Genomic DNA, 226,146 nt, shown 5'->3' on the forward strand with positions numbered 1-226,146 from the left:
CGCGAGGGGTGAAGCGAGGCGGCAGGTTGCAGAAGGCCGCCGCGCGATAGGCTATGCTCGCGCCTCCCCCAGCAAGCGGAGAGCGCTCATGGCCTCGGTACCCACGCCCGATCCCGAAATCGTCGAACCCCCGGCCGAACCGGTCGAACCGACGCCCGCCCCGCCCGAGACCGAGCCGACCCCGCCCGATATCGACGAGCCCGGCCGCGGGCCCGACGAGCTGCCGCCGGAGCAATAGGCTAGATCAGTAATTCCGCGTCAGTAGTTCCATTGGGCCTGGATGCGCAGAATCTGCCCCTCGGCCTGCCCGAAGCGGCGCTCGTCGGCCTCCTTGCGCTTGGCAAAGCCGTAGGTGGTGGTGATCTCCAGCGCGGAATCGAGCTGGAATTCGAAGCCCAGCTCCAGCTCCTCGGTCTCCAGCCGCGGCGCATTGATCGCCGCCTTGAAGCCGCCGCGGTAATACTGCCAGCGCGCGAAGGGATAGAACGGGCCGATCGGCGACTTGTCGATCTTGCCCATCAGCTGGACATAGCCCCCATCGAGCGGGCGTTCCTCGATCCGGCCGCTCGCGGGGACGAATTCGGGACCCTTGCCCCAGTTCCATTCGGCCTGCACCCCGATCGGCTGCGGGTAGAGGATCGCGTGGAGATTGACGCGGTCGTCCTTGAAGCTCGCCGCGCTGAGGCCCCCGGTGCGCACTTCGGGGCGGATGCGGTTGTGCATCACCGAACCGCCGATCTCGAACACCTGCCCGTCGAGCCCGAGACCGTCGAGTTCGAACGGCCAGGTCGCAAGGCCGACCAGCATCACGCCGTCATTGCCCTCGGTGCGGTTGAGGCCCTGCCCGTTGAACGCGCCGAAGCCGAAGGCGCCGTAATTGCCGAAAAGCTTCTGCCCGTCGGCCGCGAGGCGGTCCCAGATCTTCTGCACGTGGTGCGGGGTGTAATAGGCGACGATCCCGAGATCGCGCTCACCCGATGCGGCGGTGTTGATCGCGTCGGTACGGTCGAGCGCGAGACGCTGCGAGGAGGACTGCATGTTCTCCCAGCCATAGGGCACCTTCGACTGGCCGAGGCGGATGCGGAAGGCCTTGTCGCCGGTGGGGAAGACATCGGCATACATGTCGCGCAGGCTGACGCTGCCCTCGCGCCGTTCGCCCGCCGACTGGTTCGAGACCGCGGCGGCGAAATCGGGCTGGAAATAGAGCGAGAGGTGGTCGTTCACGTCGCCCTGGATGATCATGCGGATCCGGCGGAAGCTGAAATTGTTGTCGGGCCGCACTTCGCTGTCGCCGATGGTGCGCAGGCGCGAGACGCCCGCGGGCGCATTGGCATCGCCCGAGACGATCTGGTTGAAGCGCATCTGGGTGTAGCCGCGCAGGCGCAGCTTTTCGTACCATGCCTTGGGCTTGGGCTTGGCGGGAGCAGGCGCGGCGGCGAGCTCGGCCGCGGTGATCGGCGCGCCCGCGACGGGCTTGCCCGGGGCGGACGTCACGGCGACGGCGGGCGCACCCGGAGCGGGCGCGGGCGCCGCGACGGTCACGGGGGCAGGCGCGGGCGCTGCGGCCTGCTGCGCCTGAAGCGCGGTCACCATCGCCTTCAGCTCGTCGATCTGGCGCTGGAGATCGGCGATCGTCTGGGCCGAATCGGGCTGCGCGCCGCCGGTGGCAGGCGCAGCCTGCTGGGCGGCGGCGGGGAAGCTGGTTCCTGCCATCAGCGCGGCAAGGACAAGAGCAAGGGACAAACCGGCAGACGTGCGGCGCATGGACGGGTTTACTCGCGTTGTGCCCATTCACGATGAACCGGCTGCCGCGCCGATATGGCAGTTACGTTTCACTCCTGTGACAATTGCGACCGCAATTTGATGTCAATGTGACAAGCGCAGCCTGCGCCGCGCGCGCCCGGCCCCTACCAGGCGATGGTGATCCCGCTGCCTGCCTTCACCCGGCCCGACATGTCGTCGATGATCTGCTTGGCCGAAAGCACGCGGTATTCCATCCCCGTCAGCTCGGGCGGCAGGCTCGCCGAATTGACCAGCCGCACCCGGAGCTGCGCCTCGTAGCCCGAGGCGAAGGACGAGCTGGTGCCGCCATACATGCCCACGATATTGGTGGTGAGCTCGGCCGAGCGGCGCGAGAGGATGACGATGCTGTCCTTGCCCTCGCGCTGCGCAGTCATCGCCGCGCCATAGACCGCCAGCTCCTCGACCACGTGGATCGGCGCGGTCTTGTGGACGAAGCGGACCGTCCAGATGTCGCTCTTGTCCTCCTGCGCACGCGACAGGCCGGTGTCGCTGAGGAAATAGCCGTCGCCTGCCGGCTTCATCACCGGCATCATCTTGGCGGTGAGGCGCCGCGGCAGCAATTGCGCCAGCTGGCGGTTGCTGATCCGGAGCGCCTCGCGCTTTTCCGCGGCAAGCTTGTTGAGGAACTGGGTCACCGCCGCATCGCGTTCGGCGGCCTGCTGGGGCTGAGGGAGGTTGAGGCCCTTGAGCACCGAAACGAAGATCGGCAGCTCGGAAATCGGGCTCTTGGTGAAGGCATCGAAGGCGAGTTCGGGCGGGCGGCTCGGCAGGCCCTGTACGAAGGTCGCGGCCTGCTGCCACAGCTCCAGCTTCAGCTTGCCAGCCTCGGCATAGGGCTGGCGCGTTTCCCAGTCCTGCAGGTCGCGCTTCTTGGGCGGCTTGCCGCCCGGGCGTTGCGGCGGGAGCGCCATCGCCTCGGCCAGATCGTCATTGGCTTCCTGCACCACCAGCGCGGCTTCCTGCGTGCGGCCCTCCAGCGTCAGCGCGAAGGCGAGCGCGCCGGTCACCTCTGCGCGTTCCTTGATGCTTTCGAGCCGCTGGCGGACCTCGTTGTCCATCACCCAGCCGCCGCGCTTCTTGGGCAGATCCCAGGTGATCGCCGGGGCATAGCCGATCGCCGCGGCATAATCGGCCCGCATGATCGCGTCCCAGTAAAGGAGGTTCGCGTTCTCGGGGGAGAGGACGATGTTCCTGACGAAGGAGTCTTGCGCGGCGTCCTCGTCGATGCGGAACTGGATCAGGGTGGTGAGCCGCTGGATGCTGGCCGACCACGGCCGCGCGGCGCTGACCTTGCCGAGCGCGGCCATTGCCTCGTCCTTGCGGCCGAGCTGGCCGAGCGCGAGCGCACGGATCGCCTGGTTGCCGAGGCCGAGGCTGACGGCGAAGAAGGGATCGGCCTTGCCGGTCTCGTCGCTCTGCGCGGTGGCCTCGAGCGCGACTTCGGGCTTGCCCGACTGGATCGCGTGGAGCGCCTTGGCCTGTTGCAGGTTGGCGCGGCGCAACCATTGTCCGGGTTGCAGCAACGGATCGGCGAGCGCGCGGTCGCACGCCTCGATCCCGCGTTCGCTGAGGCGCATGTCGGCCGGCCGCAGATCGACCGTGGCGGTGGCGAGGCCGAACATCCATGTGCCTTCGGTCATGCCGTCGGTCTTCTTGGTCGGCGCGCTGAAACCGTCGCAGGTGGTGAAATCGTCGGCCCGTGCCGGTTGCGACGCTATCGCCAGCGCCGCCGCTGCGGCCGCAGCCGCCATTCGCATCCGTGTCATGCTGCCCCTTGCAAACCCTGTCGCGGCGCATCCCCATGCACCGCCTGCGGAGCGCATTCTGGAAGGCAAAGCCTGCCGGATCAACTGCAAAGCGGCAGGACTGGCACCGTTACGGGGCTTTTGCGCGGGGGGTGTGGCGGCGGGGCGCGGGCGGCGGGGCGGGCGGGCGCGGGCGGCTCGCGCGGACCCGTGCCAGATCCCCTCTAGACCCCCTCTAGACCCCCACCAGACCCCCGCCAGCGCGGTCTCGCAGGCTGCCAGAGGGGCATCAGAGCCCTGTCGGCAGGGGAAAACCGGCGATGTTCCACGTGAAACACCGCCTCGCGGTGACCAGCGGGCAGGGTCAGACCATCAGCCCGCGGACAAACGGGATCAGCCCGGTCTGGCGGGCGCGCTTCATCCGCTCGGCCTCGAGGATCGCGCGGACCTTGTCGAAGCAGACGTCGATGTCGTCATTGATGATGACATAGTCGTAGCCGTCCCAGTGGCTGATCTCGGCCCGGGCGCGTTCCATGCGGGCGGCGATGACCTCCGCGCTGTCCGTGGCGCGGCCCTTGAGGCGGCGGTGGAGTTCCTCGATCGAGGGCGGGAGGATGAAGACCCGCACCACATCCTGCTGATCTTTCTGGTAAAGTTGCTGGGTCCCCTGCCAATCGATATCGAACAGGAAGTCCTGCCCCTGCTTCAGCGCGGCGCGGATGATGCCCTTGGGGGTGCCGTAGCGATGGCCGAAAACCTCGGCCCATTCGTAGAAATCGTCCTCGTCGATCATCTGCTGGAAGCGTTCGTGCGAGACGAAATGGTAGTGCACCCCGTCAACCTCGCCCGGACGTGGCGGGCGGGTGGTGGCGCTGACCGAGAGCTTGATCTCGGCGTCCTTGGCCAGCAGCATCCGCGACAGGGTGGTCTTCCCCGCACCCGAGGGGGAGGAGAGGATGAACATCAGGCCCCGGCGATGGAGCTGGTCGGCAGTTTGCGGTGAGGAGTCGCCCATAGGCCCCGTTGCCTTAGAACGCGGGCACAAATCAAGGGGCGGTCAGGATTCGCCCTCGGGGGTTTCCTTCAAATCCTTCGCGCGGGCCTTCTTCTCCAGCCGCTTGCCCCGGTCGTAGAAGACCTTGGCGGCGAGCCCCCCGGCGACCACGGCGAGCCCCAGCGGGGAGCGGCGGGCAAGGCGGCTCGCCCCGTAGAGCGCGAGGCTCGAGGCAAGCCCGCGCTTGTCCACCAGCTTGTCGGCCTTGTCCTGTCCGTGGCTCTTGACCAGCAGGCCCTTCTCCAGCCGGTCACGCAGCAGGCCGCCTGCCGCGCGCAGGACGATGTCGGCGATGACGAGGTTGGTGGCCGCGACAGGGCTCGGCAACGGCACGCCGCCCGGGCCCTTGGCGGGCGCTTTTCCCGTTGTTTGCGAAGGGCTTGCAGCCTTGCCGCGCTTGCCCCGAGCTGCCCTTCTGGCCCCCGCCATAGGGCGCTATTTCTTGCGCCCGAAGTCGATCGAGACGACGTTCGAGCCATCGGGATCGGTGTCCGGCCCGTCATTCTCCGCATCCTCGTGCGCCTCGGGCTCGAGCTCCTCGACCGCGGCCTGGAACTGGAGGCCGAAGTCCACCGCCGGATCGACAAAGGCGGTGATCGCGGCGAAGGGGATCGTCAGCTTGGCCGGCACCTGGTTGAAGGTGAGGCTGACCGAGAAGCTCTGCGGCAGCACCTCGAGATCCCAGAACTTGTTCTGGAGCACGATCGTCATCTCGTCGGGGAAGCGTTCGCGCAGGTGCGGGGGGATCGAGACCCCCGGCGCACCGGTCTTGAAGGTGATGTAGAAGTGATGCGCGCCGGGCAGGCTGCCGCCGCCGCTCACGATCGAGCCCAGCACCCGGCCGACGACGGCGCGCAGGGCTTCCTGCACGATCTCATCATAGGGGATCAGGCTATCGGGCGTGTCACTGTTCATGGCAGAGCCGATTGGTGGCCGCACAGGCGGGGTTGGTCAAGGGACTTTGATCTGTCATGCCAAATTGACAGCATCACACCGCCTTGCGCCGACCGCTTGTCTTGGCGGCCCATCCGACTATAGCGCCAAGCCATGGCCAGCATCCCCGCCCGCACCGGCTCGGTTGAGCGTAACACCACCGAGACCAAGATCGCCATCGCCGTCAATCTCGACGGGACCGGCGCCTATGACGTGTCGACCGGCATCGGCTTCCTCGACCACATGGTCGAGCAGTTCAGCCGCCACTCGCTGATCGACGTGACGATGAAGGTCGAGGGCGATCTCCATGTCGACCAGCACCACACCACCGAGGATTCGGCGATCGCGCTGGGTCAGGCGATTTCGCAGGCGCTCGGCGACAAGGCCGGGATCGGTCGCTACGGCGCGGCATACTCGCCGATGGACGAGACGCTGAGCCGCGTCGCGCTCGACATTTCGGGGCGGCCGTACCTCGTGTGGAAGGCCAAGTTCACCCAGGAACGCCTCGGCGAATGGGACACCGAGCTGATCGAGCACTGGTTCCATTCGGTCTCGCAGGCCGCCGGCATCACGCTCCACATGGAGCTGCTCTACGGCACCAACAACCACCACATCTGCGAGAGCCTCTACAAGGGCTTCGCCCGCGCGATGCGGCAGGCGGTCGAGCGCGACCCGAGGAAGGGCGGCGCGATCCCGAGCACCAAGGGGCAGCTCGGTGGGTGAGGTGGTCGCGCTCGTTGATTACGGCGCGGGCAACCTCCACTCTGTCCACAACGCGCTGAAGGCGGCGGGGGCTGAGGTCACCGTCACCGCCGACCCCTACGTGGTGCGCGCGGCTGACCGGATCGTGCTTCCCGGCGTCGGCAGCTTCAGGGCCTGCGCCGAGGGGCTGAACGCGATCCCCGGCATGGTCGAGGCCATGACCGAGCGTGTCCGCGTCGGCGGAGCGCCGTTCCTCGGAATCTGCGTGGGGATGCAGCTGCTCGCCGACAAGGGCCTCGAGCATGGCGAGACCCCCGGCCTCGGCTGGATTGCAGGCGAGGTGCGGCTGATCGAGCCTTCCGATGCCGCCATCAAGGTGCCGCACATGGGCTGGAACGATGTCGCGGTGCTCCCCCACGCCCGTGATCACGCGGTGATCGAGGAGGGCGAGGCCTATTTCCTCCACTCCTACCATTTCGCCGCCACCGATCCGCAAACGATCGCCGCGATGACCGACCACGGCGAGGGGCTGGTCGCCGCCGTCGCTCGCGACAACATCCTCGGCGTGCAGTTTCACCCGGAGAAGAGCCAGGGCTACGGCCTCGCGACCCTCCGGCGCTTTCTGGAGTGGTATCCGTGATCATCTTCCCCGCCATCGACCTCAAAGGCGGCCAGGTCGTGCGCCTTGCCGAAGGCGACATGGACCGCGCCACGATCTACGGCGATGATCCCGCCGCGCAGGCGATGATCTTTGCCGATGCGGGGGCGGAGCACCTCCACGTCGTCGATCTCGACGGCAGCTTTGCGGGCGAAAGCCGCAACCGCGCGGCGGTGGAGGCGATCGTCGAAGCCTTCCCCGGCTATGTGCAACTGGGCGGCGGCATCCGCGATGCGGCGGCGGTCGAAGGCTGGTTCAACCTTGGCGTCGCGCGGGTGGTGATGGGCTCGGCGGCGCTCAAGAACCCTGAATTCGTGCGCGAAATGGCCCGCGAGTGGGAGAACGGCATAGTCGTCGCGGTCGACGCCAAGGACGGCATGGTCGCGACCGAGGGCTGGGCGGAAGTCTCCGACGTCCCCGTCACCGACCTCGCCCGCCGTTTCGAGGACGCAGGGGTAGCCTCCCTGCTGTTCACCGACATCGGCCGCGATGGGCTGCTGAAGGGCGTGAACATCGAGGCGACCGTCGACCTCGCCCGCCGCGTCGATATTCCGGTGATCGCCAGCGGCGGCGTGAAGGGGCTCGACGACATCCACATCCTCTCGCTCCACGCGCACGAGGGGATCGAGGGGGTGATCACGGGCCGCGCGCTGTATGAAGGGCGGCTCGATCTGGCGGCGGCGATCGCGATGGGGCAGAGAGCCGAAGCAAGGTGACGAAGGTCGGAGCGATCATGGCCGTTCTGTCGCTCGTCTTTGGAGCGCTCGCGGTTCGCGACATTCGCACCGGGTATGCCGGCTTCGTTATCGCGACCCTGCGCAAGTGGGAGAATCCTGTGACGTTCTGGGGGCTTGTCGCGGCAGAGGCCCTTGCGGCGCTTTTGTGCGCTGGCATTGCCGTGGCAGCCTTTACCATGCCCGCTACGTGTGACGAGGCGGGTGTCTGCACTGTTGTTATCGAAACGGCATCGCCTCCGGAAATTCCTTGCCCGAAGGAGGGCTGCCGGGCGCTTGTCCCCGTTCAAAGACCGCCGCTGGAGCCTTTTCCATGACCGTCCGCATCCGCGTCATCCCCTGCCTCGACGTGGCCGATGGCCGCGTGGTCAAGGGCGTCAATTTCGTCGACCTCAAGGACGCGGGCGATCCGGTCGAGCAGGCGCGCGCCTATGATGCGGCCGGCGCCGACGAGCTGTGCTTCCTCGACATTTCCGCCAGCCACGAAGGGCGCGGGACGCTGCTCGACATGGTGCGGCGCACGGCAGAGGTGTGCTTCATGCCGCTGACCGTCGGCGGCGGGGTGCGCTCGGCCGAGGATGCGCGCGCGCTGCTTCTGGCCGGCGCCGACAAGGTCGCTGTGAACAGCGCAGCCGTCGCCCGGCCCGAGCTGGTGGGCGAGATCGCGGAACGCTTCGGCAGCCAGTGCGTCGTCGCCAGCGTCGATGCGCGCCGCACGCCGCGCGGCAACTGGGAAATTTTTACCCACGGCGGGCGCAAGCCGACCGGCATCGACGCGGTCGAATATGCGCTGAAGGTTGCGGGGCTGGGCGCGGGCGAGTTGCTCGTCACTTCGATGGACGGGGACGGAACGCAGCGGGGCTACGACCTCGCCCTCACCCGCGAGATTGCCGATGCCGTCAGCATTCCGGTAATCGCGAGCGGCGGGGTGGGGAGCCTCGAGCATTTGGTCGACGGTGTCACCAAGGGCCATGCCAGCGCGGTGCTGGCCGCGAGCATCTTCCACTTCGGCCACCACACCATCGCCGAGGCCCATGCGGCGCTCCGCGCGGCAGGGCTTCCGGCGCGCGGTTGAACATTCGTCATTGCGAGCGTAGCGAAGCAACCCATGGACTGACCGCGCCGCATGCGGCAACGTCCGACCATGGATTGCCGCGCGCCTGCGGCGCTCGCAATGACGAGATTTGAACACGTGTCCGAAACCCTCGCCCGCCTCGAAGCGACCATCGCCCAGCGCCTCTCGGCCTCGCCCGAGACCAGCTACGTCGCCAAGCTCCACGCCAGGGGGCTCGCCAAGATCGCGCAGAAAGTGGGCGAGGAGGCGACCGAAACCGTGATCGCCGCGCTCGCGGGTGACGAGCAGGAGCTTGTCGGCGAGGCCGCCGATCTGCTGTTTCACCTGATGGTGCTGCTCGCCGAGAAGGGTGTGGCACTGGAGACGGTGCTCGCCGAACTCGACCGCCGCGAGGGGCTCTCGGGCCTCGCGGAAAAAGCCAGCCGGAGCGAATAATGCCGATCGACCCGACCCTGCCCTACGACGACAACAACATCTTCGCGAAGATCCTGCGCGGGGAGATCCCCTCGAAGAAGGTCTACGAGGACGACTGGGCCTTCGCCTTCGAGGACATCAACCCGCAGGCCGAGGTCCACACGCTGGTGATCCCCAAGGGGCGCCATGTCAGCTGGGACGACTTCAGCGCCAGGGCGAGCGACGAAGAGATCGCGGGCTTCGTGCGCGCTGTGGGCGAAGTCGCGCGGATGAAGGGGCTGGTCGAACCCGGCTACCGCCTCCTCGCCAATATCGGCCAGCACGGCGGGCAGGAAGTGCCGCATCTGCACGTCCACATCTTTGGCGGGCAGCCCCTTGGGCCGATGATCTGGAAGCGCGGTTAGTCTGCGTATTCGGCCCGGTTCGGCTGCTGTTCATCTTCAAAACGCACACAGCGGCTTTGCAGGGATTCCCCGCTAGGCTAGGTGGCGCACATGACCTCTCCCCATCCCCCGGGCGGCATCCTTGACGGTGCGCGGCATCTCTATGCCGTGCGGGTCTATTACGAGGACACCGACCTGTCGGGGATCACGTACCACGCGAACTACCTGCGCTGGTTCGAGCGGGCGCGCTCGGATCTGCTGCGGCTGCTCGGGATCGACCAGCGCGCGGCGATCGAGATCGGGGAGGGGGCCTATGCCCTGTCCGAGGTGAACCTTAAGTACCTTCGCCCCGCCAAGCTCGATGACGATGTGGTGATCGAAACCCGCTGCACGGAACTCGGCGCGGCCTCGTGCCGGATGCACCAGATCGCGCGGCGCGGCGACGACGTGCTGTGCGAGGCATCCTTGCGCGTCGGCTTCATCACCTTCGACGGCCGCCCGCGCCGCCAGCCCGCCGAATGGCGCGCCGCCTTCCAGACTTTCATGAACAAGGACGATTGACCCGTGACGCTTGCCTTCCTCAGCGCCGCCGCCGCTCCGACCCGGCTCGATCCGGTCGAGCTGTTTCTTCAGGCCGACATCATCGTGCAGGCGGTGATGCTGGGCCTGATCCTGGCGAGCGTTTGGGTGTGGATGATCATCGTCTCCTTCTCCCTGCGGATCGGTGGCCTGTCGAAGAAGTCGCGAGAATACGAGGGCGAGTTCTGGGAACAGCGCGACCGCGAGGGCCTGCTGACCAAGCAGATGCGGAAAGAAGTTCCCGCTGCGCGCGTCGCCGCTGCCGGGCTCGACGAGTGGAGGAAGTCCACGGCCAAGCAGCCGGTCGACCGTGATGCTGCGCGCCAGCGCATTGCCGCCGTCATGGACAGCCAGATTGCGGAAGAAGCCGACGAGCTTTCCGGGCGATTGAACTTCCTCGCGACCGTCGGCTCGGTCGCGCCCTTCGTCGGGCTGTTCGGTACGGTGTGGGGGATCATGAACTCCTTCTTCCAGATCGGCGCGCAGCAGAGCGCCAGCCTCGCCGTGGTGGCCCCCGGCATCGCCGAAGCGCTGTTCGCGACCGCGATCGGCCTGTTCGCCGCAATCCCCGCGGTGATTGCCTACAACCGCTTCGGCGGATCGGTGGACCGCTACGAGGCGGGGCTCCAGCGCTTCGCCGACAAGCTCCACACGGGGCTGAGCCGCGAACTGGATCGCGCCTGATGGGAATGGGTGTCACAGGCCGCAGCCGCAAAGGCTCCAAGCGCGCCCGCCGCGCGGCGATGGCCGAGATCAACGTCACCCCGCTGGTCGACGTGATGCTGGTGCTGCTGATCATCTTCATGGTGACGGTGACGCTGCCCGCCGTGGGCGTTCCGGTCGAACTCCCCGAAAGCCGCGCCGCGCCGGTCGAGGAGAAGCCCGACCAGATCACCGTCTCGATCGACGCTGCGGGCACCATCTACATCGAGCAGGATCCCGTCCCCGCCGGTGGGCTGCCTGCCGCGCTAGAGGCGCTCAACCGCGGGGGCGAGCAGCCGCTGGTGGTGCTGCGCGGTGACCGCAGTCTCGATTACGGCAGAGTGATGCAGGTTATGGGCGAGCTGGGCCGTGCAGGCTTCACCTCGATCTCCCTGGTCACCGACGGTTCAGTTTCGGCTCCATAACCCGGGCAAGGTGATGGGTGAGATGACGCTCCGCAATGACGAGAAGATCGGCCTCGGCGCCGCCGTGCTGCTGCATGGCGCGCTGGTGGGCGTGCTCGCCTTGCAGACGATGCGGAGCGAGGTCTCGGTCTTCCCCGAGCGGATCAACGTGAGCCTTGCGACCGATGTGGGCCTCGAGGCCGCAGCGCCCGATCCGGTGAGCGAGAGCCGCATGGCATCAGCGCCGACGCTCGACATCAATCCGGCGCCCGCTCCCGAGCCGGCCAAGCCCGAACCTGCGACACGGACGGCGCAGACCCCGCCCAAACCGACCACAAAAACCGCAGCACAGCAGCCCGCCCCCTCGCGCGACCGCTCGCGTCCCGACAGGACGCCGCCGAAGCAGGCTACCACACCCCCTCGCCAGACCGCGCCCAAAACCGGCGGCGGACCCTCGTTCGATGAAGCCTTTCGCGATGGGGCCGGGACTTCCCGCAACACCGATGAAGCCCGTGCGCCCGCTCCGAAGTATGGGCCGAGCGAGCTTGCGTCTCTCGACAGCGCCATCGGGCGGCAGGTGAAGGTCAAATGGCAGGGCCGCGTGCCGCAAGGGCCGGATGCTGAAAAGCTGGTAACCCGTGTTCGCTTCAAGCTCAATGCGGACGGGACACTGGCCGGAGAGCCTCAGGTCGTGGATACTGTCGGAGTGACCGATCTCAATCGCAATCAGGTGGCGCGCCATCGCGAAGAGGCGGTGCGCGCCGTCAAGCTCGTCGGGAAATTCAACGTGCCCTTCCCTGTCCCGGGGGATCACAACACATTTACTCTGAAATTCGAGAGGAACCGGTAATGAAAGCGGCAGCAATGAAGGCGATCGGCGCGCTTCTGCTTGCGACAGCATCCTATCCCGCTTTTGCGCAGGACTTGTCTGCGCCTCTGCCCGAGGACAGCCCGGTTGAAACGGTCGATAGTGCCGCAGGCGAACGCGATATCGTCATCACCGACGAAGCTGCCTGGTCCGACATCGGCATCGCCATCCCCGCCTTCGCCACCGACCGCGAGCGCGCGACGCCCGCCAACGAGGCCGGCACCGGGGCGCTCGGGCGCGAGATTGCGCGGGTGATCACGGCGAACCTGCGCAACAACGGCCTGTTCAAGCCCGTCGGCCCCGACAGCCTGCCGCAGCCTGCCTTCGCCGCCGTGCGCGCGCCGACCTATGCCACCTGGAGCGGGCAGGGCGCCGAGATGCTCGTGCAGGGCTATGTCACCGCGCGTGACGATGGCCGGCTGGTGGTCGGCTGCTATCTCTACGACGTGCAGCTCCAGCAGCAACTGGTGCGCGAGGGCTGGGTGGTCGCGCCCGGCGACTGGCGTCGCGCGGCGCACAAGTGCTCTGACCTCATCTTCTCGCGCCTCACCGGCGAGAGCCCGTTCTTCGACAGCCGCATCGCCTATATTGCCGAGACCGGGCCGAAGGACCGCCGGGTCAAGCGCCTTGCGGTGATGGACTCGGACGGCGCGAACCACCGCTTCCTTACACTGGGGAGCGCCACCGCGCTCACCCCGCGCTATTCGCCCGACTATTCGAAGATCCTCTACCTCTCCTATGTCGACGGCAATCCGCGCATCTATGTCTACGACATCGGCAGCGGCAAGCAGACGCTGGTGACCGAGAACAAGAACCCCACCATCGCCCCGCGCTGGTCGCCCGATGGCAAGTCGATCCTGTTCTCGATGGCGGTCGCGGGCAACACCGACATCTACCGCATCCCCGCAACTGGCGGCACGGCGATCAAGCTGACCGACAGCCCCGGGATCGACGTCGGCGGCTCCTACTCGCCCGATGGCACCAAGATCGTGTTCGAAAGCGACCGTTCGGGCAGCCAGCAATGCTACGTCATGGACGCCGACGGGAAGAACCAGAAGCGCATCAGCTTCTTCGGCGGGCGCTGCGCCACGCCCGAATGGAGCCCGCGCGGCGACCAGATCGCCTTCACGCGGATCGCGGGCGACTTCAACGTCGCGGTGATGAACACCGGCGGCGGCGGGGTGCGCGTGCTGACCAAGGGCTGGCAGGACGAGGCCCCCACATGGGCGCCCAACGGCCGCATCATCCAGTTCTTCCGCACCGAAAAGAACACCGGGCGTTCGGGCATCTGGCAGGTCGATCTGACCGGCCAGAACGAACGCCGCCTGCCCACCCCGGTTGACGCCTCCGACCCCGCCTGGGGCCCGATCCGCCCCTGATTTTCACGACGAGAAAGGAACACAAGCGATGAACACCAAGCTTGCGACTATCCTGCTGCTGGCCTCGGCCACCGGCCTTGCCGCCTGTTCGAAGAAGGCGCCCGAGACCACCCCGCCCCCGCCGCTGACCACGCCGACCACCGCGCCCACCGCAACGCCGACCTCGACCCCGAACGGCCCCGCTATCGGCACGCAGGCGCATTTCGCGCAGGCCGTGGGTTCCTCGACCACGATCTACTTCGACACCGATCGCTACAATGTGGATACGCAGGATGCCGCCGCGCTTCAGGCGCAGGCACAGTATTTCGCGCGCTATCCGCAGATCACATTCACCATCGAAGGCCACGCCGACGAGCGCGGCACGCGCGAATACAACCTCGCGCTGGGCGAGCGCCGTGCCAATGCGGCCAAGGCCTACCTCGTCAGCCTCGGCGTCGATCCGAACCGCATTTCGGTGCTGAGCTACGGCAAGGAGCGCCCGGTCGCTCTCGCCTCGAACGAAGCGGCCTGGGCGCAGAACCGCCGCGCCGCGAGCGTGATCATCAACTGATCAGCCCTGCAGCAGGTCGCTCGAAAGGGCGACCTGCTCGGCCGCGACCGGGGCTTCGATCCCCGCCAGTTCGCGCGCGCCGGTGACCACGCACAGCCCCGCGAGCGCAAGCACGCAGAACAGGCTGGAGAGGGTCAGTTGCTGGCTCATGGCGTGTCGTCCTTTTGCAATGCAACATTTCACATTGCAACCGGTTCCCGTATTCTCACGCCTTCCCATTCCCGGCCACTGCGCCTAGATGGGTGACGTGACCCAATCGACCAACGACATGACTCCGGGAGCATCCCGGTGAGCCGCGCGCGCCGGTCGATGGACTGGGGTTTCCCGCGCTGGCGGCCCTATGGCTCCTCGCAGGAGGCGGCCAATGTGCGCATCTGCGACCGCCACGGCTGCGACGAGCCGGGCGATTGCCCCGCGCCCAAGGCCCCCAACAGCCGCGACCGGTGGTATTTCTGCCAGAAGCACGCGGCGGAATACAATTCCAAGTGGGACTACTTCGAAGGTCTGGAGCAGGCCGAGAAGGAAGAGCGCGCCCGGGCCGAGCGGGCCGAAAGCGCAGGCTATGCCGAAAGCGCGCATTACGGCTGGGCCGGATCGGGTGACGGATCACGCAGCGCCGACGAGATGCGCGCGCTCGAGGTGCTGGGGCTCGAGGCGGATGCCGATTTCAACGCGGTGAAGAAGGCCTACCGCGCGCGCGCCAAGGAAGTGCACCCCGACGTGAAGCCGGGCGATGCCGAGGCGGCGAAGCAGTTCCAGCTGATCCAGACGGCCTATGAAGTCCTGCGCGCGGCGGAAGAACGGCGCGAGTGGCGGGGATAGTCACTCGGCCCTGATCCTAGGCCGAAGGCCCCGCGAACCCCTTGCCCGAGGCATTGATCTGCGGATCGGGGTTGTCGTTCCACCACGGCACGTCGGTCCAGGGGCGCACGTCGACCTCGTGGCTCCAGCAGTTCCTAGGCTGATGGGCGAGGTGCCAGTAGGTCTCGGCCAGCGCGGCAGGGTCGATCACGCCGTCGCTGCCCTTGTTCGCCTTGAACGCCTCGAACTTGTCGCCGAGCAGCTTGCCGAGCGTGTCGGGGGCGTCGACCGGGCCGTCGACGATCACGTGGGCGACGTGGATGCCCTTGGGCGCGAACTCAGCATTGAGGGTCTGGCACAGCATCCGCCGCCCGCCCATCGCCGCGGCGTGGCTGTGCTGGCCGGCATTGCCGCGCACCGCCGCCGTCGCCGAGGTGACGAGCAGCGTGCCGTGCGGGCCGCCGTTCGTAGCGCGCTCGACCATTGCCGGGAACAGCGCATGGGCGAGGCGGAAGACGCCGTAGGTGCCGAGCCGCCAGCCGAGCTCGAAGATGCGGTGCGGGGTCTGGTCGAGCGCGCGGTTCCCGATCTGCGCGCCGAGGTTGTAGAGCGCGGCGCGGATCGGGCTGATGTCGCGCTCGGTGCGCGCGACCAGCTCCTCGATGCTGCCATCCTCGGCGGCGTTGAGCAGGGTGCCGGAGGCCGAGCCGCCGGCCGCCTCGATCTCGCCCACCATGCGGGCAAGGCCTTCCTCGTCGCTGCGTCGGGCGAGGACGGCGTGGTAGCCTCCGGCGGCAAAGCGCAGGGCGGCGTTGCCCCCGATCCCGGCGCCCGCGCCGATGACAAGGAACACGGGTTTGCGGCTGTCGGTCATGGTGCTTTCTCCCTCCCGCCACCCTGAAACCTCGCCGACCGCCGGTCAAACAAGTTCAGGATGGCGGAGGGAAAGCGCGGCTACACCGCGTCGAGCGCCTGCGCGAAGTCGGCGATCAGGTCGCCCGCGTCCTCGATCCCGACGCTGATGCGCACGAGGTTGTCGGTGATGCCGAGCAGGTCCTTGCGCGCCTGCGGCACCGAGAGGTGGGTCATCGAGGCGGGGTGGCTCGCCAGCGTCTCCGTCCCGCCGAGGCTGACGGCGAGCTTGGCGATGGTGAGGTTGTCGAGAAAGCGGAAGCACTCCGCCTCGCCGCCCTTGATGAAGACCGAGAAGGTCGATCCGGCGCCGAGGCAGTGGCGGTCGTAGATGTCCTGCTGGCGGGCGTCGCTGATGAAGCCGAGGTAGCCGAGGCCTTCGACCTTCGGGTGATCGCGGAGGAAGGCGCAGACCTTCGCCGCGTTCTCGCCCGCGCGCTGCATGCGCAGTTCGACCGTCTCGAGACTGCGCAGGAGCATCCACGCGGTGTTGGGGTCGACGATCCCGCCCATCGTGTTGCGCAGCGCGCGCACCGGCGCGATCCACTTCTTCGCCCCGGCGATGGAGCCCGCGACGAGGTCGGAATGGCCGCCGACATATTTGGTCAGCGAGTAGGCGACGATGTCCGCCCCGTGATCGAGGGGCCGCGACCACAGCGGGCCGAGGAAGGTGTTGTCGATCGCAATCGGGCATTCCGGCAGCGCCGCATCGCGGGCCGCCTGCACCGCCTCGACATCGACCAGCGCGTTGGTGGGGTTGGCGGGGCTCTCGAGGTAGATCATCGCGACCTTGCCGCCGCGCTCCGCCGCCTGCGCCTTGGCCTTGGCGAGCACCGCGTCCAGTTCCTCGCGGGTCGCGCCGGCGGGGAAGTCGACATAGCTGACGCCGAAGCGGTTCAGCACCTTGGCGACGAAGCCCTCCGATGCGGCATAGAGCGGGCCGGAATGGACGATCACGTCGTTCTGGCTGGCATAGGCCATCATCAGGATGCAGATCGCGGTCATGCCGGAGGAGAAGGTCAGCGCGTCCTCGGCCCCGTCCCACACCGCCAGACGGTCTTCGAGGATCTCCTGATTGGGGCCGTTGAAGCGCGAATAGACGAGGCCCTCCGCCCCGCCTTCGCGCAGGCCCGTGATGCCTTCGAAGTGGCGCTTGCCTGCGGCCGCGCTCTCGAAGGCGAAGGTGCTGGTGAGGAAGATCGGCGGCTTGAGCGAGCCTTCCGAGAGCACCGGGTCGAACCCGTGGCCCATCATCAGGGTGGCGGGGCTCAACGGGCGGCCATTGATCTCGCGCTTGGCGGGTTTGGGCTTGCGGCGCGGGGTGGGTGTTTCAACGGCATCGACGGCGTCGGGCATGGGACGCTCCTTCCTATTTGCTCACGCTCCCAGGAAGGCGGGAGCCTCTCGGCGAAGGGCAGGGCGCCCGTTCCTAACCTCCGCAGGAACGCCTCTCCGCTGCCACCGCTGTGCTGGATGAAGAGGTATCGCGCGCGCACGATCCTTTCAAGCGGGGCTCGCAAGATTTCACACGAGAGTTGCGATCAACCACACCACGCCAACGATGAGCGGCACCCCCGCAAGGTCAAGCAAGGCGCCTGCAGTGACCATTCGCTCGATCCGGATGCGCCCCGTCGCCCAGGCGATGGCGTTGGGGCCGGTGCCGGCGGGGAGCATGAAGCCCCAGCTTGCCGCCAGCGCCGCGGGGAGCGCCAGCAGCACCGGGTCCGCGCCGAGTGCCACCACCAGAGATGCGACCACCGGCACGATCCCCGTCGCGGTTGCGACATTGCTCGCGAACTCGGTGACCACCACCACCAGCGCGACCACCGCGAGCGCGACCAGCATCAGCGGCCATGCCTCGAGCGGCAGCAGCGCCTTGCCGATCCAGCCCGCGAGCCCCGAGGCCTGCATCCCCGCCGCCAGCGCCAGCCCGCCGCCGAACATGAAGATCACGCTCCACGGCGCGCGCTCGGCCTCGTGCCACACCAGCAGCGGGCGGCCGGTGCCGTCGGGGAGGAGAAACAGCGCGAGCGCCGCGATCACCGCGATGGTGCCGTCGGTCCACGATCCGGGCGGCAGCAGCGGCGCGACCAGCGGCTGGCTGACCCAGGCGATGAAGGTGAGGAGGAACAGCGGCACCAACCGCTTCTCCGGTGTGCTCCAGTTCGCATGGGTTGCGATCGCGGCGCGCGCGGCGGCAAGGTCGAAGGGATGCGCGGCCACGCGCTGCACCCGCGCCACGATCCACGCGGCGAGCGGCACGCTCAGCAGCACCAGCGGGATGCCGTAGAGCGACCACTCGGCAAAGGTGATCCGCACGCCCGCGATCTTGTCGAGCAGCCCGACGGCAATCGCATTGGTGGGCGAGCCGACGATGGTGCCGAGCCCGCCGATACTGGCGGCAAAGGCGATGCCCATCGGCAGCGCGCCCCAGATGCCCTCCTGCCGGGGCGCATCGCCCTCGGGCTCAGCCGAGCCTCCCTCAAGCACCGCCAGCGCCATCGGCATCATGATCAGCGCGGTCGAGGTGTTCGAGATGAACATCGAGAGCAACGCGGTCGCCAGCATGAAGGCGACCAGCAGCCGCACCGGGCCGCCACCCGTCCCCACCGCGCGCAGGATCGCGAGGCTGAGGCGGCGGTGCAGGCCGGTGCGCTCGATCGCGAGGGCGATGAAGGCACCGCCCAGCAGCAGGAACAGGATCGGCGAGTAATAGGTCGCCGCGGTCACTTCGGCATTGGAAACCCCGGCGAGCGGCAGGATCACGAAGGGCAGCACTGCGGTCACCGCGAGCGGCACCGCCTCGGTCATCCACCACGCCGCCATCCACAGCGTCAGCCCCGCCACCAGCCATGCGCCCTCGCCCATGCCGCCGGGCGGGACGGTGAGCGCGGTGAGGGCAAAGGCCAGCGGGCCGAGGAAAAGGCCGATCCGGCGCGCGGTCATGTCAGGCGGTGCTCCCCCGGGGTGTTCTCTCTGCCCGGGGGACTATCAGCCCGAGGCCTGCACCTGCAAGCCTCGGGCCGCTTTGGGCGCCGCAGCGCCGCTATTCGACCGCGTTCTTGTTCGGCGGGTCGCCCGGTAGGCTGATGTTGGAGAAGAACACCCGCGGATTGAGCTCGCCGCGCCGCTGCATCGTCTGGAGCTTCTGCTTGCGCTGCTTGACCAGATCGCAGGCGGCCTGCCCGAGCTGATCCGAACAGCCGACGACAGCCAGCGGGCCTTCCGCTGCACCGGGCTCCGACGAGACGAACAGCGAGTTCGGCGGGCGGGCGCCGCCGTGCAGATCGGCGATCTCATGCTCGTAGATCGACGGCTTGGCGCCGCTGGTATCGGCCAGCAATTCGGCCACCCGCGGCTCGGCATACTTGCCCAGATGCGCGCGCAGATCGGTCTCGAAGGCGGGGAAATAGAACGGCGCCGCCTCGGCATAGAGGGTCGAGACCGCCAGCGTATCGCCTGCCTTCTGCGTGCCCCGCAGCGAGTTGATGAAATCGGTCGCGGCGACATCGAGCAGCGAGCCGACATTGTCGCCGGTGAAGGCGTAGCTCTGCAGCTGCGGCCCGCCGATCTCGCCGCGCCAGAAGCCGTAGATCACCTTGGGATCGCGCCAGTGGCGGTAGACGATCTGCTCGCGGATATCGCGCAGCGACACGGGAATACCGCGCAGATTGATGAAGCGCGCCTCGTCGAGCGGGACGCCGCCGATCCGGATCTCGCGCGGCTCGCGGACCGGCCACTCCAGCGCGATCTGCTCCATCAGCGCGACATTGTGGAGGTTGAGCCAGAAGGCGAGCTGCTCATTGCGCGGCAGGCTGGCGATGTCGACCTCGGCAGCGACCCGTTCGAGATCCTGCCGGTACTCGGTGAAGCTCGCCTTCACATCGTCGTCGAAGAACCGGAACAGCGCCATCGAACCTTCGAGGCGATAGCGCGACTGGGGTCCGTACTTGATGCGGGTTCCCAGCTGCGCATCGGTGCGGGGTGCGCCCTTGCCGCTCGAGGGGCCCATGTTGAGGAGGATGCGCTTGAGCGCATAGTCCCAGATCTCGTAATCGATGGTGGTGCGCACCGGATCGGCGGTGGGGGTGAAGATCGCGAGCCGCTGGTCGGCCGACGAGGCCGCACCCTGCCACTGCGTCGCTGCCGCCGCGTAATGCGGCTCTCCCGCTGTGACGGTTGCCTCCGCCGAGGCAACCGCCGAAACCGACAGCGCCGAACCAGCCAGCGCTATGAACACCACCTTCCGCTTCATCGTCTCTCTCCGACCCGGATGATTGATTCCCGTCGGAAAGAGATGTTATCTCAGCAAGATAAACCGCCGATGAACAGCCGTTCAGGTGAGCCGGGCTTACTTCACTTCGGAGGTTTCGCCCGCTTCGCCCGGGAGGGTGATGTTGCTGAAGGTCACTGTGCCGGTGCGGCCCTGGCGGATGATCTCCTGGAACTTGGTCTCGCGCTCGCGCAGCAGGGCGGCGACGCTCTGCGGGATGCGGAAGCTGGTCGCAACGCCGTTCGAGGTGATGTTCTGGTAGGTCGGCTCGCGCACGCCGCCTTCGATGTCGGCAATGTCGTGTTCGGCGATCACCGGCTCGGCGCCGCTGGTCGATGCGAGCAGGGAGGTGGTCTTCTCGTCGGCGAATTTGGCGAGGTGGGCGCGCAGGTCCTTCTCGAAATCGGGGAAGAAGAACGCGGCGTTTTCCTTATAGAGCTCAGCCACTTGCAGCTTCCCGCCCAGCTCCTGCGAGCCGCGCAGCGAGTTCACGAAATCGGCCGCGCCGCGCACCAGCAGGCGCGCGACATTGTCGGCGTTGAAGGCCTCCTTCTGGAGCGAGGGGCCGCCGATCTCGCCGCGCCAGAAGCCGTACATCACCACCGGATCCTTCCAGTAGCGGTAGACGATCTTCTCGCGGATATCGCGGGGGGAGAGCCTGATGCCCTCGACCGTGATGAAGCGCGCCTCGTCGAGGGGGACGCCGTCGACCAGGATCTCGCGAGGCTGGCGGATCGGCCAGGCGTTGGCGATCTGTTCGACCATCGCGACGTTGTGGAGGTTGATCCAGTAAGCGAGCTGCTCATTGCGGCTAAGTGACTGGATATCGACGATATTCGCCGTGTTCTCGAGGTCCTTGCGATACTCGGTGAAGCTCGCGATCACATCGGAATCGAGGAAGCTGAACATCACCCGCGTGCCTTCGAGGCGGTAGCGCGAAACGTGGCCGTACTGGCGGCGCGTGCCGAAGCTCGGATCGGGGCGGGGCGCGCTTTCCCGCAGCGAGGGACCCATTGAAATCACGATGCTTTTCATCGCCTCGTCCCAGATCGAATAGTCGATCTTGTCGTTGCTCGGCTTGCCGGCCGGGGCGAAGGTCGCAAGGTCGGCCTCGCCCGGCTGGCTCTGGGCGAGCACCGGGGTAGCGGCGAGCAGCAGGCCCGAGGCCAGCAATGCGGAGCGGACAAGGGGGCGAAGCGACATGGCTGATGTTTCCCGTGAAACAATCCCGATTTCGGGGTTCTGGTGGGGGTCTGATAGGGGTCTGGTGCGGGCTGGGCGGGGTCTGGAGGGGGTCGAGACGGGGTCTGGCTGCGATCTGGACGGGCCTGGCGGGGACCGTGCCGCCATCCAGATCGCACCGCCCTTGTAACACGGCGAGCGCGCATCGTGTTGTCCGCAATCGGCTTTCATCGGCGTTTGGTCGACGCGCCATGTCGCTCGCCGACAGGGATCACGTGGGCTGCCGCCGTCTATCTCGCCGTCAACAACCGCGAGAAGCACACCGCTGCGCTCTCCCCGTCTCCCTCGACATCGGCCGACCAGTCGCTGTCGGCCGCGTCCAGCGCATCGGCCGCCTCGCGGGCTTCGCCTGAGAGGCAGGCCCTGAGTTCGACCGAGCTGCGATCTTCGAGAACCCATTCGCCATCCGGCCCGCGTCTGGCGTGGACCAGCAGCGTGATGCCTTCGCGGTAGCGCGCGTGCTGGATCACGCGGTAGGCGCGCGTTCCGATTGCGGGATTGCCGGCGATCATCTCGACCGGCTCGAGCGTCAGGTCAAAAAAGCTGTATCCGAGACAGACATCGCCGGGCTCGCATCCCCCGGCATCGCCGCGGTCTTCCATGCCGATAACCCGGGCGAGGAAGATCGCATGGTCGGCTGCGGGATCGAGCCCATTTGCCTGCGCGGTATCACCGGCGGCGGCGGGCTCTGCCGCTGCCATCGCGGCGCATAGCAAAAGGGCGGAAGCGCCAAGCGCCCCCGCCCCGGTATGGCAAAGCAGCCGGACCGCGCGCGCGATCACTTGGGTGCGAGCACCATCAGCATCTGGCGCCCTTCCAGCCGCGGGAAGGCTTCGACCTTGGCGTATTCGGCGACATCGTCCTGCACCTGCTTGAGCAGATCCATGCCGAGGTGCTGGTGCGCCATTTCGCGGCCGCGGAAGCGCAGGGTGATCTTCACCTTGTCGCCGTTGTCGATGAACTTGTGCACGTTGCGCATCTTCACGTCATAATCATGCGTGTCGATGTTCGGACGCATCTTCACTTCCTTGATGTCCTGCGTCTTCTGCGTCTTGCGCGCGAGGTTCGCCTTTTTCTGCGCCTCGTAGCGATACTTGCCGACATCGAGGAACTTGCACACCGGCGGGTCCGCGTTGGGGGACACTTCGACGAGGTTCAGGCCCTTCTCGTTGGCCTGCTCGATGGCTTCGCGGGTGTACATCACGCCCAGGTTCTCGCCTTCATCGTCGATGACGCGGACCTTGGGGACGTTGATCATGTTATCAAACCGAGGGCCGCTTTTTACGGGCGGGGCCAACGAGCGCCGGGGTGGACGAGATATGGGGTGTTCTCCTGTGGTAGCTTCGTGCTGGCGGCTATGTAGTGCGAAACAAGGCGGAGCGCCAGATGGAGTCTTACGGGGCGCGGTAAAGGTGTACGCCCCATGATGCCTCGGGGAAATCGACCAGACCAAGGCCTGCCACGCGGGGCAGCAGCCACAGGGCGAAGGTGACGAACGCGGCGCCGAAGATCACGAAGGCGAGGCTGATCGGCCAAGGCGGCCGCCGTTCGGATCCGGCCAGCAGCAAGCCGACCGCCACGCCGCCGAGAAGCGCGGTGCTGCGCCACAGGGCCGCGAGCGTGAAGGTGTCGCCGAAAATCTGCCCGGTGGCGATCGCAAGCACGGCGTAGGCAATGGCCAGCACCGGAAGGCCCGCAGCGAGCCATGCCCGAACGACCGGACGGCCATCGCGCAGCGGGAGCACGACCCCGAAGACGATCGGGACCGCGATCCAGATCGCCAGGTGCCAGACGGTCAGCGTGTCCCAGACGTAGAGCAGCGGGACAAACCGGTTCACGCCGCCGCCTGCCACAGCGGGAAGCGCGCGATGCGGCCCGCGGCGGGCATGAGCGCCTCGATCCGGGCGGCCGGTTGCAGCGCTCCGAGGATTTCGGGGTGGCCTGCGTCGAGCCCGCCGGTGAGGGTGCCGAAGGCGGGGAGGATCATCCGCTCGGCCCCGCCCTTGCTGCGGCCCAGAACCGCGCCCAAAACCGCGCAGGGCCGGGCGATGTGGCGGTTCCTCACGTTCACGCGCAGCTTGGGGTGATAGTGGCCCGACAGCTCGGGCGCGGTCTCTCCGGCGCGGGCTTCGTGGCGCAGGATCACGCCGCCCAGTTCGAGCTCGGGAACGATCGTCCCGCCGAAGCCCTTGGGGAGCGCCTCGTCATGGTTGCCGGTGATCCACACCCAGTCCAATGCGCGGGTCAGGGCTTCGAGCATGCCGGTCGAATGCGCATCGAGTCGCAGCGCGCCGGCGTCATCGTGGAAATTGTCGCCCAGCGTGATGACCCGCCGTGCGCCCGTTGCCTTCACCGCGTCGGCCAGCCGTTCGAGCGTGTCGCGGCTGTCATAGGGCGGGAGCATTGACCCGCGGGCGGCAAACCAGCTGGCTTTCTCGAGGTGCAGGTCCGCGACCAGCAGCGCGCGTTCCGCCGGCCAGTAGAGCGCGCGCCCGCTGCCGAGCGCAAGCTCGTGTCCGGCGAAGGGGAAGGGGGCGAACATAGCGCGAACCATGCCCTTCCTCTGCCGCCAAATCCGGCGCTTGGCAACCGCGCGGGCGGGCCAAAGCACACTTGTGCGCCGCGCGCCTTGCCCTATGGTGCGCGAGACTGACGGACGGGGATGTATGACGGACTGGACACCTTACACGGATCGCGCGCGCACGTGGTTCGAAGCCTTGCGCGACGATATCTGCGCCGAATTCGAGAGCATCGAGCGCGAGGCGGGCTCGGATGCCGCCTTCCAGTACACCCCCTGGAACCGCGAGGAAGAGGGCAATCCCGATCCCGGCGGCGGGGTGCAGGGCTTGATGAAGGGCAAGGTGTTCGAGAAGGTCGGCGTCAACGTTTCGACCGTGCGCGGCAGCTTCGCCAAGGAATTCGCCGGATCGATCAACGGGGCGAGCGCGGAGAACCCCGGCTTCGTGGCGACCGGCATCAGTCTGGTGGCGCATATGGCGAACCCGCACGTGCCCGCGGTGCACATGAACACCCGCTTCCTCACCACCACCAAGGCGTGGTTCGGCGGGGGCGCGGATTTGAACCCGCCGCTGCCCTATGACGAGGACACCGCGCAGTTCCACGATGCGATGCGCGCGGCGTGCGAGCCGCACAACGCAACCTATTACGAGCGCTATTCCAAGTGGGCGGAGGAGTATTTCTACATCCCCCACCGCAAGGTCCATCGCGGCGTCGGCGGGCTGTTCTGCGACCATCTCGAATGCCCCGATGATGCCGCCTGGGAGCGCAACTTCGCCTTCATCCAGGACATCGGCAAGCAGTTCCTCAGCGTGTTTCCCGCGATCGTGAGGAAGCGGATGCACAGCGCCTTCACGCCGGAGGACGAAGCGCAGATGTTCGAATACCGGGGCCGCTACGCCGAGTTCAACCTCGTCTACGACCGCGGCACGATCTTCGGTCTCAAGACCGGGGGCAATATCGACGCGATCCTGATGAGCCTGCCGCCCAGAGCCACATGGTCATAACGCGCGACATGGTCATAAGGGCCGAGAGGGGGAATAAACCGATGAAACATGCCATTGCCGCCATCGCCGCCACTGCGCTGCTCGCCGCCGTGCCCGCCCGTGCGGCCGAGCCGCGCGAGAGCGCGTCGCACGAAACCAAGCTCACCTGCGTCATCTACAACGCCCTGCTCGTCAGCATTTACGACGGTGACGGGGAGGACGATCCCACCCGCAAGGCCGCGCAGGAAAACGGCGAGCGCTGGAGCGAGGTGCTGCTGGTCGATGCCGGGGGCGACGAGGCCAAGGTGATGAGCGAGGTCAACCAGCGCCTCGATGCCGTGATGGCCGGGCTGGGCGGGGGCACCGAGGAGGAGCAGATGACGTTCCTCATCCAGAAGCTCGAGGCCATGCAGAAGGTGTGCGAGCCCTACGATACATGAGCCTTGCCCGCCTCGTGAAATTCCGCAGCGCAGCACATTGCCCCTTGCCGACGGGCCTGCCCGACTGCACATCATAGCGTGATGCTGCGCCAGTACGAACTCGTCGAGAAGGTCCTCGATTACGACCCCGACGCCGACGAGGCGATGCTCAACCGCGCCTATGTCTACACCGTGCAGAAGCACGGCAGCCAGAAGCGCGCGAGCGGCGATCCCTATTTCTCGCACCCGGTCGAGGTCGCGGGGCTGATGACCGACCTGAAGCTCGACCAGGCGACCATCATCACCGCGCTGCTCCACGACACGGTCGAGGATACGCTCGCCACGATCGACGACATCGAGGCCCATTTCGGTCCCGAGGTCGCGCGGCTGGTCGACGGGGTGACCAAGCTCTCCAAGATCGAGGCCATGCCCGAGAACGAGCGCGCGGCGGAAAACCTGCGCAAGTTCCTGCTCGCCATGTCCGAGGACATCCGCGTGCTGCTGGTCAAGCTCGCCGACCGCCTGCACAACATGCGCACGCTGCACTTCATCAAGAACCCCGAGAAGCGCCAGCGCATCGCGCGCGAGACGATGGATATCTACGCCCCCCTCGCCGAGCGGGTGGGGATGTACGAATACATGCACGAGATGCAGGCGCTGGCCTTCCGCGAGCTTGAGCCCGAGGCCCACGCCACCATCACCGGCCGGCTCGAACAGCTGCGTTCGCAGGACGGCGGGCAGGTCGATGCGATCGCGCTCACCATCAAGCAGCGCCTCGCCGAAGCGGGTCTCAAGGTCGAGGTCTACGGACGCGAGAAGCACCCCTATTCGATCTGGCACAAGATGGCCGAACGCCATGTCAGCTTCGAGCAGGTGACCGACATCATGGCCTTCCGCGTCCTCACCGACACCGAGGAGGACTGCTACCGCGCCCTGGGCGTGCTCCACACCACCTGGCAGTTCCTGCCCGGGCGGTTCAAGGACTACATCTCGACGCCCAAGTCGAACGGCTACCGCTCGCTGCACACCTCGCTGATGTACGAGAATTCGATGCGCGTGGAGGTGCAGATCCGCACCCGCGACATGCATCGCACCAACGAATTCGGCCTCGCCGCGCACTGGGCCTACAAGCAGGGCGACAAACCCGATGGCGAGGTGGGCTGGCTGCGCGACCTGATCGAGATCGTCGATGCCAGCCACGATGCCGAGGAACTGCTCGAGCACACGCGCATGGCGATCTATCAGGATCGCATCTTCGCCTTCACCCCCAAGGGCGCCCTGTTCCAGCTGCCCAAGGGCGCGACCGCAGTCGACTTCGCCTTCGCGGTCCACACCAATCTCGGCCTCCAGACCGCCGGCGTGAAGATCAACGGCCGCCACATGCCGCTGCGCACCCCGCTGGCGAATGGCGATGTGGTCGAGATCATCAAGAACCCCCACGCCAGCCCGCAGCTGTCATGGCTGGCCTTCGTCGTCACCGGCAAGGCGCGCGCTGCCGTGCGCCGTGCGGTGCGGATGAAGGAGCGCGCCGAGGTCGCCGCCATCGGCTCCAAGCTGTTCGACGAAATCTCCGCCCGCGTCCCCGCCCGCATCGGCAAAAAGGCGATCCGCGCCGCGGTCGAGCGCCTCGGCATGGAGGAGCCCGACGACCTCATGTACGCCATCGGCGCGGCCAAGATTTCCGACCGCGAGGTGATGGAGGCACTCGTCCCCGGCTGCACGGCGGGCATCGAGGAAGACGAGCACTGGGAACGCCGCGAGCGCGCAATCTCGATCCGCGGCCTTACGCCGGGCGTCGCCTTCGAGCTCGCCCCCTGCTGCCACCCGGTCCCGGGCGACCGCATCGTCGGCATCCGCCGCAAGGGCGAACCCGTGCTGGTCCACGCGATCGACTGCCTCGAACTGGCGAGCGGGGTCGATAGCGACTGGATCGACCTTGCCTGGGGCAACCAGTCATCCGGGGCGACCGGCCAGCTTTCGGTGACGATCTACGACCGGCTCGGCACGCTTGCCGAAATGGCGGGCATCTTCGCGCAGAACAAGGCCAACATCATCACCCTGATGCAGGCCCATATCGACCACCCCTTCGTCACCTATGACGTCGAGGTCGAGGTCGAGGATGTCAGCCACTTGAACCGCATCGTCTCGGCCCTGCGCGCGAGCGACGCCGTGGCACAGGCGGAACGGCAGTAGTTCCCCCCCTCCCGCCTGCGGGAGGGGCCGGGGGTGGGCCCTTTGGACCGCGCAGCGACTGCCGAGAAAGCTACGCGGCTTCGCCGCGGGGTTTCTCGCAGAGATCGCAGAGGAAAGAGAGGCGCAGATATGTCGCGCCTGCGGCAAAGCCGCATTCCACCTCGGAGGGTGCGACAAGCCGGACCGTAGCATTTCGTAGAGATGCCTTCGGCACAGGGCGACCCCTCCGCGCCTCCCCCTTTCTTCTCCGCGCCTCTGCGAGAAACCCCGCGGCGTAGCCGCGTAACCTTCCTCCGTGGTCTCCGTTCCTCTGCGATCTCTGCGCGAACCCTTACGAGGCGCGCCGCACCGGCACCTTGATGTTGCACACGTCCGCGCCGCCTGCGGGCACGATGAAGAACGGATCGCGGCGGTTGGCGATGGCTTCGGCGTAGCGGGCGAAGGTGGCGCTTTCGGTGGAGAGGTATTCGAACTTGAGTTGCTCGCCTGCTGGAAGGTCACTCGCCACCCGCACGGTCAGGATCGGGGTGCGCTTGCCCGCTTCCTCGGCGGTATAGAACCCCAGCGCCCCCGACCCGCGCGGCAGCGAGGAGAGGTGCTGCATCCCCTCGATCACCCGGCCCACCAGCGCGATGTTGCGGTCGAGATGGCGCGGCGCATGGCCGATGACGGTGTAGAGCTCCGCGCCCGAGCCGGTGTCGGGGGAGTAGTTCCGCCCGACGCCGACCATGCCGTAGCAGTGGATGGGCCACCACGGAGCGTCTGCGCTCTGCCCCTCGTTCGCAAGTGGCCAGCCCATGAGGACTTCGACCCACTCTGCGTAAGAATCGCGCTGATGCCAACCGGCGAACGTGGCGCGGGTCTGCGTGCCTCTTACGTCCGGTGCCCTGTTGTGAAATGACACGTCGGTGTTGTGCGTCCAGTCCACATCGGCATAGCCGGCTCGGGTCTGGTCGTTAATGGCTTCACCGTTAAATGCCAGTGTGACGTCGATCGTGCTTGCGACATACTCCGCCTCCCCCATCACCTTCAGCCCCTCGGGCAGCGGCTTCGGCTTCCCCTTCGCCTCGGGGTTGTCGTAATTGGGATCGCCCCACTGGGTGACGTAATTGTCCTGCACCCGGTTGACCGAGATGCCGTCATACCACTTGGCGCGGGCGAAGAGCCGGATGTTGTGGACCCAGCCTTGCGAGAAGGGGGAGGGCATGAGCTGGATCACCACCTGCCGCGGCTTGCCGTCCGCATCGGGCGCGAGGGTCATCACCAGCAGGTCTTCCGCCGGAATCGCCACCCAGTCGCTCTTGGGCGCGGCGGCAACGATCTCGGACGGGGCAGGCGCCCCCTTGGGCTCGTCCTGTGCAGAAAGCGGCAAGGCAAGGGCTAGCGCGGCGGTGGCGGCGAGGCGTGCGGTTCTCATGGCTGCCGGTGTGCCATACTCGCCCCGAAAAGCAAAAACCCCTTTCCGCGGCAAAGGGTCGCGCGGAAAGGGGCTCTTGCGGCCGCGTTCGCAGGGAATGCCGATCCGCGCAGCGCTGCCACGCGACTCCTTTACCACGATTCCCGAGGCTCCCCAATCCCGAGTGCCTTGCGGAAGTGCCGATCTCCCGCTATCCGCCGCGCCTTGCCCTAGCCGGCAAACGGAGCAGTGGCCGAGTGGTCGAAGGCGCACGCCTGGAAAGTGTGTATACGTCAAAAGCGTATCGAGGGTTCGAATCCCTCCTGCTCCGCCACCGATCCCTGAAAAACTTGAGTTTTTCCTCTCAAGGGTCGCCAGTTCCCATAAACGCTCCCCGATACGAGGTCGGCATGGGGCGAGCGGCATGGCGGGGCATTTCTTTCTGCCCAAATCTGGATCACATACCGGTAACGGCTTGGAAGCTGAGAACGGTACACACCCTACGCGACGGATCGCAGCATCTATTCGCACAGATATGCTTTGCGTAACAGCGAGATAACCAGCATCGCTATAGACGGCAGCTTCCCAATCAGGTTCGGATAGGCCCGAATCTGCTAATCAGATCCGAGTTAAGCGCACTGAGCCCTTTGAAGCGATAAGGCATTTTTGAGCGTGGCTCGCAAATCAGTTTTGATTGACCAGGTGGCTGCAAACCGGAGGTCGGCAACCGCTAAGGTGCATGGATTGCCTTCAGCCACACACCCCGCCCCAGCTTCGCAATATCAAATCGCCGCAGGTCCGGCACCCGTAGCCATGTCGGCCCCTGCTTGCATTAACCTCGCGCCATATGCTTGATGGCAGATCATTCCGGCGAACGACGATACACCTGCCCTCAATGGCCGAGTTTGGCGGAACAAGCCATTGCAAACAGTATTTATGAGCGACCGGGTCTGGGTCGGAAGCCGTCACGGTTCAGATCGGGCCACGAACGACGGCTTTGCCCGCGCTCTGGAAGATTTCGGAAGTTCGCCTTCCGAGCCCATAACTGCCCCCAGGTTCTTGATTGATCAGCAAGGCCACCCGCCGCAAATCCCCATTGCCTGATCGAATTATCTATATATCATCAGATATAGATTCGACAGGCGATCAGGGGACCTTTTGCGCACTATTCTTCCAATCGGCCTGCTAGGCAGCGCCGCACTTGTGCTGCCACCACCGGCCATGGCGGAGGCGGTGTGGGCGGAGGATGGGGCAGGCGATCCGATCATCGTCACCGCGCGCCAGCGTCCGGAGGAGGCGCAGGACGTGCCTGCCGCGCTCTCGGTGGTGGACGCGCGCTGGCTGGAGCAGTCCTACACGCTGAACACCCGCGACCTGACGGTGCTGGTGCCCGCGCTCAACTACTCCTCGGCCAATCCGCGCAACACGGCCTTCACCATCCGCGGGCTGGGATCGAGCGTGGTCGCGGTGAGCCAGGCGAACGACGGGCTGGAACCTGGGGTGGGCTACTATGTCGACGGGGTCTACCACGCGCGGCCTGCGACCGCCGCCTTCGACTTTTCGGACATTGAACGCATCGAAGTGCTGCGCGGGCCGCAGGGGACGCTGTTCGGGAAGAACACCACGGCGGGTGCAATCAATATCCTCTCGGCCGCGCCGAGCTTCACGCGCGCCTACAATGCCGAGCTGAGCGGCGGCGAGCGGGCTTTCGCGCAGGGGCGCTTTTCGGCGACCGGGCCGCTCGCGGGCGAGACGCTCGCCTATCGCCTCTCGGGCACCTTCACCCGGCGTGACGGGGTGCTGCGCAATGTGCGGACCGGCGCGGACCAGAACACCTTGGGCGCGCAGGCGGTGCGCGGGCAGGTGCTTTGGCAGCCTTCGCAGGACTTGCGGTTCCGGCTGATCGCCGACTTCGCCAATTTCGACAGCGAATGCTGCACGCAGGTGTTCCTGCGCGTCGGCACCAGCCTGCGCCCCGCCGCGCGGCAATATCCGGCGTTGGCAGCGGCGGCGGGCTATGCCCCGCCTAGCACCAATCCCTATGACCGCCTGACCGACATCGACGCGGCGCTGGCGGTGAAGACCAGCGAGGGCGGGGTGGCGGCGACCGCCGACTGGGACATCGGCCCGGCGACGGTCAAGTCGATCAGCGCATGGCGCTTCTGGAACTGGGACGCGGCGAACGACCGCGATTACACAGGCCTGCCGATCCAGCTGATCCAGCGCATCCCCTCGCGGCAGGATCAGCTCAGCCAGGAGGTGCGGATCGCATCGGACGGGGACCGCGCGCTGAGCTATGTCGCGGGGCTTTATTTCTTCCGGCAGGTGCTGACCGGCAGCCCCAATTCGGTGTTCGGACCCTATGGCGCGCCGTGGCTGATCGGGGCGACGACCGGCGCGAATGCCACGCCGGTGCCCGCCAACCTGCTCGACGGTTACGGACAGACCGGCGAGACGCGCTTTGCGGTCAACAGCTACGCCGCCTTTGCCGAGGCGAACTGGCGGATCGCGCCGCGCCTTACGCTGACCGGGGGCTTGCGCTACACCTACGAGAGCAAGGAGGGCGATTACAGCACGCAGGTGTTCGGCGGGCCGGTGGTGACCTCGCCTGCGCTCATCAACGCGCGCCTCGGTGTGCTGCGGCCGCAGACCTATGCCGCGCGTGACAGTGAGGGCAGCCTGTCGGGCCGCGCCAATGTCGCGTGGGAGCCCGCCGATGACGTGCTGCTCTATGCCAGCTTCGCGCGCGGGTTCAAATCGGGCGGGATCAACATGTCGGGCCTGCCGCTCGATGCGAACAACCAGCCCGCGCTGGCGACCGCGGTGGTGGAGCCCGAGCGCAACACGACGTGGGAGGCGGGGATCAAGTCGGCGCTGTGGGACGGGCGACTGACCCTCAACCTCGCCGCCTATCGCACAACGGTGCGCGATTTCCAGGCGACCGTGGTGGATTCGAGCCAGACCGTGGCGCTGCGCGGCTACCTGTCGAACATCCCGGCGGTGCGGGTGCAGGGGGTGGAGGCCGATGCGCGGTTCACCCTCGGCAGGCTGACTCTGGTGGGCGCGCTCGCCTATGGGGACGGGACGTATACCGACTACCCGGCGGGCCCCTGTCCGCTGGAGCTCCAATCCTCTGCCACCGCCGCCTGTGACCTCACCGGCCAGCGCCTCGCCGGCCTGCCGCGCTGGTCGCAGACGCTGAGCGCCGACTATGCCGTCCCGCTCGGAAGGGGCGCGGTGTTCATCCACGCCGACAGCAATTGGCGCAGCGGCTATCCCGGCGATCCGAGCCTGTCGCGCTTCACTGTCATCGATGGCTACAATCTCGCCAATGCGAGCCTCGGCTACCGGCGCAAGGATGCAGAGGGCAAGGGCTGGGAGGTTGCTGTCTTCGCGCGCAATCTGCTCGGTGCGGACTACATCCAGAACCTCACCATCCAGGCCGGCAATTCGGGGCTGATCCTCGGCACGCCAAGCGACCCGCGCACCGTGGGGGTGACGGTCAGGTTCCGGCGATAGGCAGGTCTGCCCCTTCGTCCCGCTGTGTGGGACGAGGGGAGGGCAGAAGCGACTGGTCGATGATCGCCGCAAGCTCCGCACCGCAGGCCTGCTCCAGTGCGCCTTGCAGTTGTCGGTATCGGGCAAGGATCGCTTCGCCCAGTCCGGTCAGGTGCGCGCCCGCTTTCGGGTTGCCCGGCGTGGTCGCCACCAGAGGCTCGGCCCAGCAGCGGTTCATCGTGTCCACCAGCAGCCATGTGCGGCGATAACTCATTCCAAGCGCTCGCCCCGCCGCCGAGATCGAGTGGTGCGAAGCAATGGCTTCGAGAAGGTCGGCCTTGCCCGGGCCCATCGCGATCTCGTCGCCGCACATGATCTGGACCTTGAGCTTGATAGGGGATCCGCGCTGCATAGCACAGTTGTAGCCGCGCTAAGGTTGCAGTCTACCATCAATCCGATTGAAGTCTCTGCGGCAGGTTTCCACCCACAAACGGTCATCGATACAGTCCATCGCCAACGTCTGCTCTCGATTAAAGCCCCCATTAGAGGCCTGTGTTAGATCGGGTCCTGCACGAGGTGTCCCTCGATCCGGCCCTCGGCGAGGTTGGTCCAGAACAGATTTTTGCTGTGCTCCAGAAGAAATGCAAAGGTTCATCATCGTCGCCGTAAGAAATCTGAACGAATGTTCGCATAGGGACTCGACTCTTATCTGAACGTATGATCAGATATTGTCATGCCCGATCTGCACCATCATCGCCATGCCCCCATAACGCCGGGCGACGACTGGCCAGCATTCCTCGATGCAGCTCATCAGATGACCAACGCCTCGTGCTGCGGCGGAGGCGGCGGCGGGAGCGCGCCTCTGGCTGGCGGCGCGACAAAGCCCCCCGTGCTGTTGGACAAGGGATTTGCCGCCTGGCGCGACAGCGTGGCTGGGGCGCGTCCGAGAGTCCCGGTGGAACGCGGCCCGTTCGTGCTGCCGGGTGTCACCCTCCATGAGGCCGGCCGTGCACCGGAAGGGCCAGTCGACCTGCTGGTCGAGAGCGGGCGGATTGCCGGCATTTACGCGCCCGGCACCATCGGCGTCGCGGTGCGGGTGATCGAGGCACTGCGCGGGCATACTGTCACGACGGCGCTCACCGACATGCACATCCACATGCCGCCGGACAACATCCTGCGCCTGACCCCGCTGTTCATGCTTTTGAACCTGCGTTTCGGCGTGGTGCGCGCCCGCGATGCAGGCGATCCCGACGGCTCCTCGACCCCGGCGGCGCTGGCGCTGGTCCAGTCGGGTGCGCTGCCCGGACCGCAGATTCACTACGCCTACGCCTTCGTCGGCGATGGCCGCGCGCGCTGGGGCAACACCATCGCCATGACGCATCCGGACGAGGCCGCGGGGATCGTCGCTCGCCTCAAGTTCGCGGGCGCAAGCTGGATCAAGGCTTACGAGAACCTCGATGCGCCGCGCATCGCCGCCCTGTGCCGCGCTGCCGAGGCGGAAGGGATGCAGGTCATGGGCCATGTCCCGACCGCGCTTCGGCTCGAGGATGCGCGCCTGCCCGATGCGCAGCACGGTTTCGGCATCCCCGAACCCGCCTCGCTGCGGCGCGACCATATCCTCAATCGCAACATCGACTGGGAGTCGGTCGATCGCGCGCGGATCGAGCAGGTGATCGCGGGCTGTCTCGACCACGGCCTTGCGATGACACCGACCCTCGTCACCACCCGCGGGCTGCTGCGGATGGAGGATTGGGAGCGTGAGCGCAGAGCCCCTGACACCCGGCTGCTGTCCGGCTTCTACACCGACATCGTCTGGCACCCTGACCACGGCCTGCCGGTCTATCGCGGCATCACGCCCGAGGATTTCGACCGCGCCCGCGATGCCTTTGCGCGCAAGGTCGAAGTGGTGGGTGAGGCCGTCAAAGCAGGTGTCGACATGCGGCTCGGCACCGATACACAGCAACCCTTCATCATTCCCGGCATCGCCCTGCATGACGAGATGCGCGCCTTCGAAGCGGCCGGTGTGACGCGCGAGCAGGTGTGGCGGATGGCCGGCCCTGAAGCGTCGCGGAAGCTTGGCGTCGAGGATGCGGGCCGGATCGCGGTCGGACAGCGTGCCGACCTGATCGTCACCCAGCGTTCGCCCTTTGCGCCCGACTGGTCGCCCGACATGATCAAGGCGACGATCTGCGGCGGAGCGTGCCTGCTCGCCAGCGATCTCGACAGCGCGATCCGGGTCGAGCTGCGGCGCTTCGAGAACCGCTTTGCGCGGCACCTTGTGCGTTGGCTGGCGCGCTTCTCGCTGAACAAGGCTGCGCGCGATTTCGTCGGCTGATCCTCAGGAAACCCCGCAGATGACGAGACCCCGCGCCGAATCCCGCATCCTCGACGCTGCCGCGCGCCGCGCCCTGGGCGGCACCTTTGCCGAGCTGCCACAGGGCGTCACCCGCTATCGCTTGCAGGGGCGTAGCGATGGCGATCTCGTGGTGCTGATCCACGGCTATTCGGTGGGATCCTTCGTCTGGGAGCCGCTCGAAATGCTGCTCGCGGCGCAGGGTTTCGCAACGCTGTCATTCGACATGCCGGGGCACGGTTTCACCGACCGGCCGAAGGCAAACTACACCCGCACCCTGTTCCGCGATCACCTTGCCGCGCTGATCGAGACCCTGGCACCCAATGCGCGACTGCATCTGGTAGGCTGGTCAATGGGCGCCATGGTCGCCAGTGAGTTTGCCGTGCGGCACAATGACCGGGTGGCCTCGCTGTTCTTTGTCTCGCCCTCGGGCCTGCCGATCCGCATCGGGGTGCTGGGTCGCACGGCCTTCGTCCCGGTGCTGGGAGACCTCGGCTTCGCGATGATCGGGAGTGCGTCGCTGAGAGCCGCGCAGGCCAACTTCTTTGCTGACGGGAAGGCGCCGCAGCCATTCCTCGACCGCTACGACCGGCAGGCGGCCTTCAAGGGGTTCGCCCGCGCGATGCTCTCGACGCTGCGGTGCATGAACATGGACGATTTCCGCGAAGGCTATGCGGCTTTGGGCGCATCGGACCTGCCGGTCGAGGTGGTCTGGGCGCGCGCCGACCGGGCGACGCCCTTTGCCAACCACGAAACCTTCGCCCGGCTCGTGCCGGAAGCGCGGATCCATCCGCTGGACGGGGTGGGGCACGCCAGCCAGTTCGAGGCACCCGATCTGATTGCGTCCTCCCTCTTGCCGTGGCTCAGGGAGAAGATCGGCTAGTCAGCTTGCGAGCGTAGCCCGCGGGCGACGAAGTGGCCCACCAGTTCGGCGACATCGGCAAGATAGCGCGCGCGTTCGGCGGCATCGCGCGGCGGGACGCCTGCCATGGCACCGATCAGCGCGTGCTGCGCAATTGTCAGCACCTCTTCTCGGCGAAGGGCATCGGCCTCGGGGCGGCCTTCAGCGAAGGCATCCGAGACCATACCCCGGATCATCTCGCGCAGCGCGCCCGCCAGCGCCGCGCGGGGTCCATCGGGCTGGGGGCGGACGAGACACAGGGTCTCGGGCCGCGCCGCCTGAAGCGCGACCACGCCGTCCATCAGCGCGGCGAAGAATGCGACGGGGTCCTCGCGCGCAAGATCGGGCGACAGGCGCGGCGCGAGTTCGGCCACGGCGTCCTCCGTCACCTGATCGACGATCGCCGCACCCAGATCATCGAGATCGGCAAAGAACTGGTAGATCGCAGCCGGCGAGCATCCCGCGCGGCGGGCGAGCGGGCGCATCGCCAGCGCCTCGCCATCCTCGGCGATCATGGCAATCGCGGCTTCGATGATCCGGCCCTTGGTCGCCACGCCGTTGCGGCGCACCGGAGTGCGGGGTGCAGGCCGCTGGATTTTATCTGAACTAGTGTTCACAAAAGACTCGCAATTACCTGAACGCCTGTTAGCATAGCTAGATCGTCACCGACAGGAGAAACCGCATGGCGGCTTGGGTAGTGCTAGGCGCATTGGTGGGGCTCGCGCTAGTGTGGACCGTGCTGGTCCGCACCGAGACATTCACGGCGGAGCGCATTTTCGGGACACGCAGCACGCCGCGCCCGCCGGTCTCGGCCACGGCGCTGGAGCTGCACGAGAAGCTGATCGTGGCCGATCTTCACGCGGATTCGCTGATCTGGCGGCGTAACCTGCTCCACCGCAGCGACCTTGGCCATTTCGACTTCCCGCGCATGGCCGAGGGCGGCGGCGCGGTGCAGGGCTTTCTGGTGGTGACCGAAAGTCCGAAGGTCATCACCGGCGGCGGCATTTCCGACAAGAGCGACCAGCTGACCGCACTCGGAATCGTCGATCAATGGCCGCTGCGCGCGATCCTCGACCAGACCGAACGCGCGCTCTATCTTGGGGGAAAGCTGCACCGCTTTGTCGGACGTTCGGGCGGGACGGTGCGTCTGATCCGCACGGCGCAGGATCTCGCAGCCATGCTCGCCGCGCGCCGGGCCGATCCTGCCGTGCGCGGAGCCTATCTCGGGCTCGAGGGGGCGGATGGCACAAGCTACCGTATCGAGAACCTTGGGCGGCTGTTTGGCGCCGGGTTCCGCACGACCGAGCTGTGCCACTACACCGACACTGCCTTTGCGGGATCGTCCTCGGGCATTTCAGGTGGCGGCCTCACCGCGTTCGGGCGGGAGGCGGTGCAGGAACTGGATCGGCTCGGTATGATGATCGACCTTGCCCATGCGTCCCTCCGCACCGTGTCCGACGTGCTGGCATTGAGTTCGCGCGCACCCCTCGTCACCCACACCGGCAGCGCTTCCTGCCATCACGATCCCAAGTGCCTGCCCGACGAACTCCTCAGGGAGATCGCCGCGCGGGGCGGCATCATCGGTCTGGGTTTCGTGCCCGACTATGTCGGCGAGGGAGAGCTGGATGCCATTTCCCGCGTGCTCGATCACATGATCGCCGCGCTTGGTCCTCAGGCGGTGGCGCTGGGTTCGGGCTTCTGCGCGCTCGCGCAACCGGTGCCCGTCCACCACCTGCCGCGCATCACCGAGGCCCTGCTGCGCTCGGGCCATGACGAGGGCGTGATTGCGCAGGTTATGGGCGGCAACGTGATCCGCTATCTGTCCGAAAACCTGCCCGGCGGATCACCTGCCGGGACCAGCGATGAGCGCGCGAGGGAGACGCAAGCCGCCCGAACAGTCGCGCTCGCGGATCAGGCGGGCGGGGCTGCAGGCGATGACCGAATTGGGCGGAAATTCCTGCCCTGCGCGCACAAGGCTGTGTTCGGCGACGATTCAATTGTCGCCGATCACCGCGCCGTCCATGATGGTCGAGCCGATACCGATCAGGCAGCGGTCACCGATGGTGCAGCCGGGAGTGTTACGCGGTGGGTGATCGAGCAATCCTCGCCGACGATGGTGGGCGTAGTGTTGCCGAAGTGGATCATCACGAAGTCCTGGATGTTGGTGCGCGCGCCGATCCTGATCTCGTAGGCTTCCGAGCGCATCACGACATAGGGAAACACCGAGACATCGGGGCCAAACGTGATGCGGCCGTAGAACAGGGCGGTGGGGTGAATGAAGGCGGCCTGTGCGGTGTCGATCGCGCTGATTGGCTAGTGATACCCGTTGTCAGTCTTTCGGCCGGACCATAGTCCAGAAGCGCGGGCCGCTGGGCACCTGCCAGTCGTCGACGATGGCAAAGCCGAGCCTTTGGTAGATGGCGACATTGCTCGCCTTGGCGGTCTCGAGGCAGGTGTCGACCCCGAGCCTGTTCGCTTCGGCAATCCCGGCGCGGATCGCCCGGCCGCCCCAGCCCTTGCCCTGCGCCTCGGGGCGCACGGCGGCATAGCGCAAGTAAAGGTGATCCTCACCCGCCGGGACATGGCGGGCGAGATGCTTGCCAACCTTGTCCGCGCGGCCCAGCGCCGTGCCGAAGATCCGCACCAGCCGCCACAATTCGGCCGGGGTCAGCGGATCATGGTGATGCACTTTGCCCGGCAGGCGCCACAGCGTCACCGCCTCGCGCTGCGGCGCGGCGAGGATCATGCCGTGGCGCAGATGATCGGCGAAAAGCCAGTCGAAGAGGCGCGGCAGGCGCCGACTGCGCGTGGCCGGATCGGGAATGATCCATGCCAGCGCGGGATCGTCCTGAAATGCCAATGCCAGCGTTTCGACAGCGCGGGCGCGCATCCCGGTTGCGCCGTCGATGATGGTGCTGGTCTCGCTCATGAGGGAAACGGCGCCTGTCTGACGGCAAGGCCGAACCCGGCCCGCAGGGCGAAGGCAAAGCGCCCGCCGGGGACGGCTCGCGCTTCCTTCCCGAGACGGCGGATCAACTCGGCCTTGAAGGCCCCGCGCGGGTGCTGGCGCAGCACGCCGGCAACGAAGTCCTTGGGCAGATGGGCGAGTCTGAGGCCGGTCAGATCGACCATGGCGCCATACTGGGTATAGGCGCCCAGCACTCCGTCGCGTGCTGGCGTGACGCCGATGGTGGTGTGCACGATCAGCGCATCGGCCAGATGATCGCCCACCGCTGCGGGCGCATGCGCATCGCAGGCGCACTGGCGCGCGGCAGCGGCGCTGCGCCAGGTGAAGTCCTCTCCCGCGACATCCTTCATCAGGCCGACATCATGCAGCAGTCCGCATATGTGGAGCAACTCCGGATCGGGCCTGTGCCCGTCTATATGCGCCAGCGCCCGGGCAAATGTCGCCGAGCGGTAGCCGTGGGCCAGCAGCGCCGGGCTCTGCGCGAGCGCGGCTTCCTCGGCCAGCTGCACCAGTTTGCTGTCGGGCACCGGCGGCAGGTCCTCGACGCGGCCGGGGCGCTGGAAGAAGGGAAACATCCGTTGCCACAGGTTCTGGACCTGCTGGCGCGAGGCAACTGCCAGGCCGCGCGCGCATTCGCTTCCGTTCATCACCCCGCCGCTGCGGGCGAGCCAGCCGGGGCCGCCGAAGCGATCGGGTTCGGGGAGGGGGGGAAACGGGCGCTGTGTCACGAATCTAAGTCCTGATTTGGAACCTAGCTTGGGATGCGTTATCTGGGTTCGTATGTCAAACTCAGGCTTGCCCGACCCGGTCGTCCGCGCCGCCCCGATCCCGCGCGACCGCTGCGGCATGGCGCTCGCCTGCGAGATGCTCGGCGACCGCTGGACGATGCTGGTGATCCGCGAGGCGTTCTACGGCGTCACGCGGTTCGACGATCTGCGCACCGATCTCGGCGCACCGCGCGGCATCCTGAGCGCGCGGCTGAAGGCGCTTGTCGCGGCGGGCGTGCTCGAGCGGCATCCCTATCGCGAAGGCAAGGCGCGGGTGCGCCACGAATACCGGCTCACCCGGCGCGGGCAGGAGCTCGCCCTGCCGCTGATAGCGCTGATGGAGTGGGGCGACCGGCATTTGCAGGACGCACCTTCGCCCTTGCAGATTTACAGCAAGGCAAGCGGCGCGCCCTTGCGGGTGGCACTGGTGACGCCCGAAGGGCAAGCGGTGCCGCGCGAGGATGTGACCTACGCCGTGGCGGAAGACACCATCATTTCGGCTAAAGCGCCTCTTCCGCGCTTGGCTTGATCAAGCAGGTCATGGTCTGCCTCTCCGCGGCAAGGACAAGTCGCCCTGGCGTGCCGCTAGACCGGTGTCAGATATTGTGGATGAACCTGTCGTTCGACCGGCCTAAGTGGAATGTAAGGTAAGTCCCAAATACGTTCCTCACGGCCGGCTCACCGGCTGCCCAGTCCCCGCTCGACCGAAAGATTATGGGCTGCGCCTTGGATAAGGCCGCACAGCGAACCTTGATCCGCAATCTTTTGGCGCGGGCGCTCCGGCGCCCTCGACTGCGCGCGCGCGGTCAGTCCGGCCGGCGGGGCGCGGATCGTTCCGCCAGTGCCTGACGCGAGAGCGCGCTGAGCCGGGCAGAGCTCGCCGCAGGGCCGGACAGGGCGGCGACCAGCTCGACCTCGCGCTTGCTGCCGCGCAGATAGTTGATCGTGACCCGGCGGACGTAATGGCCAAGCTCGGGCGCATAGTCCCATTCGCGGCGCTCGATCAGGCGCATGGTGGTGGACGAGTAGCGGTCACACACCACCGGAATCGCCTCGAAAATGCCCGCCTTGACGGTGAAGCTGCGCAGCTTGCCGGATTTGCACACCCACAGGGCGACCGAACGCTTGAGCGAAGCCTCGGGGCTGGTGCGCGTTTCGCTCACCACGCGGAAGCGCACCGAGCGCGGGCGGGCCATCGGCCAGAGAGCGTCGGGATTGCCATGCACCTCGCGGCTGCCAGTGCCCCTGCCGCTGCGCCATGACAGCACGGGCACGATGAAATTGCGGCTGCGGGTGTAGGTCGGGCCGGACAGACCGGCCCAGATGACAGTATCCCCGCTACTGCTGATAACGCGTTCGACCCGTCCGTCGGAAAAGACGTAGGCATCGCCGCCCTCGTAATCCGGCAGAGCGATGGGGGCGGGGCCGGAGGGGAGCGCTGTTGCCGCTGCCGCTCCTGCCAGCAACAGGCCCAGCATCAGGGTTGCTCTCCGATCAGCCCCACACCGTAGATCGGATCGCGTCCGCGCGCGCCGAGATCGCGGGCCTCGCCTTCGAGCGCCTGCACCGCGCGGCGCGAGGCGGCGGCATCGGGCGTGCGCAGCCGGGCGGCGAGCCTTGCGGCGACGATCGGCGAGGCAAAGGAGGTGCCGGTGGCATCGCGCAGCGCGCCCTTGTCGTCGATCGCCGCGACCGCGACGCCGCGCGCCGCAAAATCGACGTATCCGCCGCGATTGGCATAGCGGTAGACCCGGTCCTGGGCATCGACCGCGGTTACGCCGACCACGCCGTCATAGGCGCCGGGGAACACCGGCGGCGCTGCGGGGCCATCATTGCCGGCGGCCGCGACGATGATGTGGCCTTGCCCGGCGATCCGCGCGATCGCCTTGGCGACGGCGGGGTTGCGCGGGCCGGACAGGCTGATGTTGATCACCGGCACCTTGCGCGCCGCCAGCCAGTCGAGCGCCTTGATCAGGGCGAAGCTCGATCCGGCCGTCTCGCGCGGGCCGCTGAAGATGTCGGCAACATAGATGCGGGTGGCACGGGCCGGGTTGCCCTTGGTGCCCGACACCAGATAGGCGACCGCCGTGCCGTGCAGCCGGGCTTCGGTCTGCTTGCCGTTGAAGGCCTCCTGCGTCAGCTGGACATGGCTGAAATTGGCAAGGTCGGCGGCGACGCCGGTGTCGATCAGCCCGATCTCGCAGCCGCAGGCCGCTCGCGATGGCGCTGTCTTTGCGCGCGCCTGGCGGGTGCGGGTGGCCGCGCTGTCGAACAGGTGGTTGAGGCCGATGCTGTCCGGATCGCCGAGCGCATCGAGCGCATCACGGGCGGCCTCGCCGGTCAGTTGCGGCGGGCCGCGCAGCAGCAGCAGCGTGCCCTCGACCGAGGCCAGCTGCTCGCGGGCGACGACCTCGAAGCCCTGCCCTTCGAGCAAGGCGAGATCGTCGTCGCTCAGATCGAGCGCAACGAATTCGCCGCGGCGGTAGCGGAAGCCCTCGTCGTCGGTATCGATATGGTCGCGCAGGTCCAGCTCGGCCCGGGTGGCGGCGCTTTCCGCGCCGGGCAGGTCCCAGCGACCGAGATCGTCTCCGCTGTCGTCGCTCCCGTCGTCGTCCTTGCCGTCATCGCTGTTGTCGTCATCGTCGCTGTCGTCGCTGCGGTCTTCGGCGTTGCCCTTGCCGGAATTGTCGACCTTGTCGGCATCATCGTCGTCCGACTTGCCCGATCCCGAATTGTCGTCGTCCGATACGTCGTCGTCGCCGCTGCCATGACCGGAACTTCCGCTTCCGCCGCCATCGTCCGAGCTGCCGGAGCCGGAGTTGTCGTCGGACCCGCCACTGCCATCGTCGGAACCGCCATCGTCGCTGCCGCCGTCGTCGCTGCCCCCGCCGTCGTCCGGATCGCCCGCATCCGCATCGCCGCCAGCTTCAGGATCGGCCCCGGAATCCGCGTCGTCCGGGTCGGTCACATCGCCGTCCGAATCCGGATCGACGGCATCGTCATCGCTGCCGCCGCCGCCAGCCTCGCGCTCGGCGTGATGATCGGCGGGCCGCTGCTGGGCGGGCGTGAAGGCGGGGCGGGCGGCGATCCGGGCGCGCTGCTGCTCGCCAATGCGGAGATCTCGGCCATGCTCGATGCCGCACCCAGCGGCCAGAGGCAGGACCTCGCTGCTCTGGGCGAGGGCGAAGTGGTGCTGACCTTCCGCAACGGCGCGGGCGCCCTGTGTCGCCAGTTCACCATCACCGCGCCCGGCGGCGGCGCCACCAGCGATGCGCTGGCCTGCGCGGCCAAGGGCGGTGACTGGCAGGTCGAGGCCTATGGCCGCCGCGCGGCGCCTGTTGGCGAGATGAAGCTCGCTGGCGGGGATGCGGCGGTGGGCGTGGTGGCTGCGGTCGACGAACAGATCGCAGGCGACCCGCTGATCGGGCCCGAGGAGCTGGCCGAACTCAAGCGGAAATAGGCAGGGCCGGGCGACCCCCGGCCTTGCCTTCAGATGATGAAGGCGATCTCCATCACCGCGGCAACGCCCTTGTTCACGCCGACGAGCAGCTGCTCCTCGCGGAACCGGACGATGTCGGCGCGCAGCTGGATATTGGGGTGGAGCTGGTAGAAGCCGCCCGCGCCGAACAGCCGGTTGTCGCGATCCGAAGCCTTGGTGTAGGCCGCGCTCGCTGCCAGACCCCACTCCGGCGTTACCCAGCCGACCCCGCCGTTGACTTCCCACTGGTCGAACCCGCGATCGAGCCGGTTGGAATCGCCGCGGTCGACATAAGCCCCGCCGATCCGGAACGGCCCCCGCCGCGCCTCGGCCCCGAGGCTCCAGCTGTTGAGGTCGGCGCGGGTGGTGAGCGGATCGGCGTCGCCCGTGGCATAGCCCGCGCTCGCCCCCAGGATCCAGTCGCCCACCGGCTGCTGGTATTGCAGCCCGAATTCGAAGGCGTTGTCGAGCGCGATCCGCTCGCGCGAGTTCACGGCAGCGGAATTGCGGCGCACCTTGGGCGACCATGACACACCGCCGCGCAGGCCTCCCACCGGCGGCGAGAGGTAGATCACCTTGAAGGCATCCTGCGTATCGAGCGCGCGCAGAAGCGCCTGGCTTCCGGCATAGCGCGAGAACTCGCCGCGCACCTGCCCGAGCGCCACCAGCGGCGCGGCAAAGGCGAGCGCGTCGGCCGGGCCATCCTGCAGGCCGACCTCGATCCGGCCATAATCGGTGGCGGCAAAGCCGTAGATCTCGCCCGCCTCGAGCACTTCGGAGGCACGGCGGCGGCTGTTCTGTTCGACGTTGAAGCCGATCAGTACACCGCCGGGCGAGGTCCATTCGGCATTGAGCCGTGCGAAGAGATCGATCTTGGCGTCGGGGGAATCCGTGGCGGCATCGCGGTCCTCGAACACCGCCCCCTGCGCCGCCGCGCCCGCGGTCAGGCGGATGTCGAAACCCTGCCACTGCACCTCGAGCGGCCCGAGCCCCTCGTCGGCCCGCACAGGCGTGCCCCCGATCAGTATCGTCCCTGCCAGCAAGCCGCAGGCAAGCCTGCGCAAGTCCCCAAATTTCGGCATATCCTGCTCTTTTCTTATGGCCCCTCGGGGCAAGGCTAATTGAAATCGTTTGCTACAGCAACGCCTGCGCGGCGATCCTCAGCAGCCCGCCTTCGGTCACGCATTGATGGAAATCATGGCTCATGCCCGGCAGCGTCAGCAGCGTGGGGGCGCTGTCCTTGCCCTGCTCTTGCGCATAGCTGCGCAGCGCGCGGGTGTAGCAGCGTGCGCGGCGCAGGCGGTTGCGGCCCTGGCGCAGGTTGATGATCTCGTCCTGCCGCACCGAGGCGTCGACCCGCGTATCCCGGTTGCCGACGATCACCGTGGTCGGGATGTCGAGGAACTCCGGCCCGACAATGGCTCCGCCCTTCCCGTCGCCAATGCCGTGCGGATAGGCGATGTCGGTGTGCGGCATGCAATACCACCCGGCCGAGACGACGCACAGGCGCCGCACCCGGTGGGGGTGAAACATGGCGAAGCGGTGCGCCATCTGCGCCCCGCCTGAAAAGCCGAACAGCGCAAAGCGATCGGCCGCGATGCCGTACTCGGTGGCAAGGTCGTCCAGCAAGCTGAGGAGAGCGTCATCGGCCCGCACCTGTCCGCTCTTGCGCGCCAGCAATTGCTGATACTGGCCGAAGGCCTCGCGGGTGAACAGCGGGGCAATGATCGTCGTTCCGGCAAAGGCGGGGTCCAGCGCAAAGCGCATCGCGATCTCGGCCGCATTGCGACTGATCCCGTGCACCGCGACAAGGACCGGCTGGCCGGGTCTGACGTTGGCGATGTAGCAATCGGGCATCGCTGCGTGGCTGGCGGGGCGGAAGCGTGGCTGGGAAGCGGGCGCGAGGAGGTCGGGTTTCAGGAAGGGCATCACGACACACGCTCCTGCGTCAAAGGGGTTGATGGCGGCGCAAGCGCGGCGCGGGGCGAGGCGGGGGATTCGAGCTCGCGCACCCGCGCCGTGCGGCTGCCCGCCGGCCGCGAGCGGCGCGAACGTTTGCGGGGCGGGGCGCTGGCGATCAGACCGGCGAGCCGGTCGAGCGCGATCTGCCCTCCGATCCGGGCGTGGAGCGCGCGCACGCTTTCGAGCAGCCGGGCCGCGATGAAGCCGATCACGGTGAGGTGCCCGGCGATCCCGGCATGGCCGCCTCGCCCCCCGGCCTGCCATGCCAGCACGAGCGCCGCAGCAAGCCCGGCCAGCGTCGCGATCGCCTCCATTGCGCCGATCGCGGCGGCACGCGTCACCGCGGCGCGCGCCAGCGTGGCCGAAAGGCTCGCCAGCTTGCGGGTGCCATTGCCCTTGCGCGGCGCGGCGCCCTCGAGATCGGCGCGCACCCGCCGCACCATGAAGCGGTTGAGCCGCCCCCGCTCGCGGCGTTGAGCGACAATCGCGCGGGACAGCGGCAAGGTCAGCAGCAGGATGATCGCCGTGCCGAGCAGCAGCGGGACAAGGCCGATGCGCAGCTGCGGCATCGTCAGGGCGACCCACATGCCGGCCGCGCCTGCCGCCGTCGCGCTGGTCCACAGCCGCACCGAACCCCGCAGGGCGTAATTGCGCAGCGACGCCATGTCGTTGATCAGCCCGGTGAGCCAGCGCGCACCGCCCTCCTCCGGCGTCGCGCCGCGCCAGCGCACCACGGCCGAATAAAGCGCGGCGCGGCAATCGGCGACATAGCCCTGCGCGAAGCTTTCGCCGACCCAGCGCTGGAGCAGCAGCGCGGCGGCTGCGGCTCCGGCGATGCCCGCGCCCGCCGCCAGGGCCGAGGGCGCAGGGGAAGGGATGGAGAGCAGCTGGTCGAGCCTTGCTGCAAACAGCACCACCAGCAGCGCCTCGCCGATGGCCAGCGCCACCAGCACTGCGGCAAGGCTGCGCCGCCGCCCGGCCAGAAGCCTCGGGGCAGACGTCACGCGGCGACCCGCATTCCGGGCGTGCTGAAAGCGATGCGGGCCGCTGCCACCGGATCGCGCAAGCTCGCGAGATCGGCGAGTTCGATCCCCGTTGCCATCGCTGCCTCGCGCGCGGCCAGCGGCGAGGCGGTGACAAGGCCCGAAATCGCCAGCGGCGCGATTCCGCGTTTGCTCAGCCACTCGCAGCCGAACGCCGCGCCCATCGCGTCGGCTGCAGCAAACAGGAAGCCATCGAACCAGCCGCGGGCATGGCCCGTGAGGGCGAGCGCGGCGGTTTCCCTTTGCAGCAGCCCGTCGGCGATCTCGACCACGGCAATATCCATCCCTGCCGCGCCGAGACGGGCGAGCAGCAATTGCGCGACATGGCCCAGGCCCTCGTCGGACACCCCGAAGGTCGAGGCATGGCCGGCATCGGTGAAATCGAGCGCGAGGCCTGCGCCTGCATCGCGCATCGACCACAGGTCCCCGCCCGAGCCGGTGCCGGTGAGCTTGGCCGCGCCGACGCTGAAGCCGGCGCGGCTCAGTCCGTGGATCAAGCCGCTGACGGTGGTGGTCTTGCCGGCATTCATCGAACTGCCGACCACCGCGATCACCCGTGCGGGGCGCGAGGATTGCGTCGGGACGAGAGCGAAGTCGGCCAGATTGACCGCCTTCCCGTCGGCCCGCACCAGCGCGCCGATCACCTCGATCCTGGTGGCGGGCTTGATGCTCGCGTGACGCGAGGTCACCAGCGCTGCGACACCGCCCCCGGCGACCAGATGACAGGGTCCGAGGTTCTCCGGGACATAGGCCTCGAACTGGTCGGGCGCATAGCGATTGCCGTATGCGATGATGATCTCGTCCCCCTCGTAAAGATCGCCGCGGCGCCCGTGAACGTTCTCGAGCCGGCGGTGCTGCCCGAGTCCGGTGACCCGCGCGAGGATGAGGTCGCCAGCCTGCGGACGGCGGCCCGATCGCACCAGCCGCGCTGCCGCTGCCAGATCGACATTGCGCGTGGTGAACGCGCGCTTGGCCGCCGCGAGCCGCCGCTCGAGCCGCTCGCCATAGGCCACCCCGTCGAGCGACTGGAAGTCATGGATGGTCATTGGCTTGTCTCCTCCTGGCTGGACTGGCCTGACGCTAACGGGGGAGGTCGGCGGCTTATTCCGGAGGCGCGGAAAAAAATGTTCGGGCCCTCGCGGAATAAGTGGCGGGGCTGTCCCGTTGGCAGCGGGACGGCCCTTTTCGGGTCCGGCCTTGCAGCAACAGGATGTCCCGCATGACCAAGCACCCGTTCCGCCCCGCCGCGCCGCTTCGCGCCATCGCGCTCGCCGCGGGCCTTGCCGCCCTCAGCGCCGGGAGCGCGGCCTGCGCCGAAGAGGTCGCCGATGCCAGCGCCGACGAGGACGGCCTCACGCTCAAGACCGGCGATGTCGAATTCAACCTCGGCGGCAGGCTCCATCTCGATGCCTCCGTATTCGAGCACGGCCTCACCGACGGCAGCGATGCCGATGTGCGACGCGCGCGGATCGAATTCTCGGCCAAGTTCGGCGATGCAGTGACGGTGCGGGTCGACCGCGAATTCGCGCAGGCCGACGGCTGGCGCAACCTGTGGCTGGCGGTCGAGCCGGTGAAGGGGCTGGAGATCAAGGGCGGCAACATGATCGTGTCCTTCAGCATGGAGGACATGCAGAGCTCGAACGCGATGCCGCTGGCCGAACGCTCGCTCGCCAATTCCTTCTCGCCCGGCTTCGGTCTCGGCGGCAGCGTCCGGTATGCGGGCGGGGGGTTCACCATCGCCGGCGGCTATTTCACCGATGCGCTCGACGACGAGGTCGGCCAGTCGCGGGTGCGCGGCGATGGCTACGTGGTGCGGGCGACCTTCGCCCCGATCCGCGAGCAGGGCAGCTTCCTGCATCTGGGCGCGGCCTATGAACACCGCTCCTTCAACGCCGCCGAGCCGCCGCGCTTCACCGCGATCTCGGCCTCGAGCCTCGCCCCCAGCCTCGCCGCGACCGGCGCCATCGTCGGCGCGCGCGCGCTCGACGCCTATAATGCCGAGTTCGCCTATGCCATGGGGCCGGTGCAGGTGCAGGCGCAATACATCGCCGCCACCATCGACCGGGTTGCGGCGCCGAGCCTCGATTTCAACGGCTGGTATGTCGGCGCAGGCTGGCTCGTTACCGGCGAGCGTTACGGCTATTCGCGCAGCAGCGGCGTGCCGAGCGGGGCACGGATCGACAAGAAGGGCGGCGCGGTCGAACTCAATGCGCGCTACAGCCGGGCTGATCTCGATGATCCGGCACTCGACCGCGGCACCGCCAGCATCCTGACCGCAGGGGCGACATGGTACGTCACCCGCAACATCCGGGTTCTCGCCAACTACGCCCGCACGCGCACGGCCGGCCGTTCGCTGGTGCCCGATGCGAGCGGCAATCTCGGCGTCGTCCGTTTCCAGCTGGCATTCTAGCCCGTGATTGAGGTGGCCGCGCCCTGCGGAGCCTGGCTGGGCAGGCGCTGCTCAGCCACCGTGTCTGAAGGTAATGCACCCGCTTGACCCGAGGGGGCTCTGCCGCTGCCGGCTGCCCTCGCGCGCGTTCAGTCGGTGTGGCGGGGTAGGCCTAGCAGGTCGCGCATCCAGCCGGAGAGGGTCTGCCTCGCATCGGCCTCGCTGATGGCCGGAGCCGTCTGGCTGCGTTCAAGCGCGAGGCCCTGTCGCAAGGCGATGAAGACCGCGGCCTTCCGTTCCGGATGGACGATCGTCACGCCGGCGCTTGCCGCGATGCTTTCGATCACCTTCGCCACCGCCGCATAATGGCGCGCGAAGAGCGCCGCGCGCCGTTCGGCGAAGGCGGGCGAGCGGGTGGCGTGGAGCGCGAACTCGATCGATAGCAGGCACCATTCGAGATCGACCGGATCGCTGGCGTAGCGCGCCGCGATGGCCTCGATCGCATCCTCGGCCGAGGCGTTCTGCGGCACGAAGCCGCTGCTGATCGCGACCTCTTCGCCCATGTGCGCCTCGAGCAGGTCGAGGAAGATCGCCTCCTTGCTCTCGAAGTTCGAATAGAACGCGCCCTTCGAGAAGCCGGCCCGTTCCGCGATCACATCGACCGACGCGCCAGCATAGCCTTCGCGGGTGAAGGCGTCCTTGGCGGCATCGAGCAGGCGTTCGCGGGTCTGCTGGCGGCTTTCGGCTCGGGTCAGTCTGGGCATGGTGTAAGCATACCGCTTGCAATTCGAATACCAAATGGTATTTCAATACTCGATCAAATCCAAACGGAGTCGCGCAATGGATGGCCAGACCTTTTTTGTGACCGGGGCGACCGGCTTGCTGGGCAACAATCTCGTGCGGGCGCTGCTGGCGCGCGGCGCGAATGTGCGGGCCCTGGCGCGCAGCCGGGCTAAGGCCACCGCACAGTTCGCCGATCTCGACACGCCGCGGCTCGCGATCGTCACCGGCGACATGGAGAACGTCTCCGGCTTTGCCCGGCACCTCGACGGTGTGGACGCGCTGTTCCACACCGCCGCCTATTTCCGCGACAGCTACAAGGGTGGCTCGCACTGGCCGATGCTGGAGCGCATCAACGTGATCGGCACGCGCGACCTCATCGCCGCCGCCTATGCCGCCGGGGTGCGGCGGATGGTGCACACCTCCTCGATCGCGCTGATCGACGGGCCGCCGGGCGCGCTGATCGACGAGACCATGCTGCGCGACACCGCCAATGCCGACGATTACTACCGCAGCAAGATCCTGACCGACGGCGCGGTGCTCGATGCGCTGGCACGCTATCCCGATTTCCACGCGGTGATGGTGATGCCGGGCTGGATGTGGGGGCCGGGCGATGCCGGACCGACCTCCGCCGCGCAGACCGCGCTCGATTTCCTCCACCAGCGCCTGCCCGGCGTGCCGCCCGCGACCATGTCCTTCGTCGATGCGCGCGACGTGGCCGAGGCGCAGATCGCCGCGCTGACGCAGGGGCGCCGGGGCGAGCGCTATCTCGCGGCGGGGCGCTGCATGACCCTTGGGGAGTTGTTCGCCGAGCTGGAGCAGGAGACCGGGATCAAGGCCCCGACCCGCGCCCTACCGCTGCCGCTGATGTATGCCGTGGCAGGGATGCAGGAGATGCTCGCGCGGACCACCGGAAAGCCCGCGCTGCTGAGCTGGGCGGCGGTCAAGTCGCTCAAGCGCGAGGCGGGGCGCACCCGCTTCAACCACGCCAAGTCGGAAGCCGAACTGGGCCTCGCCTTCCGTCCCGTCGCCGAGACCGTGCGCGATACGGTCGCATGGCTGCGCGCCCATGCAATGGCCCCGGCCTGAGGGAGTTCAGCCATGACCGACACCGCCACCCACCTGTCCCCCGCCGCCGTGGTCGATGCGATGCACGAGGCCTTCCGCCACGGCGATCTCGACGGCATCGCCATGCACTGGCACGAGAATGTCGACTACCGCGCGCCGGGCGTGGCGCTGACCGGCAAGCCGGCGCGCATCCTGGCCGAGCAAGTGTGGCTCGGCGCCTTCAGCGAGAACGACGTGCGCACCCATGCGCGCCTCGTCGATGGCGAGGCGATCACCGATTTCTGCACCATGAGCGGCGTCCACACCGGCCCGCTGATGCTCCCTGATGGCACCGCGATCCCGCCCAGCGGCGCGCGCATTTCCGGCACCTATGCCGCGCGGTACCAGATCGTGGCGGGCAAGGTGGTCGAGCAGGAGGTGATCTATGACCGCCTCGCCCTGCTCCAGAGCATCGGCGTTTTGCCTGCATGATCCGGCGGATTGCCGGTCTTGCGCTGCTGGGTCTCGGGCTCGGAGCGGCAGGGCTGATCGCCTTAAGCCCGATCGACCCGGTCACATGGCAACCTCCGCCTCCGCTCGCCGACGGGCAGACCTGCGCCACCGCGCCGCGGGTGACCGTGCGGGTGCTGGCGAGTGACCTACCTGGCAAACCCGACGGGCTCGCCTTCGACGGGGCCGGACGCCTGCTGGTGGCGATGGCGAACGGCGAGGTTGCCGCGGTCGATCCCGCCAGCGGCGCATGGACGATCGCGGCGCGCGGCGGGGGCTTCCTCACGGGCCTAGCCGATGGCCTGGATGGCACGATTTACGCGGTCGACGAGCGCACGGGCGCCCTGCTCGCCGCACCGCCGGGCGGGGCCTTCCGCCGCATGCTCGACCGGGTCGGCTCCACGCGCCTGTCGTGGACCAACGACGTCACCGCCATGCCCGACGGCAGCATTGCCTTCACCACTACCGCCACCGGACGCAGCCTCGATGATTTCTATCACGAGGTGCTCGAACATCGCGGGTCAGGGCTGCTGGTCCGCTACGATCCGGCCTCCGGCAAGGCGCGGGTGCTGGCGCGGGGACTGGCCATGACCAACGGCGTGGCCGCGATGCCCGACGGGAACCTGCTGGTCGCCGAAAGCGCGATCTACGCCGTGAGCCTGTTCTCGCCGGAGGGCGAAAGGCTGGCGCAGCTGACCGGCCTTCCCGGCTTTACCGGCAATATCCGCGCGTCCGACCGGGCGGGGCGCTACTGGGTGACGCTGCTCTCGCCGCGCTCCCCGATTGTCGATGGCACCGCGCCTTATTCCGCGGTGCGCCGCCTGCTGGCCTGGCTTCCCGCCGCCATGCGTCCGGGGCCGCAGCCATTGCCTTGCGTGGTCGAGATCACCCGCGAGGCCCGGTCCCTGACGCCGCGCCTGCTCGCCATCGATGGGGCACGGACCGCGTTCAGCACAGCGATCGAGCGGGACGGCAGGCTCTACCTCTCGCCCGCCAGCATCGCGCCGGGCAGCACTGCGGCGATCTATGTCGCCGATATTGCCGGGCGCTGAGGCGGCAGCCCGGGCAAGGCTCCGGGTCACCCGGCATTCGGATCGGCGAGCCTGTATCCCACCGCCGGCTCGTTGACGATCAGCGACGGCGCCACCGGATCGGCCTCCAGCTTCTGGCGCAGCGCGCGGATCGCGACCCGCAGGTAATCGACATGCTCCTCGTGCGCCGGGCCCCACACCGCGCGCAGCAGGTGACGGTGGGTCAGCACGCGGCCGGCGTGGCGGGCCAGCTCTGCCAGCACCGCGAACTCCTTGGGGGTGAGGTGAACCTCCTCGCCCGCGCGGGTCACCTTGTGGCGGAACAGGTCGATGGCGAGGGGGCCGCACATCACCGGCTCCTGATCCTCGCCCGGCCCGAGATCGACGAGGTTGTCGATATATTGTTCGAGCTTTGCCGCCTCGCTACCGATGGCGGTGGCGGCCTCCTTGTCGCCGGGATTGCGGCGCAGGCTGCGCGATCCGGCCTGGATCGCCAGCAGGCGGGGCTTCACATCCTCGCCGATCGAGGCGAGCAGCGCGGCGCGCATCCTGTCGCGTTCGCGCAGCGCAATCGTCGCCGTGGCCTCGGCCTCCAGCCGCGCGCGTTCGAGCGCGAGCGCCGCCTGGTCGAGCAGGTTGGCGAGCAGCTCGCGCTGGCTCTCGGTCACGGGATTGCGACCGTCGACGCGGGCGAGGCCGACGACGGCGTGGATCTTGCCCTGCCCGATCACGGGATGGAACTGCCAGTCGGCCGGCGAGACTTGCTGCGCGCCCCGGCCCGTCACCTTGCCCATCGCCAGCGCGGCGGCGAGCGCGGCGTGATCGTTGGGGGCAAGGGCGGGGTCGGCCGGGCGGGCAGCGAGAATCGCCGCCGGCTCTTCATTGGCCGCGAACACGGCATGGCAATCGAACAGCCGCGCGAGGTCTTCGACCACGACATCGGCCACTGCCGCGCGGTCGGTGCAGGGGATGAGGCGGCGCGCGAGCCCCGCGATGGTCGCATTGCGCGCCGCGCTGGCCGCGGCGAGCTGGGTCTGGGTGCGCATCGCGCTCGCGAGCTGGCTGGTGACCACCGCCACCAGAAACAGCGCCGCAACGGTCAGGAGGTCGGCGGGGCTGCTGATGCGCAGCGTGCGGAAGGGCTCGGTGAAGAAGAAGTTGAAGGTCAGCGTCGCCAGCACCGCCAGCGCGAGCGAGGGCCACAGCCCCGCATAGCGCGCGGTCACCAGCACCGGCGGGAGATAGAGCAGCACCACGGCCGCCGATCCCCAGCCGGGCGCAACCAGCAGACCGGCCAGCGTCGCAGCCAGCGTGAGCAGCAAGCCGAGCGCCAATCCGGCCGCGCGCGAGGCGGGAGTGGGGTCGGCAGGGAGGGGCGGAGGCGATTGGTTTTCCATAACGGTGAAATGCGCCTTGCCGCCCGCCACGTCGAGGCCCGACGTGCCGATCGCCGCCAATCCACATGGAATCTTTATGGCCTGTAGGTCCACATGGGCGGGCATGGAAACGCCCCTCTCCGGCCCGCACAGCGCGGCCTCTTCCGCCCATGCGACCCCGCGCGATCGCCTCCCCGTCCTCATGCTCGGCGCCATCGGCGTGGTCTATGGCGATATCGGCACCTCGCCGCTCTATGCGCTGAAGGAAAGCTTCGTCGGCCCGCATCCGCTGACGGTGGACCGGCTTCACGTCTTCGGGGTGCTGAGCCTGATCTTCTGGTCGCTGATGCTGATCGTGACGGTCAAATATGTCTTCGTCGCGATGCGTGCCGACAACAAGGGCGAGGGCGGTTCCTTCGCCCTGCTGGCGCTGATCTCCCGCCATGTGCAGGGGCCACGCATCGGCGCGGCGCTGGTGGTGCTTGGCGTGCTCGCTGCCTCGCTGTTTTATGGCGATGCGATGCTGACCCCGGCGATCTCGGTGCTCTCGGCGGTCGAGGGGTTGACCATCGTCAACCCGGCGCTGGAGGCGCTGGTGGTGCCGATTGCGGTGGTGATCCTGATCGGCCTGTTCCTGATACAGAGCCGCGGCACGGCGAGGGTCGGCGCGCTGTTCGGTCCGATCGTGCTGGTTTATTTCGCGACCCTCGCGGTGCTCGGCGTCGTCAATATCGCCGCGCGGCCCGAAATCCTGGGGATCCTCAACCCCTACCACGCCGCCGCCTTCTTCGCCTACGACCCGCACCTCGCCTTCCTTGCCATGGGCTCGGTGTTCCTTGCGGTCACGGGGGCCGAGACGCTCTATGCCGACATGGGGCATTTCGGACGCAAGGCGGTCGGCTACAGCTGGCTGGGGATCGTCTACCCCTGCCTGATGATCAACTACATGGGGCAGGGCGCGCTGCTGCTCGGGAACCCTGCCGCGGCCGAGAACCCCTTCTACCTGATGGCCCCCGAATGGGCGCGCCTGCCGCTGGTGCTGATCGCCACGGCCGCGACGATCATCGCCAGTCAGGCGGTGATCTCGGGCGCCTTCTCGGTGACGCATCAGGCGGTGCAGCTCGGTTTCCTGCCGCGCCTGCGCACGCTCCAGACCAGCGCCAAGGCGGCGGGGCAGATCTACATCCCGGCGATCAACTGGGGGCTGCTCGTCATGGTGCTGCTGCTGGTGCTGGGCTTCCGCGAATCCACCCGGCTCGCCTCGGCCTATGGCATCTCGGTCATCGGGACGATGCTGATCACGACGATGATGCTCGCTTTCCTGGTCTTCAAGGTGTGGCGCTGGAACAAGCTGCTGGCGGGCGCGACCATCGGGCTGTTCGCGCTGGTCGACGTGATCTACTTCGCCTCGAACATCGCCAAGATCCCCGACGGCGGCTGGTTCCCGCTGGCGGTCGCGGGTGTGCTCTTCACCCTGCTCACCACCTGGTCCAAGGGCCGCCGGATCATGCGCGTCGCGATGGCCGAGGGCGATCTGACGCTCCCCGCCTTCATCGCCTCGGTCGCCGGATCGGTCCACCGCGTGCGCAACACCGCGGTCTATCTCTCGGCCTCGGCCGAGGGCGTGCCGAGCGCGCTGCTCCACAACCTCAAGCACAACCAGGTGCTCCACGCGCGGGTGCTGATCGTGACCGTCAAGGTGGAGGAGGTGCCGCAGGTCGATCCCGCCTCCCGCGCCGATGTGCATGACGCGGGCGAGGGCTTCTACCGCGTGATCTTGCGCTACGGCTTCATGGAGGATATCGACATTCCGCGCGATCTCGCCGCGCTGGAGACGGCGTGCGGGCCTTTCGACCCGATGGCGACGAGCTACTTCCTCGGCCGCCAGAAGCTTATCCCTTCGCGCGACCACCCCGGCATGTCGCTGTGGCGCGAGGGGCTGTTCGCGTGGATGTCGAAAAGCTCGGAAAGCGCGATGGAGAGCTTCAAACTCCCCACCAACCGCGTGGTCGAACTGGGGAGCCAGTTGCAGATCTGACGGGGGCGCACCGCGCCCTTGCGCTTCAGCCTTTCAGCCGCTCGGCGTGCCAGGCGACGTGTTCGGCCATGAAGGTCGAGATGAAAAAGTAGGAGTGGTCGTAGCCCTCCTGCATCCGGATCGTCGCGGGGATGCCGGCCGCAGCGCAGGCGGCCTCGAGCAGCGGGGTGCGCAGCTGGCTGTCGAGGAAATTGTCGGCGCTGCCCTGATCGACCAGTAGATCGGGCAGGCGCGCGCTGCCTTCGATCAAGGCGACGGCGTCGTATTGCGCCCAAGCCGCGCGATCCTCGTCGAGGTAGCGGCCGAGCGCCTTCTCGCCCCACGGCACCTGCGACGGCGCGCAGATCGGCGCGAAGGCGCTGACCGAGCGGAACCGGCCGGGGTTGCGCAGCGCGATGGTGAGCGCGCCGTGGCCGCCCATCGAATGGCCGGTGATCCCCTGCCGCGCCATATCGGCGGGGAAGGCTTCGGCGATCAGTGCGGGCAGTTCCTGCTCGATATAGGCGCGCATCCGGTAATGCTGCGCCCAAGGCTCCTGCGTGGCATCCACATAGAAGCCCGCGCCCTTGCCGAAGTCGTATTCCTCCGCCGCGTCGGGCACGTCGTCGCCGCGCGGGGAGGTGTCGGGGGCGACGAGAATCACGCGCTGCGCGGCGCAAGCGGCGCGGTATTCGCCCTTTTCCATCACGTTGGCATGGGTGCAGGTCAGCCCCGAGAGATACCACAGCACCGGCAGCCGCTCGCCGGGCGCGTGGTCGGGGACGAACACCGCGAAGGTCATGTCGGTGCCGGTCGCGCTGGAGGCGTGGCGGTAGACGCCTTGGGTCCCGCCATGGCTGCGGGTTTCGGACAGGGTTTCCATCGCTGCGGTCTCCGTTCGGGTAGGAGGGGCGGGGTAGTGGCTGGTGACGGCGAGGGCAAGGCCACTACCCACCCGCGCAGCCACATGTTAGGCCGCGCCCATGAGCAAGAGCGAGGCAAGGCCGGTGCCGCCCATCGTCGAGCTGGCACGGCGCGATCCGGCGGCCGCTGCCGGGCAGTTGCGGATCGTCACCGCGCGCGAGCCGCTCAATGCCGGGGCGCACCGGATGCTCGGCCGCCTGCTGCGCCAGCTCGGGCAGGACGAGGAGGCTGCGCGCGCCGAGATGGCGGCGATCCGCGCCACCGCGCATGATCCCGAGATGGTCGCCATTGCCGGGTCGTTGATGGCCAATGATCTGCCCGAGACCGAAGCCCGCCTGCGCCAGCGCCTGTCGCGCCAGCCGACCGATGTCGCCGCGATCCGGATGATGGCGGAACTCGCCGGACGTCTAGCGCGATACCGGGATTCGGAGAACCTGCTGCGCCGCGCGATCGAACTTGCCCCCGCTTTCACCGCCGCGCGGGCCAATCTCGCGATCGTGCTCTACAAGCAGAACCGCTTTGCCGAAGCGGGCGAGGTGCTGGAACAGGTGCTGGCGCAGGATCCGGCCAATGTCGGCAGCCGCAACCTGCTGGCCGCCACGCTCGGGCGGATCGGCGATTATGACGAGGCGCTGGCGATCTATGGCGAGCTGGTCCAGACCTTCCCCGAACACGCCAAGCTCTGGATGAGCTACAGCCACCTGCTCAAGACCGTCGGCCGGACGGAGGAGAGCATCGCGGCCTATCGCCGCGCGTTGGCGGTCGAGCCGCATCTGGGCGAGGTGTGGTGGAGCCTTGCGAACCTCAAGACGGTCGAGTTCTCCGACGCGGACATTGCGGCGATGGAGGCGGCGCTGGGGCAGGATATCGCGAACGAGGACGCCTTCCACCTCCACTTCGCGCTCGGCAAGGCGTGGGGCGACCGCAAGTCGCCGGGCGACAGCTTCCGCCACTACGCCGCGGGCAACGATCTGCGCAGCCGCGAGCTCGCCTATGATCCGGACACGACCACGCGGCAGGTCGACCGCATGATCGAAGTCTTCACGCCCGAGTTCGTCGCCACGCGAGCGGGCACGGGCGATCCGGCGCCCGATCCGGTCTTCATCCTCGGCCTCCCGCGCGCGGGCTCGACCCTGCTCGAGCAGATCCTCGCCAGCCATTCCGCGGTCGAGGGCACGATGGAGCTGCCCGACATTCCCGCCATCGCCATGCGCGAGGCCAAGGCCGCGGCGGGCGGCGATGCGCGCGACTGGCCGGGCGCGGTCGCGGCGATGCCGCCGGAGCGCTTCGCCGAACTTGGCGCCGAGTTCCTCGAGCGCACCCGCGTCCAGCGCAAGACCGGCAAGCCCTTCTACATCGACAAGCTGCCCAACAACTGGAGCTATGTCGGCCTCATCCACCTGATCCTGCCGAACGCGAAGATCATCGACGCGCGCCGCCATCCGCTCGACTGCTGCTTTTCCAACTTCCGCCAGCACTTCGCCAAGGGGCAGGCGTTCACCTATTCGCTCGACCATATCGGCCGCTATTACGCCGATTACGTGCGGGCGATGGACCATTACGACCGCGTGCTCCCGGGGCGCATCCACCGTGTGATCCACGAGCGCGTGCTCGACGATCCGGAGAGCGAAGTGCGCGCGATGCTCGCCTATCTCGGGCTTCCCTTCGAGGAGGCCTGCATGGAATTCCACCGCAACACCCGCGCGGTGCGGACCGCCTCGTCAGAGCAGGTCCGCCGCCCGATCAACCGCGACGGTGCGGGCCAGTGGGAGCCTTTCGACCAGTGGCTCGGCCCCCTGCGCGCGGCGCTGGGCGACCTCGTAGAGGCCTATGCCGACCGGCCGGCCTGACCGCCGATCCGATGTGACAAATTTGCCATAGCGGGTAAGCAAAGTACGCCATCAGGACTTTGAAGATAAGCAACAGCTTGGCAAGCGGCCCCGGCTGTGGCGGTTTGTTGCGGGGGACTGGCACATCGCCAATTGGGAGGCAGATTTGACGTTCAGGAATTGCAACGGGGTGCGGGCCATCACCGCTACCCTTCTCGCAGGCACCGCCATGGCGGTGGCAGCCCCGGCCATGGCGCAGGACGAAGTCGCCGACGAGAATGACAATGTCATCATCGTCACCGCGCAGAAGCGCTCGCAGAACCTTCAGGACGTGCCGATCGCGATCACCGCGCTAGGCACGGAGGCGCTCGAGCAGCTGCAGGTCAACGAGCTACGCGATGTCGCCAAGTTCCTGCCCTCGGTGACGATCCAGACCTCGGGCCCGGGCTTCAGCCAGGTCTATTTCCGCGGCGTCGCCAGCGGCGAGAACGCCAACCACTCGGCCTCGCTGCCCACGGTCGGCATCTATCTCGATGAAATGCCGATCACGACCATCCAGGGCGCGCTCGACATCCATGCCTATGACCTTGCGCGGGTCGAGGCGCTGGCCGGCCCGCAGGGCACGCTCTACGGGGCGAGCTCGATGGCGGGCACGATCAAGATGGTCACCAATGCGCCCGACTATTCGGGCAGCTACGGCGCGGCCGATTTCGAGCTCAACAGCGTCAACCGCGGCGATTTCGGCGGGATCGCGCAGGGCTTCTACAATGCCAAGCTGTCCGACCGCGCCGCGCTGCGCGTGGTGGCGTGGTATCGCCGCGACGGCGGCTATATCGACAACATCCCGGGCAGCCGCACCTATCCCAGCTCGGGCATCACTCAGAACAATGCCGAGTTCGTCGAGGACAACTACAACGACGTCGACACCTATGGTGCGCGCGTCGCGCTGGGGATCGAGCTCAATGACAGCTGGACCCTGCGTCCGACCATCATGGGTCAGGTCCAGAACGCCGACGGCAGCTTCGCGCAGGAGCGCAGCACCGCCGTCACCCGCTCGCTCCAGACGGTGCAGTACAATGCCGAATTCTCGAAGGACAAGTGGCTCCAGGCCGCGCTGACCATCGAGGGCAAGATCGGCAGCTGGGACCTTGTCGCCACCGGCGGCCAGCTGTGGCGCACCACCGACACCGCCTCCGACTATTCGGACTACGCCTATTTCTACGACGCGCTGGCGGGCTACGGCACCTATTTCTACGACAACGACGGCGACCTGGTGAACCCCAACCAGTACATCCAGGGCAACGATCGCTACCGCCGCTCCTTCGGTGAAATCCGCATTGCGAGCCCCCAGGAAGCGCCGCTGCGCTTCATCGGCGGTGTCTTCGCGCAGCGCCAGTACCACCGGATCACGCAGAACTACATCATCGACGACATCGCCGATGCGATCACGGTCACCGGCACGGAAAGCAACATCTGGCTCACCCGCCAGGAGCGTGTCGACCGCGACTATGCCGCTTTCGGCGAGCTCAGCTTCGACGTTACCGACCAGCTGACCCTGACCGGCGGCGCGCGGCTCTACAACTACAAGAACTCGCTGGTCGGCTTCTTCGGCTTCAGTGACGGCTATTCCAGCCGCACCGGCGAGGCGGCGTGTTTCGGCCCGGCCAAGGTGGCAGGTTCGCCCTGCACCAACCTCGACAAGGTCACCTCGGATACCGACGCGATCTACAAGCTCAACGCGACCTACAAGATCACGCCGGATGTGCTGGTCTATGCCACCTGGTCGCAGGGCTTCCGCCCGGGCGGCATCAACCGGCGCGGCACCTTGCCGCCCTACCTGCCCGACACGCTCGACAACTACGAGTTCGGCTGGAAGACGAGCTTCGGCGATGTCACCTTCAACGGTGCGGTGTTCCAGGAGGACTGGAACGACATCCAGCTGTCCTTCCTCGGCGCGAACGGGCTGACCGAAATCCGCAACGCCGGGATCGCGCGCATCCGGGGGATCGAATCCGATTTCACCTACCGCGCCGACGGGCTCACCCTGATGCTCTCGGGCAGCTACAACGATGCGACGATCCGGCGCGATTTCTGCCGGATTGCGAACCCGACCTTCGATTGCACCTTCGATCCGGGCGACGGGCGCGAGAACGCGCTGCTCGCACGGGCAGGCACGCAGCTGCCGGTCACCGCGAAGTTCAAGGGCAATGCGATCGCGCGCTACGAATTCCCGCTCGGCGGGTGGGATGCGCACGCGCAGGGCGCGCTGTCCTATATCGGCCGGCGGCGCAGCGACCTTCGCGATCAGGAGAACGGCATCAAGGGCTTCTTCGATCCCTATGCGACGGTCGATCTCAGCTTCGGGGTGAAGAAGGACAACCTGCGTTTCGAGCTGTTCGCCACCAACCTGCTCGACTCGCGCGGGGTGATCAACAGCGGGGTCCAGTGCGTCGAGACCGTCTGCGGCGACCCTGACGGGATCAGCAACACCGGCGGGGCGTTCTACGACGTCGTCACCCGGCCGCGCGTGATCGGACTGAAGGCCGGCTTCGATTTCTGAGGCCGTGACCGCGACATCGCAAACAACGGAAAGGCCGGGCCACAAGCTCGGCCTTTTCGCTGCCATCGCCCTTGTCATGGGCAACATGATCGGTTCGGGCGTGTTCCTGCTCCCGGCGAGCCTTGCGCCGTTCGGCTGGAACGCCGTGCTCGGTTGGATCGTCACCACCGCCGGAACGCTGGTGCTGGCCTGGGTGCTCGCCGCGCTCACCCGCGCGCGGCCCGGGGCGAGCGATCCGGCGGGCTTCGTCGCCGAGGCCTTCGGCGAGCTGGCCGCCTTTCTTGTGGGCTGGGTCTACTGGGTCTCGGTGTGGACCGCGGTCGTCTCCATCGCGGTGGCGGCGGTGAGCTACCTCTCGTCCTTCGTCCCCGCCATCTCGGCCACGCCGATGCTGCCGGCGCTGTGCGCCATCGCGCTGGTCTGGGCGATGACGCTCCTGAACCTGCGCGGGGTGCGGGCTGCGGGCCATTTCCAGATCGCGACGCTGCTGCTGAAGCTCGTGCCGCTGGTGGCGGTGATCCTCATCGCCGCCGTGGTGCTCGGCAACGGCACGGGCGAGATCCGGCCCTTTGTCATGAGCGAGCTCAACGGTACGGACCTGCGCGGCGCGGCGGCCTTGACGCTGTTCGCGCTGCTCGGCTTCGAATGCGCGAGCATCGCCGCCGCGCGGGTCGAGAACCCCGCGGTCAATGTCCCGCGCGCGACGATGTGGGGCACGGGGCTGACGGGCGTGCTCTACCTGCTGGTGTGCTCGGCCATCGCGCTGATGCTGCCCGAGGCGGTCGCCGCGACCTCGCCAGCGCCCTTCGCCACCTTTGTCGAGCGCTACTGGAGCGGCGGGACGGCGGCGCTGGTCTCGGTCTTCGCGATCGTCAGCTGCGTCGGCGCGATCAATGGCTGGGTGCTGCTCCAGGGCGAGTTGCCCCGCGCCATGGCCGAGCGCGGGATGCTGCCGCGCTGGTTCGCCGCGACCGACCGCCACGGCACCCCGCGCCGCGCGCTGCTGGTCTCGAGCGTGATCGCCACGGTCTGCCTGCTGTTCAACGCCAGTAGGAACATGCAGGGCATCTACGAATTCGTGCTGCTGCTCTCGACCAGCGCGGCCTTGTGGCTCTACCTCGCCTGCGCGCTGGCGGCGTGGCAGATGAAGGTGGCGCGCGGGGCAGCGCTGGTGGGCGCGGGCTATGCGCTGTGGACCTTGTGGGGCGCGGGGATCGAGGCGAGCGGCTGGAGCCTCGTGCTGATGGCGGCGGGCGTGCCGCTTTACTGGTGGGCGAAGCGCGGCACTCAGCCAGCCGCCGCCTGAGGGGCCAGCGCATCGAGCCACTGCGCGGCGAGCGCTTCGGCTTCCTCGGCACTGAACGGCGCCTGCCCGAGCGAGAGTTCGAGCCACAGCCCGTCGATCAGAGCCGTCAGCGCCACCGCCACCACGCGAACATCGGCAAGGTCGGGGCGGTAGGCGCGAAGCAACCCTTCCAACCCTTGGCGGAAGCTTCCGTAAACCTCCACCCTCACCGATGCGACCGCGGGGTCGCTTAGGGTCAGGCTCCAGAAGGCGACATAGCTGGCGAGGAGGTCAGGCGTGGCGATGGGGGCACGAAAATTGGCCGCGAGATAGGCGATCAGCCGCGCGCGCGAGTCCGGGCCAGCCGCCGCCACCGCCTGCTCCAATGCCCGGTCGATCTCCGTCCCCGTCCAGCGATAGGTTGCGGCAATCGCCTCAGAAACGCTCGCGAAATAATGACGAAGCAGCCCCGCCGAGACCCCCGCCTCGGCGCAGATCGTGCGCACCGAGACGCCCGCTGCACCCTTGGCCGCGAGCACGCGCGCAGTCGCCTCGATCAGGCTCTGGCGGCGCGCATCGGGATCGGCGCGGGTAAAGGCGGGTTGTGCGCTCATGCGGTGCTTGTTATACGATCGTAAAGCAAGGACGCGCACATGGCAACTCAGCCCCTCCACGACACCGATCCGCTCGAGGGCTGGAGCCTGCCCAGCTGGACCTATCACGACGCCGAGTTCCATGCAGTGGAGCTCGATCGCGTCTTCCGCCCAAGCTGGCAGGTGGTGTGCCACACCAGCGACATCCCGAAGGCGGGCGACTGGCACACGCTCGACTATTGCGGCGAGAGCGTGATCGTGGTGCGCGGCACCGACGACGTTCTGCGCGCCTTCACCAATGTCTGCCGCCACCGCGGATCGCGTCTCGTCGACGGGGCGAGCGGCTGCGCGAAGAAACTCGTCTGCCCCTATCACGCCTGGACCTATGACCTCGACGGCAAGCTGACCGGCGTTCCCGACAGCGCCAGCTATCCGACGCTCGACCGCAGCCAAGCGGGGCTCGTCGCGATGGAACTGGAGGTGTGGCGCGGCTTCATCTTCGTGCGCCTGCATGATGATGGCGGGCCGACCGTCGCCCAGCAGATGGCGCCATACGAGGCGATGGTCGCCCCCTACCGCTTCGACGAGCTTGAAGCGTTGGGCCGCGTCACCCTGCGCCCGCGGGAAGTGAACTGGAAGAATGTCGGCGACAATTACTCCGACGGTCTCCACATCCCCGTCGCCCACCCCGGCCTCACGCGCCTGTTCGGCAAGGGCTACGGCATCGAGGCCGAGGCCCATGTCGACCGCATGTGGGGCGCGATGATCGATCGCGAGAGCGCCAACTGGTCGGAGCGGATGTACCAGAAGCTGCTCCCGCCCGTGCCGCACCTGCCGGAAGACAAGCAGCGCTTCTGGCTCTACTTCAAGCTCTGGCCCAATGTCGCCTTCGACATTTATCCCGACCAGATCGATTTCATGCAGTGGCTCCCCACCGGGCCGACGACGTGCCTGATCCGCGAGATCAGCTATGTCCTGCCGGACGACAGGCGCGAGATGCGCGCCGCGCGCTATCTCAACTGGCGCATCAACCGTCAGGTCAATGCCGAGGACACTGCGCTCATCACCCGCGTGCAGCAGGGCATGGCGAGCCGCAGCTTCAGCATGGGGCCCTTGAGCGACAAGGAAGTGTGCCTCAGGCACTTCTGCCGCCGCATCCGTGACCTGATCCCCGAGGCCCGCCTCGAACACCAACCCGCAGCCGGATGGAGCCGCCGCGCATGACCCAGAAATACGACGCCGTGATCATCGGCGCGGGCCACAACGGCCTCACCTGCGCCTTCTACCTCGCGCAGGCGGGGCTGAAGGTGCGCATCCTTGAGCGGCGCGATATCGTCGGCGGCGCGGCGGTGACCGAGGAGTTCCACCCGGGGTTCCGCAATTCGGTGGCGAGCTACACGGTCAGCCTGCTCCAGCCCAAGGTGATACGCGACATGCGGCTGGCCGAGCACGGCTACCGCGTGATCGAACGGCCGATCAGCAACTTCCTGCCTCAGGAAGACGGCGGCTATCTGAAGCTCGGCGGCGGGCTGGAGCGCACACAGGCCGAATTCGCGCGCTTCTCGGCTGCCGATGCGGCGACGCTGCCCGCCTATTACGACGCGCTCGAAGGCGTCGCCGAGGTGCTGCGCAGCCTCGCGCTCAAGAGCCCGCCCAATGTCGGCGAGGGCTTGCGCACCCTGATCGCGGGCGCATCGCAGGGCTGGGGCCTGTCGAAGCTGGGCATGGAAGCCAAGCGCGACGTGCTCGATCTCTTCACCAAGTCGGCCACCAGCTTCCTCGGCCAGTGGTTCGAGAGCGAGGCGGTGAAGGCCGCCTTCGGCTTCGACGCGGTGGTCGGCAACTATGCCAGCCCCGACACGCCCGGCAGCGCCTATGTCCTGCTTCACCACGTCTTCGGCGAAGTGAACGGCAAGAAGGGCGCCTGGGGCCACTGCATCGGCGGAATGGGCACGATCACCCAGATCATGGCCGAGGTGTGCCGCAAGTCGGGCGTCGAGATCAGCCTCGAAAGCCCTGTGGCCGAGGTGCTGGTCGATGGCGACACGGTCGCGGGCGTCAAGCTCGAAAGCGGCGAGGAGATCGCCGCCAAGCGGGTGATCGCCAACGTCGGGCCGAAGCTGCTCTACGGCAAGATGCTCCCCGAACACCACCAGCCCGCCGATTTCCGCCGCCGGATGCGCGGCTACAAGGCGGGCGGGGGCACCTTCCGCATGAATGTCGCGCTCTCCGAGCTGCCGCGCTTCACCTCGCTCCCCGAGCCGGGCGAGCATCACCAGAGCGGCATCATCATCGCGCCCACGCTCGATTACATGGACAAGGCTTTCCTCGATGCCAAGGCGCACGGCTGGTCGAAGCGGCCGATCGTCGAGATGCTGATCCCCTCCACGGTGGACGACAGCCTCGCCCCTCCGGGCCAACACGTCGCCAGCCTGTTCTGCCAGCAATTCGCACCCGAGCTGCCCGACGGCCGCGACTGGGACGCAGAGGAGGATGCGGCGGCCGACACGATCATCGACACGGTCGAAGCCCATGCGCCGGGCTTTCGCGCCTCGATCCTCGGACGGCAGGTGCTGAGCCCCAAGGGGCTCTACCGCAAGTTCGGGCTTGTGGGCGGGGACATCATGCACGGCCACATGAGCCTCGACCAGCTGTGGAGCGCGCGGCCGGTGCTGGGCCACGGCGCCTATCGCGGGCCGGTGAAGGGGCTCTACATGTGCGGCGCGGGCAACCATCCGGGCGGCGGGGTGACTGGCGCGCCGGGGCACAATTGCGCGCAGGAAGTGCTCGCCGACGGCGGCAGCTTCCGCCGGTTCGCGGCGGTCTAGCCATGGCGATGCGCCGCACCCGTCTGATCGCCGGGCTGCTCGCCGCAATGGCGCTCGCCCATCCGGCCGCCGCGCGGGCCGAGGCGCTCTATGTCGAGGCGGGCCGGCTGCTCGATGTCGAAAGCGGCGCTGTGCTGACCGGCCAGTGCATCCTCACCGAAGGCGAGCGCGTCGCGAGGGTCGAGCCCTGCACCGCCACGCCCGAGGGCGCAAAGCGGGTGGACTGGTCGGCATATACCGTGCTGCCCGGGCTGATCGACCTTCACACCCACCTGTCCGACACCGGCAGCAGCGCCGACCTGTCCGATCCGCTCAAGACCTCGCCGGTCGACACGGTGCTGATCGGCGCGCGGAATGCGCGGGCGACGCTCGAGGCGGGTTTCACCACCGTGCGCGATGTCGGCACCTATCGCGGGCTGACCGATGTCGCCTTGCGCAATGCCATCAACAAAGGGCTGGTGCCGGGGCCGCGGATGTTCGTGGCCGGGGCGTATCTCACCCATCCGGGCGGCGGGGGTGAACTCAACGGCGTCGTCCCCAACCACCAGCTGCCCGCCGACATGCGATTGGGCGTACTCTCCAGTCCCGAGGAGGCCGCCGCGCGGGCGGCTTTCCTGTTCGATCACGGCGCGGATTTCCTCAAGCTGATCGCGACCGGCGCGGTACTGGCGATCGGCACCGAACCGGGCGAGCCCGAGCTGACCGAGGCCGAAATGCGCGCCGCGATCGAGGTGGCAAAGTCCCGAGGCTCCTACGCCACGGCCCATGCCCACGGCGCGCAAGGCATCAAGGCCGCGATCCGCGCCGGCGTCCGCAGCATCGAGCATGCGAGCCTGATCGACGATGAGGGCCTGCGCCTCGCGCGCGACAAGGGCGTGTGGCTCGTGATGGACATCTACAACGGCGACTACATCGACGAAGTCGGCACCGCTGAGGGGTGGCCGGAGGAATATCTGCGCAAGAACCGCGAGACTACGCAGGTCCAGCGCGACAATTTCCGCCGCGCGGTCGAGCTGGGCGTGCCGCTCGCCTTCGGTTCGGACGCGGGGGTCTATCCGCACGGGCTCAACGCTCGGCAATTCCGCTACATGGTGGCGAACGGCATGACCCCGCTCCAGGCGATCCGCGCCGCGACCGGCAGCGCCGCGCAGGTGATCGGCCACGGCGCGGACCTTGGCCGTATTGCTCCGGGCTATTTCGCCGACATGATCGCGGTGATGGACGATCCGCTTGCCGATGTGACCACACTCGAACGTGTCGCGGCGGTGATCAAGGGCGGGACGACCATTCGCTAGAGCCGACGCGGGCTGCGGCGCGTCAAGAAACGGTCAAATTACTGTCATAATCAAATACTTGCGCGCAAACACTAACTGACCCATTCTCGCGCCATGGAGCGGGAGCGGGAAGTCTTGTTGCGCCGGATTCGGCTGGCGCTGGCGGGTGGCGACGTGGGCGATGATCTCGCCGCGAGCCTGCCCAACCCCGGCACACTCGATCGCGTTGAAAAGGCGGCATGGATCGCGCTCCAGTCATGGCGTGACGATGCCGAAATCCGGTCGGCCAACAGCCTGTGGGAACACTTCGGCCGGCAGCGGCTGGAGGATCTTTCCGCCAGTCTCGTGACGGCGCCGGCCGACTGATCCTTTCCGATTCGCGCGGCGTTGGCGTTCAGCCGGCGTGGCGGCCGATCGTCTCGAGCAGGCGCTCGATATCGCCATCGCTTGTCCGCCAAGAGGATACGCTGATGCGGAAGGCGGGCGCGCCGCGCCACGCGGTCCCGCCGAACCATGCGAGGCCCGAGGCGGCGACCCCTTCGCGGATTGCCTGCGTGTGCGCATCGTCGCGCCCGCGGGCGAGGACCTGATTGAGCACGGGGCCGTTGAGCACCTCGAGGCCCATTGCGCGCAGCCCCTCGGCCACGCGCGCGGCCTGCGCGCAATGCCGCTCGACCATCGCGGCCACGCCCTCGCGCCCGAGCGTCCGCAGCGCCGCCCAGATCGCCACCCCGCGCGCACGGCGGGAGAATTCGAGCGTGAGGTTCTTCTGCGCATCGGCCCCCGCGCTCGAATAGGCGGCATCGCTGGTCATCGCGCCCGCCAGCGCCGCGCCGTCGCGCACGATCGACATGGCGCAGTCATAGGGCGTGTTGAGCCATTTGTGCCCGTCGGTCGTCCAGCTGTCGGCGCCCTCGATCCCCTCGGTGAGGTGCCGCTTGGCCGCGGAGGCGCGCGCCCACAACCCGAAAGCGCCGTCGACATGGACCCATGCGCCCGCCGCCTTGGCGCGCGGGATAAGGTCGGCGAAGGGATCGAAGGCGCCGGTGTTCACCTCGCCCGCCTGCAGGCACAGGATCGTGCGCGCATCGAGCGGGGGGAGCCGCGCGGGGTCTATCCGTCCGGCGGCATCGGTCGGGGCGACGAGGAGATTGTCGGTGCCGAAGCCGAGCACCCGCAGCGCCTTGATCATGGTCACATGTGCGACATCGGAGACCACCGCGCGGATCTCGGGCGCGCCTGCCAGCCCCTTGCGGTCGAAGTCCCAGCCCGCCTGCGCGAGCAATGTGCGCCGCGCGGCGGTGATGCAGGTGAGCCCGCAGGCGCTCGCCGAGGTGCCGAAGCCCACCACGCTCTCGCGCGGCAGATCGAGGATATCGAGCATCCAGCGCCCCGCGACCGCCTCGATCGCCGAAGCGCCGGGTGCGCCCAGTGGCGTGCTCGCGCTCTGGTCCCAGGCCAGCACCATCCGTTCGGCAGCGGCAGCAACCGGCAGGCTCGCGCCGACGACGAAGCCGTAATAGTGCGGGCCGTTGCCCGCGACCGCTGTCGGAGAGCCGACCTCGTCGAGCAGGGCGAGGGTCTCGGCCCCCGGCTTGCCGCCGTCGGTCAGGTCTTCCTCGAAAGCGGCGAGCGCAGCGAGGGCTTCGGCATCGGGAAAGACGCGGCGGGCGGCATTGCCGGCGACGAAGCGGCGGGCACGGGCGTCGGCATCGGCGAGGAGTTCGATCTCGGTCATGGCCGCAGCAAATAGGCGCCGAGGCGGGCGCGCAGCCAACGATTTCTCCTCGACAAGGATGTGAGCTCTCTTCACAATCATCGCCATGCAGATCCCCTCGCTCCAGACCCTGCGCGCGCTCGAGGCCGCCGCCCGGCTCGGGAGCTACACCCGCGCGGCGGCGGAGCTTGGCCTCACTCACGGCGCGATCAGCCACCGCTTGCGCGCGCTGGAGGAGACGCTGGGCCACCCGCTCTTCACCCGCGAAGGCAACGGGATGCGCCCGACGCCCGAGGCGCTGCGGCTGCTGGTGCCGGTGCGCGAGGCGCTGGGCCTGCTGGCGCTCGCCTTTCCCCCGGTGCGCGCGGCGCAGGCGATCCTCAGGGTGAGCCTGCTGCCGAGCTTCGCCTCGCGCTGGCTGACCCCGCGGCTGGGGGCCTTCCGCGCGGCCCATCCCGATATCGATGTGCGGATCGACGCGCGGCTCGAACTGGCGGACATCGGCCCGGGCGGCGTCGATTGCGCGATCCGCTATGGCAAGGGCGGCTGGCCCGGGGTGCGCGCCGAGCGGTTGGCGGGCGAGGTGTTGTTCCCGGTCTGCGCGCCCGCTTACCGCGAGGCGCAAGGCCTCCATACCCCCGCCGAGCTCGCCCGCGCGGTGCTGCTGCGGCATGACCGCCAGCTGTGGGGCCCGTGGCTGCGCGCGGCGGGCGTGGCGCTGGGCGAGCCCACCGGCGGCCCGCTGTTCTCCGACACCGGCCTGCTGCTCGATGCCGCCATCGCCGGGGAGGGGGTCGCGCTCGCCCGGGCGCGGCTGGTCGAGGGGGATCTGGCGACCGGGCGGCTGGTGCGCCTGTCCGATATCGCCGCCGATGACAGCCAGTCCTACTGGTTCGTGCGCAGCCAGAGCGCCGATAGCGCCGCGGTGGAGGCCTTCGCGCGCTGGATCGCCGGGGCCTTCGCCGCCTGACCCGCAGGTGCGAGCCGCCATCCGGGCTCGACGAACGACATGCAGCGGTGCTGGCAATATCCCCCGCCGCCGCTAGTCTCCGCCGCCGACAGAGGGAGACTCAATCCATGCGCATTCTCGCCGCCGCCCTGCTTGCGGGCGCCGCCTTCATATCCGCCCCGGTCGCCGCCGCCCCCAAGGCCAAGGACGCCAAGGCCGAGGAGAAGTGGAGCGTCGAAGCGCCCAAGGGCGCGGTGCTCAAGCAGGTCGCGATCAGCACCGATGAAGGCACGTGGATGGATGTCGACGTCGCGCCCGACGGCAAGACCATCGCCTTCACCCTGCTCGGCGATATCTACACGCTGCCCACCGAAGGCGGGACGCCCAAGCGGATCAGTGAGGGCCTGTCGTGGGACGTGCAGCCGCGCTTCTCGCCCGATGGCACCCGCATCGCCTTCACGTCGGACCGCGGGGGCGGGGACAATATCTGGGTGATGAACGCCGACGGCAGCGACAAGCGGCAGGTAACCAAGGAGGACTTCCGCTTGCTCAACCAGCCCGCCTGGTCGCCCGACGGGCGGTTTATCGCGGCGAAGAAGCACTACACCACCGAGCGCTCTGCGGGCACGGGCGAGGTGTGGCTCTACCACGTCAGCGGCGGGGGCGGGGTGCAGGTGGTCGAGCGCGCCAACGAGCGGCTCCAGAAGGAGCTGGGCGAGCCAGTCTTCGCGCCCGATGGCTCGGCGATCTACTACACCCGCAACACCACCCCCGGGAACACCTTCGAATACGCGCAGGACAGCCAGAGCGGCATCTTCGCCATCGAGAAGCACGATCTTGCCACCGGCGAAGTGACCACGGCGGTCTCCGGCTATGGCGGCGCGGTGCGCCCCGCGCCCTCGCCCGATGGCAAGGAACTCGCCTTCGTCCGGCGCGACAAGGACCAGAACCAGCTGTGGGTCAAGGACCTCGCCAGCGGGCGCGAGCGGATGATCTACGGCAAGCTCGATCTCGACGTGCAGGAGACCTGGGCCGTCACCGGGGTCTATCCCAACATGGACTGGCTGCCCGACAGCTCGGCCATCGTGTTCTGGGCGGGCGGCAAATTGAACCGCGTGAACCGCGATGGCAGCGGCCATGCGGTGATCCCCTTCAAGGTCAACGACACCCGCACCGTCGCCGATGCGCCGCACCCGGTGATCGACGTCGCGCCCGAGACCTTCACCACCACCATGCCGCGCTTCGCCACGCTCTCGCCCGACGGCAGCCGCGTGGTGTTCGAGAGCCTCGGGCGGCTCTATTCCAAGTCCGCCAAGGGCAAGGACGCGCCCGCGCCGCTGACGGGTGACAGTGCGGACGTGCTCGAAGCCTTCCCCGCCTTCAGCCGCGACGGGAGCCAACTTGCCTATGTCCGCTGGAGCGATGCCAAGCTGGGCGAGATCGTCATCGCCGACGCGCGCGGGCAGAACCGCCGCGTGCTGACCGGGCCTGGGCATTACGGCAACATCGCCTTCTCGCCCGATGGCACCCTGATCGCCTTCGAGAAGCGCGAGGGCGGCTATCTGACCTCGCCTGACTACTCGGAGAGCCCGGGCATCTATGTCATGCCGGTTGCCGGAGGCGAGGCGAAGCTCGTCACCCGCGACGGGGCGAACCCGCAATGGGGTGCCGCCAACGACCGCCTGTTCATGGTCGCGCGCGACGGGGGCAACCTCGCGCTGGTCTCGACCGACCTCAATGGCGAGGCCAAGCGCACCCACGCCAAGGGCGATCTCACCAACGACCTGCGCATCGCCCCCGATGGCCGCACCATCGCCTTCCGCCAGAACTACGAGGTCTTCGCCATGCCGCTGGTGCCCGGCGGCAAGCCGGTGGACGTGAGCGAGACCGGCGGATCGCTGCCCGTGACCAAGGTCAGCACCGGCGGCGCGGATTACCTCGGCTGGGCCAATGGCGGCGAGACGCTGTTCTGGTCGATCGGGCCTTCGCTGGAGACGGCCAACGTCCCCGCGCTCTTCGCCAATGCCCCGAAGGCGGAAGGGGACAAGACCCCCGCTGCCTACACGCCGCCCACCAGCGGCATTCCGCTCGGCGTGACCGTCCAGAAGGCCAAGCCCTCGGGCGTCACGGTGATCACCGGCGCGCGGGTGCTGACCATGCGCCCGGGCCTTGCCACCGACGATGCCGGCGTGATCGAGAACGGGCTGATCGTGATCGAGGGCGACCGGATCACCGGCGTCTATGACGCGACGGTCGTGAAGATCAAACTGCCGGGCGATGCGAAGATGATCGACGCGACCGGCAAGACCATCATGCCCGGCCTCGTCGATGCCCACGCCCACGGCGCCTACGGCGTCGGCGACCTCATCCCGCAGCAGAACTGGGCGCTGATCCAGGATCTGGCGATGGGGGTGACGACGGTTCACAACCCCTCCTCGCAGGCGAGCACCGTCTTCGCCGCCGCCGAACGCCAGCGCGCTGGCCTCACCCTCGGCCCGCGCATCTTCTCGACCGGGGAGATCATCTACGGCGCCAAGGCCGCCGACGTCTATGCGCGGATCGACAGCTACGATGATGCGCTCGCCCACGTGCGCCGGATCAAGGCGCAGGGCGGGATCTCGGTCAAGAACTACAACCAGCCGCGCCGCGAGCAGCGCCAGATGGTCGTCCGCGCCGCGGCGGCCGAGAACATGCTGGTGGTGGCCGAGGGGGGCTCGCTGTTCGGGATGGACATGAACATCGCCGCCGACGGCAACTCGACGCTCGAGCACAACATCCCCGTCGATGTGTTCTACGAGGACGTGCTCCAGTTCTTCAGCAAGTCGAACACCAACTACACGCCGACGCTGGTGGTCACCTATGGCGGGCTCGCGGGCGATCCCTATTGGCGGCAGGCGACCAACGTGTGGGAGAACCCGCTGATGGTCCACACCCCGCCCAAGATGCTGCTCGCCGAGACCGGGCGGCGCACCAAGGCTCCCGACTGGGCCTTCGTCGATGACAACAACGCGCGCGAGGCGCGGAAACTCGCCCAGCGAGGCGTGAAGGTCTCGATCGGCGCGCATGGCCAGCAGGCGGGCGTCGGCGCGCATTGGGAGCTCGGCAGCTTCGTGCGCGGCGGGATGAGCCCGGTCGAGGCGCTGAAGGCGGGCACCATCGTCCCCGCGCAGTCGCTCGGGATGGCCAAGGACATCGGCAGCATCGAGGCTGGCAAGCTCGCCGATCTGGTGATCCTGACCGACGATCCGAGCGTCGACATCGACAACTCCGACCACATCGAGAAGGTGATGATCGGCGGGCGGCTCTATGACGCCAAGACCATGAACGAGGTGGGCACGGGCGATGCGAAGCGCCGCGCCTATTTCTGGGAAGGCGAGGGTGCGAACGGCGCGGCCGGATCGGCGCGCACCACCAGCGAGGGCCGCGGCCATGCGGACGGGGACGCGGGCTGAGGCCCGCCGTCCCGTCACCGGTTGCCTTGGCGGCATTCCGCCACTAGCCTGACCGCGCACGGGAGCCGCAAGGCTTCCGGCGAGGGAGGGGAATACAGAAATGGCTCGCTCGAAATTGGTAGCGGTAACATTGTGCAGCAGCGCGCTGGCCCTGTCCACGCCGCTGCTCGCCGGAGAGGTGCGCGAGGTGCCGCATGGCATGATCGTCACCACCGATGCGGGCGAGCAGGTGCGCGTGCTCGCCCATGCCGACGGCACCTTCCGCGTGACCGTGGGCGAGACCCTGCCCGAAGGCCGCCCGACCGCGATGGTGGTGGCCGAGGCCGACGGCGCGCCGCGGTTCCTGAAGGCGGGCGAGGTCGCCTACCTCGTCACCCCGCAGGCCTCGGCTGCGGTCGCGCTCTCCGATGGCCGGCTGACTGTCTATGACCCCCAAGGGACCGTGCTGCTGGACGAATACGCCCCCGCGCGCCGCAGCACGCCGGTGACCATCGAAGGGCAGCAATGGCGCGCCACCCGCGTGCAGTTCAACCGCGGCACGGACGAGGGGCTCTACGGCCTCGGCCAGCACCAGAACCGCCAGATGGACTATAACGGCGAGGACGTGGAGCTCGCCCAGCACAACATGGCAATCGCGGTGCCTTATCTGGTCTCGACCAAGGGCTACGGCATCCTGTGGGACAATGCATCCGTCACCCGCGTCGGCGATCCGGCACCCTATGCCAAGCTGGCGCTCGAATGGCGGGCGGAATATTTCCTCGGGCCCCGCAAGGTGCTGGATCGGATCGAGGGGACGGTCGATTACCAGTATCTCAAGGATCAGGCGCGCTGGCCCGCCGAGGCCAAGGCGGCGACCGTCGCGGCGACCACCGGGCAGAACACGCAGGGCAATGCGGTAGAGACGCAGCGCGTGGTGTGGACCGGCTCCTACACGCCGGACAAGGCGGGCGCGCACAAGTTCCGGCTCTATTCCTCGTCCTACGTCCGCGTCTTCGCAGACGGCAAGGAGGTGCTCAGCCGCTGGCGGCAGAACTGGAACCCGTGGTACCACAACTTCCAGCTCGATCTCGCCGCCGGAAAGCCTGTCGAGCTGCGGATCGAGTGGGAGCCCAACCAGGGCTACATCGCGCTCGAACACGCGGATCCCTTGCCTGAGGCGGATCGCCATTCGGTCAGCTTCGCCAGCGAGGCGGGCAAGGCGATCGACTACTACGTCGTGCCCGCGAGCACGATGGACGCGGGCATCGCCGGATACCGCCGCCTCACCGGCAAGGCCCCGATGATGGGCCGCTGGGCCTACGGCTTCTGGCAATCGCGCCAGCGCTACAACACGGCCGCCGAGGTGGTGGGCGTGATGCGCGAATACCGTGCGCGCAAGATTCCCATCGACACGATCGTGCAGGACTGGTTCTACTGGCCCGAGGATAGCTGGGGCTGCCACTGCTTCGATCCGGCGCGCTTCCCCGATCCCAAGGGCATGGTCGATGCCGTGAAGGCCATGAATGGCCGCGTGATGATCTCGGTCTGGCCCAAGTTCTACCCCGATACCGCCAACGGCAAGGCCCTGCGCGAGAAGGGCTTCCTCTACGAGCGCCCCCTCGAAGCGGGCCAGCGTGACTGGGTGGGGAAGGGCTATGCCAACACCTTCTACGACCCTTACACGCCGGAAGCGCGCGCGATGTACTGGCAGCAGATGAAGGAAGCGCTCCTGCCGCTCGGCTTCGATGCCTGGTGGATGGACGCGACCGAGCCCGACTGGCACTCCAACCTCTCGGTCGCCGAGCGCGCCTACCAGATGACTTCGCCGACGACGGGCGTGCCGGGGCAGGCGATCTTCAATTCCTACCCCCTCGTCCATGCCGAGGGCGTCGCAGAAGGCTTGCGGCAGGCCCAGCCCGACCAGCGGCCCTTCATCCTCACCCGCTCGGGCTTCGGCGGGATCCAGCGCACGTCATCGGCCCTGTGGTCGGGCGATGTCGCCGCGCGGTGGGACGACCTGCGCGACCAGATCAGCGCAGGCCTCAATCTCAGCATCGCGGGCGTGCCCAACTGGACGCATGACATCGGCGGCTTCGCGGTCGAGGATCGCTACAGCAAGGAAGACCCCGCCCATCTTCCAGAATGGCGCGAGCTCTACCTGCGCTGGTTCCAGTTCGGCGCCTTCTCGCCCCTGTTCCGCAGCCACGGGGAGTTCCCGCTGCGCGAGACCTATCTCGTTAGCAAGGGCGATCCGGCGATGCTGGCGGGGCTCGAGCATTATCACCGCCTGCGCTACCGCCTGCTGCCCTATATCTACACGCTGGCCGCCGAGACCCATTTCGACGACGCGACGATCCTGCGCCCGCTGGTGATGGATTTCGCAAGCGACCGGACTGTGTGGGGGATCGACGACCAGTATCTCTTCGGCCCCGCGATCATGGCCGCGCCCGTCACCACCTTTGGCGCGCGCGAGCGGCAGGTCTATCTGCCGCAGGGCGAATGGCACGATGCGCTCTCGGGCAAACGGCTCAAGGGCGGCCGGAGCGTTACCGCCGCCGCGCCGCGCGAACGGATGCCGCTTTTCGTGCGGGCAGGCGCGATCATCCCCGCCGGGCCGGACGTGCAATCCACCGCCGAAAATGTGGCTGGCCCGCTCACCATCCACGTCTTCGCCGGAGCCGACGGGCGCTTCAGCCTCTACGAGGATCAGGGCAGCGACATGGGCTATGCCCGCGGCGAGTTCGCGCGCATCCCGATGGTGTGGGACGACACAGCGCGCACGCTGACGATGGGTGCGCGGGAAGGGCGCTTCCCCGGCGTGGCGCAGACGCGCGCGGTCACCGTGATCCTCCACGATGGCAGCGCAGCGGGCGATGTGTTCGAAGCCCGCGAGGGCCGCAAGGCGACCTATACCGGCGCGGCGCTGCGCCTGAAGCTCTAGCGCTCGACCACGTCGCGCGACATCGGCGCGAGCTTTGCCAGCAGGCGGTTCTGCGCGGCGAAGGGCACGCCCGCCTCGCGCATCGCTGTCTGGAGGTTCTCGACCAGCGCGTTCATGTCGGCCTTGGTCACGCCCATCTCGGCGTGGGCGGTCTTCATGTCGCGGCCCGAGTAATCGCAGCCTGCGCCGAGCAGGTAGCAGAACTGTTCGCCCAGCGTGCGCTTCAGCCGCACGGTATCATGCGCCTCGAAAATGGCGGCGATGCGCGGGTCGGCTTCCGACAGCTCGATGGTGCGCGCCGCGATCCGCGCGATGCCCTCGCGCCCGCCGAAATCTGCGGCGAGGCCCGCACTGTCATAGGGCTTGGCCCCGGCATTGGCATTGGACTGCTCGTAGGGATCGACCGGCAGCTCGCCCGTGACGGGATCGCGCTCCTTCACCTCGACCCCGAATTCGGCGTCCCAGTCGGTCGCTTCGGCGGGGGCCTGTTGCAGCAGCATCAGGACGGCGGCGGTGGTGGCGGCGAGCAGCATCGTCAGGGCTCCGGTGTCAGAACGCGACCTGCGCGGACAGGAAGCCGCCGCGCTGGTCGGAGAAAGTGGCGATCGAACCCAGATCGACATAGGCCGCGGTCAGGGTCAGGTTGTCGGTGAGGGCATAGGCGGCAAAGACGTCCATCCAGTTGTCATCGCCGAGGCCGAGATTGTCGGGCTTGGTGCGCAATTCCGCCCCGATCACCGCGCGGCGCGACAGCTGGTAGCCGAGCGAGCCTTCGAATTGCAGCTTGTAGCCATGTGTGGCCGATCCGAAGCCGAGCAGGCCCAGTTCGTTCGCCTCGGTGTAGCGCAGGGTCGCGTTGACCAGCAGGCTGCGGGCGAGGAAGAGCTTGGTGGCGCTTACGGTGAAGTCGGTTCCCGAACTGTCCTTTGCGCCGATCGCGCGGACCAGCGCGCCGTCGCGGCTGCGCTTGTGTTCGATCCCCACCGCGATCTGCGGCAGCCAGGTGTCGCCATAGACAAGATCGCCCGCCAGCCGGACCTTCGCGCCGAAGGTTTCGACATTGAAGGTGTAGCCCTGCCCGATCCCGAGCGCGGCGCCCACGTCGCGGGTGTCGAAATCGGCGCGGGCGAAGCTCAGCTCCAGCCGGTCGCCGAAGCCCGCCATCACCCCGTAGGAGCGCCAGCCGAAATCGGGCAGCTCGATCCCGGTCACATGGGCCGAAAGCCCGATCCCGCCCGCCATCTGCCGCCCGCCGATGGTCGCCCAGCGGGCAAGGCCTCCGCCAGACGAGCCCTCGATCGTGGTGACGCCGTTGGTGAGCAGCAGCTTGCCGCCCTCCAGCACATCGACATGGGGAATATTTGCGCCATCCTCGCCAAGCGCGGTTGCCTGCGCAGGATCGAGCGGCGCGATCGCTGGGTAGAGCGGTTCGTCAGCCGCCGGACTAACCGCCTCCGCCGCAGGTTCCTCGAGCAGGACAGGCGCATAGGCGATCTGCGGCGTCGGGGCATTAGCTGCGGCGGCTAACACGGCGAGGCTGGAGAACGTGGTAAACATCACCCCGCCCCCTACCTCGATAGCGTTACCAATGCCTGAAGCCCGGGGCGAGGGATTGTTAAGGCCTGACGTCTAACGCCTCATGCAGATATGCCCCTGCGTGATTCTCTCCCCCCCTTCGCCGCCGCTGCCGCCGCGCTCGCCTGCCTTGGCGGGGTGCTGGCACCCGTCATGGTCGCCAGCGCCGCCGCGCCTGCAAGCCTCAAGGTTCAGGTGGTCGATGCCGACGGCCTTCCGGTGCGCGATGCCGTGGTCGAGCTGCGCGGGGCCAAGCCCGCCGCCGGGCCGATCCGCTTTCCGTGGAAGATGGGCATGGGCCAGAAGGACCGCCAGTTCGTCCCCGGCACGCTGATCGTCGCACGCGGCAGCACCGTCGCCTTCCCCAATCTCGATACGGTGCGCCACTCGATCTACAGCTTCTCCAAGCCCGCGCGCTTCGAGATCGAGCTCTATGGCCGCGACCAGACGCGCACCCACACCTTCGAGGTCGTGGGCAGCGTCAAGCTGGGCTGCAACATCCACGACCAGATGCGCGGCTATATCCGCGTCACCGACACGCCCTATACCGGCAAGACCGACGGCAACGGCTATGTCACGCTCACCGGCATGGCGAGCGGCGCGGCGAGCCTCACTGTGTGGCACCCCTCGCTGCGCACGCCGACGGGCGAGAGCAAGTCGGCCGTCACCATCACCGGCGGCGCGCAGTCGCACAAGGTGAAGGTGGCGCTGAGGCCCGCGGTATGAGCCCCGCCAAGGTGCTCAACACGCCCGCAAGGGTGCTGCTGGCGCGGCTCGCGGGGCTGCGCTTCGGATCGCTGCGTTCGCGCATCGCGCTGCTCTATGCCGGGCTGTTCGCGCTGGTGCTGGGGGTGGTCGTCTCGCTCGCCGCAGGCGCGCTCGAGCGCTTCGGCGAGGACAGCGCCGCACGCGATCTGGCCGCCAACGCGCGGGTGTTCGATGAAATCATGGCCGCCCGCGCGCGGCAGATGGGCGATCAGGCCGGGGTGCTGGCCCGCGACTTCGGCTTCCGCGAGGCGGTGGCGACGGGCGACGCGCCCACCATCGCCAGCGCGCTCGCCAGTCTCGAGGCGCGCGCCGGCAGCGACATGGCCTTCGTCCTCACCCTCGATGGCGAGGTTCTGGCGGGCGACACCACGGGCGTTCCCGCCCCCGACACGCTGTGGACGCGGCTCGATGCGGGCGAGACGCGCGGGATCATCCAGTCGGACAAGGGCCTCGCGCTTGCCGCCGCCGCCCCGATCGAGGCGCCCGACCTGATGGGCTGGCTGGTGATCGCCCAGCCGCTCGACCGCGACGAGCTCGACCGGCTGGTCGAACTCGCCCCGATCGCGCTCACCGCCGATGTCGCCGAGGCCGCGCGCCAGCCCGCGTGGCTGCGCCGCGCGGGCGCCAATTCTGTGTTCGAGCATCAGGCCGGGGGCGAGCCCTTCCTCTACCACGTCTCCGACCTTGCCGTGTTGCAGGACGGCATCCACCCGCGGCTGGTGCTGCGCCATGCCCTCGCCGAAAGCCTTGCCGCCTACACCAGCCTCAAGCTCTGGCTGACGGCCCTCGCGCTCGGCGGGATCGCGCTGGTGCTGGGGATGGGCTGGCGCATCGCGCGTTCGGTCACCGAACCGCTCCAGCAACTCGACGCAGCCACCCGCGCCATCGGCGAAGGCCGCGAGGTCAGCCTCGAGATCGAGACCGACGACGAGATCGGCCGCCTCGCCGAAAGCTTCAACCAGATGGTCGCCGCGATCGAGGAGCGCGAGCGCGAGATCATCCATGTCGGCCTGCACGACGGCCTCACCGGCCTTCCCAACAGCAAGCTCTTCACCGAACAGCTCGGCAACACTCTCGCCCGGCGGCGGGGGAGCGAGCGGGTGCTGATCGCCTATGTCGATCTCGACGACTTCAAGATGGTCAACGACACGCTCGGCCATCCGGCGGGCGATGCCCTGCTGCGGATGGTGGCCGACCACCTTCGCGAAGACCTGCCCGATGCCCTCGTCGCGCGGCTGGGGGGCGATGAATTCGCGATCCTGATCGACGGGATCGAGGAGAAGGAAAACCCCGGCACCATCGCCGACCGGCTCCAACGCTGCTTCGACCGTCCGCTCACCATCAACGGGCAGGCGGCGGCCTGCGGGGCGAGCATCGGCATCGCCATCGCGCCGGGCGACGCCAATGACGGCACCACGCTGATGAAGCACGCCGACCTCGCGCTCTACCGCGCCAAGCACGAGGGCAAGGCCACCTACCACTTCTTCGAGCCCGCACTCGACGAGGCCGCCCGCCTGCGCCGCCAGCTCGAGCTCGATCTGCGCGCCGCGATCAAGGACGGCGGCTTCGCGCTCAATTTCCAGCCGCTCTACAGCCTCGCCGAAAAGCGCCTGACCGGGTTCGAGGCGCTGATCCGCTGGGACCACCCGGAGCGCGGCCGTATCAATCCGATCGAATTCATCACGCTGGCCGAGGAAACCGGTCTCATCATCCCGATCGGCGAATGGGTGTTGCGCGAGGCCTGCCATCAGGCCAGCCAGTGGCCGGACGATGTCTCGGTCGCGGTCAATGTCAGCCCCAAGCAGTTCGCCGCCAGCGGGATCGCCGCCACCGTGCTCTCCGCCCTGTCATCGAGCGGCCTGCCGCCCCGCCGGCTCGAGCTCGAGATTACCGAGAGCATCTTCATCGCCGATGTCGATGCGACGCTGGCGACGCTGCACAGCCTGCGCAATCTCGGCGTCAAAATCGCGCTCGACGATTTCGGCACCGGCTATTCCTCGCTCAGCTACCTGCGCTCCTTCCCCTTCGACAAGGTCAAGATCGACAAGAGCTTCGTCGAGGATCTCGGCACCAGCACCAGCGGCCACGCGATGATCCGCGCGATCACCACGCTGGCCACAGCGCTGGGCATGGAGACGCTGGCAGAGGGCGTGGAGGACATCGCCCAGTTCGAGGTGCTCGAACGCGAGGGCTGCCAGAACATCCAGGGCTACCTGTTCTCGCGGCCCGTGGCGGCCGATGCGGTGGCTGGCCTGCTGCGCGACGGGGCGGGCTACCAGCGCACGCTCAGCGCCTGATCCGCCCGCCGCCTCAGCGCTTGGCGGTGGCGGCGGCGTAGCGCTCGGACACCTTGCCCCAGTCGACCACCTGCCACCACCCGTCGAGATAATCGCCGCGGCGGTTCTGGTACTTGAGGTAATAGGCGTGTTCCCACACGTCGTTGCCCAGCACCGGCGTGCCCTTGACCTCGGCGGCGTCCATCAGCGGATTGTCCTGGTTGGGGGTCGAGGTGATCGCGAGCTTGCCGTCGGCGCCCACGATCAGCCACACCCAGCCCGATCCGAAGCGCCCCGTGCCGGCGGCCTTGAAGGCGGCCTTGAACTTGTCGAGGCTGCCGAACTGCGCGTCGATCGCGGCGGCAAGCGCGGGCGAGATCGCGCCGACCTGCGCGACGGGTGCCATCGTCTGCCAGAAGAAGCTGTGGTTCCAGTGCCCGCCCGCATTGTTGCGCACCGCCGCCGGAAGCGTGCCGGCCTTGGCGACCAGCTGGTCGAGGCTCTGCCCCGCCAGCGCCGGATCGGCGGCGACGGCCTTGTTGAGATTGTCGACATAGGCCTGGTGGTGCTTGGAATGGTGGATCGTCATCGTCTCGGTATCGATCACCGGTTCGAGCGCGTCATAGCCATAGCCGAGCGGGGGGAGCGTGAAGGCCGCCGGTGCAGGGGTGGCTGCGGGCGCGGGGGCGGCAGCGGGGGCGGCGGCCTGCGCAAAGGCGGGCGCGGCGCTGGCCAGAGCGATTGCGGCAGCACCGGCAAGGGCCAGCGGGCGGAGCAGGGGGCGGATCATCGGGGTTCTCCAGAATGAGGATCGCGGGACAGCGCGGCTTTGCGCGCTATCTGGCATGACGCCGCCACCTGATACAGTCCCCAGTTGCCGGCGCGCGGAAATTCGACAATTCGCGCCGCAGACGCGCCGGGCCGTGGCGTGAAGGGCGGCGCGCGCCAGACCCTTGCCAGAGCGGGCCAGAACCCCGCCAGCGCGGGCCAGACCCCCTCCAGACCCCCGCCAGACCCGTTTAGACCCCCGTCTGCGGCGGTGTTTTACGTGAAACACTGCCTATCGCGGGTAATCCGCAAGCGACAGCAAGCGGCCCGATGGACAAGCGGCAAGGCTTGTTGTCTAAGTCAGGGTCAATGACCCCGCGTGACCCTCTTCCTGCTGGCGACCCCCGTTCGATGCACCCCCTCGCCTGGCGCGACTGGGCGCGCGGCGGACGCAGCGTCTCCTCCGCACCCCACGCTGTAGGCGGCGCGATCATCCAGCGTTGGGAAAAGAGCGCGAGCCGCATGGTGCAGCCCCCGCTCGATCACCACTATCTCGTCGTCCACCTCGGCGGGGCCAAGCGCATCACCCGCCGCCGCCGCACCGAGACGCTGGTGCGCGAGGTCGAGGACCGGGCGCTTTCGGCGATCGAGGCGGGCTCGTCCTACAGCTGGATGACCGAAGGCCCGATCGCTTTCGGGCACATCTATCTCGAGCCCGAATTTTTCGCGCAGACCATCGCCGCGCAGTTCGATTGCGATCCGGCCAAGGTCCGCTTTCAGGAAAGTTTCGGTGAATTCGACCCGCTTTTGAGCCGTTTGCTGACCGCGCTGGTGCGCGCGTCGGAAAGCGACGACATCGCGCTGATGGAGCAGGAACTCCAACTCGAAGCCGCGCTCCACCGCCTCTACGAGCGCCAGAACGTGACCGCCGCGAGGGACAACAAGCTGATCATCGCACCGGCCAGCGTGGCGCGGGTGAAGGACTTTATCGCCGCGAACCTGCGCGAGCCGATCGCGCTCGATGATCTGGCGGGGCTGGCGGGCTATAGCCGCTTCCACTTCGCCCGCGGCTTCCGCGCCGCGACGGGCCTGCCGCCCTATGCCTATATCCTGCGCGCGCGGATCGCCCATGCCTGCCGTCTGCTCGACGAGGCGCGGCTGCCGGTGAACGCGGTGGGGGACGCGGCAGGCTTTGCCTCGCACCCCCAATTTGCGAGCCGTTTCCGGCAGTTGACCGGAATTTCCCCCAGCGCCTATCGCAAGATCATGCGCTGAGGGAACCCGGCGGCAAGGGCGCTAGAAGCCCTTGACCAGCTGCACCGTGAAGCCTTCCTTGAAGAACTGGTTGGTGTTGGTCAGCGGCACCTCGATCCCCGCCAGCAGGAACAGGTTGCCGCCCAGATGCGTGCGCACGCCCGGCGTGACGGAGACGAAGGTCGGCCCGTTGTCGAACTCGCGCCAGGTGCTCGCGACATACCAGGTGAGGTCGCCGAAGGGGGTGTTGTCGTGCGGGGTGACGGTCTGGCCGATCGCCCCGTTTAGGATGAAGCTCTCGGGCGCGTCGCTGTCGGGAAAGTCATACGCGACCCGTCCGCGGAAGGAAAAGCCGCCGCCGACGTCGGTGAAGAGGTTCAATTGCGGCTGGGCGGCGAAGACGCCGTTGCCGAAGCTGTCCGATCCCGTAGGCAGGCGCCAGCCAACCCCCGCATTGAGCGAGACATTCCGGGTCTCGACCAACATCAGCTGGGTGTTGAGCGTGATGTCGCCGAAGTCCGAATCCCCGCCGCGGTCCTGATAGAAGGGCACCTCGAGCCCCGCCCACAACCGGCGCGAAAGCGGCAAGTGGAAGCGGGCAAGCCCCTGTTCGGCATCCGGCCCGTCGGCATCGACATAGGTGTAGGCAAGGTGGACCTCGCGGGTGAAGAAGCCGTCGGCGGTGCCCAGCCAGCCCTGACGGGGCGCGCCGCTGTCACCGTTGGGGACGGGAATCCACTTCGAAAACAGCTCCTTGCCGAAAGGCTCGGAGCCGAGCGGCGTCCAGTCGCCGACCGCGCTGTCATCGGCCGCAGCGGCGCTGGCGGCTGCCGCAGCGGCGGTCACGACGACCGGCGAGGCCGGGGCCTCGGCAGAGCTCTCGGCACTCTCGCCCTCGGCGGCAAGCGCGGGGGTGGCGACGAGGAAGGGGGCGAGGCTGGCGGCCAGCAACAGGCCCGGACGGGGAAGAATGCGCGACATCTGAGAGGCTCCTTGCTTGTGTAGGGAGCCTTCCATGCGCCTATGGGTGCGGGGTCATCTTGTCAGAAAGCCGAGGGTTTTTTCCCAAACCCCCATCATCTCAGGCGCGCACCGCACGGCGGTAGCGGCCGGGCGAGATGCCGACCTCGCGGCTGAAGGCTGCGGTGAAGTGCGCCTGGTTCGCAAACCCGCATTCGAGCGCCAGTTCGGCGAGCGGCATGGCATTGTCGGCCAGTAACTGCCGCGCCCGCTCCAGCCGCCGCGCGCGCAGGAAGTGGTAGGGCGTCTCCCCCGTCGCGAGCTTGAAAACTCTCAGGAAATGGTTCGCCGAAAGCCCCGCTGCACCCGCCAGATCATCGAGCCCGATGCTCTCGTGGAGGTTCGACTCGATGAAATCGATCACCCGCTTGAGCTTGGGCGGGGAGAGGTAGATGCGCTCGGCCGGCTGGGCAGCGGGGCGCGCATCGTTGGTGACCAGAAGCCCCGCGATCGCGCGCAGCAGCCCGTCGATCATCAGCCGCGAGCCGAGGCTCGGGCGGCGCAACTCGCTCTCGATCAACCCGAGCAGATGGGCCACGCGCGGCAGGTGGCGGCCCACGATCGGCGCGAGCGCATCGGCCCCCTTGCCCTCGCTCTCCAGCAGCGAGGCGATCACCCCGGGGCGGAAATAGAGCGCGAAGGACCCCGCCTCGCGATCGAACATCATCCGGCTGTCGGCCCCCGCGGGCAGGAAGCAGCAAAGGTCGCGGTGCAGCGCCATGCGGTGATGCGTGCCGCAGAAGTCGATGCCGAAGCTGCCCGTCCCGCTGCGGTTGACCAGCAGCGCGTCCCAGTCCTCCGCCTCGGGCGCATCGGCGATGATCTCGACCGTGCCATTGGTGCGGGTGCGGTGGTGGCGCATCGCGACGACGGGGAGCGAGCCGGTGTCGAACAGCGTGACATCGGGCTGCGCCGACCAGTGGATATGACGGAAGAACCCCGCTTCCCGGGGTTCGGCGATATGAATGCTCGGGCCTTCAGGCTGTGCCATTGTCGTGCCTCCCAGCGCCTGGCGGACCCCCGATCCCCTGAGGTGTCCGAGCAGGTTGACGCTCGGATATTACGTATCAGTGTGACAGTTGAACAGGCGCGCGCCCGGCTCGCGGGAGAAAAGCGCAAGATATCGAAAGTGACTCACCGTCGTTAGGTGGTTAGACGGAATGGCTGAATTTCAGCGGCTTACTGAAGCGCGCCGAACTCTTCCTCGTCCATTCTCAAGGACATGGCGGGGCGGATGTCGACCGTCGCAAGGCCGGCCGCGACCAGCGGCAATTCGGCGACCAGCGCGTGCATTTCTTCCGGGCTCTGGATGCACAGCAAGGTGAGCTCGTCGCGCTCGGTGCTGGCAAGCGCTAGGATGAAGCGGCCCATCCGCGCCCATTCGAGCAGCTTGTCGTACTCGGCGCTGCGGTAGAAGCTGACCTCGTCGGTGACGGCCGCGGGCGCGATCCGCAAGGTGACGAGCGTGATCGCCATGTTCGGCGCGAGCAGGCCCTTGGGGCGCCCGGAAAACCACTCGATCCACCTCAGCCAGGGCATAGTCGGGGACCCCTTTCACGATCCGCACTACGCCCCCCGATACGCGGGCGGCTTTCGAATTCTTGCGCGGGGTTTGTCCGTGATGCCGACACCCGCGCCTGTCAATCGCCGATGACAGCGAGAAACCGAAAAACGCTAAGCTTCGCGAAAGAAGGACCTCGCCGCGGGGCGCATCAATGGTGCTGCGGCGATCGGCAGGCGCCCCTTCCTGCCGCCACAAGGAGCACATCATGCGCAATTTCAAACGCGGGATCATGGCAGCCGGGGCGATGATCGCGCTCGCCCTGCCGGCGGCCGGCCACGCCGATGTCGTCGTGCGCGGCAAGGAGGGCAAGCCGCTCGACGAGGTCCGCGAGGCCCCGGCCTCGATCTATAATGACCTCCGCACCATCGTTGCCCAGCCTTCGCCCTCGGAAGTCGATCCCAAGCTTCTGGGGCCCGTGCTGCTCAACAAGTCGGCGCATATCGACATGGAGAAGGGCACCGCCACTCTGCCGCTGCGCAAGGGCCGGCTGGCGAACGGCACGCCCGTGTGGTTCATCCTTACCGACGCGACCGACCAGAACATCGCCGAGCTGCAAGGCCTCGCCTATTCGCCCAAGCTCGCCTTCGCGCTGACCGGCAAGGGCACCCGCAAGGCGACGATCGACAAGGACGGCACCTTCGTCTTCGCCAGCGGCAGCGTCGATTTCAAGCCGGCGCTTTCGATCACGCCCGGGCCGGCCAACGCGCCGTTCCCGCCCAAGGCGTTCCAGCCCGGTTCGGTCGGCGATGCCGACTACACCCCGCTGGTCTATGTCGAGAACTCGGCCAAGGCGCTGCTCTACAACGCCCCCGTCGTCAGCCAGGCGAGCGAGGCCGAGCTCAACGCGATGTGCGACGCCAAGGTCGATTACAGCAAGGTCCACGACAAGGTCACCCGCATCTGCCCGCGTGACGGGACGGTGACGATCAAGCTCACCTTGGGCTTCACCTTCGACAAGCCGATCTTCTACATCTCGACCGAAGCCAACGATCCGCTGGTCTCTGCCCTCGAGAATGCGACCTTCACCCCCGCGATGAAGGACCTGCCCTTCGCGCTGGAAGACGCATCGCCCGGTGAAAGCGCCGAGCGGATCGTGGTGGTGGTCAACGGCCCGACCGGCAAGGACAACCCGCACCGCCAGGGCCTCGTGAGCGCGCTCTCTGGCGAGGGCGGGCCGCTCAACGTGCTGGGCGGGATCCCCACCATCAACCTCGACTATTCGCCGATGTGGCGCCTGTTCCCGGCGGTGTGGACCGACGAGGCGATCCAGAAGGGCTACCGCTACCGCATCACCAGCGCGCTCCAGGCGGCCGAGATGTCGACCCGCGGCTATCTCAAGAGCCTCGACGGCGGCGATTTCCGCGCGGTCGGCTTCGTGGTGAACTGCCCCGTGGTCTACCGCATCAACTGAGGGGGAACGCCGGTCCCCACGGGTCATGCACTCCCCCTCCGGCATGACCCGCACCTCGCGCCGGGAAGGCAGGCACAGGCCTTCCCGGCGCGTCCCTTTTTCAGGGGAACAGGAGGATAAAGCAATGCGCCGCTGCCTTGCTCCGATCTGGCCTCTGGCGTTGGTCGCCGCCGTTCCCGCCGCCGCACAGGACGAGGTCGCGGCGGTCGAGACACAGGCAGATGCCCTGCGCGATCTCACCACTGACCGGCCGGATGTGACCGAAAGCCCCTTTACGGTCGACGCCGGGCATATCCAGATCGAGACGACGCTCTTCGGTTATACCCGCTCTCGCGCCGACAGTGCCGGGGTGGTGACCGACGGCTATGAATTCGCGACCACCAACCTGCGGGTGGGCGTGGCGGACAATCTCGAATTCGACTTCGTGTGGCAGCCCTACGGCGTCGCCGACCCGCGCGGGGGAGGGCGCGCGGATCGCGGGATCGGCAGCGTGGACCTGCGCGCCAAGCTCAACCTGTGGGGCAATGACGGCGCTGCCAAGGCTGGCGATACCGCGCTGGCGCTGCTGCCCTATGTCACCCTGCCGACCGACCGCGGCAACGGCATCGGCAACCGCGAGGTCGCCTTCGGGCTGATCGTTCCGCTCGCGATCGAGCTCGGCGGCGGGTTCGGGCTGGGGCTCAACGGTGCGGCGAACTTCTCCCGCGAGGATGGCGGGCGGGCCTATAATGCCTCGGTGCTGACCTCTGCCTCGCTTGCCTGGGAATGGAACGAGAGGCTCGGCAGCTATGCCGAGGTGGTGTGGGAGTTCAGCCGGCGCGGAGAGGGCGATGTGGTCACGCTCGACACCGGGTTCACCTACGCGCTGGGCGCCAACTGGCAGCTCGATGCAGGCGTGAATATCGGCGCGAGCCGCGCGGCGGACGCGATTGCGCCCTTCGTGGGTGTCTCGGCGCGCTTCTGAGGCCTTCCCCAGTAATGTAGCGTATGCTACATAAAACGCGTATATTCGGAAAGTCTCCCGCGCCTGCACGGGCCATCCTCCGGCCCGGGATCGCAAAAGGAGACACGAGGACGGAGGGTCTATGGCCGGGATCGGTCAGGTGCAGCACACGCGCACCGGGTATCAGGCGATCGACTGCTTCGCCTATGGCCACGCGCCCGCGATGGCGCTTGCCACCGCGCCGCGCGATGTGATGCTCTACCGGATCACCGATTACGGCCCCTCGCGCACCACCCGCGCCGACCGCCCGGCGGACGATCACGAGCTGCTGCTGCTCTCGCGCGGATCGGGGCGCCCGGCCTTCGGCTGCCTGGCGGGGCACCACTACGAGGTGAAGCCCAACCGCGATCTGCGCACCAGCTTCGTGCCGAGTGGGGCGGATTCGCAGATCGAGTTCGGCTCCTCGGCCAAGAGCGTCAATCTGGTCTTCCCCAAAGGCTTTCTCGACAGCCTGATCGAGGATCGCGGCAGCGCTTCGGCAAGGCCGCTGCTGTTCAGCGACAACCCGGCGCTGATGGGGCTCATCAGCCTGATCGAGCTGGAGCTGCTGCGCCCGGGCCTTGCCAGCGACGTCATCGCCGAACAGGCCATGCGCAGCATCGCGCTGATCCTGTCTGGCGTCGATCCCCACGGCTTCCTTGCCGAAAGCGACCGCATCAGCCTGCCGCCCGCGCGGCTGCGGCGGGTGATCGACTTCATCGAAGCGAACCTCGCCGAGCCGCTGACGCTCGACTTGCTGGCACATATCGCCGGGCTTTCGGTGTTCCACTTCGCGCGCGTGTTCCGGCAGGCGACGGGGGTCAGCCCCTACCGCTATGTCAGCGAGCGGCGCCTGCAACATGCCCAGCGGCTGCTGATGTCGCACGAGCTGGCGGTGGCGGAGATTGGCGCGGCCTGCGGCTTTCCGCGCCATGCCAATTTCACCGCCGCCTTCACCCGAGCGCGCGGCCTTTCGCCCAGCGCGTACCGCGCCTGCTTCGCGCTCTAGCCTATCCGCGCAGCACCAGCGTGCGGGAGAGCATGGCGAGGGTCTGCTCGGCCGAGCCTTCCGGCATGGTGCCCGCCAGTTCGAGCGCCGCCGCGCCGTGGAGCGCCGACCAGATCAGCGCCTCGGCCCCGCGCGCCTCGGCCTCGGGCACCCCGCGCGCGACCAGATTGTCGCCGATCACCGAGAGCGTCGCCCGCGCCCGCGCCACTGCGCGCCCGAGCGGGCCGTCGTCGGCGTCCTCCTGCTGGCGGTGTTCGAACATCAGGCGGTAGGTGTTGGGCTGGGCGAAGGCAAAGGCGAGATAGGCGCGCCCAGCGGCCACCGCCTTGGCGGCACTGTCCCCTGCGGCTCCGGCATAGGCGCTCTCGAGCGCGGCGGCGAAGCGCTCGAACCCGCGGATGCGCACCGCGGTCAGGATCTCCTCGCGGTTGGCGAAGTAGCGGTAGGGGGTCATCGGACTGACCCCGAGCGCGCCCGCGATCTGGCGCATCGAGACGTTTTCGGCCCCGTGCTCGGCGAAGAGCCTCTCGGCCACGTCGCACAGCTGCGTCTGGAAGCGCGCGAGATCGTCGTCGGAGAGCGGGCGGGACACGGGCGGCCTTTCGGGTTTGCGCATCGAGGCTAGCGCAAGCGGCTTGACGCGGCAATCTTACAGTGTAAATTTACAGCGTAAACCAGAATCAGCCAAGGACAGGCCATGAGCACGATCGAGACCGACTACCTGATCATCGGCGGCGGCGCCGTGGGCATGGCCTTTGCCGACACCATCCTTGCCGAGACCGATGCCCATGTGACCATCGTCGACCGGCAGGCGCGGCCGGGCGGGCACTGGAACGATGCCTACGGCTTCGTCGCGCTGCACCAGCCCTCGGCCTTCTACGGCGTCAATTCGCTCCCTCTGGGCGAGAACCGCAAGGACACCCACGGGGTCAACGAAGGGCTTTACGAGCTGGCGTCAGGCCCGGAGGTGAGCGGCTATTACGACAAGGTGATGCGCCAGAAGTTGCTGCCCACGGGCCGCGTGACCTATCTGCCCATGACCGAGTGGCGCGATGGCGCGGCGGTCTCGCTGATGTCGGGCGAGGCGACCCGGATCACCGTGCGCCGCAAGACGGTCGAGAGCGCCTATAACAGCCCCGTCATTCCCGCGAACCACACCCCGCGCTTCGACGTGGCGGAAGGCGTCCGGCTGGTGCCGCCCGGCGCGCTGCCGCGCCTGTGGCTCGAACCCGAGCGGCCCGCGCGCTTCGTGGTGCTCGGCGGCGGCAAGACCGCGATGGACGCGGTCGGCTGGCTGCTTGCGATGGGCACACCAGCCGAGGCGATCCAGTGGGTGCGCCCGCGCGACAGCTGGCTGATCAACCGCACCTGCACCCAGCCCGGCACGGAATTCTTCGACGCCGTATTCGGCGGGCAGCTCGCGCAGATGAAGGCCTTCGCGCAAGGCACCTCGCCCGAGGACATCTTCGCCCGGCTGGAGGAAGCCGGCATGATGCTGCGGATCGACCCCGCGGTGACGCCGACCATGTTCCACTACGCCACGATCTCGCAGGGCGAGATCGATGCCCTGGCGCGCGTGACCAATGTGGTGCGCAAGGGTCGCGTGACCGCGCTCACCCCCGAGGCGATCGTGCTGGAAGAGGGCAGCGAGCCTGCCGTGCCGGGCGCGCTCTACATTGATTGCACCGCCTCGGCGGTCGAGGTGCGCGCACCCCAGCCGATCTTCCAGGGCGACCGGATCGTGCCCCAACTGGTGCGCGTGCCGCAGCCGTGCTTCTCGGCCGCGCTGATCGCCTTCGTCGAGGCGCATTACGAGGGTGATGACGCGAAGAACGCGCTGTGCCGCACGGTGCCCTTCCCGCATTCGCTCAAGGACTATCTCACCACCAACATCGTCAACCTGATGAACCAGGGCGCGTGGCTGGGGGACGAGAAGCTGGGCGCGTGGATCCGCCAGAGCCGGCTCGACGGGTTCGGCAAGGTCGCCGCCAGCATCGATCGCAGCGATGCGGCCAAGGTCGCGGTGCTTCAGGAGATGCGCAGCACCGCGCCGCTGGCGGTGGCGAACCTGATGCGGCTCGCGGCGGCCTAGCCCGCGGTCACCGTCACATAGGCAGCATAGACCCAGCCCGAGAGGCAATCGCCTTCATAGGGGCGGGGCGGGCCGTCCGCCGCCGAAGAGACGCCGCAATCGCCCGGGCCCATGCCGCCGAAGGGTTCGGGGTAGACCACCCCGATCCACTTCCCGTCGGCGCTGGTCTGGCATAGCACCAGCTCGCGCCCGGACTTGAGCCGGTCGAGCAGCCGCGCCTTCACCGAGGGCGCGGCGCGCACCGCGACGAAGCCGTCGCCGCCCTTGCGCAGGGGAATGATCGCGCCAAAGCTCGGGCAGGCGTCGAGCCCGTCCTGCCCGCCGACCATCACCGGAACGGCGGCGGGCGCATCGGCGCGGGCCGGCAGGGCCAGCACAAGCGGGAGGCAGGCGAGGATCGAAAGACGGCGCATGGTCGGCATTCTACCCTTCACGGGTCAGCCCTTGCAATCGCCGGTGCGCTCGCTCGTCAGGGTCATCTGGAGACTGGCCTTGCCGCCGGGGATCTTGTCGTCTTTCACATCGCCCGAAAGCGTCATGATGACCTTGTCGGGGGTGTAGCTGCCCGCCATCGCCATCTGCGGCGCGCCGAAGCTGCCCGCGCCCTTGCACACCATCGTCCCCGACATGGTGCCGCCCGCCTGCTGGAAATCCTGCATGGTGCAATCGCCCTGCTGCATCGAGCTCGACATCTCGCGCACCCCGAGCTTGGCCTGGGCTGCATCCATGCAGGCCTCGGTGGTCTGGGACTGCCCGAGCATTGCCTGCGCGCGCGCGGCGACTTCGGGCGGGGCGCCGGGGATTTCGAACTTGGTCATCGCCATCGTGCTCTTCCAGTTGCCCGGATTGAGCTCGCCATCGGCCTTCCCGCAAGCCGCGAGCCCGGCGATCAGCGGGAGGAGGATAAGGGTCTGTTTCATGTGTCGTCCTTCGTTCGGATGGATCAGTCGAGGCAGCCGCAGGGGATGAAGCCCGGGCGGAAATTCACCGAGATCGTGCCGGGGGCATAGCTGCCGCCGCCCGCATATTGCTCGGTCAGGGTGTGGACGTGAGCGGCGCAATAGTTCGCCCCGCGCGAAAGGATCGCGACATCGGTCTGGCGTTCGATCGGCACGCTGGTGAACTCGTTGACGGTCACGTTCCACACCCGGCCGATGGCGACGGCCTTGACCGGGGTGAGCTCGGCCCAGTCCCAGCTGCGCCTGATTTCGGACAGGGCGCGCGCCTCGGTCGCCGCCGTGCCTGCGCCGCCGCGGCCCGGGCCGCACACGGCGGGGTTGCTGGCCTTGAAGATGCCCGCCGGCACGGTGAGCTTGAAGCTGCCCTTCGCCACCGGCGGCGCGGTCAGCTTGCCGCCGCCTTCGGTGTTGGTGAAAGGGATCACCTCCATCGTCACCGCATGGGTGCCGGTGGGCAGCACCCCCGCCAGCGTCGCACGCGACAGCAGCTCGAGGAAGGCGTCGGTCCCCGGCGTCAGCTGGGCGTTGCCCGGATTGACGAACTGCCCGCGCCAGGTGGTCCAGGTCTCGTGGTCCTTGCGGTTGCCCCACGGGAAGATGCCGGTGTCGAAGCTCTTGCCGCCCACGGTGAAGCGCGCGACGTAGTGCACCCCGTCGGCATAGACGGCGCTCGCGGGCAGGTTGTTGGCGAGCGCGAGCGCGTTGACCGCGGAGCGCTCGGTGAAGACGCGGAAGAACATCGGCTGGCCGAGGGTGAAGTCGGTGGCGATATCGCCCTCGGTGATCGCGCCGATGCCGAGATCCTTGCGCGTGAAGACGATCTGGCTCTGGTGCGCGGCGTGGACGGCGTTGTGGACGCCCTGATCGGGCAGGGTGCTGGCACCCTTGGCCGCCGGCCCACTCGTTGCCGGTGCCGCTGTAGGCGCGGGCAGCGGACGGCGGGTTGGCCGATCGGGCGCGGGCTGGGATGCGGGGGCGGCGGGCTTGCCGCGCACGGCCTGCTCGAAGCGCTTGAACGGGTCCTGCGCCGACAGCGCGGTGCCCGCCGCCAGCGTGCAGCCGAGCGCCGCTGCCGCGATCCATGATGTGCGCATGATGTCCTCCCCGGTCCTTGTCTGGGCTGAAGGCTGCGGCATTCGGGCGGGCCGGGCCATCCCCCCATCTGGCGGGGATGCGGGCGCGCCCGCGCGCTCCGATAGTGGCGACGGAGTGTGGACAAGGCCCCGACCTCAGGGCACCACAAGAACACCATCATGGCGAACGACGAAAACCTCCCGGCCTCCGATGCCCCCGCACGCGTCATCATCATCGAGGATGACGAGCGGCTGCGCGCCTATGCCATGGGCGCGCTGGGCGCGGCGCAGGACATTGCTGTGGTGGGCGATGCGGGAAGCCTCGCCGAGGGCCTGCCGCTGGTCGACCTGATGCCCGATCTCGCGCTGCTCGATCTCGGCCTGCCCGATGGCAGCGGGATCAGCGTGATCGAGGCGATCCGCGCCAAGGTGCCGGGCTGCAAGGTGCTGGTCTTCACCGTGTTCGAGGACCGCGCGAGCGTGCTCGGCACGCTCAAGGCCGGGGCCGATGGCTACATCCTCAAGGACACCGTCGCCGACATGGTGCTCGCCCATGTCCGCGCGACGCTGGCGGGCGAGACCCCGATCAGCGCGCGCGCGGCGGGGCACCTGCTCAGCCTGGTGCGCGACGAGCCCGTGGCCGAGGCCGCCGGGCCCGATGCCCCGCACCTGTCCCCGCGCGAACGCGAGCTGCTGGAATATCTGGCGCGCGGCCTCAGCCGCAAGGAAGCCGCGCGGATCATGAACCTCTCGCCCTATACCGTCGCCGAATATGTGCAGGGCATCTACCGCAAGCTGCACGTCAAATCGCGCGGCGAGGCGGTGTTCGAGGCGATTCAGGCCAAGCTGATCCGGATCGACCGGGAATAGCTGGCAGGGCTCCCGGCGCCCCATACCCCCCTCGCCTGTGGGGATAGGACAAAGCGCCTCTTGGGCCGATTGCGACATGGAAATCAGTACCCTGGAGGGGAGTTTCCATGTCCGTTACCCGTCGCACCAATACCCGTCGCCACCTCGCCCACGCCGCGCTCATGGCCTCGGCCTCGTTCCTGTCGCTGACCTTCGCCAGCGAGGCGCAGGCGCAATGCGTGACCAACAACACCGATCCGGTGGGCAATATCACGACCGACGGCACGGTGGTGACCTGCTCCGGCACCGCATCGGGCACGTTCATCAGCGCCAATGCCGACCGGGTGCAGGTCGAGGTCGCGAGCGGCGCGACGGTCAACGGCGGCTCGGTGATCTTCGCGATCGGCGACCAGAACCAGATCCTCGTCCGCAGCGGCGCGGCATTCGATGCCTCGACGATCTATCTGCAGGGCGCCGGTGGTCTCGTCGACATCGCGGGCAGTTCCACGGCGGCAGGGATCACCGTCGAGGGCGCTGGCTCCAACCTGCGGATCGCGCAGGGCGCCAGCGTCAGCATCATGCCGACCAATCTTTCGGTGTTCAATGTGACCGGGGGCATCAACGTCATCGATCTGAACGGAACGCTGACCGGATCGAGCGCCAACGGCGGCTACCTGATCGGTGGCAATGACGGCAGCCAGCGGCTGAATGTGCGCGGCAGCCTGGTGGTGCAGTCCGATGGCCTTGCGGCCAATCTCGGCGACGGGAATGACGACATCACCATCTTCGATGGCGCCTCGATCACCGGCGGGACCGGCACCAACATCGTCTTCACCGGCGGGGCGGGCTTCGACCAGATGCGGATCGAGGGCAGCGGCATTTCCCAGTACAGCACCACCGCCTTCGAGCGCCTGGTAATCGACGCCGGGCCGGGGGGCTTTCGCGGGATCAACGGAACCCACGTCAACGTCACCGATTTCCGCGTGGTGAGCGGCGCGGCGCGGGTCTCCAACCCGCAATCGCTGGGGGTGAGCAATAGCGACGTCACCATCTTCCAGGGTGCGACCCTGATCATCGCCGGAACGTCCAATCAGGTCTATGACAACAATTTCGCCGGCAGCGGCACGCTTTCGCTCAACGCGGCGAACACGGTGAGTTTGTTCGGAGGCGACTGGTCGAACTTCACGGGCACCTTCGTCATCGACCAGCTCAACACCGCGCTCTTCACCGCCGCAGGCGTCGGCGGCACCGGCACGATCCAGAATTTCGGCACGATCGAATTCGGGGATTTCACGATCGCTGCGGGCATTATCGGCACCGGCCGCGTGATCAAGGACGGGCCGGGCAACGGCTACCTCACCGGGATCAACACCTTCAGCGGCGGTCTGGCGATCGAAGGCGGCGGCGGGCTCGAGGTCTACACCGTCGCCTCGCTGGGGACCGGCGACATCACGTCGAGCACGCAGGGCAATTTCCTCGCGGTGAACATTGCCGCGAACGAGACGCTCGCCAACGACATCGGCGGCGCGCTGCGGCTGGTGAAGGCGGGCACGGGCGTGCTCGATCTTACGGGCACCAACACCTATTCGGGCGGCACCGTGATCACCTCGGGCGCAATCCGGGTGGACGATTTTGCGCGGCTCGGCACCGGGCAGGTGCTGGCCAATGCTGGCGGCAGCCTGATCCTGAGCTACAGCGGCGCGGGCCAACTGCTCCAGACGACGCCGTTCCTGATCGGTGATGGCAGCTTCATCAAGGAAGGCAGCGGCGACGTGGTGATCAACGCCGCCAACACCTACACCGGCGGCACCACGATCCGCGCCGGGCGGCTCGGCCTCAACAATGGCGGCGCGCTGGGGACGGGCGCGATCCAGATCGACGCCGGGGCCGAGCTCGGCATCGGCGGGATCATCCTCAACAACAATCTCACCGGCACCGGCCTCGTCCGCAAGACCGCCAACAACACTGCCGAACTCTACGGCAACAACACCGGCTTCACCGGCACGCTGCGGGTCGAGGATGGCGACATTCTGGTCACCAACGGCAATGCGCTGGGCAGCGGCACGCTGGAGATCGGCACCGGCACGGTCGTCTACATCAACGCCACCGCGGATTCGACCATGGCCGCGGGCCTCGCCGGTGACGGCACCTTCGAGAAGAACGGCACGGGCCGCGTCACGCTGACCGGCAATGGCAGCCAGTTCGGCGGGGCGATCGCGATCCAGAACGGAACGCTCCAGATCGCGGGCGACCAGAACATCGGCACCAGCGCGGGCGGCGTTTTCATCAACACGCTCGGCACGCTGCAGCTCGACACGGCGGGCAGCACCAACCTCGCAAGCGTGGTCTATGGCAGCGGCAAGGTGATCAAGACCGGCACCGGCACCGTGTTCATGACCGGAGCCAACACCTACAGCGGCGGCACCGACATCCAGCAGGGCGCGATCCGCGTGACCAACGTGGGCGTGCTCGGCACGGGCGCGATCACGGTGCAGGCGGGCGCGGCGCTCGACCTTGCCATCGCCGGCGCGCAGACACTGGCGCAGAACGTCACCGGGGCGGGCATCCTGCGCAAGTCGGACGCAGGCGATCTCACGCTGCTCTCGAACGGGCTCACCGGCGGGGTCGACATCACCGGCGGGCGGGTGATCATCGGCACGGCGGCAGCGCTGGGCGGCGGGCCGGTCACCACGGCAAGCGGCACGCGGCTGGTGTTCGACACCGCCGGGACCGAGACCATCGGCAACACCATCAGCGGCGGCGGCGGGCTGACCAAGACGGGCACGGGCGTGCTCGTGATCCAGAACGCCAACAGCTACTCCGGCGGCACGCTGATCACCGCAGGCCGCCTCGGCCTCAACAACGGGCAGGGGCTCGGCACGGGCACGGTCACCGTCCAGCAGGGCGCGATCCTGAGCATCGGCGGCGTGACCGTGGCCAATGCGATCTTCGGCGCGGGCAAGGTCATCAAGACCGCCAACAACACCGGCACGCTCACCGGCAACAACGCCTATTCGGGCGGAACCGAGGTGCAGCAGGGCGCCCTGCGCGTTCTCACCCCGGCCTCGCTCGGCACGGGCGGGGTCCAGCTGGGCAGCGGCACGCAGCTGATCGTCGACTATTCGGGCGCGACAAACGTGGCGATGAGCAACGTCCTCAGCGGCTCGGGCGCGCTGGTGAAGGACGGCAGCGGCACGGTGGTGATCAACAACGCCGGCAACAGCCATTCGGGCGGCACCACGATCAACGCCGGACGACTCGGCCTCAACTTTGGTGACGGGCTGGGCAGCGGCGGGGTGACGATTGCCAGCGGGGCCGAGCTCGGCATCGGGGCGATCAGCCTTGCCAACAACGTCTCGGGCGCGGGCCGGATCGTCAAGACCAGCGGCGGCGCGGCCTTCCTTACCGGCACCAACACCCACACCGGCGGGATCGACATCCAGGGCGGCAGCGTGGGGGTGAGCGGCAATGCGGCGCTCGGCACCGGCACGGTCAGCATCGCCAGCGGGGCGAGCCTCGATTACACCAACGCCGCCGCGGCGACCTTCGCCAACGGGCTGTCGGGCGCGGGGACGTTCAATAAGCTCGGCGCAGGCCAGCTGACCTTCGCCAACGCCTTCACCCTCGGCGCGCTCAATGCCCAAGCCGGGCGCACCCGGATCAACACCGTCGCCACGACCAACGTCACCGTCGCCAGCGGCGCGACGCTTGACGGCACGGGGCGGATCATCGGCAACCTCGTCAACAACGGCACGGTCGCGCCGGGCAATTCGATCGGCACGCTGACGGTGCAGGGCAACTACACCCACAACGCCGGGTCGGTGCTGGAGATCGAATTCGACGCCAACGGCAATATCGACCTGCTCGACGTCACCGGCAACGCGGTGCTGAACGGCGGGACGATCCGCTTCGTCGGGATCGGCGGGGCCGAAGGGCAGGGCGGCACCTTCCTGCGCACCGGCGGCACTTTGACGGGCACTTTCAGCACGGTCGAGACGGTCGGCGCGCTGCTGCCGCTCTCGGTGTTCTACCAGAGCAATGCCGCGCTGATGGCCCCCTCGGTGCTGACCGCGAGGCCCTCGACCTTCAACGCCCAGAACCTTGCCGCGGCCGACACCGCCTTCGGCTTCATCGATGCGATCGGCCTCGTCGATGCGCGCCACGGCCGGGGCAACCGCCTGTGGATGTCGGGCTTCGGCGCATGGGGCAACCGCAGCGCCTCGGGCACGACGCTGGCCTATGACCACGAGACCCGCGGGATCAGCGGCGGGGTCAATGTCGACCTCGGCGACGGCTTCACCCTCGGCGCGTCGGCGGGCTGGGCGGATGGCAGCATCACGCTCGGCAGCAATGGCGGCGGCGGCGACCAGGAGACCGTGCTCGGCAGCGTCGGCCTGCGCTACCAGACCGGCGACCTCGCGTTCGGTAGCGGGATCGTGCTCGGCAATGTCGATCAGGCGACCCTGCGCAACGTCAGCTTCAACGGCTTCTCGGGCAGCGTCGACGGCGCGACCGAAAGCTCGCTGTTCGCGATGTTCTTCGAGGCCGGCGCCGGGCTCGGCGCGAGCGCGGGGTGGAACTTCGAGGCCAATGCCCGCGCCAGCGTGGTGCGGCAGGAGCAGGATGCCTACACCGAAAGCGGCACCAGCCCGCTGCGTCTGAAGCTCGGCGCGCTGGCGACCGAGACGTGGGAGGGCCAGGCCCGCCTCACCGCCACCAAGCGCCTGTGGGACGCGAGCGGCGGGCAGGAGGAGGACTCCGCCGGGCTCGACCTGAGGCTCGATCTGGGCGGGCGCTACCTGCTGCTCGACGGCGACCGCGAAATCCCCGTGACCTTCGCGGTCAGCAATGCGGGCGTGGTGCTGCAGGGCGACACCCGCGACACGGTGCAGGGCATCGGCGGGGCATCGCTGGTCTACACCACGGGTAGCGGCGCGCGCTTCAGCCTCGGCTATCGCGGCGAGATCGGCAAGACCGATCGCCACGCGGTCGAGGCCGGGGTCAGCATTGCCTTCTGACGGACTTCGGCGCGGGCCCCCCTCGCGCCGGGGCCGGAGCCCGACCTTGACCAAAACGGGCTTCGGACCGGCGAGGCGGATGGCAGTTGCGACCCTGCCATTCGTCTCGCTTGGCGCGTGGGTGGCGCCTGCGCCCCTCCATGCCGAAGACGCCCCCCGTCCGCCCGCCTGGCTGCGCGCACTCGACCGGGCGCTGAACGCGGGCGACTGGACCCTGCAATGCAACAGCGCGCAGCTGTGCCAGATCATCGGCGTCGTTACCCCGCCGCGCGACAATATCGGCGTGCGCGCGGTGGTGATGATCGAGCGCGGGGTGGCGAAGAACGCCGCGCTGCGCCTCAGGATGGCCTTCATCGATTCTACCGGCGCGCTCGCGGTGCCGCCCCCGGATGCGCGCTGGCGGATGATCCCGCGCGGTCGGCTGCGGGGGACCGCGGCGCTGCCGCTGGGGTTCGGTGAGCGCGAGGAGGACGGGGCCTACCGCGCCTCGCCCGAGGCTGCGCCTTCGCTGATCGACGCACTCGCGCGCTGGCCGGGGGCGGCGATGCACGATGGCGAGCGGGTGATCGCCCGCCTGCCGCGCGGCAACCTTGCTCGCCTGCTCGCCCGCATGGACCGGCTCCAGCACCCCGCGAGCGACCCGCTCACCCCGGAAGAGCGCGCGGCGTGGCTCCAGGAATACCACTACACCATCCTCACCACCGTCGATGCCGAGGAGGCCCCCGTCCCCGACGAGGTCGAGCGCGCCTGCGCCGACCGTGCCCTGCCCAACCGGCCCTTCGTCTACCGCATCGGCCCGCAGCACCGGCTGTGGGTGGCCGAATGTCCGGAAGGCAACCACATCTTCCTCCACCCCGATGGGGCTGCGCCGATCCATTTCGAGATGCGCGACAATGCCGGGATCACCCGGCGGCACGACTATGCCGGGATGGGCGGGGATTCGCTGCTGGCGATCCAGCTGCCCAAGGGCGAGCGGATCGACTGCGGCCAATGGGTCAAGTTCGGCTGGACGGGCACCAGCTTCGCCATGATCCTCCAGCGCCGCTATGACCGCTGCCGGATCGTGCCCTACGATTTCTGGCCGCGGGTCTGGTATCCCACCAGCTGGCGCTATGCCGATGCACCCCCCTCAGATGGAGGGGATGCGCCCCCGCCGCCCTGAGGGCTATTCCCCCGCGAACAGGTCAAGGGGGAAACCAACATGAAAGATGCAGCCCGGCCGTGGATCGGCGTGGTGTTCCATTGCCTCGCGGTGCTCGCCGCGATCTTCGCGCTCGTCTTTTTCATGCGGATGCAGGAGGACCAGTCCTTCACCGATCGCTATCGCAAGGAGGGCACGGTCAGCCGCGCGCAGGTGATCGCGATGAACACCGACCAGATGGTCACCCAGCTGCGCAAGGGTCGCACCCGCAAGACCGACATCCAGGTCCTGCACGTGCGCTTCAATCCCAAATCCGGCTTCGCCTTTCGGGACTATGAGGACGGAGCCGAGGTCCCCACCGCACCGCCGCCCAGCGGCGATGCGGTGGCGGATTCGACCTATACCGACGTGATCTGGGTGACGAAGGACGTGTACGCGAAGACCAAGGTCAGCGACAGCTTCCTCGTGGTCGACACCCCCTATAGCGGTGACGGGCCTGAGCTGATCGAGGACATCCGCGATTTCGACCCCGCGATCTATTACCCGCGCATGGCGCTGGCGCTGCTGCTGGCTGCAGGCTTCGCGATCGTCGGCTGGCGCGGTCCGTGGAAGCGCCGTGGCTAGGATGAAGGCGTGCGCGCTGGCGGGGCTGGCGGCGATGCTGGCCGGCGGCGCGCAGGCGGAGGATTCCCCGCCCGGTCAGTGGATCGCGCCCGAGGTGGCCGAATTCGCCGACTGGTCGGTCGCCTGCGACAACGCCCGCGAACGCACCGCGCTCAGCGTCTCGCGCGATTTCGTGGCGCGCATCGCGGAGGGCGATCCGGGCGACTATGCGCAGCCGAAGCTGTGGGTGAAGCGCCTCGCCGGACCGGAGGCGCGAGTGCGGGTGTTCCTCGACACCACCGTCTGGGGCGAGGCGAGCGCGGGCGAGGGGCCGGCCACCTTGCACGTCTATACCGAATGCGACGGCGACTGCACGGGCCGCGCCTATCACCTGATCCCGCGCGAGCCGGGGCGCTACGAACTCGCCTCCGCCGATGTCGCCGCCTTCCTTACCGAGAGCGTGAAGACCCCGCGCGCCGCGACCCGCTTTGCCGACGGGCGGATGCACGGGATCGTCACCACCGCCGGGATGACCGCCGCGCTGCGCTTTATCGACGAAGGGCAGGGGCGGCGCGGCACGGTCACCGCGATCTATGCCAAGGGTCCGGCACCCGCCCGCACCGTCCCGCCCCCGCCGCCGCGCGAGCGCGTGCGTGCGCTGCGCGGCGAGGAAGTGAACGCACAGGCCTCTTTCGCCACCGACGCGGCGCTGGTCGCCGCCCGCGCGCGCGAATGTCCCGAAGTGAACCTGCAAGGCCCCGATCCGCAGCGCGCCCGCTGGAAGCTGGCGAGCGGCGATTACCTCTGGGCGCTGGGGTGCTCCGACAATCCGCACGCGCCGCGCCGCCTGTGGATGATCGAGACGCCGGACGAGGGTACCGCCGCCTTCCCGCTTCCGCGCCCCGAACAGGGCCGCCCCGCCGAACGTCCGGTGCTGCCCAACAGCGATTTCGATCCGGCGAGCGGCCAGATCACCGCCTATTCCGACGGAAAATGCGGCTGGCGGCGGCGCTGGGCGTGGACGGGCCGCGCCTTCGCAATGGTCGATGCAGTGGAAATGCCGGCCTGTTACGGAATACCGCTTTACCAGTGGCTACAGACGTACCGGGCCATTCCGGACTAGAACACACACAGGGCCGCCGTGCGCCGATGGTCAAGGATCGGCACGCGGACAGGCAGGACAGATGGGGGGACACAGGTGGCAATCATGCTTGATCGGGCCAAGGCAGGGCTGGCGTTGCTGGCGCTGCTCGGGGTGCTGGCGGCGTTCTGGGGCGCGCTCTACTGGGGCGAGACCGCGGTGCGCCCGGCCGGAATGACGCCGCCGCCCGCGCTCGCCTACGTCCGCGCCGACGATGCGGGCAATCCGGCCCCGGGCGCGCAGCCGCAGGAGGCCACCTTCGAGCCCAATCCCATCTACCGCGCGCGGGTCGACGAACGCAGCGGGCCGCGGGTGGTGTTCCAGATCCCCTTCACCCCGCCCTCGGGACAGGAAGATCTGGCCTTCTTCATCGGCGCCACCCCCGGCCTTCAGGAGATCAAGCTCAACGGCACGGTGATCCAGCCCAACATCCCGCTCGACACCCTGCGCGGCGCGGCCGACGGCACCGCGCTCTATTACGTCCTCCCGCCCGCGCTGCTGCGCAAGGGCACCAACCGGATCGACGTGCTGGTCGAGACGCAGAGCGCCGTCCTCGCCCTTGCGCCGTTTCATATCGGCCCGGCGGAGGAAGCCGCGCGCGCGGCGGGCGTGATCGACCTCATCACCAGCATCATCCCCGTCATCGCCATCTCGGTGCTCGCCTTTGCGACGCTGTTGTGCCTCGTCACCAACTGGCCCGCCGAAGACCGCGCGCGCATCCGCAGCCTGATGCTGCTGATGGGGGTGTGGTCGGTGCGGACCTATTTCATCTCCTTCCAGACCCCGTTCGAGCTGCCGTTCCTGATCACCGCTTTCCTCTACTACCTGCTCGATTTCTCGGTGATCATCGCCTTTGCGCGGCATCTTCTGGCGGGCGAGGCCGTCAGCGCGCGCTGGGCGACCTGGCTGGTGTGGCTGTGGGGGGCGCTGCTGGTTTATCTTGCGGGTGTGACCGCGGCAGGCTTTGCCCTGGGGCCGGTGGTGATGCCGTGGTTCGAGGGGCTGGCGATTGCCAATGCGCTGCTCCTGCTGGTGCTGGCGCTGGCGGGGCTTGCGGCGCTGGCATGGGGCGTGGCCGCGCGGCGCGACGGGCGCTGGCTGGAGCGGATCACACTGATGTTCTGCCTGCTCGCCCTGTCGGTCGATGCGGCGGACAACGCCTTCGACCTCGCGCTCCCGCTGGCGCGCGGCCTTGCGCTCACCTTCTATTCCGCTGCGCCCGCAGGCCTGCTGCTCGGCCTCGGGGTCGTGGCATCGATCGCGCGCGAGGCGAGCGAGGCGCGGCGCACCGTGGTGCAATCCAACGCCATCCTCGCGGCCGAACTCGTCCAGCAGAACGCCAAGCTCGAAGCGAGCTACGAGGCGCAGAAGCAGATGCTCCAGCGGCAGGTGATGTTGGTCGAGCGCCAGCGGATCGTGCGCGACATGCATGACGGGATCGGCGGCCAGTTGCTCGGGCTGATGATGCAGGTGCGGTCCGGCGGGGCGCAGCCGGAGGAGATCGAGCAGGGCCTGCAGGCCAGCATCGCGGACCTGCGGCTGATCGTCGATTCGATGGATTCGGCCGAGGAAGGCCTCGCCGAGACGCTGCGGTCCTTCGAGCACCGCGTGCGCAGCCAGATCGAGGCGGCGGGCATCGCGCTCGATTTCTTCGCGGATGTCGACGAGAGCGTCGATCTCGGCCCGCGCCCGACCTTGCAGGTGCTGCGCATCCTTCAGGAAGCGGTGACCAACGCGATGCGCCATTCGGGCGCGACGCGGATCGGGGTAGAGGGCACCGCGCCTGCCACCGGGCCGATCCGCATCGTGATCCGCGACGACGGGACGGGCCTTGCCGAAGGCTACCGCCGCGGACGCGGGCTCACCAGCATGGAAACCCGCGCGCGCAATCTCGGCGGGTCGCTGGCGATCGCGAGCGGGCCGGGGGGCACCTGCCTCACGCTCGAAGTGCCGGTCGGCCCGGTCGGCGCGGCCGACTGAGGCACCGCGCGCCCCCCTCCGGTTGAGGGGATTGGCCGGGGCGCGCATCGGGCGCAGGCCTGTCTCCCGCACGACCGGAGGGAGACAAACATGCGCCGCCCGACCCTGCTTTGGCCCGCGATGCTGGCCGCCCTGATCTACGCCGCCCCCGCCGAAGCGCAGCGCCAGCCGCGCGAGGGGCGGGGCGGCAACGCAAGTGCCGCCACTACCGCGCCCGAGCCCGACAATCCCAACCTCGTCAAGCGCACCTGGGACTTCACCAAGCGCTTCGGCCTCCCGCGCTTCGCGCCGAGCGACTGTGCCAGCGGCAGGGGCGAACTCGCCGCCTTCCTCGAAGCCTACAACGCCCGCGTCGACCGCTTCCTTGCCGGGCCGACCGATCCCAAGAAGCTGGGGCTGGAACGCCGCAACTATGTGAAGCAGGTCGAAGGCGCCGCGCGCGACATTTCCGCCTACCGCGCGACCTTCGAGAGCACCGGCGATCGCTCGCCCGACAGCGATGTCCCGCCCTTGCAGGACGACATCTGCCGTGCCGAGGCGCAGCGCCATGCGCTCGCGGCGCTGAGGGCAGGGCTGGCGGCCATGGCGCGGGTCTATCCCGACATGGCCGAAGTGCCCCCGCGCCTTGCCGAGGCCGACGCCGCGCTCGCCGCGATCGGCGGCGATGCGGCGCTGCGCAAAAGGGTCGTCGCCAATCGCGGGGCGAGCCTTGCGAGGGTAAGGATGAAGCCGCCGCTCGCCCACAATCCGGCATGGGAGAAGGGCCTGCGCGAAGGCTTTTCGCGGCTGGTGCCGGGCGAGACGATCCTCAAGCTCAACCTCTACAGCGCCGACTGGTACGTCCACCGCAACGCGCTCACCAGCGTCCCCGAATATCGCCAGATCGGCGCATGGGTCGCCGCCCGCCGCGCCGACGGGACGTGCTGGATCACCGGCATCGACCTGTGGCAGAACTTCGCCGGCGCGGGCTTCGATGCAGGCGAGTACAAACTCGGCCAGGCCCCGCGCCAGATCCTGTGCGGCAACGTCTAGCCCGCCGCGATGGCTCCCGCAGCCGAGAGATGCGCGCGCACCAGCGCGGCGAAGCGGGCGGGGTCCTGTTCGGGCAGAAGGTGGCCCGCATCCGCCACCACCTCATGCCGCGCCCCCGGCACCAGCGCGGCGGCGGCATCCGTGACGAGCGCGTAGCAGGCGCGCGTGTGCTCCCCGCGAGCCACGGTCACCGGGCAGGTGATCGCGGCGAGATCCTCCGGCCCCAGCGGCACCGGTTCGGTCTGGGCGAACAGTGCGGGCAGCGTCCCGGCGTTGTCGCGGTGGATGATCCGGTAGGCTTCGGGCTGGCGGGCGAAATAGCCCGGCTCGCGCGCGGCGGCATCGATCGCATGGGCGAGCGCGGCGTCGAAATCGCCATCCGCAACGGCCTCGGCAACGGGGACGAAGGCCGCCAGCGTGTCCTCCTCGATCGCGGCCAGCGTCGCGGGATCGGTGACGAAGGTGGGAAAGCCCGGCTCGAACAGGAACAGGCTCGCCACCAGCTCGGGCCGCCGGCACGCGAGCGCCAGAGCGGCGTGCGCGGCAAAGGACCAGGCGACGATATGCGCGGGCGCGGCGCCCAGCGCGGCGATCAGGTCGGCAAGGTCCTCGGCCTGCCCGCCCGTGCCGAAGGGCCGCGCCGGCCGGGCATCCCCCGCCAGCGCCGGGAGCGACATGGTGACCGGGATGCAGGCATCCTCCAGCCGGTCGGCGACGGGGAGCAGGCTGCGCAGATCGCCGAAAGCCCCGTGCGCCAGCAGCACGAAGGGCGCGCCGCGGCGGACTTCGCCGCGCAGGGCATAGTGGAGTTCGGCGCCGGCAATGTTGAAATAGGTGGTCGCGCCCAGATCGGGCCAGCGCGTGGGCACTCGGGTCTCTCCGTATAGTAATCGAGGTTGGTGTGCGGCCCCCCTCAGGCCTATACGGACTTGCGCGGGCGAACCCTCTGACACAGGTAAGTTTTCGTCGCGCCCTTGTGCGCTTTCATCGAGCCGCCGTTGCCTGCGCGCCCGCATGACGCCACGGCGCGCGCGGCAATTCCCGTTCGGCCCGCATTCATGCTAGGGGCGCAACTGCAGCCCCGCGACCCGACCCATCGAGACCTGTCCGATTCCCGCCATGGCCCCCACCGACCCGCTCGAAGAGGCCTACCTCGCGCACCGGCCCCGGCTGCTGCGCTTCCTGCGCGCGCGCGGGGCGGGGGAGGCGGCCGAGGATCTGGCGCAGGAGCTGTGGCTGCGCCTTGCCGCCGCGTCAGACCGCGAGGCGGCGAGCGGCCTTGCCTACATGATGCGCGCCGCCGACCGGCTGATGATCGACCGCTACCGCTCGCACCGCCAGGCGACCTTGCGCGATGCCGCCTGGGCCGAGGCGCAGCCAGGCCTTGCCGACAACATCGCGCCCGCCCCCGGCCCGGAGCGCGAAATCGCCGCGCGCCAGCAGGTCGCGCTGGTCCAGCAGGCGCTTGAGGAGGTCGGCGCGCGCGCCGCCGCGATCTTCCGCCGCCACCGCATCGACGGGCTCACCCAGCGCGAGATCGCAGCCGAATTCGGCGTCAGCCTCAGCACGGTCGAGAGCGACCTGCGGCGCGCCTACGCGAAAATTGTCGATGTTCGGGGGGCGATCGATGAGGCATGAGGCGCATGGCTCCGTCTTGGTGACAGGAGGCCCGATGCGATGAACGGCGCAATGAACTCAGACCCCAAGGTCCGCGACGCCGCGCTCGGCTGGGCGCTGGCGATGCGCGCGCCCGATTTCGACGACTGGGACGGCTTCACCGACTGGCTCGAGGCCGACCCCGCGCATGGGCTCGCCTATGACGAAGTGCAGTTCGCGCTCGACGACGCGGACGCGGCGCTGGCGGTGCTGCCCGAACCCGCGCCTGAACCGGCCCCCGAGCCCGCTGCCGCCAACGACAACCCGCCCGGATGGCTCGCCTCGCGGCGCGGCTGGCTGGGCGGTGCGATTGCTGCCGCGCTGGTGCTGGCGGTGACATCGGTGCTGTGGGTCGGGCCTCAGGCCACCACCTACCAGACCGCGCCGGGCGAGACGCGGCTGATCGCGCTCGAGGATGGCAGCACGGTCGAGCTCGCCGGAGGCAGCACGCTGGCGCTCGAAGGCGCGCGCGCGGCGCGGCTGGAGGCGGGGCAGGCGCTCTTCACCATCCGCCACGATGCGAGCGAACCCTTCGTGCTCACCGCCGCGGGCACACGGCTGGTCGATGCGGGCACGGTGTTCGACGTGCGGCTGGCGGGAGACAGGCTCGACCTTGCCGTCTCCGAAGGCGCGGTGATCGTCGATCCCAGGAACGAGGCCGTCCGCGTCGATGCGGGCGAGCGCGCGGTGCGCAGCGGCAACCGCACCCGCGTTGTCGCGGTCGATCCGGCATCGGTGGGCGAATGGCGGCGCGGGCGGATCAGCTTCGATGCCGCGAGCCTTGCCGAAATCGCCGCCGAGCTGACCCGCGCCACGGGCAAGAACTTCACCAGCGCCGACACTGCCACGCGCCTGTCGGGCAGCATCGCCACCGATGCGCTGCGGAGCGATCCGCGCGCGCTCGAACCGCTGCTCGGGGTCAAGGTGCGCGAGGAAGGCGCCAACTGGGTGATCGCCGCCGAATGACGCCATGAGGCAGCTGGCCGCCCCGCTTGCCGCACTGGTCGTGCTGGCCGCAACAGCGCCCCTCGCCGCGCGGGAGGCGGAGCTTGCCGTGCCTGCGGGAACGGTGAGCGAGGTCGCCATCGGCATCGCGCGGGCGACGGGGGCGAGCATCGTCATCGCCGATCCCGCGCTCGGCCGCGCGCGCGTGGCGGGGATCAGAGGGCGGATGGACGCGCCCGAAGCGGTCAGGCGCCTCGCCAGAGCGAGCGGCTTGCAGGCGGTGCAGGTCGCACCCGGCGCATGGCGGCTGGTCGCGCCGCCGCCGCGCCGCCCCTCGCTGCTCGCGCGCACGCGCCCACCGCGCGAGGTGCCGGAGCAGCGGGTGAGCCACACCCCGCCGCCGTCTGCGCCGGTCGATGGCGAGCCGATCACCGTCACCGCCACCAAGCGCGATCTCACCTATGCCGAAACGCCTGCGCAGGTGACCCTGCTCGATGGCGAGCGGCTCGAACGCGGCGGGGTGGGCGGCACCGAAAAGATCATGCAGCGCGCCGCCACGGTCTCCTCGACCTATCTCGGCAGCGGGCGCAACAAGCTGTTCATCCGCGGCATCGCGGATTCGAGCTTCACCGGGCCGACGCAGGCGACCGTGGGCCAGTATTTCGGCGACCTGCGCCTCAGCTACAACGCCCCCGATCCCGACCTGCGCCTGTCCGACATGGAGCGGGTCGAGATCCTCGAAGGGCCGCAGGGCACGCTCTACGGCGCAGGCTCGCTCGGCGGGATCATCCGCCTCGTGCCGCGCGCGCCGGAGCCGGGGGAGACCAGCCTCGTCGTCTCGGGCGGGGCGAGCGCGATCGCCAATGGCGAGCCGGGCGGCGATGCCCATGCGACGATGAACCTGCCGCTCGCGGGGGAAACCGCGACGCTGCGGCTCAACCTCGATGCGGCGACATTGGGCGGCTACATCGACAAGCCCGCCATCGGCCGCCGCAACGTCAACCGCACCGCGATCTTCGCCGGTCGCGCGGCGCTGCGGCTCGACATCGCGCCCGAATGGCAGGTCGATGTGATCGTGCTCGGGCAGGATACCGAGGCGGACGACAGCCAGTATGCCGACCGCAACGGCACGCGGCGGCTGGTGAGCTCGGCGCAGGTGGCCGAGGGCAGCCGCGCGCAATACGGGCAGGCGCAGCTGGTGGTGACCGGGCGGATCGGGGACGTGCGGGTCAAGTCCTCGACCGGGATCGGCGCGCAGGACCTCACCGAACGCTATGATGCGACCGTGCCGGGCGGCCTGCCGCGGCTGTTCCGGCAGCGCAACGAGACGCGCATGATCGCCAACGAGACGCGCCTCTGGCAGCCGGTCGGCGAGGACGGCATCGGCTGGGTGCTGGGCGCGAGCATCATAGACAACCGCAACACCGTCACCCGCCGCCTCGGCGATGTCGGCACGGCGGGCGTCGCGGCGGGGATCGCCGAGAGCGTCGCCGTCACCAGCAATGCCCGCGCGCTGATCGCCGCGATCCCGACCTCGACCGGCGTGCGCAACACCGTGTTCGAGCTGACCGGCTATGGCGAGGCGAGCTACCGCCTGCTCCCGCGCCTGACGCTGGCGGCGGGCCTGCGCCTCACCAGCGTCGAGCTGGGCGGGGCGGGGGAGGACGTGCTGCCGCTGTTTCTGGGCGAAGCCGCCGCCGGCGCGATCACTGCCCGGCGGCGCGAGACCGCGTGGCTCCCCTCGGCCTCGGCGCTGGTCGATGTGGGCGAGGATGGCCGCGCCTATGTCCGCTATCAGGAGGGCTTCCGCCCCGGCGGGCTCGCGGTCTCGGGCGATTTCGTGCGCCAGTTCCGCTCCGACCATGCGCGCACGGTGGAGCTGGGCGGCGGCTGGGGCCAGCCCGGGCGCGGGGACTTCGATCTCGCCGCGAGCCTGTCCTACACCCGCTGGCGCGACATCCAGGCCGATTTCATCGACGAGGCGGGCCTGCCGTCCACCGCCAATATCGGCAATGGCCGGATCTGGGCGGCGAGCCTGTCGGGTAGCGTCCGCATCGCCCCGGGCCTGCGCTTCGAAGCGGGCGCGACCCTCAACGACAGCGATGTCGACGAGCCGGTGTTCTTCGCGCCCACCCAGGTCTCGCTCGCACGGTTCGACGTGGTCGCTCCCCCGGACGCCATCGCCGGTCAAAGCTTCCTCGCCGCGCCGCGCCTCAGCCGCATCCCCAACATCGCGCGCTTCTCGGGCCGCGCGGGGCTGCAATGGCGCCGCAGCTTCGCCAACGGCACGGGGATCGAGGCCGATGGCTGGGTCAGCTACATCGGCAAGTCGCGCCTCGGCATCGGGCCGGAGCTGGGCGAGTTGCAGGGCGACTATCTCGATAGCGGCGCGATCCTGCGCTGGGGGCGCGAGAATGCGGGGCTGACGCTGTCGGTCACCAATCTCGCCGGCAGCGAGGGCAACCGCTTCGCGCTCGGCACCCCCTTCAGCACCGGCCGCGCGCAGGAAACCCCGCTCCAGCCGCGCACCATCCGCATCGGCTTCGACGCGCGCTTCTGAAAAAATTGACCATACCGCCAAGGCCGCGGGCCGAGGGCTCCGTCTCCTGATCAAACGACAGGAGGAACCCCCTTGATCAACCCCCGCTTGCTTCTCGCCGGAACCGCGCTCGCGACCATCGCCACGCCCTTCATCGCCTCGAAGGCGGCCGCGCAGACCGTCATCAGCACCGCGCGCACCACGCCGGTGGTGACCTCCACCGTCAACAACGGCGCGCCGAACGATGTTCGGATCGAAAGCGCCGGCTCGGTGACCGTCTCCAGCGGCGCGGCGGTGACCGTCGACAGCAACAATTCGGTAACCAACGCGGGCGGCATCACCGTCGCCAATTCCGACAATGCGACCGGCATTCTCGTGACCGGCAACCGCACCGCCAACATCACCAATTCCGGCACGATCACGATCGACGAGAACTACACCGCCACCGATACCGACAACGACGGCGATCTCGACGGGCCCTTCGCGCTCGGCACCGGGCGCACCGCGATCCGGATCGACGGCGCGCTGACCGGCAACCTCGTCCACACCGGCACGATCGTGGTCGAAGGCAACAATTCGGCCGGTATCCGCGCCTCGGCCCCGATCACCGGCACTGCCACGATCGAGGGCAAGACCACCGTCACCGGCAACAACACCGTCGGCGTGGCGCTGAACGGGGTCACCGGCAATGTCCGCCTCGCGGGCGAGATCACCGTGCGCGGCCAGAACGCGCAGGGCGCGGTGCTGAGCGGCGATTACGGCGGCCGCTTGCAGGTGCAGAGCACCATCGTCACCACCGGCTACCGCACCGTCCCCGCCCCCAGCGACCCCTCCAAGCTCGACGCCGACGACCTGCTGCAAGGCGGCAGCGCGCTGGTGATCGAGGGCAATGTCGCGCGCGGCATCCTGTTCGAGATCGCCCCGACCGACGCCATCGCCACCGACAATGACGAGGACAAGGACGGGATCGAGGACGCCAAGGAAGGCAACACCCGCATCATCGCCTATGGCGCGGCCCCCGCGGTGCAGATCGGCGGGACGAGCGACATCACCATCGGCGCGACCCAGGCGACCGCCAACAACTTCGGCATCGTCATGTCCGGCACGATCCTCGGCGACGGGGTCTATCAGGGCGTGAACGGCACCGGGATGCGCATCGGCGGACGCGGCGGTGCGGTTGCCATCGCCAACGGCATCCAGATCAGCGGCCAGATCGGCGGCGCATCGCGCGGCGGCAATGCCACGGCGCTCGAACTGGCGGCGGGCGCCACCACCCCCGAACTGCGCAACGCCGGCACCCTCGCCGCGAACGTGAGCGGCACCACCGGCACCGGCACGGCGACCGCAGTGCTGATCGGCAGCGGCGCTACGCTCCCGGTGCTGCGCAACTCGCGCGCGATCACCGCCACCACCATCAAGGACGGCACCGCCTACGCCATCCGCGACCTTTCGGGCACGCTCGGCCTGATCGAGAACAGCGGCACCATCTCCGCGAGCGGGGCCGAGGCCGGATCGGTGCGCAATGTCGCGATCGACCTCACCGCGCGCAGCGCCGACAGCATCGTGCGCCAGACCGTGGTCGGCTCGGGGATCACCGCGCCGACGATCACCGGCGACATCCGCTTCGGCGCGGGCAATGACCTGCTCGAACTGCAGGACGGCGGCTTTGCCGGCAACGTGCTGTTTGGCAGCGGCACCAACCGCCTGATCCTTTCGGGCGATGCGGTGATGGTCGGCAATGCCGATTTCGGCGGCGGGGCGGGGACGCTCAGCCTGGCGGGCACCTCGGCCTTCACCGGCAAGCTGACGAACGCGCAGAATGTCGCGGTCAATGTCACGGGTGGCCTCCTCGCGGTGAACGGCCCGGCGACCATCGCCAGCCTCGACATGGGCGCCAACACCGTGATCGGCGCGACGCTCGGCGGCGCGGCGGGCACGGCTACCGCGATCACCGTGACGGGCGCGGCCACTTTCGGCACCGGCACCAAGATCCGCGTGCGCCTTGCCGACATCAACACGGCGGTCGGCACCTACACCGTGATCTCGGCAGGCAGCCTGACGGGTGCGAGCAACCTCACCGCCGATTCTGCGCTGGTGTCGTTCCTCTACAAGGCCGCGCTCGCGGTGAGCGGCAACAACATCAACGTCGCGATCAGCCGCAAGGCGACCGGCGAGCTTGGCCTCAACGCCTCGGAAGCGGCGGCCTTCGATCCGCTGTTCGCCGCGCTGAGCAAGGACACCAAGGTCGCCGACGTGTTCCTCGGCATCAACAACGCCGAGGTGTTCCAGGCCTTCGTCGCCCAGACCCTGCCCGACCATGCCGGGGGCAATTTCCAGGGCCTTTCGCAGGGCCTGCGTGCCTTCGACCGCCACTTCATGGACCCCAACTCGCCCTTCGACGAGGAAGGCAAGTTCCGCATCATCGCCGATTTCGCCAACTGGAACCTCGAGAAGGAGCGCGGGCAATCGGCCGCCTTCGACCTCACCGGTCTCGGCTTCCGCGGCGGGGTGGAATACCTCACCAGCGTCGGCGCCTTCGGGGTGACCGGCAGCTGGCTGTGGAACAAGCACAAGAACGGCCCGCTCGACAATTCGGTGCTGTCCGACAGCTACGAGGCCGGCGCGCACTGGCGCGGCAAGTTCGGCCCGGTGATCGGCTTTGCGCGCGTGGGCGCGGGCAAGGCCGACTATTCGGGCAGCCGCGTCTTTGCCGGATCGGGCACCAATGCCGCCAACTACACCATCCTGCGCGAATGGAAGGGTGACTTCATCACCGCCACCGGCGGCGTCTCGATCGAGGGCGGCGGGCAGTTCTTCTTCTTCCGCCCCTCGGTGGTGGTCGATTACCTGCGCCTCAAGGAAGACGGCTACACCGAAACCGGTGGCGGCAATGCGCTGAACCTGACGGTGGACGCGCGCTCGAGCAAGGAAGTCGGCATCAACGGCGGTCTCGCCGTGGGCGTCGACCTGTTCGGGATGCAGGCGCGTGACCGCGGCTGGCTGCGGCTCGAGACCGAGGGCGGCTGGCGCGAGCTCCTCACCAGCGATCTCGGCGCCACCCGCGCGCGCTACAACACCGGCACGCAGTTCACGCTCAACCCCGAAGACGCCGGCAGCGGCTGGTTCGCCCGCGCCCGCGCGCTGGGCGGGGACGGCAGCTACAAGATCGCCGGCGAGGTCGGACTGGAAGAACAGTTCGGCCAGATCGGCTACTCTTTGCGCGCATCGCTTCGCGTAGGCTGGTGATGCGTGCGGGGTGCCGGCCTCTGCTTGCCCCCCCGCACGACAGGTCGGCACCCCACGAATATGTTACAGGTCACAGGATGAAACGCGTCACGATTCTCGCCCTCGCGCTGCTCGCCGCCGGATGCTCCGGGCTTCCGGCCGCCGAGATGCACCTGCCGCCTGCGCTCGCCGCCGGGCAGGGCACGGTGCTGCCGATCGAGGGGATCGGCGGCGGCAACAAGGGCCGCTTCTATGTCGGCCGGTGGCAGGGCAGCTTCCAGCGCTCGGAAGAGCGGCTGGCGCTGTTCGATGCGCTCGTCACCAACCGCGCGGGCGCGGGCTTCGCCATTGAAGGCCCGGGCATCTCGTGGACGATCGAGGCCGCGTGCCGGATGCGCGAGAAGGTGATCGAGATCGAGCCGGTGAGCTTCACCCCCTCGCCGATGGCCTACCGATGCGAATTCAGCGCCGATGGCCGCGCCTTCCCCGCGCGCTTCGAATTGCAGGAAGTGAAGACCGGCCTCGCCGATGAATTGAGCCGCCGCCAGCGGATGGGCGAGATCGCGCTGGGGGGCGAGGTGGTGCAGATCCGCTCGGTCCACAAGATCGAAGGCTCGCCCTTCGAGATGGCATCGCCGATCGGCTATGTCTTCGAACAGAAGGGCCGTGCGGTCGGGGCGGTGGAGCTCAACGGCCAGCCGCGCCTGATCCTCGCCGATCCCGCGAACGAGGGGCTTGCGCGCACACTCACCATCGCGGCGATGGCGCTGGCGCTGCTGCGCGATCCGGCCAATTCCTCGCTGGGGGATTGAGGGGGGCTCGCCCGGCACTCACCGGGCACTCGCGCGGCGTTAGACCCCTGCCAGACCCCGCCAGACCCCTGCCAGACCCCCGCTACTGCGGGGTTTCACGTGAAACATCGCTCTGGATGGCGACCATGTAGTCGACCACCTGCCTGGCCGCCTCGTCATCGACGGGGGCTTTGTAGAGCTTCCTCATCTTGCCCACGATCGACTCCCACTTCTCGCGGCTGACCCTGGGCTGCTGGAGCATGGTCGAGGGTGAGTGGCAGGCGGTGCAATTGGCCTCCACCACCGCGCGGTAGGGGCCTGCGGGCAGCTCGTTGGGATCATCCGGCAGGACGATGGCCGCATCGGCGAAACTCGCCGTCGGCGCCCCGTCACAGGCGGCGAGAGCGAGGACGAGGGGAAGGACGAGAAGCGCTCTCATCGGGCCACCAGAGTGATGCGTTCGATCACGTTGCGGGCATAGCCCGAGGGGTTCCATACCAGCGCATCGGGTTGGGTCAAGCCGTTGATATTGGTCGCTTTGGTGCCAATAGCCGCAAGGTCGCCCGACACCTCCGGCAACGTCACCGACCAGCGGCGGAAGGCGAAAGGCCCGTGCTCGTCGGGGCCGAGCTCGCATTCGGCGCTCCACCCCTCGCCCACCAGTTCGACCTTGGCGAGCGCCGCATCCCCGCCGAACGCCATGCCCTCGAGCGTCAGCGGTTTGCCCTTCGCCACCGTCTCGCCATCGGCATGGCTGGTGATGAAGCTGCGCGGCGGCATGGCGGTGATGGGGACGGTCGGGAAGTCCTTGCTCTCCGGCGTCACCGGCACCGTCGGCCAGCGGTAAGTCTCTGCGACGTAATGGCTTTCGTCCTCGCCGGTGAGCACCTCGATGGTCGAGAGCATCTTCACCCAATAGGTCGAGAACCACCCCGGCACCACGATCCGCAGCGGGAAGCCGTGGAGGATCGGCAACGGCTCGTCGTTCATCGCCCATGCGACCAGCACATCGCCGCGCATCGCGACATCCATCGGGATCGACTTGATGAACTGCGGCGCGCCATCGGTCAGCGGCACGTCGAGCCCGGCGAAGCGCACGCGTGTGGCGCCCTCGGCGATCCCCGCCTTGGCGAGCACATCCTTCAGCCGCACCCCGGTCCACTTCGCGCAGCCCATCGCGCCGTTGCCCCACTGGGTGCCGGTGACGCGAGGCTCCGAGAGGCCGCGGCCATTGCCCGCGCACTGGTTGACCGCAACGATTTCAACGGTTTCGCCCGCCGCCGCGATGTCGTCGAGCGTCAGGGAGACGGCCTTCTTCACCGCGCCGCCCACGGCCACGCGGTGCTCGGCGGCCTTGACCTCGGTCGGGAAGGGCCAGTTCCAGCGCACGAACATCCGGTCGTTGGGGGTGATCGTGCCCTTGGCGAACGCCTCCATCGGGGCTTCGAGCAAGGGCGGGCGGATGCGCTGGACGATCATGTCGCGCTTGCCGGGGAAGTCGGGGGTGGTGGGCCTGAGGCTCGGCCCGCCCGGCAGGCCGAGGTCGATCATCCCGCCCAGCTTCGCCAGCGCCGGAGCCGCCAGCGCCGCGGTTCCGGCTCCGGCAATCAGCGCGCGGCGGGTCAGTGTGCTGCTCAAGCTTTCGCTCCCTCGAGGCGTTCGATCAGCGCTCCGATGTCGGCTACGGCGAGGTCGTGAGTTTCCACAAGATCGCCGATATCGTCAAGCCGTGCCATCTCGCCGTCGTCGCGCATGATCGAGCAGATCACCGCCGCATCGCCGGCGCCCGCGAGCCGCGCGAGGTCGATCGAGGCCTCGCAGGCCGAGGGCCGCTCGAGCACGCCGCCCGCGCGGGCGATCAGCGGGAAGACGTGGCCGGGGGAGTGGATGTGCGCCGAGGTCGCCCCCTCGGCAATCGCCACCTGCACCGTATGCGCGCGGTCGGCGGCGGAGATGCCGGTCGAGACCCCCTCGGCCGCCTCGATCGAGCGGGCGAAGGGCCGCCCGGTCTGGCGCGCGGTGCCGGGGTTGACGAGGCTGAGGCCGAGCTGCTCGGCCCGCTCGGGCGTCACCGACAGGCAGATGAGGCCGCGGCCATGCGTGGCCATGAAGTTGATCGCCTCGGGCGTGACGTGCTTTGCCGCGACCATGAGGTCGATGTCACCCCCGCGCAGCCGGTCGCCCGCAATGACGATGATCCGCCCTGCGGCAATCGCCTCGAGCGCCGCATCGAACCCGCCCGCCATCACGCAAGATCCCGTCCGGCCGCGAAGCTCTTCGCGCCGAGCACCACCTGCTTGCCGACCAGCTCCAGCTGCCCTCGCGCACGCTCGTCGAGGCATTCGCCGTCGGGGGAGAACATGCCCTGATAGGTGCGGATCGTCGCGCCCATCGGGGTCGGCCAGCCGCGCAGGGCATGGGTGATCGCGCGCATGGTGAGCAGGGTCGACATCGAGGCCTGATCGCCGAACGCCGTGGCGATGAGGCCCACAGCGCGGCCATCGAGATAGGGGCGCTCGTCACGCGCGAGGTCTTCGAGATAGTCGAGCGCGTTCTTGATCACGCCCGAGATCGTGCCGTGATAGCCGGGGGCGGCCACGAGAAGGCCATCGGCGGCGCGCACCGCTTCCACCAGTTCCGCGCCCATCGCCGTGGTGTAGCCGGGGCCGCGATAATGGGGGAGGGCCGCGCAATATTCGCCGCCGAACACCGTCACCTCGGCCCCCTCGCCCGCCGCGATATTGGCGGCAAGGCGCAGCGCCTGCTCGGTGGAGGAGCCGGGGTTCACCGTGCCGCCGAGGGCTACGATACGGGTCATGCGGGGGAAATCCTTTCAGCAAGATAGGCGGCGAGGCGCGCGGTCTGTTCGGGGGTGAAGTGCAGGCCGAGCTTGGTGCGGCGCCACAGGATGTCGTCGGGCTCGCGCGCCCATTCGTGCTCGACGAGGTAGTCGACCTCGGCGGCGGTGAGGCCGTGCCCGAATTCCTCGCCGAGGTCGGCAAGGCTCGCCGCATCGCCGAGGATGGCAAGCGCGCGGGTGCCGTAGAGGCGGATCAGGCGGTGGCCGAGTCCCTGCGGCAGGAAGGGGTAGCGCTGGGCAAGCTCCGCCACCTTGGCGGGCGCTTCGTTCACGCCGAAATCGCCGCCGGGGAGCGCCGCGCCGCCCGTCCAGTCGCCGCCCTTCAATGCCGGGAGGAAAGGCTGGAGCTGCTCGACCGCCTCGGCGGCGAGGTGCCGGTAGGTGGTGATCTTGCCGCCGAACACCGAGAGCAGGGCAGGCGCGCCGTCCGCCCCACCATCGATCTCGAAGCGGTAGCCGCGCGTCGCCGCCTCGGGCCGGCCCGAGCCGTCATCGACCAGCGGACGCACGCCGGAATATGTCCAGACCACGTCGGCGGGGGTGACGGGTGTGCGGAAATATTCCGAGGCGCCCTCGCACAGATAGGCAATCTCTTCGGGCGAGGCCTTCACCTCGGCGAGGCTGCCGTGGTGGTCGACATCGGTGGTGCCGATCAGGGTGAAGTCCTGCTCGTAAGGGATGGCGAAGAATATCCGCCCGTCGGGCAGCTGGAAGAAATAGGCGTAGTCGTGGTCGAAAAGCTTCCTCACCACGATATGCGACCCGCGCACGAGGCGCATTTTCTGCGTGGTCGGCTCGCCCGCGCGGCCGAGGAGGTCGAGCACGCGGGGGCCGGCAGCGTTGACCACGGCACGGGCGTGGAACACCTCGTTGCCCGCCTCGATCCGCCAGACGTCCCCCTCGCGGGCGAGCGACGTGACCTCGCAACGGGTGCGCACCTCGGCGCCGCGGTTCGCCGCGTCGCGGGCATTGAGGACGACGAGGCGCGCATCGTCCACCCAGCCATCCGAATAGGCGAAGGCGCGGGTGTATTCGCTCTTGAGAGGCGCGCCTGCCGGGTGCCGCGTCAGATCGATCCCCTCGGCAGCGGGCAGGCGTTTGCGGCCCCCGATATGGTCATAGAGGAACAGGCCCAGCCGCAGCAGCCAGCGCGGGCGCAGGCCCGGGCGGTGGGGGAGGATGAAGCGCAGCGGCCAGATGATGTGCGGCGCGATGCCCCACAGCACCTCGCGCTCGGACAGGGCCTCGCGCACCAGGGCGAACTCGTAATGCTCGAGATACCTGAGGCCGCCGTGGATCAGCTTGGTCGAGCTGGACGAGGTGCCCTCGGCCAGATCGCCGCGCTCGAGCAGCAGCACCTTTGCCCCGCGCCCCGCCGCGTCACGCGCGATCCCTGCGCCGTTGACGCCGCCGCCGATCACCGCAAGGTCGAACGTCTCGCTCACCGGATCACCCACTCCGCAAAGCCCAGCGCCACCACCAGCGAGGCGATGGTCGCCGCGAGCACCGGCATGACCGACCGCCAGCCGAGGCCGAGCAGCAGGTCGGTGCGGGTGCGCATCGCGGTCGCGGTAACCGCGAGCAGCAGCAATGTCTTCGACAAAGTCAGCGCGGCAGGCGCGACCGGCGCGGGCAGGGTGACGAGCGAATTGGCCACCACCAGCGCGAGGAAGGCGAGGATGAAGCCCGGCAGCACCGGCACCTTGGAGCGGCCCGCGCCCGAGGCGAGCGGCTGGACACGCGCGATCCACAAGGCGGCAAGTGTCACCAGCGGGGCGAGCAACGCGACGCGGGTGAGCTTCACCACGGTCGCCTGCGCGCCGGCTGCGTCGGACACGGCAAAGCCTGCGCCGATTGCCTGCGCGACGTCATGGATCGAGGCGCCGACGAGGAAGCCCGCCTGCGCGTCGGAAAAGCCGAGCATCTGCGTCAGCGGCGGGTAGGCGATCAGCGCGATGGCGCTGGCGGCGGCGAGGATCACCAGCGTCAGGGTGAACTGCGCCTGGTCGATCCGCTCGCGCCCGATCACGCCGTAGAGCGCGAGTGCCGCCGAGGCTCCGCAGATCGCGGTCGCGCCGCCGCCGAGGAGGCCGATGGCGGGGCTCTGGCCGGTCGCCCGGGCAGCGGCGAGCGCTGCGAAGAGCGCCGAGGCCATCACCAGCGCAAGGCCGAGGAAGGGCACCAGCCCCATCGCCACGACCTGCATCACCGTCACCTGAAAGCCGAGCAGCACGATGCCTGCGCGCAACCCGTGGCGCGAGACCGCGTCGAGCCCGTCATGGGTGCGCGGATCGCCCGAGGCGAAATTGAGCGAGAGGCCCAGCAGCAGGCCCGCAAGGATGATCGGCACGCCGTAATTCTGGCTGAGCCACGCCGCCGCCGCACCCGCGATGGCCGAGATCGCAAGGCCCGGGATGAAGCGCGACAGCGGCTTCTTCTCGGCCTTGGCGGCAGCGACCGCGGCAGTGTCGGCGAGCATGATCTCGCCGAACAGATCGCCGGCGAAAGCCTCGAAATCCGGGCTCGATCCCCGCTTCATCCCTGCGCCGTCCTGTCCCTGTGTCCGCCCGTATGTCTCACGGTGTCACAAGCCTACCGCGCGGGGGTCGCGATTGCAACCTCGTGGGCGGCCGAAAGCTCAGTCGAAGACCTCGCTGTCGGGCACCGGGCGGCGTATTTCGGGGAGCAGCAGGTGGAACCACGCCAGCGCCACGAGGTAGGAGGCGGCGGCGAAGACGAACAGCGGCACGAAACCGAAGCCCGCATCGAGCACGCGGCCGGTGACGAGGCTGATCGCCACCCCGCCCATATTGCCCATGAAGGCGCCGAAGGCGGTGACGCGGCCCACTTTCGCCTCGGGCACGACATCGGTGATGGTCGAGAACAGCGAGAGCGAGAAGCCCTGATGCCCGGCCATGACGACGCCCATCATCACCGCCACCGGCCAGAAGGTATTGAGACTGAGCACCAGCGGCAGCGGCAAAACGATCAGCGCGCAGACCAGCATCACCCCCTTGCGCACGCGGTTGGGGCTCCACCCGGCCTCGAGCAGCTTGGTCGAGGCCCAGCCCGCCAGCAGCGCGCCGAGGCCCGATCCGGCAAAGGCGATGGCGAGCGGCACGGCGAGCTCGAGCGTCGAGAGGCCGAATTCCTTGCGGTAATAATCGGCGAGCCAGAAGTTGATGAACCACCAGGTCATGTCCGACAGTGCCTTGGCAACGACGATGGCCCAGGTCTGGCGGTTGGCGAGGATCGGGCCGTAAGCCTCCCCGCCTGCAACCTGCGCCGCGCTCTCCTCCCCGCCGCGCGCATTGAGGCCGGCGATCCCGCGCGCGAGCCACATCCAAGCAATCAGCGACACGAAGCCGCCGATTCCGCCCGCGACCAGCGCGCCGCGCCAGCCCACGGCATCGGCGAGCGGCGGGATCACGAAGGGCATCCCGATCGTCCCCGCGCCTGCCAACAGGGTAGCGAAGCCGAAGGCGAAGCTGCGCTTGTCGGCGGGGAACAGGGTCGCCACGGTCTTGATGGTGAGCGGAGTCTGCACCGCCTCGGTGACGCCGAGGCCCACGCGCGCGGCGACCACCTGCCACGTGCTGAACGCCCAGCCGTGCGCCATCGCGGCAAGGCTCCACGCGCTCGCGCCGACCTGCATCGAGCGGTTCACCCCCAGCCGGTCGACCAGCCAGCCGGTGACGAGGAAGGCGAAGGCGGCAGAGAACTGCGTGACCGCGGCGAGATCGCCGAAGTTTTTGTCGCTCCAGCCGAAGTCCGCCATCATGTCGGGCTTGAGGATCGCGATGATCGGGCGGTCCATCGCGTTGAACACCCCCGCCACGCACAGCACGGTGAACAGCGCCCAGCGCAGGCGCGGGGCGATGGGGGAAGAGTGGTCAGAGGCCATCAACGGTTCCTAGGGCTCGAAGGCGAGGGCAGGCAAGCAGGCGCGAGACGAAAAGGGCCGCCGGATCGCTCCGACGGCCCCTTTCGCGTTCACGCTGTCACGCCGATCAGCGGGTGCGCACGCGCAGCGACACGCCGAAGTAGCGATCCGAATCGCGCGGGATCTGCAGGCGGCGGCCGTTCTCGATATTGAGCAGCACGTAGCTCTCGTCCGCGATGTTGCGGGCGTGGAAGGTCACGCGATACTTGTCGTCCACATCCGAGAGGCCGATCGAGGCGTTCCAGATGCCGTAGGGATCGATCCGGGTGGTCGGCGACTGGCCGAGGTCCGAATACTGCGTGCTGGTGTGGCGGTAGTCGGTGTTGAGGTACATCGTCACCGCGCCCAGTTCCTTGGTGTAGTCCCCGCCGATGGTGTAGACGAACTTCGGCGCGAGCGGCAGGACGGTGCCGTTGCGCGCGTCGGGCGCGTTGGTGGTCGGGTTCGGGTTGAACCGCTTGACCCGCGCGTCGGCATAGGCGGCGCTGGCGCGCAGGTTCAGACCGTCGATCGGGTTGACCACGAGGTCGGCTTCGAAGCCTTCGCTCTTCACCGTGCCGGCGTTGGTCAGGTTCGAGATCGTCGCGTTGTTCACCACGATGAAGTTGTTCGCCTGGAACCCGTCATACTGGACGGTGAAGGCGGCAACGTTCAGCTGCACGCGGTTGTCGAGGAACTGCGTCTTCGCACCGATTTCGAAGCTGTCGGACAGCTCTTCCGAGATCGGCACCGCGTTGTTGGGCGCGGTGTGGTTGAAGAAGACGTTGAACGCCGGACCCTTGTAGCCGCGGGTGTACGAGCCGTAGAGCATGATGTCTTCGGTCGGCTTGAACTGGATCGCCGCGCGGCCCGAGAGGTTGTTGTTGGTGGTCTCGCCGCGGCTGGTGTTGGTGCCGTTGCCGCCGTTGGCGATGAGGCCGCCGGCCGGGTTGAGGTTGGTGCCCGGACCCGCCGCCGGCAGGCCGGTCACCGCGTTCACCGCCGGCGCGCGGGTGTGGGTGAAGTTGAGATCATCCCAGGTGTAGCGCAGGCCGCCGGTCAGCGAGAGCTGCTCGGTGATCTGGTAGGTCGCCTGACCGAACAGCGCGTAGTTCTGCGAACGCACGTCGCTGCGCGAGGTGGCGAAGGGGAACAGCGTGTTGACGCGGTCGGCCGTGTTGCACGGGATCGCCCCGCCCGGCAGCGCCGCGAGGGTCGAGGTGGTGCAGGTGATCCCGCGACGGGTGAAGTCCTGCGAGTTGTCCGACTGCCACGCGAAGGCGCCGATCTGGTAGAAGAACGGCTTGGTCTGGTCCGAGGCGAGGCGGATTTCGGCCGAGACCTGTTCGGTCTTCACCGTGCCGAAATCGTGCAGCTGGCCCGCGGTCGTGATCGCGCGCGGCAGGAAGTCGCCGTCGCGGTTCTCGGTGTTTTCCCAGTTGCGGTAGCCGAGCACCACGCTGAGCGTGTGGGTGTCGGTCACTTCGAAATCGCCGGTCGCGGTCAGGCTCCACTGCTGGTCCTGGGTGCGGGTGACGAGGTCGTTGTTGATGAAGCGCTGTTCCTCGCCGATGGCGACGCCGTTGGGCAGGCCGAGCAGCGCGTCCTGCGCCGCGCCGCGGCTGGCGCCGGTCACGTCGACGCAGCAATCGTCGTCGGCCTTGTAGTAATCGGCGATCAGGCGGACGGTGTTGCCGCCGTCGTCATAGTCCATGATGCCGCGCAGGCCCCAGCGCTCGTAGCCGTTCACCTGCTCGCGCTTGCCGCCGAAGATGTTGGTGATGTTGCCGTCGAAGCTGCCATAGAAGCCGGTCAGGCGGGCGCTGAGGTTCTCGCCGATGGGGCCCGAGAGCGCGGCGCGCAGGCGGTATTCGTCACCCTCGAACCAGTCGGCGTTGAATTCGGCCTCGAGCGTGTCGGTGCCGCCCTTCGAGACGATGTTGACGAGACCGGCCGAGGCGTTGCGGCCGAACAGCGTGCCCTGCGGCCCGCGCAGCACTTCAAGGCGCTGGAGATCGACGAGGTCCATGAAGGCCTGGCCCGAACGGCTCAGCACCACGCCGTCGACAACGGTGGACACAGAAGGTTCTGCGGCGACCGAGAAGGAGATGGTGCCCACGCCGCGCATCACGATCGCGCTGTTGGCGCTCGTGGTGCCCTTGCGGAAGGTCACCGAGGGGACGACGGTCGAGATGTTCTCGAGGCTGATGACGCCGGCCTGCTGCAGGCGGTCGCCCGAAACCGCGGCGATCGCGATCGGCACGTCCTGGACGTTTTCCTCGACCTTCTGGGCGGTTACGATGATTTCCTCGACCTGCGCCATGGCCGGAGCGGCGGCGCTGAAGGCAAGGGCGCTGGCGGACAGGGCAAGCGCCTTGAGCGCGATACGGTTGGTGACCGACATTGTGTATTCTCCCCTCTGGACGTGATCGGCTCTGTGCGGGCGGGTGATTGAGATGTCCGCCCGTGCGGTCGATCTTTGGCCAGTCGGGTTGCGCTTTTGGCCGGGCTATGTCAAGCGGTGTCAGAACGGACGAAGGGACAGTCCGGCACGGATATACGGGACGGGAATGGTCAAACTGACGCCATGCGAGGGGGGTGTGGGCTTGCTGCTGGCAGGCCGCACGCTCCTGCGTCATGCGCCGGAATCCCCTGCGATTTCCGTGGCTTCGGGCAATCCGCAAGTGACGATGGTGCGCGGCAATTTCCGCCTCGCCGACGATGCTGTGGCAGCAGCGCCACTATCGCGGGCAGAAGTGGAGGCCGATGGCCGCGTCACCCTCTCCAGCCCCGATTCCATCGCCAAGGTGGCGGTGGAGCTGCAAGGCGCGCGCCTGACGCTTGCCGCGCTTTCGGGGCATGACCGCATCACCATCGACCTCGCGCTCGAACCCGGCGATGTGCTGTGGGGCGGGGGCGAGCAAATGAGCTACCTCGTCCTCAATGGCCGCAACTTCCCGATCTGGACCAGCGAGCCAGGCGTCGGGCGCGAACCCGGCACGCACCTCACCGATCAGGCCAGCGCCGACGGCAGCTTTGCAGGCGGCGATTACTGGACGACCAATTATCCCGAGCCGACCGTGCTGTGCTCCGCGGGCTGGGCGCTGAGCCTCGCCAATGCCGAATATGTCGAGCTGGACGCGCGCACCGAGGGCGTCCTGCGCATCCACGTGTGGTCTGGCGAGGTGATCATCGACCTGTTCGAAGGCGCCCCCGCCAGCCTCGTGCGCCAGCTGGGCGAACGCTTCGGCCCGCGCCAAGCCCTCCCCGATTGGGCGCTGGGCGGCGCGGTCGTCGGTCTCAAGCAGGGTGAGGCGAGTTTCGAACGGCTCGAAAAGCTGGTCGATGCGGGCGCCGCCGTCTCCGGCCTGTGGTGCGAGGACTGGGTCGGCATCCGCGAGACCAGCTTCGGCCGCCGCCTGTTCTGGGACTGGCAGTGGAACGCGGATCGCTACCCCGATCTGCCCGCGCGGATCGCCGCCCTCAAGGCCCGCGGCATCCGCTTCCTCGGCTATGTGAACCCCTATCTCGCGGTCGATGGCCCGCTGTTCCCCGAAGCCGCCGCCAAGGGCTATTTCGCGCGCGAACTGGAGAGCGATGCGCCCTACCTCGTCGATTTCGGCGAGTTCCATGCGGGCGTGGTCGATTTCACCAACCCCGAGGCTGCCGCGTGGTTCGCCGAGGAAGTGATCGGCAAGCGGATGCTCGATTTCGGACTCGATGGCTGGATGGCGGATTTCGGCGAATATCTCCCCACTGACCTGCGCCTCTTCGATGGCGACCCGATGCAGGAGCACAACCGCTGGCCCGTCCGCTGGGCCGAGATCAACGCCCGCGCGGTTGCCTCAAGGGGCCGCACGGGCGACGTGCTGTGGTTCATGCGTGCAGGCCATACCGGCGTGCAGGCCCATTGCCCCCTGCTGTGGGCGGGCGACCAGTCGGTCGATTTCAGCCGCCATGACGGCATCGGCACGGTCATCACCGCCGCGCTGTCATCGGGCCTTGTCGGCAATGCCTTCAGCCATTCGGACGTCGGCGGCTATACCAGCCTGTTCGGCAATGTCCGGACCGAGGAGCTGATCCTCAGGTGGTACGAGCTCGGCGCCTTCAGCCCCGTCTTCCGCACCCACGAGGGCAACCGCCCCGACGACAATCTCCAGATCGACAGCACCCCGGCGCTGATCGAGGGCTTCGTGCGCTGGAGCCGCGTCCACGAGAGCCTCGCGCCCTATGTCCGCCACCTCGTCGCCGAAGCGCAGGCCGAGGGCCTCCCCGCACAGCGCGCCTTGTTCCTGCACTTTCCGGAAGATACCGCTACCTTCGCGGTACAGGACCAGTATCTCTACGGCGCGGAGCTGCTGGTGGCGCCGGTGATCGAAGCGGGGGCGGTGATGCGCAAAGTCTATCTGCCGGCGGGCGACTGGCGGCACATCTGGAGCGGGCAGGCTTACGCCCCCGGCTGGCACGATGTGGCCGCGCCCATTGGTGCGCCGCCGGTGTTCTACCGCCCGGATGGTGCCTTCGCCGACCTGTTCCGGAGCCTTGCCGCATGAGCCGCGCCAATATCCGCGATGTGGCGGCCCGCGCGGGCGTGGCGGTGAAGACTGTCAGCCGCGTTCTCAACGGCCACCCCTATGTCAGCGCTGAACTGAAAGCGCGGGTCGAGACGGCGATGGCCGAGCTCGACTACCGCCCTTCGGTCGCCGCGCGCATCCTTTCGGGTGCGAAGTCGAACCAGGTCGCGCTGATCTACGACAATCACAGCCCCTACTACATGTTCCAGATCCAGAAGGGCTGCTGGGAGGTGTGTCAGGAAAACGGCATCCGCCTGCTCGCCCAGCCGGTGGACGTCGCCGACCCGCGGGTGGGCGATCAGGTGCGCGGCCTCGTCAGCGAGACCCATGTGGATGGCATTATCCTGTCCTCCCCCGTCACCGATTGCGATCCGGTGCTGCGCGCGCTGGAGAAGATGGACGTGCCCTTCGTGCGCATCTCGCCGGGGACGAACCATGCGCTGACGTCCTCGGTGTTCATGGACGATGCGCAGGCGGCGGACGATCTGACCACGCACCTCATCAACGCCGGGCACCGCCGGATCGGCTTCATCAAGGGCCACACCAACCACATGGCCTCGGACGACCGCCTGTTCGGCTACCGCCGCGCGCTCGACCGCGTCGGCATCCCGTTCGAGCCGCAGCTGGTGCAGGATGGCGAGTTCGATTTCGACAGCGGCGTGCGCGGCGCCCGCGTGCTGCTCGACCAGCCGGATCGCCCGACCGCGATCTTCGCCTCCAACGACGACATGGCCGCAGGCGTCCTCGCCGTGGCGCATGACCGCGGGATCCGCGTGCCCGACGAGCTTTCGGTCGCGGGCTTCGACGATACCACGCTGGCGCGCACGGTCTGGCCGCCGCTCACCACCATCCGCCAGCCGATGGCCGACCTAGCCCGTACGGCGACGCAGATTCTGATTGCGGGCGGGGACATCACCCACAAGCGCCTGCCCCACGAACTTGTCGAGCGCGCCTCGGTCGCGCCCCCACAGAGGAAATGACCATGAGTGAACTGCCCCTGCCGCCCGCCACACGCCGCCTTGGCGCGAGCGATATCGAGGTTTCGCCCATCGCCTGGGGGATGTGGCGTCTCGCCGAGAACGGGCGCACGGCGGCCGATGCGGCAAAGCTGGTGCACGCGGCGCTCGATAGCGGGATCACCTTCCTCGACACCGCCGACATCTATGGCTTCGACGGGAAGGGCGGGTTCGGCGATGCGGAAGTGCTGCTGGGCGAGGTGCTGGCGGCCGAACCCGGCCTTCGCGACCAGATGGTGCTCGCGACCAAGGGCGGCATCCTCCCGCCGCTCCCCTATGACCAGAGCCCGGCCTACCTGACCAAGGCGATCGACGATTCGCTGCGCCGCCTGAAGGTGGACAGCGTCGACCTGTGGCAGATCCACCGCCCCGATATCCTCGCCCACCCGCAGGAAGTGGCGCGCGTGCTCGATGATGCGGTGGCGAGCGGCAAGATCAGGACCCTCGGCGTGTCGAACTTCACGCAAGCGCAGATCGCGGCGCTCCAGCACTTCCTCGGCAACAAGCTGGTCACGACCCAGCCCGAGATCAGCCCCTTGCGGATCACCTGCTTCGAGAATGGCGAATTGGATCAGGCGATGATGCTGGGCCTCACCCCGCTGGCATGGTCGCCGCTCGGCGGCGGGCGTCTGGCCGCGCCGGAAACGCCGTGCGACAAGGCGGTGGCGGCCGCGCTGGATGCGGTGGCGGACGCGCAGGGCGTGTCGCGAACGGTTGCCGCCTACAGCTGGCTGATGGCGCACCCGGCCGGGATCGTGCCCATCATCGGCTCGCAAAACCCCGCCCGCATCGCGGAAGGCGCCGAGGCCCTCAAGGTCCGCTGGACGCGCACCGAATGGTACGCCGTGCTGGTCGCCGCGCGGGGCGTGCCTTTGCCTTAAGCACCCACCCCGTTCGGGCTGAGCTTGTCGAAGCCCCGTCCTTCCTGGATCGCACGGGGAAGAAAAAGAAATACGGCCCTTCGACAAGCTCAGGGCGAACGGAAACTGGGATGGGAACGAAGCCATGACTGACCAGCAACAATGCGAAATCGCGTGGTTCTCCGCGCTGTGTGACGATGATTACGAGTTCCTCGGCGTCCCCGATCCCTATCTGCAATCGAGCTGGGAGCATTGTCGCAACATCGTCACCCGCGCCGAAGAAGGCGGTTTCGACAACATCCTGCTGCCTTCGGGCTATCAGTTGGGGGTCGATACCACGATCTTCGCCGCCGCCGTGGCGACGCAGGTCAAGCGCATCAAGCTGCTGTGGGCGACCCGCATGGGCGAGGACTGGCCGCCGCAGCTCGCGCGCCGGATCGCCACGCTTGACCGCATCCTCGGCCCGAATGCGAGCGGCACGGGCGGGCGGCTCAACGTCAACATCATCTCGTCGGACATGCCGGGCGAAAAGATCGAGAGCGGCCCGCGCTACCGCCGCGGCACGGAGATCATGAAGATCGTCCGCACGCTCCTGAACGGCGAGCATCTCGATTTCGACGGCGAGTTCTACAAGCTGAAGCTCGATCCGCCGCGCATCACGACGCTCAGCGGCAAGTGCCCGCCGTTCTACTTCGGCGGCCTCAGCCACGAAGCGCGCGAGTGCGCGGCCGAGGCGGCGGATGTCTACCTGATGTGGCCCGACACGATGGACAAGGTGCGCGAGAACATCGCCGACCTCAAGGCGCGCGCCGCCAGTTACGGGCGCACCCTCAAATTCGGCTACCGCGTCCACGTGATCGTGCGCGAGACCGAGGACGAGGCGCGCCAATATGCCGACCGCCTGCTCTCCAAGCTCGATGACGAGGCGGGGCGCGCGATCCGCGAGAAGAGCCTCGATGCCAAGAACTACGGCGTCCAGCGCCAGCAGGAGCTGCGCGGCGCGGCGGATGGCGACGGCTTCGTCGAGGAGAACCTGTGGACCGGCATCGGCCGTGCGCGCTCGGGCTGCGGGGCGGCGATCGTCGGCACTCCCGACCAGGTGCTCGCCAAGCTGCGCGCCTATCAGGCCGAGGGGATCGAGGCCTTCATCCTCTCGGGCTATCCGCACATGCAGGAAGCCGACCTGTTTGCGCGCCATGTCCTGCCGCACATCCAGCACGGTCCGCTGGAGATTTAAGGACACGCTCCGGGCGTGATTGAAAAGAAAGGTCTCGGCCCGCCAGCGGACGGGCCGCGAGCGCACGCGCGCGAGCCGCAGGCGATCCGGCGCGAAGCGACGGAGACTCGCCGAGGACGTGCCCGCGGAGGCGGGCACGCGCACAAGAAAGCGGGGCCCCGGATCAAGTCCGGGGAGACGAAAACTCCAACACCCCGCCACCCCGCCAAACACAGCCCGCGCTCATCACCCTCTCGCCCGAGTCTCGCACCCCTCCAGACCGGTCCAGACCCCCTCCAGACCCCCGCTAGACCCCCTTCAGGCCCCCCTCGGAAGGTGTTTCACGTGAAACCTTCCCCTACGGCTCGCCCGCCTCTGCGAAACGGCCTGTCAAAACCCTCTTTTCCGCGTCCGCAGGGCGTGACAAAGCGTATGGCAAAGACACAAACCATAGGCGGAGAGACCACCCCATGAACCTCGAATTCACCCCCGAAGAGCAGGCCTTCCGCGAGGAAGTCCGCAGCTTCATCGCCGAGAACTATCCCAAGCACCTCGCCGATTTCGGCATGCGCGAGGACATGGCGCGCGAGGACTTCGTCGCGTGGCACAAGATCCTCGGCCAAAAGGGCTGGTCGGTTCCGGCGTGGCCCGTCGAATATGGCGGCACCGGCTGGACCCCGACCCAGCGCTACATCTGGTCGGAAGAGAACGCCCGCGTGAACGCGCTCATGCCGCTGCCCTTCGGTGTCTCGATGGTCGGCCCGGTGATCTACACCTTCGGTTCGGAAGAGCAGAAGGCCAAGCACCTTCCCGGCATCCGCAGCGGCGAAGTGTGGTGGTGCCAGGGCTATTCGGAGCCGGGCGCAGGTTCGGACCTTGCCAGCCTCAAGACCACTGCCGTGCGTGACGGCGATCACTACGTCATCAACGGCCAGAAGACCTGGACGACGCTCGCCCAGCACGCCGACTGGGGCTTCTTCCTGTGCCGCACCGATCCGACCGCCAAGCAGCAGGAAGGCATCAGCTTCATCCTCGTCGACATGAAGACGCCGGGCGTGGAAGTGAAGCCGATCAAGCTTCTGGACGGCGGTTACGAGGTCAACGAGACCTGGCTGACCGACGTGCGTGTGCCGGTCGAGAACCTCGTCGGCGTCGAGAACAAGGGCTGGACTTACGCCAAGTTCCTGCTCGCCCACGAACGTTCGGGCATTGCCGGCGTCGCCCGTTCGAAGCGCGGCGTCGAGAAGCTGCGCGAGATCGCGACACATGAAACCCTCGACGGGCAGCCGCTGATCAAGGATTTCGATTTCGCCAAGAAGGTGAGCCAGCTCGAGATCGATCTCGCCGCGCTCGAGATCACCGAACTGCGCACGCTCGCGGGCGAGCAGGCGGGCAAGGGGCCGGGGCCGGAAAGCTCGATCCTCAAGATCAAGGGCACCGAAATCCAGCAGCGCCTGACCGAGCTGACGCTGGAAGCGGTCGGTACCTATTCCGCGCCGTACATGGGCGGGGTGTCGAACGACAACGGCTCGAACGAGCATCCGGTCGGCCCCGACTACGCAGCCCACGCGGCGGCGACCTATTTCAACATGCGCAAGACCAGCATCTATGGCGGATCGAACGAGATCCAGCGCAACATCATCACCAAGATGATCCTCGGTCTGTAAGCACCGAAGGACGGGAGAGAATTCGTGGATTTCAACTTCACCGAAGAACAGGACATGGTGCGCGACGGGCTGTCGCGCCTCGTTCGTGAACAGTACGACTGGGAAACCCGCCGCAAGGCGATCGCCACTGCCGAAGGCTGGCGGCCGGAAGTGTGGAGCCAGCTCGCCGAGCTCGGCATCCTCGGCATGCCCTTCTCCGAAGCCGACGGCGGCTTCGGCGGCGGCGCGGTCGATGCGATGGTCATCATGACCGAGTTCGGCAAGGGCCTGGTGGTCGAGCCTTTCGTCCCCACCGTGGTCTGCGCGGGCGGCTTCCTCAAGCACGGCGGCACCGCGGCGCAGAAGGAAGAGCATATCGGCGCGATTGTCTCGGGCAGCGCGGTGTTCGCCTTTGCCTATGCCGAGCCCAAGGGCCGCTATGACTACGCCGATCTCGAAACCACCGCGAAGAAGGACGGTTCGGGCTATGTACTGAACGGCCACAAGGCGGTCGTGATCGGCGCGCCCTGGGCGAGCCACCTCGTCGTCACCGCCCGCACCGGCGGCGAGCGGCGGGATCGCTCGGGCGTCTCGGTCTTCGTGCTCGCCAAGGACACGCCCGGCGTCACCACCCGCGACTATGTGACCGTCGATGGCCGCCGCGCTTCGGAAGTCTATTTCGAGAATGTCGCGGTCGGCGCCGAGGCGCTGATCGGGGCCGAGGGTGAGGGCCTTGCGCTGATCGAGCTCGTCACCGACGAAGCCATCGCCGCGCTGTGCGCCGAGGCCTGCGGAGCGATGAAGGTCGCCCATGCGATGACCGTGGAGTATTCGCGCCAGCGCAAGCAGTTCGGCGTGCCGATCGGCTCCTTCCAGGTGCTCCAGCACCGCATGGTCGACATGTACACGGCTTACGAAACCGCGGTGTCGCTGACTTACCTCGCCACCCTGCGTCTCGGCTCGGACGAGCGCACCCGCAAGCTCGCGGTCTCGGCCGCGAAGGTCGGCGTTGGCCAGTCGGCGCGGCTGATCGGGCAGGAAGCGGTGCAGATCCACGGCGGCAACGGCGTGACCGACGAATATGCCATCGGCCACTACTTCAAGCGCCTGACGATCTTCGACAGCGAGTTCGGGAACGTCGACCACCACCTGAAGCGCCACGTCGCGCTCAGCTGAGCGCGTCGCCGGTGACGAAAGAAGCCCCGCGCTCGCTGCCGGCGAGTGCGGGGCTTCTTCGTATCGGGCAGGCTTTCGCGAAAGACGCGAAATCCTGTCCTACGCCATGTAACCTTCGGCCGCTGTCCCGCGAAGAAAGCCCAACACAGGCAGCGGACCGGCGAAAGGGGGCGCGGCATGATCAGTGACAGCACATCCGCGAGGCCGCGATGAGAGCCGACGAGGCGACCCTCGCGCGGCTGATGCGCATGTCGCAGGGCGGCGACAAGCAGGCCTATGCGACCCTTCTCGAGGCCTGCCAGCGCTGGCTCAGAAACTATTACAGCGGCCGCATCGCGCCGTCCGCGCTCGACGATCTGGTGCAGGAAACGCTCATAGCGCTTCATACAAAACGCGCCTCGTGGGATGCGACGCGGCCCTTCCTGCCGTGGCTGGCGGCGATCGCGCGCTACCGCTGGGTCGACCACCTGCGCCGCCTCTACCGCGCCGCCGAGCACGAGCTTAACGAGGAGCTGGTGGGGGCGGATGACGAGCCTGCGGTGGCGGCGCGCATCAGCCTCGACCGGCTGCTCGGCCTCCTGCCCCCCGCGCAGGAACGGGCCATCGCGCTGGTCAAGATCGAGGGGCTGAGCATCGCGGAAGCCTCTGAAATGACGGGGCAAAGCGAGAGCCTCGTCAAAGTGAACATCCACCGCGGCCTCAAGAAGCTGGCCGCCATGATCGAGAAAGAATGACCATGCCGCGCAATTCCGATGCCCTGATCGCGGAACTGGTGGGCGAGCTCGAACCGGTAAAGCCCCTGCGCTTCGGCGAGGGCGTGGCGCTGGCGCTGCTCGGAGCGGCCCTTTCGGCGGGCGCGGTGGTGGGCCTGTTCGGCCTGCGCGCCGAATGGCTGGCGGGGCATCTCGACCCGATGCAGCTGGTCTCGACGGGGCTGTTCCTCGGCCTCGCCCTCGCCGCGACAGTGACGGTGGTGGTGATGAGCCGGCCTCACGTGGGCAGCGATCACTCCGGGTGGCGCTGGGCGGCGGCGATGGCGGGGCTGCTGCCGGTCGCGGGCGCGATCGTGGCGGTGGTGCGCGGCGCATCCTCGGTCTCGCCCGAGGTGATGCGTCACGGGGCCGAATGCGCCGCGGGCGGGAGCCTCGCCTCGCTGCTGGTCTTCACCGCGCTGGTGCTGTGTCTGCGCCGCGGCGCGCCGACCTCGCCCGAGCGGGCGGGGCTGGTGACGGGGGTTGCGTCGGGGGCCTTCGGGATCTTCGCCTCATCGCTTCACTGCGCGGAGAACGACATCGTCCACATCGGCATCTGGCACAGCGCGGCGGTGGTGGTGATGGCGCTGGTAGGCCGCGCGCTCGTCCCCCGCCTGATCCGCTGGTAGGCCTCAGCCTGCGGCGCGCCCGCGGGGGATCGCGGGTGCGCCACGGCGGGGCAGGCTTCGGCTGCGCCAGAAGGTCACCACGGCAAGGCTTCCGAGCAGGGCGAGGCCGAGGCCCGCGAGCGTCATCACGATCCTGAGCGGCAGCGCCATCGCGCTCCCCTCCATCCGCGCCGCATGGAGCGGATAGAGCGCATGGTTCGCCCGCACGGCTAGCGGCGCTTCAGTGGCATCGCGTGCCATCAGCACCGTCCCGTCGCCCGCGAGCGAGAGCGTGGTGCGCCCGTTGGGGTGCCACTCGGCCGGGCGCCGCATCCGGATCGTCACCGCCTCGCCGGGGGTCTTGGGCCAGACGATCATGCGAAGCTCGCCATCGGGAAAGCGCGTGCGGGCCGCAGCGAGGATCGCGGGCCAATCGGGCTTGCGCGTCGTGGCGGGGGCAGGCGGTTTGGCCTGCCACGCGGCGACCTCCCCGGCGCTCGAAAGCGGGGCGAGCACCGCCTGACCGAGCGGCTTCAGCACCATCAGCGCGCCGGTGATCGCGGCCAGCAGGATCGGCAGCGCCAGCACCACGCCGATATCGCGGTGGTGGAGGATCACCGCGGGCCGGGTGAAACGCGGCGGCAGAGCGCGCAGGCGGAAGGTGCGGCGCGTCGGCCACCACAGGATGATGCCGGTGACGCAGAAGACGATCGCGGCCAGCCCCAGCCAGCCTGCCACCACCTCGCCCGTGCCGCCCATCAGCAGATGGTGGTGGAGATCGAACAGGAAGGTCTCGGGCCGCTCCCACGTGCTCTGCCAGCGGGCGAGCAGCGTGCCGTCATGCGCGAGATAGGCGCCGCCGCCGCCGCGTCCGAACCCTGCCTGCGCCACGCCGAACTCGGCCGAGGGGAGAGTGACATGGGTCGCGCCCAGCGCCTCGGCTTTGGCGATGATCGCCTCCACCTCGACCGCCGAGGGCGCGCGTTCCGCGAGCGGCACGCCCGCCCACCACGGCTTCCACAAGAGCGCCGCGCCCGTCAGCCCGAGCACCGCCAGACCCAGCCCCACCAGCCCGCCGAGCCAGCGGTGGACGATCCGCAAGCCTTCGCGCATCAGAACTGCCCCAGCCAGCCGATGGTGATCGTCCGCCCGCGCCCGGCGAAATAGCGCAGGTTGTCGGCCGGGCGCTGGGTGTCGGAATTGTAGTCGATATACTGCCGGTCGAGCAGGTTCTGCGCCGCGAGGGTGAAGCTGCCGAGATCGGTCGCAAGCGTCACCGAGCCATCGAGCAGGGTGTAACCCGCAAAGTCGTTATCGGGCACGCGCTTGAGCCCGTCGAACACCTTGGCGAAATGGGTGCGCGATTGCAGGCGCAGATTGACCGGCCCCGCGGTATAATCGGCGGAAAGGTTCAGGCGGTCCGGGCCGATATTCGCCCCGTCGAGGTCGGAATCGACCAGCCCGTCGTTGTTGGTATCGACCTGCCCGTTGAGGTGCGCATAGCCGACGCCGAGCTTCAGCCCGGGAACCGGGGTTTGCGTGGTGAGATTGAGCTCGATCCCCTCGATCTCGATGCGCTGGCGCTGCACCTCGAACACGTCGCCGACCAGCACGAGGAGCTGGCCCCTGTCGCTGTCCGACCAGAAATAGGTCGCACTGGCATCAATCGGCCCGCGCTTCACCTCGACGCCCACCTCGCGGTTGTCGGCGACGACCGGCGCGATATCGAGGTCATTGTCGAGATCGACGCCATTGGTGCGGATCGCGCGGGTGATGCGGCCGACGTCGGGCACGGTGTAGCCCTGCGCATAGCTGGCATAGGCGCGGATGCCGGGTGAGGGCTCGATCACGATGCCGCCATTGGGCAGCACGCGGTCAAAGCTGGGCGAGCCGCCGCCCACCTGCCGCGGGCCGTAGAACCAGAGCGTCTGGTAATCGGGGATCGAAATCTCGACATTCTCCCAGCGCACCCCGCCCGCGAGGCGAACCTTCCCGTCCCACAGCGCGAGGTTGCCTTGCGCGAAGGGAGCGATGCTGCGGTAGTCGGTCGGCGGCACCCAGGCGCGCCCGGTCTGGGCGAGCACCTGCACGGTGTGGTCGTTCAGGAGATCGGTGCCGAGCACCAGATTGAGCGGGCCGAACTCGCGTTCCCAGCTGGCGTTGATACCCCACTTGCGGCTGATGTTCTGCGTCTGGTCGAACAGCGTGCCGACCGGGGCGATCGCCGGGTCCTGGAAATCGGCGAAGGTGCCGCCGCCATAGATGTCCGCGGTGCGGTTCCAGAAGCCGCGCACCCGCAGCGCGCCGCCCGCCAGTTCATCGGCGGTGAGGGTGAGCGAGAGGCTCTCAGCAAGGTTCTCGGGCGCGTCACCCGGCACCACGCCCTTTGCGCCGGTCGAGGGCAGGCCGGTCAGGCGGTTGCCGTTGACCGCGACGAGATCGCCGTCGCCCACGAGGTGGAAGCGCTGGCCCATCGCCTCGATCCGCACCGTCTCGCCAAGGTCGATGCCGGCTTTGGCGAAGAAGGAGAGGCTGTCTGAATCCATCAGGTCACCCTGCGTGCCGTCGGGCGCGATGCGGCGCTCGCGTCCGTCGCGGAACACGCCGCGGCGTTCATAGGCCGCGCCCACCACCGCATCGAAATTGCCCGAACGGTTGGCGACCAGCGCGCCGATCTTGCCGCCGAAGCCATCGGCCCGGAAGCCGTTCTCGGCGGTGCCCTGGAGGATCGCGCGCGCGCTCCATCCGTCGGTGGCGGGGGCGGAGACGGTCACCTGATTGATCACCCCGCCCGTGCCGCCGATGCCCTGCAAGGCGTTGGAGCCGAGGATCAGCTCCACCCGGTCGATGAAGAAGGGGTCGATGGTGAAGCCGTCGCGCGAACCGTCACGCAAGGGGGCGGTCTGGGGGATGCCGTCGATCGCGAAGAGGGGCGAGCGGCCGCGCAGGGTCTCGCCTTGCCCTGTCAGCTTCTGGCGGGCGGGGGAGAAGGAGGGGATCAGCGCCGCGACCGAATCCACCACCGAGCCCGAGATCAGCAGCTGCCGCTCCAGCGCCGCGCGGTCGATCACCTCGGCGGTGAGGGGGAGGGCGGTGATGGGGAGCGCGGTGCGCGCGGCGGTGACGATGATGGTGTCGATTTCGCTCTCTTCGGGGGCGGGCGCGGTCTCTTCGGCCTGGGCGGCAGCGGCGAGGGGAAGGAGTGCGGCGGAGAGGAGGAGAGAGAATCGCATTGATGAACCGTTCCTGATAATCATTCGCAGGAACGCCTTTAAGAACGATTCTCAATAAGGCAAGCCGGTTTCTGCGGCTTTTGCGAGATACTGAGAAATGGAAATAATCGCAGGCCTCGCCGCGTTAGCCTCGGTCCCGCCGTGCCGACGACGAGAGGGATCCGCCATGACACGCCCAGCCTATTTCGATGCCTTCCCCGGCCTCGCGCTCGCGCGCGACGAGGCGGGCGTGCTGACCGCCACCTTCCATAGCGGCGGAGGCCCGCTGGTCTTCACCGCGCGCGACCACGCCGACTACACCGAGGCCTTCTACCGGATCGCGCAGGACCGCGATAACAGCATCGTCATCCTGACCGGGGCGGGTGGGCAGTTCATTCCGGGGATCGACTTCCCGAGCTTCGGCAATGTCGCCGATCCCGATGTCTGGTCGCAGGTGCATGACGAGGGCGTGCAAATCCTCGAGAACCTCGCCAACATTCGCGTCCCCGTGATTGCCGCTGTCGAGGGCGCCGCGCACGTCCACAGCGAATATGCGCTGATGGCGAACGTGATCGTCGCCGGCGAGAGTGCCACCTTCCACGATCTGCCGCATTTCGCCGGCGGGATCGTGCCGGGGGACGGCATCCTCACCACCTGGAGCTATCGCGCGGGGCCGGGCCGGGCGGAGGCATGGCTGCTCGATCCGCAGCCGATCAGCGCGGCGACGGCAAGGGAGTGGGGCGTGGTCGCCGAAGTCGTGCCCGATGGCACGGCGCTCGCCCGGGCGCGGGAGCTGGCGGCAGTCTATCTGACCAAGCCTGCCGTCACGCGGCGCAACACGCGCATTCACTTCATCCAGCCTTTGAAAGAACGGCTGGTGCGCGAGGTGGGCTACGGCCTTGCGCTGGAAGGCGCCTCGGCCGCAGCGCTGGTGAAGAGCATGAGCGGGGGCGGCTAGGCCGTCTCGCGCACCACCAGTTCGGGCGGGAGCACGAAGCTCTCGGTCGCCTCTCCTGCGAGGCGGCGCAGCAGCAGGTCGACGAGGCCGCGCGCGCCCGCGGCGATGTCCTGCCGCACGGTGGTGAGCGGCGGCACGGTCTGGCGGGCGATCGGCAGGTCGTCGAAGCCGGCGAGCTTCACGTCATCAGGCACGGCGAGACCTTGCGCGCGCAGTTCGGTGAGGCACAGCGCGGCGAGCGTATCGGTCGCGGCGAAGATGCCGTCGATGTTGCGGCCATGCTCGGCAAGGTGCTGCGCGATTTCGGCGCTGGCGCGGTCGGGGGATAGGTGGGTGGAGAGCGGCAGGATCGCGGGCAGGCCCATGCGTGCGGCGACATCCTGCGCCCCGGCAAAGCGCGCGGCGAATTCCATCGGGCCGGTATCGCCGAGGAAGGCGAGGCGCCTCGCCCCCGCGGCAATCAGGCGTTCGGCCGCCATCCTCCCGCCGAGGCGGTTGTCGGTGCCGACCACGCAGTGCCGCTGCCCCTCGGTGTGGTTGCCCCACACGACCATCGAACGGTAGCCGTCGGCAACGTCCTCGATCCGCTCGAACTGGTCGGACTGGCCGATCACGATCACCCCGTCGATCATGCCCGAGCCGATGAACCGGTCGAGCCAGTCGGGATCGCTCTCGGGCACCACCCGGCGCAGCATCAGGTCGTAGCCGTGGGTGGTGAGCTCGTCGGCAAGGTGGCCGAGCAGGGTCATGAAGAAGCTGTCGGAAATCTGCTGGCGGATGTCGTGGCCGAGCGGGATGACGACCCCGATCACCCCGGTCTTCTGGCGGCGCAGCCCGCTCGCCATCTGGTTGGGGCGGAAGCCGTGTTCGCGGGCGAGCGCCTCGATCTTCTCGCGCGTCCGGGTGTTGACGAGGCTCTTGCCGGCGAGCGCGCGGCTGACGGTGCCGGGAGAGACCCCGGCCAGCCGCGCCAGATCGGTGATGGTGCGCACGGTAACGCGCGCGCTGCTCTCGTCGCTATCGGCCATCGATCCCCCTCTAGCCGGCAGCGAGTCCCTGATCGCGGGGCGCGCGGTGACCGGCATCGACCAGCAGCGTAGCGAGCGCGCCTGCCAGCATCAAGACGCCGCCCAGCATCAGCACGTTGCGCGGATCGCTGCCGAGCAGCGGCCCGTAGATCAGCGGCATGGTGAGCGTCTGGATCAGCATCGGGATGACGATGAAAAGGTTGAAGATCCCCATATAGATGCCGTTCCGCTCCGGCGGGATGCAGTCGGCGAGCATGACGTAGGTGTTGCCCATCATCCCCGCCCAGCCGATGCCGATGCCGAGCATCAGCACGAACAGCGCGGCCGGAGTCGAGGCGCCGGGGATCAGCAGCATGGCGATACCCGATGCGGCGAGGCAGACGGCGTGGGTGGGCCGCGCGCCGAAGCGCTTGACCACCGGGATCAGCGCCAGCGCGCCGACAAAGGCGATGAAGTTGTAGATCGCGCCGGCCTGCTGTGCGGTCAGCGCGGCCTCGATATAGGCGGGGCTGGTGTGGTCGGTGGTGTTGTAGATCGAGCGGCCGACGGCAAAGCTGATATACTGCCAGTAAGCGAACATCGCATACCACTGGCACAGCATCGCGCCTGCCAGCTGGCGCATCGGGCGCGGCATCTCGCGGATCGCGTCGCGGATCTCGGCGAGGGTGGCGCGGGCGGTGAGCGGCTTGTCGGCCAGTTCGGCGCGCTCGGCCTCGTCCAGCGGCAGCTCGCGCACACGCAGCACCGACCACAGGATCGTCGAGATCGACAGGATCGCCCCGATCACGAAAGCGATGCGCACGATCACCGGAATGCCATTGGCATCGAGCACGTCGCGCGCGACGAAGGCGGTGAGCAGCGAGGGCGCGAGGTAGGACAGGGTCTGCGCAAGGCCGGTGAAGGCGCTCTGCGTCAGGAACCCGATCGAGCGCTGGTCGGGCGCGAGCCGGTCGGCGACATAGGCGCGGTAGGGCTCCATCGTGATGTTGTTGCCGGCATCGAGGATCCACAGCAGGCTCGCGGCCATCCAAAGGCTGGTCGAATGCGGCATGGCGAACAGGCCGAGCGTGCAGATGATCGCGCCGATCAGGAAATAGGGCGTGCGGCGGCCGATGCGCGTGTCGGTGCGGTCGCTCATCGCGCCCACGATCGGCTGGATGATGAGGCCGGTCATCGGCCCTGCCAGCCACAGCAGCGGCATCGAGCCCTCGTCCGCGCCGAGGAAGCCGTAGATCGGCCCCATGTTCGCTTGCTGAAGCCCGAAGGAGAACTGGAGGCCGAAGAAGCCGATGTTCATCTCGATGATTCTGAGCAGCGAAAGTCGCGGCTTTTCCGACATATGATGCCTCATCCCATTCTCTCCACCTGCACCTTATAAGCGATGCTGTGGCCAAGAGGTGACAGATTTCCGATTCTTTTGCAAACGATTGCAAGATTCCTGTTGCAATCGTTTGCAGGTTGATTAGGCCATGCTCCGTCAGCGCCCCAAGAAGCGCGAACCCGAGAGGAGACCAGTCATGAAATTGCGTTTCGCGCTTTGCGCCAGTGCGGCCGTGTCGGCCCTGATCGCCAGCCCCGCCTTTGCCCAGGACACCACCGATGATGCCGCCGTCACCGAGGGCGAGGAAATCATCGTCACCGCGGTCGCCCGCGGCCAGAACCGCATCGAAAGCTCGGTCTCGGTCAGCGCCATCGGCGCCGAATCGATCGCCAAGCTCGCCGCGCCGTCCGCGGCCGACCTGATCCGCCAGGTCCCCGGCATCCGCTCGGAAGCCTCGGGCGGTGAAGGCAACGCCAACATCGCGGTGCGCGGCATTCCCGTCTCGACCGGCGGTGCGCGCTACATCCAGCTTCAGGAAGACGGCCTGCCGATCCTCGAATTCGGCGACATCATCTTCGGCAACGCCGACAACTTCCTGCGCGCCGACCGCTCGGTCGCCCGCGTCGAAGCGGTGCGCGGCGGTTCGGCCTCGACCTTCGCCTCGAACGCGCCGGGCGCGGTGATCAACTTCATCTCGAAGACCGGCGAGCAGGAAGGCGGCGCGATCCAGGCGAGCGTCGGGCTCGACTTCGAGAGCTACCGCCTCGATTTCGATTACGGCGCGCCGCTCGCGGACGATCTCTACTTCCACGTCGGCGGCTTCTACCGCACCGGCGAAGGCCCGCGCGACATCGGCTACAACGGCTATGACGGCGGTCAGATCAAGGCCAACATCACCAAGGAATTCGACGGCGGCTACATCCGCTTCTCGGCCAAGTATCTCGACGATACCACCCCGACGATCCTGCCCCAGCCGGTCCGCGTGACGGGCAGCAACGGCAGCCCGAACTATCAGGCGATCCCGGGCTTCGATCCGCGTACCGATTCGCTCTACAGCCCCTACCTCACCCCGGCCCGCACGCTCGACGGCAACAACAACCCGGCGAGCTACGACTTCCGTGACGGCCTTTCGGTCAAGAGCCTCGCCTTCGGGATCGAGAGCGAGATCGACGTCGGCGGCGGCTGGACGCTGACCAACCGCTTCCGCTTCGCCGACAATTCGGGCGGGTTCATGTCGCCCTTCCCGGCAGGCGTGGACAGCGCGCAGGCGGTGGCCAACTCCATCGGCGGCGCGGGTTCGAGCATCGTCTTTGCCAGCGGGCCGAACGCCGGCCAGACCGCCAACGCCTCCACCATCGGCGGCAATGGCCTGCTGACCAACGTGGTGGTGTTCAACACCCGCCTCAACAGCCTCGACAACGTCACCAACGATTTCCGCGTGAACAAGGAATTCGACATCGGCGGCGGCTCGGCCAACTTCACCACCGGCTTTTACCTGTCGCGCCAGACGGTCGATACCGACTGGCTGTGGACCAGCCACGTGCAGACCGTGCAGGGTGACGGGCAGGCGGTGCTGGTCGACATCCGCAATTCGGGCGGCCAGCTGGTCACCGCGAACGGCACGGCGGCCTACAGCGCCAACTTCTTCGGCAACTGCTGCCGCCGCAGCTACGATGTCGATTACAGCACCTACGCGCCCTTCGCCTCGCTTTCGGTCGAGACCGGCAAGCTGACGCTCGATGCCTCGGTGCGCTACGACTTCGGCGATGCCAGCGGCACCATCGCGGGTTCGGACACGGGCTTCGGCACCGGCATCCGCAGCTTCGACTTCGATGGCAACAACGTCATCAACCCGGCCGAAGCCTCGACCGCGATCATCCCGCTCGGCAATGCCCGTCCGGTGAACTACAACTTCGGCTATCTCAGCTACTCGCTGGGTGCGAACTACCTCGTCGCCGACGATCTGGGCATCTTCGCCCGCTATAGCCGCGGCGGGCGTCACACCGCCGACCGCTCGCTGTTCTCGCCTGCGGTCAGCACCACCGACGGCAGCCTGCCGGGCGGCGATGCGGGCGTGATCGCGCGGGTCAACCAGCTCGAAGTGGGTGCCAAGTACCAGTCGGGCGGGATCGGCTTCTACGCCACCGGCTTCTACGCCAAGACCTCGGAAACCAATGTCGAGCTCGCCCCGCTGGAGCTGTTCGACAGCACCTACGAGGCCTTCGGTCTGGAACTCGAAGGTTCGTACCGCACCGGGCCCTTCTCGCTGAGCGCGGGCGCGACCTGGACCGACTCGGAGATCAAGGACGCGCTCGATGCTTCCGTGATCGGCAACACCCCGCGCCGTCAGGCCGACCTCGTGTATCAAGCCACCGCGCAGTACGAAGCCGACCAGTTCACGCTCGGCGCCAACGTGGTCGGCACCACCGACAGCTACACGCAGGACAACAACCAGCTGAAGCTGCCGGCCTATGCCCAGGTCAACGCCTTCGTCGCCTTCCGCCCGATCGAGCGGATCGAGCTGGGCCTCAACGCCACCAACCTCTTCAATTCGACCGGCTACACCGAGGCGGAAGAAGGGTCGATCCCGGCCAACGGCCTCGTGCGCGCGCGCTCGATCGCCGGTCGGACGGTGCTCGCTTCGGTCCGGTTCGATTTCTGATAACCGGACCCGTGGCACAGGGGCTGGCCGCCAACTCTCCCCGGCGGTCAGCCCCCTTTTGTTGTTGAAGTGATGGGATGAAGCTCGGATGACCACCGCGATTACAGGCGTCTGGACAGCCGAACAGGTGCGCGCGATCGCGGACCGGCCCGATGCGGGCGCGCTGATCCCGCCGGTGGCGGCGGCGGACCGCTCGGCGCTCGATCCGGCGCGGCTCTACTGGGACATGTGGCCGGTGCAGGATACCGCCGGCCAGCGCGTGACGCTGGCGGGCCGCGAGATGTGGATGGCGCTGACCGCGCCCGACCGCGGAGATCCGGCGCTGCGCCATTTCGAGGCCAAGATCCACTGGCTCGAAAGGAAGGACGGCGCGTGGCACGATTGCGGCCCCGTCCTGCCCTCGGGCCGTCTCGTGCCCTATGAACGCGAATGGGCCGGCTCGGCGCTGCTCGACAATGACGGCGTGCTGACCCTGTTCTTCACCGCTGCGGGCACCTCCGCGAAGGCGGGCGGCTACCAGCAGGAGTTGTGGGAGAGCCATGCCACGCTCGGCGCGGATGGCTGGCCGGGGGAATGGTCCGATCCCGCCCCGCTCGTCAGCGGCTACGGCCCGCACTACATGCCCGCCGACGCGCACGAGGGCGAGGCCGGCAAGATCAAGGCCTTCCGTGATCCGGCCTATTTCCGCGATCCGGCCGACGGGGCCGAATACATCGCCTTCACCGCCAGCCTCGCCGGATCGGCCAGCGCCTTCAACGGCGCGCTCGGAATGGCGCGTCGCACCCCCTCAGGGTGGGTCCTGACCCCCCCTTGCCTCCATGCAGAGGGCGTCAACAACGAGCTAGAGCGCGCCCATCTGGTGTTTCACGGGAAACACTACTACGCTTTCTGGTCGACGCAGACCGCGACCTTCGCGGACAACCTGCGGCACGCACCGGGGGGTTTGTACGGTATGGTGGCAGACAGCATGGCAGGCCCGTGGCGGCCATTGAACGGGACGGGGCTGGTGCTCGCGAACCCGGCAGACCGCCCGCAGCAGACCTATAGCTGGTATGTCGATGCGAGCCTCACGGTGTGCAGCTTCGTCGATGTGATGCCGGACGGCAGCTTCGGCGGCGTGCCCGCACCGCTGATGCAGCTGGTGCTGGATGGCGAGTCCGCCGCGCTCGAGGCGGTGCCAGCCCAGAGCCTCGCCTGATGGCCGGGGACATGCTCGGCGCGATCGAGGCCGGCGGTACCAAGTTCGTCCTCGCGGTAGGACCGTCGCCCGACCGCATCCTCGCCCGCCACACCATTCCTACCCGCGACCCCGCGGTGACCCTCGCCGAAGCGGCGGCGTGGTTTGCAGGCCAGGGCGGAGTGCGCGCGCTGGGTATCGGCAGCTTCGGCCCGGTGGAGCTCGATCCCGCGAGCCCGCAATGGGGCCACATCACCACCACCCCCAAGCCCGGCTGGGCGAATTGCGACGTGGCCGGTCACTTGGCCAGAGCCCTCGGCGGGGTGCCGGTCGGCTTCGACACCGACGTCAACGCCGCCGCGCTCGCCGAATATGCCGCGAGCGGGAAGGCCGGCGGGAGCCTCGCCTATCTCACCATCGGCACCGGCATCGGCGGCGGGCTGGTGCTGGACGGCAAGCCCGTCCACGGCATCGCCCATCCCGAACTCGGCCATATCTACCCCCGCCGTCATCCGCTCGACGAAGACTTCGCCGGCATCTGCCCGCACCACGGCGACTGCCTCGAAGGCCTCGCCTGCGGCCCGGCGATCATCGCGCGCTGGGGCTGCTCGCTGTCGGACCTGCGCGCCGACCACCCCGGCCACGCCATCATCGCCGATTACATCGCGCAAGGGTGCCACACCCTGTTCGCCTCGGTCGCGGTGGCCGAGGTCGTGATCGGCGGCGGCGTGGCGCAGACCCCCGGCCTCGTCGAGCGCGTGGTCGAGCGCGCCCGCGCGCTCGATGCGGGCTACCTACCGGGCGGCACGCGCCACGCCATCATCCGCCCGCGCCTCGGCACCGAAAGCGGGATCACGGGCGCGATGATGCTCGCCGAAAGCGCTGCCGCCGAGGCTTGAACTGTCCCACGGCCCCCGCGATAAAGGGGGCAAGGGAGAGGGAGGGTTGCCGATGTTCCGATTGCTTGCCGCGCTGCTCGCGCTGCTGGGCCTCGCCGCGCCGCTGGCCGCGCAGAGCGATACGGGACGCTTTCTCGAATACGAGCGCATCGCCGCCGAGGGCCTGCCCGACCAGCGCCTCTCGATCTGGCTGCCGCCGGGCTATGACGCCTCGGACCGGCGCTATCCGGTGCTCTACATGCATGACGGGCACAATCTGTTCGATCTGAAGAACAGCAATTTCAACAAGATCTGGGCCGCCGACACAGCGATGCTGGCGGCGGTGGCGAGCGGCAAGGTCGAACCGCATATCATCATCGGCATCTGGGCCCCGGGGCCGGACCGCTACCGCCAGTATCTCCCCCGCAGCGCCTATGACGCCGCGCCGCCCGCTGTGCGCGCGCAGATGGACGCGATGTCGAACGGGGGCGCGGTCGTCTCCGACCGCTACCTCGCGTGGATCGCGGGGCCGCTAAAGAGCTGGGTCGACGCGAGCTTTCGCACCCGCCCGGGGCGCGACGATACCGCCATCGTTGGATCGAGCATGGGCGGGCTGATGAGCTGCTATGCCCTCCTTGAGCGTCCCGAGGTCTTCGGCCGCGCGGGCTGCGTTTCCTCGCACTGGCCGGCGGTCGATCCGCGGGTGGTCGCGGGCGAGGACAGCGGGGTCAAGCAGATGTGGGACGCGTGGTTCGCGGCGCGCCTCGGGAAGCCCGATGGTCGGCGCGTGTGGATGGACCACGGCACCGCCACGCTCGACCAGTTCTACGCACCCTACCAGCAGGTCGTCGACGCGCGCTTCACGGCGGCAGGCTGGCAGAAGGGCCGCGACTGGGAAAGCAAGGTCTACGAAGGCGCCGAGCACGAGGAAAACGCCTGGGCGGCGCGGTTGCCCGAGATTTTCGGGTGGCTGCTGGCGAAGGATTGAGGCGAATGCTCCCCTCCCCTTGGGGAGGGGCTGGGGGTGGGGGTTCCCACCTCCGATGTTAGGGGACACAAGGAACTAGAGTGAGGGGTGGCCGGGATTTTCCGGGCCTTCTCGGGACAACGTGGGACGAAAACCGCGGAAATCGGGGGCTTTCGGGGTAGCGCCAAAAAATTCGGGCCCTTGCGTGAGTGTCTAGAGTCCTGGGGGAAATATTGGTTGATCGGGGCCTTTCAGGGACGTCTGGGGTTCTGGGGGGCGTTTTAAGAGGCAACCGTCTCAGTAGCGGAATTCTGCGGTTCATGGCCGTTTCATCGGCCTCTTAGTGGCATCCGAGAGGCCGATCATCAAGCGATGAACCGGGACATGCGGTGTCCCAGTTCGCGAAATTCGGCCCGAACTGGGCACATGCTGAAATTATTGAGTTTTGTTGACCGCAGAAGACGCATTTGGCGTTTCGGCTGGCGAGGAAGTGGGCGCGTTTTTCTCCACCGCGCACTGGCCGAGCATCGGCGTGCCCAACACCTCGGTTACCTTCGCGCAGGTTAGCTCCACCTGGTCACCTGGAAGGAGGTCGGCGGCCATAGGCTTCGAGGCTTCCGCCAACTTCGCCTGTATGGGAAGCAGGGTGTCGGTCCAGCTCAGGTTGAGAAGCGGTTCCTCGGATGAGCCCTTTATACTCGCTACGGTTGCGGTCAGCCGGACGGGCGTGTTGGCATAGCGTTGCTCCGCTGCGACCTGATTCTGATCGAATTCCTTGACCAGCTGCTCAAGTGTCACGTCGATCGGCGCTGCAGGAGGTATCGCCTGCTGGTCAGAACACGCACAAAGCGCCGCGAAAAGGCAGCAGGTCGAGATGGCAAGGCGGATCATGGCTGACCTTCTACATCATATCCGTCTGACCACCGCAATTACCCGGCCGAACACATGCAGCTCGCCATCGTGCGCAACTTCGGGCGGGACGTTGGGGTTGTCGCTCAGTATTTTGACACTGCCGTCGGGCATGGGCCGGAGGCGCTTGACCATGCCGGTATGCCCGAAAGCGATGGCCCAGTAGAGGTCACCGAAGGTCGAGCCCACCGCCGAGCGATCGATCAGAATGACATCGCCGTCGCCGATCGTGGGCTCCATCGAATTGCCAACGCCTCGCGCCCAATAGAGCCTGTCCGGTGCGCTGCTCGTGATGGAGCGCAGCCAATCGCGCGGGAACAGCATGGTATCGGCCGCGTGTTCGACAATCTCGCTGTCCATAAAGGCAGCCCCGAGACCGAAATTGAGGTCGATAGCCGCGATCGGGACCATGTCAGAATCGGGTTCGAGCAGGCTTCTCATCGCAGCAGCTCCGGCCCGCGTCCACCCTGGGAACTTAGGAAAGGCCTCGGAGAGCTTTTCGATCGTGCGCTGACTGATGCGGGTGTCTGCAGTGCCCTTGAGAGGTCTCTGAATTGTCGTGGCAGCTAGCCCCGCTTTCCGTGCGATCTCTGCGGCCGACAACCCGGTGTAGTCGACCAATGCCAGCATTAGCGCCCGATCTTGTGCCAGTCCCTCCATGTCACGACGCTACCAAGAGCGGCGCGCTGCAAACAGCAGCATAAATGCTGTTGAAGAGCAGCAAAAATGCTGTTGCCGATGCAGCATGGACCAGCAAACGACCATTCGGGACATCGAGCGGCGCGCGAAAGCAGCCCGCGTCCCCATCGCGCAGCTCTGCCGAAAGGCAGGGATTCACCCAGCCACGTTCTTCCGGTGGCGGAAGGGGCCGAAAAACCCCGATCCGGTCGGTGCCAACTTCCATTCGATCGAGGCTCTCTATCGTGAGCTCGACAAGATCGAGGCCGAGGATGCCGCGCGCGTCGCCAGTCGCGGGAAGGTGGTGGCGGCGTGATGACGCTTCATCAGCTCCCCGATGCCGGCTTTGCCGATGCGGATGCGGCGCTGGCCGCGGTGCGTCGCATGAAGCTGCGCCAGAAGCTGCGGGACGCGCAGGCATCAATCGCGCGCGCTCTTGAGCATCTCGATGTAGCCGCGCAGCCAGATCGCGGCGCGTCCCCTGCCGGCAGCGACCAGCGGGTCGATCTGGCTGTCAGCGGTGGCAAGGGCTATGTCGGAAAGGTCGGGCTCTTCGATCGCGATAGCCAGCGCATGCGCGAGCGTGAGCTGCTCGATGGCCTCGACGCGGTCAATGAGCTCCTCGATCTGGCTACTGTCGAAATCGGTCATGGGCTGTTCTCCTCCAAGAGAGGCTCTGACTCTGTGGAAGCGAGCGGCGCGGGCCAATCGCTATGTTGTGGCACGGAAAAAACGCCGCCCGAATCGGGTACGGGAGGTGCGGCATGAAGGCCCGCACTCCGCTGCTCACCAGCGCGCAGGTGCTGGAGCTTTCGCCCATCGACATCGAGATCCCGGAGCGGATCGGCTTCCTCCACGAGGACAAGGCCGCGGCGCTCGGTCGCCTGATGGCGGTGGATGGCCAGCGCGATCCGATCAAGGTGACGCGCAACCTGCCGAAGAAGTCGATCGAGGGCATCGTCGCCGAGGGCAAGAAGGCGTGGAGGTTGGTGACGGGCATGCACCGCCTGACCGGCGCGGCGATGGAAGGGATCACGGTCTTTGCGATCGAGGTGAAGGGTAAGCCCGAAGACCTCGCCGATCTGGAGGCCTCGGAGAACCTGCACCGCCGCCCGCTGGGGCCGATCGAACGCGCGAAGTTCACCGCCGCGCTGGTGACCGCCGCGCAGGAGCGGATCGCGCGAGCGCACGGCGATCTCGACCAGTACCAGCGCGGCGCAAAGGCCCGCTGGGACCGTGTCCGGCATGGCGAGGAGGGCGCTGAAGCGGCCCTTCGTGACGAGACCGAGGATGCTTGTGCAAAGATTGCACAAGCATACAGCTGGGAGGAATCTGTCGGCGAAGCCCTCGGCATGTCGCGCCGCACGATCCACAATGATCTGGCACTCTATCGCCTCGTCATCGAGCCTTTCCCCGACCTCGCCGAGCGGCTCGCCAAGCATCCGGTGGTGGGCGAGAACGGCAGCCAGCTGAAGGCGCTGACCCAGCTGAAGGACGAGGGTGTCCGTCGCCGCGTGATCGAGGCGCTGCTCGCCGATCCCGAGATCGGGGTCGAGGATGCCAAGATCGCGGCGGGGGCCGAGGCGTTCGCCGCGAAGGTCGAGCCGGTGGCTCACATGAAATTCGTCTTCGCGGTCGAGAGCAACTGGAAGCGCCTCACGATCCCGCAGCAGCGCGAGCAGCTGCCTCGCATCGCCGCCATGCTGACGCCAGAGATGAAGCGGGCGCTGCGCGACCGGCTGAACGAGGAGCTGGGCGAATGAGGGGGGAAATCTCCTCCGGCCGGCACGCCAAGCGTCACCCGCTCGACTGGTATGTCGATGAGCACTGGTGCGCCGAGCAGCTGGCGCAGGTTCTCGGCGGCTTCAAGCTCGAACGGGACGAGGGGCTGGCTGTCTGGGATCCGTGCTGCGGCATGGGCAACACGCTGCAGGCGGCGTTCTACTGTGGCCTTGAGGTGCGGGGCTCGGACCTCGTCGACAACTTCGCCTGGGCGAATTTCGACGGGCAGAATTATGGCGACCTGCAGCGCGTCAAGTGGTGGGAGGCAGACTTCCTTGAGACCACCGAGCCGCTCGATCCCTGCAGCATCGTCTTCAACCCGCCCTACAGCTATGTGAAGGGCATCGCAGAGGCGTTTGCGCGGCATGCGCTGGCGCTCTCCTCTCGCCGCGTCGCGATCCTGATGCCGAGCAAGTGGCTCGCCAGTCAGGCGCGGTACCAGCTGTTCAGCGACCACCCGCCGCAGGCGGTGCTGCACCTTTGCCAGCGCCCCTCGATGCCGCCGGGCGACATGATCGCCAGGATGGGCAAGCGCGCCTTCAGCGGCGGCATGACGGACTACTGCTGGATCATCTGGGACGTGAAGCGTCCGACTGCGCCCGGCCAGACGCGCACGATCTGGCTGCCGCCGCTCCACCGCAATTCCGAAATCCTGTTGCTCGAGGAGGTGCTGTCATGCGCGGCACGCTGATCGAATGCGCGCTGGCGCTGCTTGTCGTCGCCATCCTTGCGCCGAGCCTGATTTGGTGGGCAGGGACGATCGTTGCCCTCTTCACGGGAGAGCGCCCGTGGTGAGCCGCCTGCCTTCCGAGGAAGCGATCGCGCGCGAGATGAAGGAGGCGGGCCTTGACCGCTTCCCCGCAATCCGCCGCATCCAGCAGCGCCAGCAGATCCTCGCCGAACTGCGGAGGCCGGTGCGATGATGGGCCTCACCCCTCGCCAGATGGACGCGCTCCGGTTCATCGCGGGTTTCCAGCAGGCCAAGGGTCACTCACCCTGTCTGCGCGAGATCGCTGTCGGAATGGGCTGCAGCCCGAAGAGCAAGGGGCGCACCTGGGAGACTGTTCGCGGGCTCCAGGAGCGCGGCGCGATCCGCGTGCTGACTGGCCGCACCCGCGCGATCGAGGTGCTTGTGCCCGTTGCGATCCCGCGCGCGCCCGATGGTGCGCCGCTCCGCGTCGTAAGCATGGGAGGGCAGCGCTGATGGGGCAGACATCCACCGAACGCGCGATCGAGGTGCTGCACGAGCAGGGCGTTCCGCGCGAGCAGATCGCCTGCAGGCTCGGGATCAGCGCCCGCACCGTGCGCAACATCGAACAGCGTCTTTTCGAGGACGAGGGCCGCGAGGCGAAGCGGGAGAAGCGCTTCCGCGCGCAGAGCCGCCAGCTCGGCAAGCTCGTCCGCCAAGCAGGAGGACACCGCTAATGGCTGTGACCCGCCGCGAGCAAGAAATCCTCGATCTGGACGAGGAGGGCCTGACCATCGGGCAAATCGCTGGTCGCATGAAGATCAGCGAGGTGCGGGTCTATCAGGTGCTCCGGACGCTGAAGGGCGGGCTCGACGAAGAGCGCCGCGACAACCGCGCAACCGCACAAGCCTGCGCCACCCTGCGCGATCGTGTCCTTGCCGCAGGAGGACACCGCTGATGCCGAAGTTCGCCAGCCATGCCGAGTACTGCCGCCACCACCGCAAGGTGTTCCTGCTGGCGCTGGAGCTCAAGGTCACGCCCGCCGAGGCCGAGCGCCGAATGAAAGAGGTCGAGGAGCGCGAGCGCCACCGCGCCCGCATGGCGCGCGCAGGCATCCGCTCGGCCCTGCCGCCGCTCAGCCTGAAGCCCGAGCAGCCCAATGACTTCCGGCGCTGGGAAGCGCCCCACATGATGAGGGACTGAGCGATGGGCGCTTCGAAGCCTTGCCTCGGATATCCAAGCCGCACGGCGGCGGTGCTTGGCCTGCGTCAGCAGGGCCTGACCACTGCCCAGATCGGACAGGCGATCGGGATCAGCTCAAAAACGGTTACCGCACTTGAGTGCGGATCGAGCCGCCCTAAGCGCGAGCGCAGCGACTATGAATACCTCGGCCGTGCCGTGCTGGTGCCGACCGATGTTCTCGACGCGCTTGGACCGCACGCGGCGAAGCGCGGCATCTCGGTCAACGGTCTTGCCCGACTGATCATCTCTACTGTCGTCGATGAAGGCATGGTCGATGCTGTCCTCGATGATGGCGCTGAGTGGGCGCAAGCATGAGCCTCGGCCCTCTCACCAAGGTTGAAGTGACCCCGTCGCCTGGCGCGCTCGCCGAGCTGGCGGAGTTCCTCATTGCCGCGCCCGAAGGGGAGCCCAAGCTGGTCGGTTACTACGACCGGCGCGGTAAGCTGCGGCGGATCATGGCGACCTATCCCGATGGGACGCGGTGCCGGATCAACATCAATGCGGGCGCCTTCGTCACCAGCTCGCGCACCGAGCTGCCGACCATCAGTCTGCGGGGGAGCGATGCCCAAGGCTAAGGCCCATCCCGACCAGCTCGGCTTCAACTGGAACGTGCCCGTGCCAGTGCGCGGGGAAGGTGCGCTTGCGGGCTTCGAGCGCAAGGTGAACCGCCTCGTCGGCACGATCCTCGCGAGCGATACGCGCAGCCGCTACGTGATCGCCGCCGCGATGAGCGAGCTCCTCGACGAGGATGTCTCCAAGTCGATGCTCGATGCCTATTCGAGCCCCGCGCGCGACGATCACCGCGTGCCGTTCTCCCGCCTCGCCGCGCTCGTGATCGTCACCGGGCGGCAGGATCTGCTGCGCGAGATCATGGGCGACCTCGGCGTCGCCCTGCTGATCGGGGCCGAGACCGAAATCGCCCGCATCGGGCAGCTGCGCCAGCGGATCGAGCAGGACAAGCGCGAGATCCGCGAGCTGGAGGGCCGAGCGCGGCCGATTCACGAACACCGGAAAGGGTCCAATTGATGGCGCGCCGCGCTGATCTTCCTCTTGTCGAGCAGGCCGACCTTTCCCAGGCGTGGTTCACCGCGTTGGAGCTGGAGGCGCTCTGCCTTGCGGGCTTGCCGGGCGACAAGCGCTCGATCAATCGCCGCGCGCAGAACGAGCGCTGGGCCTCGCGCCTCAGCGCCGATCGCCAGCTGCTGGTCCGTGCGCGGCAGGGGCGCGGCGGCGGGAACGAATACCACTTCAGCCTTCTGCCCGCCGAAGCGCAGGCCGATCTCGCGCGCCGTGGCTATGAATGCCTCCAGCCCAAGGAAGAGCCGACCGCAAGCGCCGTTCTGTGGGCGCGATTCGACGCGCAGAAGGCGAGCGTGAAGGCCGAGGCCCAGCAGCGCCTCGCCATCATCAACGAGATCGAGCTGCATTGCGGGGCCGGAGCGACCAAGACTGCCGCCGTCGCGCGGGCGGCGATCGCGCATGATGTCGGCGCTTCGACGATCTACGAATGGCTGAAGGAAATCCGCGGCGTTCCGCGCGGCGACTGGCTCCCGGCGCTGGCCACGAACCGCAAGGGCGGCGGCAAGAAGGCCGAGATCGACCCCGAAATCTGGGCGATCGTGAAGAGCGACTGGCTGCGCCCCGAGGAGCCGCCCTTCGCCGCGTGCTACGAGGAGGCCGAGCGCATCGCCAGGGAACGCGGCCTCACCTTGCCGCATCCCCGCACGCTGCTGCGCCGTCTGCAGGCCGAGGTTCCCCGCTCGGTCCAGATCATGGCGCGCAAGGGTGCGAAGAAACTGGAGCGGCATGTCCCAGAGCTGCGCCGCTCGGTCGAGGCGCTGCATGCGATGCACGAGGTCAACGTCGACGGGCACACCTTCGACGTCTTCGTCGAGCACCCCGATCATCCCGGCGATCCGAAGAAGTGGGTGCGTCCCGTCATGGTCGGGATTCAGGACGTCTACAGCCGCAAGATCCTTGGCTGGCATATCGACCTGTCCGAGAACGTGCTCTCGACGCGCATGGCCTTTGCCCAGATGCTGCGCGAGTTCGGCATCCCGAAGGTCTGCCTGCTCGACAACAGCCGCACCTTTGCCTCGAAGGCGCTGACCGCCGGCGCGGCGACGCGCTACCGCTACAAGGTCGATCCGGAAGAGCCCGCGGGTCTCCTCGTCTCGCTGGGGATCGAGGTGCGCTTCGCGCAGATCTACAGCGGCAGCTCGAAGCCTATCGAGCGCGCCTGGCGCGAGCTGGCCGATCGTATCAGCCGCGGCGCTGCCTGCGCGGGGGCCTATGCGGGCAATAGCCCGACCAACAAGCCTGCCAATTACGGACAGCGCGCCGTGCCGTGGGACGAGTTCGAGAAGATCGTCGCGCGCGGTGTCGTCGCCCACAATGCCCGTCGCAGCCGCGGCGGTGCGTGTAAGGGCCGCAGCCGCGACGAGACCTTCGCTGAGAGCTATGCGATTTCCGAGATCAGCAAGGCGAACGAAGTGCAGCTGCGCATGGCGCTGCTCGCCGCCGAGCGCGTGAAGCTCGACAGCCGCACCGGCGAGATCAGGCTGTTCGGCAACCGCTATTACTCGCCGGTCTTCCTCGACCACCTCGGCGAGCGGGTGACCGTGCGGTTCGATCCGTGGAACCTGCACAGCGAGGTCCATGTCTACGACAAGCAGGGTCAGTACCTCGCCCAGGCCGATCTGCTGCAGGACTATGGCTTCCGCGAGCAGGCCGGTGCGATCGAGGCGGGCAAGCGGCGGAAGGAAGCCCGCCGCGCGGTGCGCGCCGCGCTGGATGCCGAGCGCACGCTCGACGCCGCCGAGATCGCCGCCGCCCAGATCCCGCTCGAAGCGCCGGAGCGGCCCGAAGCCACCATTGTTCGCCCCGTGCGCCACCGCGCGACGGTCGGCTCGGCCGCGCTGAAGCCGCAGCCTGCCGCCGCCGTGCCGGACGCGGGCGAGGAAGAGATCATCGCAGCTCTCGGGGCCGTGCGCCTCAGGGTTGTCGAATGAAGAAGTGATGCGCGGGGCCAACGCCAATCGCCCCCGCGCATCAGTCCCACTGAAGGAACGAAAGGACACATAGATGGCAACCAGAGCACAGGAAACCCTCACCGAGGTGGTGGAACAGCAGGGCGAGATGACGCCCGAGGACCGCTTCATCGAAGAGCAGATCGAGTGGCTGAAGGGCCATCGCGCAGAGACCGGCGCGAGCTTCACCGAGATCGCCAGCTGGACCGGCATCGCCCACGGGACGGTGAGCAACCTGCTCGGCAAGGGCTATGCAGGCAACCGCAAGAAGTATGCCGACATGATCGCCAAGTATCGTCATACGCTGGAATCGCAGTCCGAGGTGGTGGCCGATCTGCCCGAAAAGCCGGGGTATTTCGAGACCCCCACGAGCTCAGCGATCAACCGCTATCTTCAGTGGGCGCAGCGCGGGCGTCTGGTGCTGATCGTGACGGGCGCGGGTCTCGGCAAGACCGAGACAGCGCGGAACTTCCTGCGCGATAACCACAACAGCTTCATGGCGACGATGACCGCCTCGACCAGCGGGATCATGCCGATGCAGCAGCGGGTGCTGCGCGCGCTCGGCGAGAAGCAGGCGGTCGGCTCGCCCGCCCACCTGTCCGAGCTGATCTGCGACAAGGTCCGCAACCTGCGCCACGCTGTGATCATCATCGATGAGGCCCAGCACCTGTCGATCAAGGCGCTGGAGGAGATCCGCAGCTGGCACGACGAGACCGGCGTCGGCATCGCCCTGATGGGCAACGAGCGCGTGCAGCAGTCGATCTACGGCATCAGCCGCGCAGCCGACTTCGCCCAGATCTTCAGCCGCATCGGTCTCAGCCTGACCCGCCCGCAGGCGGTCCAGGGCGATGCCGAGGCGCTGGCGGCGGCGTGGGGCATCACCGATCCCAAGATCATCGCCAAGATCGCCGAGTTCGCCAGCAAGCCGGGCGCGCTGCGCGGGGCCACCTTCGCGCTGGAAGTCGCCCACCTGATGGCCGTGACGCAGGGCACCGCCGTGACGCTGGAGCACCTCACCAAGGCGTGGGCCCAGAATTCGAGGACGGCGAAGTGACCCGCCTCCTCCACCTCTACCGCCAGACCGCGCGCGAGCTTGATGCCGCGCGCGGCCCCGGCTCCGCCCGATCCGAAGCGATCGGAATGATCATCACCCTCGGCCTCTTCGCCATCCTTGCGATCGGCGTGGCCGCAATCACGGGAGACGCCTGATGGCCCTGTCCCTAGCCGCCATGGCGCCCGCCGGGCGTCAACTCCTCGATCCCCGCGCCCGGCGTCGCAACGCCATGATCGGCAAGGTCCATGTCGCCCGCAAGGCGCTGAACCTCGACGAGGATGACTATCGCCAGATCCTGATGCAGGAGACCGGCCACGATTCCGCCAAGCACTGCACCGAGCAGCAGCTCGAACGCGTGCTCGGCCGGTTCGAGGCGCTGGGCTGGAAGCCGCTGCCGAAAGCCACCGGCAAGGGCGTCGCGCAGAACCCGACGGCCCGCAAGGCGCGGGCGCTGTGGATCTCGCTCTACCACCTCGGCGCGGTGCGCAGCCGGGATGAGAAGGCGCTGGAGGCCTTCGCCAAGCGCCAGATGGGCTGCGAGCGGCTCGCCTGGATGAAGCAGTCGGAAGGCTTCAAGCTGATCGAGGCGCTCAAGAAAATGGCCGAGAAAGAAGGCTGGGCGCAGCTCGATGCCAAGGGCAACAACCTGTCGGTGCTGAAGCTGAACGAGGGGCTCTGCGACGCGATCCTCGCCAAGCTGGTGAAGATCGGCGAGGCGCGGCCGGACTGGACGCTCAACACCGCCGCATGGCGGCTGTGCGGCATCGAGCTGGGCGCGGAAGGGCCGATGGGGGCAGAGGCCTACCAGACCCTCGCCCAGCAGCTCGGCGCAAAGCTGCGCGACGCGGGCGGCGCGGCATGAACGCGCCCGAATGGTTCGACGTCGCCCCGGGCCATGCCGGATTCGGCCGGCTCACCGCCACGCACGGCGCGTTCCGCAGCATCCTGCGGACGATGCTCCCCTACTCCATGCGCGCCGAGTTCTTCGGGGCGAGCGAGGTGCAGCAATGAACGAGCAGACCATCATCAGCGATAGGGACCAGCCCGCACCCTCGCTAGAGCAGGTGCTGTCCGGTGTCGGGACCGACCAGATCCTCTGCTGCGAATTTCTTCCGGAGATCAGCAAGTGGAGCTGTGTGGCCTACGCAAGCACGGGGCACGAGCCTACGGCCTATGGCATCGGCGAAAGCCTCGCCGCGGCGCTCGCCGACCTTCATCCGCCCGTCTTTCTGAAGCGCGCTCGCCCGGCCGGTCCGGGCGAATGGTCGACCGAAGAGGTGCAGCAATGAACGCGCCCGCCACCTTCCTCCGCCCTGCGCCGCAGCTCTATTGGCCCGGCGAGACCAACCGCTGTCCGTGCTGCGGCGGCAGGGCGTGGCATGTCGGCCGCGTCACCGCCGAGTGCGCAGCCTGCGATCATGCCCTGCCGCTGGCCCATGCGCCTGAAGGTGGCGAGGCGGTCTGGGAAGGCCCTGCCACAGCCGAGCAGGGCGAGCAATGATGGGCAGTTCACCCTTCAATCGTGAGGAGCTGGGCCGAGCTATGGGTTCGGCGTTCACTGCCGGCTCCCGCATCATCGATGCGGCTTGGCGCGTGGCCCGGATGCACAGGATCTATCCGGGCATCAAGGCAGTGTGGGCATTTGATTTCGATGGCCTTGAGATGAAGGTGACCGTCGAGGTGGCTAAGCCCGCTAACCAGAAGATCGCGGAATAGTGACCGAAGCGCTCGCCTCGACCGGATCGGCCGTGCTGGACGAGATCGCTGCGGTCATCGGGCCGAAGGCGGCGCTCGACTTCGCCGTCGAGTTCCGGGGCGAGCGCGTCTACATCCCCCAGAACCCGGAGCGCGAGCCGCGCATCGCCGAGGCGATCGGCGAGGAGCTGGCGCGCAAGCTCTGCGATGCGATGTGGCGCACGATCGTGCGCGTGCCGATGCGGGCGGTGCTGGAGCAGAAGGTCAAGCAGCTGGCCGACGAAGGCCGGATGACACGGCGCGAGATTGCACGCCACTTGCGAATTCGCGAGGGCCGGGTCTATGAGATCCTCGAACGCGCCCGCAAGGAACAGGACCAGCTGCGGCTCTTCTGACGGACTTGCTACGCGGGCGGAGGTAACGCGCCCGCCCGATCCGCCGTTAGGCGCGGATCATGACCGCCACCCTTCTTTCCGAAAAGACGCTGCTCGAAATCGCCGAGCACGAGGGCCTTGTGCTCGAATCCTACCTCGACAGCGTCGGGGTCTGGACGTGGGGTTTCGGCGTCACCGACAAGAGCGGGCACAAGGTCGGCCGCTACCGTAAGAACCGCTCCACGATCGAGCGCGCGGTCGAGGTCTTCGAGTGGCTGCTGCGCGACAAGTACCTCCCCGAGGTTCTGCGCGCCTTCAAGGGCCGCACGCTGACTGAGGCGCAGCTCGCAGCCGCGCTCTCCTTCCACTGGAACACCGGCGCGATCGGGCGGGCCGACTGGGTGAAGTCGTTCCTCAAGGGTCAGCGCGAACAGGCGTGGATCGAGTTCCTGTACTGGTCGAAGCCGCGCGAGATCATCACCCGCCGCAAGGCCGAGCGCGACCTGTTCTTCGATGGTCGCTGGAGCGGTGATGGCGTCGTCCTGATGTATGAGGAGGTGCGCCCCAATGGCACGATCCGGTGGTCGAGCGCGCGCCAGATCGACATCCGCGACGAGGTCCGCGCCGCGCTCGCCCGCAACGGAGGGCGGGCCTGATGTGGCTGGCGCTCAAGCTGCTCTTCTCGGGTATCGCTGAGAAGCTCCTGAAGGTCTTCTCAGCGGTGGGCAGGTGGGTGCTGGCCGACTGGCGGCACGCGGCCATCCTGGCGCTTGCGGTGTTCGGAGCATTTCATCAATTCATCCTCGCCCCGCGGATGCGGGCTCTCATCGAGGAGAGCGGGCAGCTGGTGACCGATACCCAGCTCGCGCACCTGGGCACCATCTTCAACTTCATCGATGCCAGCGCCGAGGCCCAGCGCCGCGCTAAGGCCAATGCCGCGCGCGTGAAGGCCGAACAGGAGGAAATCACCGATGCGACTCTCGCCGATCTTCGCAGCGATCATGCTGCTCTGCGCCTTCGCTTTGACCGCCTGCGGGCGCGAGCAGCCGCAGGCGATCCCGGCCGTGCCGACGCAGCTGGTCTGCCCGGTACCGGCGACGCCGCCGGCCGAGCTGCTGCAGCGTCCGGCGATCAAGATCTTCGCGCCGCCGGAGACGTAAGTCCAAAAGCGTACTGCCCCTCGCAATTCGTCTGCCTGACGATCGAGGAGGCGGAGCAGGCCAGCATCGATGCGCACAACCACGATCGCCTGATCGACTGGGTCGAGGCGCAGTCCGCCGTCCGCTTCACGCCGAAGGAGCCCGCCGAATGAAGCGCGGCACCTTTAACCTCGGCCCAAACCGGCACCGCCAGCTCGCGTTCGCGAAGATCGATGATGACGGGGTTCTCCTGCAGCTCGGTCCCAACCGCGTGGTCCTCAGTCACGAGCAGGCGCAGCTTCTGAAAGACGTCCTCGCATGACAGATCTTCGTACCATCAGCCCGGACGAGCTGCCCGAGCTATCGGAAATTCCGGCAGATCTCCGCGCTATCGTGTTTTCCCCCACGGGGCCGTTGCAGGCAGTGCCATATGACCGGCTTCTCTCGAAGCTGATCGCTGCTGACCTCGCGAAGGCGAACAAGGCGGCGCTTGACGCTGATCTCGCCCATGCGGCCGACAGTGTCGCGCTGGTCTTCAACGATGCCACAGCCATCAACAATGGCTGGTACCGGAAGGTCGGCGCGTCCGGCGTCGGCAACTGGACCCAGTTCGAGGAACTGGCGCGCAGCAGCCGCATCCTCGCCCAGGCGGCAGCCGCAACGGCAACAGCTGCGGTTGAAGGGCTCGACGCGGCCGCCGCCGCGAAGGTCACCGAAATCAATGATGCTGGTGCCGCCAAGGTGGGGGACGTCAACGAGGCCGCGGCCGCAAAGGTCACCGAGATCAATGACGCGGGGGCCGCAAGGGTCGGCGATGTCAACGGCGCCGGCGCAGCGCAGGTGGCGGCTGTCGCGACTGAGGGTGCCAACCAGATCGCGCTCGCAACCGCCCAGGCCGCGCTCGCGGGGCAACTCGCCGGCTCGGTCGTGCGCGCCAATCTGATCGAGCTCGAAGATGGGATCGAGCGGCCGCGGGTGATGATCTACCAGTCGGGCGCGAACCGCTGGCGGCGCACCGCCAGCGGCTATGCGATCGCCCTCGCGAATGAGGAGCGCCGCTGCTTTGGCAACGATGGCAGCTACCTCGGTAACGCGCTGGAGCGCGGGGATACGTACTGGGCCCCGCCGCTCAACAACAAGACGGCCTATGCCGGCACCGCCGACCTGCGCCGCTTCGACATCACCAATCTGGGCACGGACACCCGCCTCTACCCGGGGCAACACACCGAGGCCGATATCCTTGGCGGCACCGGCGCAGGCATGCTCATCACCCAGGGCAACAGCACCAACGCCTTCGGCACCTTCAACAACGTCAACGTGCCGGTCCTCGCAGGGCAGCTGTTCTCGATCGAGTATGGTCTGACGATCGAAGGTGGTGCGGCAGGGCAGGTCGCGCCGCGGTCGTCTGGTGGCCGCAGCTTCAGCTTCACCTTCAACCACGACGCGACCGGCGAGATCACCGGCTACACCGAGAACTGGGGCACGTTCAAAGCGGACTTCAGCAACGGCGAGATCATCAACGGCAAGCGCCGCGTCACGCTCCACGTACTCACCACCGCGACGGCCAACGGCAACGTCCAGCCCGGCTTCGGGTGGCCGGGGGCGAACGCCGGCCGCAAGATCACGGTCGACTGGGTCAAGGTCCGCGTCGCCCCGGTCGCCCCGATGAGCACCTTCCCGGTCTATGGCACCCTCGCCAGCGCGCAGGTTGTGCTTGCCGACGACGTGATCCTGACCGGCCTCGGCGCGGGCTTCGGCTACATCTTCCAGGACGTCGGCCTCTCGCGTTCGGTCATGCCGAGCGGGCAGATCACGGTGCCCGCGATCCTCATGGGCGGCAGCCTGTCGCCGATCGAGCGCAAGATCCGCGTGGTCCGCTCGCCGACCACAACCGACCGCGCCGGGCCCAACCACACGGGCCGCGAGGATTTCCACTTCCGCCCCTGGCAGAGCCCCGCGAACCACACGGTCTTTGCCGGCCCCGGGGCCTTCCCCAACCAGATCGGGTGGAACACCAGTGGCAGCACCGCGACCAATCTGTCGATCACGCCGGTCTTCCGCGAGCGCGCGCCCGATCTCGCGCCGATGCTGCGCAAGGTGGTCACCAGCCAGACCTACGTTCTCGGCGCGCTCGACCTGTCGGCCTCTACGCTTCACGCCGCATCGCACGACAAGGTGCTCTACTGGCAGCAGACCGACATTCCGAACGACAGCGCCACTGCCACGCACTGGGTGGTCGCGTCGACCAACGTGAACCTTGCCGATACCCTCGTGCTCGGCTGCCGGGTCGAGGACACCCGCGCGCGCGACTTTGCCCAGGAGGACGAGGAGCGCGAGCACAACCAGTACATGGGCGAGCTGCTGGTCACCAGCCAGAGCGGCGGCACGATCGACTTCTCGCGCTTCCGCGCCGACAGCCTCGCGCGGATCAGCCCGCGCACCGGGGCGACCGCCACCGCGGCGACCGTGATCTGCGACGACAGCTACCAGCGCCACGTCTTCTCCGATAACTGGTTCTGGACGCAGGGCACGCTCTCGGTCAGCTTCCGCCGGGTGGTGCAGGGGCCGGGCACCGCGCCGCAGTGCGACCTTTACCAGTCGCGCCGGCCGATCCTCGTCAACCTGCTCGACGGCAACGGGTGGCAGACGCTCGCGGCGGCGGGCAAGACGGCGGCGAACCTGCCGTGCGGGCGTCGCGCCAAGCACCTCGGCACCTATGACTTCGGCACCGATACCGAAACCCGCGCGCCCGAGTTCGGCGAGACCTGCATCGTCCGGTACTGGGACTTCCCCTCCAGCTCGGGAATCACCTCGCGCACCGATCGCCAGTGGAACGCCAGCCAGGTTGCGCGCGGCGGCGTGACCCGCTTCCCGCGCGCGGGCGATGTCTTCGTGCTGAGCGGCAAGGATCGCGTCACCGGCCAGACCATGCAGGTCAAGATCACCGCCGACCTCGGGTTCTACAACGGCTCGAACGTGTGGACCACCAGCGCCAACCCGGCGCTGATGCAGACCGGCACGCACGCCGACCACTTCCAGGTCAACCGCACCCTGACCGACTTCACCCTGACCGCCTTCGAGGATGTCTTCATGTTCGGCTCGGGCCAGGGGCCGTTCCTGACGGGCGATCCGGCGCTTGGCGCGTCGGGCTCGATCATCAGGAGCGCGACCATCCGGCGCCTGTTCGGTGCGCTTTCAACCTCGAACGCGGTCCGCAGCGACTGGTCGCGGCCGCCGACCTGCACGCTGACCTTGCGCCAGTCTGCCTTCGTGCAGATCGCCAACCCCTACCGCTACTCCGATGGCTCGCAGGTGCGCCCGAACGTCGGCGCGGCGGGGCCCAACAACGTGCTCGATGTCGATGCGACGGTGGTGATCTCCGGGGACAATGCCGGCATCGGCGGCGTCTCGGTCACGGCCGGGGCCACGCTTGTTGGGTCGCTGACCTTCGTGCCCTGCTCGGCTGTCAGCGCCTTCACCACGGTCACCGATCCCACCGCCAAGCCGCAGATCCGCGACCTGGTCCATTCGGAATACATCGACCCGGTGAGCAGGCTGGTGAAGCTGCCGGATGACTTCCGCGACTTCCGCGTCACCTCGCTCCTCGAGGAGATGGTGGGCTGGGCGGTCAACGACACCTTCAAGACGCTCTGCGACTACCACCGCCAGCGCTCCGACCGGTTCGTGAAGGAATGGGAGCGCCTCTTCATCGATGATGCGACCCGCAACGTCCGCGTGATCAAGGTGCCCAACACCACCCCCGTCGGCACCGTGCTGGTGACGGGCCTGCGCGGTTCGGACTGGCACTGGTTCTGGGGCGCCGGTCGCAATGGCTGGGTGTCGATCGACAACCAGGGCCGTGCCGTGCTGGCGCGCGCGCTCACCGGCCTCAACCGCATGCTCTCGCCGATGATGACCACGGCCGAGGAAGTGCTGATCTTCGACGTAACCGCCTGACGAAAGGGCCCGACATGACCGAACAGACCGACCGCGTTCCGACCGAGGCGCTGGATACGACCGAGGCACTGGCCGCGCGCGTGGCCGAGCTCGAGGCCGTGATCGAGGAGCTCAAGGCCTTCGGGCAGGAGCGCATCGACACGGCGCTCAAGAAGCTGGCCACCGACGCCAACGAAGCGATCGCGCTGGCGATCACCCGCGAGACCAGCACGCTCGAAGCGCGCCAGGTGGCCGAGTTCCAGGACCTCGCCGCCCGGATCGAGGGCAACAGCCGGATGATCACCGACCTCGACGACAAGTTCACCCAGGCGCTGGCTGAATAGCGGCAGTTATGACGGTCGCCCTCACCTTCCGCGAGTTCCTGACCGGATGGCTCCCGGCGATGGCGGCCGTCAGTGTGACGCCGCCGCCGGCGCCTGCGCTGGGCCACATGTTCCTGGTCGATCTCGGCGGTGTCCCGGTACCCGTCGTCACCTGCCTCCTCGCGGCGCTGGGGATCGGCCTGTCGCGTCTGCTCGCGCGCCGGACCGAGGCGCAGCTGGGCTGGCTCAGCTTCGCCGCCGTCACCGTGATCATGCTGGTCGTGGTGCTGCTGTGGATCATCGAGAGCCGCCCGAGCTGGCTCTACGCCTTCGTGGTTTCGATCGGCCTCGGCTTCTCGGGCTACTCGCTGGTCGAGCTGTTCGGCGAGCAGGTGAAGAGCTTCATGACCGACATTTTCGACAAAGCCCGGTCGACCATCGGCCGCAAGGGAGACGACACGTGATTTCCAACCCGATCGAGATCCTGATCATCCTGTTCATTCTCGGCAGCATCAGCGTCGTGATCTGGCTGGGCTGGAAGGGCGGCGCGGCCAATCCTGTCAGCACCGGCAACCTCGACGAACGCCTGCAGTCGTTCGACACCGAGCTTTCCGGCATGCGCTCGCAGGTCGACCAGATCGAGGACCGCGTCGAGAAGATCGAGGGCCACTACGCCAAGGCGACCGATATCGAGCGGCTCGAAAAGCAGCTGCGCGCCCATGGCCGAAAGATGGACAAGATGGCCGAGGACATCGCCACCATCCGCGAGGAAGCGGCCGAGCGCGGCGCGCTGGCCAAGGCCACGACCAAGCAGCTCGACCTCATCTACAAGACGATCGTCGAGAAGGGGATGAACGCGTGAGCCTCGCCAACGATCTCGCCGCCCAGCTGATGGCCGAACAGCGTCTGGCCGTGCTGCAGCTGCTCGCCGACCAGCCCAGCGGCTCGGCCAACGACGCCGCTCTGTGCGAGGCGCTGAATGCCATGAACCACGTGGTCAGCCGCGATCGCATGCGCCTGCTGCTGTTCTGGCTGCAAGGCCAGGGCGCGTTGCACCTGCTTGACCGGCGGATGGAGAGCGGCCTCGTCGTCGCCACCCTGACCGAGCGCGGGCACGATATCGCGCTCGGCCGCAGCCGCATCGCCGGCGTCGCGGCGATCGACAGCGGGGAGGCGTGATCCGGTGGTCTCTCCCCGCGCAGCCAAGGAAGCCCGGCGCAGGGCGGCGCTGAAGAAGTCGACGCCGTCGACGATCGACCGGCTCGATCCCGAGATCCGCGAGCTGATCGCGCAGCTGCGTGTCGACAAGGGTTACACGATCGACGAGATCCGCGCCGCGCTGGTCAAGGTGATCGGCGAGGAGCGTGTCCCGAGCCGATCGGCCCTGGGCCGCCACGTGCGCGGGCTCGCCGAGATCTCGGCCGATCTGCGCAACACCCAGATCTATGCCGAGGCGCTGGCCAAGGAAGCGGGTGGGAAGCACGGGCACCAGCTGCTCGACATGAACACCCAGCTGCTGCAGGCGAACATGTTCAAGCTTATGCTGGCCGAGAAGGACGGCGAGGGGATTGTCCTCAGCCCGAAGGAGGCGAAGGAGTTCTCCGAGGCGCTGCGCAACATCGCTCTGACCCGCAAAACGGACCTCGAAGTCATCGCCAAGGCCAAGCAGCAGGCGGCCGAGGAAGAGCGGCAAGCCAGCGCCGAGCGTGCGACCGCTGCGGCGAAGGCGGTCAAGGGGCTGACCAAGGAAACGGTCGATGCCATTCGCCGTGCCGTGCTGGGAAGCGGCGAGTGAGAGCGCCGGTCATTTCTCCGCAGGAGCGCGCGGCCGATCGCGCCGCAGCCGAGGTCGCCTTCAGCACCATGCCCAAGGGGGATCTGCTGCTGGGCTATCAGCAGCGCACCATGGACAAGCTGTTCGCTGGCAGCCCGCTGCTCGTGATCGAGAAGAGCCGCCGCATCGGCCTTACCTGGGGTGTCGCCGCCTTTGCCGCGCTCAAGGCTGCCAGCAACATGGAGGCCGGTGGCCAGAACATCTGGTACATGGGTTACGACAAGGACATGACCCTCGAATTCATCGAGGTCTGCGCGATGTGGGCGCGCGCCTTCGGTCTTGCCGTGGAAGAACGCGAGGAGGAGGAGGTTCTCGTCACGGACGAGAACGGCCGCGAGCACGGGGTCAAATCCTTCAGCATCCGCTTCGCTTCGGGTTTCCGCATCACCGCCTTGCCGTCGGTCCCGCGCGCCCTTCGCGGTAAGCAGGGCATCGTCATCATCGATGAGGCGGCGTTCCACAAGAACGTGAACGAGGTGCTCAAGTCGGCGATGGCGCTGCTGATCTGGGGCGGTCAGGTTGTAGTGATCTCGACCCACGACGGCGTTGCCAACCCGTTCAACGTGCTGATCGACAAGATCGCGGCGAAGGAGCGGAAGGGCGAGACCATGAAGATCACCTTCATGGAAGCGATCGCCGACGGTCTCGCTGAACGGACCGCGCTGGTGAAGAAGACCCGCGGCCTGCCTACCATGACCCGCGAGGAGTTCATCGAGGACGTCTACGGCTACTACGGTGACGACGCCTCCGAAGAGCTGGACTGCATTCCGGCCAAGGGCAGCGGCGCTCTCATCAGCCTCGAAGACATCATCGCCTGCGAAAGCGACGAGGCAGGGCTCCCGGGGCTTTATATGGGCGGGTTGTGCTATGGCGGCCGCGACGTCGCCCGTCGCCGCGACGGCCAGATCCAGCTCGTGGGCGAGAAGGTCGGCGACGTCCTGTGGGAGCGCGACGGCTATCGGGAAGTCGGCCAGACCTTCGCGCACCAGGACGCTTGGTTCGATGGCAGCTTCCAGCTCTACCGGATGGTCCAGTGGCGCGTCGACCAGACTGGCATGGGCGAGAAGGTGGTCGAGGATCAGCAGCGAAAGCACGGCGCGTCCCGTGTCGTCGGTGTCCTGCTGACTGGGCCGGAGCGCATCAACCTCGCCTTTGGCCTCCAGCGCGCGTTCCAGCAGCGCAAGATCCGCATCCGTTCGAACCCCCGCACCCGCGCCGATCTCATGGCCCTGAAGAAGATGGGCAGCGAGGAATCGGGCGGCATCCGGATCATCAACGACGGCGATGTGCATGCCGACGAGTTCTGGGCCTATGCCCTGATGTGGCAGGCCATGGAGATGGCGGGCTCGCTCTACGAATACCGCGGCGTCGATCGCGACGGCCGCGCAACGGGCGGGCCGAAGCGGGGCGAGGAAGGCTGGCGGCATCCTGACGACGCCTCGGGCCGCGCCGCCCATGGCACCCGCTTTCAGGAGCGCGGCGCATGGTGAAGAGCCTCGACGGGCTGCACCTGTGCGAGGAGTGCGGCGATGAATTTCCCAAGCGCGAGATGATCGGCCCGATCTGCCGCGACTGCCACGAACTTCTCGGAGACGATGACTGATGGCCAGCAAGCCGCCCGCCCTGATCATGCCCGATGGCCGCCCGCTCACCCGGGATAACCTCGGCGTCGAGATCGCCGCCCCGGCGCGCACCAGCGTGCGCACCATCCAGTCCGGCCACCCGGCGCAGGGCCTCACCCCGCAGCGCCTCGGCCGCCTCCTGCGCGAGGCCGAGGATGGTGACGCTGTCGCCTATTACGAGCTGGCCGAGGAGATGGAGGAGAAGGATCTTCACTACCTCGCCGTGCTGCGCACCCGCAAGCTTGCGGTGGCGCGCCTGCCGATTGAGGTGGAGCCTGCCGACGACAGCGACGAGGCCAAGAAGGACGCCGCCCTGATCGAGACCTGGCTGAAGCGCGACATGCTGCAGGCCGAGCTGTTCGACATGCTCGATGCGATCGGCAAGGGCGTGAGCACGACCGAGATGGTCTGGGACATGAAGCCCGAGCTGTGGCAGCCCTCCCGGCTGCTCTGGCGCGACCCGCGCTTCTTCGAATTCGATCGGGTCACCGGGACCGAGCTGCTGCTGCGCGGCGGCGAGAGCGGCGCGGGCGAACCGACCCCGCTGCCGGCAGGCAAGTTCATCACCCACTACCACCCGTCCAAGAGCGGCCTGCCGATCCGCTCCGGCCTCGCCCGGATCGCGGCGTGGGGCTACATGTTCAAGAACTTCGCGATCAAGGACTGGGTGACATTCCTCGAAAGCTTCGGCCACCCGCTGCGCATCGGCAAGTACGGCCCGAACGAGAGCGAGGAGAACAAGAACATCCTGCACCGTGCGCTGCTGGAGCTGGGCTCGGATGCGGCGGCCGCCTTCCCCGAGACCATGTCGATCGAGTTCGTCGACCGCAAGGCTGGGACCGCGCCCAACGATCTGTGGCGCAGCCAGGCCGAATACATCGACGATCAGCTGTCCAAGGCCGTGCTCGGCCAGACCAACACCACCGATGCCAAGGCGGGCGGGCTCGGCTCCGGCCAGGCGCAGGTGCATGACGGGGTGCGCGGCGACATCGAGGATTTCGATGCGATGCTGCTGGCCGCCACGCTCAACCGCGATTTCGTCGTGCCTTTCGTCATGTTCAACCACGGCCCGCGCAAGGCGTACCCGCGGCTCAAGATCGGCCGCCCTGACGAGGTTGATATCGCGATCGAGATCGAGAGCGCTGAAAAGCTGGCCAAGCTCGGCGTCCAGATCGATGGCGAGGAGATGCGCGAGCGCGCGGGCCTCCCGGCTGCCAAATCGCCCGAGACTGCCCTCAAACCCGCCGCCCCGCCGCAAATGCCCCAGAATGGCCCGGACGGGGCTTCAGGCCCGTCCACGCGGGAAAATCCGGCGACAGGCGTCTTAAGCCCTCTTAAATCGGCCTCAGGCGGCAGTCGGCCCGACCGGCCAGCCCTCAATTCGCAGGCTGGTCCGGATGGTGACGCGATCGACGCCACGATCGACGAGTTCCTGACCGACTGGGAACCGCATATGGACGCGCTCCTCGCGCCGGTCGATGCGCTGATCGCCGAGGCGGGAGATCTGTCGCAGGTGCAGGCGCGGCTCAGCCAGATCATCGGTGACATGGACACCTCGGCCTTCGAGGAGCTGCTCGCCCAGGGCGGGTTCGCTGCGCGACTGATTGCCGAGGCCGATCGCAAGAGAGGCGGGTGACCCATGCCGATCCTGCGCGCCAGTCAATTCCCGATCGCCTTCGACTTCGTCCGCAGCGAAGCAGCTGCCGTGCGCGGGCCGAATGGTGAGGTCAGCACGCTCGGTCCCGATCTCCCGCGCTTCGACCATGACACGACCGGCAAGCCGCGCGGCCTGCTGGTCACCCCGGGCAGCGACATCGGCGGGCAGGATCGCAGCGCCTTCGATCCTCTGATGCTTCCGGCCGAGCTGACCGAAGGTGCCGATCTGACAGCGCGCGAGGCGACGGTCTATCACGCCTTCGTCCCCATTGCCGCGTCGCGGACGCAGGACGGCGTCTCGGCCGCCACGCCCGAGGAGTTCGAGGCCGGGATCGTCCGCCGCGCCTTCTACACCCGTGAGGCCGCCCGCCTGATCGATGCGCTGATGCGCCTGGCTGGCCATCACCTGGTCATCGGCGCCCATGCCGGCTTCGCCCAGAATGCCGGCGGCTTCGCCCGCTTCCGCGGCAAGAGGTGGCGGCTGCCCGAAGGTCTTGGTGTCGATGGCGCAGCCCTGACCAGTGCGCCTGCCAAGCCGCTGATCACGTCGGGCGCGCAGCTGGTGAGTGCCTGATGGCAGATGCCGAACCGCTTCCGATCGGGCCGCCGGCCGATGCCGTCGCAGCGCTCGCGGCCAAGGGCTACGAGATCGCCTTCGACTGGCGCGAGGTATGGCAGGAGGAAAATGCGAAGGCATTCACCGTCGCCAAGGCGATGAGCCGCGATCTGCTGGAGGATATCCGCGCGGCCGTGCAGAAGGCGCTCGACGAGGGCCTTACGCTGAAGCAGTTCCAGGACGAGCTTCGCCCGCGGCTGCAGGCGCGCGGATGGTGGGGCCGGGCGATGATGACCGATCCGGCTGACGGCGTCGCCAAGGTTGTGCGGCTCGGCTCGCCCGCGCGGCTGCGCACGATCTACCAGACGAACCTGCGCGTCTCCTACATGGCCGGGCGCTGGAAGCGGATCGAGCGGACGAAGCGCGCCTTTCCCTACCTGCGCTACATCGCGGTGAAGGATGCGCGCACCCGGCCCGAGCACGCCAGCTGGGACGGCACGATCCTGCCGGTCGACCATCCGTGGTGGGACACGCACTACCCGCCCAACGGCTGGAACTGCCGCTGCGACGTGCAGCCGGTGAACGAGCGGATGATCGCGCGCCGCGGCTGGGCCGTCACACCTGACGGCGAGATCCCGCGCCGCCCGATCCGCGATTATGTCAACAAGCGCACCGGCGAGGTGACGCGGCTCGAGGAAGGGCTCGATGCTGGCTGGAGCTACAACGTCGGCAAGGCGGCGCTCGACGGGCTGACCCCCGCGCCGCGGCTCGGGCCCGGGCCGGAAGATGGCATCACCAGCGAATTGAATGCCCAGCTCTCAGAGGGAGATTACGAGGCTGTGAGAGCCTTCTTCGCGGCGTTCGATCTGAATTCGCGCGCCGAGGCCCTGAAGGGCCGCGTCTTCCGCGACGTCGCGGGCTGGCCGCTGGCGATCTCGGCCGGGCTTTTCCGGCTCAGCAATGGCGCGATCGCGCCGCTCACCTCGGCCCAGTCGCGCGAGCTGGCGGACGCGGCCGCCACGATCATCGATCCCGACCGGATCGGTTGGCTGTGGATCACTGGGCGCGACGGGCGAAAATGGCTGGTGCGGCGTTACCAGGGCGCGCGCGGCTCGGTCGATTTCGCGCGCGACTTCTGGCGCTGGATGGGGCCGCGCAGCGGTGCCTTCGCCCGCGGCCGGCTGGTGTGGACGCGCGAGGAAGGCGCGCTGCGCTGATCAAAGCCGCTTGGCAATCGCGCAGGTGCGCGGCTAAGCATGGGGCGTTCCCCCTCATCGCAAAGAAAATCGGACTTGCTACGCGGGCGGAGGTAACGCGCGCCGCGCCGCGCCCACTAGGCAGGCGGCATGTCCAAGCCCGCCGCCTCCTCCGACGTTGCCGTCATTGCCAGCGCGCTCGCGCTGCCGGTCGATGGCGGTGCGCCGGCCAAGCGGTTCCGGATCGTTCCCTTCGGCACCTTCGGCGGTCGTGACGGGCGCGGCCCCTGGCAGCTGCGCGACAAGGCGCATGCCGAGCAGGTGATCGCCGCCACCAAGGCGTTTCTCAACGGCGTCGATATGGTCGTGAACTACGATCACCAGTCCGAGTATGCCGCTGTCCCCGGTGTTGGCGGCGTCGCCAAGGCGGCGGGCTGGATCAACCCCGACAGCCTCGAAGTCGGCGCGGACGGCATCTATGCCGAGGCCGACTGGACGCCCGCGGCCGAGGCTGCGCTCCAGGCGCGCGAGTACCGCTACTACTCTCCGCACTTCCGTGCCCGGCCTGGCACCGGCGAGCTGACGCGGCTCGTCAACGTAGGCCTCACCAACTCCCCCAACATCGAAGTGTCCGCGCTTGCCTCGCAGGAGGTCGGCGCACCCGCAGAAGGAAGCCCCATGAAGAAGATTGCAATGTTGCTGTCGGCGTCCGCGCTGACGGCGCTGGGCCTCAAGGCCGACAGCGAAGACGAGGCCGCGATCAATGCGATCGACAAGCTGGTCGAGGATCGTGGCAAGGATGCCGCGGTGCTCGCCTCGGTCCGCACCAAGTTCAAGCTCGCCGACGATGCCGGCGAAGAAGCGGTGCTCAATGCGATCGCCGCCTCGGCGACCGCGGGCGAGCCCGACCCTTCGAAGTACGTCCCGATCGATGCGCTGAAGGAAGTGCAGACCAAGCTCGGCGCGCTGCAGGAGGACAAGGTTCTCAACTGCGTCAATGCCGCGATCGAGGAGGGCAAGCTCACCCCCGCCCAGAAGGATTGGACGGTGAAGCTCGGCAAGCAGGATCTGTCCGAGCTCAACAGCTTCCTCGCCACCGCGCCCGCCTTCAAGGGCGGCAAGGTGATCGAGGGCAAGCCCGGCGAGGAAGCCAGCAAGCTCACCGAGGAAGAGCGCGTCGTGTGCTCTGTGATGGGTTGGTCGGAGGAAGACTTCCTCGACCAGAAGAAGAAGGAAGCCTGATCGATGGTTGCTCTGACCAAGGGTCGCAAGACCGCTCGCTTTGCAGGTGGCGGCATCCGCAACCTGCCCGTGGCCGCCGCTGCCGTGTGCTTCACGGGCGGCCTCGCGATCGCCGCTGCAGGCTTCGCCCGTCCCGGCCGCGTCGGCCAGGGTGTGGACAATGCCGCCAAGGCGGCCGACGCCGCGACCTATCGCGCTGTCGGCGTGTTCATGGAAGACGCCACCGGCGGCGCAGCCAACGGTGACGTGCGCGTGGACATCCAGGAGGGCGTCTTCCTGTTCGCCAACAGCGCCGCGGGCGATGCAATCGCGCAGGCTGATATCGGCAAGCCCTGCTTCATCATCGACGATCAGACCGTCGCCAAGACCAACCCGAACAGCACCCGCGCCGTCGCCGGCATCGTTCAGGAAGTCGGCGCGGACGGTGTCTGGGTCGATGTCTCCCTCACCAATTCGGCCCTCGCGGCCTGACGTCCCCCTTAGAAAGGACTGACCCATGCAAGTCACGATCGCAACGCTCGAAGCCCTGCGCACCGGCTTCAAGCGCGACTTCCAGAACGGCCTGACCAAGGCCACCCCGCAGTACGAGGCGTTCTCGACGCCGGTCACCAGCACGACCAAGCTGGAGACCTATGGCTTCCTCGGCGACTTCCCGATTTTCCGCGAGTGGATCGGCGAGAAGCGGATCAAGTCGATGGAAGAGAAGGCCTACCAGCTGATCAACCGCGACTTCGAAGTGACGCGCGGCATCCACAAGAACAAGATCCGCGACGACAATCTCGGGCTTTATGGGCCGCTGGTGAATGGCTGGGGCGACAGCTCGGGCCAGCTCAAGGATCGTCTTGCGTTCGAAGCCCTGAAGGACGGGCATGTCCGCCCCTGCTATGACGGGCAGAACTACTTCGACACCGATCACCCGGTGGGCAACGGCGTCGTCTCGAACATGTCGGGCGATAACTCGCGCGATCCCTGGTATCTGATCGATGCCAGCCAGGCGCTGAAGCCGATCCTCCTGCAGACCCGGCAGGAGCCGACCTTCGACATGATCGTCGATCCGCAGAGCGATCACGTCTTCAAGACGGGCGAGTTCCTGATGGGCGCCGAAGCCCGCGCGGCAGCCGGCTACACCTTCTGGCAGCTCGCGCATCGCTGCACTGGCCCGATCAACGAGGCGAACTATGTCGCCGCGTGCCAGGCCATGGAATCGATCACCGATGACGAAGGCGAGCCGCTGGGGATCAAGCCGACCCACATCATCGTCGGCAAGTCGAACAAGTCGGCGGCGCGCAACCTCTTCAAGAAGATGAACCTCGCCGGCGGCGAGTCCAACATCTACTTCGAGGACGTCGTCATCCTCGAAGCGCGGCGTCTCCCGTGAGCGGGCAGCGTCTTCGCCTGACCACCTCCCGCCCCGCCGGCTATCGTCGGGGCGGGCAGGTGATCGGTGGCGCAGCCGCGCCGACACTGCTTGCCGTGGGCGACGTCACTCCCGACCAGCTGCTTGCGCTCCTCACCGATCCGAACATCGCGATCGATGTCGAGAACAAGGAAGGGGAGTTCAAGCGCGCGGCCGACGAGGAGCGTCTGGGCATGGCGCAGCTCCTGCGGGAGGAGCTTGCCAAGGAACAGCTTGCCGCACTGGGCGAGCCTGTCCCCGGTGCCACGCCGCCGCCTGCCCAGGGCAGCGAACCCGATACCGCCGAGCCGCAGGGTGAAGGGACCACTCCCGACGGGAGCGATCCGGACGCCGAGGCCTCGCAGGCAGGTGGCCACACTCCCACCGCCAATGGCAGCGACGCGTCTGCGGGCGACGCTGCCACCGCCGAACCGACGGCGCAGACCAGTCCCGCTGCGCCCGAACCTGCGGCCACGCCGAAGCCTGCCTCCAGGGGCGGCGGCAAGGCCAAGGGCACCACGGCCTGAACAAGGCCGAAAGAGCCGGGCGGCGGGCGTGTGTCCCGTCCCGCCGCCCGGTTTCACCACCATCGTTTGATCCGCGCTCCAGAAGCGCCTGAGAGGAGGAGCATGCCGTGTCGATCTTTGCCGATCTCGCCGCCATGCAGGCGCGCTTCGAGGCGCGCGATCTCCTCCAGCTCACCGATGACGAGAACACCGGCGCAATCGTCACCGCGCGCATCGATGCCGCGCTCGACAGCGCCGACGCGCTGATCACTGGCTACGTCGCCCGCCGCCACCGCAACACCGCCCAGCTCGCCGGGAATACCATCCTGCGCGACATCGCCTGCGATTATGCCTTCTACCTGCTGTGGCGCTCCGACGCGCCCGAGTGGGTGACCGAGCGCAAGAAGGCGGCGCTCAAGCAGCTCGAACAGATCGCCGGCGGCACGCTGATGCTGGACCAGGGCGAAGAGACCGCCGCTCCGCGCCCGGGCCAGATCCTGACCGACACCGCGCCCAAGCGCTTCGGCCGTGACAACATGGGGAGCTACTGATGGCTGCCACCATGGAACTGCGCCTGCGCGGCGATCGCGTCTTCGACAAGGTGCTCACCCGTATCGTGGCTGGCTTCGAGGACAGCGAGCCACTGATGGAGATCTTTGGGGGCTATCTCGAAAGCTCGACGATCGAGCGCTTCGACACCGAGACCGCGGTGGACGGCAGCGCCTGGGACAAGTCGGTCCGGGCGAAGGAAGAAGGCGGCCAGACGCTGACCGACAGCTCGCAGCTGCGCAGCTCGATCCATGCCGAACCTGCCAAGGGCTCGGTGCGCTGGGGCTCCAACCTGATCTACGCCCGCATCCAGAATGACGGCGGGGTGATCCGCGCCAAGGGCGGCGGCAAGCTGCGCTTCAAGCTACCGGGCGGCCTAGGCTTCCGTTCGGTCGACCAGGTGACGATCCCGGCCCGCACGTTCCTCGGCATCAATGCCGAGGACGAGGCCGAGCTGCTCGCCCTGGCCGAGGACTACGCCGCCGATCTGGCCGGGGGGCTGGCATGATCTGGCTTCAGGACATCCACCTCTGGCTGTCGCTTGTGCTATTCGTGATGGTCTTCGTCGAAGGCCGCGACGAACCCTTCTGGCTGCGCGCCGGCACCGCCACATTCGTCGGTCTCTTCTGGCTGCCGCTGCTCATCATCATCGCGATCTGGCTGATCGGCGACTGGGCGGGCGACAAGGTCAAGGGGATGCGCCGATGATCGCCGCCACCGAACTCGCGCTGATCCAGGTGCTCCTCGACGCGGGCGAGGAAGGCGTGCTGGGCTACCAGTACCACACCTTCGGCACCTTCCCCGACCAGTTCGAGGAATACCTGCGCACCACCAAGAACCTGCGGGTTCCCGGGGTTTGGGCCACCTTCCTCGGCATCGTCGAGGGTGATGACGATCTCGACGACAATGGCTTCCGGGCGCGCTCGCGCTTTGCACTGGTCGTGGCGGCCGAGAACCTGCGCAACGAGGAGAACGCTCGCCACGGCGACGGCGCGGTGCCCGGTTCCTACCAGCTGATGGTTGATGCGATCCGGCTGCTTTCGCGCTCGACGCTCACGCCCGAGCTGGACCTGGTCGAGCCGGTGCGCATCCGCAGCGCGCGGCCCGTGGCGCGGACCGAGCAGATGAAGCGGCAAAACCTGTCGATGATGGCGATCGAGCTGGAGCTGGTGCTGCCGCTCAGCGTGTTCGCCGAAGAGCCGGTCGATCTGCGCACGCTCCATGTGGACTGGGACATCCCGGCCTTTGGTGGCGTCGCACCGCCGCTGCCCGCCGCCAATCCCGATGCCGCCGACCAGATCGAGCTGGGAGACCCTGCATGACAGCTGTTCTCCGCGCCGAGCGCCTCGCCCCCAAGTTCGGCCGCCGCGTCCGCCATGCCGATGGCCGCCTGTTCGACGCCGAAGGCGAGTGGATCGTGCTCGACGCCTACTACCGCCGCCTGATCGCCGACGGCGATCTCGTGCACACCGTTCCGCCCAGGAAATCACGTCGCCCGAAGAAGGGAACCCCAGCATGATCAGTTTCAACACCATCCCGGCCAGCTTCCGCACCCCCGGCCAGCATATCGAGTTCGATTCGAGCCGCGCGGTCTCCGGCCTGCCGCCGATCGAAAACCGCGTGCTGCTGATCGGCCAGAAGCTCGCCGCCGGCAGCGCGGCCGCGCTCGGCATCAACCCGATCAGCTCGGCCAGTCAGGCTGTCGCGCTGTTCGGCCAGGGCTCGCAGCTGGCCCGTATGGCCGCCGCCTATTTCGCCGCTGACAGCTTCTCGGAAGTCAATGCGATCGCGCTCGACGATGCCGCTGGATCGGCCAAGGCAACCTGCACCCTGACCCTCACCGGCCCGGCGACCGCTGCGGGCACGATCGCCCTGTGGATCGCGGGCGAGCGCATCGCTGTCGGCGTCCAGCAGGCGGCGATCGCCAACACCGTTGCCGCGGCTGTTGCGGCTGCGATCGCCGCGCGCCCGGATCTTCCGGTCACCGCGGCGGTCGGCGGCGCGCCCAACCAGCATGTCGTCACCCTGACTGCCCGCAATGGCGGCACCAACGGCAACGATATCGATGTCCGTCACAGCCATGCCGCGGGCGAAGCACTGCCCGCCGGCGTCGGCCTCGTGATCACGGCGATGGCGGGCGGTGCGACCGATCCCGTGATCGATGCCGTCTGGCCCGTGATCGGCGACAACCCCTACCGCACGATCGTGCTCGGGGTGACCGATGCCACCACCTATGCCTCGGCAGTGGCCGAGCTGGACAGCCGTGCGGGCTCGGCCCGCATGCTCGAAAGCATCGCCTATGGTGCGCGGCGCGGGACGCAGGGCGCGCTGGCTGCCTTCGGTGCTGGGCTGAATTCCGAGCTGGTCTCGATCCTCGGCATAGGCAGCAGCCCCACTTGCCCGTGCCAAGCGGCCGCGATCTACGCCGCAGCCTGCGGTTACTACAGCGCGATCGATCCGGCCCGCCCGCTCCAGACGCTGGCGCTGAAGGGCATGGTCGCTCCGAAGGTCGAAGCCCGCTTCACCCGCGCCCAGCGCGAGCTGCTGCTGCGCGACGGGATCTCGACCTTCACGGTCACCCCGGCGGGCACGTGTCTGATCGAGCGGGCGATCACGACCTACCAGACCGATGACTTCGGGCTGGCGGATCTGTCGTTCCTCGATCTCGAAACGCCGCTGACGCTGTTCTACCTGCGGGCCTCGCTGCGCGCCCGGATCGCCCAGAAGTTCCCGCGTCAAAAGCTGGCAGCCGACGGCACCCGTTACGGCGCGGGGCAGGCGATCGTCACCCCGTCGACCATCCGCGCCGAGCTGCTCGCCCTGGCGCGCGAGTGGGAGGAGCTGGGGCTGGTCGAGAACCTCGACCAGTACAAGGCCGACCTGATCGTCGAGCGGGACGCCACCGATCCCAACCGCATCAACGCGCTGGTCCCGCCGAACATCGTCAACCAGTTCCGCGCCTTTGCGGCCGCGATCCAGTTCCGGCTCTGAGGGATAGGTCATGGACAACCAGCCCCGCCAGATCGCCGGGTATCGTGAGCTGACTGCCGAAGAGGTGGCCCTCATGAATGAGGTCAAGAACCTCGAGGCCCGGTTCAACCACCTGATCGACAAGCTGCGCCGCATCGACACTCTCGACCAGCGGCAAGTTTCGATCGCGCAGACCGATGGCGAGAGTGCCTTCATGCGCGCGGTCCGCGCGATCGCCCGCCCCACCCGCATTTCGAGCGCCGACTGATCGGCGTCTGAGACCCTTCTGAAAGGACGATAAGACATGGCCAATCGCAATCAGGTTCTGGGGCAGGTCACCATCGAGGTCGATGGCGAGCGCATGCCCACCTCGGGCGAAAGCACACTCCAGATCGGCGGCCCGCAGCGCGAGAACGTGCCGGGCGACTACGACGCCGGCAGCTTCATGGAGCGCACCGTCCCGGCGCGCTGCGTCGTCTCGCTGCTTCACAAGGACGGCGTGAGCGTCGCCTCGATGCGGTCGATCGACAATGCCACGCTGATCTTCAAGGCCGACACCGGCAAGACGTGGATCATCCGCCAGGCCTATTTCGTCGAGGCGGGTGACTTCGGCCAGGACGGCAAGGCCAGCGTCACCTTCGAGGGGCCTGCCGCCGAGGAGCTCGTCTGATGGCGCCGCTCTCCTACACGCTGCTGTTTCCGATCACGATCGAGAAGAAGCATCCGGTCACCCACGCGATCGAGGTCGAGGAGCTCAAGCCCGCTGGCTTCGAGGTTGTCATGCGCCGGCCCAAGGCGAAGGACATCCGCGCCTTCGACAAGCACGCCGATGCAGAAATCGCGGCTGTGATCGAGCTCATCATCAGCTGCTCGAACCTCGTGACGATCGAGGTCGAGAACCTCGACGCCGACGACTTCGGCGCGCTGGGAAACTTGCTCGCGCCGAAATCGCCCGGTGGCCAGCAGACTGGCGGCTCTGCCTAGCCAGTCTCGCCAAGTACTTCCCCGGCTTCAGCCCCACCGATCTGATGGAGCTGGACTGGGACGACATCGAATTCTGGCTGCTCGCTGCCGAGCAGCTGGAGGCCCGTGCGGAAAAGGACTGACCCGCGATGCGCTTCTCCATGATCCTCGAAATGGTCGACCGGCTCAGCGCTCCGGCCAAGCGTGCGCGCGCGGGGGTGTCGGGGCTGCGCAATTCGGCGCGGCAGATGGCGCAGCAGGTGCGCGGCGCGGCAGCCGATGTGAACAATGGCACGCGCAGCATCGAGCACTTCGGGCGCCGCGCGAGCAGGCTTCGGCAGGTGGCGCTCGGCCGCACCTTTCAGGCGATCGGCAGCACGGTCCGTTCTCTCGGCCGCGATCTGGACGGGCTGGTGCGCCGCCTGAGGCTGGTCGAGCGCGGCGGGAAAGCTGCCGGTGCTGGCCTGCGCAAGCTCGGCGGGCTCGCCGGTGGTGCGCTCAAGAACAGCATCTTCGGTCTCGGGACTGCGGCAGTCGGGGCTGGTGTCTACTCGATGTTCGACCTGTTCCGCACGGCCGGGCAGTTCGAGCAGTACCAGGTGATGCTGGAGGGCATCGAGGGCTCGGCCGCCGCGGCGCGAAAATCGATCAAGTGGGTGCAGGAATTCACCCAAAAGACGCCCTTCGAGCTTGACCAGGTCATGGAGGCGTTCGTCGCGCTCAAGGCCTATGGCATCGATCCGATGAACGGTTCGCTCGTGGCCCTGGGCGACACCTCGGCCGGGATGTCCAAGCCCATCATGCAGGCGGTCGAAGCGCTGGCCGATGCCACCACCGGCGAGTTCGAGCGGCTGAAGGAGTTCGGCATCCGCGCCAGCAAGGAAGGCGACCGCGTCGTCTTCTCGTTCCGCAAGAACGGCAAGGACATCCGCCGCGAGGCCAAGTTTACCGGCTCCGACATCGAGAAGGCTCTCGTCGGGATCATGAACGAGCGCTTCGGCGGCGGCATGGAGCGGCAGGCGACGACGCTGTTCGGCATCATCTCGAATCTGAAGGATATGTGGACCGGCTTCCTGCTGCTCATCGCGCAGGCAGGCATCTCCGATGTGGTGAAGAAGGATCTCGAAGGCCTGTTGTCGCGGGTGAACGAGCTGGCGAAGAGCGGCGAGCTTCGCAAGTGGGCCGAGACGATCTCCGACCGCCTTCAGAGGGCGTGGAAGTGGGGGAAGGACTTCGTCGAGAACACGGACTGGGATCAGGTCGCGCAGGATCTGCGCGACATCGCCGAAGCGGTCATGGCCGTTGCCGACGCGGTCCTCTGGCTCAAGAGCGTCATGCCGGATGGCGGCTTCTTCTCTGGTGAGCGTGCCGTGCTGGGGTGGATCGGTTCGATCCCAGACAAGATCAAGGGCCTGCGCGGTTCCATGGTGCCTTCATCGCCCGGGCCCGCCCCGGGAACGCCCGCGGCGCGCCTGCCGAGCGATAGCGACCTTATGCGCCGCATCACCGGCAAGCAGGCGGCCACCCAGATCGGCGGGGCGCTGAAGATCGATATTACCAGTGCGCCGGGCGTATCGGCCCGTGCCACGCCGGTTCCTGCGCCCGGGCTTCCCTACCCGTTCGATGTGCGCACCGGTCGCACCATGCGGAGCGCATCCTGATGGCGTGGAGAGACCAGTACCAGCAGGGCAGCTTCCGCGGCGCTCCGTTCCGCACCGAAAGCGAGGAGCGCACGGGCGGCCGCCGCGTGGTCAGCCACGAGTTCCCGGGCCGCGACGATCCGGTGACCGAGGATCTCGGCGCGCGGGCCAAGACGTTCTCGATCGACTGCCACGTGATCGGCGCGGAGTTCATGGCGGCGCGCGACGCGCTGGTGACCGCGCTGGAGGCGGCGGGCCCGGGCCTGCTGGTCCATCCGCAATACGGGCGGATGATGGTTGTGGTGTTCGATTACGCCTGCTCGACCACCACCGACGAAGGCGGCATTGCCCGCTTCCGCATTACCTTTGGCGAGGCCGGGCAAGCCGTCGCCGCACCCGTGGCCAGTGCTGCCGGCGACGACAGCCAGGCCGCGGCCGACGCTGTGATCTCGCAGGCGCCCGAGGCTTTCGCCGCGAGCTTCTCGATCGACGCGGCCGCCAGCTTTGTCGAGGATTCGGCGACCAGCGTGGTGCGCGGCATGGGCGAAGTCTCGCAGCTGGCCGCAGGCCTGCGCGGCGGGGTTGGCCCTGCGCTGCGCGCCTTCGAGGCGGGGCTCAGCTTCCTGCCTGCCAACGTCACCTCGCTGCTGCGCGCACCGCTGTCACTGGCCCAGTCGATCACCGGCCTCGTGCTGGCGGTTTCGGCGCTGTCGGGTGGCGGCCGGCGCACCCGGCTCCAGTCGCTGGAGATGCTGGTCGATTGGGAACCCGCCGAGATGGAGGCCCCTGTCCGCACGCCGCAACGGGCGCTGGAGATGGCCAACCGCACGGCCCTGACGCAGCTCTTCCGCGTCGTCAGCGCGGCCGAGCTGGTGCGCACGGCCGGCGCGCTCGATTATCCCAGCTATGACGAGGCGGTGGCGGTGCGCGACAGCGTGGCCGAGCGGCTAGACCGCCTTGCACTTGCCGCGGCCGATCGCGGCGATGACGCAGCGGCCGATGCGTTCGACCGCCTGCGCCGCGCGCTGGCCCGCGATATCGCCGTGCGCGGCGCAAGCCTTGCGCGGCTCTACCAGCTTCGGCTGAGCGCCAGCGAGCCCGCGCTGGTGCTGGCCCATCGGCTTTATGGTGGCGAGACCGATCGGCGCGCCCGCGAGCCTGTCACACTGGAAGCGCGCGCCGCGGCGATCGTGGCCCGTAATGGCATCGCACACCCCGGGTTCGTGCCTGCCGGCATCGATATCGAGCTGCTGACTGCTGCGCCCGGCAGCGAGGTGCGCGCGGCATGAGCACGCTTCCCGATCACATGGTCAAGCTGGAGGTCGACGGGATGGCCTATTCAGGCTGGACCACGATCGAGATCGAGCGCGGGATCGACCAGATGACCGGCACCTTCGCCCTGCGCCTTGCGGCGAAGGAGCGCACGGGGGCCGAGGACTGGCCGATCCTCGAAGGCGCAGCGTGCCGGGTGGTACTGGCGGGCGAGCCGCTGATCACCGGTTACATCGACAGCTTTACCCCCTTCGTCGGCCCGGAAGAGCGCGGCATCGATGTGCGCGGCCGGGATCGCACCGCCGACCTCGTCGATTGTTCGGCGATCAACCGCCCGGGCAGCTGGCGGAACCGCAAGCTCGAGGAGATCGCGGCCGAGCTGATCAAGCCCTTCGGCATAACCCTTGCGATCTCGGGCAGCACCGGCGCGCCCTTCTCCCGCTTCGCGCTGCAGCAGGGCGAGACCGTGTTCGCCGCGATCGAGCGGATGTGCCGCTATCGCGGGCTGGTCGCCTGGTCGGCTGGCGACGGCATCCTGCGCATCGGCAACCCCGACAGCGGGCAGAGCATCGGCCGCCTCGTCGAAGGGGACAACGTGATCACCGCCCGCCGCACTAGCACCGTATCGGACCGGTTCTCGGACTATGTCGTCAAGGGGCAGGCGACTGGCAGCGACGAGCGAAATGGCGCGGCCGTGGCGCAGGTGCAGGGCGAGGCCTTCGACCCGGCGATCACCCGCTACCGCCCGCTGCTGATCATCGGCGAGGAGCAGTCCGATCGCGCTTCGCTGAAGAAGCGGGCCGAGTGGGAGGCGGCGGTGCGATCGGGCCGGTCCCAGCAGGTCGAGATCACCGTGCCCGGGTGGCTCGATGCGCAGGGGCGGCCCTTCGCCCACGGCATGCGCGCCGAGTGTGACGTGCCCTCGGCCCGGATATCGGGCTCGCTTCTGATCGAGCGGCTGACTTTCACCCGCGATGCCGAGGGCGGCACGGTCACCCGCTTCGACCTCGTGCCGCCCGAGGCATGGACCCAGCTCGCCGAACCGGAGCCGCGCGCATGATCGGGGCGGTGCGCGAGATGATGGGCGGGCTCGAAGGCCGGGTGCGCGGTATGGTGGCGCGGGCGATCGTGCGTCTGGTCGACGACGCGCGCCAAGCACAGGAGCTGCAGATCGAGCTGCTGGCCGATGAGAGCCAGGACGCGGTGGAGCGGTTCCAGAATTACGGCCTCACCAGCGTGCCGCATGCCGGGGCCGAGGCTCTTGTGGTGTTCGCGGGCGGCCTGCGCAGCCATGGCGTGGTGCTGGCGGTCGAGGATCGCCGGTACCGGCTGACCGGGCTTCAGGACGGCGAGGTCGCTCTGTTCGACGATCTCGGCAACGTGGTGAAGCTCGGCCGCGAAGCGATCAGTGTGACGGCCGTCACCAAGCTCACGGTGGAAGCCCCGGCGATCGAGGTCAGCTGCGACACCGCCGACGTGAGTGCCGACCGGGTGACGATCACCAGCGACAACGTCCAGCTGGGCGGCGCGGGCGGTGCTGCCGTCGCGCGCGTCGGCGACAGCATCGATCTCGACACCCGCAAGATCGTGAGCGGTAGCGCAAAGGTGAAGGCAGCATGACGGATCTCGCCCTCGTCTGGAACGCGGATGCGATCGCCGCAGACCTGCTGCTCGCCAATGGCCGTCTTGCGACCGATGACGGCATGCGCACCGCCATCCTGATCTCGCTCTTCACCGACGCGCGCGCCGCCGATGACGAGACCCTGCCCGAGGCGGGCGGCGACCGGCGCGGGTGGTGGGGCGATGCCTATGCGCGCGATCTGCGCCCCGATGCCGGCACGGCGCGCGATGTGAACCGCATCGGCTCGCTGCTGTGGCTGCTCTCGCGGTCCAAGATCACCGCCCGCACGCTCGCCCAGGCCAAGCAGGCCTGCGAGGAGGCGCTCGCCTGGCTGGTGCGCGACGGGATCGCCTCGGCCGTGCGCGTCGTCGTCGAGGCGCAGGCGCGCCCGGGTCAGGCATCGCCCGACCTGCTCGCCATCGCCGTCGAGATCGACCGTCCGGGCGGCCCGAACCGCCAGCGCCACGATTTCACCTGGGAGGCCTCGACCGCCACCATCATCGCCGTTCCGGAGCCCGCCTGATGCCCTTCAATCGCCCCACGCTCAGCGACCTGATCGAACGTACCCGCGGCGATATTGAGACCCGTCTTCCGGGCGCTGACAGTGCGCTGCGCCATTCGGTGCTCGACGTGCTCGCCCGCACGCATGGCGGCGCGGTTTCGGGCGTCTACGGCTATCTCGACTTCCTTGCCCGCCAGATTCTGCCCGACACGGCCGAAGGCGATTTCCTTGCCCGCCACGCCGCTATCTGGGGCATCCGCCGCAAGGCAGCGGTGGCGGCAACGGGGACTGCCACCGCAACCGGCGTCAACGGCACGGCCATCCCTGCCGGCACGCAGGCCGTCCGCATCGACGGGCAGGTCTACAAGGTCGCCGCGACGGCGACGATCGCCGGCGGTTCGGCGAATGTGGCGCTGGAGGCGGTGGACGCGGGGCCCGAGGCAGATCTCACCATCGGCACGGTGCTGACCTTGTCGAGCGCGATCCTCGGGGTGAATGCGGCGCTGACCGTCTCGGCCGCGGGGACGCCGGGCGCGCTGGAGGAAGATGACGCCAGCCTGCTCGCGCGGCTGCTCGATCGTATCCGCACGCCGCCGCGCGGGGGATCAAGCAACGATTATCGCGCCTGGGCACTGGCGCAGCCGGGCGTCACCCGCGCGTGGATCTATCCGGGCTGGATGGGCGCCGGGACCGTCGGTGTCGCCTTCGTCATGGACCAGCGCGACAATATCATCCCGCTTACGGCCGATATCGAAGCGGTGCAGGCCGCGCTCGACGCGCTGCGCCCCGTCACGGCCGAGTTGGTGGTCTTCGCGCCCACTCCCGCGCCGGTCGATATCGTGCTGCGCGTCGCCCCCAACACTCCTGCAGTGCGCGCCGCGATCGAGGCGGAGCTGGCCGACTTCTTCGCCCGCGATGCGGAGCCTGGCGGCACGATCTATCGCAGCCGTCTGTCCGAGACGATCAGCCTCGCCGAGGGCGAGTTCAGCCACTCGCTGGAGCTGCCCTTCCTCGATTTCACGCCCGAGCCCGGCCAGATCCCGGCGCTCGGCACGATCAGCTTCGTGTGATGTCTGAAGCGGCCCTCATCGCCCGCTCGGAGGCGGATCATGCGCAGATGCTGCGCCAGCTGCTGCCCCGCGGCGCTGCGTGGGACTTCGCGCCCGATGGCACCTTCGCGCGTCTGATCGCAGCACTGGCGGCCGAGTTCGCGCGCATCGATATCCGCGCGATCGAGCTGCTCGACGAAGCCGATCCCCGCACCGCGCTCGAAACCCTGATCGACTGGGAGCGCGTTGCGGGGCTGCCCGATGCCTGCACCGGCCAGCCTGACAACGTGCGCGAGCGCCAGATCGCGCTGGTGCAGAAGCTCACCAGCATCGCCGGGCAGGCCCCGGCCGACTTCATCGATCTGGCGGCGCTGATCGGCTTCGAGATCGACATCGAGGAGCACCGCCCGCTGCGTACCGGCTTCCGCGTCGGCGATCGCTGCATGGACGAGGCGTGGGCCTTCGCCTGGACGGTCATCGTGCAACCTTTCGATGGCGCAGGCCGCCCCGTGCTGGCGATCGCGCACTTCAAGGTCGGCGATCCGGTCGGCACGCGCGTCCGGGGCTTCGGCTCGCTCGATCTGGAATGCGTCATCCGCCGCGCCGCGCCGGCGCACACCACTGTCATCTTTGCCTACGTCATCGAGCGCGAGCCCGATTTCTGGATCGATTTCACAAGCTGAGGAGCAACCCATGCATCGCATCGACACGAGCGGGAACGTCGACAACCGCTTCCACCCCGGGAACCCGGCCACCGGCCAGCAGGCAACGCTGGTCGACCAGGACTGGCTCAACGCCGTGCAGGAGGAGATCGTCGGTGTCATCGACGAGGCGAACATTCCCCTCGAAAAGGGCAACAACACTCAGCTCGCCGCGGCGATCGTCGCGCTGATTGCCGGCGTCGTGGGCGATGGCAGCGGCGCGGTCCCGACCACCCGCCAACTGCTGGTTGCAGGCGGCCTGCTGACGGGCGGCGGCAATCTTGCCGCCGACCGCACCATCGGCCTCGCCGCCGCGACGACGGGCGAGGCAGCTGCCCAGATCCGCAACGATGTCGTGGTTACGCCTGCCTCGCTTGCGGGGCTGGTCAGCCTCACCCAGGTCGGCGGCGCGTGGATCATCCGGATCGGCCCCGTGATCGCGCAGATCTTCTCGGGCACGGTCGGCGCGAACACCACCACGGTGCTCACCTTGCCGCAGGCATTCCCGACCGAGGCGCGCGCCGCCTTCGTGAATGGCGGCCGGCCGATCTCCACCGCCGACAGCAACGGGCCCTACGTCAACGGCGTCGGGCTGAGCAGCGTGTCGATCTACAGCGCGCTCGACATCAGCGTGGCGGTCGACGTCATTATTTTCGGAAGGTAAGCCCCATGATGAAAATCTACTTCGATACCGATCCTGCCACCGGCGCGCTTCGGTTCCACCACGAGGCCATTCTCGGCCCGCGCCAGATCCCCACGTGGAAGAGCGAGGCGGAGCGGGCCGCGGGCAAGCGCCCTGTGATGATCGACAACCCGGACTGCCGCATCCCGGCCGGCGCGACCGAGATCACGGCCGAGCGGTTCGCCGAGCTGATGGCCGCGCAGCAGGATGGGGCTGCGCTCGTTGTCAGCGGGGGCAAGCCGATTGCCATCCCCACGGTCGCAAGTGCCTTTGAGCGCCGCGCCGCGCGTCGCCGGCGTCGTGATCAGCTGCTCGCCGCGAGCGACTGGACCCAGCTGCCCGACAGCCCACTGAGCGAAAGCGAGAAGGCCGACTGGGCCGAGTACCGCGCCGCTCTGCGCGATCTCGACATGTACGGCGATGACTGGCCGCTCGCTCCCGATGGCGAGGAGGAAGAGTGATGGCGCGCCGCAAGCAGGAAGCCGCACCCGCCCCGGCCGACGCGGCCGAAGCCACCCTGATGATGGGCGAGTTCGTGGCGATCGACCGCGAGATCGCGCTGGAGAAGCTCGCCGCGGCCGCGACGATCGACCGGATCACCGCCCAGCGCGACGCGCGCCTCGCCGAGCTGCAGATGCAGGCCGCGCCGCTCTTCGCCGGGCTGAAGGCGTGGTGGGAAGCGGGCGGCAAGGATGAGCTCGCCAAGGGCAAGCGCTCGGCCGAGCTCGCGGGTGCGAAGATCGGCATCCGGCTCACCCCGCCCAAGGTGAAGTTCCAGCGCAAGGTGAAGGCCGAAGACGTGGTCGCTTGGTTGAAGGGCCTGCGCTGGACCCGGGCGAAGGACTTCCTGCGCACCAAGATCGAGCTCGACCGGCAGGCGGTGATCAAGGCGGTCTCGGTTGACGAGGAGATTGGCGATCGCTTCGCGGCGCACCTCTACATCGAGCAGCAGGACGAGTTCTTCATCGATACCGGCCTCGACGAGGACGAGCTGAAGAAGGAATTGGCCGCCGCCTGAACGGGGGTGGCCGGGGCGTTGCAGCGCCCCGAACCGCGAGGATGCAACTCGCACCTGGGGCCGTCATGACCGGCCCGTCTGGCTCCCCCGGCCGCAAGCGGCGGAGCCGATCTAGGTGTGACACATGAAGGAAGAGTATAGGTGCGCGTCTTGCCGTGCGCTGCTGTTTCGGGCACAACCCGGGGCGCTGGCAGGCGAGATCGAGGTCAAGTGCCGCCGCTGCCGGCAAATCAATTCATGGAGGCCATCGAGCCCTTCTCGGACCGCCCAGAGCGACCCCTGAGGAGACTACAATTGTGGCTTTACGTGCCGCCCAGCCGATCCACGGCCTCTCTCTCTGCGCCGGATATGGCGGGCTCGAACTCGGGCTCGCCATCGCCGAGCCCGGATATCGCACTGCATGTTTCGTCGAGCGGGAAGCCCATGCTGCGGCCACTCTTGTGGCCCGGATGGAAGACGCGGGGCTGGATCGCGCGCCTGTATGGGACGATCTGCGATCCTTCGACGGCCGCCCGTGGCGCGATCGCATTCATATCCTCTCTGCCGGTTATCCCTGCCAGCCTTTCAGCCTCGCCGGAAAGCGCCGCGGCAAGGCCGACCCTCGGCATCTGTGGCCCGAGGTCGAGCGGATCATCGGTGAGGTGCGCCCCCGCGTCGTCTTCGCGGAGAACGTCGAAGGACACATCGATTTGGGATTTGCCGAGGTCGCCCGCAGCCTTCAAAGGCTGGGCTACCGCGCAAAAGCGGGCCTGTTCACAGCGCGAGAAGTCGGCGCTTCGCACCGGCGTCGCCGCCTCTTCATCATGGCCCACGCCGACGGCTACGGATGCGGGCTACATCCCCGACCTGATCGTGACAACGGGCGAGTTGCAGCCGCGCAGCCCGTTCTATGTCCCGCCGACGAGCTCGGGGCAGTACTCGCTCACCAACGCGGCGCGCACCTGGACGAAGCTCTGGCTGGTGCTGATGGCGCTGGGCTGGACTGCGGCGATGGCAGCCCGCTCTTCGCCCCCGGTCCGGGTGAGCTTCAACGGTGGGAGCGGCTCCTTTCTGGGAGAGCTGACCTCCAACCCGCGCTTCTTCGAGCACGTGATGGGTTGGCCGATCGGGTGGACCGCACCCGGGGAGCCGGTAACGGGGTTTGCAGCCTGGCTGCAGCGTTCGCGTATCGCACTCTCGCAGCTGACTTCGCCCGGGACTGCCGGCGGGCCGGGGGGTGCGCATGAGGCTTGAGCCCGTCCGCCCCGTCCAGCCGATCGCGCCGTGGCTGGGCGGCAAGCGCGCCCTCTCGCGCCGGATCGGCGAGCGCATCGCCGAGATCCCGCACACCCGCTATGTCGAGCCCTTCGTGGGCATGGGCGGAGTGTTCTTCCGCCGCCCGCTGCGCCCGAAGCTGGAAGTGATCAACGACGTGAATCGCGATGTCGTCACGCTCTTCCGCATCCTCCAGCGGCACTACCAGCAGCTGCTCGATGTGCTGAAGTTCCAGCTCTACAGCCGCGCCGATTTCGAGCGGCTGCGGGCGACGCCGGCCGACCAGTTGACCGACCTCGAACGGGCGGCGCGCTTCCTCTACATCCAGAAGGCAAGCTTCGGCGGGATGGGCCGCAGCTTCGGGATCGATTACCAGCGCCCTCGCTGGAGCCTCAGCAAGCTGGAGCCGATGCTGGAGGCGGTCCACGAGCGGCTCGAAGACGTGCTGATCGAGTGCCTCGACTTCGGCACCTGCATCGAGCGCTACGACAGCCGGCCGGGAACCCTCTTCTACTGCGATCCGCCGTACTGGGGCCACACGGACGACTATGGGAAGGACATCTTCTCAGAGGCCGATTTCGGCCGTCTGAGACGCCTCTTGGGCGGGCTTCAGGGGCACTTCATCCTGTCGCTGAATGACCGGCCCGAGGTGCGCGAGATGTTCGCCGGCTTCGAGATGGAAGAGGTCTCGCTGCACTACGGCGCTGGCGGCGGCCAGCGACCGGCGAAGGAGCTGATCATAAGCGGGTGATGCGGGGTGACTCGGGGCGCGAACGTGATAGGCTCGAGTCATGACAAATCCCAGATTCGATCACGTCTTTGACGCTGCTGAGCGTATCGTCGAAGAGGCCATATCAGCCATGGAGAACGACGGGGAGTTGGTGCGCATCTTCTTCCCGGGGGGGCCAGCCGATCCCATCAGGCTTCGGGCGCGAGGAGAGTGGACCGATCTCGTGCTTGCCGATGGTTCGGTGATCAATCTTCATACCCGAGCGATTGTCGGTTGGCAGCTGCTTGAACAACCATCCGAGGATTGAACCCGATGCCGAGCTTCGACAAAGCGAGATTCGAGCAAATCCTGGTCGTCGAGCTCGGTCGAGAGGCGTTCGCAACGGACGCCGAGATGCTCCGCATCATCCGGAATGTTGTGGAGTCTGAAGAGGTGCGTAGCGCCCTCAAAGACCATGACGGAAGTGAGTTTGGTCAGTGGCGCGCCGTCAACAAGCGCTACCCTGAGCGGCTTGCTACACGAGTGGAAGACCGGCTCGGCCATGCCGGCTACAACCTGTTCTTGAGGCTCAACCGCGACGCATTCGATTCATGGCGGGCCGATGTGTCGCGTTGTGTGAAGAGGGCTCTTGAGAGGGCGGCTTCGCCCATCGTCGCATGAGCCGAGAACCTCAGCCTGCCATTCTTGAGTTGGCGAAGGTGTTGGCCAGAGCGGCTGTGGCGAGAGATATGGCTCTGGCTCAAGAAGCGGCCCGAGACCGGCTTCGCAACCCTGCCTAGTGCCCTCGCCCAGTGCTCCAGCCTGTCTTGTCCGAGACTCCGGAAGCTTTTGCCCCGCTACATCCGATAGGGCAGAGCCCCCACCCCCCGACCCCCTCCCCGCGGGGAGGGGGAGGAAATCACCGCAGCCCGAAAGCCTCTTTCGCCAGCGCTTCCACCGTCGCGCGGTCGGGCGCGCCCTTGGGCGAGACCCAGCTGCCGCCGACACACAGCACCGGATCGAACGCGAGCCACTCGGGCGCGTTTTCGAGGCTGATCCCGCCGGTCGGGCAGAAGCGGCACTGGGCGAAGGGCGCGGCGAGGGCCTTCAGTGCAGGGAGGCCGCCCGCCGCCATCGCCGGGAAGAACTTGAAGCGGTCGAGCCCGAGGTCGAGCCCGCGCATGATGTCGCCCGCATTGGCGATGCCGGGAAGGAAGGGCACGTCCGCCGCAATCGCCGCCTTGCCGAGTGTGTCGGTGAGGCCGGGGGAGACGATGAATTCGCTCCCCGCCTCCAGCGCCGCATCGAGCTCGCGCGGATTGGTGACAGTGCCCGCGCCCACGATCGCGCCGGGAACCTGCTTCATCGCCCGGATCGCGCCCAGCGCGGCGGGGGTGCGCAGCGTGACTTCGAGCACCCGAAGCCCGCCCGCGACCAGCGCCTCGGCCAGCGGCACGGCATGCGCCTCGTCCTCGATCACGATCACCGGGATGACCGGCGCGGTGCGCATGATGGCGTCGATATTCATCACATTCCTCCGGTGGCGAGCATCGCCGAGGCGCCCTGTTCGGCCCCGTCGGCAAAGCGGCGCATCATGCCGAACAGCTCGCGACCCGTGCCGCTGTCGGCAGCGGGATCGGCGGCGGGTTCGCGCGCCGACAGGTCGGCGGTGGTCGAAAGCTCGCCCGTCACCGCGCAGACCCGCACCACGTCGCCATCGCGCAGCCGGGCGAGCGGGCCGCCGCCCAAGGCTTCGGGGGTGCAGTGGATCGCCGCGGGCACCTTGCCGCTCGCGCCGGACATGCGGCCATCGGTGACCAGCGCGACCTTGAAGCCGCGGTCCTGGAGCACGCCCAAGGGCGGGGTGAGTTTGTGGAGTTCGGGCATCCCGTTGGCGCGCGGGCCCTGGAAGCGGACGACGACCACCACGTCGCGGTCGAGCTCGCCCGCCTTGAAGGCGGCAGCGACCGCCGCCTGATCCTCGAACACGCGGCAGGGCGCTTCCACAGTCCAGCGCGCTTCATCGACCGCCGAGGTCTTGAAGCAGGCGCGGCCGAGATTGCCTTCGAGGAGGCGCATCCCCCCGTCGGGCTTGAAGGGCGTCGCCACCGGGCGGAGCATCGTGTCGTCGCCCGAAGGGCCGACCTCGCGCCAGACGAGGTCATCGCCGTCGAGCCCCGGCTCCTTGGCGTAGTCGGCAAAGCCGCCGCGCCCGACCGTCAGGATGTCGCCATGCGCGAGGCCTGCTTCGAGCAGCTCGCCGATCACGAAGCCCATGCCGCCCGCGTTGTGGAAGTGGTTCACGTCGCCCGCGCCATTGGGATAGACCTGCGCGATCAGCGGGACGGCGCTGGAGAGTTCCGAAAGGTCGTTCCAGTCGAAGATCACCCCCGCCGCGCGCGCCATCGCGGGCAGGTGGATCGCGTGGTTGGTCGAGCCGCCCGTCGCGAGCAGGCCGACGGCAGCGTTCACGATCGCCTTCTCGTCGACGACGAGACCCAATGGGCGGTAATCCTCGCTCTTGCGCCCGATCTGCGCGACGCGGTGCACCGCCTCGCGGTCGAGCGCCTGCCGCAGCTTGGTGCCGGGGTTGATGAAGGCGGAATTGGGGACGTGGAGCCCCATCATCTCCATCATCATCTGGTTGGAATTGGCCGTGCCGAAGAAGGTGCAGGTGCCCTGCGAGTGATAGCTGCCCATCTCGCTCGCCAGCAGTTCCGCGCGGGTCGCCTTCCCTTCCGCATAGAGCTGGCGGACGCGCTGCTTTTCCTTGTTGGGAATGCCGCTCGGCATCGGCCCGCCGGGGACGAAGATCATCGGCAGGTGACCGAACCTGAGCGCGCCCATCAGGAGGCCCGGCACGATCTTGTCGCAGATGCCGAGCAGGAGCGCACCGTCGAACATCGCGTGGCTGAGGGCGACGGCAGTCGAGAGCGCGATCACGTCGCGGCTGAAGAGCGACAGCTCCATCCCCGTCTCGCCCTGCGTCACCCCGTCGCACATCGCGGGGACGCCGCCCGCGACCTGCGCCGTGGCGCCGATCTCGCGGGCGTAGATCTTGAGGCGCTCGGGATAGCGGTAATAGGGCGCGTGCGCCGAGAGCATGTCGTTATAGGCGGTGACGATCCCGATATTCGCGCCGCGACCCGCGACGAGTGCCGCCTTGTCCTCCTCCATCCCGGCATAGGCATGCGCGAGGTTCGAGCACGAGACGGCATTGCGCTCGCCCATGTTGTCGCCCTCGCGCCGGATGAGGTCGAGATAGGCGCTGCGGCTGGTGCGCGAGTTTTCGATGACGCGCTGCGTCACCTTGTGGAGGGTGTCATTCATGCCAGGTCACTCCGTCCCGCTCGGCCAGCGCGATGGCGGCGCTCGGCCCCCAGCTGCCGGCGGTGTAGGTCTTCGGGGTGAGGCCGTCCGCCTCCCACCCGGCGCGGATCGCGTCGACCCATTCCCACTGCGCCTCCACCTCGTCGCGGCGCACGAACAGCGTCTGGTCGCCTTCGACCAGATCGAGCAGCAGGCGTTCATAAGCGATCCGCCGCACCGCGCCGGTGAAGGCGTCGGGCATGGCGATGTTGAGCGGCACGGAACGCAGGCGGATGCCCTCGCGGTCGAGGCCCGGCACCTTCGCCATCAGCGAGAGGGTGATGTTCTCTTCCGGCTGGATGCCGATCACGAGCCGGTTGGGCTGCATCGTCGCGCCCTTGCCCGCGAAGATCGAGTGCGGCACGCAGCGGAACTGGATCACGATCTCGGTGACGCGCTTGGGCATGCGCTTGCCGGTGCGCAGGTAGAAGGGCACGCCCTTCCAGCGCCAGTTGTCGACATGGGCCTTGATCGCGACGAAGGTCTCGGTGCCGCTCTCCTTGCCGAGCTCCTCGTCATAGCCCGGCACTGCCTGCCCGCCGATCGCGCCGGCGCGGTACTGGCCGGTGACGGTCTCGCCCTTTTCCACCGCCCTCAGCGCGCGCAGCACCTTGACCTTCTCGTCACGCACCGCGGTCGCATCGAAGTGGGCGGGGGGCTCCATCGCCACCAGCGCGAGCAGCTGGAGCATGTGGTTCTGCACCATGTCGCGGATCGCGCCGGCATCGTCGTAGAAGGCGACGCGCCCTTCGAGGCCGACCGTCTCGGCCACGGTGATCTGCACGTGATCGATATGCGCCGCGTTCCACAGCGGCTCGAACATCAGGTTGGCGAACCGCAGCGCGAGCAGGTTCTGCACCGTCTCCTTGCCGAGATAGTGGTCGATCCGGAAAATCCGGCTCTCGGGGAAGGCGGCGGCGACCGCATCGTTGATCTCGCGGCTCGAGGCGAGGTTGGTGCCCAGCGGCTTTTCGAGGCACATGCGCACCGTCTCGCCCGTCAGGCCTGCCGATTGCAGTCCCTTGATGGTCGGCTCGAACAGGCTCGGCGCGGTCGAGAGGAAGATCGCAAGTCCGCGCTCGGGCGTGCCGACCTTCTCGGCTAGCGCACTGTAACCCTCCAGCGTGGTCGCATCGAGGGTCTGGTAGGCGAGGCGGTTGAGGAAGCCCGCCATGCTCCCGCGGCGCTCGGCGGGGAGATATTTCTCCAGCGCGGCGCGGGCGAAGTTGCGGTATTCGTTGTCCGACATGGCACTGCGCGCGGTGCCGACGATCTTGAGATCGGGCGCGAGCAGGCCATCGGCGTCGAGCGCGAACAGGCTCGGCAGCAGCATGCGCTGGGCAAGGTCGCCGGTGGCTCCGAACAGCAGCAGGCGGTCAGCGGTGAAGCTCATGCAGGTGGCCCTTTCCCTCGTGCGCCCTAACTAGGCGCACGGGGAATTATCCGCCAGTGGGCGCATACTTATTCAAATACGCCGGCGATCTCCGGGGTGTCGGTGTCCTTCGCGGGGTTTCTGGCAAACACCCCGAACCCGGCGATGATCGCATAGCAGGCCGCGGGAAGCACCAGCGCGAAGGCGAGGCTGGTCGCATCGGCCAGCGCGCCGAACATCGGCGGGATGATCGCGCCGCCCGCGATGGCGACGTTGATGATCCCCGATCCATCCGCCGCGCGCGGCCCCAGCTTCTCGCAGGCGAGGCTGAAGATCGTCGGGAACATGATCGCGTTCATCAGGCCGACCGCGAGCAGCGAGTAGCCCGCGAGTGTGCCGGTGCTGTTGGCCGAGATCAGGATCAGCGTGATCGCGCCCGCCGCAACCGCGCTCAGCGTGAGGCCGGGGCTGACGAAGCGCAGCACCAGCGAGCCGATGAAGCGCCCGACCAGCGCCCCCAGCCAGTAGAGCGTCACCATCCATCCGATCACGCTTTCCGGCTGGCCGAGGATGTGCCCTTGCGCCAGATAGTTGATGATGAAGCTGCCGATCGCGACTTCCGCGCCGACATAGAGGAAGATGCAGGCCGCGCCGTAGCCGAAGCGCGGGCGCTTCAGCAGCGCGAGGCCGTCGGCAAGGCTGGTCTCCTCGTGGCGCTCGCCCTTCAGCCGGTTGCGGAACATCCACACCACGCCAGCCACCAGCGCCAGCGCTGCGGCAAGGCCGAGATAGGTGCTGGTGATGATCGCGCTCTCGGTCTGGCGATAGGCCTGCAGGGCCTCGCCCGAAAGCTGGTCGGCGCTGACGCTGGCAATGGAGCCGAGGATGATGCCTGCGCCGACATAGGGGAAAATCGTCGTGCCCAGCGAATTGAACGCCTGTGCGAAGGTCAGGCGGCTGTGCGTCGTGCGCTCCGGCCCGAGCAGGCTGATGAGCGGGTTCGCCACGATCTGCACCAGCACCACGCCGGTCGCGAGCACGAAATAGGCGAACAGGAACATCGGGAAGAGCGCGGTCTGGCTCGCCGGGATGAACATCAGGCAGCCCGCCATCATGGTCAGCAGCCCCGCCACCGCGCCGCGCATGTAGCCCAGCTTCTTGATCAGCCGTGCGCCGGGGATGCCGATCACCGCATAGGCGATGAAGAAGCAGAACTGCACCAGGCTCGCCTCGAAGAAGTTGAGCGTGAACAGCTCCTTGAGCTTCGGGATGATCACGTCGTTGAGCGAGGTGATCCCGCCGAAGATGAAGAACAGCGCGAAGACGAAGTAGTTGAGGCCCGGCGCATGGACCTGCGATGTGCCCGCGCCCGCTGCCTGCCCGTAATCCGCCGTTGCGCTTCCGCCCGGTGCCATTGCCATTGTCGCTGATCCCTCTCCCCGCGCGCGGTTGCTCCGCTTCGCTGTGTTGCGAACGTTCACAATCCGCGCGCTCCTGTCAACTTGCAAGAGCAGGCGAGGCAATTCCAGTGCGAATAGCAATGCAGGCCAGCCTTGCGCGGGGATAACATCCCGCCCTAGAGTGCGCGTCATGTCCGGGGGATCCAAGAGACGGCCGACATCCTTCGATGTGGCGGAGCGTGCAGGCGTCAGCCAGCCGACCGTCAGCCGTGCCCTCTCGGGCTCTCCCGCGATCGCCGAGGCCACCCGTCGCAAGGTGATGGAGGCGGCCGAGGCGCTGGGCTATTTCGTCGACGAGCGCGCGGCGCGGCTGCGGCGCGGCTCCACCGGCACGCTCGCGGTGGTGGTGATCTGCCGCGAGGGCGACAGCGCCTCCTCGATCAACCCCTTCGCCTATGCCCTGCTCGGCAGCGTGTGCGTCGCCGCCTCGGAACGGGGTTTCGAGACGCTGGTGAGCTTCCAGGCGCGGCCCGAGGATTTCTTCGGCCATTATCAGGAACAGGGGCGGGCCGATGGCCTCGTGGTGATCGGCACGACCACCAATGCCGCCGCGTGGGAGCATTTCCGCGGGCTCGAGAGCGAGGGCCGCAAGGTCGCCTATTGGGGATCGCCCTTCGACGAGCTCGACTGGGTGCGTTCTGACAACCGTGCGGCCGGACGCCTCGCGGTCGAGCACCTGCTCGCGGCGGGCTACAAGCGGCCGTGCTTCCTCGGCGCGCTGAACACGCCGCAGGTGCAGTTTACCGAGCGTTACGAGGGCTATGCCGAGGCGATGCGCGAGGCGGGGCTCGAGCCGTGCCTTGCCCCCACGGTCAACGCCGCCACCCGCGAGGAAGAAGGCCGCCGCGCGGCGCGCCGCCTGATCGAGCGGGGCGAGGGGATCGACGCGGTCTTCGCTGCCTGCGACGCGATGGCGCTGGGCGCGATCGAGGCCTTCGCCGAGGCCGACATGATGGTGCCGCAGCAGATCGGGGTGATGGGCTTCGACGACCTCGTCGCGGGCCGCTTCAGCCGCCCGCCGCTCACCACCATCGCCCCCGACCCGGCCGAAGCCGGCGCGGCACTGGTCGAAGCGGTGCTCGGCGAAGGCGATGCCGCACGGCGGCGGGTGCCGGTGAGCCTGATCCGCCGGGGCAGCACGGCAAAGTAGTCCTCCCCTTCAGGGGAGGGGGACCACCGAAGGTGGTGGAGGGGCGGGCTACCGCGATCCGAAAGCTGGCCTCTCGGGGAAGCGCCGCTCGCACCCCGCCAGACCCCTTTCAGGCCGGCTCAGACCCCCCTCAGCCCCCGCCAGACCCCCGCCAGCCTCCGCCAGCAGGGCCCTCGGAGCGCGGTTTCACGTGAAACATCGCGCCGGAGCAGCGGTCAGCCGTGCGCTCCGAATTCGTTGGCGATGGCGGTCGAGATCCTGAGGCTCAGCTCCTGCGCCCTTGCGATCGGCGTCATGAAGTCGCGCTCGTAGGCGCCGTAGCCTTCCTCGCCGCCGTCGGGGTAGTCGGAGGGCTCGTCGAGAGGGAAGTCGCGCGGGCCGGGGACGCGCACCGGGAAAGCGCGGCGCAGCTGGGCGAGCGCCTCGTCGACTCGTAAAGTCAGAACCATTTCAATGACATCGCGGCGGCTGATGTCGTTGGCGCGACTGAAGGCCGGGACCGCGACGACCTTGAGGAACATGTGCTGGAGCAGCGCCAGACGCAGCGCCTGCAGCACCCCGATGCGCCGCCGCACATGCTCGCGCGCCTCGCTGTCGCCGCCCTCGCCGGGGAGCAGATCGAGCAGGCGGTGGAACTTCAGCGCGTCGATCCGGAGGCGTGAGGCGAGGCGGCGGAACACGCCCGTGCGGTCGTCTCCTACAAGATACTCCGCCAGCGCGGCGCAGGAACCGGCCAGATGGTCCTCGGTCCCGCGATAGGTGCGGCTCGCCCAATAGGCCGAGTTGAACAGCTCGCCATAGGCCGCGACGGTCTTGATGCTGGCGAGCGCATTGGCCGCCCGCACAAGCCGCAGGATCTGGCTGCCGCGGGGAGAATCGGCAAGCAAAGCAGCGAGTTCCTCGCGGTTGCCGTCCGCCGCCGAACCGATCCCGGCGATGACGTTGACGGGATAGCCGAGCTGCTGGAGGATCGCGTTGTGCGGGATCGCGCGGATCTGGCGCAGGCTCATTTCGCGGTCGGCATTGATGTCCGATTGGCGGCGCGAAACGCGGCTGCCTGTAGGATTGAGCAAGCCGAGCCCGAAGGCGGTGACCGCGCGGGCATAGGTGCGGCTGGCGAGGTGGTCGCCCTGATGCTCCTTCACCGCGCGGTAGAAATCGAGGCTGAGATCGGTGCGGTGGTAGAAGGGGTCGGCGGGAGCGGCGAGGTCGGTCTCGGCCGGGCGCAGTTCGGCGATGCGGCTGAGCGTGGCGAGCGCCAGTTCGGGGGTGGCGAAGAACAGGTAACCGTCGCCGCCCTGGAAGCTGACCTCGGGCTCGAGTCGGATGCCGGCGCGCGCAAAACGCCTGCGTGCCCAAGGAGATAGCGGCCATTCGATGCGGTCGCGGAAGGATGCGGGGTGCGCGCCGCGGCCCATGCTCTCGCCGTGGGTGTTGAACACCAGCGCGGCGAGATCGCCGAGGCCGTTCGCCGCCATCGCTTCGGCCAAACGGCCCTGCAACCGCTCGATCGCGAGCGCGGCAGGCACCTGCCCGACGAAGCGCCCCGCGTCCGAAAACCCGGTCTGCACCGCCACCCGCCCCCGCGCCCGCGCATAGGCGCGGTAGGCGGGCTCGGCGAGCAGCGCGTCGAGGAAGCGGCCGCCGTGCTCCAGCGCGGTCTCGGTCTCGAACAGGGGCGAGACATCGACCTTGTCCTCCACCCCGAACAGCTTGGCGAAATAGAGCGCGGCGAGCACCGTGGCGGGCTGTTCGCACTCGGCCACCAGCATCCGGATCGGGGCGTCGGCGTCGATGTGCTTCACGATTTGCGCCATCGCGAGGAACTGGCGGATCGCGGTGGAGCTTTCAGTGGCGAGCGCGGCGAAATTGGTGCGCAAGGGCTTGGCCTCGTCGACCAGCCGGCGCAGCGTGGCGATGGCGCCCTTGCTTGCGAGGTCGATCGCCTCGTGATCGCCCAGCCGGCGGCGCACCGCGTTGTGGAGCTGCTTGGCGTTCACGCGGAAGTGGATCCAGCCCATCCCGAGGCCATCAGCGCGCATCGCGGCAGCGAGCGTGAGCAGCGCCACGGCGCGTGCCGGATCGGCGGCTTGCGCCTCATTCTCCAGCGCGGCGATCAGCGGAGCGAGCGAGAGGAGATTGTCGCCGCTGTGCTCCGTCAGCCGGTTGGCGGCGGCCGCCAGTGCCTCGGCGCTTGACAGGTCGGCGGTGAAATCGGCTGCGCGCGCGGCGGCGAAGGCGGCGGCGGGCTTCAAGGTCGCAAGCAGCGGGTGGGCGGGATCGAGCGCTTCGAGCGAGGCGGTGTAGCGCGCCAGCCGCTCGGCTTTCTCCTGCAATCTGAAAGCGATCGAGGTGTGCCAGCCGATGTCGGTGCGCCCGTCCATGTCGTAGCCGACCCAGCTCGCAAAGCGGAAGGGCAGGGGGCGAAGACTGCGCCAGCTGTCGGGCCAGCGCGCCTGTGCCTCGCCCAGCAGCCGGGCGACGATGACGTCGCGGGCGTCCTGCGCGCGGGCCATCGCATTCATGGCGGCCTTGTGCTCGTGATCGAGGGTGACGGCGCTGCGGGTGGCGGGGACGGCGCAGACGGTGTCGTCCACCTCCTGCGCCGCGGAGGCGGCAATCGCGACCGCCTCGCCCTGCGCCGGGGCGAGCAGGAAGGTCGGGTGCGCGGTGAACACGGCGTGGAGCTGCGGGCGCTCCCAGCGGTCACGGAAGGTGTCGAAATCGTCCTCCTCGCCCACCAGCGGCGCGGGCGCGGCGGGCGGCGCAAGGAGCGTGCGCAGCTTGCGGGCGCGGGCCTTGAGGCCATCGCATTCCAGCTCCGCCACCAGCGCGGCGAGATCGTCGAGGCTGACCTCGCCCCCCTCCAGCGCACGCGAGAGATCGAGCGAAAGCTGGAAGACCGGGTTGAACAGCGGCGTTTCGCGGGTGCGCTGGTGCAGCTCGCCGAGCCGCGCCTCGAGCGCCGCGACCGACTTCACGCGGTGTCTCCGTGCTCGGAAGCAAAGGCGGCGGCGGCGCCGAACAGGCCCGGCTGCGGGTGGACGATCAGCTTGACGGGGATCGAGGCCATCAGGCTCTCGAAGCGGCCCTTGGCGCGAAACCTTGCGGCAAAGCCCGAAGCGAGCAGCGTCTCGCGGATGCGGTAGCCGAGGCCGCCCGCGATCACCACGCCCGCAAAGCCCCCCTGCGCCAGCGCGAGATCGCCCGCGACCGAGCCCAGCGAGAGGCAGAAGCGGTCCACCGCAGCGGCGGCCAGACTGTCCTCGCCGCTGGTGCCGAGGTTCCAGATCTCGATTGCGTCACGCTCGGGCACGGAGCGGTGTTCGAGCGCGGCGAGCGCCTGGTATATGTCGACGATGCCGGGGCCGGCGACCACGCGCTCCACCGACACGCGGTTGTGGCGCTGCCGCAGGCGGGCGAGGATCGCGTCCTCGATCGAATCGAGCGGGGCGTAGTCGATATGCCCGCCCTCGGTCGCCTGCACGCGGTAGGTGCCGCCGGAGCGGTAGAGATGCGCGACGCCGAGGCCGGTGCCCGGGCCGAGCACCGAGATGGTGCCCTCCCGCCCGAGCGGCACGTCAGGGCCGGCAAGGTGCAGGAACTGGCTGTCATCCGCGCGGCCCACGGCATGGGCGACGGCGGCGAAATCATTGACGATGGTGTAGCTGGGCGCGCCGAGCTTCTCGGGGATCAGCGCGGGGCGGATGATCCAGGGGTTGTTGGTGAAGCGGATCACCGGATTGGGCTTGCCGGGGCTGCCGACGGGGCCGGCAATCGCGATACTGACCGCAGGGGGCAGGGTGCCGCCCTTGCGCTCGCGGAAGGCTTCCCACGCGGTCTGGAAGCTCGCGTAATCGGCGGTGTGGAGCGTTTCGGGCTCGTCGAGCGCGATCGCGCCGTCCGCGCCTATGCTGGCAATGGCAAAGCGGGCATGCGTCCCGCCGATATCGACTGCCACCACATCGCGCATATATCATCCCCGTCCGTTGCCCGAGCGGCGCGGGTGTAGCAGGCGGCGCGCGGGATTCCCACGCGCCGCATACTTATTCAAGTCCGACTGCCGTTCAACGTTATTGGCCGGCAACGCCCATTTCGGCGAGCAGGCGATCGGCCCCGTCGACCTTCTCCATCGTCCACAGCATGAAGCGGCTGTCGACGTGGATCGTGCGGTTGATCTTGGGGTCGTACATCCAGTCGCTGACCACGCCCTCGATCGTGCCGTCGAAAGCGAGGCCCACGAACTCGCCGCGCGCATTGAGCGTCGAGGAGCCGGAGTTGCCGTTGGTGATGTCGACGGTCGAGAGATAGTCGACCGGCAGCGTGCCGAGCTCGGGCGCGACATAGCGGCCGTAGTCCTTGGCCTTGATCAGGTCGATCATCTTGTCGGGCGCGTCGAACTCGCCGCGGCCGGTGTGCTTGGCGACAATGCCCTCGGCAGTGGTGAAGGGCGTCCAGATCTGCCCGTCGACCGCCTTGCCGGTGACCTTGCCATAGGTGAAGCGCAGCGAGCCGTTGGCATCCGGATACATCGCCTTGCCCTGCGAGGCAGCATAGGCGAGCCGCGCTTCCATCACCGCCGAACGCGCCTTCTGGAGCGTGCCCGCGCGTTCCTTGTCAGCCGCTTCGGCCGCCATCGCCTCGTCGGTGGTGGCGACGACCAGCTGGATGAAGGGATCGTTCGAGGCCTTGAAGTCGGCCGGGGTTTTGTTCATCCACTCGAGCCGCTTGGCGGTGTTGCCGAGTTCGGTGGTGGCGTAGAGCGAGGCAAGGTCGCGGCCTTCCATGAAGGCATCGAAGCTCTTGATCCGCTGGTCGGCCGGGAGCGTGCGGTATTCGGCGATGGCATCGGCGAACAGCGCCTGGTCGATCGCCGGGACATAGCGGCGCTCGATCACCTGCATGCGCTGGGTCATGAAGGCCTTGTCGCGCGCCTGGAAGCCGGGCTCACGCTGGGCGTCGGGCTTGGCCTGCTCCATCGACCAGCGATAGAGCGAGCGGGCGGCGCTGAACAGCTGGGCGCGCCCGAGCAGGCCGGTCTTGGCATCGGCGAGCGAGGTCGCGTTGGCTTCGGCCACCAGACGGTCAAGCTCGGCGAGCGCCGGGCCATACTGGGCCTCGCGCTTGGGATCGGCCTTGATCCACGCACGGAAAGCCCCTTCCTCGGCCTGCTTCTTGGCCACCAGCGAGATCGCGTCGGCGCCCTGAAGCTGCCCGGCGATCTTCTTCTTGTAGTTGTCGGTGCCCCGCAGCGTCGCGGCATAGGCGATGACGGCGGCCTGATCGGTGCCGGTCAGTTCGACGATGCGGTCGGCATAGTCGGTCAGCATCTTCTGCTGATAGGGGTAGAGCTCTTCATAGTAGAAGCGCGCTTCCTCGGCGGTGCGCAGACGCTCGGTGGTGCCGGGGAAGCCCGCGACCATCACGAAGTCGCCTTCCTTCACGCCCTCCTTGGCTATCGGCAGCCAGGCCTTGGGCTTGAAGGGCACGTTGTCCTTGCTGAACGGGGCCGAGGAACCGTCGGGCGCCACGTAGGCGCGGTAGAACGAAAAGTCGCCGGTGTGGCGCGGCCACTGCCAGTTGTCCTTCTCGCCGCCGAAATTGCCCACGCCTGCGGCCGGAGCATAGACGAGGCGGACGTCCTGGATCTCAAGCTGCTGCTGGAGCCAGTACTGCTGCCCGCCGAAATAGGCGCGCACATCGCAGCGGCGGTTGGCCTGCTTCTCGCACGCAGCGATCAGCGCGGTGCGGTTGGCCTGCAGGCGATCATAGCGCGCGCGGCCGTCGAGCTTGTCTGCGCCCTTGAGCATGTCCTTGGTAACATCGCGCAGGTCCTCGATCACATAGACGCGGCTGCCGGGCGCGGCGGGAAGTTCGTCGCCCAGCGTCTTCGCGAGGAAGCCGTTGACGAGGTAGTCGTTCTCGGGGGTCGAATTGTACTGGAGCGAACCGGCCACGCAGTGGTGGTTGGTCGCGACCAGGCCCTGCGGCGAGAGGAACGCGGCCGAACAGCCGCCCAGCGAGGCGATCGCGGTCAGCGGCGGGCGCTGGAGATCGCCCAGGGTCTTGGCGTCAAGCTCGAGGCCGGCGGCCTTCATCTGGTCGGCGATGGCGGCGGTCTGGCTCGGCAGCCACATGCCCTCGTCCGCAAGCGCCACGCCGGGCGCAGCAAGCAACAGGGCCGAGGCCCCGGCCAGCAGAAACTTCTTCATCGATCGCTTACCTCTCTCACGAATGGATCGCGCCCGCGGGCGCATGGCGCGGCTGTTAGGCGAGATGCGCGGGCGGCGGAAGGGGACATTCTGCCCCTTCGACGAACGGCCGACTGGCGGGGTTGAGCACCAGCAGCAGGCGCGTGCCGCCGGGCGTATCGGCAATCGGCGGCGACCGGTGGATGGCGGGGTTCCCGGTCGCCAGCTTGCCCTTGAACAGCCCGACATCGAAGGCGGCGAGGCGGTTGATATGCTGCGGCTCCTCCCCCGCGGCGACACGAGCGGCGTCGGTATCGTCGAGCCAGTCGGTGCCTTCGCCGACATAGGTCGTGATCAGGCGCGCGGTGACGTAGTCGGCGTGGAACTTGCGGCAGGAATCGGTGCGCACCAGCTCGAGCCGCAGCTCGAAGGTGGCGAGCTCCATCGCGGCGCAGAACAGGGCGGCGAGGCGGGTGGCGTCGTCGACCAGCATGCGGTGGAGTGCCGCATCGCCGCCGAAGCCGTTCTGCCGCAGCTCGCGTTCGAGCGTCCCGGGCAGTCGGCGCAGGTTGCTGACGAAGCGCAGGTTCTCCGGCGAGCCTTGGGTCAGCGGCGTCAAGTCGGTGAAGGCCGCGCGCTGCCAGATCGCGATGCTGCAATCGGGCGCGCGGATCGTGTGCAGAACTTCCGGATCGGCGGCGCAGCGGGCGGCGGAGGTGAGAAGCGTGGCCATCGGCGGGTGCGATCCTGCGGCTTGTTTGTATGAGACGTTGTAACATTGCGCTATCGCAGGGATCGGGCCAAAGCAAGCCCTGCTGCGCGAAAGGCTCTTGCGAACCATTATCAGCTGGGCCATGAGCCGGGTTCCCGATTTTCCCTCCGTTGAAGGACGCTCCCCCCTATGAACAGCACGCTCAAACTCTGGACCACGCTTGGCCTTGGCACCGCGCTTGCGGGTGGGCTGCTTGCCGCGTGCGGCGGCGAGGCGGGCGGCGAGGCGGGTGCGGGCGAGGCGGGCATCGCGCCCGACAGCGCGGCGACGGCGGGCGAAGGCGAGGGCGGCTCCGGCCCAGGCGAAGGCGGTGGCGAGAGCGCGGGCGGCGAGGGCGAGGGCGGTGTCGCCACGGCCGATGCGGCCAAGGACCCGGTCGCCTATGGCATTGCGCTCGCCGTGACCGAGGCCCACGTGACCGCCGCGCGCGACGCCTATGCCGCGGGCAAGAAGCAGGCAGCGGGCGAGATGTTCGCTCATCCGGTCAGCGAAGTCCTGCTCGACATGGACCCGGCCTTTACCGCGCTGGGCGTTGCCGATTTCAAGCCGACGCTCACCGCCGCATCCGAAGCCGCGCTCGACGGCAAGAGCGTCGCCGAAGTCGGCAAGGCCCATGACGCGATCATCGCCGCGCTGCGCGGAGCGGCCACCAAAGCGCCCAAGTCCGACGCCAGCGCGGCGAAGGTCGAGGCCAGCGTGATCGCCGACATGATCGAGCGTGCCAGCACCATGTACCGCTCGCTCCCCAAGAACGACAGCTACGAGCCCTATCTCGACGGCTACGGCTTTGCGGCCGTCGCGGCGAGCCACTTCGCGGCCTCGGGCGCGGCGATCAAGGCCGAGAATCCGGCGCTCCATGCCCGCATCGCCGAGGCGCTGGCGCTGCTCAAGCAGGCCTATCCGGGCGCTGCGCGTCCGGCCAACCTGCCGGTCGAGCCGGGGGCGCTTTCGGGCGCTTCGGCCAAGGTCATGCTCGCGGCCGGAAACTGACGCCAAAACACAGCCGCATGCGACCAGCCGAGGTCCATGCGGCTTGTTTTTGCCACGTTCCCCTGTAGCATTGCGCGCGCCGCGCGGGCTGCGGCACCAGGGCTGTCTTGGGGGGAAAATTGTCGAGCGCACAGCACCACTTGCCTGGGACGATTCCGGCTTTTCGCCTGTTGTGCTCGGCCGCCGCGCTGGCGCTGGCCGCGGGGGCCGTTCCCGCAGCCGCGCAGCAGCAGATCGGCGTCTCGCCCCCCACCCGCAGCGATCTCGTCCCGCCCGAACTGCGCCGCGAGGAGCGGCCCGTCACCCTCACGGTCGATGGCGATTTCGAGCGCCCGGCCTGCGCGCTCGACCGGCCCGATTTCGCCGCGATCCGCTTCACGGTGAAGGGCGCGAAGTTTGACGGGCTGGAGCGCGTGCCCGGCCTCTCGCTCGAGGATACCTACGCCGGCTATGTCGGCCGCGAGCTGCCCGTCTCGGTCCTGTGCGACATCCGCGCCGAAGCCAACGCCGTCCTGCGCCGGCAGGGCTATCTCGCCACGGTCGAAATCCCCGAACAGAGCCTTGCCGATGGCACGCCCGACTTCAAGGTGGTGTTCGGGCGGCTGACTTCGGTGCGCGTGCGCGGCGATGCGGGGCCATCGGCGGGCCTCGTCGCCCGCTATCTCGAGAAGCTGACCACGCAGGACGTGTTCAACACCAACGCGGCTGAACGCTACCTGCTGCTCGCCGACGACATCCCGGGCCTCAATGTGCGTCTCTCGCTGCGCCCCGCCGCGGGCGGCGCGCCCGGCGATCTGGTGGGCGAGATCGCGGTGCTGCGCGAGAACGGCGCGCTCGATGCCAATATCCAGAACTACGGCTCGCAGGCGCTGGGCCGCTTCGGCGGGGTGCTGCGCGGCGAGGTCTACGGCCTCACTGGCCTTGGCGACCGCACGACGGTTTCGGCCTTCTCGACCCTCGATTTCGTCGAACAGCAGACCTTCCAGATCGGCCACGATTTCCGCCTCGGCAGCGAAGGCCTGCGGCTGGGCGCGCAGTTCACCTGGAGCATGGCGAACCCCTCGCTCGCGCTGCCGGGCTTCACGGTCGATTCCGAGACTGCCTTTGCCAGCGTCTTCGCCAGCTACCCCCTGATCCGCAGCCGCGCGCACAGCCTGTCGGTCGAGGGCGGGTTCGACCTCGTCGATCAGGACGTCACCATCAACACCGTGCCCCTTACCCGCGACCGGGTGCGGATGGCCTATCTGCGCTTCGACGGGGCGATCACCGACCGCGCCTCGATCCGCAACACCGGCGGCTACAGCCTCTACGAGCCCAAGCTGCGGCTGCGCTACGGCTTCGAGGCGCGGCAGGGGCTCGACGTGCTTTCGGCCAGCCCCGATTGCCGCCCGAACCTGCTCGCCTGCATCATCGGCGGCAATGCCCCGCCGAGCCGGATCGAGGCCGATCCCACGCCGCTGCTCGCGCGGATCAAGGGCGGGGTCGAATACCGCCCCGATCCCAAGATCACCTTCTCGCTCGACACGACCGGGCAGATCACCGGCGACCCGCTCCCCGCCTTCGAGGAACTGGCGGCAGGCAACTTCACCACGGGACGAGGCTATGATCCGGGCGCGGTGCTGGGGGACAGCGGCATCCTCAATTCGTTCGAGCTGCGCTTCGGATCGACCATCCCGGCTTCGGCCAAGGCGGTGGCGTTCCAGCCCTATGTCTTCAACGACCTCGCCTTCGTGTGGAACGAGGACCCGAGCCGCCGCGCTACCAATCCCGACCGCCTGTGGTCGGCCGGCGCGGGCCTGCGCGCGGCGTGGGGCGGCGGGGTGCAGGCCGATCTCGCGCTCGCCGTGCCGCTCGAACGGCCCGATCTGGCCCCCCGGCGCGGGGACGTGCGCATCCTGTTCACGCTGACAAGCCGCCTGCTTCCGTGGAGACACTGAGATGACCCACCTGCCGCCTCGCAACCGCGCACGCATGTTGACCGGCTGCGGCAGCGCGGCGCTGGCCCTCGCGCTGGCTGCCGGCTCCGGCGAGGCCGCCGCACAGGGCATCCAGGCCGAACACAACGTGGTCTATGGCGACGCCAGCGTCTTCGATCTTGCCAGCCCCACTGGCGGCACGACCCTTGTCGAGGCGAACACGCCGACCGTGGTGATCGACTGGACCCCGTTCGAGGATGCGCAGGGCAATGCCCTCGACTTCCTGCCGGAGGGCAACGAGGCGATCTTCCAGAACGGGCCGAACGTGCTCGACTTCGCGGTGCTGAACCGCATCCTGCCCTCCACCAATGGCTCGGTGGTGGTGATCAACGGCACGGTGATCGGCCGCATCCAGCAAAGCACCGCGCGCGGCACCCCGCTCAGCCCCTTCGTGGCCTTCTATTCGCCGACCGGCTTCCTGATCGGCAGCACGGCGGTGTTCGATGTCGGGCAGTTGCTGCTCACCACGCTCGACACCACGCCCGAGAATTTCGACAGCTTCGTGCAGGGCGGCACGCTCAACCTCGCCGCGCAGGCTGGCTCCACCGCGCGCATCAGCATCGCCTCGGGCGCGCAGATTTCATCGCCTGCCGAGAACGGCTTCTTCGCGGTGGTCGCCGCCGATGTGCAGATGTCGGGCACCGCGCTCGTCAACGGCAGCCAGGCCTATGTCGCGGGCGAGGTGGTGAACCTGCGCCTGTCGAACGGGCTGTTTGACATCGAGATTCCGGTCGGCACCGCGGCGGGCGGCAACGTGCTGCGGCTCGATGGCACCATTGGCGGCCCGGCGAGCACGGGCGGTTCGACCGACAACCATGTGATCTACGGCGTTGCGGCGGCGCAGAACGATCCGATCAGCATCCTGCTTGGCGGCAATATCGGCTTCGCGCCCGCCCAGCAGGCCGGGATCGTCAACGGCGAGATCATTCTCTCGGCCAATTACGATGTGGCCGGCCGCTCGGTGAACGGCGGGTCGAGCGACGAGGGCATCAACGCGCGCTTCGGTGCCGGCCCCGGCACGGGCGATGCGCGGGCGGATATCTTCATCGAGAACGTCAACGCCAGCAGCCGGCTTACGGCGGTCGGCTCGCATCTCACCCGGCTGAGCGCGGTCGGCGGCAACAGCACGGTCGGCGGCAACCTCCTGCTGGCGGGCCGCGAAGCTGCCGAGGTGCGGATCGGCGCGGGCGACGCGGTGTCGGTGGCGGGCAACCTGCTGGTCTCGGCCGACGTGTTCGGCGCGCTGGGCGGTGTGCCGAACATCCTCGAACCCTCTGCCACGGGCGGCACCGCGCTGATCGAGGCGCTTTCGGGCGGCTTGCTGTCGGTTGACGGATCGGCGCGGGTCAGCGCCGATGCCTATGCCGGATCGATCGCCTCCGTCCTCGCCAACGCTGCGGCGCAGGGGGGCACCGCGCGTATTTCCGCCGACAATGCGACCATCAGTATCGGCAGCGCGCTCGATCTCAGCGCCCGGGCCATCGGCGGCCCGCTCTCCACGCCCCTGTTCGAAAGCACTTTGCGCGGCGGCACGGCGGAACTGGTCGCCACGCGTGATTCCGCGGTCACGGTCGGCACCGATCTCACCCTCAACACCGAAGCCTTCGCGCGCAGCTTTGGCGCGGCCGACGCGGGCGAGGTCTATGGCGGCACATCGCTGGTGTCGATCACCGGAAGCACGCTCGGCGTGACGGGCAATGCGTTCATTGACGCTTCGGCCAACGGCACGGGGGCGGATTCGGCCACGGGCGGCGCGCTCGGCGATGCGGGCGAGGCGCGGATGCTGGTCGAAGAAGGCGGCATTGCCACTATCGGCGGGCTGCTCTCGCTCTCGGCCAATGCCGGAGGCGGCTATAACTTCGGGGGCACCGGCGGCGACGCGCTGGGCGGGGTCGCGCTGGCGATCACACGCACCGGCGGCTCGCTCGATGTCACGGGCGATTTCAACGCCAACGCCGATGCCAATGCCGGTTTCGGCGCGGGCGGCGGCAATGCCTCGGGCGGGGTGGCCGGCGCGATTGCCGAGACCGGCACGATCACCCTGCAAGCCTCGGCCAGCGCTTCGGCCAATGCCTTCGGAGGCGATGCCTTCGTCGGCAATGGCGAGCGCGGCGGTGACGGCACGGGCGGTACGTCGGTGTTCCGCGCCGAGGGGACGCTGACCCAGACGGCGGCGCTGACGGTCGGCAACGGGATCAACGCCAACGCCGACGGCTTCGGCGGCGAAGGCGGGCGGACCGACGGCGTGATCCGCGGCGGCCGCGGCGGCGACGGGCGCGGCGGCAGCGCCTCGCTCGGCAATCAGGCGGACGCCAACTTCGTCGACGGGGCCTATATCCTCGCCGGGGGCGACAATGGCACGCTCACCGCCGGAGCGCTCAGCAACGCCAGCGCGCGCGGCTTCGGCGGCGATGGCGGTGACTATTCGACCTTCGACCCCGACCAGACCGCCGATGACGCGGGCGATGGCGGCAATGGTTTCGGCGGCACGGCGCAGATCGGCACGGCGCTGCTTGGCGGGGGTGACGGCTCGCTCGGGGACGGCCTGATCCGGCTCGCGGGGATCGTCGCCGATGTCGAAGGCGGCGGCGGCGACGGCGGGCGCGACGAGGGTGACGGCTTCATCCTCGGCACCGGCAACGGGATCGCGGGCAACGGCACGGGCGGCGCGGCGCTGGTCACCGCGGGCGGCGGGCGCCTCCTCATCTCCAGCATCGATCTGCGCGCCTCCGGCATCGGCGGCCTGTCGCGCAATGGCGGGATCGGCCAGGGCGGCCTTGCCTCGATCGCGGGCGAGGCGGATGGCAATCTGACCGCAGGGACCGTCTTCCTCGACGCCTTCGGGCAGGGCGGCTTCGGCGATGGCGGCGCGGGCGGCGCAGCGACCGGCGGGACGGCCGAGATCGTGCTCGACGATATGCGCGGCACCTTCGATGGCGTCGTGTCGCTGACGGCGATCGGCTATGGCGGGCTCGGCACGGGCGGCAATGGCGGGACGGGCTCGGGCGGCACGGCCTTCATCGGCCAGCGCGTCGGCACGCCCGGCATCGGCAACTTCAACCAGATCGCGGTGGTCGAGGCGCATGGCATCGGCGGCGGCGCCGGAGACGGCGCGACCGGCGGCACCGGCATCGGCGGCACGGCAACCGTGCAGGTTCTGGGCGGTAACGCGCTGCGCTTCAACGCGCTCTCGGTTTCGGCCACAGGCGTGGGCGGTGCGTCGGAGGGCCTGACCCCGCGCACCACCGGCGGCAACGGGATCGGCGGCACGGCTTCGATCATCAGCTTGGGCACCGGCAGCCGGATCATCGTCGACAGCAATTCCATCGGGGAATTCGACGACCGCTTCACCGGCGGCGCGATCCTCGCCGCGCTCGGACTGGGCGGAGACACCAGCGGCGGCACCGGCATCGGCGGCAGCGGCACGGGCGGTACGATCCTGCTGAGCGCGGCGCAGGGCGGCTCGATCACCCTGTCGCAAGACCCGGCGGCCGATCCCTTCAGCCCCGGCGCCAACCGCCTGCTCGCTTACGGCATCGGCGGCGATTCGCGGGTCGATGGCGGCACCGGCGGGCTCGGCATCGGCGGCGAGGCCACGGTCGAGGCGGACGGCGGCACGATCTCGGCGGGCGTCGTCAACTTCGCGGTCTATGGCGAGGGCGGGGCGAGCCAGGACACGGCGCTCGCCATCGGCGGCGGACGCGGCGAGGGGGGCGCGCGGCTGATCCGCATCACCACCGGCGGCACGCTGACCGGCGAGTTCTCCGAAGGGCGCGCGGGCGGCTTCGGCGGCGCGGCTTCGGGCGGTCGCAATGGCGGCGACGGGGCGACCGGCACCAGCACCATCGACATCAACGGCGGCACCTTCAACATCCTCGGCACGCTGCGCTGGATCGACAGCTCGACCGGCGGCGCAGGGCCGGTGGGCGGCAATGTCATCGCCAAGAGCGGCGATGTGCCCGAGGTCGCCTTCCAGGCCAGCAATGCCACCATCGCCTTCACCCCCAACGGCAAGGGCGAGAGCGGCCTCGTGATGGGCCTGCAGCTGACGGGCGGAGCGGGCGTCACCGCAGGCGGCAATGTCAGCGACGGGCTCGCTTTCATTGACATCGGCCAGTCGACGCTGACCGGCGGGAACATCCGGCTCGAAAACCTCGCGCTCGGCGGCAGTGTCGACGGGCAGGGTGGTATCGGCGGCAGCGCCGAGGCGAGCCGCGTGGATGTCCTGATCAGCGGATCGACCGTCGGCCTGTCGGGCACCAACGTGATATCCTCGACCGCGCAGGGCGGGGGCACGGTGCTCGGCTTCGGCGGTAATGCCGCCGACGCGGTCGGCCCCAACGGCACGGTCAATGTCACCTTCGCCGGTTCCGACATCACCATCGTCTCGGCCGGATCGGCGCCGGGCAGTCTTGCGGTGCAATCGCGTGCCGTGGGCGGAGCGGGCCAGACCACCGGTATCGGCATCGCCCGCGACGCCTCGCTCGCGATCAATGGCGGGCGACTGTCGGTCGGTATTCTCAAGGTCGACAGCTTCGGGGCGGCCAACGCCTTCTTCTCGGGCCTCGACGGCAGCACCGCCCAGAGCGGCACGGCGCAGATGACGGTCGACGGGGACGCCGTGGTCGCCGCGACCACCATCGAAATCACCGCCGACGCCTTCTCCTCGTTCGGCGGCAGTGCCACCGCAGGTCAGGCGCTGCTGACCCTGCCCACCGGATCGACCGCGCAGATCACCGCATCGGATCTCACCCTGTCGGCGAACGCCGTCGGCGGCGCGGCGGGAAGCAATGTCGCGGGACGCTTCGCCATCGACGCGGGCGGCGGCTCGATCGACGTGGGGAGCCTCACCGCGACGGCTTCGGGCGACGCCGTGTCCGGCACTCCGCTGGCCTCGCAGATCATCGCCACCGGCGGCGCCAGTGTGCGGGTGGGCGGATTGCTCAACGCGAGCGCGCTCGGCAACATCACCCTGCGCACCGGGCAAGGCGGGACGATCGGCAACACCGGCCCCAACGCCAACGACACGACCATCATCGTCACCTCGGGCAACACCATCGAGACCATCGGCGACGGCAGCACGGGCAGCGCCATCGGCGGGCAATCGGTCACGCTGCTGGCGGGCCGCTCGATCCTGCTGGGCGGAAGCGTGGTCTCGCAAGGGGGCGCGGTGTCGCTCGAGGCCAATCGCGGCGGGCTGGCGCAACCGCAGCCGCAGGCTTCGGTGATCACGATGGCGCCGGGAAGCCGGATCGACGCCGGAACGGGCACGGTTTCGATCCGCCTGCTCGACGGCGCGACCGATCCGCAGCGCGTCACCGGCGCGATCACGCTGGCGACCATTTCGGGCCGCCTGATCGACGTGCGCCACTTCGGCACCTCCACCGGCAGCAACATTGCCGTGCGCGCCGATGGCGTGCTGACCGCATCGGGCAGCGGACGCGCGATCGACCTTGCCTCGCTCGGCGGCGAGGTGATCAACCTTGCGGGCGACGCCGGACTGGTGCTGACCGGCGGCGGCCATTACGGCATCTTCGCCGCGACCCCGACCGGCTCGCAGATCGGCAGCTTCGCCAACTATGTGCGGCGCTACAATGTCGCCAATTCCGAGGCGTACGACCAGCTCAACCCTGGCGGCAACTTCGCCGCCTTCCGGATCGCGCCGGTGCTTACCGTCTCGGCGCTCGACGCCGCGCGCCTCTACGGCAATGCGAACCCCGTGTTCACCGCGAGCTTCGCGGGCTTCCAGCCGGGCGACGGGGTGAGCGACCTCACCGGCGCCGCGCAGCTGACGACTTCAGCCACGGCCCTGTCGGGCATCGGGCAATATGCGATCAACGTCGCGCTCGGCACGCTGCTGAGCGAGCAGGGCTACCAGTTCGCCATCGGCACGCCCGGCGTACTGACGGTGAACCCGCGTCCGATCACGATCACCGCCGACAATCTCAGCCGCATCTACGGCAATGCCAATCCGGCGCTGACCTTCACGGTCGGCGGTCTGGGTCTGGTGAACGGCGACCAACTGAGCGGCGCGCTGGCCACCACGGCGGGCACGACCACGGGCGTGGGCAATGTCGCGATCACGCAAGGGACGCTAGCGGCAAGCCCGAACTATGCCGTGACCTTCAATCAGGGTATCCTGAGCATCACCCCGCGTCCGATCACGATCACGGCGGACAATCTCAGCCGCATCTACGGCAACGGCAATCCGGCGCTGACCTTCACCGTGGGCGGTCTGGGTCTGGTGAACGGCGACCAGTTGAGCGGCGCGCTGGCGACCACGGCGGGCACGACCACGGGCGTGGGCAATGTCGCAATCACGCAAGGCACGCTCGCGGCGAGCCCGAACTACGCGGTGACCTTCAATCAGGGCATCCTCAGCATCACCCCGCGCCCGATCACGATCACGGCGGACAACCTCAGCCGCATCTACGGCAACGGCAATCCGGCGCTGACCTTCACGGTCGGCGGGCTGGGCCTCGTCAATGGCGACCAGCTGACGGGCGCTCTGGCGACCACGGCGGGCGCGACAACGGGCGTGGGCAATGTGGCGATCACGCAGGGCACGCTAGCTGCCAGCGCCAACTACGCGGTGACCTTCAATCAGGGCATCCTCGCTATCACGCCGCGCCCGATCACCATCACCGCCGACAACCGCACCCGCATCTATGGCGACGCCAACCCTGCGCTGACCTTCACCGTCGGCGGACTGGGCCTCGTCAACGGCGACCAGCTGACCGGGGCGCTCGCGACCACGGCCGGGGCGACGACCGGCGTCGGCGATGTCGCGATCACGCAGGGCACGCTCGCGGCCGGCGCGAACTACGCGGTGACCTATAACAGCGGCATCCTGCGCATTACCCCGCGGCCGATCACGATCACGGCGGACAGCCTGTCCAAGCTGATCGGCCTCGTCGATCCCGCGCTCACCTACGTCATCTCCGGCGCGGGCCTCGTCAACGGCGACCAGCTGACCGGCACGCTGCTGCGCGATGCGGGCGAGCTGGTCGGCAGCTACGCGATCCGGCAGGGCACCCTCGCGGCGAGCGCGAACTACACCGTCACCTATGTCGGCGGCACCTTCACGATCGACCCCGCGCCGACCCCGCCGGGGCTCGACAACCCGACCTCCTACGATGATCCGCTGATCATCGACGAGCCGCCACCCACCCCCGGCGAGGAGGATGACGCCTTCGGGATGGACTTCCCCGAACAGCCCGATGCGCCGCTGATCACCGGCGACACCCTGCTCGACGATCCGGTGGCAAGCGGCAACGACGCGCTGGTCACGACCGATCCGGACGATGACGACGACAACGAGGAGGAGCAGTAGGATGCGCCGCCAACTCTCCTTGCGCGCGGGCGCCTTGGGTGTCGCCGCCACCCTCGCGCTGGCGCTCGTCGGTCCGGGCGCGGCGCAGAGTGTGCCGGGCGCCGAGCGCGTCAGCCTGCGCGATACCTTCCCGGTCGGCTCGAATGGCTTGTGCGAGGCACAGATCCTTGCGCCGGAACCCGGAGCGGGCATCCTCGACCGGCGCTATTCGGTGATCTGCCGCGATGCCGCCGCGCCCGTCGGCACGCTCTATGTCGTGCATGGCGCCGCCGCCGCCGCCCTGCCCGAGCGCTTCGCCGGCGCAGGCGCGCGCTGCACCGAAGGGGGCGCAGCGCCCGGCCTTGTCGCCGATGCCAAGCGCCTCGATTGCGCACGCGCCGACAGCATCATCCGCACCGAACTGCTCCTCGCCCGCCGCGGCCAGCGCACCTTCGCCGCCAGCGGGCTTTCCGCCTATGGCAAGGCGCTCGAGATCGCGCTGGCCTCGCTGGCGAGCGACCGGATCGTGCCCGGCACGGTCGAAATCCCGCTCACCAGCACCACCGACAACCTCGCCTTCGCGCGCCAGCAGGCCGAAGCGATCGCCGCCGACCAGGCGCTGGCCGAGGCCTATCGCCGCAGCAATGCGGGCAACTTCGCCGAAGCGGCCGAATTCTTCGCGGTGTCCTCCGCCGCGCTCGCCGGGCCGGGTGCGGTCGAGGCGCGGCTCAATCAGGCGCTCCAGCAATCGAACCTCGGCAACTATGCGGAGGCCGGACGCCTTTTCGCGGCGGCCCGCGCCGACAGCGCCTCGAGCCCGGTGCTCGCGCGGCTGCTGCGCAACTATCAGGCGATGGACGCGCTCAACCAGCGCCGCGCCGATGCCGCGCTCGCGATCCTCGATGCGCCGCTGGCGGCCGATTTCGGCGACATCGCCGATCTGCAGGCGCTGAGGATCGGCCCCGCGCTCGCGGTCCAGCTGGCGAGCGAGAGCGACCGTGTGACCAGCGCCTATTCGGCGAGCCTCACCCCGCGCGAACGCGGCCAGCTGCTCGACGGGCAGAGCGCCTATCTCAAGGCCAGCGCGCTGCGCCTGCTTGGCCGGGCGGACGAGGCCGCGCCGCTGCTCGGGCAGGCCGAAGCCGCGCTCTCCAGCGTGAGGCAGGGCCGCGTCGTCTCGGTCGGATGGCTGCGCGCGCAGGTTCTGGGCGAACTTGCAGAAGTTGCCGAACGCGGCGGGCGTCCGGCCGAGGCCGAAGCGCTGCACCAGCGCGCGGTCGCGCTGATGGATGCGACCTATCCCGGCTCGCCCGCCTATGACAGCGCCCGCGCGCTGCTCGCCGGGTTCTACGCCCGTTCGGGCCGCAAGCCCGAAGCCCTGACGCTCTACCGCAGCATCGTCGGCGATGCCGAGGGCCGCCCGCTGCCCTCGTTGCGGCGGCTGCTCGCGCCTTATTTCGATCTGCTGCTGTCGGGCGGAGATAGCCCTGCGGCAGCGTCCGATCTGTTCGCGGCAAGCCAGCTGCTCCAGCGCCCGGGCCTTGCCCAGACGCAGGCCGTGCTCGCGCGCGAACTCTCCGCAGGGTCGGACGAGGCCGCGCAGCTGTTCCGCTCCAGCACCAACCTTGCCCGCGCGATCGAACAGCAGCGGCTCGCCCTGCTCGAATTGCGCGGCGCGGCGGCATCGGGCAACGAGCAGGGTGCCGCGATCACCGCGCGCCAGACCGAGCTCGACCAGCTGCGCGAGCAACAGGCCGAGGTGCTCCAGAAGCTCGCCGCCTATCCCCGCTACCGCGCGGTCACCGGCAGCGCGATCAGCCTTGCCGACCTGCAGGCGATCCTCGGCGAGGGCGAGGCCTATGTGAAGCTCGTGACGCTCGAACAGGACGCCTACGTCGTCTACGCCACCCGCGACAGCGCGCGGGTGTGGCGCGCCGATGCGACCCCGCAGCAGCTCGAGACGATGGTGAACGGCATCCGCGAGAGCATCGCGGTGGTCGAGGGCGGGCAGGTGCTGACCTATCCCTTCGACATCGCCGCCGCGCGCACGCTCTACGTGAAGCTCTTCGCCCCCGTCGCCGAGACCCTGCCCAAGGTGCGGCATCTGGTGTTCGAGCCCGATGGCGCGCTGCTCAGGTTGCCGATCAACCTGCTCGTCACCGACGATGCGAGCGTTGCCGCCTATCAGGCGCGCATCAAGCAGAAGGGCGCGGACGAGTACGACTTCCGCGGCACCAGCTGGCTCGGGCGCGGCACGCAGATCAGCACATCGGTCGCCGCCTCGGCGTTCCGCGATGTGCGCGCGGCGCGGCCTTCGGATGGCCGCCGCGCCTATCTCGGACTTGGCGAGAATGCGCCGCTCGCCGGCGGGGCGAGCACCAACGGCGAGCGCTGCACCTGGTCGCCCAACATCTGGGCCAACCCGATCAAGGCGGACGAGCTGCGTCGGGCGGCGGGTCGCTTCGGCGGCACGGCGCAGGTGCTGACCGGCGCGGCCTTCACCGATACCGCGGTCGAGAGCCTGCCCGACCTTGGCGAATACCGCATCCTCCACTTCGCCACCCACGGCCTCGTCACCGCGCCGCAGCCCGGCTGCCCGCCGCGCCCCGCGCTGCTGACGAGCTTCGGGCAAGGCGCGGCTTCGGACGGGCTGCTGAGCTTTGCCGAGATTTTCGCGCTGAAGCTCGATGCCGATCTCGTGATCCTTTCGGCCTGCGACACCGCCGGCAGCGCCACGGTCGGCGCGACCCGCGAGGCGGGGGTGACGAGCGGCGGCGAATTCGCGCTCGATGGGCTGGTGCGCGCCTTCGTGGGCGCGGGCGGGCGGACGGTGCTGGCGAGCCACTGGCCGGTGCCCGACGATTTCGACGCGACCGGACGCCTCGTCTCGGGCCTGTTCGCCGAGGATGGCCGGGCCACCGCCGAGGCGCTACAGACCTCGCAGCGCGCGCTGATGGACGATGCGCAGACCTCGCACCCGTTCTACTGGTCGGCCTTCGCGATTGTCGGCGATGGCGCTGCCCGCCTTGCGCGCTGATCGGGCGGGGGGAGCGCCGGAGTGACTGCATTCCGCTGGTTCCGGCGCGGCTGGCGAACGATGCGTGCGGCCGGGCGGCTGCAACTGGCCGCGACCGTGCTGGTGCTGGCGGGAGCCCTGTTCATCGCCCGCTTCAGCTGGGTACTGCCCGACGGCACGGTGCCCACCCCGCTTACCAGCGAGGCCGAGCGCGCGTTCTATGACCTGCGCGCCTATTACGCCGCCGATCTGGTCGAGCAGGACAGCCGCATCGTGCTGGTCGCCTATACCGACCAGACGCTGATCAACGCCCGCAAGCGCTCCCCGCTCGATCGCGGGATGCTGGCGCGCACGCTGCGCAACCTCGACGCGATGGGCGCCAAGGCGATCGGGATCGACATCCTGTTCGATCAGCCGCAGGACGAGGACGCCGAGCTTGTCGCCACCCTCAAGGCGATGAAGACCCCCGTCGCGGTCGCCTATGCCAATGTTGCCACCAACGAAGACGACGTGGTCTACGAACAGCAGCAATATCTCGATGCCTTTCAGGCCGAGATTGCCGGGAGCCGCGCCAAATCAGCCAGCATCCGGCTCGACAACACCTTCGGCGCGACGCGGGTGTGGCCGACCATCGTCCCCGGCCTGCCGCCGCTGCTCGGGCGGGTGATGCTGGCCGACGCGGGGGTAAGCACCGCGCGTTTCGAGGGCTATGAAGGCGCGCTCGATTACCGCCGGCCGCGCTATGTCGATGCGCCGCTGTTCGCCTCGCTCCAGATCGATCTCTTGGCCGATCCCGACCCCGAGGTGCTGCCGCTGCTGGCGGATCAGATCCGCGGCAAATATGTGCTGATCGGCGGCGACATCGTCGATTACGACCGCGTCGAGACGACCTTCACCTCGATCAACGGCGAATTGCCGCCGGGGCTCGCGGTCCATGCCGAAACCATCGCGCAGATGCTCGATGGCCGGATGCTCGCGCCGATCCCGCAATGGGTGCTGTGGGCGATGGCGGTGCTGGTGGTGCTGAGCGCGGCGCTGACGGCGCTGCTCGAATGGCCGGTGCGCCGCGTCGCACCTTTCGTGGTCGCGCTGTTCGCGGGTTTCATCGGCATTCCGGTGTGGCTGCAACTGCGCGATGTCGATACCTACGGGCTGCCTGCGGTGGGATGGCTGGTCGGCTGGATCATCGCCTTTGCCGCCGTCACCGCCGCCGCGCGCGCGGCCGGATCGGCGCAGCGCAATTTCGCCACCGGCGCGCTCGGCAAATATATCCCGCGCGACATTGCGCAGGCGATCATCGACAAGCCCGAGCTGCTGGCGCTGGGCGGCGAGAAGCGCGCGATCTTCGTGCTGTTCAGCGATCTCGAGGGCTTCACCGCCATGAGCCACGCGATTCCGCCGGAAATGGTGGCCAAGCTCCTCAACCGCTATCTCGACATGCTGAGCCGCGTGGTGCTCGAGCACGGTGGCGTGATCGACAAGTTCGTGGGCGATGCCGTGGTCGCCTTCTGGGGCGCGCCGATCAGCCGGCCCGACGATGGCGAGCGCGCCGCGCGGGCGGGCTATGCGGTGTGGCAGGCGGGCGAGGCCTTCCGCCGCGAGGTCGCCGCGATGGATGCCTCGCTCCCTCCCATCGGCCGCACCCGCGTGGGCCTGCATCATGGCGAGGCGGTGATCGGCAATTTCGGCGGCGCGAACCGCATCCAGTACACCGCGCTGGGCGACGCGATGAACACCGCCGCCAGATTGGAGGCAGCGAACAAGCCGCTCGGCTCCAGCGTCATCGCCAGCAGGGAATTCGCCGAAGCCTCGGGGCTCGACTGGTGGCGGGCGATGGGCCGGGTGCGGCTGCGCGGCCGTGCCCAGGCGGTCGACCTGTTCGAACCCGCGCCCGGTTTCCCGGCGGACGACCGCGCCGCGCTGGAACAGGCCGCGGCGCGCGCCGCCGTTCATCCGGCGGAAGCCATTGCGCTGGCACAAGCGGTTGCGGGTCGTCATCCGCAAGATTCGGCGCTAGAATGTCTCGTGCAGCGATTGCGGCAGATCGACGAGGAAGGGACCTATGTTCTCAGCTAGGATGAAGCGGGCTTTTGCGGCAGCGATGCTTGGCGGTGCGGCGCTGGCCCTGCCGGTGGCGGCGATGGCGGGTGTGGTGGTGAAGTCCACCGGTCCCTCGGCGACCAAGTATCCGGTCGGCACCAAGCTGGGCGACGATGTGCGCATCACTCTCAAGGATGGCGACGCGGTGACCGTGCTGACCGCGCAGGGCACCCGCGTGATCAAGGGCGCGGGCACTTTCCGCGTCGGCGACCGCCCGCAGGTCGCCTCGGACCGCTTCGCCTCGCTCACGCGGAAGCGCGCCGCCACCCGGGTGCGCACCGGCGCGGTGCGGGACGGGATCGAGGGCGAGGTGACCAATCCCAGCCTGTGGTATGTCGACATCACCCGCTCGGGCACGGTGTGCCTTTACGATCTCGCCACCGTGCGCCTGTGGCGTCCCGCGACCGAGGGCACGGCGACCTACCGCATCTCGGCCCACGGCGACACCGATGCCTATGCTGACGTCACCTTCGATGACACCGTCACCGTCGCCGCGCTCGATCCGGCGCGCCTGCCGGTGAGCGAGGGCGGGCATTACATGGTCACCGGCCCCGATGGCACCACCACCGCGCACCTCAATTTCGTGCTGCTGACCGGCGATTTCGAAGCCCCCGACGCGCTGGCCGAGGCGCTGATCGCGCGCGGCTGCTCGGTGCAGCTCGAAACCCTCGCCAACACCTTCGAGCAGACCGCCGAAGCGGCAGGCTGACCGCGCGTCATTTCGTCGGGTTCGCGGGCGAAAACCGGCGATTGCCTGTTGCATCGCGGTGCCAAGCTTGGAACAAGGACGCGTGGGCTTGCGCGCGCTCTGAATCGGCGCGTGCGGGGCTTTCCTGAAACGGGCTGAGTCAGGGATCAGGGGCGGTGCGCGGGCATCTCGGGGGTATGGGGATGACAGGATTCTGGGCGAGAAGCGTCGCTGGCCTGCTTGGCAGGCCGGGGGCCTTGCGCGTGCTCGCCGTGATCGCGCTCGCTGCGCTCTATCCTGCTGCTGGCGCGATCGGCAATCCGGTGTTCGAGGGCGTTGCCACCTGCGCCGGATCGACCTGCCACGGCCGGGCCGAGGGCAATGGCGCGGTCGTGCGGCAGGACGAGATCGCGACATGGCAGGAACCCTCCTCGCCCAGCGGCGCGCATAGCCGCGCCTATGCCGTCCTCGGCGGAAGGCGCGGCCAGCAGATCGCCGCCAGTCTCGGCCTCGGCAATGCCCAGTCTGCGCCCGCCTGCCTCGGCTGCCACGCCACCAACGCGCCCGCCGGACAGCGCGGGGCGAAGTTCACGCTGACGGACGGCGTCGGCTGCGAAAGCTGCCACGGCCCGTCGGGTGGCGGCTGGCTCGCCGAACACTATGCGCTCCCCGCCACCCACGCCTCGAACGTGGCGGCCGGCCTGACCGCGCTCGAGAACGCGAAGACCCGCGCGGGCGTGTGCCTCGATTGCCATTACGGCTCCTCGAAGCCCGGCCAGTTCGTCACCCACGCGATGATGGCCGCCGGACATCCGCGCATCTCGTTCGAGCTCGACCTGTTCAGCGCATTGCAGCAGCACCACAACATCGATGCCGACTATGTGCAGCGCAAGGGTTCGCCGGATTCGGTGCGCTTCTGGGCGGTGGGTCAGGCCGAGGCGGTGCGCCGCTCGACCAGCCTCTTCGCCCAGCCCAAGTTCGCCTTCGAGGGGGCTTTCCCGCAGTTCTACTTCCTCGATTGCCACTCGTGCCACCGCACGATCACCGATGGCCCGCAGAGGAAGCTCACTTTCGAGACCAATCCCGGCCGCCCGATCCCCTTCGGCAACCCGCCCTTCAATGACGAGAACATGATCATGCTCCAGGCGGTCGCTGGCGCACTTGCGCCAGGCGAGGCGGGGGCGTTCCAGACCGCCGCGCGCGATTTCCACCGCGCGATGGGGGCAGGGCCGGAACAGACCCGTGCCGCAGCACAGGCGCTCGCGAGCCGAGCGGGCGCTCTGTCCGAAGCGCTTGCAGCCCGCGCCTATGGCGATGCCGATGCCTTCCGCGTGGTCGCGATCATCGCGGGCGAGGCGACGAGCCCGCGCTTCACCGACTACGCCGGATCGGTGCAGGCGGTGATGGCGGTCGACACGCTGCTCAACGCGCTCGTCAACGAGGGCCGCGTGACGCAGGGCGCGGCGGCGGGCATCCGCGGCGATATCGCGCGCGCCTACAAGGCGGTGGAAGAGCCCAATGCCTATCGCCCGGCCGAATTCCGTGCCGCGCTGAAATCGGCGGCGGGCGCGATCGGGCGGTTGCAATGATGCGTCCCCGGCTGTGGCAGGGTCTGGTTGCGGCCAGCGCGCTCGTCCTTACCGGATGCGGCGGCGGGGGGAGCAGCGGCGGCGGCAGCGGCCCGGTCACGCCCCCGGTGGGCGGCGGCGGCACCACGCCGGTCTATACCCAGCCCGCGCAGATCGCGCTCAGCGCCGCCGATGTCGGCCAGATCGTTGCGCAGGGCGCAGCCCAGGCCGAGGCTGACGGGACGCCTGCCGTCATCACCGTGATCGACCGCGTCGGCAACGTCCTCGCGATCTTCCGCATGACCGGCGCGCCGGTGACGCAGAAGATTCCCAACGCGCCCAACGGCAACAATCTCGATCTGCAGGGCGCCAATGTCCCCGCCGAGACCGCCGCGATCGCCAAGGCGCTGACCGCGGCCTATTTCTCGAGCCAGGGCAATGCCTTCTCCAGCCGCACGGCAGGCGGGATCATTCAGGAGACCTTCCCCAAGGGGCCTTCGACGGGCGGGCTCGAAAGCGGGGCGCTGTTCTCGGTGCAGTTCAGCCAGCTGCCATGCTCCGACATCTCCGCGCGCTTCACCCCCGGGCAGGGCGCGACGCCGGGGCCCAAGCGCTCGGCGATCGGTTTCGCCGCCGACGCGGGCGGCTTCCCGCTCTATCGCAACGGTGTGCTGATCGGCGCGGTGGGCGTGGCGGCGGACCCGGACTACGGCTTCGACACCAATGTCCTCGATTTCGACAACCAGCCGGACGAGCGCATCGGGCTTGCCGCCACGGTCGGCTTCGAGGCGGCAGAGGAGATCCGCGCCGACAAGATCGCGCTCGATGGCACGCTGCTGCGCTACAGCGACATCGCCTATAGCCAGCTCGCGCCCTCCGTGCGCACCGCGACCTTCGCCGATGCCGCCGCGCGGCTCGGCGGGCTTTCGCCGCTCAGGGGCTACTACGATGGCACCGCGCTGCTCGCCGGTACGGCCTATGGCAGCGAGGCTTCGGGCGTGCGTCCGGCGCGCACGGCGGAGTTCTCGAACCCCGATGCCTATGTCGTCAGCGACGGGGCGGGCAACAACCGCTTCCCGATCCGTGGCGGCACCGACGGGGCCGAGGTCGCCCAGCCGCTGACCCAGGCCGAGGTCCGCACGATCTTCGAGGAGAGCTTCGCGGTTCTCTCGCGCACCCGCTCGCAGGTAAGAAAGCCCGTGGGCTCGCGCGCCGAGATGACGCTGGTGATGGTCGACACCCGCGGCGAGGTGCTCGGCATCATCCGCTCGCCCGACGCGCTGGTCGACGCGATCGACGCGACCACGCAGAAGGCGCGCTCTGTCACCTTCTTCTCCAACGCGGCGGCTGACGATGACCTGATCGCGAGCGGCGACAGCGAGGTGCAGGGCTTCGTCGCCGCGACCCGCACCTTCACCGGCGATCCGCAGGTGCTGAACGGCAAATATGCCTTCTCCAACCGCGCGCTCGGCAATATCTCGCGGCCCTATTTCCCCGATGGCGAGCTCGGCCGCCCGCCGGGGCCGTTCTCGCGCCCGATCGACCAGTGGAGCATCTTCTCGACCGGGCTCCAGTCGCGGCTGGTCACGGGGAGCATCATCGAGCATCTCCAGTTCATTGCCGGTGCGCGGCCCACTGACGTGCCGACGCGCTGCACGAGCCTACCCGCCGTCAACGCCAATGGCAGCCGCATCCGCAACGGGATCACGCTGTTCCCCGGCGCGGTGCCGATCTATCGCGGCAATGTGCTGGTCGGCGGCATCGGGGCATCGGGTGACGGGATCGACCAGAACGACCTCGTGCCCTTCCTTGGCCTTGCCAATGCCGGAGCGAAGCTCGGCACGGGGATCGGCAATGCGCCCGCCGCCATCCGCTCCGACCGGATCGCGGTGCAGGTCGGCAGCAGCTCGACGCGGCTCAGATATGTGAACTGCCCCTTCGCGCCGTTCCTCGACACCACCCAGCAGAACGTCTGCCAGGGGCTGTAGCGATGGGCTGGCCTCTCCTGCCCGCGCTGCTCCTGCTCCAGGCTGCGCCTGCGCCCGAGGAGGTGCAGCCGCCGGTCGCGCCGCCCGGAGAGGAGGCGCAGCCGGAGAACTGGGAGAAGGACATCCCGCCGGTCGATCCCGGCATCCTCGAAGGGCGCGAGCGTCCCGGCTACACCGCGCCGCTGCCCGACCGGATCGAGCAGGACAACCAAGGCGCGGTGCGCGCGCCGCCCCCGCAGGCCTTCCCGACCGAACAGATCCCGATCCCCGACCGCTGGCGGCTGGTCGAAACGCTCGGCGTGGTGAAGGAGAACCTGTTCGATCCCTATCACCAGAACACCTACAAGGGTGACCGCCCGATCAACCGCGCCAAGGTGCCGTGGTTGCCGATCACGGGCGACGACTGGTTCTTCGTCGCCAACCTGATCTCCGACACGGTCTACGAGCCGCGCAGCTTCCCGATCCCCGTCGGGGTGCAGACCCCGGGCGATCCCGACCGCAACGACGTGTTCGGCAACGCCTTCAGCCAGGTCTTCAGCCAGACCTTCCTTGCCGGTTTCGCGCTGCTGAAAGGCTCCACGACCTACGCCCCGCCGACGGTCGAATACCGCGTCACGCTCGCCTACAACGTCAACTATGTCGACGTGCCCGAGCGGCGCGTGCTGTTCGTCGAGCCCTCCAAGCCCTCGCACCGGCTCGACCACTTCCTTGGGGTGCAGGAAGCCTTCGTCGATTACCACTTCGCGCGCTTCGATACCGAGCGGTTCGATTTTATCTCGGCGCGCGCCGGTATCCAGACCTTCCAGTCGGATTTCCGCGGCTTCCTGTTCAACGATCAGCAGCTCGGCGTGCGCGTCTTCGGATCGCGCGACAACAACCGCTTCCAGTTCAATGTCGGCGCGTTCTGGCGGCTGGAGAAGGACACCAACTCCGGCCTCAACTCGGTCGTCCAGCGCCCGCGCGACGATTTCGTCTTCGTCGTCAACGCCTACCGGCAGGACTTCCTGATCCCGGCGCTCACCAGCGAATTCACCGTGGTCTACAACATGAACCGCGAGGGCAACGAGATCGAGGTCGACGACAACGGCTTCCCCGTGCGCCCGGCGCTGATCGGGAGCCTGCGCGGCCGCGACTATGATGTGGTCTATCTCGGCTACGGCGTCGATGGCCGCGTGGGCCGCGTGAACCTCACCGGCATGGCCTATTGGGCGCTGGGGCGCGACACCAACTCCTTCTTCACCGACCGTCCGGCAGATATCAACGCGCAGTTCCTGGCGGTGGAGGCGAGCTACGACCGCGACTGGATGCGCTTCCGCCTCTCGGGCGCTTACGCGAGCGGCGACAAAAACCCGGACGACAACAAGGAAACCGGCTTCGACGCGATCTTCGAGAACCCGGTCTTCGCGGGCGCGGACACGTCCTACTGGATCCGCCAGACGATCCCCTTCGCGGGCGGCGGGCGCGCGGTATCGGTGAATGGCAGGAACGGCCTGCTCAATTCGCTGCGCAGCTCGAAGGAGCAGGGGCAGAGCAATTTCAACAACCCGGGCCTGATCCTGCTGGGCGCGGGCGCGGACTTCGATCTGACGCCGGAGTTCCGCATCTCGGCCAATGCCAACCACCTGTGGTTCGCCGACACCACCGTGCTCGAAGCGATCCGCAACCAGCCGAACATCAACCGCGACATCGGCTTCGACCTTTCGGCCGCAGCGATCTGGCGGCCCAAGGCGAACCAGAACCTCGTCTTCCGCCTCTCGGCCGCCACACTGCTGGCGGGCGAGGGCTTCCGCGAGCAGTTCACCGCGCGCGGCGGTGGACGCGAATACCTCTCCGTTCTCGCCAACGTGGTGCTGACCTACTGATGTCGATGCTCCTCCGCCCCCTGACCCGTCACCTGGCCCTGATCGCGGGCGCGCTGCTGCTCGGCGTGATGCTGTTTGCGGGGCAACCGATGGCGGCGGACAAGGAAAAGCCGGTCAAGCGCGACTACAGCCGCGTCATCGCTCCGCCCGCGCCGCAGCGGCAATCGGTGGCGGAGATGGACGCCAAGTCCGAGGGCTGCAACACCTGCCACGTCAAGACCGACGCGCCGACGATGCACATGACGCCTGCGGTTCGGCTCGGCTGCACCGACTGCCACGGCGGCGATGCCACGGTGCGCGGCAATTCCGAGCTCCCGCACGACCACCCCGATTATGTCGCCGCGCGGGACCAGGCGCACGTGCTGCCCAAGTATCCCAAGTCGTGGCACTTCCCCTCCTCGGCGAACCCGCAGCGCTCCTACGCCCTGCTCAACAAGGAAGCGCCCGAGTTCATCAAGTTCGTGAACCCCTCGGACTACCGCGTCGCGCGCGATGCCTGCGGGGCGTGCCACATCCAGGCGATCGAAGCGGCGGAGCGTTCGATCATGGCGTCAGGCGCGATGCTGTGGGGCGGGGCGAGCTACAACAACGGGATTCTGCCCTACAAGAACTACCTCCTCGGAGAGGCCTATACCCGCGACGGCAAACCGGCGAAGATCACCTCGCCGGGGGCGGGGCCGGGGGGCAAGCTGTCCGAGGATCAGGTGGCGCGCGGCGTGCTCGCCGAGATGTATCCGCTGCCGACGTGGCACGTGGTGCCGCCGGGCGACATCTTCCGCGTGTTCGAGCGCGGCGGGCGCAACATCAACACCCAGTTCGCCGAGGTGGGCCTGCCCAATCCGACGGGCCAGATCCAGCGTCTCGAGGAGCCGGGCCGCCCCGATCTCAAGCAGTCGAACCGCGGTCCCGGCACGGGTCTGCGCGTCTCGATCCCCGTGCTCAACGTCCACAAGACCCGCCTCAACGATCCCTTCACGTGGTTCATGGGCACCAACGACCAGCCGGGCGACTATCGCCATTCGGGCTGCGCATCCTGCCATGTGGTCTACGCCAACGACCGCGAGCCGCGCCATTCGCTGACCTATGCGCAATTCGGACGCGACGGGCAGTCGATGTCGGTCGATCCCACGATCGCCGCCAAGGTCGAGCACGCGGCGGGCTATGGCGAGAAGACAAGCGGCCACGGCGCGGTGAAGCAGCCGGGGCATCACGAGGCGGATGACGGTCACGGTCACGGGGATGATGGCACGCTGCGCACTGCCAGCGGCGATGTGAAGGAAAAGGGCCACCCGCTCCAGCACGTCTTCACTCGCTCGATCCCGACTGCGCAGTGCATGAACTGCCACATGCACCAGCCCAACATCTTCCTGAACTCGTTCCTCGGCTACACCATGTGGGACTACGAGTCCGACGCGCCGGCGATGTGGCCAAAGCAGCAGAAATACCCCACCGCCGAGGAAGTGCGCGCCGTCACCGACCGCAACCCCGAAGGCGCCGCGCCCAAGGGCAACTGGTCGGACCTCGATTTCCTGCGCAACGTCTATGATCTGAACCCGACGCTCAAGGACACCCAGTTCGCCGACTATCACGGCCACGGCTGGAACTTCCGCGCGATCTTCAAGCGCGACCGCGAGGGCAATCTGCTCGACGCCGAGGGCAAGATCGTCGACCCCGACGATCCGGAGAAGTGGCGGCGCGAGGGTGAGGGCAAGTTCGTCCCCGTCGGCGTCAACCCGGGCAAGACCGTGCACCTGATGGACATCCATGCCGAGAAGGGCATGCAATGCGCCGATTGCCACTTCGAGCAGGACAGCCACGGCAACGGGCTGATCTATGGCGAGGTGGCCAACGCGATCGAGATCACCTGCAAGGACTGCCACGGCACCGCCGACGCCTATCCCACGCTGCGCACCAGCGGCCCTGCCGCCCCGCCCGAGGGCCACGACCTCGCCCTGCTGCGCAACCCCGACGGCAAGCGCCGCTTCGAATGGATGGAGGGGCCGGACGGCAGGCGAAAGCTCGTCCAGCGCTCGATCATCGACCCGAACCTCGAATGGGACATGAGCCTCGTCAAGGACACGGTCGATCCCGCGACCCCTGTGTTCAACGCCAAGGCCGCGCGGGCGAAGCTCGTCAGCCGCTATGGCGCGGAGACGGGCAATTTCGAGTTCGGCACCGGCATTGCCGAAGGCGACCGCGCGCACCGCGATCCGGAAATGGCGTGCTTCACCTGCCACCTTTCGTGGACCACTTCATGCGGCGGCTGCCACCTGCCGATCGAGGCCAACTGGAAGACCAAGATCCACCGCTACGAAGGCGGCGAGACGAGGAACTTCGCGACCTACAACCCGCAGGTCGCGCGCGACGAGATGTTCCAGCTCGGCAAGCACATGACCACCAAGGGCGGCCAGACCGCGCCGGTGCGTTCGTCCTCGGCGCTGGTGCTGTCCTCGACCAACACCAACCGCGAGCGGATCTACGTCCAGCAGCCGCCGATTTCGGCAATCGGCTTCTCCAGCCAGGCCTTCGCGCCGCACTTCCCGCACACCGTGCGCACCACCGAGACCAAGACCTGCACCGATTGCCACCTCTCCGCCAAGGAGGACAACAACGCGATCATGGCGCAGCTCTTCCTCTTGGGGACGAACTACGTCAACTTCGTCGGCCTCAACGCGTGGACGGGTCTGGAAGGCGGCTTCCAGGCCACCCGCGTCACCGAGTACGACGAGCCGCAGGCGGTGATCGGCTCCTATCTCCAGCGCTATGCCTATCCCGATTACTGGAAGCTCCATGTCGAGCAGAACGGGCGCGAGCTGAAGAACTGGACGCGCGGCAAGACCTTCAGCGGCGGCCTGTCGGGCGAGACCCATCCCTTCGAGGAATTCGCCAACGTCCACGAAAGCACGGGCGACCGGGTCGGCTGCCTCCAGCTGCGCGGCGAATACATGTATGTCGCCGAAGGCACGGGCGGCTTCATGGTCTATGACGTCGCCAGCATCGCCAACAAGGGTTTCTCGGAGCGGATCATCAAGGGGCCGTTCTCAGGCCTCGGCCATGACACCCACGTCAAGACGACCAACGCGACCTGCATGGCGCTGCCCACCAACCAGCCCATCGCGCCAACGCGCAACACGCCGCAGATGCGCGAGATGAACCAAGAACAGGCGTTCAAGCCGATCTACAACTTCGCCGCCGTGACCGACGCGGTGGAGGGGCTGATCCTCGTCAACGTCAACACGATGGCGGACGGCGAATTCCGCAACAACAAGCTGTCGCGCCATGCCTATGCCGACGGCTCGACCGCGTGGAACCCGGGCGGGGTGCTGAACGGCGCGCGGCACATCGTGCTGGCGGGCGAGATCGCCTATATCACCGCCGCGAAGGGCCTCGTGGTCGTCGACCTCAGCGATCCCGATACGCCCAAGCTCGCCGCGGTGCGCGAGCTGCGCGATGCGCGGGCGAGCGCGGTGCAGTTCCGCTATCTGTGGGTGACCGATGCCGAGGGCGTGAAGCTGTTCGACATAACCACCCTGCGCAATCCGGTCGCCGTGCCCGAGGCGACCGTGCCGCTCGCCGACGCGCGGCGCATGTATATCGCGCGCACCTATGCCTATGTCGCGGCCAAGGCGGACGGGCTGGTGATCCTCAACGTCACCAACCCGCGCGCGCCCAAGGTCTACCAGAAGGTGACGCTGGACGGGGCGCTGAACGATGCCGAGGACGTGATCGTCGGCACCACCAACGCCTCGCTCTTCGCCTATGTGGCAGACGGGCGGAGCGGGATGAAGGTGCTGCAACTCACCAGCCCCGACAGCCAGCGCAATTTCTACGGCTTCAGCCCCGCGCCCAAGCCCGAGCTGATCGCCTGGGCGAAGACTCCGAGCCCCGCGATCGCGATGTCGAAGGGCCTCGACCGCGACCGCGCGGTGGACGAGACCGGCGGGCAGATGGCGGTGTTCGGCCGTCTCGGCTCGCGCCCCTTCACCCGCGAGGAGATGGAGCGGATGTTCATGACCCGCTCGGGCGTGCCGTGGAAGGTGAGCGACGAGGTCGACATGAAGCGTTGGGTCGGCCTTGCGCCCACCGGTGCGCAGCGGGCGAGCGCGAGGAAGTAGCGCTCTAGCCCGTCATGCTGAACTCGTTTCAGCATCCATCATGCGGCAGGCGCAGAATGCCGATGTGAGGCGCTCCCTTGCGGCGCGATGACGAAACGCAGCGAGACTTCGCGGGCTGCGGAGCAGGCAGCCCGATGGATGCTGAAACGAGTTCAGCATGACGGGGAAGGGCTCTTTACCCCCGCTCCTCGAACATGCCTTCGATCATGTCCTGCAATCCCGCGTCGAAGCGCGCCAGCACCGGCCAGTTGCCGACGACTTCGTAGTGGGTGACGAGACTCTGCCCGTCCCAGCGGTGGAGGGCGTAGGCGGGCGGCTCGGCGGTGATCAGCGCGCGGCCGTCGGGCAGGGCGGGGTCGATCCCCGTGAGGTCGAGCGAGGCCTGCGGCGCGACCGAGGGGGTCACGCCAAGCGGGATGCCCGCAAAGCTTGTGCCGATCTGGCGGTGGAGATGCCCGCAATGCAGCGCGAGCACCTGCTTCTGCCCCTCCAGCACCGCCGCGAGCCGCGCGATCCATTGCTCGTCGGGGGCGGGGTCCATCCAGTCGATCCCCGAGATCACCGGCGGATGGTGCATGAACACCAGCGTCGGGGTGTCGGGCGCCTCGGCCAGCCGCTCCGCCAGCCAGCGCGCGCGCGCCTCGCAGAAAGCGCCGCCGTGACGGCCGGGCTCGAGCGTGTCGAGGCAGATGATCCTGAGGCCCATCCCCGCATCGGTCACATGGTGCAGGAAACCGCCCCCGGCCAGGACAA

The 226,146-nt window shown here is 68.2% G+C and carries 209 protein-coding genes, 1 tRNA gene and 1 pseudogene (1 of these 211 cut by a window edge); 145 read left to right on the forward strand and 66 right to left on the reverse strand.

The window, feature by feature from the left end:
- Window positions 1–88: 88 nt before the first annotated feature.
- A complete protein-coding gene (locus tag BZF57_RS21295; protein WP_169712913.1) occupies window positions 89–238 on the forward strand; it encodes a hypothetical protein in 150 nt (49 codons plus the stop codon).
- A 20-nt stretch (window positions 239–258) separates the two neighbouring features.
- On the opposite strand, the gene BZF57_RS00535 is transcribed toward BZF57_RS21295, so the two are convergent.
- The 5 genes from BZF57_RS00535 to BZF57_RS00555 all read right to left on the reverse strand — a co-directional run bounded on the left by BZF57_RS00535 (window position 259) and on the right by BZF57_RS00555 (window position 5,517).
- Window positions 259–1,713, reverse strand: a complete 1,455-nt coding sequence (locus tag BZF57_RS00535) for a porin (protein ID WP_240505800.1) — start codon at window positions 1,711–1,713, stop codon at window positions 259–261.
- A gap of 194 nt (window positions 1,714–1,907) precedes the next feature.
- Window positions 1,908–3,569: a hypothetical protein gene (locus tag BZF57_RS00540; protein WP_143738271.1), complete on the reverse strand. Its 1,662-nt coding sequence runs from the start codon at window positions 3,567–3,569 to the stop codon at window positions 1,908–1,910.
- A 343-nt stretch (window positions 3,570–3,912) separates the two neighbouring features.
- A complete protein-coding gene (gene gmk / locus BZF57_RS00545) occupies window positions 3,913–4,563 on the reverse strand; it encodes a guanylate kinase (protein ID WP_086733520.1) in 651 nt (216 codons plus the stop codon).
- A gap of 42 nt (window positions 4,564–4,605) precedes the next feature.
- Entirely contained in the window at window positions 4,606–4,929 is a 324-nt protein-coding gene (locus BZF57_RS00550) for a hypothetical protein (RefSeq protein WP_086733522.1), read from the reverse strand.
- A 108-nt stretch (window positions 4,930–5,037) separates the two neighbouring features.
- A complete protein-coding gene (locus tag BZF57_RS00555) occupies window positions 5,038–5,517 on the reverse strand; it encodes an SspB family protein (protein WP_086733524.1) in 480 nt (159 codons plus the stop codon).
- A gap of 132 nt (window positions 5,518–5,649) precedes the next feature.
- Between BZF57_RS00555 and hisB the strand changes: the two genes are divergently transcribed.
- The 13 genes from hisB (at window position 5,650) to pal (ending at window position 13,983) form a co-directional block, all read left to right on the forward strand.
- Entirely contained in the window at window positions 5,650–6,258 is a 609-nt protein-coding gene (hisB, locus tag BZF57_RS00560; RefSeq protein ID WP_086733526.1) for an imidazoleglycerol-phosphate dehydratase HisB, read from the forward strand.
- On the forward strand, window positions 6,251–6,877 hold the full coding sequence (gene hisH / locus BZF57_RS00565; protein WP_086733528.1) for an imidazole glycerol phosphate synthase subunit HisH: 627 nt from the start codon (window positions 6,251–6,253) through the stop codon (window positions 6,875–6,877). Before hisB ends, hisH begins: the two co-directional genes overlap by 8 nt.
- Complete coding sequence (gene hisA / locus BZF57_RS00570) at window positions 6,874–7,611, forward strand: 1-(5-phosphoribosyl)-5-[(5-phosphoribosylamino)methylideneamino]imidazole-4-carboxamide isomerase (protein ID WP_086733530.1); 738 nt, start codon at window positions 6,874–6,876, stop codon at window positions 7,609–7,611. The genes hisH and hisA overlap by 4 nt, the downstream gene beginning before the upstream one ends.
- A 17-nt stretch (window positions 7,612–7,628) precedes the next feature.
- The gene (locus BZF57_RS00575; protein ID WP_143738273.1) at window positions 7,629–7,946 is read left to right on the forward strand and encodes a hypothetical protein; all 318 of its coding nucleotides are present in this window, start codon (window positions 7,629–7,631) and stop codon (window positions 7,944–7,946) included.
- Entirely contained in the window at window positions 7,943–8,704 is a 762-nt protein-coding gene (gene hisF, locus BZF57_RS00580; protein ID WP_086733534.1) for an imidazole glycerol phosphate synthase subunit HisF, read from the forward strand. The genes BZF57_RS00575 and hisF overlap by 4 nt, the downstream gene beginning before the upstream one ends.
- 99 nt (window positions 8,705–8,803) lie before the next feature.
- Window positions 8,804–9,139, forward strand: coding sequence for a phosphoribosyl-ATP diphosphatase (locus tag BZF57_RS00585; RefSeq protein ID WP_086734550.1), 336 nt, complete (start codon window positions 8,804–8,806; stop codon window positions 9,137–9,139).
- Window positions 9,139–9,522, forward strand: coding sequence for a histidine triad nucleotide-binding protein (locus BZF57_RS00590; RefSeq protein ID WP_086733536.1), 384 nt, complete (start codon window positions 9,139–9,141; stop codon window positions 9,520–9,522). The genes BZF57_RS00585 and BZF57_RS00590 overlap by 1 nt, the downstream gene beginning before the upstream one ends.
- Window positions 9,523–9,612: 90 nt before the next feature.
- The gene (locus tag BZF57_RS00595) at window positions 9,613–10,062 is read left to right on the forward strand and encodes a YbgC/FadM family acyl-CoA thioesterase (protein WP_086733538.1); all 450 of its coding nucleotides are present in this window, start codon (window positions 9,613–9,615) and stop codon (window positions 10,060–10,062) included.
- A gap of 3 nt (window positions 10,063–10,065) precedes the next feature.
- A complete protein-coding gene (gene tolQ / locus BZF57_RS00600) occupies window positions 10,066–10,764 on the forward strand; it encodes a protein TolQ (RefSeq protein ID WP_086733540.1) in 699 nt (232 codons plus the stop codon).
- The gene (locus BZF57_RS00605) at window positions 10,764–11,207 is read left to right on the forward strand and encodes an ExbD/TolR family protein (RefSeq protein ID WP_086733542.1); all 444 of its coding nucleotides are present in this window, start codon (window positions 10,764–10,766) and stop codon (window positions 11,205–11,207) included. Before tolQ ends, BZF57_RS00605 begins: the two co-directional genes overlap by 1 nt.
- Window positions 11,208–11,229: 22 nt before the next feature.
- Window positions 11,230–12,036 (forward strand): energy transducer TonB, encoded by an 807-nt coding sequence (locus tag BZF57_RS00610; protein WP_143738275.1) that lies wholly within the window; start codon window positions 11,230–11,232, stop codon window positions 12,034–12,036.
- Window positions 12,036–13,433 carry a Tol-Pal system beta propeller repeat protein TolB gene (tolB, locus tag BZF57_RS00615; protein ID WP_240505801.1) on the forward strand — a complete coding sequence of 466 codons (1,398 nt, stop codon included), beginning with the start codon at window positions 12,036–12,038 and terminating at the stop codon, window positions 13,431–13,433. Before BZF57_RS00610 ends, tolB begins: the two co-directional genes overlap by 1 nt.
- Window positions 13,434–13,461: 28 nt before the next feature.
- A complete protein-coding gene (pal, locus tag BZF57_RS00620; protein ID WP_086733548.1) occupies window positions 13,462–13,983 on the forward strand; it encodes a peptidoglycan-associated lipoprotein Pal in 522 nt (173 codons plus the stop codon).
- Here pal and BZF57_RS21045 read toward each other — a convergent pair whose 3' ends face one another.
- Window positions 13,984–14,133: a hypothetical protein gene (locus BZF57_RS21045; protein ID WP_156076220.1), complete on the reverse strand. Its 150-nt coding sequence runs from the start codon at window positions 14,131–14,133 to the stop codon at window positions 13,984–13,986. It lies immediately after the preceding gene.
- Window positions 14,134–14,271: 138 nt separating this feature from the next.
- Between BZF57_RS21045 and BZF57_RS00625 the strand changes: the two genes are divergently transcribed.
- Window positions 14,272–14,805: a J domain-containing protein gene (locus BZF57_RS00625; RefSeq protein ID WP_086733550.1), complete on the forward strand. Its 534-nt coding sequence runs from the start codon at window positions 14,272–14,274 to the stop codon at window positions 14,803–14,805.
- 16 nt (window positions 14,806–14,821) lie between these two features.
- Here the strand turns inward: BZF57_RS00625 and BZF57_RS00630 are convergent, their stop codons facing one another.
- The 9 genes from BZF57_RS00630 to pdeM all read right to left on the reverse strand — a co-directional run bounded on the left by BZF57_RS00630 (window position 14,822) and on the right by pdeM (window position 23,765).
- Window positions 14,822–15,658, reverse strand: coding sequence for an SDR family NAD(P)-dependent oxidoreductase (locus tag BZF57_RS00630; RefSeq protein WP_086733552.1), 837 nt, complete (start codon window positions 15,656–15,658; stop codon window positions 14,822–14,824).
- 80 nt (window positions 15,659–15,738) lie between these two features.
- On the reverse strand, window positions 15,739–17,052 hold the full coding sequence (locus BZF57_RS00635; RefSeq protein ID WP_086733554.1) for a cystathionine gamma-synthase family protein: 1,314 nt from the start codon (window positions 17,050–17,052) through the stop codon (window positions 15,739–15,741).
- Between the two features lie 168 nt (window positions 17,053–17,220).
- Window positions 17,221–18,642, reverse strand: coding sequence for an SLC13 family permease (locus BZF57_RS00640; RefSeq protein WP_086733556.1), 1,422 nt, complete (start codon window positions 18,640–18,642; stop codon window positions 17,221–17,223).
- A gap of 100 nt (window positions 18,643–18,742) precedes the next feature.
- Window positions 18,743–19,951, reverse strand: coding sequence for a DUF547 domain-containing protein (locus BZF57_RS00645; protein WP_086733558.1), 1,209 nt, complete (start codon window positions 19,949–19,951; stop codon window positions 18,743–18,745).
- 96 nt (window positions 19,952–20,047) lie between these two features.
- Window positions 20,048–21,172: a DUF547 domain-containing protein gene (locus BZF57_RS00650; protein WP_086733560.1), complete on the reverse strand. Its 1,125-nt coding sequence runs from the start codon at window positions 21,170–21,172 to the stop codon at window positions 20,048–20,050.
- Window positions 21,173–21,441: 269 nt separating this feature from the next.
- Window positions 21,442–21,912 (reverse strand): hypothetical protein, encoded by a 471-nt coding sequence (locus BZF57_RS00655; RefSeq protein ID WP_143738277.1) that lies wholly within the window; start codon window positions 21,910–21,912, stop codon window positions 21,442–21,444.
- A 77-nt stretch (window positions 21,913–21,989) separates the two neighbouring features.
- Entirely contained in the window at window positions 21,990–22,469 is a 480-nt protein-coding gene (infC, locus tag BZF57_RS00660; protein WP_240505802.1) for a translation initiation factor IF-3, read from the reverse strand.
- Between the two features lie 136 nt (window positions 22,470–22,605).
- Window positions 22,606–23,049: a hypothetical protein gene (locus BZF57_RS00665; RefSeq protein WP_143738278.1), complete on the reverse strand. Its 444-nt coding sequence runs from the start codon at window positions 23,047–23,049 to the stop codon at window positions 22,606–22,608.
- The gene (gene pdeM, locus BZF57_RS00670; RefSeq protein ID WP_086733567.1) at window positions 23,046–23,765 is read right to left on the reverse strand and encodes a ligase-associated DNA damage response endonuclease PdeM; all 720 of its coding nucleotides are present in this window, start codon (window positions 23,763–23,765) and stop codon (window positions 23,046–23,048) included. The genes BZF57_RS00665 and pdeM overlap by 4 nt, the downstream gene beginning before the upstream one ends.
- A gap of 112 nt (window positions 23,766–23,877) precedes the next feature.
- Here pdeM and hemF point away from each other — a divergent pair, with 112 nt between their 5' ends.
- The 3 genes from hemF to BZF57_RS00685 all read left to right on the forward strand — a co-directional run bounded on the left by hemF (window position 23,878) and on the right by BZF57_RS00685 (window position 27,326).
- On the forward strand, window positions 23,878–24,735 hold the full coding sequence (gene hemF, locus BZF57_RS00675; protein WP_086733569.1) for an oxygen-dependent coproporphyrinogen oxidase: 858 nt from the start codon (window positions 23,878–23,880) through the stop codon (window positions 24,733–24,735).
- 41 nt (window positions 24,736–24,776) lie between these two features.
- On the forward strand, window positions 24,777–25,154 hold the full coding sequence (locus BZF57_RS00680; protein ID WP_086733571.1) for a hypothetical protein: 378 nt from the start codon (window positions 24,777–24,779) through the stop codon (window positions 25,152–25,154).
- A gap of 81 nt (window positions 25,155–25,235) precedes the next feature.
- Window positions 25,236–27,326 carry a RelA/SpoT family protein gene (locus BZF57_RS00685; protein WP_086733573.1) on the forward strand — a complete coding sequence of 697 codons (2,091 nt, stop codon included), beginning with the start codon at window positions 25,236–25,238 and terminating at the stop codon, window positions 27,324–27,326.
- 331 nt (window positions 27,327–27,657) lie between these two features.
- Here BZF57_RS00685 and BZF57_RS00690 read toward each other — a convergent pair whose 3' ends face one another.
- The gene (locus BZF57_RS00690) at window positions 27,658–28,743 is read right to left on the reverse strand and encodes a peptidylprolyl isomerase (RefSeq protein WP_086733575.1); all 1,086 of its coding nucleotides are present in this window, start codon (window positions 28,741–28,743) and stop codon (window positions 27,658–27,660) included.
- Window positions 28,744–28,965: 222 nt separating this feature from the next.
- Here BZF57_RS00690 and BZF57_RS00695 point away from each other — a divergent pair.
- Both BZF57_RS00695 and BZF57_RS00700 read left to right on the forward strand, forming a co-directional pair.
- Window positions 28,966–29,056, forward strand: a tRNA-Ser gene (locus tag BZF57_RS00695).
- Between the two features lie 887 nt (window positions 29,057–29,943).
- Entirely contained in the window at window positions 29,944–32,241 is a 2,298-nt protein-coding gene (locus BZF57_RS00700) for a TonB-dependent receptor (protein ID WP_086733577.1), read from the forward strand.
- Here the strand turns inward: BZF57_RS00700 and BZF57_RS00705 are convergent.
- Window positions 32,225–32,632 (reverse strand): winged helix-turn-helix domain-containing protein, encoded by a 408-nt coding sequence (locus tag BZF57_RS00705; protein WP_086733579.1) that lies wholly within the window; start codon window positions 32,630–32,632, stop codon window positions 32,225–32,227. The genes BZF57_RS00700 and BZF57_RS00705 overlap by 17 nt on opposite strands.
- Before the next feature lie 543 nt (window positions 32,633–33,175).
- Between BZF57_RS00705 and BZF57_RS00710 the strand changes: the two genes are divergently transcribed.
- Complete coding sequence (locus BZF57_RS00710) at window positions 33,176–34,555, forward strand: amidohydrolase family protein (RefSeq protein ID WP_162290928.1); 1,380 nt, start codon at window positions 33,176–33,178, stop codon at window positions 34,553–34,555.
- A gap of 19 nt (window positions 34,556–34,574) precedes the next feature.
- Complete coding sequence (locus BZF57_RS00715; protein ID WP_086733583.1) at window positions 34,575–35,456, forward strand: alpha/beta fold hydrolase; 882 nt, start codon at window positions 34,575–34,577, stop codon at window positions 35,454–35,456.
- On the opposite strand, the gene BZF57_RS00720 is transcribed toward BZF57_RS00715, so the two are convergent.
- A complete protein-coding gene (locus tag BZF57_RS00720) occupies window positions 35,453–36,091 on the reverse strand; it encodes a TetR/AcrR family transcriptional regulator (protein WP_162290929.1) in 639 nt (212 codons plus the stop codon). The two genes, BZF57_RS00715 and BZF57_RS00720, sit on opposite strands and share 4 nt — an antisense overlap.
- A gap of 65 nt (window positions 36,092–36,156) precedes the next feature.
- On the opposite strand from BZF57_RS00720, the gene BZF57_RS00725 reads away from it, so the two are divergent.
- Window positions 36,157–37,665: a dipeptidase gene (locus tag BZF57_RS00725; RefSeq protein ID WP_206073172.1), complete on the forward strand. Its 1,509-nt coding sequence runs from the start codon at window positions 36,157–36,159 to the stop codon at window positions 37,663–37,665.
- Between the two features lie 138 nt (window positions 37,666–37,803).
- Here BZF57_RS00725 and BZF57_RS00735 read toward each other — a convergent pair whose 3' ends face one another.
- Both BZF57_RS00735 and BZF57_RS00740 read right to left on the reverse strand, forming a co-directional pair.
- Window positions 37,804–38,403: a GNAT family N-acetyltransferase gene (locus tag BZF57_RS00735; protein WP_086733588.1), complete on the reverse strand. Its 600-nt coding sequence runs from the start codon at window positions 38,401–38,403 to the stop codon at window positions 37,804–37,806.
- Window positions 38,400–39,170: an HD domain-containing protein gene (locus BZF57_RS00740; protein ID WP_086733590.1), complete on the reverse strand. Its 771-nt coding sequence runs from the start codon at window positions 39,168–39,170 to the stop codon at window positions 38,400–38,402. The genes BZF57_RS00735 and BZF57_RS00740 overlap by 4 nt, the downstream gene beginning before the upstream one ends.
- Window positions 39,171–39,222: 52 nt before the next feature.
- Here BZF57_RS00740 and BZF57_RS00745 point away from each other — a divergent pair, with 52 nt between their 5' ends.
- Window positions 39,223–39,738 (forward strand): winged helix-turn-helix transcriptional regulator, encoded by a 516-nt coding sequence (locus BZF57_RS00745; RefSeq protein WP_206073173.1) that lies wholly within the window; start codon window positions 39,223–39,225, stop codon window positions 39,736–39,738.
- A gap of 277 nt (window positions 39,739–40,015) precedes the next feature.
- Here the strand turns inward: BZF57_RS00745 and BZF57_RS00750 are convergent, their stop codons facing one another.
- Together BZF57_RS00750 and BZF57_RS00755 are read right to left on the reverse strand one after the other, a co-directional pair.
- A complete protein-coding gene (locus tag BZF57_RS00750) occupies window positions 40,016–40,687 on the reverse strand; it encodes a hypothetical protein (protein WP_086733592.1) in 672 nt (223 codons plus the stop codon).
- Complete coding sequence (locus BZF57_RS00755) at window positions 40,687–42,177, reverse strand: S8 family serine peptidase (protein ID WP_086733594.1); 1,491 nt, start codon at window positions 42,175–42,177, stop codon at window positions 40,687–40,689. The genes BZF57_RS00750 and BZF57_RS00755 overlap by 1 nt, the downstream gene beginning before the upstream one ends.
- A gap of 69 nt (window positions 42,178–42,246) precedes the next feature.
- On the opposite strand from BZF57_RS00755, the gene BZF57_RS00760 reads away from it, so the two are divergent.
- Complete coding sequence (locus BZF57_RS00760; protein WP_086733596.1) at window positions 42,247–42,669, forward strand: hypothetical protein; 423 nt, start codon at window positions 42,247–42,249, stop codon at window positions 42,667–42,669.
- A gap of 29 nt (window positions 42,670–42,698) precedes the next feature.
- On the opposite strand, the gene BZF57_RS00765 is transcribed toward BZF57_RS00760, so the two are convergent.
- Genes BZF57_RS00765 through BZF57_RS00780 form a run of 4 tightly spaced genes read right to left on the reverse strand, consistent with a single transcriptional unit; the run spans window position 42,699 to window position 46,738 of the window.
- Window positions 42,699–43,769, reverse strand: coding sequence for a porin (locus tag BZF57_RS00765; protein WP_086733598.1), 1,071 nt, complete (start codon window positions 43,767–43,769; stop codon window positions 42,699–42,701).
- A gap of 52 nt (window positions 43,770–43,821) precedes the next feature.
- Window positions 43,822–44,616, reverse strand: coding sequence for an alpha/beta fold hydrolase (locus BZF57_RS00770; protein ID WP_086733600.1), 795 nt, complete (start codon window positions 44,614–44,616; stop codon window positions 43,822–43,824).
- Window positions 44,616–45,653, reverse strand: coding sequence for a hypothetical protein (locus tag BZF57_RS00775; protein ID WP_143738280.1), 1,038 nt, complete (start codon window positions 45,651–45,653; stop codon window positions 44,616–44,618). The genes BZF57_RS00770 and BZF57_RS00775 overlap by 1 nt, the downstream gene beginning before the upstream one ends.
- Window positions 45,650–46,738 carry a DUF1611 domain-containing protein gene (locus BZF57_RS00780; protein ID WP_086733604.1) on the reverse strand — a complete coding sequence of 363 codons (1,089 nt, stop codon included), beginning with the start codon at window positions 46,736–46,738 and terminating at the stop codon, window positions 45,650–45,652. Before BZF57_RS00780 ends, BZF57_RS00775 begins: the two co-directional genes overlap by 4 nt.
- Before the next feature lie 173 nt (window positions 46,739–46,911).
- Here BZF57_RS00780 and BZF57_RS00785 point away from each other — a divergent pair, with 173 nt between their 5' ends.
- A complete protein-coding gene (locus BZF57_RS00785) occupies window positions 46,912–48,102 on the forward strand; it encodes an OprO/OprP family phosphate-selective porin (RefSeq protein ID WP_162290930.1) in 1,191 nt (396 codons plus the stop codon).
- A 128-nt stretch (window positions 48,103–48,230) separates the two neighbouring features.
- Here BZF57_RS00785 and BZF57_RS00790 read toward each other — a convergent pair whose 3' ends face one another.
- A complete protein-coding gene (locus tag BZF57_RS00790) occupies window positions 48,231–48,845 on the reverse strand; it encodes a TetR/AcrR family transcriptional regulator (protein WP_086733608.1) in 615 nt (204 codons plus the stop codon).
- 76 nt (window positions 48,846–48,921) lie between these two features.
- Between BZF57_RS00790 and BZF57_RS00795 the strand changes: the two genes are divergently transcribed.
- From BZF57_RS00795 to BZF57_RS00805, 3 genes are read left to right on the forward strand one after another with little or no spacing between them, the layout of a single operon-like run.
- On the forward strand, window positions 48,922–49,950 hold the full coding sequence (locus tag BZF57_RS00795) for an SDR family oxidoreductase (RefSeq protein ID WP_086733610.1): 1,029 nt from the start codon (window positions 48,922–48,924) through the stop codon (window positions 49,948–49,950).
- A gap of 12 nt (window positions 49,951–49,962) precedes the next feature.
- Window positions 49,963–50,400 carry an ester cyclase gene (locus BZF57_RS00800; protein ID WP_086733612.1) on the forward strand — a complete coding sequence of 146 codons (438 nt, stop codon included), beginning with the start codon at window positions 49,963–49,965 and terminating at the stop codon, window positions 50,398–50,400.
- The gene (locus BZF57_RS00805) at window positions 50,397–51,470 is read left to right on the forward strand and encodes an SMP-30/gluconolactonase/LRE family protein (protein ID WP_086733614.1); all 1,074 of its coding nucleotides are present in this window, start codon (window positions 50,397–50,399) and stop codon (window positions 51,468–51,470) included. The genes BZF57_RS00800 and BZF57_RS00805 overlap by 4 nt, the downstream gene beginning before the upstream one ends.
- Window positions 51,471–51,496: 26 nt before the next feature.
- Here the strand turns inward: BZF57_RS00805 and BZF57_RS00810 are convergent, their stop codons facing one another.
- Window positions 51,497–52,906, reverse strand: coding sequence for a DUF4118 domain-containing protein (locus BZF57_RS00810; protein WP_162290931.1), 1,410 nt, complete (start codon window positions 52,904–52,906; stop codon window positions 51,497–51,499).
- A 43-nt stretch (window positions 52,907–52,949) separates the two neighbouring features.
- Between BZF57_RS00810 and BZF57_RS00815 the strand changes: the two genes are divergently transcribed.
- Entirely contained in the window at window positions 52,950–54,863 is a 1,914-nt protein-coding gene (locus BZF57_RS00815; protein WP_420810141.1) for a potassium transporter Kup, read from the forward strand.
- A gap of 25 nt (window positions 54,864–54,888) precedes the next feature.
- Here the strand turns inward: BZF57_RS00815 and fghA are convergent, their stop codons facing one another.
- Entirely contained in the window at window positions 54,889–55,725 is an 837-nt protein-coding gene (gene fghA, locus BZF57_RS00820; RefSeq protein WP_086733620.1) for an S-formylglutathione hydrolase, read from the reverse strand.
- A 100-nt stretch (window positions 55,726–55,825) separates the two neighbouring features.
- Between fghA and BZF57_RS00825 the strand changes: the two genes are divergently transcribed.
- The 3 genes from BZF57_RS00825 (at window position 55,826) to BZF57_RS00835 (ending at window position 61,461) form a co-directional block, all read left to right on the forward strand.
- A complete protein-coding gene (locus tag BZF57_RS00825; RefSeq protein WP_086733622.1) occupies window positions 55,826–57,616 on the forward strand; it encodes a tetratricopeptide repeat-containing sulfotransferase family protein in 1,791 nt (596 codons plus the stop codon).
- A 208-nt stretch (window positions 57,617–57,824) separates the two neighbouring features.
- Window positions 57,825–60,155, forward strand: a complete 2,331-nt coding sequence (locus tag BZF57_RS00830; protein ID WP_086733624.1) for a TonB-dependent receptor — start codon at window positions 57,825–57,827, stop codon at window positions 60,153–60,155.
- Between the two features lie 4 nt (window positions 60,156–60,159).
- Entirely contained in the window at window positions 60,160–61,461 is a 1,302-nt protein-coding gene (locus BZF57_RS00835; RefSeq protein ID WP_276206593.1) for an amino acid permease, read from the forward strand.
- Here the strand turns inward: BZF57_RS00835 and BZF57_RS00840 are convergent.
- A complete protein-coding gene (locus tag BZF57_RS00840; protein WP_086733627.1) occupies window positions 61,443–62,054 on the reverse strand; it encodes a TetR family transcriptional regulator C-terminal domain-containing protein in 612 nt (203 codons plus the stop codon). The two genes, BZF57_RS00835 and BZF57_RS00840, sit on opposite strands and share 19 nt — an antisense overlap.
- 39 nt (window positions 62,055–62,093) lie before the next feature.
- Between BZF57_RS00840 and BZF57_RS00845 the strand changes: the two genes are divergently transcribed.
- From BZF57_RS00845 to BZF57_RS00860, 4 genes are all read left to right on the forward strand, one after another.
- Window positions 62,094–63,257, forward strand: coding sequence for an aromatic ring-hydroxylating oxygenase subunit alpha (locus BZF57_RS00845; RefSeq protein ID WP_086733629.1), 1,164 nt, complete (start codon window positions 62,094–62,096; stop codon window positions 63,255–63,257).
- The gene (locus tag BZF57_RS00850) at window positions 63,254–64,861 is read left to right on the forward strand and encodes a phytoene desaturase family protein (RefSeq protein ID WP_086734556.1); all 1,608 of its coding nucleotides are present in this window, start codon (window positions 63,254–63,256) and stop codon (window positions 64,859–64,861) included. The genes BZF57_RS00845 and BZF57_RS00850 overlap by 4 nt, the downstream gene beginning before the upstream one ends.
- Before the next feature lie 2 nt (window positions 64,862–64,863).
- The gene (locus tag BZF57_RS00855) at window positions 64,864–66,156 is read left to right on the forward strand and encodes a Xaa-Pro dipeptidase (protein WP_420810142.1); all 1,293 of its coding nucleotides are present in this window, start codon (window positions 64,864–64,866) and stop codon (window positions 66,154–66,156) included.
- A gap of 93 nt (window positions 66,157–66,249) precedes the next feature.
- On the forward strand, window positions 66,250–66,501 hold the full coding sequence (locus BZF57_RS00860; RefSeq protein WP_086733631.1) for a hypothetical protein: 252 nt from the start codon (window positions 66,250–66,252) through the stop codon (window positions 66,499–66,501).
- Window positions 66,502–66,529: 28 nt separating this feature from the next.
- On the opposite strand, the gene BZF57_RS00865 is transcribed toward BZF57_RS00860, so the two are convergent.
- A complete protein-coding gene (locus tag BZF57_RS00865; RefSeq protein WP_086733633.1) occupies window positions 66,530–67,873 on the reverse strand; it encodes a pyridoxal phosphate-dependent decarboxylase family protein in 1,344 nt (447 codons plus the stop codon).
- Between the two features lie 85 nt (window positions 67,874–67,958).
- Here BZF57_RS00865 and gcvA point away from each other — a divergent pair, with 85 nt between their 5' ends.
- The 3 genes from gcvA to BZF57_RS00880 all read left to right on the forward strand — a co-directional run bounded on the left by gcvA (window position 67,959) and on the right by BZF57_RS00880 (window position 75,173).
- Window positions 67,959–68,822 carry a transcriptional regulator GcvA gene (gcvA, locus tag BZF57_RS00870; protein WP_086733635.1) on the forward strand — a complete coding sequence of 288 codons (864 nt, stop codon included), beginning with the start codon at window positions 67,959–67,961 and terminating at the stop codon, window positions 68,820–68,822.
- A gap of 107 nt (window positions 68,823–68,929) precedes the next feature.
- Window positions 68,930–72,253 carry an amidohydrolase family protein gene (locus tag BZF57_RS00875; protein ID WP_086733637.1) on the forward strand — a complete coding sequence of 1,108 codons (3,324 nt, stop codon included), beginning with the start codon at window positions 68,930–68,932 and terminating at the stop codon, window positions 72,251–72,253.
- Window positions 72,254–72,353: 100 nt separating this feature from the next.
- Complete coding sequence (locus BZF57_RS00880) at window positions 72,354–75,173, forward strand: glycoside hydrolase family 31 protein (protein WP_086733639.1); 2,820 nt, start codon at window positions 72,354–72,356, stop codon at window positions 75,171–75,173.
- On the opposite strand, the gene BZF57_RS00885 is transcribed toward BZF57_RS00880, so the two are convergent.
- Both BZF57_RS00885 and BZF57_RS00890 read right to left on the reverse strand, forming a co-directional pair.
- Complete coding sequence (locus tag BZF57_RS00885; RefSeq protein WP_240505803.1) at window positions 75,170–75,706, reverse strand: group I truncated hemoglobin; 537 nt, start codon at window positions 75,704–75,706, stop codon at window positions 75,170–75,172. The two genes, BZF57_RS00880 and BZF57_RS00885, sit on opposite strands and share 4 nt — an antisense overlap.
- Window positions 75,707–75,722: 16 nt before the next feature.
- On the reverse strand, window positions 75,723–76,730 hold the full coding sequence (locus tag BZF57_RS00890) for a DUF3034 family protein (RefSeq protein WP_086733641.1): 1,008 nt from the start codon (window positions 76,728–76,730) through the stop codon (window positions 75,723–75,725).
- A 90-nt stretch (window positions 76,731–76,820) separates the two neighbouring features.
- Between BZF57_RS00890 and BZF57_RS00895 the strand changes: the two genes are divergently transcribed.
- Window positions 76,821–77,474, forward strand: coding sequence for a cupredoxin domain-containing protein (locus tag BZF57_RS00895; protein WP_240505804.1), 654 nt, complete (start codon window positions 76,821–76,823; stop codon window positions 77,472–77,474).
- On the forward strand, window positions 77,471–79,813 hold the full coding sequence (locus BZF57_RS00900; RefSeq protein ID WP_086733643.1) for a bifunctional diguanylate cyclase/phosphodiesterase: 2,343 nt from the start codon (window positions 77,471–77,473) through the stop codon (window positions 79,811–79,813). The genes BZF57_RS00895 and BZF57_RS00900 overlap by 4 nt, the downstream gene beginning before the upstream one ends.
- Before the next feature lie 13 nt (window positions 79,814–79,826).
- Here the strand turns inward: BZF57_RS00900 and BZF57_RS00905 are convergent, their stop codons facing one another.
- Complete coding sequence (locus BZF57_RS00905; protein WP_086733645.1) at window positions 79,827–80,582, reverse strand: superoxide dismutase; 756 nt, start codon at window positions 80,580–80,582, stop codon at window positions 79,827–79,829.
- Between the two features lie 389 nt (window positions 80,583–80,971).
- Between BZF57_RS00905 and BZF57_RS00910 the strand changes: the two genes are divergently transcribed.
- Window positions 80,972–81,835 carry an AraC family transcriptional regulator gene (locus tag BZF57_RS00910; RefSeq protein WP_162290932.1) on the forward strand — a complete coding sequence of 288 codons (864 nt, stop codon included), beginning with the start codon at window positions 80,972–80,974 and terminating at the stop codon, window positions 81,833–81,835.
- 21 nt (window positions 81,836–81,856) lie between these two features.
- Here the strand turns inward: BZF57_RS00910 and BZF57_RS00915 are convergent, their stop codons facing one another.
- From BZF57_RS00915 to BZF57_RS00925, 3 genes are all read right to left on the reverse strand, one after another.
- The gene (locus BZF57_RS00915; RefSeq protein WP_086733649.1) at window positions 81,857–82,795 is read right to left on the reverse strand and encodes a transporter family protein; all 939 of its coding nucleotides are present in this window, start codon (window positions 82,793–82,795) and stop codon (window positions 81,857–81,859) included.
- A 100-nt stretch (window positions 82,796–82,895) separates the two neighbouring features.
- Window positions 82,896–83,825, reverse strand: coding sequence for a helix-turn-helix domain-containing protein (locus BZF57_RS00920; protein ID WP_086733651.1), 930 nt, complete (start codon window positions 83,823–83,825; stop codon window positions 82,896–82,898).
- A gap of 188 nt (window positions 83,826–84,013) precedes the next feature.
- Window positions 84,014–84,373 carry a hypothetical protein gene (locus tag BZF57_RS00925; protein ID WP_086733653.1) on the reverse strand — a complete coding sequence of 120 codons (360 nt, stop codon included), beginning with the start codon at window positions 84,371–84,373 and terminating at the stop codon, window positions 84,014–84,016.
- 230 nt (window positions 84,374–84,603) lie between these two features.
- Here BZF57_RS00925 and BZF57_RS00930 point away from each other — a divergent pair, with 230 nt between their 5' ends.
- The 3 genes from BZF57_RS00930 (at window position 84,604) to BZF57_RS00940 (ending at window position 87,800) form a co-directional block, all read left to right on the forward strand.
- Complete coding sequence (locus tag BZF57_RS00930; RefSeq protein WP_143738286.1) at window positions 84,604–85,809, forward strand: hypothetical protein; 1,206 nt, start codon at window positions 84,604–84,606, stop codon at window positions 85,807–85,809.
- Window positions 85,810–85,933: 124 nt separating this feature from the next.
- Window positions 85,934–86,773, forward strand: coding sequence for a transporter (locus BZF57_RS00935; protein ID WP_162290933.1), 840 nt, complete (start codon window positions 85,934–85,936; stop codon window positions 86,771–86,773).
- Between the two features lie 121 nt (window positions 86,774–86,894).
- On the forward strand, window positions 86,895–87,800 hold the full coding sequence (locus tag BZF57_RS00940; protein ID WP_086733659.1) for an AraC family transcriptional regulator: 906 nt from the start codon (window positions 86,895–86,897) through the stop codon (window positions 87,798–87,800).
- A gap of 1 nt (window position 87,801) precedes the next feature.
- Here the strand turns inward: BZF57_RS00940 and BZF57_RS00945 are convergent, their stop codons facing one another.
- Window positions 87,802–88,392 carry a TetR/AcrR family transcriptional regulator gene (locus tag BZF57_RS00945; protein ID WP_162290934.1) on the reverse strand — a complete coding sequence of 197 codons (591 nt, stop codon included), beginning with the start codon at window positions 88,390–88,392 and terminating at the stop codon, window positions 87,802–87,804.
- Window positions 88,393–88,497: 105 nt separating this feature from the next.
- On the opposite strand from BZF57_RS00945, the gene BZF57_RS00950 reads away from it, so the two are divergent.
- Window positions 88,498–89,892: an NAD(P)-binding protein gene (locus tag BZF57_RS00950; protein WP_086733663.1), complete on the forward strand. Its 1,395-nt coding sequence runs from the start codon at window positions 88,498–88,500 to the stop codon at window positions 89,890–89,892.
- Here BZF57_RS00950 and BZF57_RS00955 read toward each other — a convergent pair.
- From BZF57_RS00955 to BZF57_RS21195, 3 genes are read right to left on the reverse strand one after another with little or no spacing between them, the layout of a single operon-like run.
- Window positions 89,889–90,305, reverse strand: coding sequence for an integron (locus BZF57_RS00955; RefSeq protein WP_143738289.1), 417 nt, complete (start codon window positions 90,303–90,305; stop codon window positions 89,889–89,891). The genes BZF57_RS00950 and BZF57_RS00955 overlap by 4 nt on opposite strands.
- 24 nt (window positions 90,306–90,329) lie before the next feature.
- On the reverse strand, window positions 90,330–90,812 hold the full coding sequence (locus BZF57_RS21190) for a DUF3617 domain-containing protein (protein ID WP_162290935.1): 483 nt from the start codon (window positions 90,810–90,812) through the stop codon (window positions 90,330–90,332).
- Between the two features lie 23 nt (window positions 90,813–90,835).
- Complete coding sequence (locus tag BZF57_RS21195) at window positions 90,836–91,945, reverse strand: hypothetical protein (protein ID WP_162290936.1); 1,110 nt, start codon at window positions 91,943–91,945, stop codon at window positions 90,836–90,838.
- Window positions 91,946–92,104: 159 nt separating this feature from the next.
- Here BZF57_RS21195 and BZF57_RS00965 point away from each other — a divergent pair, with 159 nt between their 5' ends.
- The 7 genes from BZF57_RS00965 to BZF57_RS00995 all read left to right on the forward strand — a co-directional run bounded on the left by BZF57_RS00965 (window position 92,105) and on the right by BZF57_RS00995 (window position 103,688).
- The gene (locus BZF57_RS00965) at window positions 92,105–92,794 is read left to right on the forward strand and encodes a response regulator (RefSeq protein ID WP_086733667.1); all 690 of its coding nucleotides are present in this window, start codon (window positions 92,105–92,107) and stop codon (window positions 92,792–92,794) included.
- 107 nt (window positions 92,795–92,901) lie between these two features.
- Entirely contained in the window at window positions 92,902–97,791 is a 4,890-nt protein-coding gene (locus BZF57_RS00970) for an autotransporter-associated beta strand repeat-containing protein (protein ID WP_086733669.1), read from the forward strand.
- Between the two features lie 79 nt (window positions 97,792–97,870).
- Window positions 97,871–98,953 carry a DUF1176 domain-containing protein gene (locus BZF57_RS00975; protein WP_086733671.1) on the forward strand — a complete coding sequence of 361 codons (1,083 nt, stop codon included), beginning with the start codon at window positions 97,871–97,873 and terminating at the stop codon, window positions 98,951–98,953.
- A gap of 39 nt (window positions 98,954–98,992) precedes the next feature.
- Window positions 98,993–99,556 (forward strand): hypothetical protein, encoded by a 564-nt coding sequence (locus BZF57_RS00980; protein ID WP_086733673.1) that lies wholly within the window; start codon window positions 98,993–98,995, stop codon window positions 99,554–99,556.
- A 1-nt stretch (window position 99,557) separates the two neighbouring features.
- A complete protein-coding gene (locus tag BZF57_RS00985; protein WP_086733675.1) occupies window positions 99,558–100,658 on the forward strand; it encodes a DUF1176 domain-containing protein in 1,101 nt (366 codons plus the stop codon).
- 84 nt (window positions 100,659–100,742) lie between these two features.
- Window positions 100,743–102,656 (forward strand): sensor histidine kinase, encoded by a 1,914-nt coding sequence (locus BZF57_RS00990; protein WP_086733677.1) that lies wholly within the window; start codon window positions 100,743–100,745, stop codon window positions 102,654–102,656.
- A gap of 90 nt (window positions 102,657–102,746) precedes the next feature.
- Window positions 102,747–103,688: a hypothetical protein gene (locus tag BZF57_RS00995; protein ID WP_086733679.1), complete on the forward strand. Its 942-nt coding sequence runs from the start codon at window positions 102,747–102,749 to the stop codon at window positions 103,686–103,688.
- Here BZF57_RS00995 and BZF57_RS01000 read toward each other — a convergent pair.
- The gene (locus BZF57_RS01000) at window positions 103,685–104,557 is read right to left on the reverse strand and encodes an alpha/beta fold hydrolase (RefSeq protein ID WP_162290937.1); all 873 of its coding nucleotides are present in this window, start codon (window positions 104,555–104,557) and stop codon (window positions 103,685–103,687) included. The genes BZF57_RS00995 and BZF57_RS01000 overlap by 4 nt on opposite strands.
- A gap of 250 nt (window positions 104,558–104,807) precedes the next feature.
- On the opposite strand from BZF57_RS01000, the gene BZF57_RS01005 reads away from it, so the two are divergent.
- From BZF57_RS01005 to BZF57_RS01025, 5 genes are all read left to right on the forward strand, one after another.
- A complete protein-coding gene (locus tag BZF57_RS01005) occupies window positions 104,808–105,326 on the forward strand; it encodes an RNA polymerase sigma factor (RefSeq protein WP_086733683.1) in 519 nt (172 codons plus the stop codon).
- A 39-nt stretch (window positions 105,327–105,365) separates the two neighbouring features.
- The gene (locus tag BZF57_RS01010) at window positions 105,366–106,310 is read left to right on the forward strand and encodes a FecR family protein (protein WP_086733685.1); all 945 of its coding nucleotides are present in this window, start codon (window positions 105,366–105,368) and stop codon (window positions 106,308–106,310) included.
- Window positions 106,311–106,314: 4 nt separating this feature from the next.
- Window positions 106,315–108,849 (forward strand): TonB-dependent receptor, encoded by a 2,535-nt coding sequence (locus BZF57_RS01015; RefSeq protein WP_086733687.1) that lies wholly within the window; start codon window positions 106,315–106,317, stop codon window positions 108,847–108,849.
- A gap of 72 nt (window positions 108,850–108,921) precedes the next feature.
- Entirely contained in the window at window positions 108,922–112,074 is a 3,153-nt protein-coding gene (locus tag BZF57_RS01020; protein WP_240505805.1) for an autotransporter outer membrane beta-barrel domain-containing protein, read from the forward strand.
- 77 nt (window positions 112,075–112,151) lie between these two features.
- The gene (locus tag BZF57_RS01025) at window positions 112,152–112,865 is read left to right on the forward strand and encodes a VV20781 family protein (protein ID WP_086733689.1); all 714 of its coding nucleotides are present in this window, start codon (window positions 112,152–112,154) and stop codon (window positions 112,863–112,865) included.
- A gap of 82 nt (window positions 112,866–112,947) precedes the next feature.
- Here the strand turns inward: BZF57_RS01025 and BZF57_RS01030 are convergent, their stop codons facing one another.
- The 8 genes from BZF57_RS01030 to BZF57_RS01065 form a co-directional block, all read right to left on the reverse strand.
- Window positions 112,948–113,283 carry a hypothetical protein gene (locus BZF57_RS01030; RefSeq protein ID WP_086733691.1) on the reverse strand — a complete coding sequence of 112 codons (336 nt, stop codon included), beginning with the start codon at window positions 113,281–113,283 and terminating at the stop codon, window positions 112,948–112,950.
- Window positions 113,280–114,482 (reverse strand): molybdopterin-dependent oxidoreductase, encoded by a 1,203-nt coding sequence (locus BZF57_RS01035; protein WP_240505806.1) that lies wholly within the window; start codon window positions 114,480–114,482, stop codon window positions 113,280–113,282. Before BZF57_RS01035 ends, BZF57_RS01030 begins: the two co-directional genes overlap by 4 nt.
- Complete coding sequence (gene ribB, locus BZF57_RS01040) at window positions 114,479–115,090, reverse strand: 3,4-dihydroxy-2-butanone-4-phosphate synthase (RefSeq protein WP_086733693.1); 612 nt, start codon at window positions 115,088–115,090, stop codon at window positions 114,479–114,481. The genes BZF57_RS01035 and ribB overlap by 4 nt, the downstream gene beginning before the upstream one ends.
- Window positions 115,090–115,662 (reverse strand): NADPH-dependent FMN reductase, encoded by a 573-nt coding sequence (locus BZF57_RS01045; RefSeq protein WP_086733695.1) that lies wholly within the window; start codon window positions 115,660–115,662, stop codon window positions 115,090–115,092. The genes ribB and BZF57_RS01045 overlap by 1 nt, the downstream gene beginning before the upstream one ends.
- Entirely contained in the window at window positions 115,659–117,149 is a 1,491-nt protein-coding gene (locus tag BZF57_RS01050) for a glycerol-3-phosphate dehydrogenase (protein WP_086734571.1), read from the reverse strand. Before BZF57_RS01050 ends, BZF57_RS01045 begins: the two co-directional genes overlap by 4 nt.
- Complete coding sequence (locus tag BZF57_RS01055) at window positions 117,146–118,243, reverse strand: YeiH family protein (protein WP_086733697.1); 1,098 nt, start codon at window positions 118,241–118,243, stop codon at window positions 117,146–117,148. Before BZF57_RS01055 ends, BZF57_RS01050 begins: the two co-directional genes overlap by 4 nt.
- 99 nt (window positions 118,244–118,342) lie before the next feature.
- Window positions 118,343–119,608 (reverse strand): MFS transporter, encoded by a 1,266-nt coding sequence (locus BZF57_RS01060; protein WP_086733699.1) that lies wholly within the window; start codon window positions 119,606–119,608, stop codon window positions 118,343–118,345.
- Window positions 119,609–119,714: 106 nt separating this feature from the next.
- Window positions 119,715–122,030: a TonB-dependent receptor gene (locus BZF57_RS01065; protein WP_086733701.1), complete on the reverse strand. Its 2,316-nt coding sequence runs from the start codon at window positions 122,028–122,030 to the stop codon at window positions 119,715–119,717.
- 166 nt (window positions 122,031–122,196) lie between these two features.
- Between BZF57_RS01065 and BZF57_RS01070 the strand changes: the two genes are divergently transcribed.
- From BZF57_RS01070 to BZF57_RS01105, 8 genes are all read left to right on the forward strand, one after another.
- Window positions 122,197–124,179: an alpha-glucosidase gene (locus BZF57_RS01070; protein ID WP_086733703.1), complete on the forward strand. Its 1,983-nt coding sequence runs from the start codon at window positions 122,197–122,199 to the stop codon at window positions 124,177–124,179.
- Window positions 124,176–125,180, forward strand: coding sequence for a LacI family DNA-binding transcriptional regulator (locus tag BZF57_RS01075; RefSeq protein ID WP_086733705.1), 1,005 nt, complete (start codon window positions 124,176–124,178; stop codon window positions 125,178–125,180). Before BZF57_RS01070 ends, BZF57_RS01075 begins: the two co-directional genes overlap by 4 nt.
- A gap of 2 nt (window positions 125,181–125,182) precedes the next feature.
- Window positions 125,183–126,097 carry an aldo/keto reductase gene (locus BZF57_RS01080; protein WP_086733707.1) on the forward strand — a complete coding sequence of 305 codons (915 nt, stop codon included), beginning with the start codon at window positions 125,183–125,185 and terminating at the stop codon, window positions 126,095–126,097.
- Between the two features lie 124 nt (window positions 126,098–126,221).
- Window positions 126,222–127,313 (forward strand): LLM class flavin-dependent oxidoreductase, encoded by a 1,092-nt coding sequence (locus BZF57_RS01085; protein WP_086733709.1) that lies wholly within the window; start codon window positions 126,222–126,224, stop codon window positions 127,311–127,313.
- 449 nt (window positions 127,314–127,762) lie between these two features.
- On the forward strand, window positions 127,763–128,959 hold the full coding sequence (locus BZF57_RS01090) for an acyl-CoA dehydrogenase family protein (protein ID WP_086733711.1): 1,197 nt from the start codon (window positions 127,763–127,765) through the stop codon (window positions 128,957–128,959).
- A gap of 24 nt (window positions 128,960–128,983) precedes the next feature.
- Window positions 128,984–130,114: an acyl-CoA dehydrogenase family protein gene (locus BZF57_RS01095; RefSeq protein WP_086733713.1), complete on the forward strand. Its 1,131-nt coding sequence runs from the start codon at window positions 128,984–128,986 to the stop codon at window positions 130,112–130,114.
- Window positions 130,115–130,323: 209 nt separating this feature from the next.
- On the forward strand, window positions 130,324–130,848 hold the full coding sequence (locus BZF57_RS01100) for a sigma-70 family RNA polymerase sigma factor (RefSeq protein ID WP_086733715.1): 525 nt from the start codon (window positions 130,324–130,326) through the stop codon (window positions 130,846–130,848).
- Between the two features lie 2 nt (window positions 130,849–130,850).
- A complete protein-coding gene (locus BZF57_RS01105) occupies window positions 130,851–131,495 on the forward strand; it encodes an NrsF family protein (protein ID WP_086733717.1) in 645 nt (214 codons plus the stop codon).
- A gap of 3 nt (window positions 131,496–131,498) precedes the next feature.
- Here BZF57_RS01105 and BZF57_RS01110 read toward each other — a convergent pair whose 3' ends face one another.
- Together BZF57_RS01110 and BZF57_RS01115 are read right to left on the reverse strand one after the other, a co-directional pair.
- A complete protein-coding gene (locus BZF57_RS01110) occupies window positions 131,499–132,587 on the reverse strand; it encodes a PepSY-associated TM helix domain-containing protein (protein WP_086733719.1) in 1,089 nt (362 codons plus the stop codon).
- A complete protein-coding gene (locus tag BZF57_RS01115; RefSeq protein ID WP_086733721.1) occupies window positions 132,587–134,707 on the reverse strand; it encodes a TonB-dependent receptor in 2,121 nt (706 codons plus the stop codon). The genes BZF57_RS01110 and BZF57_RS01115 overlap by 1 nt, the downstream gene beginning before the upstream one ends.
- 166 nt (window positions 134,708–134,873) lie before the next feature.
- On the opposite strand from BZF57_RS01115, the gene BZF57_RS01120 reads away from it, so the two are divergent.
- Window positions 134,874–135,644 carry an enoyl-CoA hydratase/isomerase family protein gene (locus BZF57_RS01120; RefSeq protein WP_086733724.1) on the forward strand — a complete coding sequence of 257 codons (771 nt, stop codon included), beginning with the start codon at window positions 134,874–134,876 and terminating at the stop codon, window positions 135,642–135,644.
- Here the strand turns inward: BZF57_RS01120 and BZF57_RS01125 are convergent.
- Window positions 135,641–136,672 carry a LacI family DNA-binding transcriptional regulator gene (locus BZF57_RS01125; RefSeq protein WP_086733726.1) on the reverse strand — a complete coding sequence of 344 codons (1,032 nt, stop codon included), beginning with the start codon at window positions 136,670–136,672 and terminating at the stop codon, window positions 135,641–135,643. The genes BZF57_RS01120 and BZF57_RS01125 overlap by 4 nt on opposite strands.
- Before the next feature lie 10 nt (window positions 136,673–136,682).
- Complete coding sequence (locus tag BZF57_RS01130) at window positions 136,683–138,011, reverse strand: MFS transporter (RefSeq protein WP_086733728.1); 1,329 nt, start codon at window positions 138,009–138,011, stop codon at window positions 136,683–136,685.
- Between the two features lie 178 nt (window positions 138,012–138,189).
- Here BZF57_RS01130 and BZF57_RS01135 point away from each other — a divergent pair, with 178 nt between their 5' ends.
- The 4 genes from BZF57_RS01135 to BZF57_RS01150 all read left to right on the forward strand — a co-directional run bounded on the left by BZF57_RS01135 (window position 138,190) and on the right by BZF57_RS01150 (window position 143,698).
- A complete protein-coding gene (locus BZF57_RS01135) occupies window positions 138,190–140,655 on the forward strand; it encodes a TonB-dependent receptor domain-containing protein (RefSeq protein WP_086733730.1) in 2,466 nt (821 codons plus the stop codon).
- 88 nt (window positions 140,656–140,743) lie between these two features.
- Complete coding sequence (locus tag BZF57_RS01140; RefSeq protein WP_086733732.1) at window positions 140,744–141,853, forward strand: glycoside hydrolase family 68 protein; 1,110 nt, start codon at window positions 140,744–140,746, stop codon at window positions 141,851–141,853.
- Window positions 141,853–142,731: an ROK family protein gene (locus BZF57_RS01145; RefSeq protein WP_240505808.1), complete on the forward strand. Its 879-nt coding sequence runs from the start codon at window positions 141,853–141,855 to the stop codon at window positions 142,729–142,731. Before BZF57_RS01140 ends, BZF57_RS01145 begins: the two co-directional genes overlap by 1 nt.
- 52 nt (window positions 142,732–142,783) lie before the next feature.
- Entirely contained in the window at window positions 142,784–143,698 is a 915-nt protein-coding gene (locus BZF57_RS01150; RefSeq protein WP_086733734.1) for an alpha/beta hydrolase, read from the forward strand.
- 414 nt (window positions 143,699–144,112) lie between these two features.
- Here BZF57_RS01150 and BZF57_RS01155 read toward each other — a convergent pair whose 3' ends face one another.
- Both BZF57_RS01155 and BZF57_RS01160 read right to left on the reverse strand, forming a co-directional pair.
- Window positions 144,113–144,568, reverse strand: coding sequence for a hypothetical protein (locus BZF57_RS01155; protein WP_086733736.1), 456 nt, complete (start codon window positions 144,566–144,568; stop codon window positions 144,113–144,115).
- A gap of 15 nt (window positions 144,569–144,583) precedes the next feature.
- The gene (locus BZF57_RS01160; protein WP_240505809.1) at window positions 144,584–145,246 is read right to left on the reverse strand and encodes a LexA family transcriptional regulator; all 663 of its coding nucleotides are present in this window, start codon (window positions 145,244–145,246) and stop codon (window positions 144,584–144,586) included.
- A gap of 85 nt (window positions 145,247–145,331) precedes the next feature.
- On the opposite strand from BZF57_RS01160, the gene BZF57_RS01165 reads away from it, so the two are divergent.
- Window positions 145,332–145,580 carry a hypothetical protein gene (locus tag BZF57_RS01165; protein WP_086733738.1) on the forward strand — a complete coding sequence of 83 codons (249 nt, stop codon included), beginning with the start codon at window positions 145,332–145,334 and terminating at the stop codon, window positions 145,578–145,580.
- A 104-nt stretch (window positions 145,581–145,684) separates the two neighbouring features.
- Here the strand turns inward: BZF57_RS01165 and BZF57_RS01170 are convergent, their stop codons facing one another.
- Window positions 145,685–145,915 (reverse strand): hypothetical protein, encoded by a 231-nt coding sequence (locus BZF57_RS01170; RefSeq protein WP_086733740.1) that lies wholly within the window; start codon window positions 145,913–145,915, stop codon window positions 145,685–145,687.
- Window positions 145,916–146,028: 113 nt separating this feature from the next.
- On the opposite strand from BZF57_RS01170, the gene BZF57_RS01175 reads away from it, so the two are divergent.
- The 61 genes and pseudogenes from BZF57_RS01175 to BZF57_RS01445 all read left to right on the forward strand — a co-directional run bounded on the left by BZF57_RS01175 (window position 146,029) and on the right by BZF57_RS01445 (window position 186,145).
- On the forward strand, window positions 146,029–147,027 hold the full coding sequence (locus BZF57_RS01175; RefSeq protein WP_086733742.1) for a hypothetical protein: 999 nt from the start codon (window positions 146,029–146,031) through the stop codon (window positions 147,025–147,027).
- Window positions 147,024–147,737 carry a TRM11 family methyltransferase gene (locus tag BZF57_RS01180; RefSeq protein WP_086733744.1) on the forward strand — a complete coding sequence of 238 codons (714 nt, stop codon included), beginning with the start codon at window positions 147,024–147,026 and terminating at the stop codon, window positions 147,735–147,737. The genes BZF57_RS01175 and BZF57_RS01180 overlap by 4 nt, the downstream gene beginning before the upstream one ends.
- Before the next feature lie 100 nt (window positions 147,738–147,837).
- Window positions 147,838–147,969, forward strand: coding sequence for a hypothetical protein (locus BZF57_RS21700; protein ID WP_276206594.1), 132 nt, complete (start codon window positions 147,838–147,840; stop codon window positions 147,967–147,969).
- Window positions 147,966–148,250: a LexA family protein gene (locus tag BZF57_RS01185; RefSeq protein WP_086733746.1), complete on the forward strand. Its 285-nt coding sequence runs from the start codon at window positions 147,966–147,968 to the stop codon at window positions 148,248–148,250. The genes BZF57_RS21700 and BZF57_RS01185 overlap by 4 nt, the downstream gene beginning before the upstream one ends.
- A complete protein-coding gene (locus BZF57_RS01190; RefSeq protein ID WP_086733748.1) occupies window positions 148,250–148,471 on the forward strand; it encodes a helix-turn-helix domain-containing protein in 222 nt (73 codons plus the stop codon). Before BZF57_RS01185 ends, BZF57_RS01190 begins: the two co-directional genes overlap by 1 nt.
- Window positions 148,471–148,692, forward strand: coding sequence for a helix-turn-helix domain-containing protein (locus tag BZF57_RS01195; RefSeq protein ID WP_086733750.1), 222 nt, complete (start codon window positions 148,471–148,473; stop codon window positions 148,690–148,692). The genes BZF57_RS01190 and BZF57_RS01195 overlap by 1 nt, the downstream gene beginning before the upstream one ends.
- The gene (locus BZF57_RS01200) at window positions 148,692–148,937 is read left to right on the forward strand and encodes a hypothetical protein (protein ID WP_086733752.1); all 246 of its coding nucleotides are present in this window, start codon (window positions 148,692–148,694) and stop codon (window positions 148,935–148,937) included. The genes BZF57_RS01195 and BZF57_RS01200 overlap by 1 nt, the downstream gene beginning before the upstream one ends.
- A 3-nt stretch (window positions 148,938–148,940) precedes the next feature.
- Window positions 148,941–149,291 (forward strand): hypothetical protein, encoded by a 351-nt coding sequence (locus BZF57_RS01205; protein ID WP_086733754.1) that lies wholly within the window; start codon window positions 148,941–148,943, stop codon window positions 149,289–149,291.
- Window positions 149,288–149,551: a hypothetical protein gene (locus BZF57_RS01210; RefSeq protein ID WP_086733756.1), complete on the forward strand. Its 264-nt coding sequence runs from the start codon at window positions 149,288–149,290 to the stop codon at window positions 149,549–149,551. The genes BZF57_RS01205 and BZF57_RS01210 overlap by 4 nt, the downstream gene beginning before the upstream one ends.
- The gene (locus BZF57_RS01215) at window positions 149,538–150,002 is read left to right on the forward strand and encodes a hypothetical protein (RefSeq protein ID WP_086733758.1); all 465 of its coding nucleotides are present in this window, start codon (window positions 149,538–149,540) and stop codon (window positions 150,000–150,002) included. The genes BZF57_RS01210 and BZF57_RS01215 overlap by 14 nt, the downstream gene beginning before the upstream one ends.
- Window positions 150,002–151,987, forward strand: coding sequence for a transposase domain-containing protein (locus BZF57_RS01220; RefSeq protein WP_086733761.1), 1,986 nt, complete (start codon window positions 150,002–150,004; stop codon window positions 151,985–151,987). Before BZF57_RS01215 ends, BZF57_RS01220 begins: the two co-directional genes overlap by 1 nt.
- Before the next feature lie 73 nt (window positions 151,988–152,060).
- The gene (locus BZF57_RS01225; RefSeq protein ID WP_086733763.1) at window positions 152,061–153,059 is read left to right on the forward strand and encodes an AAA family ATPase; all 999 of its coding nucleotides are present in this window, start codon (window positions 152,061–152,063) and stop codon (window positions 153,057–153,059) included.
- On the forward strand, window positions 153,056–153,214 hold the full coding sequence (locus BZF57_RS21050) for a hypothetical protein (RefSeq protein WP_156076222.1): 159 nt from the start codon (window positions 153,056–153,058) through the stop codon (window positions 153,212–153,214). The genes BZF57_RS01225 and BZF57_RS21050 overlap by 4 nt, the downstream gene beginning before the upstream one ends.
- Window positions 153,214–153,921: a gp16 family protein gene (locus BZF57_RS01235; protein WP_086733767.1), complete on the forward strand. Its 708-nt coding sequence runs from the start codon at window positions 153,214–153,216 to the stop codon at window positions 153,919–153,921. Before BZF57_RS21050 ends, BZF57_RS01235 begins: the two co-directional genes overlap by 1 nt.
- Complete coding sequence (locus tag BZF57_RS21055; RefSeq protein ID WP_156076224.1) at window positions 153,918–154,070, forward strand: hypothetical protein; 153 nt, start codon at window positions 153,918–153,920, stop codon at window positions 154,068–154,070. Before BZF57_RS01235 ends, BZF57_RS21055 begins: the two co-directional genes overlap by 4 nt.
- Window positions 154,067–154,348: a hypothetical protein gene (locus BZF57_RS01240; RefSeq protein ID WP_086733769.1), complete on the forward strand. Its 282-nt coding sequence runs from the start codon at window positions 154,067–154,069 to the stop codon at window positions 154,346–154,348. Before BZF57_RS21055 ends, BZF57_RS01240 begins: the two co-directional genes overlap by 4 nt.
- Window positions 154,345–154,560, forward strand: coding sequence for a hypothetical protein (locus BZF57_RS01245; RefSeq protein ID WP_086733771.1), 216 nt, complete (start codon window positions 154,345–154,347; stop codon window positions 154,558–154,560). Before BZF57_RS01240 ends, BZF57_RS01245 begins: the two co-directional genes overlap by 4 nt.
- Window positions 154,561–154,601: 41 nt before the next feature.
- Window positions 154,602–154,775 (forward strand): hypothetical protein, encoded by a 174-nt coding sequence (locus BZF57_RS21060; RefSeq protein ID WP_156076227.1) that lies wholly within the window; start codon window positions 154,602–154,604, stop codon window positions 154,773–154,775.
- Window positions 154,775–155,149 carry an uS3 family ribosomal protein gene (locus tag BZF57_RS01250; RefSeq protein WP_086733773.1) on the forward strand — a complete coding sequence of 125 codons (375 nt, stop codon included), beginning with the start codon at window positions 154,775–154,777 and terminating at the stop codon, window positions 155,147–155,149. Before BZF57_RS21060 ends, BZF57_RS01250 begins: the two co-directional genes overlap by 1 nt.
- Window positions 155,150–155,208: 59 nt before the next feature.
- Window positions 155,209–155,784, forward strand: a complete 576-nt coding sequence (locus BZF57_RS01255; protein ID WP_086733776.1) for a lysozyme — start codon at window positions 155,209–155,211, stop codon at window positions 155,782–155,784.
- On the forward strand, window positions 155,784–156,440 hold the full coding sequence (locus BZF57_RS01260; protein ID WP_086733779.1) for a hypothetical protein: 657 nt from the start codon (window positions 155,784–155,786) through the stop codon (window positions 156,438–156,440). The genes BZF57_RS01255 and BZF57_RS01260 overlap by 1 nt, the downstream gene beginning before the upstream one ends.
- Complete coding sequence (locus BZF57_RS21065; RefSeq protein WP_156076229.1) at window positions 156,437–156,589, forward strand: hypothetical protein; 153 nt, start codon at window positions 156,437–156,439, stop codon at window positions 156,587–156,589. The genes BZF57_RS01260 and BZF57_RS21065 overlap by 4 nt, the downstream gene beginning before the upstream one ends.
- On the forward strand, window positions 156,586–160,224 hold the full coding sequence (locus BZF57_RS01265) for a hypothetical protein (RefSeq protein WP_086733781.1): 3,639 nt from the start codon (window positions 156,586–156,588) through the stop codon (window positions 160,222–160,224). The genes BZF57_RS21065 and BZF57_RS01265 overlap by 4 nt, the downstream gene beginning before the upstream one ends.
- Before the next feature lie 14 nt (window positions 160,225–160,238).
- Window positions 160,239–160,547, forward strand: a complete 309-nt coding sequence (locus BZF57_RS01270; RefSeq protein ID WP_086733783.1) for a hypothetical protein — start codon at window positions 160,239–160,241, stop codon at window positions 160,545–160,547.
- Between the two features lie 8 nt (window positions 160,548–160,555).
- Window positions 160,556–160,990, forward strand: coding sequence for a hypothetical protein (locus BZF57_RS01275; RefSeq protein WP_086733786.1), 435 nt, complete (start codon window positions 160,556–160,558; stop codon window positions 160,988–160,990).
- A complete protein-coding gene (locus BZF57_RS01280; protein ID WP_086733788.1) occupies window positions 160,987–161,388 on the forward strand; it encodes a hypothetical protein in 402 nt (133 codons plus the stop codon). The genes BZF57_RS01275 and BZF57_RS01280 overlap by 4 nt, the downstream gene beginning before the upstream one ends.
- Window positions 161,385–161,705: a VpaChn25_0724 family phage protein gene (locus BZF57_RS01285; RefSeq protein WP_086733790.1), complete on the forward strand. Its 321-nt coding sequence runs from the start codon at window positions 161,385–161,387 to the stop codon at window positions 161,703–161,705. The genes BZF57_RS01280 and BZF57_RS01285 overlap by 4 nt, the downstream gene beginning before the upstream one ends.
- Before the next feature lie 4 nt (window positions 161,706–161,709).
- A complete protein-coding gene (locus BZF57_RS01290; RefSeq protein WP_162290938.1) occupies window positions 161,710–162,321 on the forward strand; it encodes a phage protein Gp27 family protein in 612 nt (203 codons plus the stop codon).
- Complete coding sequence (locus tag BZF57_RS01295; RefSeq protein WP_086733794.1) at window positions 162,318–163,850, forward strand: phage terminase large subunit family protein; 1,533 nt, start codon at window positions 162,318–162,320, stop codon at window positions 163,848–163,850. Before BZF57_RS01290 ends, BZF57_RS01295 begins: the two co-directional genes overlap by 4 nt.
- A 112-nt stretch (window positions 163,851–163,962) precedes the next feature.
- A complete protein-coding gene (locus BZF57_RS01300; RefSeq protein ID WP_086733796.1) occupies window positions 163,963–165,618 on the forward strand; it encodes a DUF935 domain-containing protein in 1,656 nt (551 codons plus the stop codon).
- Between the two features lie 3 nt (window positions 165,619–165,621).
- Window positions 165,622–166,212: a hypothetical protein gene (locus tag BZF57_RS01305; RefSeq protein ID WP_086733798.1), complete on the forward strand. Its 591-nt coding sequence runs from the start codon at window positions 165,622–165,624 to the stop codon at window positions 166,210–166,212.
- Window positions 166,212–167,411: a phage head morphogenesis protein gene (locus BZF57_RS01310; protein ID WP_086733801.1), complete on the forward strand. Its 1,200-nt coding sequence runs from the start codon at window positions 166,212–166,214 to the stop codon at window positions 167,409–167,411. The genes BZF57_RS01305 and BZF57_RS01310 overlap by 1 nt, the downstream gene beginning before the upstream one ends.
- Window positions 167,412–167,540: 129 nt before the next feature.
- Window positions 167,541–168,632: a phage protease gene (locus tag BZF57_RS01315; RefSeq protein WP_086733803.1), complete on the forward strand. Its 1,092-nt coding sequence runs from the start codon at window positions 167,541–167,543 to the stop codon at window positions 168,630–168,632.
- 3 nt (window positions 168,633–168,635) lie between these two features.
- Window positions 168,636–169,103, forward strand: a complete 468-nt coding sequence (locus BZF57_RS01320; protein ID WP_086733805.1) for a hypothetical protein — start codon at window positions 168,636–168,638, stop codon at window positions 169,101–169,103.
- A gap of 25 nt (window positions 169,104–169,128) precedes the next feature.
- Window positions 169,129–170,010, forward strand: coding sequence for a Mu-like prophage major head subunit gpT family protein (locus BZF57_RS01325; protein ID WP_086733807.1), 882 nt, complete (start codon window positions 169,129–169,131; stop codon window positions 170,008–170,010).
- Window positions 170,007–170,555, forward strand: a complete 549-nt coding sequence (locus BZF57_RS01330) for a hypothetical protein (RefSeq protein WP_086733809.1) — start codon at window positions 170,007–170,009, stop codon at window positions 170,553–170,555. Before BZF57_RS01325 ends, BZF57_RS01330 begins: the two co-directional genes overlap by 4 nt.
- A 107-nt stretch (window positions 170,556–170,662) precedes the next feature.
- Complete coding sequence (locus BZF57_RS01335; RefSeq protein ID WP_086733811.1) at window positions 170,663–171,085, forward strand: gp436 family protein; 423 nt, start codon at window positions 170,663–170,665, stop codon at window positions 171,083–171,085.
- The gene (locus tag BZF57_RS01340; protein ID WP_086733813.1) at window positions 171,085–171,591 is read left to right on the forward strand and encodes a phage virion morphogenesis protein; all 507 of its coding nucleotides are present in this window, start codon (window positions 171,085–171,087) and stop codon (window positions 171,589–171,591) included. The genes BZF57_RS01335 and BZF57_RS01340 overlap by 1 nt, the downstream gene beginning before the upstream one ends.
- Window positions 171,588–171,791, forward strand: coding sequence for a hypothetical protein (locus BZF57_RS21200; RefSeq protein WP_162290939.1), 204 nt, complete (start codon window positions 171,588–171,590; stop codon window positions 171,789–171,791). The genes BZF57_RS01340 and BZF57_RS21200 overlap by 4 nt, the downstream gene beginning before the upstream one ends.
- Window positions 171,788–172,405 carry a phage protein Gp37 gene (locus BZF57_RS01345; RefSeq protein WP_162290940.1) on the forward strand — a complete coding sequence of 206 codons (618 nt, stop codon included), beginning with the start codon at window positions 171,788–171,790 and terminating at the stop codon, window positions 172,403–172,405. Before BZF57_RS21200 ends, BZF57_RS01345 begins: the two co-directional genes overlap by 4 nt.
- The gene (locus tag BZF57_RS01350; protein WP_086733817.1) at window positions 172,402–172,602 is read left to right on the forward strand and encodes a DUF2635 domain-containing protein; all 201 of its coding nucleotides are present in this window, start codon (window positions 172,402–172,404) and stop codon (window positions 172,600–172,602) included. The genes BZF57_RS01345 and BZF57_RS01350 overlap by 4 nt, the downstream gene beginning before the upstream one ends.
- Window positions 172,599–174,074, forward strand: coding sequence for a phage tail sheath C-terminal domain-containing protein (locus BZF57_RS01355; protein ID WP_086733819.1), 1,476 nt, complete (start codon window positions 172,599–172,601; stop codon window positions 174,072–174,074). Before BZF57_RS01350 ends, BZF57_RS01355 begins: the two co-directional genes overlap by 4 nt.
- 10 nt (window positions 174,075–174,084) lie before the next feature.
- Window positions 174,085–174,321, forward strand: coding sequence for an Acb2/Tad1 domain-containing protein (locus BZF57_RS01360; protein WP_086733821.1), 237 nt, complete (start codon window positions 174,085–174,087; stop codon window positions 174,319–174,321).
- A gap of 36 nt (window positions 174,322–174,357) precedes the next feature.
- On the forward strand, window positions 174,358–174,723 hold the full coding sequence (locus tag BZF57_RS01365; RefSeq protein WP_086733823.1) for a phage tail tube protein: 366 nt from the start codon (window positions 174,358–174,360) through the stop codon (window positions 174,721–174,723).
- Window positions 174,723–175,037, forward strand: coding sequence for a phage tail assembly protein (locus BZF57_RS01370; protein ID WP_086733825.1), 315 nt, complete (start codon window positions 174,723–174,725; stop codon window positions 175,035–175,037). Before BZF57_RS01365 ends, BZF57_RS01370 begins: the two co-directional genes overlap by 1 nt.
- Before the next feature lie 227 nt (window positions 175,038–175,264).
- Window positions 175,265–176,677 (forward strand): tape measure protein, encoded by a 1,413-nt coding sequence (locus BZF57_RS01375; RefSeq protein ID WP_143738294.1) that lies wholly within the window; start codon window positions 175,265–175,267, stop codon window positions 176,675–176,677.
- Window positions 176,677–177,945, forward strand: coding sequence for a DNA circularization protein (locus tag BZF57_RS01380; protein WP_086733829.1), 1,269 nt, complete (start codon window positions 176,677–176,679; stop codon window positions 177,943–177,945). Before BZF57_RS01375 ends, BZF57_RS01380 begins: the two co-directional genes overlap by 1 nt.
- Window positions 177,942–178,988 (forward strand): phage baseplate assembly protein, encoded by a 1,047-nt coding sequence (locus tag BZF57_RS01385; protein WP_086733831.1) that lies wholly within the window; start codon window positions 177,942–177,944, stop codon window positions 178,986–178,988. The genes BZF57_RS01380 and BZF57_RS01385 overlap by 4 nt, the downstream gene beginning before the upstream one ends.
- Window positions 178,985–179,548 (forward strand): phage baseplate assembly protein V, encoded by a 564-nt coding sequence (locus BZF57_RS01390; RefSeq protein WP_162290941.1) that lies wholly within the window; start codon window positions 178,985–178,987, stop codon window positions 179,546–179,548. Before BZF57_RS01385 ends, BZF57_RS01390 begins: the two co-directional genes overlap by 4 nt.
- Window positions 179,545–180,072: a phage GP46 family protein gene (locus BZF57_RS01395; protein WP_086733835.1), complete on the forward strand. Its 528-nt coding sequence runs from the start codon at window positions 179,545–179,547 to the stop codon at window positions 180,070–180,072. The genes BZF57_RS01390 and BZF57_RS01395 overlap by 4 nt, the downstream gene beginning before the upstream one ends.
- Window positions 180,072–181,121, forward strand: a complete 1,050-nt coding sequence (locus BZF57_RS01400; RefSeq protein WP_086733837.1) for a baseplate J/gp47 family protein — start codon at window positions 180,072–180,074, stop codon at window positions 181,119–181,121. The genes BZF57_RS01395 and BZF57_RS01400 overlap by 1 nt, the downstream gene beginning before the upstream one ends.
- The gene (locus BZF57_RS01405; protein WP_086733839.1) at window positions 181,121–181,783 is read left to right on the forward strand and encodes a YmfQ family protein; all 663 of its coding nucleotides are present in this window, start codon (window positions 181,121–181,123) and stop codon (window positions 181,781–181,783) included. Before BZF57_RS01400 ends, BZF57_RS01405 begins: the two co-directional genes overlap by 1 nt.
- Before the next feature lie 10 nt (window positions 181,784–181,793).
- Complete coding sequence (locus tag BZF57_RS01410; protein WP_086733841.1) at window positions 181,794–182,465, forward strand: hypothetical protein; 672 nt, start codon at window positions 181,794–181,796, stop codon at window positions 182,463–182,465.
- 5 nt (window positions 182,466–182,470) lie between these two features.
- Window positions 182,471–182,944: a phage tail assembly chaperone gene (locus tag BZF57_RS01415; RefSeq protein ID WP_240505810.1), complete on the forward strand. Its 474-nt coding sequence runs from the start codon at window positions 182,471–182,473 to the stop codon at window positions 182,942–182,944.
- Window positions 182,944–183,501 (forward strand): host-nuclease inhibitor Gam family protein, encoded by a 558-nt coding sequence (locus BZF57_RS01420; protein ID WP_086733843.1) that lies wholly within the window; start codon window positions 182,944–182,946, stop codon window positions 183,499–183,501. Before BZF57_RS01415 ends, BZF57_RS01420 begins: the two co-directional genes overlap by 1 nt.
- 124 nt (window positions 183,502–183,625) lie before the next feature.
- Entirely contained in the window at window positions 183,626–183,784 is a 159-nt protein-coding gene (locus BZF57_RS21770; protein WP_086733845.1) for a Com family DNA-binding transcriptional regulator, read from the forward strand.
- Window positions 183,785–183,797: 13 nt separating this feature from the next.
- Window positions 183,798–184,265 (forward strand): annotated as a pseudogene (locus BZF57_RS21775) (DNA cytosine methyltransferase); the annotation flags it as partial.
- 88 nt (window positions 184,266–184,353) lie between these two features.
- Complete coding sequence (locus BZF57_RS21560; protein WP_240505812.1) at window positions 184,354–184,734, forward strand: hypothetical protein; 381 nt, start codon at window positions 184,354–184,356, stop codon at window positions 184,732–184,734.
- A complete protein-coding gene (locus BZF57_RS01435) occupies window positions 184,724–185,506 on the forward strand; it encodes a DNA adenine methylase (RefSeq protein WP_086733847.1) in 783 nt (260 codons plus the stop codon). The genes BZF57_RS21560 and BZF57_RS01435 overlap by 11 nt, the downstream gene beginning before the upstream one ends.
- 40 nt (window positions 185,507–185,546) lie before the next feature.
- Window positions 185,547–185,792 carry a hypothetical protein gene (locus BZF57_RS01440; RefSeq protein ID WP_086733849.1) on the forward strand — a complete coding sequence of 82 codons (246 nt, stop codon included), beginning with the start codon at window positions 185,547–185,549 and terminating at the stop codon, window positions 185,790–185,792.
- Window positions 185,793–185,797: 5 nt separating this feature from the next.
- On the forward strand, window positions 185,798–186,145 hold the full coding sequence (locus BZF57_RS01445; protein WP_086733851.1) for a hypothetical protein: 348 nt from the start codon (window positions 185,798–185,800) through the stop codon (window positions 186,143–186,145).
- 238 nt (window positions 186,146–186,383) lie between these two features.
- Here the strand turns inward: BZF57_RS01445 and eda are convergent, their stop codons facing one another.
- The 4 genes from eda to BZF57_RS01465 all read right to left on the reverse strand — a co-directional run bounded on the left by eda (window position 186,384) and on the right by BZF57_RS01465 (window position 191,626).
- Window positions 186,384–186,992, reverse strand: a complete 609-nt coding sequence (gene eda, locus BZF57_RS01450) for a bifunctional 4-hydroxy-2-oxoglutarate aldolase/2-dehydro-3-deoxy-phosphogluconate aldolase (RefSeq protein ID WP_206073175.1) — start codon at window positions 186,990–186,992, stop codon at window positions 186,384–186,386.
- Window positions 186,992–188,794: a phosphogluconate dehydratase gene (gene edd, locus BZF57_RS01455; protein WP_086733855.1), complete on the reverse strand. Its 1,803-nt coding sequence runs from the start codon at window positions 188,792–188,794 to the stop codon at window positions 186,992–186,994. The genes eda and edd overlap by 1 nt, the downstream gene beginning before the upstream one ends.
- On the reverse strand, window positions 188,787–190,226 hold the full coding sequence (gene zwf, locus BZF57_RS01460; RefSeq protein ID WP_086733857.1) for a glucose-6-phosphate dehydrogenase: 1,440 nt from the start codon (window positions 190,224–190,226) through the stop codon (window positions 188,787–188,789). Before zwf ends, edd begins: the two co-directional genes overlap by 8 nt.
- A 68-nt stretch (window positions 190,227–190,294) precedes the next feature.
- The gene (locus tag BZF57_RS01465) at window positions 190,295–191,626 is read right to left on the reverse strand and encodes a sugar MFS transporter (protein WP_086733859.1); all 1,332 of its coding nucleotides are present in this window, start codon (window positions 191,624–191,626) and stop codon (window positions 190,295–190,297) included.
- Between the two features lie 169 nt (window positions 191,627–191,795).
- Here BZF57_RS01465 and BZF57_RS01470 point away from each other — a divergent pair, with 169 nt between their 5' ends.
- Window positions 191,796–192,815, forward strand: a complete 1,020-nt coding sequence (locus BZF57_RS01470; RefSeq protein WP_086733861.1) for a LacI family DNA-binding transcriptional regulator — start codon at window positions 191,796–191,798, stop codon at window positions 192,813–192,815.
- Between the two features lie 215 nt (window positions 192,816–193,030).
- Here the strand turns inward: BZF57_RS01470 and BZF57_RS01475 are convergent, their stop codons facing one another.
- From BZF57_RS01475 to BZF57_RS01490, 4 genes are all read right to left on the reverse strand, one after another.
- Entirely contained in the window at window positions 193,031–195,796 is a 2,766-nt protein-coding gene (locus tag BZF57_RS01475; protein ID WP_086733863.1) for a phosphoenolpyruvate carboxylase, read from the reverse strand.
- Complete coding sequence (locus BZF57_RS01480; RefSeq protein ID WP_086733865.1) at window positions 195,793–196,788, reverse strand: glucokinase; 996 nt, start codon at window positions 196,786–196,788, stop codon at window positions 195,793–195,795. The genes BZF57_RS01475 and BZF57_RS01480 overlap by 4 nt, the downstream gene beginning before the upstream one ends.
- Before the next feature lie 100 nt (window positions 196,789–196,888).
- Window positions 196,889–199,027: a S46 family peptidase gene (locus tag BZF57_RS01485; protein ID WP_086733867.1), complete on the reverse strand. Its 2,139-nt coding sequence runs from the start codon at window positions 199,025–199,027 to the stop codon at window positions 196,889–196,891.
- 55 nt (window positions 199,028–199,082) lie between these two features.
- Window positions 199,083–199,739: a DUF1826 domain-containing protein gene (locus tag BZF57_RS01490; RefSeq protein ID WP_162290942.1), complete on the reverse strand. Its 657-nt coding sequence runs from the start codon at window positions 199,737–199,739 to the stop codon at window positions 199,083–199,085.
- Between the two features lie 168 nt (window positions 199,740–199,907).
- On the opposite strand from BZF57_RS01490, the gene BZF57_RS01495 reads away from it, so the two are divergent.
- The 10 genes from BZF57_RS01495 (at window position 199,908) to BZF57_RS01540 (ending at window position 225,393) form a co-directional block, all read left to right on the forward strand.
- Window positions 199,908–200,768, forward strand: coding sequence for a hypothetical protein (locus BZF57_RS01495; protein ID WP_086733871.1), 861 nt, complete (start codon window positions 199,908–199,910; stop codon window positions 200,766–200,768).
- Window positions 200,769–200,938: 170 nt separating this feature from the next.
- A complete protein-coding gene (locus BZF57_RS01500; protein WP_240505813.1) occupies window positions 200,939–202,705 on the forward strand; it encodes a ShlB/FhaC/HecB family hemolysin secretion/activation protein in 1,767 nt (588 codons plus the stop codon).
- Between the two features lies 1 nt (window position 202,706).
- Window positions 202,707–210,077, forward strand: a complete 7,371-nt coding sequence (locus BZF57_RS21705; RefSeq protein ID WP_086733875.1) for an MBG domain-containing protein — start codon at window positions 202,707–202,709, stop codon at window positions 210,075–210,077.
- 1 nt (window position 210,078) lies between these two features.
- Window positions 210,079–213,093, forward strand: a complete 3,015-nt coding sequence (locus BZF57_RS01510; RefSeq protein WP_086733877.1) for a CHAT domain-containing protein — start codon at window positions 210,079–210,081, stop codon at window positions 213,091–213,093.
- A 60-nt stretch (window positions 213,094–213,153) separates the two neighbouring features.
- Window positions 213,154–215,148: a CHASE2 domain-containing protein gene (locus BZF57_RS01515; RefSeq protein ID WP_086733879.1), complete on the forward strand. Its 1,995-nt coding sequence runs from the start codon at window positions 213,154–213,156 to the stop codon at window positions 215,146–215,148.
- A gap of 1 nt (window position 215,149) precedes the next feature.
- Window positions 215,150–215,881, forward strand: coding sequence for a hypothetical protein (locus tag BZF57_RS01520; protein WP_086733881.1), 732 nt, complete (start codon window positions 215,150–215,152; stop codon window positions 215,879–215,881).
- Between the two features lie 182 nt (window positions 215,882–216,063).
- Window positions 216,064–217,449 (forward strand): multiheme c-type cytochrome, encoded by a 1,386-nt coding sequence (locus BZF57_RS01525; protein ID WP_086734581.1) that lies wholly within the window; start codon window positions 216,064–216,066, stop codon window positions 217,447–217,449.
- Window positions 217,446–219,416 carry a heme-degrading domain-containing protein gene (locus BZF57_RS01530; protein ID WP_240505816.1) on the forward strand — a complete coding sequence of 657 codons (1,971 nt, stop codon included), beginning with the start codon at window positions 217,446–217,448 and terminating at the stop codon, window positions 219,414–219,416. The genes BZF57_RS01525 and BZF57_RS01530 overlap by 4 nt, the downstream gene beginning before the upstream one ends.
- A 2-nt stretch (window positions 219,417–219,418) precedes the next feature.
- Window positions 219,419–221,278: an alginate export family protein gene (locus tag BZF57_RS01535; RefSeq protein WP_086733883.1), complete on the forward strand. Its 1,860-nt coding sequence runs from the start codon at window positions 219,419–219,421 to the stop codon at window positions 221,276–221,278.
- A gap of 5 nt (window positions 221,279–221,283) precedes the next feature.
- Complete coding sequence (locus BZF57_RS01540; protein WP_420810144.1) at window positions 221,284–225,393, forward strand: hypothetical protein; 4,110 nt, start codon at window positions 221,284–221,286, stop codon at window positions 225,391–225,393.
- 175 nt (window positions 225,394–225,568) lie between these two features.
- On the opposite strand, the gene BZF57_RS01545 is transcribed toward BZF57_RS01540, so the two are convergent.
- Window positions 225,569–226,146, reverse strand: the 3' portion of a protein-coding gene (locus BZF57_RS01545) for a metallophosphoesterase (RefSeq protein ID WP_240505817.1). The gene runs 316 nt beyond the window's last position; only the last 578 of its 894 coding nucleotides appear in the window; its start codon lies beyond the right edge, outside the window; its stop codon occupies window positions 225,569–225,571.

Origin of the sequence: Erythrobacter colymbi, from assembly GCF_002155685.1 — a bacterium.
Lineage (GTDB): Bacteria > Pseudomonadota > Alphaproteobacteria > Sphingomonadales > Sphingomonadaceae > Erythrobacter > Erythrobacter colymbi.

Bases quoted from the DNA above. Each gene is read 5' to 3' on its own strand.
- BZF57_RS21295 (WP_169712913.1), top strand. From the start codon at position 89: ATGGCCTCGGTACCCACGCCCGATCCCGAAATCGTCGAACCCCCGGCC.
- BZF57_RS00535 (WP_240505800.1), bottom strand. From the start codon at position 1,713: ATGGCAGGAACCAGCTTCCCCGCCGCCGCCCAGCAGGCTGCGCCTGCC.
- BZF57_RS00540 (WP_143738271.1), bottom strand. From the start codon at position 3,569: ATGACACGGATGCGAATGGCGGCTGCGGCCGCAGCGGCGGCGCTGGCG.
- gmk (WP_086733520.1), bottom strand. From the start codon at position 4,563: ATGGGCGACTCCTCACCGCAAACTGCCGACCAGCTCCATCGCCGGGGC.
- BZF57_RS00555 (WP_086733524.1), bottom strand. From the start codon at position 5,517: ATGAACAGTGACACGCCCGATAGCCTGATCCCCTATGATGAGATCGTG.
- hisB (WP_086733526.1), top strand. From the start codon at position 5,650: ATGGCCAGCATCCCCGCCCGCACCGGCTCGGTTGAGCGTAACACCACC.
- BZF57_RS00575 (WP_143738273.1), top strand. From the start codon at position 7,629: ATGGCCGTTCTGTCGCTCGTCTTTGGAGCGCTCGCGGTTCGCGACATT.
- hisF (WP_086733534.1), top strand. From the start codon at position 7,943: ATGACCGTCCGCATCCGCGTCATCCCCTGCCTCGACGTGGCCGATGGC.
- BZF57_RS00585 (WP_086734550.1), top strand. From the start codon at position 8,804: ATGACGAGATTTGAACACGTGTCCGAAACCCTCGCCCGCCTCGAAGCG.
- BZF57_RS00590 (WP_086733536.1), top strand. From the start codon at position 9,139: ATGCCGATCGACCCGACCCTGCCCTACGACGACAACAACATCTTCGCG.
- BZF57_RS00595 (WP_086733538.1), top strand. From the start codon at position 9,613: ATGACCTCTCCCCATCCCCCGGGCGGCATCCTTGACGGTGCGCGGCAT.
- BZF57_RS00605 (WP_086733542.1), top strand. From the start codon at position 10,764: ATGGGAATGGGTGTCACAGGCCGCAGCCGCAAAGGCTCCAAGCGCGCC.
- BZF57_RS00610 (WP_143738275.1), top strand. From the start codon at position 11,230: ATGACGCTCCGCAATGACGAGAAGATCGGCCTCGGCGCCGCCGTGCTG.
- tolB (WP_240505801.1), top strand. From the start codon at position 12,036: ATGAAAGCGGCAGCAATGAAGGCGATCGGCGCGCTTCTGCTTGCGACA.
- pal (WP_086733548.1), top strand. From the start codon at position 13,462: ATGAACACCAAGCTTGCGACTATCCTGCTGCTGGCCTCGGCCACCGGC.
- BZF57_RS21045 (WP_156076220.1), bottom strand. From the start codon at position 14,133: ATGAGCCAGCAACTGACCCTCTCCAGCCTGTTCTGCGTGCTTGCGCTC.
- BZF57_RS00630 (WP_086733552.1), bottom strand. From the start codon at position 15,658: ATGACCGACAGCCGCAAACCCGTGTTCCTTGTCATCGGCGCGGGCGCC.
- BZF57_RS00635 (WP_086733554.1), bottom strand. From the start codon at position 17,052: ATGCCCGACGCCGTCGATGCCGTTGAAACACCCACCCCGCGCCGCAAG.
- BZF57_RS00640 (WP_086733556.1), bottom strand. From the start codon at position 18,642: ATGACCGCGCGCCGGATCGGCCTTTTCCTCGGCCCGCTGGCCTTTGCC.
- BZF57_RS00645 (WP_086733558.1), bottom strand. From the start codon at position 19,951: ATGAAGCGGAAGGTGGTGTTCATAGCGCTGGCTGGTTCGGCGCTGTCG.
- BZF57_RS00650 (WP_086733560.1), bottom strand. From the start codon at position 21,172: ATGTCGCTTCGCCCCCTTGTCCGCTCCGCATTGCTGGCCTCGGGCCTG.
- BZF57_RS00655 (WP_143738277.1), bottom strand. From the start codon at position 21,912: ATGGCAGCGGCAGAGCCCGCCGCCGCCGGTGATACCGCGCAGGCAAAT.
- infC (WP_240505802.1), bottom strand. From the start codon at position 22,469: ATGATCAACGTCCCCAAGGTCCGCGTCATCGACGATGAAGGCGAGAAC.
- pdeM (WP_086733567.1), bottom strand. From the start codon at position 23,765: ATGGTTCGCGCTATGTTCGCCCCCTTCCCCTTCGCCGGACACGAGCTT.
- hemF (WP_086733569.1), top strand. From the start codon at position 23,878: ATGACGGACTGGACACCTTACACGGATCGCGCGCGCACGTGGTTCGAA.
- BZF57_RS00680 (WP_086733571.1), top strand. From the start codon at position 24,777: ATGAAACATGCCATTGCCGCCATCGCCGCCACTGCGCTGCTCGCCGCC.
- BZF57_RS00685 (WP_086733573.1), top strand. From the start codon at position 25,236: ATGCTGCGCCAGTACGAACTCGTCGAGAAGGTCCTCGATTACGACCCC.
- BZF57_RS00690 (WP_086733575.1), bottom strand. From the start codon at position 28,743: ATGAGAACCGCACGCCTCGCCGCCACCGCCGCGCTAGCCCTTGCCTTG.
- BZF57_RS00700 (WP_086733577.1), top strand. From the start codon at position 29,944: ATGGCGGAGGCGGTGTGGGCGGAGGATGGGGCAGGCGATCCGATCATC.
- BZF57_RS00705 (WP_086733579.1), bottom strand. From the start codon at position 32,632: ATGCAGCGCGGATCCCCTATCAAGCTCAAGGTCCAGATCATGTGCGGC.
- BZF57_RS00715 (WP_086733583.1), top strand. From the start codon at position 34,575: ATGACGAGACCCCGCGCCGAATCCCGCATCCTCGACGCTGCCGCGCGC.
- BZF57_RS00725 (WP_206073172.1), top strand. From the start codon at position 36,157: ATGGCGGCTTGGGTAGTGCTAGGCGCATTGGTGGGGCTCGCGCTAGTG.
- BZF57_RS00735 (WP_086733588.1), bottom strand. From the start codon at position 38,403: ATGAGCGAGACCAGCACCATCATCGACGGCGCAACCGGGATGCGCGCC.
- BZF57_RS00745 (WP_206073173.1), top strand. From the start codon at position 39,223: ATGTCAAACTCAGGCTTGCCCGACCCGGTCGTCCGCGCCGCCCCGATC.
- BZF57_RS00750 (WP_086733592.1), bottom strand. From the start codon at position 40,687: ATGCTGGGCCTGTTGCTGGCAGGAGCGGCAGCGGCAACAGCGCTCCCC.
- BZF57_RS00760 (WP_086733596.1), top strand. From the start codon at position 42,247: ATGATCGGCGGGCCGCTGCTGGGCGGGCGTGAAGGCGGGGCGGGCGGC.
- BZF57_RS00765 (WP_086733598.1), bottom strand. From the start codon at position 43,769: ATGCCGAAATTTGGGGACTTGCGCAGGCTTGCCTGCGGCTTGCTGGCA.
- BZF57_RS00770 (WP_086733600.1), bottom strand. From the start codon at position 44,616: ATGCCCTTCCTGAAACCCGACCTCCTCGCGCCCGCTTCCCAGCCACGC.
- BZF57_RS00780 (WP_086733604.1), bottom strand. From the start codon at position 46,738: ATGACCATCCATGACTTCCAGTCGCTCGACGGGGTGGCCTATGGCGAG.
- BZF57_RS00785 (WP_162290930.1), top strand. From the start codon at position 46,912: ATGACCAAGCACCCGTTCCGCCCCGCCGCGCCGCTTCGCGCCATCGCG.
- BZF57_RS00790 (WP_086733608.1), bottom strand. From the start codon at position 48,845: ATGCCCAGACTGACCCGAGCCGAAAGCCGCCAGCAGACCCGCGAACGC.
- BZF57_RS00795 (WP_086733610.1), top strand. From the start codon at position 48,922: ATGGATGGCCAGACCTTTTTTGTGACCGGGGCGACCGGCTTGCTGGGC.
- BZF57_RS00800 (WP_086733612.1), top strand. From the start codon at position 49,963: ATGACCGACACCGCCACCCACCTGTCCCCCGCCGCCGTGGTCGATGCG.
- BZF57_RS00805 (WP_086733614.1), top strand. From the start codon at position 50,397: ATGATCCGGCGGATTGCCGGTCTTGCGCTGCTGGGTCTCGGGCTCGGA.
- BZF57_RS00815 (WP_420810141.1), top strand. From the start codon at position 52,950: ATGGAAACGCCCCTCTCCGGCCCGCACAGCGCGGCCTCTTCCGCCCAT.
- fghA (WP_086733620.1), bottom strand. From the start codon at position 55,725: ATGGAAACCCTGTCCGAAACCCGCAGCCATGGCGGGACCCAAGGCGTC.
- BZF57_RS00825 (WP_086733622.1), top strand. From the start codon at position 55,826: ATGAGCAAGAGCGAGGCAAGGCCGGTGCCGCCCATCGTCGAGCTGGCA.
- BZF57_RS00830 (WP_086733624.1), top strand. From the start codon at position 57,825: ATGGCGGTGGCAGCCCCGGCCATGGCGCAGGACGAAGTCGCCGACGAG.
- BZF57_RS00840 (WP_086733627.1), bottom strand. From the start codon at position 62,054: ATGAGCGCACAACCCGCCTTTACCCGCGCCGATCCCGATGCGCGCCGC.
- BZF57_RS00845 (WP_086733629.1), top strand. From the start codon at position 62,094: ATGGCAACTCAGCCCCTCCACGACACCGATCCGCTCGAGGGCTGGAGC.
- BZF57_RS00850 (WP_086734556.1), top strand. From the start codon at position 63,254: ATGACCCAGAAATACGACGCCGTGATCATCGGCGCGGGCCACAACGGC.
- BZF57_RS00855 (WP_420810142.1), top strand. From the start codon at position 64,864: ATGGCGATGCGCCGCACCCGTCTGATCGCCGGGCTGCTCGCCGCAATG.
- BZF57_RS00860 (WP_086733631.1), top strand. From the start codon at position 66,250: ATGGAGCGGGAGCGGGAAGTCTTGTTGCGCCGGATTCGGCTGGCGCTG.
- BZF57_RS00865 (WP_086733633.1), bottom strand. From the start codon at position 67,873: ATGACCGAGATCGAACTCCTCGCCGATGCCGACGCCCGTGCCCGCCGC.
- gcvA (WP_086733635.1), top strand. From the start codon at position 67,959: ATGCAGATCCCCTCGCTCCAGACCCTGCGCGCGCTCGAGGCCGCCGCC.
- BZF57_RS00875 (WP_086733637.1), top strand. From the start codon at position 68,930: ATGCGCATTCTCGCCGCCGCCCTGCTTGCGGGCGCCGCCTTCATATCC.
- BZF57_RS00880 (WP_086733639.1), top strand. From the start codon at position 72,354: ATGGCTCGCTCGAAATTGGTAGCGGTAACATTGTGCAGCAGCGCGCTG.
- BZF57_RS00885 (WP_240505803.1), bottom strand. From the start codon at position 75,706: ATGCTGCTCGCCGCCACCACCGCCGCCGTCCTGATGCTGCTGCAACAG.
- BZF57_RS00890 (WP_086733641.1), bottom strand. From the start codon at position 76,730: ATGTTTACCACGTTCTCCAGCCTCGCCGTGTTAGCCGCCGCAGCTAAT.
- BZF57_RS00895 (WP_240505804.1), top strand. From the start codon at position 76,821: ATGCCCCTGCGTGATTCTCTCCCCCCCTTCGCCGCCGCTGCCGCCGCG.
- BZF57_RS00900 (WP_086733643.1), top strand. From the start codon at position 77,471: ATGAGCCCCGCCAAGGTGCTCAACACGCCCGCAAGGGTGCTGCTGGCG.
- BZF57_RS00905 (WP_086733645.1), bottom strand. From the start codon at position 80,582: ATGATCCGCCCCCTGCTCCGCCCGCTGGCCCTTGCCGGTGCTGCCGCA.
- BZF57_RS00910 (WP_162290932.1), top strand. From the start codon at position 80,972: ATGCACCCCCTCGCCTGGCGCGACTGGGCGCGCGGCGGACGCAGCGTC.
- BZF57_RS00915 (WP_086733649.1), bottom strand. From the start codon at position 82,795: ATGTCGCGCATTCTTCCCCGTCCGGGCCTGTTGCTGGCCGCCAGCCTC.
- BZF57_RS00920 (WP_086733651.1), bottom strand. From the start codon at position 83,825: ATGGCACAGCCTGAAGGCCCGAGCATTCATATCGCCGAACCCCGGGAA.
- BZF57_RS00925 (WP_086733653.1), bottom strand. From the start codon at position 84,373: ATGCCCTGGCTGAGGTGGATCGAGTGGTTTTCCGGGCGCCCCAAGGGC.
- BZF57_RS00930 (WP_143738286.1), top strand. From the start codon at position 84,604: ATGCGCAATTTCAAACGCGGGATCATGGCAGCCGGGGCGATGATCGCG.
- BZF57_RS00935 (WP_162290933.1), top strand. From the start codon at position 85,934: ATGCGCCGCTGCCTTGCTCCGATCTGGCCTCTGGCGTTGGTCGCCGCC.
- BZF57_RS00940 (WP_086733659.1), top strand. From the start codon at position 86,895: ATGGCCGGGATCGGTCAGGTGCAGCACACGCGCACCGGGTATCAGGCG.
- BZF57_RS00950 (WP_086733663.1), top strand. From the start codon at position 88,498: ATGAGCACGATCGAGACCGACTACCTGATCATCGGCGGCGGCGCCGTG.
- BZF57_RS00955 (WP_143738289.1), bottom strand. From the start codon at position 90,305: ATGCGCCGTCTTTCGATCCTCGCCTGCCTCCCGCTTGTGCTGGCCCTG.
- BZF57_RS21190 (WP_162290935.1), bottom strand. From the start codon at position 90,812: ATGAAACAGACCCTTATCCTCCTCCCGCTGATCGCCGGGCTCGCGGCT.
- BZF57_RS21195 (WP_162290936.1), bottom strand. From the start codon at position 91,945: ATGCGCACATCATGGATCGCGGCAGCGGCGCTCGGCTGCACGCTGGCG.
- BZF57_RS00965 (WP_086733667.1), top strand. From the start codon at position 92,105: ATGGCGAACGACGAAAACCTCCCGGCCTCCGATGCCCCCGCACGCGTC.
- BZF57_RS00970 (WP_086733669.1), top strand. From the start codon at position 92,902: ATGTCCGTTACCCGTCGCACCAATACCCGTCGCCACCTCGCCCACGCC.
- BZF57_RS00975 (WP_086733671.1), top strand. From the start codon at position 97,871: ATGGCAGTTGCGACCCTGCCATTCGTCTCGCTTGGCGCGTGGGTGGCG.
- BZF57_RS00980 (WP_086733673.1), top strand. From the start codon at position 98,993: ATGAAAGATGCAGCCCGGCCGTGGATCGGCGTGGTGTTCCATTGCCTC.
- BZF57_RS00985 (WP_086733675.1), top strand. From the start codon at position 99,558: ATGAAGGCGTGCGCGCTGGCGGGGCTGGCGGCGATGCTGGCCGGCGGC.
- BZF57_RS00990 (WP_086733677.1), top strand. From the start codon at position 100,743: ATGCTTGATCGGGCCAAGGCAGGGCTGGCGTTGCTGGCGCTGCTCGGG.
- BZF57_RS00995 (WP_086733679.1), top strand. From the start codon at position 102,747: ATGCGCCGCCCGACCCTGCTTTGGCCCGCGATGCTGGCCGCCCTGATC.
- BZF57_RS01005 (WP_086733683.1), top strand. From the start codon at position 104,808: ATGGCCCCCACCGACCCGCTCGAAGAGGCCTACCTCGCGCACCGGCCC.
- BZF57_RS01010 (WP_086733685.1), top strand. From the start codon at position 105,366: ATGAACGGCGCAATGAACTCAGACCCCAAGGTCCGCGACGCCGCGCTC.
- BZF57_RS01015 (WP_086733687.1), top strand. From the start codon at position 106,315: ATGAGGCAGCTGGCCGCCCCGCTTGCCGCACTGGTCGTGCTGGCCGCA.
- BZF57_RS01025 (WP_086733689.1), top strand. From the start codon at position 112,152: ATGAAACGCGTCACGATTCTCGCCCTCGCGCTGCTCGCCGCCGGATGC.
- BZF57_RS01030 (WP_086733691.1), bottom strand. From the start codon at position 113,283: ATGAGAGCGCTTCTCGTCCTTCCCCTCGTCCTCGCTCTCGCCGCCTGT.
- ribB (WP_086733693.1), bottom strand. From the start codon at position 115,090: ATGGCGGGCGGGTTCGATGCGGCGCTCGAGGCGATTGCCGCAGGGCGG.
- BZF57_RS01045 (WP_086733695.1), bottom strand. From the start codon at position 115,662: ATGACCCGTATCGTAGCCCTCGGCGGCACGGTGAACCCCGGCTCCTCC.
- BZF57_RS01055 (WP_086733697.1), bottom strand. From the start codon at position 118,243: ATGAAGCGGGGATCGAGCCCGGATTTCGAGGCTTTCGCCGGCGATCTG.
- BZF57_RS01060 (WP_086733699.1), bottom strand. From the start codon at position 119,608: ATGGCCTCTGACCACTCTTCCCCCATCGCCCCGCGCCTGCGCTGGGCG.
- BZF57_RS01065 (WP_086733701.1), bottom strand. From the start codon at position 122,030: ATGTCGGTCACCAACCGTATCGCGCTCAAGGCGCTTGCCCTGTCCGCC.
- BZF57_RS01070 (WP_086733703.1), top strand. From the start codon at position 122,197: ATGGTCAAACTGACGCCATGCGAGGGGGGTGTGGGCTTGCTGCTGGCA.
- BZF57_RS01075 (WP_086733705.1), top strand. From the start codon at position 124,176: ATGAGCCGCGCCAATATCCGCGATGTGGCGGCCCGCGCGGGCGTGGCG.
- BZF57_RS01080 (WP_086733707.1), top strand. From the start codon at position 125,183: ATGAGTGAACTGCCCCTGCCGCCCGCCACACGCCGCCTTGGCGCGAGC.
- BZF57_RS01085 (WP_086733709.1), top strand. From the start codon at position 126,222: ATGACTGACCAGCAACAATGCGAAATCGCGTGGTTCTCCGCGCTGTGT.
- BZF57_RS01090 (WP_086733711.1), top strand. From the start codon at position 127,763: ATGAACCTCGAATTCACCCCCGAAGAGCAGGCCTTCCGCGAGGAAGTC.
- BZF57_RS01100 (WP_086733715.1), top strand. From the start codon at position 130,324: ATGAGAGCCGACGAGGCGACCCTCGCGCGGCTGATGCGCATGTCGCAG.
- BZF57_RS01105 (WP_086733717.1), top strand. From the start codon at position 130,851: ATGCCGCGCAATTCCGATGCCCTGATCGCGGAACTGGTGGGCGAGCTC.
- BZF57_RS01110 (WP_086733719.1), bottom strand. From the start codon at position 132,587: ATGCGCGAAGGCTTGCGGATCGTCCACCGCTGGCTCGGCGGGCTGGTG.
- BZF57_RS01115 (WP_086733721.1), bottom strand. From the start codon at position 134,707: ATGCGATTCTCTCTCCTCCTCTCCGCCGCACTCCTTCCCCTCGCCGCT.
- BZF57_RS01120 (WP_086733724.1), top strand. From the start codon at position 134,874: ATGACACGCCCAGCCTATTTCGATGCCTTCCCCGGCCTCGCGCTCGCG.
- BZF57_RS01125 (WP_086733726.1), bottom strand. From the start codon at position 136,672: ATGGCCGATAGCGACGAGAGCAGCGCGCGCGTTACCGTGCGCACCATC.
- BZF57_RS01130 (WP_086733728.1), bottom strand. From the start codon at position 138,011: ATGTCGGAAAAGCCGCGACTTTCGCTGCTCAGAATCATCGAGATGAAC.
- BZF57_RS01135 (WP_086733730.1), top strand. From the start codon at position 138,190: ATGAAATTGCGTTTCGCGCTTTGCGCCAGTGCGGCCGTGTCGGCCCTG.
- BZF57_RS01140 (WP_086733732.1), top strand. From the start codon at position 140,744: ATGACCACCGCGATTACAGGCGTCTGGACAGCCGAACAGGTGCGCGCG.
- BZF57_RS01145 (WP_240505808.1), top strand. From the start codon at position 141,853: ATGGCCGGGGACATGCTCGGCGCGATCGAGGCCGGCGGTACCAAGTTC.
- BZF57_RS01150 (WP_086733734.1), top strand. From the start codon at position 142,784: ATGTTCCGATTGCTTGCCGCGCTGCTCGCGCTGCTGGGCCTCGCCGCG.
- BZF57_RS01155 (WP_086733736.1), bottom strand. From the start codon at position 144,568: ATGATCCGCCTTGCCATCTCGACCTGCTGCCTTTTCGCGGCGCTTTGT.
- BZF57_RS01160 (WP_240505809.1), bottom strand. From the start codon at position 145,246: ATGGAGGGACTGGCACAAGATCGGGCGCTAATGCTGGCATTGGTCGAC.
- BZF57_RS01165 (WP_086733738.1), top strand. From the start codon at position 145,332: ATGGACCAGCAAACGACCATTCGGGACATCGAGCGGCGCGCGAAAGCA.
- BZF57_RS01170 (WP_086733740.1), bottom strand. From the start codon at position 145,915: ATGACCGATTTCGACAGTAGCCAGATCGAGGAGCTCATTGACCGCGTC.
- BZF57_RS01175 (WP_086733742.1), top strand. From the start codon at position 146,029: ATGAAGGCCCGCACTCCGCTGCTCACCAGCGCGCAGGTGCTGGAGCTT.
- BZF57_RS01180 (WP_086733744.1), top strand. From the start codon at position 147,024: ATGAGGGGGGAAATCTCCTCCGGCCGGCACGCCAAGCGTCACCCGCTC.
- BZF57_RS01185 (WP_086733746.1), top strand. From the start codon at position 147,966: ATGATGGGCCTCACCCCTCGCCAGATGGACGCGCTCCGGTTCATCGCG.
- BZF57_RS01190 (WP_086733748.1), top strand. From the start codon at position 148,250: ATGGGGCAGACATCCACCGAACGCGCGATCGAGGTGCTGCACGAGCAG.
- BZF57_RS01195 (WP_086733750.1), top strand. From the start codon at position 148,471: ATGGCTGTGACCCGCCGCGAGCAAGAAATCCTCGATCTGGACGAGGAG.
- BZF57_RS01200 (WP_086733752.1), top strand. From the start codon at position 148,692: ATGCCGAAGTTCGCCAGCCATGCCGAGTACTGCCGCCACCACCGCAAG.
- BZF57_RS01205 (WP_086733754.1), top strand. From the start codon at position 148,941: ATGGGCGCTTCGAAGCCTTGCCTCGGATATCCAAGCCGCACGGCGGCG.
- BZF57_RS01210 (WP_086733756.1), top strand. From the start codon at position 149,288: ATGAGCCTCGGCCCTCTCACCAAGGTTGAAGTGACCCCGTCGCCTGGC.
- BZF57_RS01215 (WP_086733758.1), top strand. From the start codon at position 149,538: ATGCCCAAGGCTAAGGCCCATCCCGACCAGCTCGGCTTCAACTGGAAC.
- BZF57_RS01220 (WP_086733761.1), top strand. From the start codon at position 150,002: ATGGCGCGCCGCGCTGATCTTCCTCTTGTCGAGCAGGCCGACCTTTCC.
- BZF57_RS01225 (WP_086733763.1), top strand. From the start codon at position 152,061: ATGGCAACCAGAGCACAGGAAACCCTCACCGAGGTGGTGGAACAGCAG.
- BZF57_RS01235 (WP_086733767.1), top strand. From the start codon at position 153,214: ATGGCCCTGTCCCTAGCCGCCATGGCGCCCGCCGGGCGTCAACTCCTC.
- BZF57_RS21055 (WP_156076224.1), top strand. From the start codon at position 153,918: ATGAACGCGCCCGAATGGTTCGACGTCGCCCCGGGCCATGCCGGATTC.
- BZF57_RS01240 (WP_086733769.1), top strand. From the start codon at position 154,067: ATGAACGAGCAGACCATCATCAGCGATAGGGACCAGCCCGCACCCTCG.
- BZF57_RS01245 (WP_086733771.1), top strand. From the start codon at position 154,345: ATGAACGCGCCCGCCACCTTCCTCCGCCCTGCGCCGCAGCTCTATTGG.
- BZF57_RS21060 (WP_156076227.1), top strand. From the start codon at position 154,602: ATGGGTTCGGCGTTCACTGCCGGCTCCCGCATCATCGATGCGGCTTGG.
- BZF57_RS01255 (WP_086733776.1), top strand. From the start codon at position 155,209: ATGACCGCCACCCTTCTTTCCGAAAAGACGCTGCTCGAAATCGCCGAG.
- BZF57_RS01260 (WP_086733779.1), top strand. From the start codon at position 155,784: ATGTGGCTGGCGCTCAAGCTGCTCTTCTCGGGTATCGCTGAGAAGCTC.
- BZF57_RS21065 (WP_156076229.1), top strand. From the start codon at position 156,437: ATGAAGCGCGGCACCTTTAACCTCGGCCCAAACCGGCACCGCCAGCTC.
- BZF57_RS01265 (WP_086733781.1), top strand. From the start codon at position 156,586: ATGACAGATCTTCGTACCATCAGCCCGGACGAGCTGCCCGAGCTATCG.
- BZF57_RS01270 (WP_086733783.1), top strand. From the start codon at position 160,239: ATGACCGAACAGACCGACCGCGTTCCGACCGAGGCGCTGGATACGACC.
- BZF57_RS01275 (WP_086733786.1), top strand. From the start codon at position 160,556: ATGACGGTCGCCCTCACCTTCCGCGAGTTCCTGACCGGATGGCTCCCG.
- BZF57_RS01300 (WP_086733796.1), top strand. From the start codon at position 163,963: ATGGCCAGCAAGCCGCCCGCCCTGATCATGCCCGATGGCCGCCCGCTC.
- BZF57_RS01305 (WP_086733798.1), top strand. From the start codon at position 165,622: ATGCCGATCCTGCGCGCCAGTCAATTCCCGATCGCCTTCGACTTCGTC.
- BZF57_RS01310 (WP_086733801.1), top strand. From the start codon at position 166,212: ATGGCAGATGCCGAACCGCTTCCGATCGGGCCGCCGGCCGATGCCGTC.
- BZF57_RS01315 (WP_086733803.1), top strand. From the start codon at position 167,541: ATGTCCAAGCCCGCCGCCTCCTCCGACGTTGCCGTCATTGCCAGCGCG.
- BZF57_RS01320 (WP_086733805.1), top strand. From the start codon at position 168,636: ATGGTTGCTCTGACCAAGGGTCGCAAGACCGCTCGCTTTGCAGGTGGC.
- BZF57_RS01325 (WP_086733807.1), top strand. From the start codon at position 169,129: ATGCAAGTCACGATCGCAACGCTCGAAGCCCTGCGCACCGGCTTCAAG.
- BZF57_RS01340 (WP_086733813.1), top strand. From the start codon at position 171,085: ATGGCTGCCACCATGGAACTGCGCCTGCGCGGCGATCGCGTCTTCGAC.
- BZF57_RS21200 (WP_162290939.1), top strand. From the start codon at position 171,588: ATGATCTGGCTTCAGGACATCCACCTCTGGCTGTCGCTTGTGCTATTC.
- BZF57_RS01345 (WP_162290940.1), top strand. From the start codon at position 171,788: ATGATCGCCGCCACCGAACTCGCGCTGATCCAGGTGCTCCTCGACGCG.
- BZF57_RS01350 (WP_086733817.1), top strand. From the start codon at position 172,402: ATGACAGCTGTTCTCCGCGCCGAGCGCCTCGCCCCCAAGTTCGGCCGC.
- BZF57_RS01355 (WP_086733819.1), top strand. From the start codon at position 172,599: ATGATCAGTTTCAACACCATCCCGGCCAGCTTCCGCACCCCCGGCCAG.
- BZF57_RS01360 (WP_086733821.1), top strand. From the start codon at position 174,085: ATGGACAACCAGCCCCGCCAGATCGCCGGGTATCGTGAGCTGACTGCC.
- BZF57_RS01365 (WP_086733823.1), top strand. From the start codon at position 174,358: ATGGCCAATCGCAATCAGGTTCTGGGGCAGGTCACCATCGAGGTCGAT.
- BZF57_RS01370 (WP_086733825.1), top strand. From the start codon at position 174,723: ATGGCGCCGCTCTCCTACACGCTGCTGTTTCCGATCACGATCGAGAAG.
- BZF57_RS01375 (WP_143738294.1), top strand. From the start codon at position 175,265: ATGGCGCAGCAGGTGCGCGGCGCGGCAGCCGATGTGAACAATGGCACG.
- BZF57_RS01380 (WP_086733829.1), top strand. From the start codon at position 176,677: ATGGCGTGGAGAGACCAGTACCAGCAGGGCAGCTTCCGCGGCGCTCCG.
- BZF57_RS01385 (WP_086733831.1), top strand. From the start codon at position 177,942: ATGAGCACGCTTCCCGATCACATGGTCAAGCTGGAGGTCGACGGGATG.
- BZF57_RS01390 (WP_162290941.1), top strand. From the start codon at position 178,985: ATGATCGGGGCGGTGCGCGAGATGATGGGCGGGCTCGAAGGCCGGGTG.
- BZF57_RS01395 (WP_086733835.1), top strand. From the start codon at position 179,545: ATGACGGATCTCGCCCTCGTCTGGAACGCGGATGCGATCGCCGCAGAC.
- BZF57_RS01400 (WP_086733837.1), top strand. From the start codon at position 180,072: ATGCCCTTCAATCGCCCCACGCTCAGCGACCTGATCGAACGTACCCGC.
- BZF57_RS01405 (WP_086733839.1), top strand. From the start codon at position 181,121: ATGTCTGAAGCGGCCCTCATCGCCCGCTCGGAGGCGGATCATGCGCAG.
- BZF57_RS01410 (WP_086733841.1), top strand. From the start codon at position 181,794: ATGCATCGCATCGACACGAGCGGGAACGTCGACAACCGCTTCCACCCC.
- BZF57_RS01415 (WP_240505810.1), top strand. From the start codon at position 182,471: ATGATGAAAATCTACTTCGATACCGATCCTGCCACCGGCGCGCTTCGG.
- BZF57_RS01420 (WP_086733843.1), top strand. From the start codon at position 182,944: ATGGCGCGCCGCAAGCAGGAAGCCGCACCCGCCCCGGCCGACGCGGCC.
- BZF57_RS21770 (WP_086733845.1), top strand. From the start codon at position 183,626: ATGAAGGAAGAGTATAGGTGCGCGTCTTGCCGTGCGCTGCTGTTTCGG.
- BZF57_RS01435 (WP_086733847.1), top strand. From the start codon at position 184,724: ATGAGGCTTGAGCCCGTCCGCCCCGTCCAGCCGATCGCGCCGTGGCTG.
- BZF57_RS01440 (WP_086733849.1), top strand. From the start codon at position 185,547: ATGACAAATCCCAGATTCGATCACGTCTTTGACGCTGCTGAGCGTATC.
- BZF57_RS01445 (WP_086733851.1), top strand. From the start codon at position 185,798: ATGCCGAGCTTCGACAAAGCGAGATTCGAGCAAATCCTGGTCGTCGAG.
- eda (WP_206073175.1), bottom strand. From the start codon at position 186,992: ATGAATATCGACGCCATCATGCGCACCGCGCCGGTCATCCCGGTGATC.
- edd (WP_086733855.1), bottom strand. From the start codon at position 188,794: ATGAATGACACCCTCCACAAGGTGACGCAGCGCGTCATCGAAAACTCG.
- zwf (WP_086733857.1), bottom strand. From the start codon at position 190,226: ATGAGCTTCACCGCTGACCGCCTGCTGCTGTTCGGAGCCACCGGCGAC.
- BZF57_RS01465 (WP_086733859.1), bottom strand. From the start codon at position 191,626: ATGGCAATGGCACCGGGCGGAAGCGCAACGGCGGATTACGGGCAGGCA.
- BZF57_RS01470 (WP_086733861.1), top strand. From the start codon at position 191,796: ATGTCCGGGGGATCCAAGAGACGGCCGACATCCTTCGATGTGGCGGAG.
- BZF57_RS01480 (WP_086733865.1), bottom strand. From the start codon at position 196,788: ATGCGCGATGTGGTGGCAGTCGATATCGGCGGGACGCATGCCCGCTTT.
- BZF57_RS01485 (WP_086733867.1), bottom strand. From the start codon at position 199,027: ATGAAGAAGTTTCTGCTGGCCGGGGCCTCGGCCCTGTTGCTTGCTGCG.
- BZF57_RS01490 (WP_162290942.1), bottom strand. From the start codon at position 199,739: ATGGCCACGCTTCTCACCTCCGCCGCCCGCTGCGCCGCCGATCCGGAA.
- BZF57_RS01495 (WP_086733871.1), top strand. From the start codon at position 199,908: ATGAACAGCACGCTCAAACTCTGGACCACGCTTGGCCTTGGCACCGCG.
- BZF57_RS21705 (WP_086733875.1), top strand. From the start codon at position 202,707: ATGACCCACCTGCCGCCTCGCAACCGCGCACGCATGTTGACCGGCTGC.
- BZF57_RS01510 (WP_086733877.1), top strand. From the start codon at position 210,079: ATGCGCCGCCAACTCTCCTTGCGCGCGGGCGCCTTGGGTGTCGCCGCC.
- BZF57_RS01515 (WP_086733879.1), top strand. From the start codon at position 213,154: ATGCGTGCGGCCGGGCGGCTGCAACTGGCCGCGACCGTGCTGGTGCTG.
- BZF57_RS01520 (WP_086733881.1), top strand. From the start codon at position 215,150: ATGAAGCGGGCTTTTGCGGCAGCGATGCTTGGCGGTGCGGCGCTGGCC.
- BZF57_RS01525 (WP_086734581.1), top strand. From the start codon at position 216,064: ATGACAGGATTCTGGGCGAGAAGCGTCGCTGGCCTGCTTGGCAGGCCG.
- BZF57_RS01530 (WP_240505816.1), top strand. From the start codon at position 217,446: ATGATGCGTCCCCGGCTGTGGCAGGGTCTGGTTGCGGCCAGCGCGCTC.
- BZF57_RS01535 (WP_086733883.1), top strand. From the start codon at position 219,419: ATGGGCTGGCCTCTCCTGCCCGCGCTGCTCCTGCTCCAGGCTGCGCCT.
- BZF57_RS01540 (WP_420810144.1), top strand. From the start codon at position 221,284: ATGCTCCTCCGCCCCCTGACCCGTCACCTGGCCCTGATCGCGGGCGCG.